The sequence below is a fragment of the Vibrio sp. TRT 21S02 genome (assembly GCF_050113675.1).
Classification (GTDB): Bacteria; Pseudomonadota; Gammaproteobacteria; order Enterobacterales; family Vibrionaceae; genus Vibrio.
This window is the reverse complement of the sequence record NZ_JBNJOI010000003.1, coordinates 173,015-403,700: the sequence shown is the minus strand read 5'-3', so window position 1 is coordinate 403,700 and position 230,686 is coordinate 173,015. Positions and strand designations below refer to the sequence as shown.

The following is a 230,686-nucleotide window of genomic DNA, read 5'->3' as shown; positions in this document are numbered from 1 at the left end:
TAGCAACTACTAGAGATAGACCAGTGAATACAGCGTGCATTGCGTATAGAGCTGGAGCTAGGAATACGAACATGAATTCTAGTGGCTCTGTGATACCCGTTAGGAATGAACAGAAACCTACTGAGAATAGTGCACCACCAACTTGGCTACGTTTTTCAGCTGGAGCTGCTAGGTACATTGCTAGAGCTGCACCAGGTAGACCGAACATCATTACAGGGAAGAAACCGTTCATGAATACACCAGCAGATTTGTCGCCGCCGAAGTAACGGTGTAGGTCACCAGATTTAACTGTTTCAGTTACTTCTTTAACAGTTGCTGTGATTTCTGGAGTTACAGAGTTAGCGAATTCGAATGTGTGTGATTGACCAGCAACAAGAGTCTTAGCTAGAGCTGGGTCTACACAAAGCTGTTGTAGAGCAGGAAGCGCCTGACCAGCCGCTTGCGCACCAGTAACTAGAACTTCTTGACACGTACCCATACCGAACCAGAAGTAAGAGTTAAGAACGTGGTGAAGACCTACAGGGATAAGTGCACGGTTAAGAGTACCGTAAACAAACTGACCAATTGCACCTGAAGTAGAAACAGCGTGTGCTAGAGCGTCAAGACCACCTTGGATAGTTGGCCATACAACACCAGAAACCGCACCCGCTACTAGCGCGAATAGACCAGCCATGATTGGTACTAGACGTTTGCCAGAGAAGAATGCCAACCACTCAGGAAGACGTGTAGCATGGAAAGCGTTGTAAGAGTGACCAGCAATGATACCAGCGATGATACCACCGAAGAATGACATGTTAACGTCAGCGTTGATTGTTGTTGCTGTTGCTGTCAGTACGAAGTATGCAACTGCACCAGCTAGGCCAGCAGCACCTTGACCGTCTTTAGAAAGACCAATCGCGATACCTAGACCGAATAGAAGAGGTAGTTGACCAAAGATAGCACCACCAGCTTGCGCCATGAATGGGATATCTAACAGGTCGCCTTGACCTAAACGTAGTAAAAGCGCCGCAACTGGAAGCGTTGCGATAGGTAGCATAAGAGCTTTACCTAACTTTTGCGCATATCCAAGAATATTCACCTTAAGTTCCCCCTATAGGATTTTTGTATTTGGTTGAGCCACTTTTTTTGGTTGCTCAATTTAGTCACGGTCAGTTTATGTCATTAATTTTGCCCCGCAAATTAAAACCTCATCATTTGTGATCATAATCACCAGAAACCCGGCAAGAGTAAGGTTTTTGCTAGCGAGATCATAAAACTTATTTTACAATACAAAAAAATGAATATCTGTGGATTGAATTCAAGGTATTCTCTAACGAAACAAGTTCATTAAAAAAGCCTATATGAAAGGGCTGCAGTGATAGATAGGTATCCATATAAACCACTTTGTCACAACACCGAGACAGAGTTTTGAACTAGATCTGGTATAGAATTTGTGATCGTTTGCTAAAGATATTTTGTGATGAAATTGAAGCGCTCAAATTAAGTTAATTAATGCCGCTAATTTCAACTTGCTATATCAAAGATATTAAGAACTCTACTGAGAAGGATTAGCTAACCATGTATGCGCTAACTAATTGTAAAATCTATACTGGCAGCGATGTCCTCGTTGACCATGCTGTGATCGTTAACAACGACATCATTGAAAATGTTTGCCCAGTATCTGAGCTTCCTACAGGCATTGAAACTCGTGACCTAGACGGCGCAAACCTAAGCCCTGGTTTTATCGACCTACAGCTTAACGGTTGTGGTGGTGTCATGCTAAACGATGAGATCACAGCGGAAACGATGCAAATCATGCACGAAGCTAACCTAAAGTCAGGTTGTACAAGCTTCTTACCAACGCTTATCACCTCTTCTGATGAAGATATGCGCCAAGCGGTTGCTGCTGCACGTGACTACCACGCAAAGTACCAAAACCAATCACTAGGTTTGCACCTTGAAGGTCCATATCTCAACGTCGCTAAAAAAGGCATCCACAGCGTTGATTACATTCGTCCTTCCGATGACAGCATGATCGATTTCATGTGTGAAAACGCAGACCTAATCGCAAAAGTAACCCTAGCTCCAGAACACAACGAACCAGCTCACATTGAACGTCTAAAAGCGGCGGGTATTGTTGTTTCGATTGGCCATACTAATGCGACATATGCAGAAGCTCGTCATGGCTTCGATGCAGGTATTACATTTGCTACTCACCTATTCAATGCTATGACACCGATGGTTGGTCGTGAACCTGGTGTTGTTGGCGCAATTTATGATACTCCAGACGTATACGCAGGTATCATCGCCGACGGGTTCCATGTGGATTACGCAAACATCCGTATTGCTCACAAAATTAAAGGTGAGAAATTAGTATTAGTGACCGATGCCACAGCTCCTGCAGGCGCTAACATGGATTACTTTATTTTTGTAGGTAAGAAAGTATATTACCGTGATGGTAAGTGTGTTGATGAAAATGGCACACTAGGCGGCTCAGCACTGACTATGATTGAAGCAGTACAAAACACAGTCGAGCACGTCGGTATCGCTTTAGACGAAGCACTGCGTATGGCAACGCTATACCCTGCAAAAGCAATCGGAGTTGACAGCAAACTAGGCCGAGTTAAGAAAGGCATGGTTGCCAACCTGACTGTATTTGACCGTGACTTCAACGTCAAAGCGACTGTTGTTAACGGACAATACGAGCAAAAATAAGAATGAATGGCGGACAAATAGGTAACGTAGATTTAGTAAAGCAGCTAAATAGTGCAGCAGTATATCGACTCATCGATCAACAGGGACCTATTTCTAGGATTCAAGTGGCAGATGTCAGTCAGCTTGCACCAGCAAGTGTTACAAAAATTACCCGCCAACTTCTTGAGCGCGGCCTAATCAAAGAGGTCGCGCAACAAGCGTCTACCGGAGGTAGACGCGCTATTTCTCTGACAACAGAGGTTGAACCTTTTCACTCTGTCGCGGTACGATTAGGCCGTGACTACATCCAATTTAGCCTGTACAACTTAGGTGGCAAAGAGCTCGCTTCTGAATATCATGAATTTTTCTATGCCACAGAAGACGAACTTCTAGATGGCTTAACCAGCCACCTCAAATCCTTCATTCAATCTCAGCAATCTGCACTCAATCAACTTATTGCTATTGGTGTTGCATTGCCTGGCCTCGTAAACCCTGAAACAGGGGTAGTCGAATACATGCCAAACATTACCGTGAATAATCTTGCTTTAGCAGACATCATTCGCGATATATTTCACGTGGAATGTTTTGTTGGGAATGATGTTCGTGGTATGGCCCTTGCTGAGCACTATTTTGGCGCTAGCCGTGATAGCCAAGATTCAATATTGGTGAGTGTCCACCGAGGGACTGGCGCTGGTATTATCGTAAATGGGCAAGTATTTTTAGGCTTTAACCGAAACGTCGGTGAAATAGGTCACATCCAGATCGATCCATTAGGCGAGCAATGCCAATGCGGCAACTTTGGTTGTTTAGAAACGGTTGCTGCAAACCCAGCTATTGTAGAACGTTGCAAAAAGCTAATCAGCCAAGGTTACGAATCAAGTTTATCAAGCTTGGAAAGTATTAATATCCATGATGTCTGCGAACATGCTAATCAAGGTGATGAACTGGCTAAACAAAGCTTAGTGCGAGTTGGAAATAAACTAGGTAAAGCCATTGCGATTACCATTAACTTATTTAACCCACAAAAAATTGTGATTGCAGGTGATATTACACGCAGCAAAGAGGTTCTTTTCCCTGCGATTCGTCGTAATGTCGAAAACCAATCACTCACAACATTCCACAGTGGCTTACCTATTGTTGCTTCGGAAATAGACAAACAGCCGACGATGGGAGCCTTCGCGATGATTAAACGTGCGATGCTGAACGGCGTTTTGTTACAAAAATTACTCGAAGACTAAGCCCTTACGCAATTAATTGAGTTAGAATATTAGGCTATGTTGCTCAACATAGCCTTTTTTGTAGGAATGACACTAATAAAATGGAACTAATTCTAATTACAACTGCATTTATTGCAGGATTTATTGCCTTAAAATGCAACCTTCCCCCTTTAGTTGGCTTCTTGCTCGCAGGTTTTTCTCTACACGCAGCAGGATTCGAATCAAACGATACCATTATCACTTTAGCGGATTTAGGGGTCACACTATTACTCTTCACTATCGGCTTAAAGCTTGATATCAAAACATTACTTTCAAAAGAGATTTGGGCTGGAGCAACCGTCCACAATTTACTTTCGACTGGTTTATTTTGTTTGCTTCTAATGCTTTTTAAGTATTTGGGTGTTTCTTCTCTTGCAAACCTTGGTTTGGAGCAATTATTACTACTCGGTTTTGCTCTCTCCTTTTCCAGTACGGTATTCGCGGTTAAATCACTGCAAGAAAAAGGCGAAATGAATGCAACTTATGGCACCATTGCTATCGGCATTCTGGTTATGCAAGATATTTTCGCGGTTGTCTTTCTCACAGCCTCGACTGGCAAACTGCCCGAGTGGTACGCCATCGCCTTATTTGCATTACCCGCTTTGAGACCTGCTTTTTATAAATTGCTTGATTGGGTAGGACATGGTGAAATGCTTGTCCTATTTGGTATTTTCTTTGCATTAGTTGTTGGTGCAGGTCTCTTTAGTCTTGTAGGAATGAAACCCGATCTCGGCGCACTCGTACTTGGCATGTTACTCGCGGGTCATACCAAAGCATCTGAGCTATCGAAATCTTTATTCAACCTAAAAGAGCTCTTTTTAGTCTGCTTCTTTCTCAATATTGGCTTGTCGGAACAGCCAACATTAGAAGGATTTGGTGTCGCGATCTTATTCTTATTACTTCTACCGCTTAAAGGCATCCTTTATTTCCTCGTTCTAAATGGCTTCAAGTTCCGAGTTCGTACTTCTTTATTGGCTTCATTGTGTTTATTCAACTTCAGTGAATTTGGTTTAATCGTCGGTGGATTAGCATTCAAAATGGGTTGGCTTAGCGGCGATACGCTGGTCGCACTCGCTCTTGCCGTATCTATTTCCTTCATCATTGCCGCACCAATTAACCGCAAAGGACATGAGCTTTACTTACGTTCCGGAAAGTGGTTAAAAGAGCATGCTGCCGAAAAACTGAACCTACGCGATCAGCTTATCAATCCTGGTCATGCTCAAATTCTTATTCTAGGGATGGGCCGCATAGGTACCGGAGCTTATGATGAACTGCGAGCTCGCTACGGCAAAATCAGCCTTGGTATTGAAGTCAGAGAAGATGCGGCCCACAAACATATTATGCATGGGCGAAACGTGATCTTAGGCGATGCGACGGACCCTGACTTCTGGGAACGAATTCTCGACACGGCGAACGTAAAGTTAGTTTTATTGGCGATGCCTCACCACCAAGGAAACCAAATTGCACTAGAGCAGTTAAAAGCACGTGATTTCCAAGGACAAATTGCCGCCATCGCAGAGTATCCTGATCAACTTGAATCGTTAACCGACGGTGGAGTAGACGCTGCATTCAATATTTATAGTGAAGCAGGGAGTGGTTTCGCCAGACACGTTTGCGACCAACTTCAACCTAAATTTAGCAAGGTTACCTGATACTTTTCTTTAAAAGCGCAGCTTAAATGCTGCGCTCCTTTCCCCAATCGCACAAAAAAGCAACGATGATTAGAATTTATCTTTCATATCTTGTTATTGATTAAATATTTTTTAACTCAAAGCCATTTTTGTAATTTTGATCATCAAACACTGTTGCTTTTTTTAATCAGAATGGCACATTGAACACAGCAAGTTTAAAAAATATCTAAAAGGAAGTTGTATGTGTTCTGTATTTGGAATCTTGGACATTAAAAGTGATGCTGCGGCGCTGCGCCCAATTGCGTTAGAAATGTCTAAGAAACTTCGTCACCGAGGCCCAGATTGGTCAGGTATTTACGCATCAGATAAAGCTATTCTGGCTCATGAACGTTTAGCAATTGTTGGTTTAAATAGTGGCGCTCAACCATTATATAGCCCAGATAAAAAGCTGATCTTAGCGGTGAACGGTGAAATTTATAACCACAAAGAAATTCGAGCACGCTACGAAGGCAAATACGACTTCCAAACGGACTCCGACTGTGAAGTTATTTTGGCCCTTTATCAAGAAATGGGCGCGGATCTACTCGAAGAGCTCAACGGTATTTTTGCCTTTGTTCTTTACGACGAAGAGAAAGATCAGTATCTCGTCAGCCGTGACCACATCGGTATCATCCCGCTTTACCAAGGCTATGACGAACACGGAAACTACTACGTAGCATCTGAAATGAAAGCCCTTGTACCTGTATGCAAAACAGTAAGTGAGTTCCCCCCAGGCTGCTACTATGGTTCAACAGATGCAGGCCCTGTTCGCTACTACATCCGAGATTGGAACGAGTATGCTGCTGTTCAAGGTAACTCCACTAGTAAAGAAGAATTGACCGAAGCTCTAGAAGCGGCGGTGAAGCGTCAACTGATGACTGATGTGCCATATGGCGTGTTACTTTCTGGTGGCTTGGACTCTTCAATTACCTCTGCGGTTGCCAAACGCTTTGCAGCAATGCGTATTGAAGATGATGAAAAATCCGAGGCATGGTGGCCACAACTCCACTCCTTTGCAGTAGGTTTAGAAGGAGCCCCTGATTTAAAAGCCGCGCGTGAAGTCGCAGACCAAATCGGTACCGTTCACCACGAAATGACCTACACCATTCAAGAAGGTCTTGATGCGATTCGTGACGTTATCTACCACATTGAAACGTATGATGTAACGACGATTCGTGCATCTACCCCAATGTTCCTAATGGGACGTAAGATCAAAGCGATGGGCATCAAGATGGTACTTTCAGGCGAAGGCGCAGACGAAATCTTTGGCGGTTACCTATACTTCCACAAAGCGCCAAACGCAAAAGAGTTCCACGAAGAAACGGTACGTAAACTGCTTGCTCTGAACATGTTTGACTGTGCTCGTGCAAACAAATCGCTTGCGGCATGGGGTGTTGAAGGTCGTGTACCTTTCCTCGATAAAGAATTTATCGATGTAGCAATGCGCCTAAACCCAGAAGATAAGATGTGTGGCAACGGCAAGATGGAGAAACATATCCTACGTGAGTGTTTCGAACACTACCTGCCAGAAGCAATCGCATGGCGCCAGAAAGAACAGTTTTCTGATGGTGTTGGCTACAGCTGGATTGATACGCTAAAAGAAGTAGCTGAAGCTAAAGTTACCGACCAGCAAATGGAAACGGCAGCATTCCGCTTCCCATACAACACGCCAACAACCAAAGAGGGTTACGTATATCGTGAGATCTTTGAAGAGTTGTTCCCACTTCCATCAGCTGCAGAGTGTGTTCCAGGTGGTCCTTCGGTAGCATGTTCATCTGCTAAAGCGATTGAATGGGATGAGTCTTTCCAAAACTGTGTCGACCCATCAGGCCGTGCGGTTCAAACCATCCACAACGACGCTTACTAATAAGAAAAAAAGCACTCTTCGGAGTGCTTTTTTCTTATAAATCAATCTCTTTATTATCTAAGCTTATTGGGACTATTTGGGTGTTCATCTTCACCAGTAATATGGAACGCCTCTCTCCATCAGGCTCTTGATAGATTGCCTCAACACCTGCAAATTGACCGCTTGTCACTCTTAAGCGCTGTCCTTTCTTAGGCAACGTTTTATACGGCTCTTGCAAACAATAGCTTTCCATTTCTTTGAGAGAAACAACCAAACCTTCTTGCAACTGATGAGGATGCGCGCCCTGACGAACAAAATCTACCACACCTCGAGTGGAGCGTACGGCTGTAAATGATGGCCCTTGTTGATAATCAAATCGAATAAAAATATAGGAAGGAAAAAGTGGTTCTTTCTTTAACTGTTTTTTACCACGGAGAATTTTCTCAACGTCCACCTCAGGGTAGTAACACTCAACCCCTTGGTTTTCTAGATGCTGCTTAGCTCTTTGTTGCTCACCACGCTTGCAGTAAAGCAAATACCACTGTTTCATTTCAGATATCGCTTGGAAGTTTGCGCTATTCTAACATCTGGAAAACGTACTGGGAATTTTGTGATAGCCACAGCTGAAGCTAACCAGCAGCCTCTTTGACAACTCTGCGTCAATTCTTGCGATAAATATGGAAACTTAGTTTGTAGCACGTCTTTTTATAACTTTCTTTTTTAGAAATCGCTAAAATTCATAAGGTTAGATAATTTCACTCTAAACTGTATGAAATTTGGTAATTGCAGTTTATCTGCCTCAGATGTATATGTGGTTTGGAATTAAATTTTTTAATAACTACAAACAGAAAATCTCATGCCAAACCAACATCAAATCCTAGGCCACCCTCGTGGCTTGTTCCTCTTGTTCGGTACCGAACTTTGGGAACGTTTCTCTTATTACGCAATGCGCGCGATTTTAGTTCTCTATCTGACAGATACAACCATCAATGGTGGTTTAGGATGGACCACAAAAGACGCGCTCGATCTTTACGGAATCTATACAGGTCTGGTTTACATTACCCCAATGATTGGCGGTTGGTTAGCGGACAACTATTTAGGTCAGCGTCGCTCAATTTTAATCGGTGGTGCTTTGATGGCAATTGGCCAATTCACACTAGCGATGCCAGCGGACATGATCGGACTCGATGCCGTACATGGATTTTACCTTGGCTTAGCGCTGTTGATTTGTGGTAATGGCTTGTTCAAACCGAATATTTCAACAATGGTTGGCGATCTTTATGAAGAAGGTGATAACCGTCGTGATGGCGCTTTTACCATCTTCTACATGGGGATTAACTTAGGTGCTTTGATTGCAGGTGTTGTTTCTGGCTCTGTAACAAATAGCTTCGGCTGGAAAGCGGGCTTTATCGCTGCGGGAGTTGGCATGATCATTAGCCTTATCATGCAAATGACACTGGCGAAAAGCTGGCTTGGTGATATTGGCACCGTACCAGCAGCGGCACGAGATCTGCAAAAGAAAAAATCATCACAAAAAGAGCCATTAACGAAACAAGAAATGGATCGCTTAAAAGTAATTCTTGTGATGGGCCTCTTTGTAATTGTGTTCTGGGCAGGCTTTGAGCAAGCTGGCGGCCTAATGAACATCTATACACAGCAATATACCGACAGAATGTTGGGCAGCTTTGAAGTACCAGCAGCATGGTTCCAGTCTTTGAACCCATTCTTTATTATCACCCTAGCCCCGATTCTGGCTGCATTTTGGGTGAAACTGGGTCCAAAAGAGCCAAATTCACCGACTAAATTTGCTTTTGCACTCTTTTTCTTAGCCCTTGGCTTCCTATGCATGGTGGGTGCAGTAATGGAACAAGGTGGTGATACAACGGTAAAAACTTCTATGTTATGGCTGGTTGGCGCCTTCTTCTTCCACACACTTGGTGAACTTTGCTTATCTCCAATTGGCTTATCATTGGTTACTAAACTGGCTCCTCTGCGTTTGGCTTCTCTCATGATGGGGGCTTGGTTTGGCTTTAATGCTATTGCCAACTACGTTGCCGGTCTAATTGGTTCCCATGTTGGCGAGCTGGGTGCTCTACCAATTTTTGGCGGCATAGCTATTTCGGCAACAGTAAGTGGTGTGATACTACTGCTATTCTCAAATACCCTTGTTCGTTGGATGCATGGTGCAGAAAGCCCAGTAAGCACAGAACAGCAAATTGAAGAGCAGCAAACACAAGTTGCTTAAACACATTCTATTCGTTCATAGAATAAAAAAGCCCGACTAATTGCCGGGCTTTTTCGTTGATGATTGTAATTACTTAACCGAAGTAACACGGCTAGCTTTTTCACCAGTTACCGATACTGAACGAATAAAGACTTCACCAGCGACCTTTGGCTTAGCTTCGTCAGAATACGTTTTCCACTGCTTACCATCTAGCGAGTATTGCAGTTCTACTCCTGGGAATTGGACATTCATTGACAACTCACCATTGTCAATTTTCGCTCCCGGTACAGGTAAACGATAGTCAATGCCAGCTTTTTCAAGCTTTGCTAACTCGCGCTGACCAAGAAGGTTAGCAAAACGGTTAAAGTCTTGGTTTAAGCGAGCCTTATCAACTAAGTTAGTTGCTTGAGAATACTCTACGCCAGCTTTGTAGTCGTTTTCCCAATCCGCGCGATGCCATGCACGCTCAGCGGCTGCAAGAACACGAGGAAAGACCATGTATTCATATTGCTCGTCATTGCGGACGGTTTCAGACCACAACTGTGCTGACAAGCCATAGAAAGGTTTCGTAGTAATGTCCCCTTTTCCGGTAAACCCATTACCATCACGGTCAACGGAAGTTTCTGCGTTTTGAGGCATATTCTCTGGTGCAAAACCAAACATCTTACGTGTATCGGTAGCACGTGTTGCCCAGTAGTAACCGCGCTCTTTCGGGTCAACTTCGTATGGCATGTCCATGTACACGTAGTCTGGGTTTGAAACTACAACGTCATAACCTTTCTTTGCCCACTCATAAACTGATGCGGTACCACCCCAATATAAGGTATCCCAGAAGTTTACTCGTTTATTCTCTGTCGCAAATGCTTTAGCACCATCACTGTACTTCAGACCGTCTTGCCAAGCTTGGAAATTAGGAATGCCTTTCTCCGCCACAATCTTAGACACTTGCTCTGCAAAGTGACTTGGCAAGTGACCAAAGTCGCTTACTGTGCCGTCAGCTATCAGCGTCTGACATTGTGGAGATTGCGCGAATGGCTTGTCTTGCTTCGATAGGTCAATCGTACCTTTCCAGCCAACCTTCTCTTCAGCACTCACATCTTGGAAACCAGCACCTAGCTTGATGTTCTTCGCTTCATCACCACCAAAATGCCATGTTGTAAGCGGTGCGCCAGCCTCGATGTGCATGGCTGCCACTTCAGAAATCACTTTATCCACAAAGCGAGTTGAAGATTCCATACATGGGTTGATGAAACTTTGCTTGTCGTAGAACTGAACCGTTGTGACGTTTGATGTATCTTGTGGATCCATTAGTCGATATTCATTGGCTTCAGCCGTTTTACCTTTCGCCATTAAACGATCATAACGGGCTTCCATTGACACAACTGCCGCGCGCGCATGAGCTGGCATATCAATTTCAGGAATCACCTCAATATTACGAGCTTTTGCGTATTTGAGGATCTCAACATAATCACGCTTACTAAAGTAACCACTACCAAAATTATCTGATGTCGGGCCAGAACCTAGCTGCGGAAGCAAACACGTTTTCTCTTCTAAATCGAAGCAACGCTGACCACCAATGTCAGTGAGTTCAGGTAACCCTGGTATTTCCAAACGCCAGCCTTCATCATCCGTAAGGTGAAGGTGTAGTTTGTTCATTTTATACGCAGCCATTTGGTCGAGTGTTGCCAAAATAGCGTCTTTTGAGTGGAAGTTACGTGCAACATCCACCATCACACCACGATAATCAAAGCGCGGTGCATCCTTAATAGACAGTTGTGGTAGAGACTTAACATTCTGGCTGTCTATCAGGCCAAAGATAGACTGAACCGCATAAAATGCACCCACTTTATCAAACGCTTTAATTTCAATGCCATTTGAATCAATGTTAAGTGCATAAGCACCAGACTTCGCTAAGTCACCCGTGAAGCCAGCAGGAACAACAGTAACGCTAACAGGTAGCTTACCACTCACATCCACACCTACCACTCCTGCACGATCTTTAATCGCTGCAAATTGTGCTTTATCAAATGCATGACTTGGTAACGCGATACCATTTGAAATATCGACCTCACCCTCACCGTTTTCTACAAACATTGGGCTTGGTAATAGTGTTCTAGACACATCTTGAGTCGCTAAGTCAGCATTCTTTTCAAAGCGAGACAGTGCATTGGCCATGACATTATTATCATCAGGAGTACGCTTTAGGTTATCTCCCTCAAGGCCTGAAACGAATGAATCAACTTCTTCTGTATTCAATGATGCAATGAGCTTAGGCTCTGTGTTAGGTGCTGCGACAAACGCGCCTGGCATAAAGTCTGTTTCAAACAGCTGCCAGTACTCAGCAACAAGGGGAAGAACGACTTCTTCACCCGCAGCAAAACCATCAAACTTATCGGTAGGCTCTAGCTTATGTAGATCACCCGTGACACGAGTGATCTTGAACTGCTCATTTTCAACATCAAGAATGAGGCGAATACTGTGGAAATAGATCGCCCAATCTTTCGCATTTACAGCTTCACCTTGATTCACCAAAGTCATGTTCACTTTGTTACAAGAAGCCCATTCAGCCCCTAAGTCCTGACAAGCTAAACCATCATTTGCACCATGATTTGTCAGAACTTGGTATTGAATATCAAGATTGTCCGCTAACGTGTTGACCACTTGTTGCTCAGAACTTTGTAGCGAAGAACATCCAGCTAATGTCGCAATGACAGAAGTAGCAATTAAACTATGTTTCAACATCTTACTTACCCTAAAACGAAAAAATTAATCAGCAAAAAAACGCTATTGCCTACCAATATCTTCAACATACAAGGAGTTTTTTCTATGCGTAAAATTATTCCGCTCTTAAAGTGATCATCTTCAAATTTTATAAAAACACTATTCAAGTTATCTTTGTAAAACATAAACTTATAAATCACGTTAAAATCTACAGAGTTAATTTAACGGGTTTACTGAGAAGCACATCACGAAACATAAGGCTTAAAGCTTTCCTTTTGACGATCTCGATCACTAAGCTGATAAAGTAGCACTGTTCGAAATCGTGAACATGATTGAGGAAATGTGATTTTTTTCGCATTTATATCACGTTAAATAACGTCAAAAATTTCAGATTTAACAAATTTACCGTCGCGGAAAATGGACTGTTTCTATGAAAAGATATTTCTATGCGTTACTCATTATCATCTTTGCTTTTCCTAGCTATTCAGAACCTCTTTTCTGGTCAGCGAAAAAAGGAAAGCTTGAGCTGGTCATTTTCGGTTCCGTTCATGTTGGAGATGAACGCTTCTATCCTCTCCCAAACACAGTAACGGATTACCTGTTAAACAGTGATGGTTTGATTGTAGAAACAGACATTCAAAACCCGGGAGAAGTACAGTACCCTCCACTTCGTATTCGCAGCCAAGCGTTACTGAATGAAACTCAACAAAATGAATTAGTTGGAATAGCAAAACTACTCAACTTAAATACACAGGAACTTCTATCCCTCCCTCCATGGGCTACCGCACTACAAGTCCAGATGCGTCAGTTTGAATACTTAGGTTATTCAGCAGATAAAGGGGTCGACATCCAGCTACTTCGCCAAGCGGGATTAAACCAAATCCCTGTACTCAGTCTGGAAACCTTTCAATTTCAAATTGATCTGTTAACCAAACAAGCAGAAGGGGGAAAAGAGTTACTCATCAGCACCATTGAGGAATTTGATAAAACGGAACAAGCAACACATTGTTTGATCGACAGTTGGCTCAAAGGAGACATCAAACACTTAGAGAAGTTTGCCAAACTGGCCGCTATCTCCCCAGAGTTTGAAGACCAATTCATTTACCAGAGGAATAAAGATTGGGCGGTGAAATTGGATAAAGGGATCACATCTCAGTCGAGCAAAGGAAAGTATTTGGTCGTGGTCGGTACACTACATTTGGTGGGACGAGATAATCTTATTTCACTTTTAAAGCAACGTGGCTTTGAAACTAAGCAGCTCTCTAACAGTGAAACGTCGCTATGCAAATTCGATTAGCTAGCTCCAGCTATCATTGCCTAAAATGCAAAAAAGGCGCTACATTTCTGTAGCGCCTTTTTTAAAAGATGGTCGGTGAAGAGGGATTCGAACCCCCGACCCTCTGGTCCCAAACCAGATGCGCTACCAAGCTGCGCTATTCACCGAGACATTGTCGGGCTCAATGCCCTGCAACGGATGCGTATAATACGGATTATCACGTTGAACGCAAGCCATTTTCTGTTTTTCTTTGCTAAAAAAATGCGTTCGGCTAAAACATCATCAGCGGGCTACAAAATGTGAGCAAATACACACCACGAGAAACATTAATGCAACCAATAGAACACAATTGATCCAGATCATTACCATAACTGTTAACAGGCTTTAGTTTAACCCTTGTCTTCTTTGACTTTGGAGGAAACGATGGACTTTTGGCTTGATCTCCTATTCGGAAATGCAGTGGGACTATCTTCCATGATAGTAATCTTTGGCGCTTTAGGTCTGATGCTTTTTTATGGCGGTTTCATTATCTACAAAGTCATGAACGACAAATCTCCTCACTAGATCGCTTAGCGACTATTCCGAGAATGGTAAAACGCTATGCACCGAAGTAGATTTTCTGTCTACTTCGGTTTTTTAGTTTCTATCCCACTGCTTCTACTGCCCTTTCATTCGCCGTAACGTTATAATCGTGAGTCTTATTTATTCCATCGAGATAAAGTGATGTCTCAAGAAGATGATTTGTCCTTATTTCAACAAATGATGGGTGACGTAAAACCACTCACACAGGACAGGGCTGAACATAAGAAGCAACATCAGGTCACCGAAAGCCATATCGCAAAACGGGAAGCGGCATTGTGGCTTGCCGATCAAGATCCGGATCATTTATCCATCGACCATGCCCCGCCGATAAAGCCAGAAGATGTGATCGAGTTTAAACGTGATGGTGTCCAAGAAGGGGTTTACCGTAAATTAAGGCTTGGAAAATACCCGATTCAAGCGCGATTGGATCTGCATAGAAAAACATTGAAAGAAGCGCGAACTGAGGTCACCTCTTTTCTCAAACAATGTATTGCAATGGATATTCGAACGGTAATGATTGTTCATGGCCGAGGAGAAAAATCGAATCCACCAGCATTAATGAAAAGCTTTGTCGCCAGCTGGCTCCAACAGATCAAAGATGTGCAATGTGCTCACAGTGCACAACGGTTTCATGGTGGCACGGGAACCACTTATGTTTTGCTTAGAAAAAGCAGCGATAAAAAACTTGAGAACCGAGAAAGACACCAAAAACGCATGGGCTAAGCACGTAAATGGTGCTAAACTCGCGGCCAAATTTCGACCACAAACATTTGTGGTTTCCTCATACAGCCGTTGTGAAACGTATAGGTAAAACATGTCACAAGAATCTGCAAAACGCTTAAACAAATACATTAGTGAAACTGGCTATTGCTCACGCCGTGAGGCGGATAAGTTGATCGAACAAGGCCGTGTCACCATTAATGGCAAGATACCAGAGATGGGAACAAAAGTTTTTTCCGGTGATGATGTTTGTATTGATGGCAACCCTGTCAGCGCCAAAGAAAAACCAATTTATCTCGCACTCAATAAACCAACCGGGATCACCTGCACCACAGAGCTAGATGTCGCAGGAAACATCGTTGACTTTATTGGGCATAAAAAGCGGATTTTCCCTATTGGTCGTTTAGATAAGCCTTCTGATGGTTTGATCTTTTTGACGAATGATGGCGATATCGTCAACAAAATACTCCGAGCTGGTAATAACCATGAGAAAGAGTACGTTGTCCGTGTCGATAAACCGATCACCGATGATTTCATTCGAAAAATGAGCTCTGGCGTCAATATACTCGACACAGTGACGTTACCGTGCACTGTCACCAAAGAAACCAAGTTTTCTTTCCGTATCGTATTGACTCAGGGCCTTAACCGCCAAATTCGTCGTATGTGCGAAGCACTTGGTTATGAAGTTTTCAAGCTACGCCGCGTACGCATCATGAACATCACACTTGACGGTATTCCAAACGGCCAGTGGCGTTACTTGAGTGATGCTGAAGTGGCTGAAATATTAGCCATGTGTGAAGGCTCTAGCGGTACAGAAGAAGCATCGAAAGTTGATAATAAAGGTCAACGGATTCGCAAAGCGACAGATGCAAAACTATTTGATAGCCGAGAAGAGAATCAAAGTTCAACCGCTCGCCGTAACCAAAAATCACGTACCTTTAAAGGGCGAAATGCCGATGAGTTCCGCCATGCCCCGAACTCCAAAAAAGGACGACATGGTGCGAAAAACAAACCGAGCAGCAAAGGAAAAACGGTTTATACACCCAAATCAGATCAACCAGCACAACGCGTAGCAACTAAACCACGTACTGGTGGCACATTAAGTTTGAAAAAATAACCCACAAAAAAGGAGGAGCATCCGCTCCTCCTTTTTTATCTCTATAAGAAACTTGGGTTACTTAGTCCCAAAGATCTTATCACCAGCATCACCCAAACCCGGTACGATGTAACCTTTATCATTCAGTTTTTCATCGATTGCAGCCGTGTATAGCTCAACGTCTGGATGGGCTTTTTCTAGCGCTTCAATCCCTTCTGGCGCAGCAACTAACACAAGCACTTTAATGTGCTGACAACCTTTCTCTTTAAGAAGATCAATTGTTGCAATCATAGAGCCGCCAGTTGCAAGCATTGGATCAACAACAAGTGCAATACGCTCATCTATATTTGATGCAAGCTTGTTGAAATATGGTACAGGCTCTAGCGTTTCTTCATCACGGTAAATACCGACAACACTGATTCGAGCGCTTGGTACATGTTCTAGTACACCGTCCATCATTCCCAATCCCGCACGTAGAATTGGCACAACCGTTACTTTTTTACCTTTGATTTGATCAACTTCTACAGGACCATTCCAGCCATCAATCGTTACGCGTTCCGTTTCAAAATCTGCAGTCGCTTCATAAGTCAGTAAGCTACCTACTTCTGTTGCTAACTCACGAAAACGCTTTGTGCTGATATCACCTTCTCGCATCAGGCCAATTTTGTGCTTTACTAGAGGGTGTTTCACTTCAACAACTTTCATTTTCATCTCCGGCTTCTGGGTAAAATTTAAATAAACCTTCAGATTATAATCGATTTAAGTCGCAATATCTTGATCTAAAGTCAGCCAGAATCACTCCATTTAGGTTGTTTGTTGATTGTTTACTCAATGGCAAGATTAATAGAACAAAAAACACCAAAATCACCTACCAACGTTTAATCATCCTGCTAAGCGTAAAAAACTCACGCAAACGTTTGCTATCTAGGTTTATCCACTGTTAGAATAGCGCCGTTTTCATATCCAACTTTCAAACCGAGGACTTCCCCGTGAGTGGTAACAACTCTTCTCTTAGCTATAAAGATGCTGGTGTAGATATTGATGCAGGCAACGCGCTTGTAGATCGTATTAAAGGTGCGGTTAAGCGTACGCGTCGCCCTGAAGTAATGGGTGGTATTGGTGGTTTTGGCGCATTATGTGAACTGCCAACTAAATACAAGCAACCTGTATTGGTTTCAGGTACGGATGGTGTAGGAACGAAACTCCGCCTTGCTTTGGATATGAAAAAGCACGACACCATCGGTGTTGACCTTGTAGCAATGTGTGTGAACGATCTTATTGTTCAAGGTGCTGAACCTCTATTCTTCCTAGACTACTACGCAACAGGCAAACTCGATGTTGATACAGCAGCAGACGTAGTGTCTGGCATTGCTGACGGCTGTGTGCAAGCAGGTTGTGCGCTAATCGGCGGTGAAACTGCTGAAATGCCGGGTATGTACGAAGGTGAAGACTACGACGTTGCAGGTTTCTGTGTTGGTGTTGTAGAAAAAGAAGACGTAATCGACGGCACTAAAGTAGCCGCTGGTGACGCACTTATCGCTGTAGGTTCAAGCGGTCCACACTCAAACGGTTACTCACTGATCCGTAAGATCCTTGAAGTATCTGGCGCAGACAAAAACGAAGAGCTAGCAGGTCGCACAATCGGTGAGCACCTACTAGAACCGACAAAGATTTACATCAAATCAGCACTAAAAATGATTGAGAAACACGACATCCACGCGATTTCTCACATCACAGGTGGTGGTTTCTGGGAAAACATCCCACGCGTACTTCCAGAAGGTACTAAAGCGGTTGTTGATGGTAACAGCTGGGAATGGCCAATCATCTTCAAATGGCTACAAGAGAAAGGCAACGTAACGACTCATGAAATGTACCGCACATTTAACTGTGGTGTAGGCCTTGTTGTTGCTCTACCGAAAGATCAAGCAGACGCAGCGGTTGAGCTATTAAACGCTGAAGGCGAAAACGCTTGGGTTATCGGTGAGATCGCAAACGCTGCAACTGGCGAAGAACAAGTAGAGATCAAATAAGCATGAAAAGTATCATCGTTTTAGTTTCAGGAAACGGTTCTAACCTGCAGGCAATCATTGATGCATGTGACAAGGACATTACTGGTGGTCGTGTTACCGCAGTATTTTCCAACAAAGCCAATGTCTATGCTTTAGAGCGCGCTGAGAAATCCGGTGCTGCGGCACACTTCCTTGATCCTAAAGCGTTCGATACCCGTGATGCTTTTGACCATGAGTTGATGAAGCAGATCGATGAATATAAGCCAGACGTCATCGTGCTTGCTGGTTACATGCGTATTCTAAGTGGTGAATTCGTTCGCCACTACATGGGCCGCATGATCAATATTCACCCTTCTCTGCTTCCTAAGTACCCAGGTCTTAACACTTATCAACGTGCAATCCACGCTGGCGATGAAGAGCATGGTACTAGCGTTCACTTTGTGACTGAGCAGCTTGATGGTGGCCCTGTTATTTTGCAGGCTAAAGTGCCAATTTTCGACGAAGATACGGTCGATACTCTAACTGAACGCGTTCAAACTCAAGAACACAAAATCTACCCTATGGTGGTTAAGTGGTTGGTTGAAGAACGCTTAGTGATGAAAGATGAAAAAGAAGCTTACCTTGATGGCAATCTTCTTGGTATGCACGGTTACGCTGAAGAATAATATTCTCACTAACAGTATGTAGAAGGCGAGCGTACAGCTCGCCTTTTTTGTTTTTCACCATTATTAATCCTCTATTCATCTTTGCTCCATTAAGCTATCAAAAAATGATGGAGGTAACCTATGGATCTTAAAAGCCTACTTAATCAAGCCCTCAATTCAGATATCGTCCAACAAGGACAAGCTCAAATCAAAAACAGTTCAAACTCTAATACTTTGAAATCGCTTGGCGCTGGCGCTGTTGGAGGCGGCTTAGTCAGCCTGCTTATGGGCTCGAAAAAGAGCAAAAAGCTCGGCAAGAAGTTAGGTAAAAACACGCTCAAAGTCGGCGGTGTTGCTGTTCTTGGTGCGCTGGCTTATAAGGTCTATAACGACTATCAAAATAAGCAAACGTCCACTGGCACAACTGAAAACTTCAATGCTCAAGATGACTACCATAGTGAACTGATTCTAAAAGCAATGATTGCTGCAGCCAAAGCAGATGGCCATGTAGACCAGCAAGAGATGGCGCACATTGAGTCGACGCTTGAACAATCTGGTGCAGACAACGCGCTACAACAGCTCGTTCATGTAGAATTAAACAAGCCGCTCGACCCTGCTGAAGTGGCTCGATTAGCACGTTCGCCACAACAAGCATCTGAAGTTTATTTAGCCTCTCTTATTATTATTGATGAACAAAACTTTATGGAGAAAGCCTACTTACAAGAGCTAGCCAAACAGCTTCATCTAGACAATGAAGTTACGTATCAACTAGAACAACAGCTGCAAAATTAGTTTCATTGTATAAATTGCAAGCACCAGTTTATCAGGCTTGAGCTAGAGCAAGCTTAAGCTTTGAGTTTCCTAAATTGAGTGTGTATATTTGAGAGCAGTTATCATTTATTGGAGTTGAAGCTATGCAAGTATATGGCTGTTGTGAACTGGTTCGTGAGCTGTACGCTCAAATTGGCAGTGGTGACCAAGCGTATGTCCCACAAGCAATTTCATGCGCAGTAAGGGCGTTGAATGATATTGCAGCGGATGAGTCTCTACCTAAAGAAGCACGAGAGAAAGCCGCCTTTGCTGCTGCAAATCTGTTAATTTCCGACTTCGAGGATAAGTAATGAATCTGGCGAACTTTGAAAGCATGGATCCAGTGATGTTGATGAGTATCGTCAACATGAAGCTACGTGATGATTTTGGCGGTGACTTAGACAAACTTGTTGCTTACTTCGATATCGATAAAAGCGCGTTAGAAGCAAAACTCGCCACTGCTGGTTTTGACTTTTTGCCAGATGCAGGTCAGTTTCGTTAACGACTCCTGCAAATACTAGATGCAAAAAAACCGCCCTATTCGGCGGTTTTTTATTTGCAGTGAATCGCGATTATTCTTCGTCGAAGAAATCGTCTTCATCATCCAATTCAGCTTGTGCTGCCGCAGCAAGTTTCGCTTCTTCGATACGGCGTGCTTTCTTTTCTGCTGCTTCTTGCGCTAAACGCTCTTCACGTTCAACGCGAACCTTACGTGCTTCGCCTTTACGTTCGTTACGAGCAGCTTGATTCTGAACAAAGCCCGCTAGCTCTTTTTCAGCCCACTCTTGAGCTTGAGCTTCAGTTTCAAAGCCAGTCTCACGCTTAGATACTGACGTTTTACGTGAAGTCACTTGGCGTGTGATCTCTGCACACCAACCGTTACGTTTTTCTGTAACACGAATGGCAAATTTTTTGTTGTTCGACATATTCATTTCCTAAGGGATTATTGAGGGATATAGCCATCCCTTGGCAAGCGCGGTATTAGAGCGCAAAAATGCGCCGTTGGCTATAAGTTTTTAAATAAAGAAAACGCAGACCTTTCGATCTGCGCTTTAACTATGCTGCTAGGCAAAAACTAACGTCTTCTCAATTAACCGACGTTCTTACGTGCGTTTTGGAACATACGCATCCAAGCACCATTCTCACCCCAACCTTCAGGAGACCATGAGTTCGCTACAGTGCGGAATACACGCTCAGGGTGCGGCATCATGATAGTTACTCGGCCATCGGTCGTTGTTAGACCTGTAATAGCGTTTGGCGAACCGTTCGGGTTGTTCGGGTATTGCTGTGTTGGGTTACCGTGGTTATCAACGTAACGTACTGCGACTGTACCTGACGCTTCAATCGCTGCTAGGTGGTCTGCATCACGCACTTCTACTCGACCTTCACCGTGAGAAACGGCGATTGGCATACGAGAACCTTCCATACCGTTGAAGAATACAGAATCAGACTTCTGAACTTCGACTAGGCTGAAGCGAGCTTCAAAACGCTCAGATTCGTTACGTACGAAACGTGGCCATAGGTCTGCACCCGGAATTAGCTCTTTTAGGTTCGATAGCATCTGACAGCCGTTACACACACCAAGTGAGAAGGTATCTTCACGCTCGAAGAATCCTTGGAACTGGCTGCGTGCTTGCTCATTGAACAGGATAGACTTCGCCCAACCTTCACCAGCACCTAGTACGTCACCGTAAGAGAAGCCGCCACAAGCGACTAGGCCTTGGTACTCTTCTAGCACCGCTTGACCCGTTAGGATATCGCTCATGTGAATATCTGTTGCTTCAAAACCTGCACGGTCAAACGCTGCTGCCATTTCAACGTGAGAGTTAACACCCTGCTCACGTAGGATTGCCATCTTCGGCTTAGCACCTTTCGCAATGTAAGGTGCTGCAATGTCTTCGTTAACATCGAAGCTTAGCTTAACGTTCAGACCTGGGTCAGAGTTGTCTTTCTTCGCTTCGTGCTCTTGGTCAGCACAAGCTGGGTTATCACGCAGACCTTGCATCTTGTGCGTTGTCTCAGCCCAGATAGTACGTAGTTCAGTACGGTTACGCTCTAGAACTACTGTCTCACCAGAAGTAATCACTAGCTCATCAGATGCTTCTACTGAGCCGATTACATGAGAACATGCCTCAAGACCGTTTGCTGCTAGCGTTGAAAGTACAGCGTCTAGGTCATCGTTCTTAACCTGAAGTACCGCACCCAGCTCTTCGTTAAATAGTACAGCTAGTGCGTCATCACCTAGGTCGGCGATATCCGCTTTAACACCACAGTGACCCGCGAATGCCATCTCAGCAAGAGCAACGAATAGACCGCCATCGCCCTTGTCGTGGTAAGCCACTACTTGGTCGTTCGCTACAAGAGCTTGAACACCTTCGTAGAAACCTTTTAGCTGTGCTGCGTTATCTACGTCTGCTGGCTTGTCACCAAGCTGCTTGTAAACCTGTGCTAGTGCTGTTGCGCCCAAGCGGTTCTGACCGTTACCTAGGTCGATAAGAACTAATGAAGTATCACCTTTGTCTGTTCGAAGCTGAGGCGTGATGGTCTTACGCACATCTTCAACACGAGCAAACGCAGTAATGATTAGCGATAGCGGAGACGTTACTTCTTTCTGCTCGCCGTTATCGATCCACTTAGTCTTCATCGACATTGAGTCTTTACCTACTGGGATAGTTAGGCCAAGTGCTGGACATAGATCTTCACCCACGGCTTTCACCGCTTCGTAAAGACCTGCATCTTCACCTGGATGGCCTGCTGGAGACATCCAGTTCGCAGACAGTTTAATATGCTTAATATCGCCGATATTTGTCGCAGCAATGTTAGTGATTGCTTCACCAACCGCTAGACGAGCCGATGCACCGAAATCAAGTAGAGCAACTGGTGTACGCTCACCCATAGACATCGCTTCACCATAGTAAGTGTCGTAGCTTGCTGCTGTTACTGCGCAGTTCGCTACTGGAACCTGCCAAGGGCCAACCATTTGGTCACGTGCAACAAGACCAGTAACGGTACGGTCACCGATAGTGATAAGGAATGTTTTTTCTGCAACCGTTGGTAGGCGCAATACACGGTCAACCGCTTCGTTGAGCTCAATACCGTCACGGTTAACCGCTGGGTTGTTTGCTTTAAGTGTTTTCGCATCACGGTGCATCTTAGGCGTCTTACCTAGAAGCACATCCATAGGCATGTCGATTGGCGTGTTGTCAAAATGTGAATCTTCTAGTTTCAGTTCACGCTCTTCCGTTGCGATACCAACCACTGCGTACGGTGCGCGCTCACGCTTACAGATTGCATCGAACACTTCCATGTTCTCTGGCGCAACTGCCATAACGTAACGCTCTTGAGATTCGTTACACCAGATCTCAAGTGGGCTCATGCCTGGTTCGTCGTTTGGTACGTCACGCAGTTGGAAAATACCACCACGCTCGCCATCGTCGACAAGCTCAGGAAGTGCGTTAGAAATACCGCCCGCGCCTACATCATGGATGAATGCGATTGGGTTCGCATCACCTAGCTGCCAACAACGGTCGATCACTTCCTGACAGCGGCGTTCCATCTCTGGGTTTTCACGCTGCACTGATGCGAAATCTAGATCTTCTGCTGACTGACCTGATGCCATTGAAGAAGCTGCACCGCCACCAAGACCGATGTTCATCGCAGGACCACCCAGTACAATTAGGCTTGCACCTACCGGAATCTCTTTCTTCTGCACGTGCTCGTCACGGATGTTACCCATACCACCTGCAATCATGATTGGCTTGTGGTAACCACGAACTTCTTCACCCGCGTGAGAGTTTACTTTCTCTTCGTAAGTACGGAAGTAACCAAGTAGGTTTGGACGACCAAATTCGTTGTTAAACGCCGCGCCACCAAGTGGACCTTCTAGCATAATGTCTAGAGCGTTAACGATGCGACCCGGCTTACCGAAGTCTGTTTCCCATGGCTGTTCAAAACCAGGAATACGTAAGTTTGAAGTTGTGAAACCAACCAGACCCGCTTTTGGCTTACCACCAATACCGGTTGCGCCTTCATCACGGATTTCACCACCAGAACCAGTCGAAGCACCCGGCCAAGGAGAGATAGCAGTTGGGTGGTTGTGCGTTTCCACCTTCATTAGAATGTGTGCTTTCTCTTGGTTGTAACCGTATTGGCGAGTTTCTGGGTTCGGGAAGAAACGACCAACATCGGAACCCACCATTACCGCCGCGTTATCTTTGTAGGCAGATAGAACATTTTCTGGCGTGGTTTCAAATGTGTTTTTGATCATCTTGAACAGAGACTTCTCTTGCTTCACACCGTCGATAGTCCAATCTGCATTAAAGATCTTGTGACGACAGTGCTCTGAGTTCGCCTGTGCAAACATCATTAGTTCGATGTCAGTTGGGTTACGATCTAGCTTGTTTACGAACGCATCGTAAAGGTATTCGATTTCGTCATCCGCCAGCGCTAGACCTAGGGTAACGTTTGCGTTTTCAAGCGCAGCACGACCACCTGCAAGTAGGTCAACGTCCGCTACTGGTGCAGGTTGTGCCACTTGGAAAAGCGCCGCTGCTGAGTCGAAGTCTGTGAAAATAACTTCCATCATGCGATCATGTAGAATCGCTTTAAGCTCAACCAGTTGAAGCTCAGAAAGTTCAGATGATGTTTCGATGTAGTAAGCCGTACCGCGCTCTAGACGAGCAACTTTAGCTAGGCCACAGTTATTCGCGATGTCAGTAGACTTAGAAGACCAAGGTGAGATAGTACCAGGACGAGGCGTCGCAAGTAGAAGCAGACCTTCTGGCTCGTGCTTTTCACCATTCTCGTCAAAAGAAAGTGTTGGACCGTAAGTCAGTAGTTTTTCTAGTTTCTCAACTTCAGACGCATCTAGGTCTGCCGTTAGATCAGCAAAGTGGGCAAACTCAGCGTAAATACCTGTTACAGGTAGGCCTAGTTCACGACAAAGCTCTAGAAGCTTGTTAACACGAAATTCAGATAGAGCTGGGGAGCCACGAAAAATTCTCATGTACTTAGGTCTCTTATGCAATTGATTAAGGTGATATTGGAATAAATTCAGTGGGTTATACTGTTTTACTTCGAAGCTATTCCCGAAGGTTTGAAAACCTATGCCGATTCCACCTCTCCATTGCGAGCGCATTATATAGCAATTATTTTTGTGATGTAACACCAATAGCAACCGTTTGCGTCATTTTTTTTGTCAAATTTGAAATACAGCAAAACTCATTAAATGATGAAGTTGTTACCAATGCATTGCACATAAGCTTTGATTGACCTCATCCCTTTGATATAAAGGACACACTAGATGTATGAGAATGCTATCGATGAAGAATCATTATTTTAAGCGCTTTAAGTATCTGACAACATTATGCCTCGTAGCCCTATTTCTCTCTGGCTGCCAGATTGAATCAGAACCTAAAAGTGAGCTGGAGCAAATACGCGAGCGCGGTGTGTTGCGAGTGGGTACACTCAACAATCAACTTTCTTACTATATTGGTCCAGATGGCCCGGCCGGGTTGGATTATGAAATTGCGCGTGAGTTTGCAAACGAATTAGGTGTTCAGCTGGAAATGAAGCCAGCTTATCGTATATCCAGTCTCTACCCTGCATTAGAGAATGGTGAGATTGACATTATTGCAGCTGGCCTTAGTCAGTCAGAAGAGCGATTACAGCGCTTTCGTCCAGGCCCAGCCTACTATTATGTCAGCCAACAATTGGTGTATAAAAAAGGCCAGTGGCGTCCTCGCAATCTAAAACAGTTGTTGAAAAAACAATCAGAATTAATGGAGCAGAATAACGGCGAACCTGTTGTGACCATCGTCAGCGATTCACACTTCAAACGTACGCTTACCAATATCCAGCAAAAATCCCCGGAGTTTGAATATAAAATTGACCCAAATTCAGATGTCAACGAGTTGCTGAAACAAGTCTCTGAAGGCGAACTGAAGTACACCGTTGCCGATTCTGTAGAAATATCGCTTTCCCAACGTATCTATCCAGATTTAGCGCTCGCATTTGAGCTAACGGAAGATCAACCTATTTCTTGGTTTCTACAACGCTCTGAAGATGAAAGCCTTTATGCGCTATTGATTGAGTTTTTTGGTAACTTGCAACAGTCCGGACACTTAGCATCCTTAGAAGAGAAATACATTGGACACATTGGCACATTTGACTACGTTGATACCCGCGCCTTTATTCGCGCCTTGGACAGCAAACTGCCTAAATGGTCTCCCCTGTTCCAAGAGTACTCCGATGAATTTGATTGGCGTTTAATTGCCGCACTGGCGTATCAAGAATCACACTGGAATCCACTGGCAAAATCACCAACTGGTGTTCGAGGAATGATGATGTTGACACTACCAACGGCAAAAAGCGTCGGGGTAACAGATCGACTTGATCCCGAGCAGTCGGTAAAAGGTGGCGTAGAATATTTGCGCCGCATGGTGGCACGTATCCCAGACAGTATTGATGAGCATGAAAAAATTTGGTTCGCGCTGGCTTCCTATAATATTGGCTATGGTCATATGATGGATGCGAGACGGCTGACGAAAAGACAAGGTGGAAATCCAGACGCTTGGTCAGATGTTAAGGAGCGTTTACCTCTACTTCGACAAAAGAAGTTCTTTAGCCAAACCCGTTATGGTTATGCCCGTGGTGATGAAGCGAAAAACTATGTTGAAAACATTCGTCGTTACTATCAAAGCATTATTGGTCACGTAGAGCAGCAAACACCTGAAAACGGTGAAGTGGACATTGATGATCTTGCCGTCATCCCGCCACCAGAGCAGCCTGTTTCCTCAGCAAGTACTACTGCAGTTTCGAGTGCTTCTTCTACTGCCAGCTCACAAAATTAACCTAAAGCGCAACTTATTTAAGTTGCGCTTTTTATTTGTGAAGTACCCACGCTAAATGACGCTTGTACTCCATGTCTGATTTTTATATTGTGTTTGGCCAAAATGCGCTACTGAGTTCAGTAGCAAAGGCCTCAAATGAGGTAATTATCGTAGTCATTAGGGGTTGTTGATGCGCAGACGTAAGTTACAGTCTAAACGCTTGAACAAAACTGTTGCAGCTATCCGTCGCAAGCGCAAAGTGAGCAATAATAAAAAGAAAATTATTGCTCGACACCGCGCCTTCATGTGTACGGCATCGGTATAACAGTAAGCATCGCAAACATTCATCTTAGGTGAATGTTTGCATCTCGCTTACTCACCTTCTTGTTTATTTAGCTGCTTTTGAGCTTTTATTTCTTTACGTCTACGGCGGAAGAACGCTTGCAACTGCTCTCGACATTCATCTTCCAGTAGTCCCTTCTCAACCTGAGCGTAATGATACGCAGCTTGGCTTGCAAATAAATCGAGGACGGTTCCAGCTGCCCCCGCTTTTAGATCCGGAGCACCATAAACGACTCGCTTTACTCGGCTATGTAGCAATGCGCCTGCACACATGGGACAAGGTTCAAGCGTGACATACAAGGTCGTATCTAGCAGCCGGTAATTCTGCAACTCTTTTCCAGCTTGACGCAATGTCTGGATCTCAGCATGCGCTGTGGCATCGTGATCGCAAATCGAACGGTTCCATCCTTCAGCAATAACTTGACCATCTTTTACCAGAACCGCTCCAACAGGAACCTCCCCCTCCAATTCAGCTTGGTGGGCCAGTTCCATTGCTCGGCGCATGAAAACTTCGTCTTGTGCGGAAAAGAGTTGAGACAACTTACACTCCTAAAATCGTGCTCTAAAGCAGAGGGGGATATTTGAATAAGATGCTAAGAAGCATACTCAATATCAAACCAATAACAATACATAATCGTTGGGTTAATCACGACTTGGCGTCGCTTTGACCCGCACAATTCGATTATGCTCAACCACCTCGGCTGTAAATTGCCAGTTTTGATAATGGATGACCTCTCCGGACTCCGGCAAGCGGCCAAGTTTCCAAGTGAGTAAACCATTCAAAGTTTGCGCACCATCGGCATGCAATTCATCACTCAGTTCTAGACGATTCTGTAGCTCACTCAATGGAATGAGTGCATCCAACATCCATCCAGACTCACACGGTTCTGCCCATAAATCATTGGGATTATTTGAGAGCTCTCCCGCAATGGCCTCCAATACGTCATAGTGAGTGACCAAACCTTGAATATCACCATATTCATCGACAATAAATGCCATTTCATTGCCCGAATTTTTAAAGTAACTCAGTAGATTTAGCCCTTTCATTGACTCAGGAATATAAACAGGGCTCTTGGACAAACTCACAATCGTTTGATTACTGATCTGACTAGCATGATTGAGCAATGCTTTCGCTGATACCGTTCCAACAATCTGATCAAGGCTACCTCGGCAGATTGGAAATACACTGTGTTTGGTGGTTCGAATTCGCTTTAATACTGATTCAATCGGTTGGTCTATATCTAAAAAATCAATCTCACGCCGAGGTGTCATCAGAGAGCCCACCAAGCGATCATCCAACTGAAGAATATTGCGAATCATCTCTTGTTCGCCTTGCTCAATCGCCCCCGATTCTGAGCCCTCACGTACAATGGCATGGATATCATCTTCCGTTACACTATCTTCTTGGTTTTTCTGCCTCATCAACGTCAGCAATGCTTCAGTTGACCAAGATAGTAACCACACAAACGGTGTCGTCAGTTTAGACACCCAATAAATCGGTAAAGCGACCAGAACCGCGATTGTTTCAGCTTGAGATTGAGCAAAGCGTTTAGGAACCAGCTCTCCGACTACGATGGCAAAGTAGGTAATGCCAACAACTACTATCGCCGTAGAAAATACGTTCGCTTGCTCAGGCGTCATGCCCCAAAGTTCCATTTGTTGTGCAAGTGGTCCTGATAATGTGGCTTCACCAACAATACCGCTTAATAGACCAATGACGGTGATACCAATTTGAATAGTAGAAAGAAAACGGGTGGGATTTTCCTTGAGTTCAAGAGCCACTTGAGCGGCTTTGTGTTTTTCAGCGAGGCGCTTTAACCGACTTGTTTTTGCTGCGACTAATGCGATTTCAGACATCGCAAAAAGACCGTTTAATACAATTAACCCTACTAAAAGCAGAATTTTCATAAATGTTTATTTTCCATGTTTAACGGCATGTGCCGCCACCTGCAGTTTAAAGCGAGTTGCAGATAAAAAAAAGCCTACCGAAAGGGTAGGCTTTGTAATCATTTATGTCACTTACATCGTGTAAGTGTATGGCGCTTGGATACCTAGAGGAATGCCTAGCATCCAGTAAACCACTAGGAAGATAGACCAGCCAATTAGCATTGCAATCGAGAATGGCATCATTAGCGATGCTAGCGTACCGATACCTGTCGACTTCACGTAACGCTGACAGTAAACCACGACTAGAGGGAAGAATACCATCAGAGGTGAAATGATGTTCGATACAGAGTCACCTACACGGTAAGCCGCTTGAGATAGCTCAGGAGAGATACCCACAGCCATTAGCATAGGAACTAGGATTGGACCGATAAGAGCCCATTTCGCTGATGCAGAACCGATTAGAAGGTTTACAGAAGCCGTTAGAAGAATCATACCGATGATAGTTGCTTCACCTGGTAGGTTCATCGCTTTCAGGCCTTCCGCACCGTATAGCGCCAGCATCGTACCGATGTTTGATTGCGCGAATGCAGATAGGAACTGCGCACAGAAGAACGACATTACAATGTATGCGCCCATCGTAGACATGGTATCCGCCATCGCTTTGATGATGTCGTTACTTGTCTTGAACGTGCCAGAAACGCGACCGTAAACGTAACCCGGAATGATAAACAGGATGAAGATCAGTGGAACGATAGACTTCATGATTGGCGCAGAGAACGCAGTGATCTCACCTTCAGGTGAACGCAGTGCAGAGTTTTCTGGGATAAGCGCCACAACAAGAAGTGCGATACCCGCCATCATAGCCCAACCTGCGTAACGGAACGCTTTAGACTCAAGCTCAGTGAAGGAACCTAGATCGGGTGCTTTCTCTGCGTCTTCGTCGATTGGAGTGTTCTTTAGACGTGGCTCGATGATTTTCTCAGTGACGTACCAACCGATAGCAACAATGATTACTGAAGATAGACCAGTAAAGAAGATGTTCGCTAGTGGGTTAACCACGTACTCAGGGTCCAGAACCTGTGCAGCTGTTTGCGTGAAACCAGCCAATAGAGGATCGATACCTGAAGGGATGAAGTTTGCAGAGAAACCACCTGATACACCTGCAAACGCTGCCGCGATACCCGCTAGAGGGTGACGACCAGCCGCGTGGAAGATGATACCACCAAGAGGAATAACCAGAACGTAGCCCGCATCCGCCGCAGTGTGCGATACGATTGCTACAAGAATTAGCATTGGAGTAAGAAGTTTCGCTGGCGTGAAGTTCAGCATCTTCTTAAGGCCTGTTGTGATGAAGCCAGAAGAATCGGCAACACCCACACCCAACATCGCTACGAGAACAATACCAAGTGGCGCAAAGCCAGTGAACGTTGTCACCATATTAGCAAGGAAACTTGCTAGTGCTTCGCCTGTTAGCAGGTTAGTAATAGTAAGAGCTTCGCCAGTTCGAGGATTGGGAAGGTCGAAAGAAACATTCGACAAAAGTGCAGACGCAGCCCAAGTAATGATTAGTGCCCAGAAAAACAGAATCGCTGGATCAGGAATTTTATTACCTACTCGCTCGATAAAGTTCAGAAAGCGATCCATCCCGCTCGGCTTCGGAGACGGTGCTTTGTTTACAGCTTGGTTACTCATGGTAACTCCATATGTGATGTTGTTGCCTTTGACCTTTTCGAATAATTATGTCGGTCAATTTTCAACGGACTATTCTATTCAATCCGCCAAATAAAAGCACAAGATCCCATGATAAATTTCATATATGGAGACATATTTTGCAAAATCGCAATCGAGCAGTAACAAAAAACACACAGGATTTGACGGTATATTTAAACAATTTAGAAACCAAAACGAAAAATATACAGTAAACCTTTCGGTGATTAGCCATCTATAATGGTGAATTTGTTTATGCTCGACTTTAGCGTTACATCGAAAATTCACTGTGACTGGAGAGCATAGTTTTTAATGTAATGGATTGCTCCTCCCCTAACCGATCTGACCAAGATGTCTTTACTGAAATAGATTTTAACGAAGAAGATAAAGATGCCGATGGAATACTGACTGTCCAAGTTAAAGTATATGGCGAGTGCGCCACACTATCACTTCCGCTACTTATTGAAGCAAACGTCGGCACAGATATCGTAGACATAGCCGCAGAAGCACCTCGCGCTCTAAACCATTCTAATTTTTGCTCAGCAAGATTCAGGGCTTGGCTACTTTTTACTGCAAAATCCGCTCGTTGTTCTATATAGGTTTGTAGCTTCACCAAAGCCAATGAAGCAATGCCGATCAAGAGAAAAGAAATTAATACCTCAATAAAACTAAAGCCTTGTTGTTTAGTTTGCATACCACCCTCCTGCTACCCATTTCAACTCTTTAGGTCTTGGTACTGGATTGCTCGCAGCAGAGTAATCAAGATCATAAGAACCATTGAGAACAACTTCTCCTCTCCTTGAAGTACTGTCTGCATCAAAATTCATTCCTCCTTTTGGGTGGAAAGCTCCTCTATCGAAATAAATGGTTCGAGTCCCTAATAAGGATGAAATATCACTGTAAAAATCAACATCCGCCCAGTAATTCCCAATATTTACATCAGTGAATGAAGGAGAATTCATATTCACCATATGATAAAAGGAGCCACCGAAAACCGTTGAACCTGATACAGAAAAAATCCCATTTTCAACCACAAGTGAACTTGGGAATGACAGAGCAATTGGTGTCTTAATTATACAATGACCTTCTATCCATAATTTGTTACTGGTTGTCGTGAGATTATCGGTCATAACTGTTGCGCAGGTTTCTCCGGCCGTTACCGTTGGTAAACTAACGACGGTATAACCTGCTTTTATCGCCGCAATATTGTCTGGCGTTTTTTCAATATCAAAATAGTTCTTAAATGGGTCGAGGGAATTGTCTTGTTTGTAATCCTCTTTAAAACTACTAGGGTGAGTGTCAGTTGCTCGACTTTCAGTGATGATGGTTTTATGAGTCATACTACAATCACCCGTAAAACCATCATAAGGGCCATTTAACACCGGAGCCGTCGTTTGTAGTTTTGCAGCAGATGAAGCTTTTACGAAGGTAACCTTTCCTTTGTAACGGACAGCCACACATTCATATGTACCATCTGACTTAGCCGTTCTAGGTGCATCAGGAGCTATATCTACAGAACCAACTAACCTTAAGTCTGCTGTGGTTTGAATCGCCCCTAATCCAGTTTTTGAACCATAGAAGAAGTTCTTGTTGACCTTTTGATAATTCGTTTCTGAGCGGATAGCAAAAACATCACTGGAGAGGGATTCATTATACAGTTTATTGATTCCCAAAGTATTTTTACACGTACTGCTTAGTACAGTATTTGAGGCGGATGACAAAGAGGAAATAGCATTAGGATCGTTGTTAATATAGGCATATAAACACTCCACCCCTCCCTCAGCTTTCCAATAATCTTGACGTGCTTTCACCTCATTCTGTGCACGCTTAATTTGATAGAAAACCGATTTGTAAGAACCCAATGCCAAAACCAAAGCACAAATAAGCAAAATAGACGTTACAACTAAAGTAACGGCCCCAGACTGAGCATGCTTCTTCATTGCCAATTCCTCTGAATGGTTTTGATCACAGCGGTGTGAGTATTTGTTGGGTCGGACAACAAATGACCCGTTAAAGTAATCGTGACAATTTTGTTATCCGCTGAATCGCTTGCAACAGTGGCTGTTGTTAGCTGCAATTGGGAAATAGATATCTGTTTTGGATTGAAAATCTGATAGCAGGCGTTGCCTAGTATTGACGCAGCAGCAGAAGCTATAGTTAAAGGAGCTGCACTGTATTTTTCACATATTTTTAAAGCATCCCCCACGCTTGGGCTCCCTGAAGCTTCACGCTTATATACCACATTACGAAATGCTGAGCTTCCTGAAGAGGCGACTCGGTATGCGTAAGCCAATTGGTCTGCCTGACTGTGAATGCTGCTTGATGCACCAGATAGCTTAGCTGAAATTGAACCTATGCCATCAAACCCAGCACGTTGAACATCCTCTTTGATTTGCAAAATAGTGCTAGAAAGGTTCTGCACGAGTAACAGCTCCTTTCCTCTTTCAGAGGCCAACTTTTGCCCAGTAACAAAGACAGATCCGACGATCCCCAAGGCAATCACTCCAATAATTGAAGCGATCATTAATTCGATCAAGGAAGCTCCTGTTTGACGACGTATTTTAACAAGATGGGTAGCCATAATAGCTTCCTCCAACACCACAGATCATAATCCGGCTTGCTGCAACGCCCGTCTTCAATTGGAGAGCCTGATTCGAATTTCCAACACGATAGAACTTTAGGTTCCCGCCAGAAATTCGCCCTCTAGATCCGGTAAGCTTCACTCGATTCGAAGAATAAGATGAACTGATCACCACGTCTTTAAATAATGCACCATCAAGGACCAGTATTTTATTCCCTGCATTTGCAATATCAGAGTCTGTTAGGGTCACCTTCCAATCTCCTGCAGGAGTCGGGTTTGTAGGCAGAGTAAAATGCGCCCAGAGATCTTGATTTCTCCAAACTGCTTCAGATCTTGATTGGATTAAAAAGCCTTGCAGATCATCCGCTAAGCGTGTCATCTGTGTATTCGATGTTAACTTGTCAAAATTCGGAATAGCGACAGTAAGTAAAATACTCAGTACAACAACGGTCAGTAGAAGCTCTAACAAAGTAAAGCCGCGAGACATTTCCCAAATTCCTATGTAAAGCCATGTTTGCTGGCAACTTATCTTGCAGCGATGCTATCACCGAAGAAAAATAGGAGGAAAATCAATGAGGAAGTACTCGAAATGATTCGAAAAAATTACTGCAATCGCTACAAAAAGAAAGCGATTGGAATGACACTGATCGAATTAATGATAGCGGTAGCCGTGATTGGGATCTTAGCCGGGGTTGCCTATCCTAGTTACCAAAACTATGTTCTGAAAGCACATCGCTCTTCAGCCATGGCCGATCTCGCTAAAATACAGCTCGAAATGGAACGCCAATACAACGGGAATTACATATCAGCCGCCAACTCTGTTTTATCTGGTGGTGTATGTACTTTTTGCGAAGTGGACAGTGCTCGCTATACCATTACTATCGCTAAAACAGCAACAACGTACACCATCAGCGCGACCGCTGCAGGCGCACAGACAAATGATAAATGTGGTGCAAGTTCTTACACCGCACTCACTTTAAATCAGGTGGGCGAAGGTTCACCAGCAAACTGCTGGAAGTAACTAAACTCATAGCGAATGCAAAAAGGCCTGCATTTAGCAGGCCTTTTATTTAATTCAATAACTCAGCATTAGCTGGTTAGATCATCAAAAAACTTCTTAACACCGTTAAAGAAACCTTCTGATTTTGGCTTGTGCTTAGTCGCAGCTTCGCCACCACAAGACTCTTCAAACTCTTTTAGCAGCTCTTTCTGACGCGAACTCAGATTCACTGGCGTTTCAACAACCAGTTTTACAATCAAATCGCCAACACCGCCGCCACGAACACCTTTTACGCCCTTGCCACGCATGCGGAACATACGACCCGTTTGTGTTTCAGTTGGGACTTTAAGATTTACACGACCATCAAGAGTAGGAACCTCAACTTCACCACCCAGTGCTGCCATAGCAAAGCTTACTGGTACTTCGCAGTACAGGTTATTACCATCACGCTCGAAGATATGGTGTTCTTTTACGTGAACTTGTACGTATAGATCGCCAGCTGGAGCCCCCATCTCGCCCGCTTCACCTTCGCCAGATAAACGAATGCGATCGCCAGTATCCACGCCTGCTGGGATCTTAACGTTAAGCGTCTTGGTCTTTTGTTTACGACCTTGACCATGACACACGTTACATGGGTCTTTAATGATCTTCCCTTTACCATGACAAGTAGGACAGGTTTGTTGCACGGCAAAGAAACCTTGACGCATCTGTACTTGGCCATGACCATGACAGGTACCACATGTTTCTGCTGAAGTGCCTTTCTTCGCACCACTGCCATCACACGTATCACAGTGAACCAATGTTGGCACTTCAATCTCTTTCGATATGCCACGAACCGCTTCTTCTAGCGTTAGTTCCATGTTGTAACGTAGATCAGCACCACGCTGGGCACGATGACCACCGCCGCCGCCACGGCGACCACCACCGAAAATGTCACCAAAGACGTCACCAAAGATGTCACCAAAATCTGCACCGCCGCCACCAAAGCCGCCGCCGCCCATACCACCTTGTTCAAACGCAGCGTGACCATATTGGTCATAAGCCGCCTTTTTCTGTGGATCGAGTAGAATTTCGTACGCTTCTTTTACTTCTTTAAACTTATCTGCAGCAGTTTCATCACCCTGGTTACGGTCTGGGTGGAATTTCATCGCTAGGCGCTTATAAGCCTTCTTAATATCGCGTTCAGACGCATCGCGGCTCACGCCTAATACTTCGTAAAAATCACATTTTGACATGTTCTTCGTCACCAATATAGTACTGCAAACGGTGCTCAATCACTCTGTGTGTGATACCGCTTGGTGGTTGTATCATTCTAGATAAAAGCTTTACGTAAAAGTGCTTATCTGGAAGGACATCCTAATTACAAACATACGGGCGTAAGAGTTACCTCAAACGCCCGCAAACTAAATAAGCTATCGCTTAAGAATCAAGAATTACTTCTTATCTTCTTTTACTTCTTCAAACTCAGCGTCTACAACGTCGTCTTCTTGCTTAGGTTGTTCACCAGCTTCAGCACCTTGTTGTGCTTGCGCCTGTTGCTGAGCGATTTCCATTAGCTTTTGAGCTGCTGTCATCAAAGCTTGAACTTTAGCGTCGATCGCTTCTTTGTCGTCACCCTTACGAGCTTCTTCAAGTTCAGAGATCGCGGCTTCAATCTTCTCTTTCTCGTCAGCTGGAAGCGCTTCACCCGCCTCTTCAATCTGCTTACGAGTACCGTGAATCATTTGGTCAGCTTGGTTACGCGCAGTTGCTAGCTCTTCAAACTTTTTGTCCGCTTCTTTGTTAGCTTCTGCTTCTTGAACCATTTTCTCGATGTCTTCATCGCTTAGACCGCCGGAAGCTTGGATAGTGATCTTCTGTTCTTTGCCAGTCTGCTTGTCTTTCGCAGATACGTGTAGGATACCGTCCGCATCTAGATCGAAAGTTACTTCGATTTGTGGCATGCCACGTGGTGCAGGCTGGATGCCTTCTAGGTTGAATTGACCTAGAGACTTGTTGTACATCGCTTGCTTACGCTCACCTTGAAGAACGTGGATAGTTACCGCATTCTGGTTGTCTTCTGCTGTAGAGAAAACTTGGTTCGCTTTCGTTGGGATAGTCGTGTTCTTCTCAACGAGTTTAGTCATTACGCCGCCCATAGTCTCGATACCTAGAGACAGTGGAGTAACGTCTAGTAGAAGTACGTCTTTAACATCACCAGCTAGTACACCACCTTGAACGGCGGCACCCATTGCTACTGCTTCGTCAGGGTTTACGTCGCGACGAGCTTCTTTACCGAAGAACTCAGCAACTTTCGCTTGAACCATAGGCATACGAGTCTGACCACCTACTAGGATAACGTCAGTGATATCGCCTACAGATAGGTCAGCATCTGCTAGAGCAACTTTTAGTGGCTCAAGAGAACGTTGTACTAGGTCTTCAACTAGAGATTCTAGTTTCGCACGCGTCACTTTAACGTTCATGTGCTTAGGACCAGTCGCATCCGCAGTTACGTAAGGTAGGTTTACGTCTGTTTGAGTAGTAGAAGAAAGCTCAATTTTCGCTTTTTCTGCTGCTTCTTTAACACGCTGCATTGCTAGAGGATCGTTCTTAAGATCGATGCCTTGCTCTTTCTTAAACTCTTCAACTAGGTAGTTGATCATGCGGTTATCGAAGTCTTCACCACCTAGGTGAGTGTCACCGTTAGTTGCTAGAACTTCGAACGTTTTTTCGCCTTCAACTTCGTCAATCTCGATGATTGAGATGTCGAATGTACCACCACCAAGGTCGTATACCGCGATAGTGCGATCGCCGCCTGACTTGTCTAGACCGTATGCTAGAGCCGCCGCTGTTGGTTCGTTGATGATACGTTTAACTTCTAGACCTGCAATACGACCAGCATCTTTAGTCGCTTGACGCTGTGCATCGTTAAAGTAAGCAGGAACTGTGATAACTGCGCCAGTTACTTCCTCACCAAGGAAGTCTTCAGCAGTTTTCTTCATTTTCTTCAGTACCTCAGCAGAAACCTGAGGAGCTGCCATTTTTTGGCCTTGCGCTTCAACCCAAGCATCACCATTGTCTGCTTTCACGATATTGAAAGGCATGATTTCGATATCGCGTTGTACTTCTTCGTCTTCAAAACGACGACCGATTAAACGCTTAATTGCAAATAGCGTGTTAGTTGGGTTTGTAACTGCTTGACGTTTCGCTGGTTGACCTACTAGCGTCTCACCATCTGTGTATGCAATTACCGATGCTGTTGTACGCTCACCTTCTGCGTTTTCGATTACGCGTGGTTTGTCGCCGTCTAGTACAGCAACACATGAGTTAGTAGTACCTAAGTCAATACCAATGATTTTACCCATCAGGCTATCTCCGAATAATTTTCTATTTTCGTTTTGCTATATCCCCTATGTGGGGATGTAGAATCGGGTTTCAACCCTTACTCACAAACAAAAATAATGTTGTTTGCTTCATCTATGCCACATAGATAAGGGCAGCAAATGGGTTTTCAAGGGAGGAAGTGAAAAAAAATGTGTTTTTTTCGCTGAAAAGAACCAGTGAGGCGTTTAACCTCGCTTTTAATGAGAGTGAGTTGCAAATTATGCACTTGCTTGTACTGGTTTTACTGATATGGCTCCTGCGTTATCTACCTAATCTTCGGATTTTGTAAAACTACATCCGCTACCTCTGACCCATCTTACGAGATAAACCACGGAACATATTTTCAGAACAATCCGTCGATCTTTGTAATACTACTGCCTGTCTAGAAAAGAAAAGGGAGGCCAAAGCCTCCCTTTCAATGCATTTGCAATGCGGATTATTTCGCTACCATCACCATTGCTGGGCGAATAACACGGCCATTCAACTCATAGCCTTTTTGCATCACAAACATAACCGTGTTTGATTCGTGATCTGGGCTTTCTTGAATAGACATTGCTTGATGCAATTCTGGGTTAAATGTTTCACCTTCAGGATTAATCTCTTTCAGACCAAACTTTGCCACTGTGTCGACAAAGGTTTTATGCGTTAGCTCAACACCTTCAAGTAACGGCTTCACCACTTCCGCTTCTGTATCAGCAGCTTGAATCGCACGCTCTAGGTTATCGATTACTGGCAGCAATTCTTCAGCAAACTTATTTAAAGCGTATTTGCGTGCCTTGTCGATTTCCTGCTCGGTACGACGACGCATGTTCTCTACTTCCGCTTTCGCACGAAGTACTGCGTCTTGTTGATCTTTTACTTTGGCTTCACTAGAAAGCAATGCTGCTTCTAGTTGAGCAATTTTGCTTTCTTGGTCATCAATTTCAACATCAAGACCTTCGTTCCATTCGATATCAGCCTCACTACCGACAGCCTCGACATCTTGCTCTGTCGTTTCAGCTTGCTGTTGTAGCTCTTCTTCTTTAACTTTGTTTTCTTCGCTCATGATATCTCCAGAATTCAACTCCATGCATATCTATAGCCATTCACGTTTATTGGGCCTAGATACATAAAAATTCGCATATTTAGCTAACTTGCCATTATTATGGGGATGAAGACTGCCGATTCAAGCCTATTTCGTGTGGAAAATCTATGAAAAAACCTTTTGAAGTGATCGCTATCATTGGCAAACCACGTGATCAGCAAGCCATTCAAACACATCGAGAGCTTTATGCCTGGTTAACAGAACAAAACTATCAAGTATTTATTGATGACCGACTCAAAGAAATACTCGACGATATTCCAGCCGATCGCTTTGCAAGTTTAATCGAACTTGGTCACAGTGCTGATCTTGGTATCGTTGTTGGTGGCGACGGTAATATGCTTGGTGCTGCACGAGTTCTCTCAAGATTTGATATCTCGGTCATCGGTGTCAACCGAGGAAACTTGGGCTTTCTAACTGACTTAGATCCCGACGACTTTCAAACGGCTTTGTTAGACGTACTATCAGGTAATTTTCTTGAAGAAGAGCGCTTTTTGCTCGAAACAGAAATTCACCGCCATGACCAAGTGAAAAGCCATAATGCCGCGCTGAATGAAGCCGTCCTTCACCCAGGGCAGATCGCTCACATGATTGAGTTCGAAGTATACATCGACGATAGCTTTGCATTTTCACAGCGTTCTGATGGCATTATTGTTTCAACCCCAACCGGTTCTACGGCTTATTCCCTTTCTGGAGGTGGGCCAATTTTATCTCCAAGCCTCAACGCGATCACCATCGTCCCTATGTTCCCGCATACGCTTTCAAGCCGACCAATCGTAGTCGACGGCAAACGCAGAATTAAATTGATCGTTTCACCAGATAATCGCGGAACTCAAGAAGTAAGCTGTGATGGACAAGTCTCCCTTCCAGTCTCTCCGGGTGATGAGATCCATATTTACCAAAGCCCTAACGTGCTCAAACTTATCCACCCCAAAGACTACAGTTATTATCATGTGCTCCGAAATAAACTCGGATGGTCAAGCAAACTGTTCTGACTTGCAATAGACACTTTAAGGGCTGGCAACCATGCTGGCCCTTTTGTTTTTATTCACTTCATATTTAAACAACCTGACTCTGCTCACAAAATTTTTCACACTCACCTTTACTGTATAAAGAAACAGTATATACTGTTTTCTTATACAGTATTGTTCATTTAGACAGGTACATAAAATGCTGGCTCATTTAAGTGTTAATAATTTTGCGATTGTTAAGTCTTTACAACTCGAACTCCTACAAGGTATGACCACCATTACGGGAGAAACTGGCGCAGGTAAATCGATAGCAATTGATGCTCTTGGTTTGTGCTTAGGAGGAAGAGCTGAAGCCAGCATGGTTCGCCAAGGCGAAGAAAAAACAGAAGTCAGTGCCGCATTTTTGTTAGATAACAATATTCACGCAACGCGTTGGCTGGAAGACAATGACTTACTCGATGGTAACGATTGTATTTTACGTCGCATCATCAACAAAGAAGGCCGCTCACGAGCTTTCATTAACGGCAGTCCCGTTCCTCTCTCTCAATTAAAGTCGTTGGGACAGTTATTAATTAATATTCATGGCCAGCATGCTCATCATCAGTTGATGAAAAGTGAATACCAAATGGCCATGCTTGATCAATATGCTGGCCATAACAATTTGCTTAAAAACACTCGTAACACCTATCAGGTTTGGCGACAAGCAGACAATAACCTCAAGCAGCTTAAAGAAAACAGCGCCGCCAATCTCGCGCAAAAGCAATTGCTGGAGTATCAAATCAAAGAGCTCAACGATCTGTCACTGGGCGAGGAAGAATATGAACAACTCGAACAAGAACACAAACGCCTCTCTAACAGCGGTGAACTCGCCTCTAGCTGTCAACAAGCCATCGAACTTATATACGAAGGTGAAGAAGTTAATGCGCTTGGTGTTTTGCAATCAGCCAATCACACCTTAATCCAATTAGCAGAATTAGACCCAGTACTAGCAGAGCTGCCGAATATGCTCTCAGAAGCAATTATCCAAATCGAAGAAGCCAACAACGAACTGCGCAGTTATCTCGACAACATTGATGTTGATCCAGCTCGGATGGTTTACGTAGAAGAACGTTTCTCAAAGCTAATGGCCATTGCTCGCAAGCATAATGTCTTACCCGATGAGTTATATCAGCACCATCAAAGTCTACTTGAGCAAATTGAAGCGTTGGATTGCTCTGATGAACGACTAGCGGAGCTTGAACAAGAGGTTGAAAAGCAATATCAAAACTTTATTGCTTCTGCAGATAAGCTGCATAAATCACGCAGCCGCTACTCGAAAGAACTCAACAAACTTATCTCAGCCAGCATGCACGAACTGAGCATGGAAAAGGCAAAATTCTGCATTGAAGTCGAGAAACAGAGCGAGCATCCTTCGCCATTAGGATTGGATAGTGTTTGCTTCTTGGTCTCAACCAACCCAGGTCAACCCATGCAGCCAATTGCCAAAGTGGCTTCAGGGGGGGAACTTTCTCGTATTTCCCTAGCGATTCAAGTAATCACTGCGCAGAAAGTCGACACACCAAGCCTTATTTTTGATGAAGTGGATGTTGGTATCAGTGGCCCAACAGCAGCCGTCGTTGGAAAAATGCTACGAAAACTGGGCGAATCAACACAAGTATTGTGCGTAACTCACTTACCACAAGTTGCTGGCTGCGGTCATCAGCAGTTGTTTGTCGCAAAACAAACGAAAGCGGGTAAAACTGAAACTCAGATGAAAAAGCTTGATGATGACCAACGCGTAAGTGAATTAGCAAGGTTACTTGGAGGCAGTCAGATCACAGACTCCACACTTGCCAATGCGCGTGAACTGCTGTTCGCAGCCTAAATCCATAGCGAACTGAAAGTTCCCTTAATGAAGATTTTAGACTCGACTTTGCAACCAAATTCAAAAATCATGGTCTGAAACAATTCAAAACAGCGGGAACTTTTTACTTTATCGCCCCGCTTGTTTATTATCAGCCGAGTTTTGACGTTATTAGTAACAAGAATTTGAGTATGCAATTAAAGAAATGGCTTATCGCAGTACCATTAGCAATGACAATGCTAACTGGGTGCTCACTGCTAGAAAAATTGGTTTATCGTATTGATATCAATCAGGGTAACTATGTTGAGCAAGACGCTGTCGACAAGCTAAAGTTTGGCATGACAAAAGAGCAAGTTCGCTACGTGATGGGCTCACCAATGCTCATTGAAAACGGCTACCCAGATACTTGGTACTACATTTATCACCACACTGAAGGCCACAAAGACTCTATTCAAAAGAACCTAATCGTTAACTTTAACGCTCAAGGTCAACTCGTGAAAGTGAATGGGGATTTTACTGCGAGTGAGCAGTTCTTTGAAGGGATCAACTAAGCCATACCCAGTGATGTATTGATGAAAAAGGCTCGCAATTGCGAGCCTTTGTTATATTTAGTGTTCAGTCATCATCAGCTTTACGTAACGGGTTTTGCTTACCTCCTGTTACAGGGTCAGCATTGCCAGACAATTTGGCTTGCTCTGCACGTTTGCGACGAATCTCTTTTGGATCGGCAAGCAGTGGACGATAAATCTCGATTCGATCTTTGTCTCGCACTGTTGCATTTAACTTAACATTGCGACTAAATACCCCGACTTTATTTACCTTTAAATCGATTTCAGGGTAGAGCGACAATACACCTGATTGTTCAATGATCTCTTCCACTGTCATTGCATTGTTCACAACCAAAGTAAATACTCTCTGTTCCTGTGGAAGTGCATACACCACCTCAACGTGGATCATTTCCGATTCAATCGTCATTATGCATATACCATTTTTGCGCGTTTTGTAAACGCGTTTACCATATTGCTCGTCAACTCGTTAAAAATTTTGCCAAACGCCATTTCAATCATCTTGCTAGAAAACTCAAACTCCAGCTTCAATTCAACTTTACAAGCCTGATCATCTAATGCCGTGAAAAACCAGCCACCCTTTAGGGTTTTAAACGGGCCATCAACCAAATTCATTAAAATTGCTTCACCGCTAACCAGCTCATTTGACGTTGTAAACGTTTTGCTTATGCCGGCTTTAGAAACATCTACCGAAGCAACCATACCGCTGTCAGATGACTCAATTACACGACTACCAGAGCACCCTGGCAGAAACTCGGGGTAACTGGCAACATCATTGACTAAATTGAACATCTGCTCTGCACTAAAAGAGACTAAGGCAGAACGGCTCACTTGCTTCATAAATACTCCTCAATCCTGATTCACAAACTTCAGGTGTGGCACAATTTTACTTTTATTTGCACTGAGCGCAAACAAAGGGATTTGCTAAGCCCTTTATGCGCCGTATAATGCAGCCATTATGGCAAAGAAAAAATCAAAACAAAAAGCGGGTAGCAATACCATCGCTCTTAACAAGAAAGCTCGCCACGAATATTTTATCGACGATGAAATTGAAGCTGGTATGGAGCTACAAGGCTGGGAAGTTAAGTCACTTCGTCAGGGTAAAGCTAACATCGCGGAAAGCTACGTCTTTATGCGTGACGGTGAAGCCTTTGTGAGTGGCATGACCATTACTCCATTAAACCAGGCATCGACACACGTAGTTGCAAACCCAACACGTGTGCGTAAGCTGCTGCTTAGTCGTCGAGAACTCGATAACCTGCTTGGTCGCATCAACCGTGAAGGTATGACACTGGCTGCGCTATCTCTTTACTGGTCGCGCTCTTGGGTGAAGATGAAAATTGGTGTTGCCAAAGGTAAAAAGCTGCACGATAAACGTACTGATCTTAAAGAGAAAGATTGGGCTCGTGAGAAAGCACGAGTGATGAAGAGCTCACTGCGCTAATATTGAGCACTTAAACGCACAAGTCTAGACAGGTTATACTTTTCTGGTACTATGCGAAGAACACTTTGGGGCTGATTTAGGATTCGACAGGAATTTTGCAGTCTGAGGTGCATGCCGTGGGGCGGTTGGCCACGTAAAAAGCCGCAAAAAAATAGTCGCAAACGACGAAAACTACGCACTAGCAGCTTAATAACCTGCTCAGAGCTCTCTCGCCCTAGCTTCCGCACGTAAGACGGGGACCAACGAGAGATCAAACCCAAACGCGCTAGCCCGGATTCTCCCGCCTGAGAGATGAACGGCGAATTATAATTCAGGATAGTCATTTACTAGCGTGTCGGTTCGCAGGTACTTGGTGAATTTAAAGATCGACTAAGCATGTAGTACCAATGATGAATGGTTTTTGGACGCGGGTTCAACTCCCGCCAGCTCCACCAATTCAACATCTAAAGACGTCTCAGGACGTCTTTTTTTGTATCTAAGATAACGTAAAATCAATAACTTAGCATCCACAAACATCCCAAGAGGTTCCACTGAATCTTTGACATTTAGGAACCAATGTAGGAACCTTTGTTTCGTGTTCCTAAAAACTGGTTCCTACACATGCCTAGACAGACTAAACCACTTACTGCTACAGAAGTTAAGAATGCTAAGCCTAAAGAGAAAGAGTACTACCTTGCAGATGGTCAAGGCCTAAAGCTAAGGGTACTACCCAGTGGTTCTAAGAATTGGCTGTTGAACTACTACAGGCCTATAAGCGGTAAAAGGGCTAACTTGAGTTTAGGAAGATTTCCTGATGTTTCTCTAGTTCAGGCAAGAAAAAGTTCTATGGAAGCAAAAGAGCTGATCGCACAAGGTATCGACCCTAAGGAAGAAAAAAAAAGAAAAAAGGAAGAATCCCTAGCTGTTTATGAGCACACTTTGATCAACGTATCCAAAAACTGGTTTGAAATAAAAAAAGATTCTGTTACTCCAGGTTATGCAGTCGATATCTGGCGCTCTCTAGAGCTATATGTTTTCCCCTCTTTGAACAATGTGCCAGTTCGCGAAATAAATGCACCGATGGTTATAGATCTTCTAAAGCCAATTGAAGCAAAAGGTAGTTTAGAAACCGTTAAGCGTTTATCTCAACGTCTGAATGAGATTATGAATTACGCTTCTAATTGTGGCTTAATCCAAGCAAACCCATTAACGGGAATAAAAGCAGCATTTAAAAAACCTAAAAAAGTAAATATGCCCGCACTTTCCCCTACAGAGTTACCAGAGCTTATGGGAGCAATTGCAAATGCAAGTATCAAGAAAACTACTCGTTGCTTGTTAGAATGGCAGCTACACACTATGACAAGGCCCAGTGAAGCATCCGGAGCTAGATGGGAAGAGATCGATTGGGAGAACAACCTTTGGGTAATCCCTCCAGAGAGAATGAAAAAAAGAAGAGAGCACCGCATCCCTCTTACTGAGCAAATGCTAGCGCTACTTGAAGTTATAAAGCCAATTAGTGGGCATCGAGAGTTTATCTTCCCTTCAGACAGAGATCCTAAGAAGCCCTGCAACAGCCAAACGGCTAATATGGCGTTAAAGAGAATGGGCTTTAGAGAAAGATTAGTTAGTCATGGCCTTCGCTCTCTCGCTAGTACCACGCTTAACGAGCAGGGCTTTGAATCAGATCTTATTGAAGCAGCCCTAGCCCATGTAGACGACAACCAAGTACGAAGCGCTTATAACCGTACCGACTATATAGATCGTCGCCGTCCTATGATGGTCTGGTGGAGCGGGCATATTGAAGAAGCTTCGAAGGGAAGTTTGTCAGTTACAGGTACTAAGCAGCTAAAAGTGGTAAGTTAATAACTCACTTACTAATAACAATATGAAATGGCCCAATGATTTAATAGGAGAGTTCTCTCTTCTAACTTGACAAAAAAGGGAAGTGTTTGTTTTATGCGACTTTCAATTAGAAAAAATGGTGATGACGTAACTAACTACAATCAAGTCACTATAAATGGCTGGCGCGCTGCTGGTGGATATGGTTTTACTATCGTTTTAAAGGGCACTTCCAAAGCATTTCCTGACCCTGTATTTATCTCTAATATTAGAGCAAACTTAACATTAGCAGACCCAAGTTTACCGTTGCTAAAATCGCTCCCTTCCTCATCTCAATTAGTCAAATGTCATAATTATTCCAGCAATAATGAACAACTAGTATTCGAGTTCTGTTTATCGAAAGATCAAATCAACGCGTTAGAAGAACATCGAAAATCTGGAGATCTTGCGCTAGTTATTGGACTACATGCAATGGTTTCAGCCAAAGGTGAGGGATTTGACACCTATGATGCTGAAACAGCAACTATTCCAAGAGAAGCATGGCTCACTGCTCTCAAACAATCAGGTTTCCGACAAACGGTCCTATTCGAAGTCCCTGTTCCCCATGAAACAGACAACCTTGACCTAAATACCCTTTATGCCAAGGCTCAAGAATTCATTGAAATAGGGCACTATAAAGATGCTGTCATGCAATGTCGTCATATCATCGAACATACTGAAAAAGTTCGCAATGACTCCAAGCAGTCCAAAGAAGCAAACCAGAAGGCTCAAGATAGAACTACAAGGCAAGAGATGTCGGCTAATGAACGTATGTTAAGCCTAAGAGAGCAAATCAAGAACATCTGCCAGCTCGGTGCTCATGGAAGCGAGAGCTTTACACGATCACAATCTAAAGCTGTGCTAGGGATGACTATGGCGCTTCTTGCTGAACCTACAGTTGGGTTCTATAGCGACGAACCAAAGCAAATATAACCCCCTGTGAGCGCTGTATTAGCTTTCACTTGGCTGCATTGCATCTTCGAATAACGTGATGAATGAGGCACAATCACCTAAGTAGTTGGGGTATGCCTCAGACAGCTGCCCCATATTCTTTGTAGATATGAGAAGAGTATTTAATCTCGCATGGCTACGAGTCATCTTCTCAGCAGCATTATAGACTGAAATAGCTTGAGCATGATTCTCAAATTCTTCACTGAAGATTAACTTTAGTGTAGCTTCATCAATAACCAATAGAACATGCTCTGTTGAGCTGTCACAGCAGTCTTCGACTTTCTCAGATAATACTTTAAAGCTCCTCAGCCGAGCCAATGCGTTGAGCTCACAATTTAACTCGCTCAGCCTAATCGAGAGTCTTGCTTTGTCGTCATTACTTAACTCGATAGCACCTTCTGCATCAGCAATGTACTGACTCATGATTGAAAGGAGTTCTTCCCATTGAATCTGCAAGCTCTCTTTGTCTTCATCTGGACTATGGGAGTGAGTCTTAATCTTAGTCCCTTCCAAGATATCGACGATCTCTACCGTCGTTGCCCAAAGATGCTGGAGACGTGTACGAAGTTGAGCTTCGATATTAAAACTTTTGCCACTGGCATGGTCATAACGATAGATAACATGCAAACTCCGGTAACCACAATCATTGGGTTTTGGGTTGGTGATGTAATCATCAATATCCTTTATTTTAACCCGGCCTACTTTTTCAACTGTAACTTGCAGTCGATCTATTGCTTTCTCCAATGACCCAAGATCAGGAAAAATTGCCCGACAGCCACCAATATCATTCATGTTGGTCACACAGGTCGCATTTGTCGTCTCACCATCAAGAGATTTACGCTGTAGCTTATCGACTATGGTTTCTAAGCGCTTTAGGCGTGTTACTGGTTTAACATCAATTCCAAGCTCGCGGCAACAGCGGCCAACGAGATAAGCGATAGTGTTCAGTGGTTTTTCGTGAGCGGCGCGGAACTGCTGGATTGTCGCTGTAGCGGACTTAAGATCGCCCTCTTTCTTACGTAGTCGTCGCCCTGCTTTTTTCACCCCATTATTGGAGTATGAGAAGTCTTCTGTGGCACTTTCATCAACCGTTCTCTCAAGAAAATCTTGAAAGTCCAGCTCATAATCATCTTGGAAGTTTTTTGAGGCCTGCTCGGCGGTAGGTGTGTCGTCAATCTGAAAACTGACGACACTTTTTTCTTTATCACTCACAGGCTAGCTGTTCGACCTGATTGTTTGATCTGAGTGTAATGGGCTTGGATCAAATGGTCTGGGATCACTTTCTGATGTGTGCCATCCCATACTTGATGCCATGGGCTACCCTCACGATGAGTCAGGTCTACAAGCTGTGGGCCTGTTAAATCACCAAGTTGTGATACTACATCTTTAACAATAGACTCGCTCTCATGGTCTAAGGCCACATCACTTTGTTCAGTAATCACGCTACTACCGTATGATTTAAATCGGAAGTAGACCGAGGGAACGACTGGCCCAAACTTCCAAGCAAATACATCATCCACAACGAGAGGACGTTGGAAGTGTGCCAATGATAAACCGTGACAAACGTAGGTAAGCTTTTGTAGCTGTAAATTGGAGAAGCATTTACCTTGCTCTTTCGCATGCTTGAGCAAGCTCCATGCAACGTCTACAGCACTGTATGTGTGATATGCTTTCATCTTCTTATTCCAATTTCGTCCAAATAGTTTACTTATTTCAGTCGATGCAACGCCAAAAGTGTAAACCATTGCTGTATTTAACGACAGCAATTTTGTTCGCATATGTGCGTACACGTAAGTTATAAATATATAGATGCTAGTAGCCTAAATCTATAAAACGTTGATACATATATTTCCAAACTACGCGATAAAGTAGCAACAAGTCAGTTTAGTTTAACAAAGTTCGACAGTTTTTAGGCCAGATCACTCCGCCTTTATCTCCCTCCGCAATTACAAACGGTACGATCCACAACTTCAGTTTATTACCGCCACAAGCAACAAAATCGAAGCTTTGCTCTATCGGCGTTTCAAAGCCATCGTGTACGGGGTAGATAAGAAACATCTCCCTTACATCTGTTCTATCATCGAAATAGTGCTGTCCATAGGCAAACATCTGATAAAAGTCGCCTTGCGATAGGCCGTACTTATCGGAGCCATTGTCTTTAGTTTGGTCCAGAAGCTTCCACTTAGTATCCAAAATACTGACTACACATCCTTCCTTTTCAAGCAACAAATCAGGTTGCAATTTAAACCAACTGGCTTGTTTGTGCTCCACCAAGCTTTTACGTTTCACCTGGCTTTTAACAACAAACTCAGCTGGTATCTGCTGACGTAATACCTTGGCTACGTAATCTTCGAATACTCGCTCCATGGGAAATAGAAGAGAGATAGCTTGGTTACTGCCTTTCATTGTTTGAGGTGAAAAACCGTTGAGTATCAACGTGGCCCAGGCAATTGGTACGTAGTAGTGACTCATTCCCCTATCTAGCCTTAATCTCGATAGATCGCTTTTATAGTCACGGCTTAACGGAACCTCTTCGAAGATAAAAAAGAGCTCATGCAATTGCTTCTTGTGTTTAGCACTACGGGAAAACTTGGCAACAGTATTCAACGCAGAATGGATAAGCCTATTGGCTGGCCTATCCACTAAATAGTCTTGGTACTCGCAATAAAATCTGTGTCTTGTAACGAGGTTCTTGCGCAGTTGCCCTGCTGCTACGAGCTTGCCTTTCTGATAGTTAAGATTATCTACTGTTTGCACGTAGTCGCTTTTCAGGCCCTTCTTGACAAGGTTTAACACTGACTCAATAAACTGACCTATGAACACCTCAAGCAGCGGCATTTTCTCTTCATGAACTAGAGCGCTTGATGTTTGAATGTGTGAAAAGCCTTTAAGTGCACGGAGCATAACCAACAATGACTTTCTCGCAGATGTAGAGCTTGGCGAAGTTCGTCCAATTTTCGGCAACACTTCGATGTGAGTTCCATCAGGCGTAAAGATCACGCCAGCATGGTTACGCACTTGCAGCGCTTCACACCCTGACTTTTTACAGAGCCGTAACAGCTTATTGTCTTCTTGCGAACCTAGCGCGATCTGCTTGAGGAAAGCAAAGGCAGAAGTCGAAATAGGCTCAACATAATTCGCCTCTCTGCATACCTCACTAGACTCGCTGACCAGATAAGAAAACTCGAATAGAGAGATCTCTTTGTTAGCTCTCATCCTTCACCTGTGCTGACAGCTTCTCGCTCAACTCCGGTTTGTAGATCGCAAGGTAGCTTTCACCCATCGCCCAAACCGCGTCATTTTGATCAGCTAATGAATAGCGGTACTCGTCTGACATATAGCCATCAGGCTCATACTGGTTGCCAAACAGCTTTTGATATTCAATCTTTTCTTGGCGAACAAACTGCAATGCTTCCAGTTCTTTTCGGTCACTACCGGCCTTTTGATTATCCCCTAATACGAGGCGAATCTTACTCCAATCATCGTGAAAATATTCTTGTAGCAAGGGAACAATTTTACCCACAAATGCCTTGGTGAGGTTTGCTAACGCCTTATCATGGTTCCCTGCCTTAACCGCATTATAAGCAGAGAAGAAGAAGGCATGGCCCAGCGTATGCTCCCTGTCATACAAGGCTTCAATACGGTCATTGAGAGTCTGCAAGAGTTCACCCAGATCAATTTGTTGGTCGTTGCCAATATCAATTAAACCATCGGACTCAAACAAGCGGGGGGCCGGCATCATTTCGATGAACTCGAAACGTCTGCGTAATGCGGTATCCATCAAGGCAATAGAGCGATCTGCGGTGTTCATTGCACCGATGATGTCGACATTTGAGGGCACACTAAACGGTTTACCGCTATAAGCAAGGTTGACTGACATAGGGCTGGCACCCCGTGTACGCTTGTCGGTCTCAACTAGCGAGATCAGTTCACCGAAGATCTTCGAAATGTTGCCACGGTTTATTTCGTCGATAAACATGGCATATCGCGAGTCAGGATCTTGCTCGGCTCGATGACAAAGCTTTAAAAACTCTCCTTGCTCAACAGAGTAGTGAACATTGCCCTCTTCATCCGTTGTGGCTTTAAGCCCTTCGATAAATTCTTCGTAGCCGTAAGACTGGTGGAATGTTGTCGTTGAAAACCGCTTCACAATCGAGCCTGGTGGTGGTCCGTTTTCTAACTCTTTATGCAGAGCTACTAGCTCATCCACCAGCTCTAACTTATCGTCAAGAAGCTGCCAAACAGAATCGTTGGTTTTATCAAATACGGCAGGTTCGCCACGGCCTTTGTAATTAACGGTTGCTGACTCAGGTACAGTGAACTTCTGTAGGTAACTCCATGCCGTTTGGCTTAAGTTCCCGTCGCGATTATTCACCTTTGCTTTGGTCTGGAAATATTTGTTAGCGACGATATCAGCCACCTTCGCCTGGTTGCCTAAGCTAAGAAGTGACAGGACTAACACTTGCATCCAGTTCAGTGGCGCGATTTTTTCTTGCAGCCAAAGTGAGCTATCTACGCTTTCAGTCTGACTTGTATACTCTGCTTGGAGTTTCTGAAGGTTGTAGGTTTTACCCGTACCAGGGGGACCAAAAAAGATAACGTTCCGAGGGTCTGTTGTTGAGGTTAGGTCCTTGTCCATACCGTACTCCTCTCCCTCTTCTTTTATCTGATCTACGCTTTCATCTTTTTTATTACTTTTAGTTACCCATTCATACAAGTTCCACAGATGGATGTTTCGTGTATGGACATCCCAACCTTCCGGAATCATGGTTTCAACGGCCTCAAGTAGCTTATGATTATCTATTACCCAATTGCCTGTTGGCTCAATAGGTATTTGAAAATATTTCTTCAGGCCGTCAATTATGGTGCTCAAATAATCCTTACCCGCGATACTGGTATATTGCTCTGGAGAAGCCGCACCAAATAACCGATGAATTACCGTCCACAACACGCGGTCAAACTTAGCGTCTGTGCGCCAATTCTTTATAATCCTGTCATAAGTCTCTTTCGAAGGGGCCTTAATGATTTCTTCGGTCAAGCGATGCAAATAATGAGCGTTATCGCTTAGCTCTCGTTGGTACATAAAGCCCTGACCAACACTCGCAATACCGTTGGCTTTCTCATACCAAAGCTTGTGCACATCTCCTTTTGATACCACTTTTCCTTCTTTTATCTGCTTAGCTAGCTGACAGGTATCTTGGTAGTCTTTATACCAACCATTAAGGTTAAAATGATACTGCTTGTCCCAAGATAGAAACTGCGTCAATGCGTGCTTAGTCTTGCCAGTCTCCCATAACTCAGCCAAAACCTTTTCGTTCTCAGATTTAACCTGAATACCGGATACTTGTGGACTCCATTGTTGATCTGGTATTGCTGACTTTAGAAGCAACATTGGCAACAAGCCCTCTTCGCAAGAGTGCCTGATGTCTTCTACCTGAAATTGGATATATACCTTCTGCTTTTCAGGGACCTTCCAGTCGGAATCAAAATAGCTTTCTTTGGTCACCTTGCCTCTAGCAACTATTCCTCTGGGCTCTGTACCTAAGCGGATTAAGTAAACAACATCACCTGTTTTAGGCTTTTTGCTGTGGCAAGACCACTGAACCTCTTGCCCGACCTTATAGTCCAATTGGCCGCTTGCACTCCCATCACCACCCGTACTGAAATGCTTCGGGTTCCAGGTTAATAAGTACTCTGACATTTTCACACCCCAAAAAAAGCACGCTCAGGGGCGTGCTTATAGTTTTATCATTTATGCTTTTGCCGCACGCTTCTTAGCGGCTTTGACTTTTTTGGCTGCCTTAGCTAACGCTTCAGCCTCAGCTCGGGCTTGGGCTATGCGCTCTAGCAGTTTGTCGGCAGGCTCGTCGCTTGGATCTTGCGGCACCAACTCACCACGGAAGGCTTTAGCAAGTATGCTTTGAGTGAGGTTATCTACTCTCTGCTGGGCTTTTTTCACCTGCGCTTCGATGGTGTCAGCAAAGGCGAAGTATTGGTCGACTAAGCGGACGATTTCTTTTTGTTCTTCCTTAGTTGGCAATGAGCAACTGAAAGCTCTCATTTTTTTGATGCCAAATGCCGCTTGAGAAGTCGAATTTGCTTGCCTGGCTATTTCTTCCATCGTTGTTGGCGACGAAAGGAAATACTGAATGTATTTTGGAATAGTCAGCTCTAACTCGGGTTGAATTAGAATAACGTTGGCCGATAGAGTGTAATCGATTCCCATAGGCAGCACTGTCGCTTTCCCAAGTGTACCAATTTTTCCGAAAATGAAGTCTCCCTCCTTCAATGTATATCGTTCATTGTGCTCCTTCAAAATATCGAACGAAACCTTCCTAGCACCCTCAAAATCTATTGAACCATCTTCTCGCAAATCGCCAGTGCTCACATAAGGAACACCACCTTCAACAACTTTCGGTGTTCTATGGCTTGGGTGGGGGTCCTGAATGTGTGCAGCATCTTTTAAAGTTATATCTCTCCATAAAACTGACACCTTTTGAAGCTCACGCCACTCTTCCGTTAGCTTCCCCGATACCGCTGAAGCCAGTACCGATTGACGGAAGCGTTTGAGTAAATCGGGGATGCCATCTAAACGCGCCTTGATGGTGTCGACTTGCGCCAACACTTCATCGAGCTTTTCTACGATGCGTTTTTGTTCTGCGAGCGGTGCTAGTGGGAACGGATAGTCTAGCAAGTAATCTTTTGGTACGCGTCTATGACCGACAGAGCCACTCATATTCGTTTCACAGTTTATTAAGAAGTCTTTGGTTTTTACAAATGCGTGTAAATACTTTGAGTGGACTAAATTACCTACACTACGTAATACGAAATACTCCGTACTACCAGCACCAATGCCATTGGGCAAACCTGTAACTAAGGCACTCTTTCCATTTTCAAAGCATGGCGTAATCTTCGCAAGAATTACATCGTTGTCTTGAAATTGCGTGTAACCTTTTTTGCACCTCTCCCAATTACGTTTTTCAAACTCAATTGCATCACCATAACGAGTTGGGACAAGAGCCATTGGTACAAAGCCACACTCCGTGCTGTCATCGACACCAATATGTTTTTCATTTAAGAAGATAGCTTCTTTTATCTTGGATAGAGCCCACCCTTTAGGCAACCCACTCATCACTCAACCTCCGACTTTTCTTCCAAACCAAAGGCTTGCTCTAGCAATTGCTTTTGTTGCTCGGCTTCATCCGTTGCACCAAGGCTTTGCATTAGCTGATAAATTTCAGACATGGCTTCGGTCAGCTCAGCCATCGCTTCACCCGCTAACACCTCCGGCTCAGGCAGGTTTTCTGCGCTGGTGGCTTCTAAGTCTTTGAGCCATGAGATATCTAAGCTGTCGCCTTTAGTGTCACGGATATATTCACGGCTAAATTTCTTCCAACGGGCATTATCCAACGTTTGCTCTGCTTCACTTTCCACCTCGCCTAGTTGTTGCCATACCCCCTCGGTGCGTGGTGATTGGCCGTTTGGATCGATGCCATAAGCTTGGATAAAGCTTTCAAAGTGCTTTTCAGTCAGTGGGCGACGCTTACCAAAGGTGTTCATGTTGGTACGCATATCGTATACCCACGTTTCCTTGGTGCAGTTTTGCTCTTGTTTATCGTTTTCTGGCGTGCCTTTTTGGAAGAACAATACGTTGGTCTTCACCCCTTGGGCGTAGAAAATACCCGTAGGCAAACGCAAAATAGTGTGCAGATTACATTTGTGCATCAGGTCTTCACGCACCTTTTGACCCACGCCTGCTTCAAATAACACGTTATCAGGCAATACCACAGCGGCGCGGCCACCTAGTTTTAGGTGACGGTAGATATGCTGCAAGAACGCCAGTTGCTTATTGCTTGTTTCAAACGTCAAGTCGTCACGCGTTGGACCGCCGCCACCTTTCGATGTACCAAATGGCGGGTTAGAGAGAATTAACTCAACTTTTGGTAGCTTGGCTCCTTCACCGCTTAAAGTGTTGCCTTGATGAATAGCCCCGTCATCTTCACCTTCAATGCCATGCAGCAAACAGTTCATCAATGCCAAACGGCGCGTTGATGGTACTAACTCCATACCGTTGTAGGCTTTGCGCTTTTGGAAGTCTTGCTCTTTTTCACCCAAATCGTAAAGGTCATCGGTTTCCGCTTTAATAAACTCATGCGCTGCAATCAAGAAGCCAGCTGTACCAGCGGCTGGATCTTGAATGGTCTCACCTGCTTTGGGTTTAACCAGCTTAACGATAGTGTCGATCAGTGGGCGCGGCGTAAAGTATTGACCTGCACCTGATTTGGTCTCGTTGGCGTTCTTCTCTAACAAGCCTTCATACAGGTCACCTAAGCCATCCTCACGGGCAGAGAACCAATCTAGCTCATCAATACGAGTGACCAACTGGCTAAGGTGCTTTGGCTCTTTAAGGCTAGTTTGTGCGCCTGCATAGATCGCCGCTAGCAGTGGGTCATGGTGCTTACCTAAATCAAGCAACATTTGACGGTAGTGATCGTACTGTTTGATACCCGTTAGGCTTGTAATATCTTGCCAGCGGCATCCTTCTGGCAGAACGTGAGCGGTTACTCCTGCTTCAGCCTGTTCGGTTTCCATTTTTATAAACAACAACAGTACCAACTCGGTTACGTAATCGGTATAGGTGATGCCGTCATCACGTAATACGTCACACAGCTTCCAAAGTTTTTGTACAATTTCGTTGTTGTTCATCTTGGTGTCCTAATCGGGTTGCTGAATACTGGCTTGTTTACTCAAAATAAAAGCCAGCAGCATAAATAATGAGACTGAGTATAACACTCAGTCTTTGGATTCTGTTTACATTAGTAGCCACTACAAGTGGCGTTTGATGAATATACCACCAGCAGCGACTTGCTCAATTAACCTTGCTGTTGCCAGATATGCTCTGACAAGGTTTCTAATACTTGCTCTAGTTGACCGCCTAGGCGTTTATCGAGCCCTTTACTGCCACCGTCTTGGGCAAAGCTACGGTTAATATCCTCGGTTTGCAGTACCACCTCTTTCTTGAGTTGCTTAGCAATACGTTCTAACCATTTAAGCTGGGGCTTGGTCCACGAATGCATGGCGTAAATACTGTCCATAGCGATATCAATTCGCCTCTCATAAGGCACTAGCGCCTCCCCCAGTGCTGCTCGGCGAATATGCCCGACAATCGATGCAGCAATATCTCTGTTGGTGGTTTGCTTCCAGGCACTTTGCAAATCCGCTTCTTTAAACTTCTCTTGATCAAGTAAAATACGGATCTCTTTTAACTGAGCACGAGTCAGCTCCTTTGGCTTACTGACCACTGCTTTAAGAGCTGCATTGTTATTTACATTATCTTTAATAAAGCGCTCAAAAGCGGTGAGGTAGTCTTCTGGCCTGCTGTAGGCTGCAAAGTTCTGCTCTCTTAAAATGAACTCATCTTTATGCTCAGATATCACATATTTTTTACCGCCATTAAGCATACTGCGCACGCTTTCGACGCGACTGGCTAAGTTGCCATGATTTACCAGCATTTGCGCCGCTTGCTGCGGGCCTGCTTGATGTAGTTGCTGGTGGATTTTATCGGCAGGACAACCCCACTCTGCTTCAATACTTTCTAGCTCTTGCTTGAGTAACGGATCTTTTTCAGCGTTGGCTTGGGCTTTACGCATAACGCGCATCACTCTCTGACTCAGCTCATCAAGGGCATCATCAGCAAAGCTTCGACCTTCTGCGCTGCCAGGCAAATCTTGATTGCGCTTATCAGAAACTTCATCGATCAATTGTTCAATCTTGATGTTGGGCCTTTTCACCACAGGCTTCATGGTGTTGACTTGCTCTAATGTTGCGTACAGATCGACAGGATCAAAAATTCTAAACACGGTTTTACCTATCTCATCACAGCGACGCGTAGCGCGGCCTAACATCTGTTCATACAAGATGCGCGACTTAACACGGCGCATAAAGACTAAGTTACAGATCTCAGGTACATCGATACCCGTTGTCAGCAGGTCTACGGTAATCGCGACACTAGGGAAGGTTTCGTTTTTGAACTTACGAATGGCTTCTTTGACTTTATCGGTACTGCCTGTAATTTTTTGCACCGCATGTGCGGGCACATCATCGCCATAGAGGTTTTGGAACGCCTCAACCAATAGCCGCTCTACACGGTCTGCATGCTGATCAGTGACACAGAAAATCATGGTTTTCTCTTGCCCTGTCGGGTCAATATCTTCTGCCAATGCCTCACATACAGTGCGATCAAAGCTTTCGTTAATGACAGTGCGGTTGAAGTTCTCAACATTGAAGTTAAGTTCATCTTCCAACTCGACGCTGCTGACTTCACCCGAAAGTGTATCGACGACATCGATCTCTTCACCCTGCTTAAACTTGATTCCTGCTTGATTGAGCTTAGTTTTGTAGGTAATCGGTGTTTCGTGGTCAATCAGGTAGTCTTCAGCGACGGCTTCTGGATACGAGTAAATATAAACAGGAGGGCCAAATATTTCTGACGTATGCGCGGCGGGGGTAGCGGTTAAGCCGATTTTCACAGCATCAAAGTAGTCCAGCACTCGACGGTAACTAGAGCGGAACAAGTTAGGATCTCGCGCCACCAGCTCGGCTTCACCCAACTCTTGATCTAAGGTGTAACCTCGGTGCGCTTCATCAACAATAATACAGTCGTATTGATCGACTGGTAGAATGATCGCGCCTTCATCATCGTTGTCTTTCTCTTCAAAAAGACGTTTCACCATGGCTTGTACGGTGGCAACATGCACGCGTGTTTCAGCCTCCGGCAGCTTTTCTGCCATCTCTTTGATGTCGTATATCTGCGTGAGTGACTGGTTCTGTTCTAAGCGTGTTTCTGTAAACGATTCGGTTGCCTGATCGCCCAGCGATGAACGGTCTACTAAGAAGAGAATGCGCTTAAATCGCTCTGCTTTTAAGAAACGATAAAGCAGGCCAATGATGGTACGCGTTTTACCCGTTCCTGTTGCCATCGCCAACAAACATTCACGCTGATTCTGCGCCAGAGCTTCTTCTACCGCTATTACTGCCTTTTTCTGGTAAGGACGTAAACCAAGATATTCGAATGGCTCTCTCGCCATTTCCTGCTGAGCTTTTTGGTGGTCTCGGTGTAACAAATCCAACAAGCCAGCCGGACTCATAAAGCTTTGACAGGCGCGCTTGGCGTTGGACGGTAAGCGACAATCTCGGAACCAAGTACCGCTTTGCTCCTGCATCTGACGCAAGAAAGGTTTTCCGTTGCAAGCAAAGACAAAAGGCAGTTTGTAGCTATCTTCTCCTTCACAGCCCAGCCACGGACAATCTTTACCCGCCTCTAGCCATGCAGGCTTTAACTCACCTTCAGTTAATCTGACCTCAGCAGGTTCAAAGGCTTGGCTGTAACGTTCAGCTTGTGAAATCGCGCCAGACACGTTCGCTCGCTTGCGCTTCGCTTCAACTGCGGCAACGGGAGTTAAACCAACAAATAGTACGTAGTCAGCACGGTGCTTGTGACCCTTCATTTCCCACTCTGCAATCGCCATGTTGCGACCTTTTTCAGGACGAACACCTTTGCGGTAATCAAGGGTAACTGAATCAGCCTCCCAGCCTGCATCTCTTAATTGCTGGTCAATGATGAAACGGGTTTGCTCTTCTGTTAGATCAATCCGGCTGTTTTTGAGGATTTCGACACGTTGCTTGAGCACTTTGGCTTCTTGCTCATCGGTTGTCGTCTGTGCTTCTGTACTGGTACGTTCACGTAACTGGTTTTCAAGTTGGCGAATTTGACGTTGTGCTTGCTCGACGGCCAATGAATCATTTGCTTCAAGTACAGTGAGCTGCTGCTTAAATCCAACCAAAGACTCGAAGTTTGCTTTTTCCAAAAGAAAATCGTCAGATTTCTGAGCTTCAAGCTGCTTGATTAATTCTTTGAGACGAGCGATTTCTTGCTTCGACTGCTCTACAAGATCTGCCGTATTATCTTCAATAGGAGCAATGTACGCAGGAGGCTGAAAATGGGCTTCGCCAGTTTTCACTCGGTAGTAAATCGTTGCTGCTTTGTGGGAGATTTCTAACGCATGGCCTGCCGCAACAGGATTGTTGTAGTACCCATGAGCAGCCTTATTGCCATGTTTACGTAAGGCGTGGAATATTGCCAAACGTTCATCGTCCAGTAACCCTCGGTTCCCCAGCTCTTTTAACTGATCAAATGTCGATAACTTAGGATCGAGGTTAACCAACTGAGAAATAAAGTTAACTATCTCTTCGGATAGCAAACGAACTTTAAACAAGGTTGTGTGAGGGTCTTGATGCAGATTGCGCTCAGCAGACAATGCAATCGCATACAAGTTGTCGTTCACCCCTCGTAAAAATTCAAAATTTGAAGAAGCCATTTATGTTCCTGCGCCAACTGAAACCTAGATGCAGTTTACATGATTTCATACTTGCACCATTTTGAGTTCAAACAATTACTTAGCTTTATCTCACATTTCGATAATAAAATATCGCTGTTAAGCACACGGCTCTAGCTTTCCTACTAGCTGTAATACCAAACTGTCAGCCACCATGGCACCCAATCCAAAAATCTTCAGGCATATGTCATCAATGTGAATAACCACTATTGATTCCGACAGGAGCCTAAAATGAATCCCAAAACTTCTGATTACAAAAAACAGCAACGCTATCAGGAAAATGAAATCCTAGAGCATGCCGCAGAGATACTGGCTACGCGCTACGTACGCGGTGATGCCCTAACCAATCCTGATGCAACCAAAGAGTATGTGCGCTGTAAGCTAGGCAGCCATGAGCGTGAAGTGTTTGCCTTATTGCTACTGGATAACCAAAACCGACTGATTGAATTTAAAGAGCTGTTTCATGGCACCGTAGATGCGGCCAGCGTCTATCCACGTGAAGTGGTGAAAGCGGTGTTAGAAGTGAATGCCGCAGCGGTGATATTTGCCCATAACCATCCATCCGGTGACTCAACACCGTCTCAAGCCGATAGACGTATAACAGAAAGACTTAAAGACGCGCTCGCGCTGGTGGATGTGCGTGTATTGGACCACATCGTAACAGGTGATACCTGTACCTCGTTTACTGAAAGGGGGTGGTTATGATTAAACAACATTACGGAGAGCTGTGCATTGATGATGCGTTACATGCGTCACTGGAAGCGCTTCTTAATCAATACACTCTCCCAGAGAGCGCCGAACGACTCGTACTGAACTGCCGCCAGATGAGTTACTACCGACATCGTCAAGGTTTGCATCCGATAGAGGTACAGTTTAAACGTGAGTCAGCCACTAGCCCTTGGCTGGTGGTGTTTTTTGCCAGCTTCTCTTATCCCGATGACAACAGCACAACCGTTGAGCCTGAGCTTTACTTTCATCTGGCTAATCGCTGGTGCTATCAACCCGATGTGGGGATCACGGATTTATCCCACCCAGAGGTACAAGAATTACTCTCGGTATGGATGAAAGCCTTTGCTCGTCACCTTTCCAGAAACGTCTTTGATGACGTGCAACTGACGATGGTCGGCACGTTCCACTAAATCCCACTCTGTTATTTCTTATTTGAATCCTGAAACAAGGAGGACTCACTATGTCCAAATTAACCTTCACTACATCATCACTACCTGTATCAAAGAAACTGCATCAGCTGCTAAGTGAGCAATTCACCGCTCACTTGCTGAGTAATGAAGCACTGACCACCAGCCGTTATCTGGTGTTTAACTTTCGCGATAAAAGTTACAGCGCGGATGAAGGCGGCTTTCATCCGGTTGAAATGGCAATTTGCCAAACCTCAACAGGGGAATGGAGCATTGAGTACATCACTGACTTTGCGTATATGGGAAACTACTATCCAGAGCTAGAGCGCAACATGGACTTTGATTTTCGGGTTGGGCAGTTCTTTATGGCCTACCGTGGCTGGCTACCAATGCAAGGTAACCGTGATGCCAAAGAGCTCTATCAGTTGTGGGAGAGTAACTTTCTGACCTATGTCGATACGGACGCTTACAACGAGATAGCCGTCACCCCGCAATAGCTCATGACTTCCCTTCTCCTTAACACCATTAAGCTTGTCACCGCTCTTATTACTTTGTTTACCCTCTCTCCTTTCTTTGGCGCTATCGGAACTCTGACGACGTTAGGTTTTCTTGTGGTGCTGTTGATTGGGTTATTGGCAGCGATTGCAGAGTTCAGTGATAAGCATAAGCCTCGTTAATGTTAATCGGCTCACGCTTTCGTGTTGTTGATTGATGCCATTTTTCACCGTTGGACATTATGTGTCTGACTCACCTCTACTCTCCCGACATTAAATGTCCACCTCCGGTCTTGGAGCTTTGATGTATTGAGAGTGTAGTCATGAGCAATAAAACCAGCATTGAAGGGTTATCCGCTTTGCTGCACACGCTGATGCTTATTCCTCAACATCGATGGATTACCGTCAGGGAGTTGCAGCAACAGTTAGCCCTACTCGATATCCAGCGCACCACGCGTAGCATTAAGCGCTACCTCGATGAAGTCATTGTTGAGGTGTTTAATGTGGAGTGTGATTCGATGAGCATGCCTCATGTTTATCGGAAAACCTCAGAGCAATTACTGAAGTTCAACAAGCAGGAAATGCTCTATTGGCAACTGACCAACAAGTACTTACTGCCACTGGTTCCTGATGCACTGAATTATGGGCAAGGGTCCTCCTCGGAGAGAGACAAACCCTTGTCACACAAGGGTTCAGCACATTCAAAAGAGCAAGCATGGTTAACTAAAGTCCATGTATCACTGCCCAATATCTGTGAATGGAGTGACGAGCAACGACAGGTGTTGAATGCGGTACACGCAGCATTACTACACAACCGTATGCTCAAAATATCGAGTCAAGTTTTGCAGCAAGAGAAGGCGCTCATCGAACCACTGGGACTCTCGGTTCAATATGACGCGCTCTTGCTGCTTTTTCGATTATCCGGTCAAAACACGATACGTACCCTAGCTCTGCCTTTGATTGATGAGGCGAGTGTATCGACGTTTTCTTTTACCTATCCCACTGATTTCAATCTAGAGCTGTTCATGCATGAACACGCTGAAATCAGTACACCTCAAATTTAACTCACTAGAGAGAAACGACTATGAACAAATCATGTTTATTTATTATCACAGCGATTACCTTGAAAACCACCACGGCTTTCGCTGGTGGAACGTTAGGTGGCAACCCATCCGCAGATTTGGGTGCAGTCAATGTAAGTATTGGCAAATGCACTCGATACAAAATGGATGTGAAAGCGGCGAAACAGGCAGGTAAGGATGCATCAACTATCACCGTTCCTGAAGGCTGTGAAGCCGTCAAAGAAAAGTAATGCCACCAGCAACGATAAAAAATGACAATGGGGAGCGTGATTGCTCCCCATTCTTTTTTTGTCTCAATGCACTGATTTGAAGGTATATGTTATCTGTTAAAAAGCGACTTAACTCTTAAAGCAAGGTAACCCCTGCGACAAGCGCCATTCTTTGACGATTCTAACAATATTTTCTGGCGTTCCATCTTCAGAATTCTCTGGGTAATAAATCAGATCAGAGCCATCTGGATGCTCTGTCGTAGCGATAAAATTTTCTAGTAATTCATCTTGATATTCATCAGAACCTTCTGCGCTGATAATAATGTTTAGTAACTCCAAAAACTCTAACTCGGTATAATCTTCTAACCTACCATGTAATCTCATCGCTAGCCCTTATGAATGTTTATATGATTTTTAGGTGTATTAACTCTGATGTTATCAACATTGTAGACATCCCCACCATGTTGAATTTCGTTGAGGTGATGTAATTCAAATGAACGACGTCCACCAACTGTATCTTTGAATCTTGCTCGGGGAGCCTTCCCATCTTTCATCCGTTTTATATTCGAAGGAATAAATTGTTGAGCTAATATTGGGTCTTCAGATACCTCTATCCAAAAAGCCGCCCTAAACGCATCAAAACTACTGAACTCCTTATCTCTCAACTTGCCAGCAATTTGCGATGGAACTGGAGAGCCTAACCCTTCACTCGCTCTCTCTAGCCAGATCCCTGTAATGTCTTCACCCCTTCCTGTTACTACCCCAGATTCATCACGTGCAGTTTTTCGGAATACTAAGTAGAGAGGAGGGAATCCTGCATCCGCAGGAAAAGTCACAATATACTCAGCAAGATCTTCCTCAGGATAGAGGACTGTACCAATCTCTTGTTGATGCTCTTCGATAGGACGAACCCAAATATTGTGAACATCAAGCTGGTCATTTTCAGGCAGAACCGTATCGGGTGTCAGCACATCCGTTGAGCCATCCGGTGTCCACGTAATACTAATACCGTTATCTAGCTCCGCAACAAAGTGTTGCCCCTGTTGCACCGCTACGCGCTTCGCAACACGGTCACCATAGGCATTACCCTCACCCGTTTTGATACCCACAACTTGTTGCTTGCCATTTTCGTCCGTGTACATATTGAAGCGTACACGCATCGTCGTAGTGTCATCACTGGCAAAGTCTGTATTCCCCTCTAAAGTTCCATCACCAAGCTGAGAAGGCCATAAGGCCGCAGCGAGAAAGCCCCCCATTCGAGCAAAACCCGTGAGTGCCTCTCCTGATATTGACCACGCGCCCATTGTATTCGTCGTACTGGTGCTTAGAATGCCCACGTTCGTCGTCGCTGTATGGGCCGAAGTCGCCAGCAGCGCCACCTTACCATAATCGGTTGCTTTAGAAGCAGTGGTGATGGTGGTTAAATTCGTGACGGGCAACTCTTTCTCGAACAGACTATCGCTGTTTATCGCCTTAAACTGAGTTCCCGATATGAAAGCATCCGAATGTGCATAATGAGTATTCGCTAAGCAACTGTAGGTACAAGGAGTAAGCGGAGGTAAGGCGGTTTCTTTTTCCGGAGAGCTCTGTGCTTGCTCGACAGCCTTAACGATAAGTGTATCCCCAACTTTCAACGACATTGGGTCAGCATTGTACTGCGAATTCAAATCAAGAAGCTGTTTGGTTGGCAAGCCATATTGCTCAGCTATCGCTCCCCATGATTCTCGTTGATGGGTATCTGAGTCTGTAGCAACGGTATGCCTTTCAGGTTTACTTTCTTCTTTAGCCGTTTCGACATTTTGAGCAGTTTGTCTTTCGACGACAAGCTGCTTGGGTGCAGCAAGCAGTTTGTTGATATCTAGCTTGATACCATGCTGAGCTAACCAATCGTCATTAAGGTTATCGAGTTCATTTCGGGTGATTTGCTTTTCTAAATACACCAGATGTTGGTTCTCAACTTCTTTCCCTGCGAGCTTCCAGTAAACCAAAATAGCACTTTGATAACGATTGTAGCCCTGCTCATCGTTTAATCGTTCATGAATAGAAAATGTAGCATAGAACGACCATTTACCATCACCAAGCAACTTGTACTCTTGAACTAAACGGTTGTTGTAGAAATGGTAGTAGTAACCTTCGGTAGGCAGTCCTAAACGCTCTCCTAGCTGCACAGAAGGTACGACAGGAATAAACGCCTCTCGAACTCCACCTGAGCCTATAGGCTTAAGCTTCGCATTGTGAGGCACACTGATACCCATTGGGATAGCCGCTACGTTAGCCGTTAACCTTTTCGGTTCATCAACGGCAGAATAAGCGGTATATTTTGTACCGTGTTCAGTGACCGCCGTCTGCCACCGTCCTATCACACCTTCTTCTTTCGTCTTAGCCAGCTCAAACGAGCAGCCTACGCTTTTTCTAAACGTCTCATCAGAACAAGCTACTTCAAAACAGTACTCATATTTCAGTTTCGGTGGAGCATCAGAGGTATCCGGCTTAACAGGCTCTGGGACATAAGTCTCTTCAATGTTGGGAGCATAACCTGCCGAGCTTCGATTTGGCGCAGCGCCACCAGCCGCTCCACCAGACATCTTAGCTCTAGAGAGAAAGGCATTCTTTGCTTCCGGCGACAGTGCCTCTTGTCCTTCAGCAGACAAGCTCCACGATTTACTCATTCCGTCTCTGAGCAACACGGGCTTAGAAGGGGTATCCGTTAATAATGCCAGTTCCCCACTTTTAAGCTTGTTCATAAAGTTAGCGAAGTTCACTCCACGAGGAAGTGCTGAGCCCAGTGCTTTTTCCGTTAATCTCTCTATATCACCCTCGACTTGCCCAAACTCACTCGTCATCAGTTCAGTTAGCCGTACTACTCGATAACCCACAATCAACTCCACCCACTACTTTCAATGTGGCCTATTCTACCTAAGTGATGGGGATTGAAGCATTTTTAACCATCAGTTCAAGGGACAAATTGTAGACATTGTGATTTTTATTCACTGGACTCTTTCATTTTAATAACCACTTAATCATTAAGTGAATTTACTACTCTGCAATGCAGCAGATTTATTCCAAACAAAAAATAGAACACCGCTTGAAAGGTGCTATCTCCCAAACAGTGTCCTCTCGTTTTAGTCAGCTTTTGCCCCTTCGACAGCTAACAGGTATACCATGTCATTACCTTTATCACCTGAACGGGCTTTGACCTTAAACACCTCTCCGTATTTCTTTGAACGCAGTTCGTCGATTTGTTGCCATAGAAAAAGGGCGCCTAACTCTGCTTAGCCAGCGCCCTATAGATGGTGTGATTTGATGTTTGTATTACTGAAAAGATTCTTGGTTATCTCGCTTACTGAGACATAATTCCATCCATTCCTCGATTTCACTTTCTACCCATGCAACAGCTCTATCACCTAAGCTAATCGTTGTAGGGAAACCTTCGTCCTTCATTTTGCGATAGATAGCTGAACGGCTAAGGGCTGTTTTCTCCATTACTTCTTTTAGTCTTAAAAATCTCATGGGAAATCTCCTATCTGTATATACCCATGAGAAAAGCCGTCACAGTAAAAAAGTAAGTTTTCGTGCCACCACTGCTTTATGCGTGGTACTTAAAACACAATAGACTTACTTAGATTTATTCATATCTTCACCGCCTCGCCTTAGGTTGTTACTATAAAAGTGAAAGGCCGTCCCGTAGAATTAGCAAAACCCAAATTAACAGAGAGTTCGGACAATTTTAGGACGACTTTCACCATAAACTCATACTTTGTTTCTAATACATTTCTAAGGGGGCCTTAAGCTACTCACACGATAGTCAACCTTCTCTTTTCAATCTAAATCCGATACCAGATATACCTTATTGATGAAAAGCCGTTTACCTTCGGCTGGTCCCAAAGTTCTTCTTCCTATTGCCATATTCTTTAGTTCTTACTTTTGCAAAATAGCTAATCCTGTAAAACAGCCTTTCTAACTCCCTATCGAACTGCTCAGAACCTCGCTTCAAGTAATACGTAGGGTTTTCGGGAAAGTGAACTAAAAATGAAGACTCTTCCACATCTACATCAAGGGCTGTTGCCCATGCTTTTTTAATCATGTGGGAAAGGTTACCGCTGCTTTGATAACTCCCAAGAAAGGCATAACTATCTTTGTTAAAAAACAAAACCATATGGTAGTGTTGATTCAACGCAGTATCCTTTTCTTTTACCCATGCATAACGAACCCTGCATTTATGAACTCGCTTACCGTTTCGTTTTTTTCGCTTGGAGTCAGCTTCTATCTGAGAGATCAGTGATGCAATAAACTCAGATATCACTAGTGAGTTAGATCCGGCTAAATATGAACCAATTCTTAAGTCAACTCGTACCGCTGTTGTTCGAGGGTGGTCTTCTAATGCCTTGTCTATAGTTTCGTACATTCTAGATAGATAGTTAACGATAACACCTTCGTCGCATTGCATTATTCGCAATCCATTAAAGCTTCTTCTATACGTTATTCCTAGGTTTCGATTTCGTTTGTGTCTCTTGTTCATTGTCTATACCTCTATGTTGTTTTCACATAGGTATTGGTGACAATGTAATTTTTAATGGTGTTACTAAAGCTTATACATACTAGACAAACCGACATCAGAGATTTATGAATCGACTGAGCCTATAAAGTCCCAGAGAACTTTCAATCGAATTGCTGCTTACCAAGCATAAAAGTACCTTACAAAGCACAAAAACTGATGATAATGGCAAAACATTCAACTCTGACATAAAATGAATTTTGCATAACTTTTCATTTCTGATATAACTGCTCGTATGAAATAACGGCTACCGTTATTTTTTACAGGATGATACATAGAGCATTACTAAGAGTACTGATTCTTTCTATACAGTTGAAGTTCGAACAAAGATAGATTCTTCCATTAGCTCCTTCACCACAAACGTAAGTTTCCGAAGTGAACATTTGAGAGGGATCGCCATAAAACAAAAGATAGCCGCTATATCACCGACACAATTCCGACACTCATCCTGCTTATTTCAGTCACAAAACATACTAATTTCCGTCGTAAAACCGATAGTTTCCTGATAACTTAACTTAACTATTTTAATAATGGTATTTAGATAGAAATGAGTTACTCTAGCTTCAAAGCATACTCTAACGACACCGAAAGAAACCTTAGGACATACATAAGGTATTTGAATAAAAATTCAGATAAAGGTGATGTTACGGCAGTCGAAAATTTACATAATCTGGACAAGAAAAAACTCAAGAATATTTTCACAGAAGAAGTTTCTAAAAGGCTAGACATCACGAGTGATGACTTGAAAGAAGGAAGACTCGACTATGACGTTGAGGCTGAACTTGGGCAAATATTAATAGATTTATATGATTTAAAGACCGAGACATCTTATGTAGAAAGCAAGCTGACTTGGGTTACAGAAAGCGAAAATACTAGGGCCGCTTATTTTTTCTTGTCTGTGTTTAAGATGATGGTTAAGAATAACGAACGCTATTTTTCTTATCCTGCTACCTACCTATCTACTTGTGAGAATACCAAGGGAGATACTGATGAAGATGAACCACATCAAGAAGGATCTAGAGATAGCTCTTCAAGTTCTCTAAATCGTATTGGGAATATTCGTAGAAGTAAGTATTTTAATCTCGCCAGAAACATAGATACGGACTTTGAAGCCATAAATAGTGTGCTCAAAATTTGTCCTAACAAAAGTGATAGTTTTAGGGGTGAGTTAATGGAGTGCCTCGAGAACTATAGTACTCATCGAGATTTTATCGGGGAGCAAGGTTTTACAGAGATAGTTGATTCTATTGAAACAGTTTATGACAGAATGGTTAGAGAACTATCCACAATAAACTGGGATATACTGAAAGAGAAAGATGAAAAGATGGTAGATTGGTTATATGCGATATTGACCAAAAAATATGAATACATACCTCTTAGCCCAACTGAAGATCTAGAGAAGAAAAAGTCAAGCATTCGAAATATCATTGATATCCTCTATGTGACTAATGAAAAAGAAGACTTCGAAAAAATAACCAAATATGTTAGAGATAGTTTTTCCAGAAAGAAAAATTCTCTAGCTGTTTGCACGATAGAGCTGGATCAAGAACACCTAGATAAACTAGTTAAACTAGCTGGTGGATCTAAGGGTAAGGTAAAGATTCAGAAAACGCTATACAAGTTAATTGATTCAGCTTGTAAGTAAGGCCAATTATTTTTCCTATTACCAGATTTCTTAGGAACCAAAGTAGGAACCAAAATAAAAATCAAACCATGATTTGTTCTTAATAATCAAATAGCTAATCTACAAGATCAACTTACGCCAGCCCACCAAACGTTTGGAAAGGGCCAACTCGAAAGAGTTGGCCCTTTTTGTATTCTGCGTAACGAAAGAAAGTCAAAAAACCTTAACCGTTTTATAAGCACACAACGCTCGAGCCCGCTCTTTCCCTTTTGGCTCTTGCTTAGCATAGCAGTCGCGGTAGCTATCGACATATTGGGTAAACTGGGCAAAGGCTTCCTGCTTTGGCATTTTGAGTAACTGTTGTATGAAACGCCTTGACCCCACTTCAAAGTGCTGAGTATCAATGGGAGAATTCCAATCCCCTCCCCAAATCAAAAAACCGTGATGGGCAAATAATTCAACCACCTCTTCTGCCATTCCATTCCGCTTAAGTTCCTCTCTAGCGCGAAAATGGGCACGATTGACATATTGAGTCGCAGATTGAGGGGGAATAACCGTAATTTGTCCGTTGCTGTTAAACTCTAAAAACGGATTTTGAACAGGGTTAATGTCGATTGCTACACCATAAGCATGCTTAGACCAGCTTCCGCCACCAGTGATCGGGCGGGCATTAAATGCACTACTATTATTCGCCGCCATCGATGCATTATCATCTCCTTTAAACTCTCGCATTAAGCGGGCGGAATGCAAAGGAAACTGACGCTGTTTTAGCTCTGAAAAAATTTGCTCAACAGAAGGAGCAACGACATCCAGTACAATCATGTTGCCTTGCTTGGTTTCTCCGGCAAAGTTGATGAAATCAAAATCTACTTTGACTAAACGATCGCACCCAACAGGCGCACCCGCACTCAAGACTCCATGTTTTGTCATCATTTCACACTGCCATTGCGAAATAGGAGCAATCTCAGCGTAATTAACATGGCTGAATAATAAAGCGACAAGAAAAATAAACCCTTTTTTCATGCTCTCACCCAAACAAATATCATCAGGCGACACACTACTCGCTTTTTACATGGGTTCAAAGAACACCCAAGTAATTTCAGATAAAAATGGTTCACTCTCTGCAATTTGAGAGACTCAGCCGCACTCTCTACGTCTCGTTTGGAAAAAAATGTTGCACTTTAGTTAAATAGAATGAAAACTCTAAAATATTCATCTTTAAACAAGTCGATGCCTATCTAGAGTTAAGGAGTGCGTTTTGCTTGCTATTATTCGTCTATTCTTAGCGGCACTTTTTGTGGTCATTACCACATTGTCAGCGCTGTTATATTGTTTATTGAGCCCCCGAAATCCAAAGCATGTTCATACATTTTGTCGCTGGTTTAATCAGTTACATAAATTAGTTGGATTGCGCCTCATTCAAAGAGGGCTCGAACATGCTCCGACACCCGCAAACAGCGTATACATATCTAATCACCAAAGTGTGTTTGATTTTGTTACCGATCCGGGGATGCTACGCCCACGTACCGTATCATTGGGCAAGAGAGATCTGCTCTGGCTACCCTTTTTCGGTCTGTTGTATTGGATCACAGGTAATATTTTGATCAACCGAGAAAACAAAGCTAAAGCAAGAGACACCATAAAACAAGTGGTTGAAGCCATTCAGCAAAGAGACTTGTCAGTCTGGGTTTACCCAGAAGGAACACGTAGTAAAGGACGCGGCCTATTACCGTTCAAAACAGGGGCATTTCGTATGGCGATTGAAGCAGGCGTACCTATCACACCTATGTGTACCAGCACCACCCATCAAAAAATTCAGCTAAACCGCCGTGATAATGGTGTTGTGATAACCGAAATGTTAGCGCCTATTGATGTTTCTACATACAGCGTGAATGATGCACGCCTATTGGCAGATCGTTGCCATGCACTCATGGCAGCAAAAATTGTGGAGTTAGATGAAGAAGTTGCGCGTATCGAAGCTCATAAAGAGCAAAAACTGAAAGAAGCAAAATAACACTCTGACTTTACATAAATATATTCATCACTCGCTCTTTGATACAAAGAAACCCGACCATGAATTTCATAGCCGGGTTTACTCAGAGCCAAACAATGACAATTATCGAGCTGCTTTAGTTAAGCAATTTACCATTGTATTCACCCGTTAAGGTTTTTAGGTATGCCGTAATCTTGTCTGTTTCCTGTTGGTTTAGCTCGACACCGACCTGATATTTTGCCATATCAAAAACCGCTTTCTCTAGCGTTTCTGCCTGACCATCATGAAAGTATGGCGCAGTCAACGCAACATTACGCAGAGTAGGTACTTTAAATCGGTGCTTGTCATTTTCTACTCGAGTGACATTGTAGCGCCCCATATCCACTTCCGTGACTTGACCGCGGTCAGCAAAATAATCGGCTTTCAGACCCATCACTTCAAAGCCTTCTCCTCCCATTGCTTCACCAACGTGGCAAGTGTCACATTTGTACTGCTTAAACAGTTGATAGCCTTCTAACTCTTGTTCAGTCAGTGCGTGCTTATCACCTTTCAGGTACTGGTCAAAACGGCTATTGGGTGTCGTAAGTGTCTTTTCGAACTCACTAATAGCCCCGGTGATCGTCGCTTGGTTAACCAGCCCACCGTAAACCTTGTCAAATTGTGCCTTTAGCGTCGAATCATCACTCAATTTTGCGATGATCTCACGCCAGTCTTGTGACCCCATTTCGATAGGATTCAAAGGAGGACCTCCCGCTTGTTCTTGCAGGTTATGAGCTCGGCCATCCCAAAATTGCAGACTGTTATACACCGCATTGTAAACAGTAGGGGCATTAATCGGCCCCTTAGCACCTTTAATGCCAGAAGACGTAGTTAAGTGATCCACTCCCCCAGCCTCTAAACGGTGGCAACTTGCGCAAGACAAGGTGTTATCCCCAGAAAGACGCGTGTCATGATAAAGCGCTTTACCTAGTGCAACTTTGTCTTTATCGACATCGAACTGCGTATAAATTGGCTGTACTGGTTCACGCTTAAATTCAACTGAAGCCGGAGAATTCGCGTGGCGTTGCAAACGTTTTTCAGCAACCCAACCAAGTAAAATTTGGCGTTCTTCTTCAGATAAGTCAGAGCGCCAATGCATTGATAGATAGGCTTTGGGAGGCATTGAACCATCTTGTAACACTCCTTCTATTTTCGCGAGGGCAACTTCTGAAACTGGCTCTTGAGCATGAACTTGTTCCAATACTGGCTTAAGTTGAAAATGGCGTAACCCTTGAGCAACGTCATGTTCCATCAAACTCTTCGCGACAGGGAAGTTAGCGTAAAATGGCATTGGGCTGTTTGGTGTATGGCAGTAACTACACCCATTATCTGAGAGAACCTTCATGGCCCGATAATCCAAACTCGTTTCAGAAAGTTGAGAATACGTTGAGAGCTTAGACATCGCGAGTCGTTGATCAGATTTATCAACAAAAGCGACGGTAGATAAATATCCAATGATGCCAAGGCTGACTGCTCCCAGCGCAAATAGTTTTTTATTCATTATTGTTACCTCCAATTTGCGTCGCACAAATTAGTGGCATTCCCATACAGAAACAAAGGAAATAAAGGAATAGAGTTAATCGAGAAAATCTATCTTACTTTTAAGCCATATCTAACTCTTTGAATGGCGTAGATATAAAAAATAATTTAAATAAATCACAACAATTAGAAAACAAAAAAAGTCTAATTTTCATTGATTTACATCAAGTCCTATATCAAGGCCTTTCGTCATTAGGGAGCGAAAGAAAGGATATTTCATAAGTTTAAACTGCTTATGCCCTACCTCTCTCATTTTTAAAACGGCATCAAGATCCCAATAACTCAGGCAATGAAAAAACGTATACTCCATAGCAATTTAGTTCTGTTAACAATGCATGAGTTTCTGTCCACAACGCGTTGAGCTCTATTTCGCTCCCTACTCAGAAATTCATCAAAGAGGTTATGTATGAAAATATGCTTAACTGCCAATAGTGGCGGGCATATCAATGAAGTGCTGCAGCTTAAGTCTTACTACCAAAAGCATGAATATTTCTTCATTACTGACGAAAGTAAGATGACACAGCATCTAGCTGAAAGTGACAAGGTGTACTTTGTACAGAAGTTTATCTTTAAAGAAGTCGTTCAAAAGTTTCAATTACTACGACCTATCAACAATATATTTCAGTCTTTGAAGATCTTTTTAAAAGAGAAACCTGATGCCGTCATTACCACCGGAGCTGGTACGTCATTTGGCGCAATTGTTATCGGGAAGCTACTGCGTAAAAAAATCATTTTTGTAGAGTCCGCAGCTCGCGTCAATACAACGTCAACATTTGGAAAAATAGCAGGTAAGTTAGCGGATCACACTCTTGTTCAATGGGAAGACACTCGCAAACTATTTAAAGATTCAGAGAACATTGGTCTAATCTTCCCACTGGATACCGTAACTTGTGACGAACCAACTCCCATAAAAAAAATATTTCTAACAGCAGGCACTTATAAAATTCCGTTTAGCCGTATGTTTAAAGAGGTAGATAAACTGGTTGAACGCAAAGAAGTCAAAGCTGAAGTCGTCGGCCAAATCGGTACCTCTGATTACATCCCAAATAACTATCAATATTTTGACTACTGTGATCAACCAACACTGCACAATAATATCGAAACAAGCGACCTAGTGATTTGCCAAGGTGGTTGTGGCTCTATCATGGATTCATTATTAAAAGGCAAGCGTGTTATTGCTATACCTCGATTAGTTGAGCATGGTGAATACTTCGATGATCACCAAGTTGAGCTTATTAAAGAACTTGAACGTTTAGGACTAATTTTAGCTGTATACGGCAATACAGAAGATTTAGGTAAGATGATACAACAAGCTGAATCATTTAAACCTAATATTGAAAATCTAAAGGCACCTGTATTTGATGAATATCTTACAAAGTACTTGTCATAAATAAAATTGGTAGTAGTCATACATAAAGCATATGTGTGGCTACTTAAATGAATAGTTTAAAGTAAATAGTACAATGTTATTATATACATCAACAATCAATTATTTGATAATAAAATAATATATTAAAAAATATTTATTATTTATGAATCCCATATTATTAATTTTCTTTATCTTTGTTGTTTATTATTTTATCCCTCATATTTTTAAAAAAATACAAGTTAAATCTTTTTCTACTAAAGTAGAAAATTCTCAATCTGTGTATTTGACCTTTGATGACGGTCCTACAAAGGAGTCTACCGTTGCGATTCTAAATCTATTGAATGAAGAAAAAGCTAAAGCCACTTTTTTTCCAACAGGTAAAAATGTACTCTCTCATCCTGAAGTGACGGATCGAATCATAAATGAAGGTCATAGCATCGGATCGCATAGTTTTGCACACCCCCATGCATGGAAAACACTACCCATAAAAACGTATATGGATTGGAAGAAAAACCAGAAGGTATTCAATTCAATATTAGGGAAACGCTACACATCATATAGGCCTCCATATGGAAAATTTAATTTTGTCTCTATGATCATGTTTATGCTCTCTCCACAAAAAGCCATTTTTTGGACAGTAGATCCTGAGGATTACGCAAAAGATAACCCAGAAGAAATTGCCAAAATGGTCATAGAGCAATTAAAACCAGGCAGTGTTGTATTGCTTCATGATGCACGAAGTGAAAGTGGACAAAGTGATCCTGAAGTAACATTAAAAGCTCTTAAATTAATTCTGAATCATGGCAAAGAAAATCAAATTAACTTTGAAACTATTGATCATATTTATCAGTCATAAAATTATTTCAAACTCAGCGACTTTAGTTTTAATTGAACATAATCGTTGGGTTTGATTTCATATCATCTATTATTATTGATTCATAAAATCAATAATAACCCATCAACATTCGTATCAAAAATAAGAACTCTCACAAGTATTTAAACCCTTCTTTATTTTTTATCTTATATTTCAATAAGATCATTTTCTTTGTTGTAATTGAACGCCGTATTTTTTGACAGTTTACTTACATAAAGTCGTGTCGCATTCTCTAGAATTGGTCGCTTTGTAACCTATGGTTGAAATATATTTCAGCTTTATTCCACTTATTTGTCCAACAGCGAATTCATGTTATTGGGCTAACTTTGAAACTAAACGATGAACGAAAAATTACGATTTGCCACCAAAGTTGCCCTTAGCCTGACATTGGCGTATTTAATCCCATTTGCGATGGGATGGCCGCAAGCTTCAACGGCAGCAACAACCGTGATGTTGATTGCCTCAACGGGAGGCCAGAGAGAGTCTCTCGCTAAAGGCACACTGCGAGTTATTGGCACCCTTGTGGGCGCCGTGGTGGGATTGCTGTTGGTCGGTTGGTTTGCCCAAGACAGACTGCTCTACATGCTGTCTGTTTCTTTAGTTGTTTCCGTATTATTTTACTTCCGCAATGCGTACTTAAAAGATCCTACACTCTTCATGCTCACAGGCGTGATGGCGTTGATGATGTCGAATGGCGGTGATGCGAATGGTGCCTTTATCTACGGTATTGATCGCGCTTACATGACCATATTTGGGGTAATCATCTATACCTTAGTGGGTACTTACCTCTTCCCTACCCCAACCGAACAAAACTTAAGGCAGTTGGCAGAAACCTTACTGGCTGCGCAAAAACAACTGTTCGTTCGAATTTTAGAGAGCAATGAAGACCTCAACGAGTCAGAAAGTGAAGAAGTAACTCCCGAGTTGGCCACTTTGGTGGATGAGGTGTTTAATGCCCAAACCGCTCTCGAACAACGTTTTCGTTTGATCAGTAAAGAGTGCAGCGACATCTCTAGCTATCATCAAGAATGGCAGTCTGCACTGCACCATAGTAAGCAAATTACAGAGCTGTTGATTGCCACTGCACACAGCGAGTTTCATCAGTCAGAAAACCAAGCTTTTATTACTGATTTCAGCAACCATATTGACGCGATTCACTCATTGTTTGAAGTGTGTAATACCGTATGGGATGGCAACTCGCCTTATTATCAAGCGAATGAAAAAAAAGCAGAACTCAACACGACGACACTACAAGAGACTGGGCATCTACAAAAAGGTGCGGTGTTAACACTCACTTACGTCATCAACCAGCTTCACCTTAACTTATCACGCTTAGCAGAGAGCATTAGCTGCATTGATTCCGTCACCAATACTCTCTCTTTCCAACAACCCAAAGCAGCTAAAGCGGCACGTTTTTTATGGTGGGACGCTGAAAATTTTAAAACCGCTGTCAAAGTGTTTGTCACTTATTGGGCATCCTCTTTAATTTGGATTTATTTCAATCCTCCGGGAGGTTACAGCTTTGTCATCTTCTCGACCATGTATATGTCGCTGCTGTCCTTTATGCCCATTCATCCAATTCTGTTGTTGGTGCTCTTTACCTTTGGCTTCTTGTTTGCCGTCCCCGCGTACGTATTCATATTACCGCAACTCACGTTTTGGCCAGAGTTGACAATCTTTATCTTTCTCTACACCTTTGTTGCCTTTTACCTGTTTAAAGGCCCTATCACCATGTTCTTTTTGATGGGGTTATTTATTCTTGGGTTAGATAACAATATGTTCTATCACTTCGGCATCATTATGTCGGTGATGACACTGTTTTATCTAGTGGGACTGGTGATCATCGCTTCACATTACTTCCCATTTTCTACTAGACCTGAGCACTTGTTTCACACCCTTCACGAACGATATTTTCGTCATGTATCTCAGTTATTTGCGCTGCCAGCGACCAAGAGCTCTGCGTGGGTGCGACTCAAACGGACCATTCACCTACAAACTCTAAACGCTTCTGTCAAAAAGCTTGCCCTTTGGGGCAGCAAAATTAACTTCAACTATTTTGACCAAAACAGCGCAGAAAAGGTGGCCGCTTATACAAGCAGTTGTCAGGCATTGAATCACCATATTGCCCTATTGAAAGGAGCAGAGAAGCACCTAGGTGACAACCCATTGGTTACGCAAGCTCGCAGTCAACACAGTGATGACACCATTCCACAAATTGCGCATGCGTTCTCTCTCAAGCCATCGGTTGAAAGCCTAACCGCTACTTTCGCGAAAAATCAGGATGATTTGGATGTTTACGAAGCGCGAATTGAGCACTTCTTTCAGCAATTAGATTTATCCCAATACCAAAACAAAGATATTGCCGGTTTTTATATCTTGCTGAATCTGAAAAGCAACGTGCTGGACGCACTGACGAAGTGCAAAGGGGCTTACGCAGAAATCAATTGGGCCAATCTACAGCAAAAACGTTTTTAATGAGGCTAGCGATGAAAACAACCTTCAAACCTTTGATGTTATTACTGCCTCTGAGCGTTTTAACAGCGTGTAGTACTGTGGGGCCAGACTATCAGGCGCCTCAACAATTTGAAATGCCCCAGCATTGGGCGCAAAGCCATCTGGAATCAGAAGTGGAATCGGCCAAATGGTGGACTCAGTTTAACGATGCAACCCTCAACAATTTAGTCATGCTTGCAGGAAAGCAAAACCTTGATCTTGAAGCCGCAGGCCTGCGTATTATGCAAGCGCGCGCCGCACTTGGTATCTCGACGGGCTTACAATATCCGCAAGTTCAACAGGTATCTGGCGATCTGGCTCGCGCTTACCAAAACGAGCACTCGTTCAATAATGCCGCTGCAAGTTTTGATGCTGGTTGGGAGCTCGATATTTGGGGAAAATACGCTCGCGGAATTGAAGCGGCCGAAGCGGCTTATTATGCGTCTATCGCCTCCTATAATGACATTACTGTCGCCATTACCGCAGAGGTTGCGCGTAACTACATCAACTACCGCACCTATCAAGAAAGAATTCTCCTTTCTAAGCGCAACATTGCAATTCAAAAACGAGTTGTAGATATCACTCAAATTCAGTTTGATTCTGGCAACGTAACTGAACTCGACGTACAACAGGCCAAAAACCAGCTTTATGCTACGGAAGCGGCATTACCAGCACTTGAAATCGCTAAACGTCAGTCGCGCAATGCACTTGCTCTTTTACTCGGCAAGTTACCAGAAGAAGTCGAACCGCTGCTCAATTCAGCTCAGTTGACGAAACAAGTCGCACGTTATGAGTCCAGCTTCCAAACCACAGGCAAAAAGCCAGCCCTTTCGGGAGATGATCATCACTCATTGGTTCCTCGCGCGCCACAAGTTAGCCCTGAAATCTCAGCGAACTTAGTCATGCGTCGCCCAGATCTGCAAGTGGCTGAACTGCAAGCTCGAGCACAGAGCGCCAAAATAGGGGTTGCACAAGCAGCACTATACCCAAGCTTTTCCTTACTCGGCTCCATTGGGATCAATAGCACTGTCCAGAGTGGTCACAGTTTCAGCTTTAGTGACTCTCTCACCTTAGTTGCAGGGCCAAGCTTTAGTTGGAACATTCTCCAATACGGCCGAGTGGAAAGTAATATTCGTCTTGAAGATGCTCGCTTTCAAGAAACCTTGAGCAAGTACAACAAAAAGGTATTACAGGCAGTTCAAGAGGTCACCAACGCTATGGACGCCTACCAGCTCTATCGTCAACAAAAAGAGCTGCGCCTTCGTTCGGTCAACTCATCCATTCGCGCCTTCAACATTTCGATGACTCAGTATGAAAACGGCCAAATTTCATTCGAACGACTGCTAAATTCGGTCGAAAAGATGACACGGAGTGAAGACAGTTACGCCCAAATTAAGGGGAATGTCGCCAATCAGGTTGTCGCACTATACAAAGCTCTAGGTGGCGGCTGGCAAGCTCAAGCAGGAAAAGCGTTTGTCAGTGATGCCATTGCTGAACAAATGCGTACTCGCACCGACTGGGACAGTGAACTTGATGAAACAAAGCGTACCCTTCCCGTACTACTTTCACCGACTCAACCAGACAAGGAGCAACCCTAATGCCACATGAACTCGCTTGGGGAGATGTGTATTTCTCACCAGTGTTATTGGTAATGGTGATGGCACTCAGCGCAACTTGGCTGAGCGTGATCCTCCTAAACAAGAGCCGGATTTCACGGTTTATCGCCTTTCCATCACTGACTTTTCTCGCCATCCTCGTCGTCTACGTGGTGGTGATAGACAGCTTTATTTTACGTTTTTAGGTAGCTAACAAGATGAAGAAGAAACTTATCATTGCTTTAAACCTCGTCATCCTAGGGGGAGCCATCTGGCTAGGCTACCTAAAGTATGAAGAATATTTCAGCAACCCATGGACTCGCGATGGTCAAGTTCGAGCGAACGTGATTAAAGTCGCGCCACGCGTCTCGGGCCCAATCATTAGTGTCGCGGTACGAGATAACCAGAAAGTTCACGCGGGTGATCTGCTGTTCGAGATCGACCCAACACAGTATCAAGTCGCGCTATCACAAGCGGAAGTAGCACTTGAGCGCTCTAAGATCAGCTCGGAAGGCAAAAAAATTGAATATGATCGATTAAGAGACATTCGAGCAAAAGACCGTGGCGCGGTATCACATAAAGATCTCACTCGTCGTGAAATCGCTTATGAAGAGTCATTGCTTCAGATAAAAGCAGCGGAAGAGAAACTTAAAGCGGCAAAGCTAAACTTTAGCTACACCAAGATCTACGCTTCAGTCGATGGATACGTCTCTAACCTTGATATCCGTACCGGAACCCAAGCGGTAGCAAACCAACCATTACTTGCGCTGATCGACAGCAACAGTTTTTGGGTCTTTGCCTTTTTCCGTGAAAGCCAACTCGCTCATATCAAAGCTGGCAACGATGCCAAGGTCACCTTGATGTCTCACCCAGACTCCCCTATCGATGCCAAAGTGGACTCAATTGGATGGGGTATCGCACCGAAAGATGGCACGGTTGGCTACAACCTATTGCCCAATGTGAACCCAGTATTTCAATGGATTCGCCTAGCACAACGCATTCCTGTGCGTATCCAACTGGAAGAACTCCCTGAAGACGTCCAACTCAGATTTGGTTTATCCGCATCCATCATGGTGATGCAAGACAGCAATGACGAGCAGTAGTCACGGCAAGAATTCAGAGGTTCACACTTATGATCAGAAAAAAGATCCAAAAAATTAATCAGGAGAATAACTTCTTCTACCTCACCCTAGCGCTCATTGGCCTGCTGATCAGTGCGTCGCTAGTTCAGGTTCTAGGTAGTGGTTTGCTCGATATTGTCCTTCAAGGCTTTACGGTATTGACCTTTATCGTCTGCCTAGCCAGCTTGCGATTCGATCAAAACTGGTACCGTTTTCTCACCACATTGGTTGCAATATGGGTGGCAGTACTCGTCCTTCGCTCGCTATTGCATGTTGAAAAAATCGATGTCGTGATGCTGTGCTTAACCTTTGCCTTTTTCTTTGGCACGTTTAAGTCCATTGCTCGTCAAATTCTTTTCACCGGAAGCGTGAACATCAATAAAGTCATTGGCTCCGTTGCCTTGTTCTTGTTACTCGGTTTGATGTGGGCGATGGCTTATCTCATTTTATTAGAATTCGCCCCTGATTCATTCACAGGCATGAGCGCAGCGCCATGGGGAGAAAATTTTTCTAACGCTGCCTATTTCAGTTTTGTCACTCTCACCACTCTGGGGTATGGCGATATCAGTCCGGTTACGCCAATCGCTCAGGTCATCGTTTATTTAGAAGCCATTGTCGGCGTGTTTTATATGGCTATCGTCGTTTCAAGCTTAGTCAGCTCGAACATTGAACATCAGGTAAAGAAAAATGGATAAACAACTCGAACAACGTCAGAGCAAAATATTTGTCAGTAACATGGTGGAATCCGCCATTCGCATTGGCTTATTAGTTATTTTGCTGATTTTCACTTACGATATCATTAAACCTTTTATCATTCCGGTGATCTGGGGGGCGATCATTGCAGTTGCACTCATGCCACTGACATTAAAAATTCAAGCACTTTACCGTGGTCGTCGCGGCCTTGCGGCAACCACCATTGCGATCATCGGCATTGTCTTGCTCGTTACGCCTTTTGTAATGGTATCAAACTCAATTTATGACGGTATCAGCCATACACTTAGCGTACTGCAAAGCGGTCAGGTGAGTATCCCAGGACCAACCCAACGTATTGCTGATATCCCAGTAATTGGTGACAAGGTGTATGACGTGTGGAACCTGTTTGCTACCAACCTTGAAAAAGGGGTTCAGACCTTCCTGCCAGAGATCCAATCTTTCGTAACCATGTTGGCCTCTATGCTGGGTGGTGCATTGACTAGCCTTATCACCTTCATTATTGCTCTCGCGATTGCTGCGGGCTTTATGACGCACTCAGAAAAAGTCTCTGCGGCAATGCAAACCGTTATGGTTCGTGCTGTCGGCAAAAATGCAGAAGAGTGGACCACCATGACCGCTGCGACCATTCGCAGTGTGTTGATTGGTGTGGTTGGTGTTGCTTTCATTCAGGCGATGATCATCGGTTCTGCCATGTTCTTCTTCAATGTGCCTGCGGCTGGTCTGCTAACCCTTGGCGTGTTGATTCTATGTATTGCTCAACTTCCGGCACTCTTGATCGTTGCTCCAGTCATTTTCTATGTTTACTCAACAGGAGATGGAACAGGTACGATCATTTTCACCGCATGGGCACTGTTTGGTGGCATTGCAGATAACTTCCTAAAACCAATGTTAATGGGACGTGGTGTGGATGTGCCAATGCCTGTGATCTTAATTGGTGCGATTGGCGGGATGCTATTTGCAGGGATCGTCGGTCTGTTCCTTGGCTCAATTATCCTAGCGATCTGGTACAAGCTTTTCATCCTATGGCTAAACCAAGAACGTGAAGAGATTGAACAAGAGAGAAAACAAGCCGCTTAATTCAACGTCACTCGAAATAAAAAGCCATTCATGCAAATGAATGGCTTTTTTACGTATGGGATTAATGAATGGCTTCTGCATTGACAACCAAGGTTTCAAGTGGTTCAAGCTGAATAACGACAGGCGCACTATAACGCTCTGGTAAACTTGAGTTGGAACCATACGTCTGGCTTAACGAATAGCTTGTTTTAACTCCCGTAGGCAATTCAAAATCACGAGCGAGATCTAAGTAGTATGACTGCACTTTATCTGACGGATTACGCAACGAAAATATCGCTTTATTGCCATTCCAAGAGGCAAAACCGTACACATCCAGTAACGTCGGATTCCCTCCAATCCAATGAGAGTCCACCAGCACATCCGCATTGGCACGAGCCCAATTTGCCGCTTCCGCCAACGTATCCCATTTGTTTTCATTGAGCATACTCGGCGTAATGTACAGCTCTTGCAACTGGGTGCCAGTTGCAAAGTAAGACCAAACTTGATCGGCAAAATCTTGGTCTGTTTGCTCTTTTTCCAAGCCATAATAGGCATTTTCAGCACTGACAATACCGTGCAACATCAAAGAGGTCATTGGAAATAACGGCCCTTTGCGAACAATAGAGCGATAGGTTTCTGCATCCCGGTAAGTACTCCACTGCTGAGCAGGAGATCCTTTGCCATATAAGGTAATATCGTCACCTTGGCGCCAGATCGAGTCGGCATAGAAGAGCCAAGATGGACTTGCGTTGGTTCCCGTCGTGAGGTTGATAAATACCTTCTCATTTGCTTCACGCATGTTTTTGATCAGTTGCACGGAGGCATCAAAGTCGGATGCAAATTGGCTACCCTTAAGATGCTTAGTTGCATTGCCCATCCCATCCAATTTAAATGATGAGATGTGTTCATTTTTGATTAGGCCGATAATTTTATCGTTGAAGTTTCTAAAGTAATTCGGCCCAGCTAGCGCAAACTTGCCATCCACCGTTTCAAAGCCATTTTCTTTGGCGTGAGAAACTCGTATCTCGCGCGGTTTGTTGTAACCACCCCAAGGGGACAACCATAGACCCACACTTGCATTCATTGAATCAGCAAACTCTCGAACACCGCCGAAACCGTCAGCAAATGCGGGGCCGAACTCCCACTTTCCTGTCCGATCATCCCAGCCATCGTCGAGTAAAAAACCATCCAGTTTCACACCACGCTTTTTCACCAATTCTTGATAGAAAGCTGCCATTCTGTTTTTCACATCATCCTCGGTATATGGTGTAAAAAAGCCGATATCCATCCATGAGTTGTAATGCAAATAAGGCTGATACGCCCTTGGTCGCATGGCTTCAATAAAACCATTAAACTCTCGACGTAATTGGCTTACTTCATTGAATGTGCCGATATAGGTGGTAAAGGTTAATGGTGCTTCTTGGGTGATTGGCGTAACTAAATCGACGTTCAAATTGGTTTTGGTTTCATAGGCATAAGTATTAACTATCGGTTTGCGCGGCAAAATAAAGAAACTGCCCGCAACAATCGGTGAACTATTAATGGAACCTTCAACGTAAGGAGCCTGACTTTGGCCTTTCGTTGGCAAGAACGTCAGTTTGGCCACGCGCTGCTCATCACCTATCGCCGTAAAAGAATATGTAATACTGGCGTATCGCTCTTTGATAAGACTGAGTGTCATCGTCACATCAAAACTTGGGTGCAATAAGTGAAGATTGATTTGATCGCCACTACGACGAACTTCTTTCAAGGTGAAATCTTTTGTGTGGATCTTAGTTTCATCAGGAAGCGTGATAAAAAACAGCTCCGTTGGTGTCATCTTTTTATGTGCACGTAAATCGAGCAGAGAGAGCGCACCAGAGCTGTCATCAAATGTCATCGCCATCTGTTGGTTAGTTAATTTAATTGTATTCGCGTTTGCGTGAGAAGCCGCCATTATGATTGAAGCAACAAGAAGTCCATTGAATTTATTTGTTTGCATTACGTTGTGTCCCAATACGAGTGTTGAAAACACAACTATTAAATCAATCTGACAAAGCGCGTTTTTCGTACAAAATCACAGCAACCGACATTACGGAAAACAGCACAAATACCCTTTCATTTGATGGAAAATGAAAAGTCGCTCTTCGTTATTCTTCTCGACCTTTTTGGCATATTACTTACGATTAAATACCCAAGCCCCACACAAACTGAAAGAAGAGCGCTTCCTTCTTTCGATTTATCCTTGAGGTTTACAACCTGCGTCATATCACAAATATCAAAAGCGATGATTAATAAAAAGCGATATGCGTATCCCCTGAAGGTGAATAACGATGACCTAAAGAGCGAGAAGAAGAGACCGCATCCAGCCCTTCGCTTTGTCTTAAGCTATTGTAGATATACCGAGCAGAATAGCTGTTATCAATTAAGCAATTACGTAATGCGATCATAGGTTGGCATGCCTGTATGACAAAACGTTGATAGATATCGACTTCATCCTGATAACGGCGCTTAAAACTATGGGGATCAATAGGCTCTTCCACACCACGTTGTAGTTGCTGAAGTGACGGCGCAAATAGATCCACGACCATGTTTTCACAACGTAATGCAGAGGAATGATAAGCTGGGAACAAACGCTGAACTTGAGGAGAAATGTTATTTTCGGACAGTGCACTTTGCCTTTCGAGTTCATAAAGTAACGCATCTTCAGCCATTTGATTGGCCAAGCAAGCCTGAGCCTGCTTCTCTAACCCGTACTGCAGGCGTTCAAAGTTACGCTGGCTGACTTTTACATCCTGATCAAGACATAGACGACACGTTTGCTCAGAAGAAAGATCGCTATTGGTCGAAATCACGCTAGCAAGCAATAGCGCTTCAAATTGTTCATCGCTATTTGCCCACGCACTAAAAGAAATGATCACGGAGACGGTAAAAAGTGACATTTTCATCGGCATTACCTCCCAGAAGAGATAAGTCAATTATACCTCATCCCCGTGATTCAAAAATAAACGGATACAAAATACCCTATTTAATTCTTTGATATTGTGCATGTATTTACACTTTAATCGCTTTTTATCGGGTCATTTTTTTCACAAAGACCACCACAAAAAGCGCCATGGTAAAACTGCCTAAAAATGCTTCAAACGCGGCAATGAAACGAGCGATTCCCACTGGGGAGATATCGCCATAGCCGAGCGTGGTGAAGGTGACAACACTAAAGTAAAGCGCATTAAAAAACTCCAATGCATAAAACTGCCACCCCGTTACCCCCTCATAAACTGGGCTTGCAGCAGTGGTATCAAGGAAGAAGTAAGCCATTGCACAGGTAAAAATCAATGCAACTGAAAACACCACAACACGTAACGGGTCTTCCCCATAACCACAAAACAAATCCACGATCTTCGATATAAACCGCTTCAAGCTGTACAGTGGCATCTGATAACGGCGAAACCGCATCTCTTTTTGAAAAAACATACCAGCAGTCTCAAAAAGCCCCTGCTTTTCACATTGCTTTCGAACATTACGGCATACTTCTTCTGCCTCTTGGCATAATGAAATGCTTTCTTTGCGATTGGTCAGTTTACTCGCGGCCAACGCTTCTTGTTCTTGTTTTAGGTGTTTACCCCAATCAATGTTCTCTAAACGAGCACGGGCGAGCTCGGCACCAAGGAGATTGCTATTTTCTAATTTTGCACAATGCAAATTTGCATTCACTAGCTTAGCCTTCATTAAAGAAGTGCCACGTAAATCTAAGCCGAAAAAGTGTGCATCTGTCAGATCGGCTCGATAGAAGTCAGCATTACGACATAAATGTCCTTGCTTACTCCCTCGATTAACCAGATTAAGATCCACCAAGTTTGTTTTAGCCAACTGAAATCCGTCTAAAGGTTTACCCGCTGCGGCCCATTGCTCAACCTGTTTTTTTACGTCATCTTTGCTTTTATCTATGGCCGGATCATGCCAGTAACATAATCCAGATTCACCACCAGGTTGATCGCAGCACCAGCCATCGGGGTTTCGATAGCTGCATCGACCATGTTCTGATTTCATATGCGCTGCCCTCAATCAATTTTAAGTGTAGAAGGTGCATATGAGGCTGCCAGCTAAAATTACACCTAAGGAATTTAAAGAGAAGTCATTGCACTGGCTTGTTGATGCAGCCATTGTTTAAACAAACGGATGCTGTCATTTTCTCGGTGAGTAAGAATGAAATAACCAGCATTGGCTGAAATGGGTTCAAATGGGCTCACCAATTGCCCAGTATCCAATTCAGAACCAATCAGAGCCAGCCGAGCTAACGCCACTCCTACCCCAGCTTCTGCCGCGGACATTGCCATATCAGTGCGGTTAAAAAAATGCCCACGACGACACGCGATGTTCATTCCTTGGGCTTGCAGCCAGTAACGCCATTCCTGATCTTTGTCCGCTCCTCGCCACGGCATGGCATCGTGCAGCAATGTTGCATTGTTTAAGTCTGAAATTTCCGGATGCCTGCGTTGATAACCTTCACTCATTACAGGCAATAAATACTCTTCCATTAACAGTTCTGCATGCTTGTTACGATATGGAAACGAGCCATAATCAATGGCGATATCAAAATCATGACTCTCGCTATCCACTAAAGCACCTTCTGCAAAAGTATGGATCTGGATATCTGGATGAAGGCGTTGAAACTGCTCGAGCCGAGGTACTAGCCATTTGAATGCAAAAGAAGGTGTAAGTTTAAGCCGAACTTGTTTGTGCTCTTGGGGCTGCGTCACTTGGTGGACATGTTGTTCTATCGCTTGCAGGTGTGGCTCGATATTTTCAACCAAGTCACGCCCTCGTTCAGATAAACGAATTCCACGCGAATGCCTTTCAAAAACACTAAAACCCAACGACTGCTCAATCAATAACAATTGCTGGCTGACTGCTCCTGTTGTCAGGTGCATCGATTGTGCAGCCTTTGACAAACTCTCATGCTTTGCCACTTTGCAGATCAAGTTAAGCCCAGAAATCAATGCTGTTTTCATATCACCATAGGTTTTAGAAATTCTATACACTGCTAACAGATTTTATCGATTGTTAAGCAAATGTAAATCTTGCACTCTGCATCCATTATTTATTTGTGGAGTGGTCACTATGAAAGTGGTGGTTCTTGGAAGTGGTGTTATCGGCCTGACATCGGCATGGTATCTCACTCAAGCAGGATATGAGGTAACGGTCATCGATCGCCAACCTCGCAGTGGCGAAGAAACCAGCTTTGCCAACGCTGGACAAATTTCATATGGATATTCATCTCCTTGGGCAGCCCCCGGAATTCCAATCAAAGCGATCCGGTGGTTATTGGAAGAGCATGCCCCCTTAAAGATCAAACCAAGCTTAAATCCCCAAATGTTGCATTGGGCCATGCAAATGCTTTCAAATTGTACTCTCGATAAGTATCGCCAAAACAAATCACGCATGCTTGAGATCGCCAACTTAAGCCGTTATTGCCTCACTGAGCTAAAGCAAAAATATGACCTCCAATTTGAGGGAAGAGAAAAAGGGACATTGCAACTCTTTCGTACCGAAGCGCAACTGGCAGCAATTGAGAAAGACATTAGCCTACTTCAAGAAAGCCACACCCGCAGTAAATTACTAGATGTTAACCGTTGCCTTGAGCAAGAGCCGGGGCTCGCCCCCGTCAAAGATAAGTTAGTAGGCGGGTTATACCTTCCTGATGATGAAACAGGTGACTGCTACCTATTTTGTCAACAGATAACACAATTGGCTCAGGCCGCAGGCGTCGAGTTCCTATTTGATACCCAAATCGAGCAGTTGAAAACCAAGAATGGCAAAATCAGTGAAGTCATCACCAATAAGGGAAGCGTCACTGCTGATGCGTATGTCGTTGCCATGGGCAGTTACTCCACTCAATTACTCAAATCCGTTGGCATTAATATCCCGGTCTATCCCGTCAAAGGTTATTCACTGACTTTGCCTATCACCAATGAACAATACGCACCTCAATCCACCATCATGGATGAAACGTACAAGGTCGCTTTAACCCGTTTTGAACAAAGATTACGAGTGGCAGGAACGGCTGAATTAGCGGGATTTGACCCTAGCTTACCCGATAAACGGCTTGCAACCATTAACCATGTCGTGCGTGATTTGTTTCCCGATGGAGTCGATTTTACCCGAGCTGAATACTGGACTGGCTTTCGACCAATGACACCGGACGGTCCTCCTATTATTGGCCGTACGACGATAAGTAACTTATATACCAATACCGGACATGGCACCTTGGGTTGGACGATGGCTTGTGGCTCTGGTTATGTTCTTGCAGAAGTGATCTCGGAGCTGTCATACCCCAAAAAACGTTATGTCGATTTAAATATCTCTCGCTACTACGATTAACTTTATATTGTGCTGAGTTAACACAAAAACCCAGCACAACATTCAAAACCAAAGACTAAAACACTCCATATAAACATCCAAAACACACTTAACAGTCATAATAAAAATCAATAAAACAAAGCACAAAACCAATAATTACATCACTTATTAACAAAAATGTAGCATTTTGAGTCACCACTCACACTAAAACACAAAAAAGAACAAAACCATTAACAAACACCTTACAAAAAGAATTACCATCTTGGTCACAAAACAACCACAACATACGAAACAGGGAAACTCTTATGCAGTCTTTAGTTGATTTTCTGAATGGAATTATCTGGAGCCCAGCACTGATCTATTTGTGTTTGGGTGCTGGTTTGTTCTATTCGATCATGACGCGCTTCGTTCAAGTTCGTCATTTCTTTGAAATGTGGCGCCTACTGCTCTCAGGTAAAAGTTCGAAGAAAGGTATCTCCTCCTTCCAAGCACTTGCGGTATCACTCTCAGGCCGAGTCGGCACGGGTAACATTGCAGGCGTTGCCGCAGCAATCGGCTTTGGTGGTCCCGGCGCGGTCTTCTGGATGTGGATGGTCGCTTTCTTCGGTGCAGCAACCGCTTATGCAGAGTCAACCTTGGCACAAATATACAAAGAAGAAGATAACGGCGAGTTTCGTGGTGGTCCGGCATACTACATTGAAAAAGCCATGGGGCAGAAATGGTACGCTTGGATTTTCGCAATCGCGACTATTTTCGCTTGTGGTGTTTTACTTCCTGGCGTTCAATCAAACAGTATTGGTAACGCAGTAGAAGCCGCTTTCGGCTCAGGTGACATGATTGAAACCGCCATGGGTACCTTTAGCTTTGCAAAAATCCTTACCGGTACCGTAATTTCAATCATCCTCGCTTTCATTATCTTCGGTGGTGTAAAACGTATTGCCAACTTCACACAGATTGTTGTTCCGTTTATGGCACTCGCTTATATCATCACGGCATTCGTGATCATTCTACTCAATATTGGCGAAGTCCCACGCATCATTGGCATGATTCTAGGCGATGCCTTCACTCCGATGGCCGGCGTTGGTGCTGCAATTGGTTGGGGGGTAAAACGTGGTGTGTACTCTAATGAAGCAGGCCAAGGGACGGGCCCACACGCAGCGGCTGCAGCCAGTGTTGATCACCCTGCCCAACAAGGCCTCGTGCAATCTTTCTCAATCTACATCGATACCTTGTTAGTATGTTCTGCAACAGCCTTCATGATTTTAATTACTGGTGCCTACAACGTACATGGCGCTGAAGGTTTCCTTATTCAAAACCTTTCCGCTGATATTGGTGCAAATGGTCCTGTATTTACACAAATGGCCATAGAGAGCGCATTACCAGGTATTGGTAAACCATTCATTGCGGTTGCACTGTTTTTCTTCGCTTTCACAACGATCTTAGCTTACTACTATATCGCAGAAACCAACATTGCTTACATTCGCCGTACCTTTAAGGTAAATGGGCTTATGTTCGTGCTAAAACTGGTGCTCATCTCCGTTGTGTTCTACGGTACAGTTAAAACAGCGAACCTAGCTTGGGCAATGGGTGATGTCGGTGTAGGCCTCATGGCGTGGCTCAACATCGTCGGTATCCTGATTATTTTCTTTATGTCTAAACCTGCATTAAAGGCATTAAAAGACTACGAAGAACAGCAAAAGCAAGGCGTGACTGAATTTACCTTCAACCCAGTGAAGCTTGGTATCAAAGGGGCTGATTATTGGGAAGATAAGTACCGTCGTAAGACGGGTCAGTCTCCAGAAGCGGAGCAATCAAAACAAGCGGTGGAACAGCCATCGACTTAACTGAGAATTAAAAAGCAGTGGTAAGAAAAAAGGGTTAGCAAAGCTAACCCTTTTCTTTTCCTCAACCTGTTCCCGTTGAGTAAAGCTGATAGAAATTACGCTGCGATTTCTTGCGCTGCAATTTCTGGCTTTTTCTTTTCGCCAATTGGCAAAATAGTACGGCCGTATTCGTTATTAAGTACTTGTGCCATAGCGAAGTAAATAGCACTTGCACCGCAGAAGATACCTTCAAAACCAGCAAGAGTGCCGATAAGTTCGCTGCCAGTAAAATCACGCGCCGCTAGCAGGCCAAATAGAATCGTAAGTGAGCCAAATACAACTTGCTTAGCAAATGGGTAGCATAGAGAGCCAATAAACATAAAACCAGTGAAAATACCCCATAGTGCTAGGTACCAACCCATGAAATGTGCAGGGCTAGCAGGTAGACCCATGTATGGCATTACGATCAAACCAACCAATGTTAGCCAGAATAGACCATAAGAAGTAAACGCTGTTGTACCAAACGTATCGCCACGCTTAAAGCACATGATACCAACGATAACTTGGCTCAGACCGCCGTAAAAAATACCCATTGCAAGGATCATTGAATCCATCGGGAAGAAACCTGCATTGTGGATATTCAGCAGAATAGTAGTCATACCAAAACCCATAAGACCTAGAGGTGCTGGGTTAGCCAGTTTCGTTGACATTGACGCGTACCTTTAAAAAAAGTTGATAAAATTTACGCGCGAATTTTAATGAAGCAAAAAATAAACACAAAAGCGTTTTTCACAAACTAAGTTTCCATTTATAGCCAAATGAAATCTATTGCATTTAAATAAGTTCAATATTTCATCAGGTTATGAATGCTAAATAAAAAAGCTTCGGCATAAACCGAAGCTTTTAAATCTAGATCACAATGACCGAAGGAGTCTTACTGGCAGCTGATCTCATCCCAGAACCAGTTTGATTGAGTTGGTGTTTCCCATACTCCCGGACCATTCTTCGCGATAAAGCATTTACCGTTGTACGTCACTTTATCTCCGTCAGCGACCTGAGTAACCCCTGGTTCCCATTGAATGAAAGTATTTGGATCTGGAGTTGGTGTTGGCTCAGGGTCTGGCGTTGGTGTTGGTTCAGGATCCGGAGTTGGCTCTGGATCTGGCGTTGGTGTTGGCTCTGGAGTCGGCTCCGGAGCAGTTGGTGCACCAGAAACAAGTTCCCATGGCCCACCATTTGCTGGGTCATCACCTTGAGTCCACCATTTCGCCTGATAAGTTGCGCCATTGTGCGTCACTTGGTCACCACCAACGTATACTTTGTTCACATCCCATGCATTACCACCTGGGTCAGTGCCAGGATCAACCGGATCAAGCTGGTCCACCACTCGTACTTCTGGCCAGCTCGAATGAGAGCCATAGTAGTTAGTCACACACTTCTCGTAGTCACCCGGTACCAGTGCAGAATACGCGGTTTGGAAACCTACAAGTTCACATTCAAACGAGTAACCACCCGGACGGTCTGCATAGTATTTCCAGTTTCCATCCCAGTTGGTATACAGCACATCAGTCGCACCATTTAGGTTCAAACTGCCATAAGGCGTTTGCTGCCAACACGTGTTTTTCTCATCAGCTTTTAATGGAATTTGATAATGGTTAGATAAGCCTTCCCAGTAACGGATACGGTTAACTGGCTGGCCTTTGTCTTTATTTTGTTCACCACACTCAATACCACCGTTAATGATATTGATGGTCGTACCAAAGCCATAACCAATCCCAGCATCAGTCTCACGTTGTGATGGAGACCAAGTACGGTCGATGACATGCAACATGGCTGGTTTTGGCGCTTGAGGCGTTAAGAAGAACCAGATCGCAGAAGCTAAGTTCAGCCATGAATCAGCAACCAAACCTGGGTTATTTAGCAATACGCTTGCATCGCCATCAAACATCACCTCAGAAAACGCGCCGTAGTTAAAGTGGTAAGAAAGCTGTTTAGCACCACGGCCGAAATAACCTTGTCCAGCAGCACAAGGCCATTTTTTATTTTGCCAATCGTTTTGACCACACCCAGTCGTATAACCAGTTTGACCTTCACTCCACCCCATTTCACGGACATGAACAAGCGCTTGCTGCCACTCTTCAAGACGTTGTGGATTGTCAGACACATTGTCCACGGAAATATGACCGCCTGTCTCTTGCGCAAAATGCGCAAATGCAGTCACAATGGATGTCTTACAGATCTCATCAGAGTTGCGGCCATCGGTGTATTCACCACAAAATGCTGGAAACTTACCAATAGCACGTAAGAAACGTGTATAGGTGTATTCAGGAGCTGCCATCTGAGTTAGAAAATCCCACTCTGTACGAGGGAAAACTCGCTCAGCACGTTTAACGTTATCTGGGTTTGTAGCCAAACCTGGTGCAATTGCTTCTACCACCGTATTTGGCTGCGTTTCCAAAGCTTTCGCCCAAATGGCATACATAGGATCAGACGTTTGCGCCTGCTCCGCTGCGAGTAGATCAGCTCGAGAAACCACATAACCCGTTGGGTTTTGTGGATCCGGCTGAATGTTCATGGTAGCTGCAAAGCTGGCAGCAGATAAGGTACAACCTACCGCTAGGGCTAAATGTTTCACTTGTAACATCAGTCTGTCCTTTCATTTCCGTAAATTGAGTTCCTCCAAAGAGTAGAATCTTGCATTCTGTGATTGCACCGATTTACCTGATAACACACTAAATTTGCGAGTTAATTCGATTTGATCTACTGAAACAAATGAATACAAGCATTACAAATGGATAGCAAACAACAGTTTTAACCAAATTTGTGAACATAAAAAAGCCCCGGCACAAAGGCCGGGGCTGATAGTTAACTCAATATCGAATTATTCCCATTCGATTGTCGCTGGTGGCTTACCGGAGATATCGTAAACCACGCGAGAAATACCATCTACTTCATTGATGATACGGTTAGAAACCTTACCTAAGAAGTCGTATGGCAGGTGCGCCCAATGTGCAGTCATGAAGTCGATAGTCTCTACGGCACGTAGTGATACAACCCAATCGTACTTACGACCATCGCCCATTACACCCACAGAACGTACTGGTAGGAATACCGTAAACGCTTGAGATACTTTGTTGTATAGGTCAGCAGCGTGTAGCTCTTCAATGAAGATAGCATCTGCGCGACGTAGTAGATCACAGTATTCTTTCTTGATTTCGCCAAGAACGCGAACACCTAGACCAGGCCCTGGGAATGGGTGGCGGTAAAGCATATTGTAAGGTAAGCCTAACTCTAGACCAATCTTACGTACTTCATCTTTGAACAGTTCACGTAACGGCTCAACAAGGCCCATTTCCATATCATCTGGCAGACCGCCCACGTTGTGGTGTGATTTGATCACGTGCGCTTTACCCGTCTTAGATGCTGCTGATTCGATAACATCTGGGTAGATAGTACCTTGAGCTAGCCATTTCGCGTTTTTCAGCTTCTTAGACTCTTCATCAAATACGTCTACGAATACGTGACCGATTGTCTTACGCTTCTCTTCTGGATCTGCTTTGCCTTCAAGCGCTTTTAAGAAACGGTCTTCAGCGTCAACTTTGATGATATTCAGACCAAACTGGTCACCAAACATATCCATTACTTGCTGACCTTCGTTTAGACGAAGTAGACCGTTGTCAACAAATACACATGTTAGCTTGTCACCGATTGCGCGGTGAACCAGCATAGCGACTACCGACGAGTCCACACCACCCGATAGGCCTAGGATCACTTCGTCATCTCCCACTTGCTCTTTAATACGAGCAACGGCGTCTTCGATGATCGATTCAGACGTCCATAGACGCTCACAGCCACATACGCCAAGAACGAAGTTCTCTAGCATTTGTAGGCCACCTTTAGTGTGTGTTACTTCTGGGTGGAACTGAACGCCGTAGTATTTCTTCTCTTCGTTTGCCATCGCAGCGTAAGGACAAGTGTCCGTTTCGCCAACTTTGACGAAGTCTGCTGGAATTTCGACTACTTTGTCACCGTGGCTCATCCATACATCTTGAATTTCTTCAAGATCTTTAAAAATAGAAGATTCACCAGATACTTTAACTTGTGCATAGCCGAATTCACGTTCAGTAGAACCCGCTACTTTACCACCTAGCTGCTCAGCCATGGTCTGCATGCCGTAACATACACCTAGTACCGGTACACCTGAATCAAATACGTATTGAGGCGCACGTGGAGAATTCTCTTCTGTTACGCTTTCTGGACCACCAGATAAGATAATGCCATCTGGATTGAATTCACGAATATCCGCTTCTTCAACATCCCAGCTCCATAGCTCACAGTAAACACCAATTTCACGTACACGGCGCGCTACAAGCTGAGTGTACTGAGAGCCGAAGTCTAAGATCAGAATACGTTGGTCATGAATATTTTTTGTCATTGGGTCAATCTCGGAATTAATTTAGTGGATGGGAGACAGTTGTCTCCCATAATCTTCAAAATAATTGTGGTTAGCTATTAACCCAATCGGTAGTTTGGTGCTTCTTTTGTGATTTGCACGTCGTGAACGTGAGACTCTTTCATACCCGCGCCAGAGATACGAACGAATTCAGCTTTCGTACGCATATCTTCAATCGTTGCGCTACCTGTTAGGCCCATGCTTGAACGTAGACCACCCATTTGTTGGTGAACGATCTCTTTTAGGCGACCTTTGTATGCGATACGACCTTCGATGCCTTCCGGTACTAGCTTGTCTGCTGCGTTGTCAGACTGGAAGTAACGGTCAGAAGAACCTTGAGACATAGCGCCAAGTGAACCCATACCACGGTAAGCTTTGTATGAACGGCCGTTATATAGGATAACTTCGCCAGGTGCTTCTTCAGTACCCGCGAACATTGAACCAACCATGACACATGATGCGCCTGCGACGATAGCTTTACAGATATCACCTGAGAAACGGATACCGCCATCAGCGATAACTGGAATACCGTGCTGGTTTGCTACTTCTGCAGCATCAGCAATCGCAGTAACTTGAGGAACACCTACACCCGTTACGATACGCGTGGTACAGATGGAACCAGGGCCGATACCCACTTTCACGGCACTTACGCCAGCATCGATAAGCGCTTTAGCACCGGCACCTGTCGCTACGTTACCACCGATGATGTCGAGATCTGGGTATGCAGCGCGAGTTTCACGGATACGGTTTAGAACACCTTCCGAGTGACCGTGTGAAGAGTCGATAAGTAGCACGTCAACGCCCGCTTCAACTAGAGCAGCAACACGCTCTTCGTTACCTGCGCCAGCGCCAACTGCAGCACCTACGCGTAGACGGCCTTGTGCATCTTTACATGCGTTAGGCTTACGCTCTGCTTTGTGGAAATCTTTCGCGGTGATCATACCGGTTAGTTGGAACTCATCGTTCACTACCAGTACTTTCTCCACGCGCGCTTTGTGCATTTTCTCTTGAACTTCTTCACGAGTTGCCCCTTCTTTGACTGCTGCTAGGCGCTCTTTAGGCGTCATCACAACATCAACTTTCTTAGAAAGATCCGTTACAAAGCGAACGTCACGGCCAGTGATGATACCAACAAGTTCGTTTGTATCTGTTACCACTGGGAAACCTGCAAAACCATGCTTTTCTGTTAGGGCAACAACATCAGCGATTGTTGCATCAGGGCTTACAGTTACGGGGTGAGAAACTACACCTGCTTCGTAAATCTTCACCTGGTGAACCATCTGAGCTTGCTGCTCAATAGACATGTTTTTGTGGATAAAGCCAATGCCACCCTCTTGCGCTAGCGCAATCGCTAGACGAGCTTCAGTTACGGTGTCCATAGACGCCGAGATCATTGGGATGTTTAGGGTGATGTTCTTAGTCAACTGAGTGCGAAGATCAGCTGTGTTTGGGAGAACGGTGGAGTGAGCTGGCACGAGTAGTACGTCATCGAATGTCAGCGCTTCTTTGGCAATTCTTAGCATTTGCAATATCTCACAATTAGAGGAGTAAAAAGAACAATCCAATCTCATCGTTTCGCATAATGAGGGCAACCAGTTTTGTGTAACTAGTCACATTTGGATTAGATATTGCGGACGGATTATACGGTTAACGTAATCGCTTGACCACAAATTTTTTAATTTTTTTCTTGCATTTACCCCCTTGATATGTATTATATTGCCGCTAATTTCCATACTCACGTCCACGAGATTAGTAGTGTCATCTCTGACCAATCAAAACATTTTCACTGTTTCCCGTTTGAATGCAGAAGTTCGTTTACTCCTTGAAAACGAAATGGGGATCGTGTGGTTGGTCGGTGAGCTGTCAAACTTTTCCGCCCCCGTATCCGGCCATTGGTATTTCACCCTCAAAGATTCACGTGCTCAAGTGAAGTGTGCAATGTTTAAGGGAAACAATCGTCGTGTCACCTTTAAACCCGTTAATGGCAATCAAGTCTTAGTCAAAGCTCGACTTTCCCTATATGAACCTCGTGGTGACTATCAACTGATCGTTGAAAGCATGCAACCCGAAGGTGATGGTAGGCTGCAACAACAGTTTGATGAGCTCAAGATGAAACTGGCGGGCGAAGGTTTATTTGCTCAGACTAATAAACGCCCTCTCCCTGAACACCCGCAACGTGTCGGTGTTATTACTTCGAAAACGGGCGCAGCTCTGCATGATATTCTTGATGTACTAAAGCGCCGAGATCCTTCGTTACCTGTAGTTATTTACCCGACAATGGTTCAGGGAGAAGAAGCTGCAATTCAAATTGCTCAAGCAATTGGTCGTGCAAATAGTCGAAATGAGTGTGATGTACTCATCGTCGGCCGTGGTGGTGGTTCACTCGAAGATCTGTGGTGTTTCAACAATGAAATTGTAGCGCGCACCATCGCAGCAAGTCAGATCCCTATCATCAGTGCCGTAGGTCATGAAGTCGATGTGACGATTGCAGACTTTGTCGCCGACATGCGGGCGCCAACCCCTTCAGCGGCGGCTGAACTGGTGAGCCGTGACAACAACCATAAAGATCAAGCACTCCTAACGCGGCAACATAAATTAGCTAGCGCAATGCGCTACTACTTAGCGCAGCAAAAGCAGCAATCGGCTCAACTGATGCACCGATTGGAGCGTCAGCATCCAAGCTATCAACTGCAACGTCAAACACAACAGTTAGATGAGTTAGACATGCGCTTGCAACGCGCAATGCAACGATTCATCACGACGCGCCAGCAAGCCGTTGAGCGTAAGCATCATCGCCTACAATTGAATTCACCAGTAAAACGTTTAGCAGAGCAAAAATCGAAGCTTGATCGCGTTGAGCAAAAGCTAATGGATGCAATGGATCGTAAGTTACTGACCATGCGCCATCAACTGGCAATCGCGGCAGAAAAATTAGATACGGTGAGCCCACTTGCTACATTAAAACGTGGTTATTCAATCACACAAACAGAGCAAGGTCAGGTGGTGACTCAAGCGAAAGATGTAAAAACGGGCGACACGTTAGTCACCCGCTTATCTGATGGTGAGCTTCGCTCTACGGTTAACTGACTTTTTGAAACTCAAATCGAACCCGTGACTTTGATTTGAGTTCATTACAACTATTGCAGAAGTAATTTGCCGCACCACAAGCTTGCAGCTTTTCAAGCTCAGCCTCACAATCAGGACAAAATCCTGCTTTTTTATAGTCAACATGACATTCTTTGCAATGATAGTGACCTTGCCAATCGAGCTCCTGATGACATTCTGGGCATAAATTATCAGACATTTCGATCTCTCATTAAGCTTATTCCTCTGACAGATGCGCATAGTAACAATTGCATTCATTTTGGTATTGATCTCTGTCACATGGAGTTAAGCCATTGTTGGCACTGAGCGGCAGCATCGTTTATGTTTTCTTTTACACGGATGATCATTTCAAGATCATCGGCAAAATCCATTTTGATCAGCGATCTGCCCCAAAAAGAACATTTATATAACCACACACCGAAAGCATAAGTTACATGTGCTGTTTTTGAATTTTAAACAATACAATAAACCAAATATAGATATAAAAATCAGATTATCAGAATTACATAAAATGATCGTAATTCAACTATGATGGTTTTACATCGGTTTGCATTTCAATATTCTGAGCATCAAGCTCAGTCAGGCTCACTTTGATTTCAGCAAAATCAGCTAAGCCAGAAACATGTGTACCACCGCATGGGATTACAGCAAGCTCCCCTTCTCCTAAGTCACATTGCCAGTACCTTGAATCAGTTAAGGTTTCACCATGACATAATATCTCAACTTGTGGCTGAGCAGCCAGCCACTCTGTCAATTGATCGTTGACCTTATCAACAATAAGCTGCAGATCAGTTAGCATATCGACACTATTTAGGCCGCGTTTTCGCAATGTTTTACCTAGCCGATAAGTATCCACGCAACAATCTTCAGTGACAAAGCTCGTCACTTGCGCATAGCTGTTAAAGTCATAGTTACCGTGAGCGTCTTTTCTGTCTGCATCTTTACGCCAATAGCCATCACGAGTGAGTACTTTATTTAACGCCAAGAAGGCTAAATGACCAGCACTATGGCCTCGGCTTAATGCCTCTTGGTAAGTTCTATCGACACTTAAGCACACACGCTCACCTTCGATGACAGCAGATGCATCAGCATTAATGCAATGCACGACAACAAAGGACCAACCGGGTTCATCTCGTTTTACGGGAATGGCTTCGCCTACGTACAACGTCTCAGTCTCTCGCTCTATAGCGCCTACCAGACAGTTGAAGACCGAGAAGCGCTGACTGCCAATGCGCAAGCAACCTTTGTCAGCAGGGTGATCTGGCCAAATATGGCTTACAGGATGAAATGGGGTCTCTTCTGTAATCACGTAAATGCCATCATCATAGGATTCGACGAACAGGATCTGACTCTCCAACTGCCAAATACCATGACAAAACTTCGTGATGGTTGCACTCACTGCCACTTTTCTTTTCCTTCAAGTACAAAAAAGCGCCAGTAGAATACATGGCGCTTTACTAAATTTTTCTATGAGATGCTATTTCTTACGGTTTTTCATCATACTCATTAGGCGTTTACGTTTACGCTCTTGAGATAATGTCATCTTACCGCCTTTACCTTCAAATGGGTTATCGCTGCTCTGGAAGTTAATGCGGATTGGTGTCCCCATGATTTCCAGTGACTTACGATAATAGTTCATCAGGTAACGTTTGTATGAATCTGGCAGCTCATTAACTAGGTTCCCGTGAACTACAACGATTGGTGGGTTATAGCCACCTGCGTGTGCATATTTAAGTTTCACACGGCGACCACGAACCATTGGTGGTTGGTGATCTTCTGTTGCCATCTTCATGATACGTGTTAATACCGAAGTACCCACACGTGTCGTTGCTGATTTGTAAGCCTCTTGAACCGATTCAAATAGATGGCCAACACCTGTACCATGAAGCGCAGAGATAAAGTGAATACGAGCAAAGTCGACAAATCCAAGACGACGATCCAGCTCTTTCTTCACATGCTCTTTCACATCCATGTCCAAACCATCCCATTTATTGACAGCAAGAACAATTGAACGGCCTGCATTCAAAGCAAAGCCTAGTAAGCTTAAATCTTGATCTGAGATGTTTTCACGTGCATCAATAACCAACAACACAACGTTGGCATCTTCTACCGCTTTCAACGTTTTAACAACGGAGAATTTCTCAACCGTTTCATTGATACGCTTACGACGACGAACACCGGCAGTGTCAATAAGCACGTATTCACGACCATCACGCTCCATTGGGATGTAAATTGAGTCTCGAGTCGTGCCCGGCATGTCATACACAACCACACGCTCTTCACCCAAAATACGGTTCGTCAGCGTTGACTTACCCACGTTTGGACGACCGATAATCGCTAACTTAATTGGCTGCTCTTGAAGACGCTTAAACTCTTCTTCAGCTTCTTCTTCTGTGTAGTCGACTTTCTCTTCTTCTTCGTCTTCAAAACCAGTTAGATCTTCAATCTCACCTTGAACTGATTCAAGCATTTGCTCTGCAAATGGATTTAAAGCACGATCGATCAGAGCACCAACCCCACGACCGTGAGCCGCTGCAATTTGGTACATGTTCTCTACACCAAGCTGCCAAAACTCAGCCGATGCAGCATCCGCATCAATACCATCAACTTTGTTGACAACCAGCATTGACGGTTTTTCAATTTTACGTAGGTGATTGGAAATCGCGATATCAGCTGGAGTTAGACCAGCACGACCATCAACCATAAACAAAACAACATCAGCTTCATCAATTGCTGCTAATGACTGTTCTGCCATTTTAGTTTCAACACCCTCTTCACTGCCATCAATACCACCAGTATCAATAACAATGAATTCATGTTCACCCAATTTTGCCTGACCATATTTACGGTCACGCGTTAGGCCAGGAAAATCCGCAACCAATGCGTCACGCGTGCGAGTCAATCGGTTAAATAACGTAGACTTACCTACGTTCGGACGCCCAACCAGGGCAACAACAGGTACCATAATAACCTCTACAATATTCTTTCTATGTAGTTATAGGTAATGACTTGTTATCAGTCGTTAACCAGTGTTTACCTATAACTACAAACCTACATTGGGATACTCTTTATGATAGAACGAGCGATTAAAACCGTATCAAAAAGCAGTGGCTAGTCGAAACTATGTCTAGCACAACACCCAAGTGAATTATTTGTTCTTAAATTTTCAGAGTATACGCAACAAAACGGCTCCTAACTGTTAACCAGCCAGGAGCCGAATGTGAATTGTATCACGAAATTATTCGTTGATCGTCAGTTTCTTTACATCGCCATCACGAGTAACAATGACATAGCCTTCGTCTAACGCAATTGGTGCAACAGCTAAACCACTGTCACTCACATATTGCTGAGCAACAAACTCGCCCGAACTACGATCTATCCAGTGCAAGTAACCTTGACTGTCACCTACAACAACGTAGCCATCGATGATTGCTGGTGCAGTTAATAAACGGTGTTGAAGTAAATCATTACTCCATAACTCCGTTCCACTACGAGCATCAACTGCCACAATGTGATCTTTGTCCGTCACAAGAAATAGTCGGCTACCATCGCTGTTCATGTCTGTCGCAGAAGAGTAAGTACGCTTCCAAGCAGGCTTACCTGAACGCAAATCAATCGCTGTCAACTGCCCATTAATGCCGACAATGTAGAGTGAGCTGCCTAGAATTACTGGCGATGCATCCACATCAACCAATCGATCAATTTCAGTGGCACCTTGTGGTGTACCGATTGGTTGTTGCCAGATCAACTGACCACGCTCAACAATTGCGGCCGCTAGACGACCATTTGCCGTACCCCAGAATACACCGCCACCAACGGCTGCAGGTGTACTATCACCACGCAATGTGAGGTTTGGCACTTCAGTGCTAATGGTCCACTTTTGCTCTCCAGTATCTTGCGCAAGAGCAATCAACATACCTCGGCTGGTGTGTACAATAACTAGGTTATTGTCAGTCGTAGGGTTTGCGAGAACCTCACCATCAACATCGACGCGCCACTTAACTTCACCGGTTTCTTCATCCAGTGCGATTACTTGACCATTTTCACTGCCGATAAATATCTGGCTGTAGGCTGCAGTAATGCCACCAGATAAACGAGCGATGGTGTCTTGCTCTAAATCGGTCTCCCATAAAGTTTGACCATTCTCAGGATCCAATGCTTTTACTAAACCATCTCGCGCAGCAACAAAGACTTTACCGTATGCATAAGCTGGCGATAGGTTCGAAAAGTAATGACCAACACCATCACCGATTGAAGTGCTCCAATTTGAGCTCGGTGTGAATTCACTGTCCACCTGTGGCAATGGCGCCATAATGATGGTGTCTTCTTCACTTGCACAACCCGCTAGAGTACCAAGGATCACTGCAGTAGCTAGTGCTTTACTAAGAAGCTTCTTCATTCAAACGCCCTTACTTGGCCAGATCATCCAACTTCATTTGCAATGTCTGACTTGCATCTTCTGCTTGCTGAGCTTCTGTGTAAGCCGCATATGCGCCAGAACTGTCGCCTTTACGTAGCAAAATATCACCACGTAATTCAGCGATGCGCCCAGCCCAACCTGAATCATTGATATTTGCTAACTCAGAAATTGCTGCATCAAAATTGCCTTGTTCCGCCGTAACACGAGCTAAACGGTAAGTTGCAACGGTAGATAAAGCTGCGTCTTTCGTTGCACCTTTCGCCCACTCTAGCTGCGCTAGCGCTTCATCAAGGTTACCTGCTTCAATTTGAACTTTAGCAAGTTGCAATGCAGCCAATACTGCGTACTCAGTCTCTTTATTGCCATCAATAAAGCTCTGAACCGCACCTTCAGCTTCCGCGCCTTGCGCTTGAAGTGAAGTGATGACTTTCGTGTATGACTCAGAAGCAGCTTCTTGAGCCGCAGTCACTGAATCTTGGTAATAACGCCAACCAAACAGACCACCTAAACCGATCACGGCACCAAAAATGACAGCTTTGCCATTCTCTTTCCACCAATCTTTGATCGCTTCAACTTGTTGTTCTTCAGTATCGTAGAGTTCCACTTCCTGTCCTCTTAAATTCACAAAAAGTGGCGATCGAAATCGCCACTTCAAAATCAGATATATTTAGATAAGTTGCGCTAATTGAGCAACGATATCAGCTTGGCTGTAAGTTTCTTGAGTACCACCCACAAGATCTTTAAGAACAACGCTGTTATCTGCAACTTCATTCTCACCAAGTACTAGTGCGACAACTGCACCGACTTTGTCCGCACGTTTAAACTGCTTCTTAAAGTTACCACCACCAAAGTGGTTCATTACACGAACACCAGGGATAGCTTCACGAAGCTGTTCAGCAAGCTTCATACCCGCCATCATGGTGCCTTCGCCTGCTGTTACTACGTAAACATCAACACTACGACGAACGTCTGTCAGCTCTAGTGTTTCTAGCATCAGAACAAGACGCTCTAGGCCCATTGCAAAGCCAACTGCTGGTGTTGATTTACCACCCAATTGCTCTACAAGACCATCGTAACGACCACCGCCACATACTGTGCCTTGAGCACCTAGGCTCTCAGTGATCCACTCAAATACCGTGCGGTTGTAGTAATCCAGACCACGAACTAGACGCTCGTTAACTGTGTATTCGATACCTGCAGCGTCTAAAAGTTCACATAGACCTGCGAAGTGTGCTTTAGACTCTTCACCTAAGTACTCAGAAAGACGAGGTGCATCACCCAAAATCGCTTGAATGTCTGGGTTCTTAGTATCTAGAACACGCAGTGGGTTCGTGTGCATGCGACGCTTACAATCTTCGTCTAGCACATCGATATGTTGCTCAAGGAATGCAACCAGTGCAGTACGGTAGTCTGCGCGATCTTCTTGAGAACCGATAGAGTTAAGCTCAAGACGAACATGTTCATTGATACCCAGCTCACGCCATAGACGTGCTGTCATCATGATAAGCTCAGCATCTACATCTGGACCATTTAGACCAAACACCTCAACACCACACTGGTGGAATTGACGGTAACGACCTTTCTGCGGACGCTCATGGCGGAACATAGGCCCCATGTACCACAGACGCTGTTCGTCACGGTTGATCAGGCTGTTTTGAATACATGCACGTACACAGCCCGCCGTACCTTCAGGGCGAAGTGTTAGGCTGTCACCGTTACGATCATCAAAGGTGTACATTTCTTTTGAAACGACATCTGTCTCTTCACCAACAGCGCGGCTGAATAGGTTTGTTTCTTCAACGATTGGCATGCGCACTTCGTTGTAACCGTATGCGCTAACTACATTTTTCACTGTGTTTTCAAGTTTCTGCCACAGCGGAGATTGAGTTGGGAGGCAGTCGTTCATGCCTCGGATTGCTTGAATAGTTTTTGCCACAATATTTACCGAAATTTTTATTACTTAACGTAAAGCTCGTTGAGATTAATCTTGTACTTTGATATCGATACGATTTTCTTGATCTAGTACGGCTGCTTTAGCTCGAATTTTAGATTCAAGTTGAGCAACGAGATCATCGTTGTCAAATCGCTCTTTCTGACGTTTACCGTCTTCGTAGAAAGCACTCTTTTTGTTGCTGCCAGCTAGGCCAAGGTGGGAAACTTCTGCTTCACCGGGACCGTTTACAACACAGCCGATAATCGACACATCCATTGGTGTAATGATGTCTTCCAAGCGCTCTTCCAATGCATTGACCGTCCCAATCACATCAAACTCTTGACGAGAGCAGCTTGGACAAGCAATAAAGTTAATGCCGCGAGAACGAATTCGCAAAGACTTCAAAATATCAAAACCGACTTTGATCTCTTCCACTGGGTTTGCCGCCAAAGAGATACGAAGCGTGTCACCAATACCTTCGGCTAAGAGCATGCCTAAGCCAACGGACGATTTCACCGCACCAGCACGTGCACCACCAGCTTCAGTGATACCAAGGTGTAGTGGTTGATCAATTTTTTTCGCCAGTAAGCGGTATGAATCTACAGCAAGGAAAACATCCGAAGCTTTTACGCTGACTTTAAATTGGTCAAAGTTAAGGCGATCGAGAATATCAACATGGCGCATGGCTGATTCAACTAACGCTTCAGGCGTTGGCTCGCCATATTTCATCTGGATGTCTTTTTCCAAAGAGCCGCCGTTCACACCGATTCGGATTGGTATATTTTTATCGCGGGCGCAATCTACAACGGCACGAATACGATCTTCTTTACCAATATTGCCCGGGTTGATGCGTAAACAATCCACACCATACTCCGCAACTTTAAGTGCGATTCGGTAGTCAAAATGAATATCTGCAACAAGTGGAATGTTCACTTGTTGCTTAATTAATTTAAAAGCTTCAGCGGCTTCCATCGTAGGTACGGAAACTCGTACGATATCTGCACCAACATTTTCCAATGCTCTGATCTGTGCAACAGTCGCATCCACGTCTGTTGTTCTGGTGTTTGTCATTGACTGCACCGCAATTGGTGCGCCATCACCAATTGGAACATCACCCACGTAGATACGTGTCGATGGGCGACGTTTTATAGGAGATTCGTGTTGCATATTATTTATCTAGGTAAGGTGAATCTTGCTACTTTGCCTGAAGTATACCCAGAAAGGTCGACAGGTTCACTCGCAAATGTCATTGAAACGTTTTCGGGTGCACCTAAAATCACTTTATATGGTGTTTTGCCCGAAAGCTGTAAAATTTGACCAGGCTTTTTGATTCCCGTAGCCAAGGTTTTCCCAGATGCATCTTTGACCTGAATCCAGCAATCCGCTTTAAAAGACATCTGTAAGCTGTTGGCTACCACTTCTGCTGGTTGTGAGGTCGTTTGCTGTTGTTCTGATTCCTCAACTACCGCTTCTGTCACTGTCGTCTCGACTGAATCTGTAGCTGCCGGTTCTTGAACTTCGATAACACCTTCTACAGTAACATCTTCATTTTGCTCACTATTCTCCGGTAACGGTACTGGTAGAGAGTTAATGCTTTGTTCTGCCTCGATTAAAGCTTGATCATCATCTAACGTAAGAAAGTCTGTCGACTGAGGTTCTTCAGGTAAGGTTGTCGCTTCAGCCTCTGCAATAACAGGTTCATCAGAGATCTCTATGATGGAAGTTTGCTGATTTTGCCACCACCACAAAGAAGAAATGCCCAAAATAATAATAAAGATGCCCCATGTTAGGGTCATGATGCGGCTATCGTGTTTCTCGCGTTTTGCCTTCCCCGAAAAACTTTGCATTTTCTGCTCTTGAGGTTGCGCTTCTCCGCAATCGTCTAAAGCACATAATACGACAGATTCTTCAAGCCCAACGGCTTTGGCATAAGAACGGAGATAGCCGCGAGTAAAGGTCGCAACCTGATCTTTTTCAAACTGATTCGTTTCGATGTTTTGGATGATATTGAGACGTAAACGTAGGCGATCGGCGATTTGTTGTTGGCTTAAACCTAATTCTTCACGTTTGCGTTTTAAGATAGTTCCTGCTTCTAATTTTTTTTCATCAATGCTGGTTTCAATTTCGGCACTCATAATTATTCTGTTCTCGTTTTGATTCCTGCTTACCTGCACTTTTGCTTGTTATTCGTTGGTAGTGCGCATTAAACAGTCATAGCAATTAGGTTGAGGACATTTCCTCAAGTGAAAATAAGTGCAATTTAAGGAATTATTCACCTTATATGCAACGAAGCACTCCAATTGGAGTACCTTAACTCTTAATTCTAATAGATATCAGAGGTGAAACAACATAGAAAAGACGCATAATTTACAGACAGCTCAAGGTTTTTCCTAAATTTGACATCTCTTAGACGCTAAAGTTTTTCAAATTGCTACAAATTAAAAAAGCCAGAGCAATGCTCTGGCTTTTTTAATTTCAATTGGGATAAGTATTAAACCGCTTTTACATCGATACTTTCGCCACGTGCCGCTTTGATCATTTGCGTCCGTTTAGTTCGGTCAATCACATCACCAACTAACTGGCCACATGCGGCATCGATATCATCACCGCGCGTTTTACGAACCGTCACAGTATGCTCATATTGCATCAATGTTTTCTGGAAACGATCGATACGTGAATTACTTGGCTTCTTATAAGGTGAACCTGGGTACGGGTTAAATGGGATCAGGTTGATTTTACACGGCGTGTCTTTCATCAACTGAGCCAATTCACGCGCGTGGTCCATGTCATCGTTCACATGATCAAGCAATACATACTCCACCGTCACTTTACCGCGGTTCGCATTTGAAGACGCAAGGTAGCGACGAACCGACGCTAGGAAATCTTGGATGTCCCAACGATCGTTGATTGGCATGATTTCACTGCGCAGCTTATCGTTTGGCGCATGAAGAGAGATTGCTAATGCAACGTCGATTTTACCGGTCATCTGATCAAGACCAGAAACCACCCCTGAAGTCGAGACAGTTACACGACGCTTAGAAAGACCGAAACCAAGATCATCAAGCATGATTTCAAGCGCAGGGATCAAGTTCTTCATGTTAAGAAGTGGCTCACCCATCCCCATCATTACCACGTTAGTGATAGGACGACGACCGGTCTCTTTCTCTAAACCCACTTCGCGAGCTGCTCGCCAAACTTGGCCGATAATTTCAGACACTTTTAGGTTGCGGTTAAAACCTTGCTGCGCGGTTGAACAGAACTTACATTCCAACGCACACCCTACCTGAGAAGACACACACAATGTTGCGCGATCATCTTCCGGGATGTAAACCGTTTCTACGTCCTGATCACCCACCTTCATCGCCCACTTGATGGTGCCGTCTGAAGAGTGTTGAGCCTCTGCTACTGTTGGTGCTTTGATTTCACACTTGTGTTGCAGTTTTTCACGTAGTTTCTTGTTGATGTTGGTCATGTTGTCGAAGTCATCAACACCGAAATGGTAGATCCACTTCATCACCTGATCAGCACGGAATGCTTTCTCGCCTAGCTCATCTGCGAAAAACGCTCGCATACCTTTGCGATCAAAATCGAGTAGATTGATTTTTTCAGTGGTCATGTAACCTCTCAAATGACGGAACATTAAATAAGGGCGCGAATTGTACAGCCTTTATGCAGCTTCAACAAGAGCTGTAACACCCTCGATTTATTAAGGCTTTAAAAACACAATGATTAAATTTTATACAAAAATAACAAACCCGCCTTTACAGCGGGTTTCTAAAATCAATTTCGCAATTCGGCTTAGTCTGCAATTGCTTTGATTTGCTCGACTATCGCTTTTAAGCCATTGCCTCGCGATGGGCTCAAATGGGCAATTAAACCGAGCTTTTCAAAATAGTCGTCAACATCAAATTCACGGATCTGTTGGCGAGTTTTGCCATTAAAAGCCGCAAGCACCAAAGCAATCAGTCCTCTTACGATGCGTGCGTCCGAGTCTGCACAAAAATACCAAGTTTCGCCATCACACTGGCTCACTAACCAAACCTGACTTTCGCAACCAGAAACCATCACTTGCTCAGTTTTCAACTCATCCGGCAGGGTGGGTAATTTTTTCCCCCACTGAATTACCTGACGATAGCGGTCTTCCCAACCATGGAAATTTTGCATCGTTGTTACGATATCTTTTGTCGTAATCTCTGTACCAAACGGTGAAGATGGAAATACAGACATGGTCGTTCCTATTTTTTGTACTTTTGAATCAGCTTCTCGACGATACGCGAAACAGCGACAAAACCAAAGGAAGCCGTAACCACAGTCGCCGCACCAAAACCACTGGCACAGTCCATACGTTTTGGTCCCTCCGCGGTCGATTTTACACCACATACACTGCCATCAGGTTGAGGATATTTTAGCTGCTCAGTAGAAAAGACGCACTCAATCCCAAATTTACGCTGTGGATTTTTAGGAAAGTTGTGGTGACGACGTAATGTATCTTTGATTTTTTTTGCCAAGGGATCTTGGATGGTTTTGGTTAAATCAGCCACTTGGATTTGAGTTGGGTCAATTTGCCCACCAGCGCCACCTGTCGTGATCACTTTAATTTTATTACTGCGACAGTAAGCCAACAATGAAGCTTTTGCTTTCACGCTATCGATGGCATCAAGCACGTAATCAAACTCTTTACTGAGATATTCATGTTGATTGTCTGGCGTAATAAAGTCATCAACTAGGTTAACTTTACATTCCGGGTTGATCAGTTTAACCCGCTCCGCCATCACTTCAATCTTACTCTGTCCAACGGTGCCTGACATTGCATGAATTTGGCGGTTGATATTAGTGACACACACATCATCCATATCAATTAAGGTTAATTCGCCAATACCAGTACGGGCCAGAGCTTCAACAGCCCAAGATCCAACGCCACCAATACCGATAATACACACATGTGCTGCACGAAGAATTTCCACTTCGCTATTGCCATACAAACGACGAGTGCCACCAAAACGTTGGTTATAGCTGTCTGAAGCTGGAGTGTCGAGTTCACGCATGAGGTATTTCCGCTTGGTAGAAAAACAAAGAGTGCGATTTATACGCACTCTTGGAAAAAATGTCTAGTCACGTCAATTGGGTTACTGACGCTTTTCTGGCGAGAGCGCCCAAGGTGCGCGAGTTGTGCTGTTTTCCAAGCCCAACTTCCACACACGACCAAAATGTTTGTAGTGACCCGCTTCGATACCCGCACGAGCGCCCATACCATGATATAAGTCGAGGTGGTTACGTTTTACCGCGCCGCCTGTATCCAACACGATCAACAAACGTAGTTGGTGTGCCCCGCTCCAAGAACCATCGGCATTTAGCAAAGGAACTTCCGCAAGAATTGGCGTGCCCATTGGCAAGATTGAGCGATCGCCAGCAACGGAAGCCATTGGTAATAGTGGAATGCCTGCCGATCCGGTTACAGGTGCATCCGCCTGAGGTTGGAAAAACACGTAAGAAGGATTTTGCTCTAGCAGCTCACGCGCTACCGCTTCATCTTGCGCCATCACCCATTCTTTAATTGCTTTCATCGACATTTTCTCGCGAGGCACTTCACCACGTTCGATCAACACGCGACCCACACTGATGTAAGCTTTGTTATTTTTGCCGCCGTATGCGAAGTACTCCAGAGAATCGTCGTCATCAAAGTGAACAAAACCACTGCCCTGCACTTCCATCATAAATGGGTCAATCATATTAGAGGCATAACCAAGCTCTAACCCTTGTCCATTTAATGCACCAGCGTAAATTTCGGCGCGCGTTGGGCAGTTTGAAGAACAATTCGGTTTGCGGTAAACCGGATACTTAAACACGCTATCTGGACGATGGCGCATTTCAATAACTGGAGAGAAATAACCGGTGAATAAGACATTCCCTTTCTTATCAGCGCCACCAAACTGCGCCGCTTGAATACCAAAGTGGCTTAGGTCTGTCGGATTACCACTCTGTAATACCCACTCATTCAACTTTTCGTAGAGTGGTTGGTACACTTTTGCCATAGATGGTGACTTATTGACCACTTGCTCAGCCTGGCGGCTAAATTCGGTAAAATCACGAGGCTTCTCTGATTCAACAGCATCTACTTTGTTTAGTAGATAGTTGAACTCGCCATCAACATATTGATGAGCTAATTGATTGTCTAGTTCGCTAGTCGATTGTGCACAGCCAAAAAGTAACACAGCGGCTGTCAAGGGAAGATATTTTTTAATCACGAAGGCCATTCCTCTAATACTGTGCAGCGAGGATGACAAACTCCTAATTAAATCGCAATCTAACTAACGTTTCCGAATATTTTTTTTGTATTTTCCTGACAATCGAAACTTGGGTTTGTAACGTTTATCGGACAATAACTGCATTTCAGTATTTTCCTCATTGAGCATTCGATAGTGATAGGTGGTTTTTCCGGTTTGATACGTAAGGACATCGCCATCGAAATCAAACTGACTGCTAACAAGCTTTCCATTTTTCACAATACCATTCTGGCCGACTTCAATTTTTTCAGCAGCATAAGATGCCACATTGTGTTCAACCCAAGTCCCGTAAATGGCTTCTCGATCAACAAAATGGTCTCTCACATGTTGAAACAAACTTCCGTAAACCAACGCAACACCTACCGTTCCAACAGATACCACCACCAGCAATGTTCGCTCTAGTGCTTTTTTCGACTTTCGACCTGTCAGCTCTTCTTCGCTAACAGAAGCTCGTTTTAAGTATCCCGACTTTCCTTTATTTGCAACGCTTGCCACTCGTTTATTCCCCCGAACCGACCCACTATTGAACAGGTGATCAGTTAAGAATGTGCCAACACTATCAAAAAACACTTGCTCACAAATGAATAAAAAGACAGTATCAGTAAATATTAATTCACAAGGACGTCACTAAATTGAAACTTCGCAGTACCGCTTTAGTTAAGGGATTTCGCCAATCTGCCCCCTATGTAAATGCCCACCGAGATAAGACCATGGTGGTGATGTTAGGAGGAGAAGCCGTAGCTGATAAAAACTTTTCAAATATCATTAGCGACCTTGCCCTGTTGCATAGCCTAGGCGTCAAAATCGTTCTTGTGCATGGTGCAAGGCCACAAATTAACACCTTGCTAGAAACACATAACTATTCGACTCCCTACCACAAGGGGACCCGCGTAACTGACGAGCACGCATTGAACTTGGTTATGCAAGCTTCAGGGCAACTGCAGCTTGCGATCACCGCTCAATTATCAATGAGTTTAAACAACACACCGATGGCGGGGACTCAGCTCAACGTCGTGAGTGGGAATTTTGTTATCTCTCAACCTTTAGGTATAGATGACGGCGTCGACTATTGCCACAGCGGCAAAATACGTCGTATCGATATTGAAGGTATCAACCGCATGTTGGATCAAGGCTCTATTGTGCTGCTTGGCCCAATCGCTAGCTCCGTCACTGGAGAGTCATTCAACCTTCTTTCCGAAGAGGTCGCGACTCAAGTTGCCATCCGCCTCAATGCCGATAAGCTGGTTGGCTTTTGTTCAGAACAAGGGATCATTGATGAGAACGGAGAAGCCATTGCAGAGCTGTTCCCCAAAGAGGCAGAACAAATCTTGCAACGCATCGAATCTGATCATGACCAAAACCATGACAACTCTTCTGGTACTTTACGTTTTCTTCGTGCCGCAACCACAGCGTGCCGGGCTGGTGTCCCTCGCTGTCATTTAGTCAGCTACAAAGAAGATGGGGCTTTAATTCAGGAATTGTTCTCTCTTGATGGTATTGGAACTCAAATCGTTATGGCTAGCGCTGAGCAAGTTCGTCAAGCCAGCATCGATGATATTGGTGGGATCTTGGAGCTTATCCGACCATTGGAAGAACAAGGTATTTTAGTTCGCCGTTCACGGGAACAACTTGAACAAGAGATCCATCAATTTACCATCATCGATAAAGATGGCCTGATCATTGGTTGCGCCGCGCTGTACCCATATACCGAAGATAAAATGGCAGAAATGGCTTGTGTTGCTATCAAACCCGAATACCGAGATGGCAACCGAGGGCTATTGCTACTGAACCACATGAAGCAACAATCTCGCTCACGCGGCATTAAACAAATCTTTGTTTTAACGACGCGAAGCTTACACTGGTTTAGAGAGCAAGGATTCCATGAAATTGGGGTTGAATCCCTGCCAATGCAAAAACAGGGGTTATATAACTTTCAGCGCAAATCGAAGATCCTTGCCTTACAAGTTTAATTCTCAACAAGGAGACAGTATTACGGGAGTTTGCACAATTTTCGGATAGTATTTTAGCCTTTAATTGACTAATATTTGTTCTCCCCAATGCGGGGAGACTTAAAATTATTATTGGACTATTCTTCACTTGGTGTAAGCCAAGCTGCACGGATTGCTTGAGGTAGATATCAACGTCACTAAGAGCAACAGTCATGAGAACCATCATTTGTAACTCAATACAAAGTTTTTGGGATATGGCAGACAACGAACTCCTTGAAGGACTCGATGTTCACTGCGTGTTTCCCGTTTCAGAAGGGCTCAAGTCCTTCATCCTAAATTACAAAGACAAATACAAAATCCGTCATATTTCGTTTACTTCTGCATTTTCCGAATAGTCCAATACCAAGGATGGTTACCTACTTAAGCGCTCCATCAACCCACTAGCACGCTCTGTTTTAATCCGAATACCACGCTTTAATACATGATCATTACAATATAAGGCCAAACGCTTCTTTGCCCTTGTAATGCCAGTGTAAATCAGCTCTCGCGTTAAAATAGGACTAAATTCAGGTGGCAGAATCATTAAGGTAAAATCAAATTCACTACCTTGAGATTTATGAATCGTCATCGCATACGCCGTTTCATGCTCAGGCACTCGACTTGGCAATACCGCTTTCACACGACCATCAGGCAATTCAAAAAAAACTTTCAAACGCGGTTCTTGCTGACTGTCGTCCAGCATACAGATGCCAATGTCACCGTTGTACAAACCTAAACCGTGATCGTTACGCGTTACCATAACAGGGCGACCTGGATACCATAATTCATCTTGAGTCTGAATAAGCTTTCTTGCGGCTAATGCTTTCTCAATACGAGTATTAAGCCCCGCCACACCAAAGTCTCCCTCACGAATAGCGCATAACAATCGACAACGGTTAAACGCCATAAGCACTTGTTTGGCCTTGTCAGCGAGTTCTCCCTCATTTTGATTCAAGGGTGCAGCGGTAAGGGTTAAATATGCTGAATATTGCTGAACTAAGCTCTGCAACATTTGGCTGTAATGCTGGCTATCAAGGGAAAACTTTTCAATATCGTGGAATGCTTTCTGCCACACTCCATCCATCTGTTGCGAAGAACCTGCATTCACCGCTTTCGCTAGCTGCCCGATACCGGAACGTGCATCAAAGCGATAGCTTTTCTGCAGCATGCACAAACTGTCAGCCATGGTGACTGACTGAGAAGACGTGTGCTGCAACGCTTGGTAGCCAGTTAACTGTGCTAAAACACTACTTTGCGCTTGGCTATATCCTTGTTGATGGAAAGAACAAATATCGCCAAGAACGGCGCCGGCTTCTACGGATGCAAGCTGGTCTTTATCACCCAACAGGATCAAGCGAGCATGTTTTGGTAATGCATCCACCACTTTAAACATCATTGGTAAATCAACCATTGAGGCTTCATCAATAACAAGAATATCCAGATGCAGTGGATTGTGCTGATTGTGGCGAAATTCAACGCTGTTTGGGATAGCCCCTAGCAAACGGTGTATGGTACTAGACTCTGTTGGAATATGAGCTTTTAGATCAGGGGAAACCGAAAGCTCACTTAATGCTTTACCAATCGATTCAGTCAGGCGCGCAGCCGCTTTTCCTGTCGGTGCCACCAGCTTAATTGTCGGGATATTTCCTTGTTGTTGCGCCTGCTCCACGAGTGCAGCAAGCAATTTGGTCACCGTTGTCGTTTTACCCGTTCCAGGTCCACCGGAGATCACCGCAAATCGACGAGTTAACGCAACAGCAGCCGCCACTTTCTGCCAGTTGAGGCAGCTTGCAGACGGTACTAAATCATCCAAAACAGCGAGATCACGAGCCGATTTTGCGCTCACTAACGTTTGATCAATCGCAACCCAATCAAGGGGAGTTTCATTCACGATATCGAGATGGTCACACACCAGTTGTTGGCGTGAGACTTGAGTTGTTGCCTTGTCCTGATTCAACGCGGAATACAAATAGTGATAGCTGCGAGCGAAGAGATTATCGAGCAGTTCGGCAAGCTTTTGGACATCGATAGGCTTTAGGCTCATGGGAGTCCCAAAGCTATGTAAACGATCGGCAAGTGCAACTTCGTAATGCCAGTACCGATGCAAGTACAAACGTTGTCCGTCATACATCAATGGCACCGCTTCGCCGTGTTGGCCAACTATTAGAGAATCGGTAAGTCGTGTATGCCAATCGGTTGAAAGCAAAGAGTGATTTAGCTGTGTAGCGGCATCACCATACAAACCCAATTTTTGTGCAATGTCCGTCGGCTGGCCTTGCGGATCATGCAATGGCAAGCAAATATGTCCCTTGCCAAGCTCGGCACTGACAGCGGCTGCAATAATAGCGAGTTTGTCATCTGAAGTCTGAGAATAAATGAAACGCGCGAACTGATAATCCAGTTGGCGTATTACTAACTTTTCAGCAAGTTGTTGAAGTGTTTCCATTAAACTGAGCGGTGTTGTCTGGTGTTCAATCATAAATCCAGTTCCATCTGCCCTGCTGTCGTGCTCCGCGTATCAATACTCTTACCATCAATTAATCGGTCCATTTCTTGTAGAAACTCTTCACTTGGTTTGGCTGAAAAAATACCGTTGTCACTTTCGCCATCCAATCCCCTTAAAAATAGGTAGTAGACGCCGCCAAAATGAGTTTGGTAATCGTAATCTGCTATACGACTACGCAGAAAACGGTGCAGGGCCAACGCATAGATTTGGTATTGCAGATCATAGCGATGATCGGCCATCGCTGACTTCAGCGCCTCGCCATGATAGAAATTGACATCATCCCCCAAATGGTTCGACTTCCAGTCCAAGACGTAGTACTTACCCTGATGCTCAAACACCAAATCAATAAAGCCTTTTAACATGCCTTGAACAGTCTGAAAACCGAGATCACCCGCTTTAGCAGAGAGTGGATCATGCCGCTGGATAACGCGATTCAATGCTGGTGCAGACAAAACGGCTATCGGCAACAGAAACTCCATTTCTACCAAACGTTGTGACGGCCCTTTTTCATTCAGACGTAACGACTTGCCATCTAATGGGGTCTCCAATACGGTATCTATCATCTGCTGCAAAACGGGTAACCATGCTTCATCCAACTGCTCGTTTTCCATCAGCGAAAGAATTACTTGAGTATTATCTTCATTGCTCGCTGGCTGCGTAAATTCAATCTCTTCAAACAAACTGTGCAAGAAGGTGCCCGGCTGAGCACCTTTCGGAAAGGTGAAAATCGAACGCTCTGGCTCTGATAGGGTTAGCTCATCTTCTTCTTGCGACGAATCGATATCAAAACCACTGACTTCTATTGTTGCATCATAGGATTGGTGATGGCTGCCTTGCTTCACCAAACCAGAATAACTGGTAACACGCCATAAGCGGTCGATCGCTTGTTGCAGTTCTTTGGCAGTCAGTTCCGGTAATTCAGGTTCAATCGCTCGGAACACCTCATTTTGAACACTAGGCGGAGCAGATACCACAACAGACTCAGACTGTGAAACATGCTTTTGGATTGCCATGGTCAAATCGCTAATACCGCCTTGCTGAGCATTTTGTAATAAGTACCCCATCGCACTATGGTGAACGCCAGTCGGCTCCTTGGTTGAACGACCATTCCGCAGTGGCGCTGCACCAATAAAACAGCCATAAACAGAACGCGTTAATGCCACATAGATCAAGCGTAAGTCTTCGGCTAATCGTTCTTTGTCTGCTTGCTTGAGCGATGCGTCATTTGCGTCAATATCCAGCACAGTCAAACCGCTAGCCTCATCAAAGTACTTGGCTTCGCTGGCTTCTCGGTAGGCCATAACAAATGGCAAAAAGACCAGATCGTACTCCAAACCTTTGGATTTATGGATAGTAACAATCTGCACCAGATTACGTTCAGACTCCAAACGCTGAATTTGATCATCGCTGCCGCCTAACCCTTGCTCTGCATCACTGATCGATTGAGCGAGCCAACGCAATAAACCATGATCACTGTCGAGTTCATTGCTCGCCTGCTGTAATAGCTCACCAATGTGCATCAAATCGGTCAGAGTACGCTCACCATTGGTTTCTTCTAACAGTCGCTCAGCAATGTGACGCTTACTGATCACCGCCCGTAGCATAGGAAGCACGCCACGCAGTGTCCAAAGCTTGCGGTATTCTTTGAACTCGTTGACGGCATTTTCCCATTCATTTTCATCATTATTCAGCGCATCAAGCTGAGCTGCATCAAGTGCAAACAATTCAGAGGCTAGACTCGCTCTTAGTGCGCGATCATTTTCTGGCGTCAAAACCGCTTGCAGTAAGCGCTGTAGATCACTGGCCACAATACTGAGAAAGACACTATCACGGTTAGAAAGATAAACGCTGGCAATACCTTGTTTTGCTAACGCCTCTTTAACCATTCTGCCTTCGCTTCCAGTGCGCACTAAGACGGCAATATCTCCCGCTTGGATCGCACTGCGTTTTTTGCCATTTTCGAAGACTGCACGCCCTTGCTGCGCTGCGGTTAAAATCGTTTGAATTTGGCTTGCCGTTGCTTCGGCCATCACTTTTACGTACTCACCTTTCGCAAGCGGTTTGTCATCCGCTTCCATAAGCCAATACGTCAATGCTGGTTGCTTTTGGTCACCCATGATCCAAACGCGCTTATCGGCGACTGGGCTAGGCTGAACCGGTAAGAATGGAATGTCATCATCGTAGACAAAAGGGCTGTCGGCTGATGCAAATACTTGATTGACTGCCGACACCATATCAGCACTAGAGCGCCAGTTCGTACCTAACGTGAAGTGAGAACTGACCTGATTACGCGCTTTGATATAAGTAAAAATATCCGCGCCACGGAATGCATAAATGGCCTGTTTTGGGTCACCGATCATAAATAACCCAGACTGCGGGTGATCGAGATAAATTCGGCTAAAAATGCTGTACTGCAATGGATCGGTATCTTGGAATTCGTCAATCATTGCCACTGGATATAGCATGCGAATGCGTTCAGTGAGCAAGGCTTGCTCATCGTTATCAATTGCGGCAGAAAGTTGAGTCAGTAAGTCATCAAAAGATAGCCACTGCTTTTGTTGCTTAGCATTAGCCAACATCGTCCGGCATTGTGTTATTGCATGAGCGAGCAACGGAGCTTTCAAATTAACTGGCTGAGCGAGAAACGCCTCGATAGCTTCAAACACGGGGTGCTGCGGCGCAGTACCTTTGGGCGTTTTTTCCAGTAGCGTTTGCTGAGAAAACTTCTCTAGCTTATCTGGGTACTCGTAACTGGTGGTTTCACTGGCTGCCCAGACTGTCACAGCTTCTAACCAGCTCGGCAGTGACTTTTTGGTGTAACTGCGTTTATTGACATCAGATCCGGAAATCAACGAGAGAAAATCGTCCTCGCTCTCACGCCAAAGCGCTTTCAGTTGTTCGATTTTTTGTAAGTTATCTTGATGAAGTTGCGCCAAACTGCCCTGCATGACTGGTGTTGATAAATGCAAAGGCGATCCTGTCAGATAACCGCTGATGTCGTGCAACAAGGCTGAAGGAGCGCTCCACAAGCGGCGTACTTCACCCGCTAAATTTAATGGCAGCGGATAGAAATTACGCCGCCAATAATCAGCAACGACTTGGGCTTTGAGATGGCTTTCATCCGTTACAAACTCGTTATTAAAACGACTGCCAGACTCGAAAGCATTCTGGGTAAGCATACGTTGGCAGAAACCATGAATGGTGTAGACAGCCGCCTCATCCATTTGGCGTTCGGCTTGCAGTAAGATTTCTGCCGCTTGTTTATGATCACTTATTTCTGTCAGCAGTGGAGCTATCACTGGATCTGAACTTTCTCCACGTGAAAACGCAATGCGCGCATCATGAATTCGTGCACGAATACGATCGCGAAGCTCAGCGGTTGCCGCCTCAGTAAAGGTCACCACCAGAATTTGATCTACCGTCAATGGCACTTGATGTTTACTTTGCTCGCAGCCATGACCAAGCAGCAGACGTAAATACAAACCAGCGATGGTAAAAGTCTTCCCGGTACCGGCAGAGGCTTCAATTAAACGCGCCCCATGTAAAGGGAACGTCATGGTATCCAGTGGAGTTACTACTGACATTAATGTCATAAAAAATAAGCCCTTGTTATGAAAGAGATTGGAGCGAGTGTGATCCAGACTCAAAAATTCTAACAATTGATATAAGTGGTTATTTTATTAAGGCTTTGTGAGATCTCACTCACGGAAGCTCACCCTGTCACGCGCTAGTATGCGCGTCATTCATTGCATAAGCGAACACTTATGTAATTAACCTCATTATGGTCCCTCTGACCTTGTGGCCGCACAGCGAACGCCCTACACATAAATAACGATTTACTGGCGGCCACCCTACTCTGACTCAGCATCTTGCGCTTGTTTTATCATTAATCTTGGCCCTTGCATCACCAGAGTCGCTAACGTTCTGACATCATTTGCTAACCCTTCATGCCACTCGGGCCAAATACGAGCAATATATACATTGTTACCTTCACCGGTACTCATATAACCATCGTTAAATGTATCGGCCATTTTCTTGAATGACTTTTCTTCATCATCCACCCAGTTTCCTCGACTAAACCCAGCTTCAATAGCCGCTAAGCAGGTTTTAGGAAAATACGGTAAGGGGTGTGTCATCCCTTGATAAAACAATCGAACCAACTCTGTGAGCAGTTGTTTGGCATAATCCGCGTCGGGTAACGGTGGGTATATCAGATGCTGCGCGCCTTCTTTACGATCGTAACCAATCAGATGGGTTGATTTACTATGCCCCATTGCCGACATCGCAAGGTGATCAATCCATGCCGCTAGATAATCTTGAGAGCGGATAACACCAGTGCGGTAGCGCACCAATCCAGACTGATAATTTTGCGTTACCCAACCCGCAAGTGTCACTTGCTTAGCGTGATCAGCGAGTTCAATATTCAGTTTGATCTCTACGTCATCCTGTTTCACTCCCGATAAGAAAGTAATTTTCTCCACCAGCTCTTCGGTCTGCACGCGGTTGGTTTCAAACTCAATATCACCAAATGCACCAACAGGTAGCTTGCCCTGAGCCCGCTGCTGTTGAACAAACTGTTGGACAGTCTGTTCATCATGATCCTTCCCTTGATTGTCTAGCAACACTTCCAGTAGCTCATCTCGCATTTGGTAACTTTCCAAACCATTCAACGCAAATGGTTCGTCATCTTCCATGACCGGCAATGGGGGTTCAAAGGTCACTTTTAAGCGGCGATTAAAGAAATACTGCACAGGTAAACGCCAAAAGCGCTGTAATTCAACCAAGTCCAACTCAATGGTACTTGGGGCATCAAGCAAATAATCGCTCAGTGATTGATTAAACTCGCGACGCTGATGACCAATACGATTTGCAACGGGTAACCACTCTTTAGCGTAACTACCAAACTCTGAGGTAAAGGCACTGCTGCTAAAAGGCACCATCGCATGATGAGTAACAAGCCTGTCGACTAACATCTCTCCCGACTCATCGACAGAATGCGCTTCATCACCAGCCAAACAGTAGTTTTGATGGCAGTATTCCATTAACTCAGAAACCAGTACCGATGGAACTCGCTCAGTATTATCTTGGATCGAACGGCCCACATAACTGATGTAAAGCGTCTGCTGCGCTGATAGCAAGGCTTCAAGGAACAGATAACGGTCATCATCTCGACGCGAGCGATCCCCAGCCCGATGACGATTGTTCATTAAATCGAAACCTTCTGGTGGCATCGTGCGTGGGTAAACCCCATCGTTCATCCCTAGTAAGCATACGGTACGGAATGGGATCGAGCGCATCGGCATCAAGGTACAGAAGTTAACTTGTCCTGCGAGAAAACGTTGAGATACACGGGTGCCGGATAGCTTGTTATGAAGATATTGACGAATAATTTCTGGCGCTAACTCTTGGTTATAATGAGCATCAGACAACTGTTGCTTCAGCTGTGTGAGGGTATCGCGAATGGCCTTGAGTGCCATTTCCCCTTCTAATTCCACAGCAAAAAAATCATCCAACAATTGCAATAATACCGAGCGCCACTCATCAATACTTTGAGAAGCCGCCAATCGGGAACGATATGCACTGATGCTGTCAATATAATGGGCAAGTTTACCGGCAAGCTCTGCCCCCATACCTTGTACTTCGTTATACGGCAAAAGCGTCAAATCTTGGCTTTGATAAACGCCAGCGGAATCAGGAATCGCATAACCGAGCAGCATTCTTTGAATACCAAATTGCCACGTGTTTTGCTCCGTTTCAGGCAGTTCGAATTCTCCAGCGGTCGATTTACTCAGCCCCCAGCGAATACCCGACTCTTCCACCCAACGTTTAGCATGCAAAAACTCCTCTTCCGTGAGCGCAAAACGCTTTAGGATCGCCGGGGTTTCGAGTAACTCAAGTAATTCGGATGCTAAGCAGCGGGTATTTGGTAAACCCACCAACTGCATAAACGCATTTAAAATCGGGCTTTCTTGATCCGCTGTTCGGTCCGAGATGGAGTAAGGAATAAAGCGTTCGCCCGGCGCATTACCAAAGACGGCCTGAATCGCCGGACTGTAAGCATTAATATCGGCCACCATCACGATGATGTCGCGCGGCTTTAAACTTGGGTCGGCATCGAACATTGCCAGAAGCTGATCATGCAGGACTTCGACTTCGCGCATTGGACTATGACAAGCATGCAAGGTTAATGAGTGATCGTCGGCGGCAATGACCTGTTTGTGGTGACTGCTATCCAGCGTTTGATCATCTTGATGCTCTTCCAGATTTAAAATATCGGCTTGTAGATGATGAAGCAGACTGTCTCGCCGCACATCAACAAATGCCTCAATCTCGTGCGACTCAAGTTGCGACAGTAAATACATGTTGTCACGACCGAGTTTGCCCATCGAAGCCAGCAAGCTGTTCCCCACCACATCGGTATGTAGCTCATCTTGCATGTTGTCTTCAATGGAGCCCTTTAGCTGCTCACTTTGCCCTTGGTGTTCAGAATGATCCTGTTGCCACACCACATGTTGGCGATGTTTCGCTGCCAGCTTGGCCAGATATTTGCGATCTCTGACCTCTCCCCAGTAATAACGACAAGGATTGGTAAACATCAAGTGCACATCGATATGCTCACCCAGTGCTTTTAATGCGTCCATATAACGTGGTGGAAGCGAAGAGATACCAAAAACAAACAAACGTGGCGGTAAGTGTTCAAAGGTGCCGGTGTAATTTTCGAGTGAATCAATGAAATGTTCGTACAAATTCGCGCGATGGTACGGTGACTGACCAGCAGCGACGGTATAGTCGTAAAGTGTCTGCCACAAAATCGGTTGCCAAGGGTGCTCACCTTCCAATTCGGCGACACTCTCTCCTGCTTCCCAACTGGCAATCCATTCTGGGCGATACACCAAATAACCATCAAAAATATCAGCAATTTTCTCACAGAGCTGAAACAGTTTAGATTGATCGGTATCCCCATCAAGATAACGCTTGAGAGCAGCAAATTCTGGTTGCTCTAATAACCCGGGAAGGATGCTCATCAGCTTCCAGCCCATCGCCTCTTTGTTAAAAGCACTACGCTGAGGGACATCGGCCAATACCTGAGTAAACCTGTCCCAAATGAAGGTTGCGGGAAGCGGAAAGTCGATGTTTGCCGCAACACCAAATTCTTTCGCTAGCTCCATTTTCAACCATTGTGACATCCCCGGGCTTTGCACCAAGATCTGCTCTTTTTCAAAAGGATTAGCTAAGGGATTTAAGCGGATCAACTCAACCAATAATGACTTGAGGATATCAACTTGGTTGGAATGGTAGACAGTAAACAAAATGCACTCACACTAAACTTGCCGCAATTAGGGTTCAGATTAGCATAAGTGCATAAGTTTCAAGAACAATAGCGCATCGAAATGCAGAAAAGATTATGCGTGCTTCAAACTCCAGCGATGCGGTTTATAAAAAGCAATGTAGCGAAGCGCAACATATCCCACAACAAGCGTCGCAACCAGCAGCTCAACATAAGCTAATCCACGAACTTGAGCGACATAATGCGCTTGGAGATCGATACGCTCCATCCATGCCGCTAATTTAAATAATGCTGTCGCACCAATCACCATCGGGAAAGTAAAGGCAGCGTAACCCGGACTGAAAGGCAAGCGAAGCAGCTTAAAGAACGCCAGGTAGATAATTGCAGTCATCAGCACCGCAATCCCAAACAGTAAGCCTAAAATCACAGGCGAAGGGTCTTGAGTCACAGTTAAATACCCTGCGAGTGATAAACTGGCTGGCGCAGCCATAATGGCCATGGTTGGTTTGGCCGCATCAGGTACCTCTTGAGTAAACATAAAACGGTAAATCATCATTGGCAGCATGATCGCGTAAGCAAACATGCCAAACACAAGAGCTCCTTGCGCTATCGGCGCTAAGGCCAGATTCCCCGAAAATGATACATCCGCCACAATGATCCCAACGGGTGGAACAAACCAACTTGGCACCATATGGTGCAATTCAAAAGCGTTGCTACGGTGATAAATAAAGCTCACTAAAAATGCGATATGCAATGCCACTGCGATAAGCCACAATGCATCACCTGTAAAGGCATTAAAATGCCCGACAGAATTTGATACCACCATGGTTCCCATCGCAAACGTCGGCACGACACTTCCAACTACGGGGTGCGCTAAGTCTTCTCGCAACAAATGACGATGAAAAAGGAACTTAACAGCCAAAATCAACAGTAATACGCTCGCAATGGCTGCCGCCGTCCATTGACCATAACCATTCAGAGGTGCTGCATTCTCCCAGCACCAGCCTAAACTGGCGATACCAAGCGCTAGACCCGCCATTGGTGTTGGCGCTCCCATTACTTTTGCTTTGGTTCTTCGAATCATTTCTACCTCAACTCACTACTTCAATTGCATTTATCAGCAATTTAATCAATGGTCACATTCTAGACTTGCTATTTGTTTGGATATATCTAATTATTTAAAACAATCGTTAAGAAACCTTGAACGAACATTATGGCTGCTAATATCTCACTCAAACAACTCAAAGTGTTCATCACTATCACTCAACATGAAACGCTGACTTCTGCGGCAGAAAGCCTCTTTCTATCAAAAGCGGCCGTCAGTATGGCGCTGTCTGAGTTAGAAAAACAGCTTGGCCATGCCTTATTTGACCGGGTCAACAACCGTTTAATTCTCAATCAAGAAGGACAAAAGCTGCTGCCACTGGCCGATGAATTATTACACCGAGCCAACGATATTGAAGAATTATTTGAAGGTGACCAAAATCTATCCGGACAACTTCGCATTGGAGCCAGCGATACCATCGGCAATCAGGTCGCACCCTATTTGCTAAGTAAATTTCGCCAAAATAGCCAACATTGTTCTCAAAGTTTATTTATTTCAAACTCTGCACTGATCTGCCAAAAACTGGTCGACTACGAGCTCGATTTAGCACTCATTGAAGGGAAGACTGTTCATCCAGAGCTTATTTCAACCCCATTTAGCGAAGACCAAATGTGCATCATTTGCCCACCCCATCACCCTCTGAGTGCCAAACAAGTCATCACAGTGAGTGATTTAGAAGATAGCGAATGGATTTTACGTGAAGCGGGCTCTGGCTCACGAGAGTTCTTTTTACGCACTGTTGCTCCCCGCATTGAACACTGGCATGAAGCTTTTGAGCTCAATACTACCGAAGCACTCATCAACAGCGTTGCCGCTGGGCTTGGGTTGGGCTGCTTATCGACGCTGGCCGCCCAACCGGCGATCTCTGATGGTCGAGTGAAAGCACTTCAGGTACCACTTGATATGCGTCGCCGCTTCTGGCTGCTCCTTCACAAAGAGAAATACCAAAGCCCATTGCTAAAAACCTTCGTCGACTTTTGCCAACAATGGGACAAAACGTCACCACCCAAGTCTCAGTTTCGCTAATCGGCCTAGACTTAACTGGTTAAAAACTGTATAAACACACAGTAATAAATTCACAACAATTTGAGTTAGAGGAACAACCATGGCTGTAATCGTCAAGTACGTGGTAGAACGCAACGGAGAAGAGAAAATGACTTTTACCTCTAAAGCGGAAGCTGACGCCTATGACAAAATGCTGGACATGGCAGATGAACTATTTAGTCTGCTAGGTAAAAGTGAACTTCTTGAAGATGAGTCGAAGCAGGAAGATCTCGCTATGTTCCTGGCCCAAAACAAAGAAGAAGTGCTATACGCATTGGGTGCTAAACGTAAACCAGCACCTAAGAAAGCCAAAAAGGTAGAAGCGGTTGAAGACAACGCAGAACCAGAACAAGAAGACGCAGCATAATTGCTCTTAGCTATTTTAAAAAAACGCTCCTTTAAGGAGCGTTTTTTTATTTCTTCTCTGCTTGTATAGAGGAAATAAATTTCCCTACTTTTACCCTAATAACCGCCTCACTCCTTCATTACAATACGACAGTACAGTGCCTTTTCACGAGAAAAATAATGAACTATCAAATAGAAGTCTGCATTGATAACCTCGAATCTCTTCACCTTGCTATTCAAGGAGGGGCTACACGTATTGAGTTATGCTCGTCACTTGCACTTGGCGGATTAACCCCAAGTTATGGCTTCATGCAACAAGCGGCCAAATACGCAACCGTTCCTGTCTACGCGATGATCCGACCACGTCAAGGCGATTTTCTCTATAGTAGTGAAGATATTGACTGCATGATCTGCGATATTGAAGCCGCTGCCAAAGCTGGCTTACAAGGTGTCGTATTTGGTGTATTGGATGCTCAGGGTCATGTTGATTTGCCTGTCGCACAACGACTAAGCAAGCGTGCAAAAGCATTAAACTTGGGCGTGACTTTCCATCGTGCCGTTGACCAATGCAGTGATGTTCGCCGCATGATCGAAGACATAGCAACATTAGGGTGTGAACGTATCCTCACTTCTGGCCTAGCTTCCAATGCATACCAAGGGAAAGCGACGTTAAAACAGATGGTCGAATTAGCAGGCGATCGCTTTGCAATTATGGCCGGGGCTGGCCTCAATGCGGGTAACGTCAAAGAGATCGTAGCCGCAACCGGCATCACTCAAGTGCACTTATCGGGTAAAAGCGTCCGTCCTTCCAAAATGAACTTTGTCTCCGAACAAGCTAAGATGGGCAACTCTGACACCGATGATTTTTCCATTCCAGTGACGAATCCTGATTTAATTCAGGCCGTTGTGAAACAGCTATCATCATTAGACTGATCTTTTACTCAAGCGAAAACCCAAGTATATTCACTGTTCGGTAACCGACATATGAAGTAAACGGCAGGAAGTGGTGATGGTAAAGGATCTGTTCTACAGCTTAGATTTAAACTTACTAAGAACGTTTCTAGTGCTTTCTCAAGAGCTCAATATGCGTAAAGCATCAGAACGATTGTTTGTGTCGCAGCCCGCGATTAGTCAATCGCTGCGAAAGCTACGCAACCACTTCAATGATGAATTATTTGTCAAAGTACCACATGGCTTAGAAGCAACCCCTTTTGCCGAAGCGCTTGCCATCAACATCACACCTCACCTCGATGCCCTTTCAAGCGCATTAAACCAAGCTCAGGAATTTGACCCTGCTAATATTCAGCAAAAAATCAAAATTGCCTTATCTCCAATTGTGATGGCAAGTTTGTCCGGTAGCTTGGTTCATCAAATCCGTGAGCAAGCCCCAAATGCCCAACTAGAACTCGTCAGTTGGTCAGCTTCGACTATTGATGATATTCGGAAAGGCGAAGTGCTTCTTGGTATTAACTACGATTTAGACCCACCTAAAGATGTTTACATCAAACACGTTGTTCAGCTCTCAGGGCAGGTGATTGTTCGACAAGACCATCCAATAAAAAAAACGCTCGCCTCACCCGAAGATTTTGAAGACTATGAAATTGCCTCATTCATTACACCAGGATGGAATGAGAACTTCAGTCTGGCAGCGGAAATCATGAAACAAAGAGGGTTAAGGCATAAGATCGGTTTTCGTTCTGAGTTATTAATGGCGATCTTCGATGTCATTACACATACCGACATGTACATGCCCCACTCCAACCTATTCCCCATTGAGCAGTATCCGTATTTAAGAGCCATTGATATTGAGCTAGACGGACACCCTTACCATTACGATGTTTACGCCTACTACCACACCAAACACCGTAAACAACCTCTGTTATTGTGGCTTGATCAGCTCATTGTTGATGCACTGAAGCAACAAATAACAAATTAAAACTCAATCGTTACAGCCCAAAGCCAACGAGAATCGCACCTTATAATAAGCAATGCTTATCACCAATATAAGTATTACTACTTAGCTCATCATCACTCTTATCAATAATATTTCACTCACTGGATGAACAAACCATCAGCACGGATGAGATATAACAGGATATGAGAGAGAACATTCATGAAAACCGTAGTAACAACCATCCTTGCAACCACGTTACTTTCCGCAACACCAGTGCTCGCAAATAACATAGAAGGCCACCGTGTTGGTCTCGGATTCCTGACTTCTAACATTGAAGAGGTTCCTTTCGATTACGACTATTCCACCAAGGGATTTAAGTTGGAATATGGCTACGATATCAACCGAGTTTTTGGTCTGAACCTCTCTTACGCGAAAGGCAGCGGCAGCTACGCAAGCCCTGTAGATACCGATACGTCTTCTTTCAAAATCGATACTGATATCGGCTACACCTTTATCTTCAACGATTTCAACATTAAACCCTATGGAGCACTAGGCTGGACCAAATTCAGTGAAGACATCAACGTGTTGGGACATGATGTCTATGACTGGAACGATTCAAGTCTCTTTCTTGGTGCTGGTGCACGAGCTCAGTTTGGTGACCATTTTTATACCGACTTCAGAATGGATTTCATGAATATGAAAGATGCTGGTGATGATGTATTTATCGATCAGTTCTCTCTAACCGTTGGCTACAAATTTTAGGCTCTCTCTCGCCAAGGATGGCCCTATTCGTTGGGTTAATTATGAAAAAATTCACATTACTTCTAGCCATTCTGATTGGCTCTAATGCTTCAGCAACCACACTTCACTTTTCGCCCGAAATCAGGATCGGCCCTTATATTGGTTCAGGGATCTCTGGTGGTGGCGCGCAGCTTGGGCTTACGGATGTTTGGGGTATGGATGCGGTATATCTCAGCTATAGCCATACCTCATCTGAGTTTTTGAATATTGATAAAGACAGGATCAAAACATACCGCGTTGGCGTTCAGCATAACATTCCATCATTCCCAGCGGTTGGCTTTCAAGTCGAACTGGGAGGGCTCAAGTATGAAGGAGAAAGAGATTGGTGGGCTGGCCAAGAGAGTATTTCAAGTACAGGAGTAAGTTCAACGGTTTCTGCCGTCTACAACTTCAATGATCACTTAGGTGTACGAATAGGAATGGACATCAACTACATACCTGATATGGCTTCAGAGATCTCTTCCATGTTCAGTACTGGCGTGATTCTGCGTTTCTAGCACCAACATCCTGAGAGCCGGATAACAGCTCTCATTCATTCTATGAAAAAGCATCCACTCTATCGTCGCTATCGACGAACTCAAATCGCAATAGTGCTCAGTGCTTGTACCGCATTATGGGGAATCATTTCCCTGTTTAGCCATTAACGCAATGCGTCATCAATACTTTGTTCACCCAGATGACGCACATCTTTGCCCTTAACAAAGTAAATAATGTATTCACAGATGTTTTGACAACGGTCACCTACCCGCTCAATCGCTCGGGCAGACCACATAACCTGAAGGATATGGGGAATATTCTTTGGGTCTTCCATCATGTAGGTCATTAATTGGCGAACCACCGCTTCATATTCGGCATCCAACTTATCATCGAGCTTATAAACTTCAGCCGCGGCATCGACATCCATACGGGCATAAGCATCGAGTACTTGATGCAACATCGCAATCGCTTGTCGGCATAAAGGTTCTAGGGAAACATGGAACTGTTTTTCTTTGGGCGATGGGCTTTCAATCGCCACATACGCGATCTTCGTTGCTACATCGCCGATGCGCTCTAAATCGGTGATGGTTTTTATTATCGCCATAATCAGACGCAGATCTTTCGCAGTGGGCTGGCGTTTAGCAATAATGCGGGTGCAGGCTTCATCAATTGAGACTTCCATGGCGTTCACTTTATGATCGTCACGCACCACTTTTCTTGCCAGTTCGATGTCCTCTTTATGCAGCGCTTGCATAGCAAAAGAGAGTTGCTGCTCTACCAACCCTCCCATAGTAAGCACATGCGTTCGGATGGACTCCAGCTCCACATTAAACTGACCCGATATATGACGACCAAAATTCATAGTTAACGTTAATCTCCCAATTGACGAATAAAATTTTATTCTAAATAGTTGGAGTTGTAGCAAGGAAACAAGGAGTTCCCCCCTATGAGCATAGCTCGTCTATGTGATTAGAGTGAAACTCCACCATCGACGCCGATACAACTTCAAATATGACAAATAAATTAGCCATACCGACCAGTAATGTAGTCTTCTGTTTGCTTTTTCAATGGTGAAGTGAAAATAGAATCAGTATCTGAGTACTCGATCAACTTACCCATATGAATAAACGCCGTGTGGTCACTCACTCGGGCGGCTTGCTGCATGTTATGCGTCACAATCACAACCGTGTATTTGGTTTTGAGATCGTTGATCAGCTCTTCAATGGTCAGGGTGGAAATAGGATCGAGCGCTGAAGTGGGCTCATCCAATAATAAAACTTCAGGTTCAATTGCAACCGCACGAGCGATCACTAAGCGTTGTTGCTGACCACCAGATAAACCAAATGCATTTTCATGTAACCGATCTTTGACCTCATCCCATAAGGCCGCAGCGCGCAGGGAACGCTCTACTGCATCATCGAGCACTCGACTGTTTTTAATGCCTTGTAACCGTAAGCCATAGACCACATTTTCATAGATCGATTTCGGAAACGGATTCGGACGCTGGAACACCATCCCAACACGACGACGCAACGTCGCCACATCCACATCAGAGTGATAGACGTTTTTACCATGCAGTTTAACTTTGCCCTCGACCTTGCACCCTTCCACTAAATCGTTCATACGATTAATACAACGTAGCAAAGTCGACTTGCCACAACCCGAAGGGCCGATGAATGCGGTAACCTGCCCTTTCGGAAGACGCATAGAAATATCATGTAATGCTTGGGTATTTTTATAAAACAGATTGAGCTCTTCGATCGCGATTGCCGTCTGCTCATCAGATAAGTTGTTGACGTCCAGAGGAGGTTGATATCCAAGTGCTTGATTGACTGAAAACATAATTAATCTTGTCCTAAGGTACGATATTTTTCCCGCAAATTATTACGAATGCTGATGGCAGTTAAGTTCAAACCCACAATCACCGTAACCAGTAGAAATGCCGTTGCATAAACCAGTGGCCTTGCACTTTCTATGTTAGCGGTTTGAAAGCCCACGTCATAGATATGAAAACCTAAATGCATGAACTTACGTTCGAGATGAATAAATGGGAACTCACTATCAACCGGCAAGCTAGATGCAAGCTTCACCGCCCCCACCAGCATTAGTGGTGCAACCTCACCAGCGGCGCGCGCCACCGCTAAAATCAACCCAGTGATCATCGCCGGGCTTGCCATCGGAAGCACGATACGCCACAAGGTTTCCGATTGCGTGGCACCCAATGCCAGAGAGCCGTGACGAACCGAGCTTGGGATCCGACTTAAGCCTTCTTCAGTGGCCACAATCACAACTGGCAACGTCAACACAGCTAAAGTCAAAGCAGACCACAACAAACCTGGCGTTCCAAACGTTGGAGCCGGTAATCGCTCCGAATAAAATAGCGCATCAATAGAGCCACCTAAGGTGTAGACAAAAAATCCTAGCCCAAATACCCCATAAACAATGGAAGGCACCCCAGCGAGGTTAATGACCGCCACACGTATTAGCCGAGTAAAAGCATTGTTCTTCGCGTATTCATGCAGATAAATCGCCGCAACCACTCCCAAAGGCATGACGATGATTGACATGATCAGAACCAACAAAACCGTGCCAAACATGGCCGGAAAAACGCCGCCTTCAGAATTAGACTCTCGCGGATCTTCAGAGAGGAATTTCCATACCTGCTTACCCCAGTGCATGACTTTTTGCACAAAACTCATCTGGTTTGGGTACCAAATATCTAAAATTTGGCTCAGCGGTATTGTCACCTGCTGTCCAAACATGTCTTCCACGATCAAACTTTGATTCTGCAACTGGGCTCGAAGCGCATCAAGTTTAGATTCCGCTGCCGACAGCTTTTGGCTTAGCGCTGAGTAACGACTGTCATAAGATTGGTTAAACTCATCATTAATGGTCTCGTTCAATTCGCGCTTACGTTTTTCCAAACGCAGTCGTTCCAACGCCGTACTAATATGACGAATATCTTGATGAATTAATCGATCGATTTCTTTGCGGACAACATTGGCAAAACTGATTTCAGCCACAAGCTCGGTATCAAATTGCTCAGCCAGTTGACCATCCGCTTTTTGATAACTGATAGGACGACCAAAAAAGTCGCCATCACGGCTCCGTTCAACCACCGCCCAACCTTTCGGCTCTCTTGGTCTAAATACATTGATTTCAAGGATAGAAATAAAATCTGCGGGGTAAAGATCGCGGTTTGCCACTTTAATACTAAGGCGATTCACCAAACCTTTTTCAATGACATCTTCCGGCAATTCCACAGCCATTTCACGCAAGTGGCTGATCGGGATGTATTCTTGGGCATAGAGTTGGCCAATAAATTTATCACCTTCATGAGTTTCCCACTGATAAAGAGGCGCTGGCCAAAAGTAAGATAACCCCTTCCAGCCAATTAAAAGCAGCAGCCCTAACACTGACAATAAACTGATACTGACCGCGCCACCGGTTAACCAAATCCATGGCGCACCTGATTGAATCCATTTAAACACGATCACTTACTCCAACGAGAGAACCTAAGAAACTACAATGCACGATATTTCTCTCTTAATCGTTGTCTTACCCACTCCGCCAATGAGTTCACCGCAAAAGTAAATATAAGCAATAACAGCGCAGCTAAAAATAGAATACGGTAGTGGGAACTGCCTACTTCAGATTCTGGCATTTCAACCGCAATGGTTGCCGATAGCGTGCGCATCCCTTCCAGAATATTCCAGTCCATGATTGGCGTATTTCCCGTTGCCATCAACACAATCATCGTTTCTCCAACCGCACGCCCTAGCCCCATCATGATGGCTGAGAAAATACCGGGGCTGGCTGTCAATAAAACCACATAAATGAGCGTTTGCCACGGCGTTGCACCTAGAGCTAAGGAACCATCAGAAAGGTGTTTAGGTACTGAAAAGATGGCGTCTTCTGCTATGGTAAAAATGGTCGGGATCACCGCAAACCCCATGGCAAAACCAACCACTAATGCATTGCGCTGATCGAAATCGATCCCTTGCTCGGCCAAAAAGACGCGCACATCACCATCAAACAACCAAGCTTCAATGTTACCGCTGTGGCCAATCACCAAATACACCGTCAGCGCTAACAGCGGCATCAATATCGCAGCATGCCAACCATTGGGAATTCGCTCTAACCATGTTCGAGGTAATTTATACCATAACGCTCCAATCACAATGGTGGAGAGTGGAAGCAGCAGCATCAACGACACCACCGCCGCAAGGTGGCTTTCCACAATTGGCGCAAACCACAACCCTGCCAGAAAGCCAATAATTACTGTCGGCAACGCTTCCATTAACTCAATCGATGGCTTCACGATCCTGCGCATTTTAGGCGTCATGAAGTAAGCGGTATATATCGCACCTAACACAGCAATAGGAATTGCAAATAACATGGCAAACATTGCCGCTTTTAATGTGCCAAAGGCTATCGGTAGTAGACTGAATTTTGCTTCAAACTCATCACTGGCAGACGTGGTTTGCCAAACGTAAGCAGGCTCTGGGTAACTCTCGTACCACACTTTTTGCCACAGAGAAGACAAAGACACTTCAGGGAATGGGTTATCTATTTGCGCTACATTCAAGATGCCATTCGACAGACTAATCAAAAATTGCTCATTAGCCGACATTGCCGCCATCTCAGGCGCTTTTTTATATACCCGCTTAAACATCACCAGCTTTTCACTGGTGGTGTAATGGCTCTGCACCGTGCCATTAATGTAGAAACTGTAGAAACCTTTGCGATAGGTATCTGGTAATAAAAACTGTAACTCTGACGCGAGCTTAAATTCTCGGATATGCCTTAAATGACGAGCGCCCTGATCAAGCACGTCAAACCATTGTGACACTAATCCATCTCGGTGTGTGACCAACAACGAATGTGCACCAGAAAGCAAACTGACGTTCGTCACAGCATGTTTTTGATTCCCTAAACTCAAGTCAACGATTTCGCGGATCAAGTATTTACCTTGTAAACGGACCGCGATGATCAGCTCCGAAGCCCGGCGGAGATAGAGCGTCTTGCCATCTGGCGTCAGGAGCATCTGCTCGATCTCTTGCCGTGGATGAAACTCAAATTGCTGGACTGATCCCACTTCGGTTTGCCAGCGAATTAAAACGCTTTGATCGTCATAGCGCCCTGCCAACGTCCAGTATTCATCTCGCAATGCAATCGCAAACTCTTCTAATGCTTTGCCCGAGTTTTGCAGATCTGGCATAGGCTGTTGTGCAAAAAGAACTTGCGGCGCAAAACGTCGTCCTTGCTCATTCACAACACTGGTGAGTTTAGGTTTGAATAGCTCAATATTGCCGCTTGTATCAGCAACTCCTTGCCAACCTTGTGATGGCATTGTTGCAGCATAGAGTTGCGGTTCAACACTTAACGGAACAGATAAGGTAGGAGTGGTTGCTAACTGCTTTAAGGGCCAAAAATCAACATTGCCGTCACGACTAACCACATAAGCGTGTTCACCATAGTCGTCTACGCCAATATTAACCGCAGATTTGGTGTGAATGGATTGCTTGGCAAAGTCCGCATTGATATGAGCATCGGAAAACAGCGGCAGCACCATCATGGCTAAATAAACAAAAATAAGTACAAGTGCAGCTAACACACCGACGCCACCAAAAGAAACCGCAAAACGAATCACTCGATCTTTAAATAGTCGTTTACGATCTTTCTCTCTCAATGAAAATTCGGCTTTAGCCATGGATTACTCTACCTATTAATGCCCGACGCTATATTATGTCACTTAGGTGACAATTATATTACAGTTCACAGTAAACAACTGAAAATAGTGCAATAAAATCACCATATAACCACTGAATATGCTAACGCTACGACATAATTAATGTCACTATAGAAAAACGTCATAGTCTCTCGAGGGATCGCCATGAATGCAGAAAAACTCTACATCGAAAAAGAGCTAAGCTGGCTTTCATTTAATGAACGCGTGCTGCAAGAAGCCGCCGACAAAAGCGTCCCTCTGATAGAAAGAGTTCGATTTTTAGGTATTTTTTCCAATAACTTAGACGAGTTTTACAAAGTTCGTTTCGCCGACGTAAAGCGCCGGATCTTGATCAGTCAAGAACGGGGAGAAAGTGACAGTTCTAAGCATCTGTTGAGCAGAATGCAAAGCAAAGCCCTCAAACTCAATGAACGATTTGATGCCTTGTACGCAGAATTAATCCGAGAAATGGCTCGCCAACGTATCTTTTTGGTCAATGAACATCAGCTCAGTAGCAACCAAGAAAAGTGGTTAAAAAAGTATTTTCGCAGCCAAGTCCTACCCCATATCACACCACTATTGATGAGTGATGACATCGATGTGCTGCAATTTCTGAAAGATGAGTATGCTTATATAGCGGTGTCTCTTCGACAACAAGAACACTATCAATACGCACTACTCGAAATCCCAACGGATCATTTGCCCCGTTTTGTGATGATGCCAGAGCAGAAAGGTACGCAACGAAAAACCATCATCCTGCTGGACAATATTATTCGCTATTGTCTCGACGATATTTTCCGTGGTTTCTTTGAGTATGATGAGCTCAAAGGCTATGCGATGAAAATGACACGTGATGCAGAATATGACTTACGCCATGAGGTCGAATTCAACTTAATTGAGCAGATGTCGGAAGGTTTAAGCCAGCGACTGACCGCCATGCCAGTTCGCTTTGTTTATGAACGTGATATGCCATCACAAATGCTCGATTTTTTATGTCAGAAACTCAAGATATCCAGCTACGACAGCCAGATCCCCGGCGGACGCTATCACAACTTCAAAGACTTTATCGCCTTTCCCAATGTAGGTCATAAACACTTAGAAAATAAGCCGCTATCTCCGATGGAGAGTGCCGATTTTACCGGATTTAATAATAACTTCGATGCCATCAAGCAACGCGATATTTTGCTCTACTACCCCTATCATACCTTTGAGCATGTGGCTGAATTGGTTCGTCAGGCATCCTTTGATCCTAAAGTTCTGGGGATCAAGATGAACGTGTATCGTGTCGCCAAAGACTCGCGTTTAATGAACTCACTGATTGACGCCGTGCACAATGGAAAAAGTGTCACTGTCGTGGTTGAGCTTCAAGCGCGCTTTGATGAACAAGCCAACATCGAATGGGCTAAGTTGCTGACAGAGGCTGGCGTTCAAGTCATGTTTGGCACACCGGGACTAAAAATTCACTCCAAGTTACTACTGATCAGCCGCAAAGAAGATGAGCAGATCACGCATTATGCCCATATCGGTACAGGAAACTTCCATGAACAAACCGCGCGGGTCTATACCGATTTTGCCTTACTCACCGCCGACCCAGCACTGACTCACGAAGTTCGCAATGTGTTTGCCTATATTGAGAACCCTTATTTGCCAGTGAAATTCAAGCACCTGATCGTCTCACCGCGTAATTCGCGTAAGCAGCTCTATCGCTTGATCGACAAAGAAATCGAACATGCCCAAGCAGGCAAAAAGGCCATCATTACCCTTAAGGTGAATAATCTGGTCGATAAAGGCTTGATCAATAAGCTTTATGACGCGAGTAGCGCTGGCGTCAAAGTCCGAATGATCATTCGCGGAATGTGCTCACTGATCCCGGGAATTCAGGGTGTTAGCGAGAATATTCAAGTCATCAGTATTGTTGACCGCTTTTTAGAGCATCCGAGAGTCTTGATCACCCATAATAACGGAGACGAGAAGGTCTATATCTCCTCGGCTGACTGGATGACTCGTAATATTGATCACCGTATTGAAGTGGCTACGCCAATCAATGCTCCTAGGTTAAAGCAACGGATCATTGATATCATTGAGCTCCATTTTACCGATACCGTCAAAGCTCGTTGGATTGATAAAGAGATGAGCAATACGTATGTACCGCGAGGTAATCGCAAAAAGGTACGCTCACAAGCAGCTATTTACGACTATCTTAAACAGGTAGAAAAGCAAGCTAGAAAAGCCTATGAACGAGCCAAAACCGATGACGCAACCAACACCCACTCGTGATATCGCCGCCATAGATTTAGGCTCGAATAGCTTTCACATGGTAGTCGCTAAAGTCGTGGATAAACACCTACAACTCGTCAGTCGGCATAAACAGCGAGTGCGCTTGGCTTCCGGATTGGATAGCCAGAAAAACCTCGATCATGCTGCAATCGAACGGGGTATTGAATGCTTGAGTATGTTTGCAGAGCGGCTAAGAGGCTTTGACCGCGACAACGTGCGTATTGCCGCCACTCACACACTTCGACAAGCAAACAACGCCCATATATTTCTACAGCGCGCCAGAGAGGTATTGCCTTTCCCGATCGAAATTATCCCCGGCACCGAGGAAGCAAGGCTAATTTTCCTTGGCGTGGCCCATACCCAACCAGAATCTAACTCCAAATTGGTCATCGATATCGGTGGCGGCAGTACCGAGCTCATTATTGGTCAAGGATTCGATGCCAACTTAGTGCACAGTAAACCGATGGGCTGCGTCAGTTTTACTCACCGTTTCTTTGCTGATGGAAAACCATCGCTTGAAAACCTCAATCACGCCATGATTGCGGCAGAGCAAAAACTGGAATCCATCGCCTATCGCTACCAAAAACAAGGGTGGGACATTGCATTTGGTGCTTCCGGTACCATTAAAGCGATTCGTGAAGTGCTCATTGGCCTTGGATTTGAAGATGGCTTAATCACGCCAGATAGGCTCACTTTGTTACGACAAGAAATACAACAGTGGCCACACATTAATGAGATAAAATTAACCGGACTGAGTGCCGAGCGAAAACCCGTATTTGCAGCCGGTGTTGCCATTCTAAGTGCTATTTTCCATTCTTTGAGCATTAAAGAATTACACTTTTCTGAAGGCGCATTACGAGAAGGGGTACTCTATGAAATGGAGGCAGGTTTTAAGCGTTCCGATATTCGTATGCGAACCACTGAAAGTCTGGCTCAAAAACATTTGGTTGATGTCGACCACGCGACAAAAATCAAAACGCAAGCTCGTGAGTTCTTGCTGCAAACCCACCAAACTTTGGGCATAAGCCAAAACAGCCAACTGTTTGATCTACTTGAGTGGAGCGCACTGCTTCATGAAGTAGGTTTAAGCATTAGCTTGCAAGCGTTTCATCGCCATTCGGCTTACATTCTTCGCCACACCAACATGCCCGGATTTAACCGTGAACAACAACGTATACTATCCACACTAGTGCGTTTTCAACGTAAGGCACTCAAGCTGCATGAAATGGACACGTTCTCGTTATTCGAGAAACAACAGATCATCAGCTTGATCCGAATTCTCAGATTAAGTATTTTGCTCCATGGACAGAGAACTAAAGAAGCTCTCCCTCAGATAACTCTGCAGATTGATGACGAAAAGTGGACATTAACTTGTCAGGATACGCAGTGGCTCAGCGACAATAAATTGCTGTATGCGGATCTAAAAACTGAACGCGAATATTGGAAGAGCGTGGATTGGGTATTGGCATTTTAAAGTGGTGATCACTCGATCCCCACTTTCTTCAATTCTTGAGCAGCAAACTCAGCCGAGATTGGTACATATCCGTCTTTAGCCACTAATTCTTGTCCCTCTTGAGAATAGATGAAGCGGATAAACTCTCTCTCAATCGGTGATAACGGCTTGGTTGGATGCTTGTTCACGTACACATACAAATACCGTGACAGTGGATACTTGCCAGATAAAATATTGTCTTGTGTCGCTTCAATATACGCTTGTCCGTGACGCGCAATCGGCAGTAGCTTCACGCCCGTCACCTGATACCCAACACCAGAATAACCAATCGTATTGATTGCCGAAGCCACCGATTGAACCACCGAAGCCGAGCCAGGCTGTTCATTAACGCTGTTCTTAAAATCCCCGCCACATAAGGCATTGGTTTTAAAATAACCATACGTACCAGAAACAGAGTTACGCCCAAACAGCTGCATAGAACGTTTGGCCCATTGATATTCCAGCCCTAGCTGCGACCAAGTCGTCACCGGGTGATTGGCCCCGCAACGCAATGTGGATGAAAAAATACTATCCAGTTGAGTGAAATTGAGCCCTTCAATGGGGTTATCACGATGAACAAAAATACCAATGGCATCAATCGCGATTCGCAATGCGGTTGGCTTATATCCTTGCTCACGTTCAAACGCCTCGATTTCTCGATTTCGCATCGGGCGACTCATAGGGCCAAATTGCGCCGTACCTTCCGTTAAAGCAGGTGGTGCGGTTGAGGAACCAGACGCCTGAACTTGACCATTGATACTGGGATAGATTTGTTTGAACTCTTCAATCCACAAGGTTGTCATGCCAGCCAGAGTGTCTGAGCCCACCGTTGATATACTCCCGGTGATCCCCGGTACTTTTTGATAACTTTGTAACCCTTGCGCCATCACTGATGTACTCAGTACCGCAAAACAAGCACCTAATATCCATTTCTTCATGACGACACCACCAAGCGCTCTGGCAACACGAAGGAAAACTTACTGCCCACACCCACTTCACTGTGAATTTCTAGGTGAGAGTCATGGTGGGTTAGCGCATGTTTAACAATCGCTAATCCAAGGCCACTTCCCCCAGTATCACGCGAGCGAGCCTTATCCACACGGTAAAACCGTTCCGTCAATCGATGTAAGTGTTGAGGCTCTATCCCGTCCCCACTATCTTCCACTTCAAGGCAAGCGCCCTGCGGCGTGCGATACCAACGCACCTGAATATCAGCACCAGCTGGGGTGTATTTCACCGCATTGTAGACCAAGTTTGAAATTGCGCTGCGCAATTGATCTTCATCTGCTAGTACTCGAAGTGACGCATCAACATCAAACGTCAGTTGGTGGGCATTTTCACCACTGAGGCTCACTGCTTCTTTTTCTAACACATCCAGCATGGATGGCACGTTGACTACATCTTCCAGCTCATGCATTGGCGCTGCTTCAATTTTAGAAAGCGTCAGTAGTTGATTAACTAAGCTGTTCATTCGGTTGAGCTGCTCGGTCATGACCCCATGCGCTTTGCTCCACATCGGTCCACCGAGCATATCTGGGTCTTCCGTCATTTCCAGATAACCTTGCAGTACTGTCATCGGGGTACGCAATTCATGTGAGACATTGGCAAAGAAGTTACGTCGCATACCTTCAAGCTGCTTGAGCTGGGTAACATCACGCACCACCATTAGATGTTCACCTTCGGTATACGGCACAATACGCAACTCAAGTAATCGCTCAACGTTCAAAGGCGAGCGCATTTCCAGCGGCTCAGAAAAATCGGCTTTATTGAGGTATTTGATAAAATCTGGGGTACGAATTAAGTTAGAGATAGGTTGCCCAGAGTCTTCCGGCCAACGGAAACCAAGCAGGTGTTGCGCCAACTTATTGCACCAGACGATGTTCCCTTCACCACGAAAAACCACCACGGCATCGGGTAAGGATTCTGCGCCATTTCGGAAACGGCGAATCAGATTCGTTAGCTCTTTGCGCTTCTTACGCTGGCGTTGCTGAAGACGGTAGATACCGTTGAACAAGTGCTCCCAGTTACCACTGCCAGAAGGCGGCGTTAGGCGTTTCTCATCCCAAAGCCACGCCGACAAGCGCATCTGATTATGCAGGTGCCAAAATAACTGCAAAACCGTGGCAGCTAGTAGCAACCACGGCAAATATCCGAATATCCATCCAACAATCACCCAAGGGGTGTAAAAAAAAGCCAGCTCCCAGGCCAGCTTTTTCCAGGTTAACCTTTCAACCACATATCGCTCCGCTTATATTCACTCGTTATGCTTTGGTTGAGAAACGGTAGCCAGCTCCACGAACGGTCTGAATGAGCTTATCATGGCCCGCTTCTTCCAATGCTTTACGAAGACGACGGATGTGTACATCAACCGTACGATCTTCCACATAAACATTGGTGCCCCATACATTATTGAGCAACTGCTCTCGACTATAAACTCGTTCTTGATGAGTCATAAAGAAGTGCAGCATTTTAAATTCTGTTGGTCCCATCTCTACGGCTTGATTGTTCGCAGTGACACGATGGGAAACCGGATCCAATTTCAGTCCTTGAACATCAATCGTATCTTCTAGTGCTGTTGGTGTAACGCGGCGAATCACCGCTTTTAGCCTTGCCACCAGCTCCTTGGGTGAGAATGGCTTAGTAATGTAATCATCCGCCCCAACTTCTAGGCCACGAACTTTGTCTTCTTCTTCACCGCGTGCCGTCAACATGACCACAGGGATATTGCGCGTCAGCTCTTCACGTTTCATGTGTTTAATGAAGTTGATACCACTGCCACCCGGTAGCATCCAGTCAAGCAAAACCAGATCAGGAAAAGGTTCAGCCAGCTTAGTTACTGCACTGTCATAATCTTCAGCTTCCACTGCCTGATAACCTTTCTGTTCAAGAACGAAGCAAAGCATCTCGCGAATAGGCGCTTCATCTTCTACTACCAGAATCCTTCTAGACATAATTGATTAACCTTATGTTAGTTATACCGTTTTCTGAGTTCTTCTCAGGCGTTGACGCTAAGCATTATTACTAGCAATTATGACACTTTTGTGACCTTTGCAAACAAATTTTCATATAACTTTCTCGCTTCCTGCAAACAACTTTAATATGCGCGGCCTGACATATTGAAAAAATCCATCAGGACATCATCGGCAAAATTGCCTATGATTGCCGACTCAATTCAGGTAAGAGAAACAATATGTGGTTTAAAAATTGTATGGTTTATCGTGTTAATCGCGATATCGAATTCAATGCTGATCAGCTAGAAAAACAGTTAGCTGAGTTTCGTTTTACGCCGTGCGGCAGCCAAGACAAGCAGAAATTTGGTTGGGTAACTGCAATGGGCAAGCATGGGGATATGATGACCCATGTTTCTGAAAACCGAATTCTTATCTGTGCTAAGAAAGAAGAAAAGATGCTACCGGCTTCGGTTATCAAAGACTCGTTGAATGCAAAAGTCGAGGCAATGGAAGCGCAGGAAGGCCGTCCTTTAAAGAAAAAGGAAAAGGACAACCTAAAAGAAGACATCATTATGGATTTACTCCCACGTGCTTTTAGCCGCAGTAACCATACCTTTGTCCTTATTCTGCCAAAAGAAGGCTTCATTTTAGTCGATGCCAGCAGCTACAAAAAAGCCGAAGACGTGCTCGCACTTTTGCGTAAAACAATGGGTAGCTTACCCGTTGTCCCAGCGATTCCAGAAAAAGCAGTGGAGTCGACATTGACTGAATGGGTTAAAACTGGCAACACACCTGTTGGTTTCCAAATGTTGGATGAAGCGGAGCTAAAATCTGTTCTTGAAGAGGGCGGAATTATCCGCTGTAAAAAACAAGAGCTGACCGCAGACGAAATTCGTAGCCATATCGACGCTGATAAAGTGGTGACTAAGCTGGCTCTTTGGTGGCAAGAGCGATTAGAGTTTGTTCTTGCAGATGATGGTAGCATCAAACGCTTGAAGTTTTCCGACGAATTGCGCGATCAAAATGATGATATTCCACGTGAAGATCAAGCTGCACGTTTTGATGCAGACTTTTCATTATTGTGCGGTGAGCTCAGTGCATTCCTACCTAACCTTTACGAGGCACTAGGTGGCTTACCGCACCCGAATGCCTAGCCGCTCAAGTACATCGACACTCAATTGATGAAAGCTCCTTATTAAAGGAGCTTTTTTAATTTCACATTCACCTGAAGTTAAAAGTCTTTTAACTTTACCTCTATTTTCTCTCTATATTGACAAGATGTATTATTCCTGAGAATGATTTGCAACCGCATTTCATCCAAATTTTAAGCCTATCAATTTAAAATAATAAATATAGAGAACACACAATGAAAAAACTTACAACGCTTGCAGCTCTTCTCGCAACATCATTTGCGGCCCAAGCTGCCGATCACTCCGTCATGCTGGGTTATGCCGCGACTGATATCAAACACGCAGAAGATGTCCTCGGTGGTTTCACACTAAAATACCGTTATGACGGCGCCAACAGACTTGGTTTCTTAGTTAGCGCGACCATTACTGCTGATGAAGACGTTGCGTATGGGGTTCAATTCCAACCAGACATTGATGTGGTAGAAACAGCAAAAACAACGCGCAGCTACGCTAGCCTTCATGTTGGTCCAACATACCGCTTCAACGACATTGTTAGCGCCTATGCCACATTAGGTTACTCTGAGTACATCATTGAAAACGAAGCACGTGGACGCACGACATCCAAAATCGAAGATGAAAACTTTGCCGGTGGAGCGGGTCTTGAATTCAACGTGACTCGTGGTTTTGTGATCAATAGTGGCTTTGAATACAGTGAGCACCTCGCAGACGCAAGAGCACTGACCTATTCTGTGGCTCTCGGATATCGTTTCTAACCCAATCCAACCTTATTAAAGCCTGCCTGAGTGTAGGCTTTTTACTCTCCTTCTCTTCAAGGCTCAATGGTAATTTTCCTAGTCACAAGTCACGTTTTGACGTAAAATTTGCGCCCCTTATTCCATTAGGTGGAATAGGCCTGACTTGAGATCAGATAAAGAGAATTACACATGACTGAGAAAGCATTCGTACCTGAGCTACTGTCACCTGCAGGTAGCCTTAAAAATATGCGTTACGCATTTGCCTACGGCGCAGACGCGGTATACGCAGGCCAACCTCGTTACAGCCTTCGCGTACGTAACAACGAGTTCAACCACGAGAACCTAAAAATTGGTATCGATGAAGCACATGCCCAAGGCAAAAAGCTTTACGTGGTTTGTAACATCCAACCACACAACTCAAAGCTAAAAACCTTCATCCGCGACTTGAAACCAGTGGTAGAAATGGGCCCAGACGCATTGATCATGTCTGACCCAGGTCTAATTATGATGGTTCGTGAAGCCTTCCCTGAGATGCCGATTCACCTGTCAGTTCAAGCGAACGCAGTAAACTGGGCAACCGTAAAATTCTGGGCGGCTAACGGCGTTGAACGTGTGATTGTTTCTCGTGAGCTTTCTCTAGAAGAGATCGAAGAAATTCGTGAGCATTGCCCTGAAACAGAGCTTGAAGTTTTTGTTCACGGCGCACTGTGCATGGCTTACTCAGGCCGCTGCCTACTTTCTGGCTATATCAACAAACGTGACCCAAACCAAGGCACATGCACTAACGCTTGTCGTTGGGAATACAAAGTTGAAGAAGGCAAAGAAAACGACACTGGCGACATCGTAGAGAAATTCGACCCAGCACAAGCGCAAGCGGTTGAAGTTCAAGATGAGCGACCAGAAACGACTATCGGTCGTGGCAAACCAACCGATGAAGTGGTTCTGCTGTCTGAAGCGCACCGCCCAGAAGAAAAAATGGCGGCATTTGAAGATGAACACGGCACTTACATCATGAACTCAAAAGACCTGCGTGCTATCCAACACGTTGAGCGTCTGACTAAGATGGGTGTTCACTCACTGAAGATCGAAGGTCGTACTAAATCGTTCTACTACTGTGCCCGTACTGCACAAGTTTACCGTAAAGCGATTGATGACGCCGTTGCTGGTAAACCATTTGATGAGAGCTTAATGGGCACGCTAGAAAGCCTAGCACACCGTGGTTACACCGAAGGCTTCCTGCGTCGTCACACACACGATGCTTACCAAAACTACGACTACGGCTACTCCGTGTCTGACGCACAGCAATTTGTTGGTGAGTTCACGGGCAAACGCCGTGGTGACCTTGCTGAAGTTGAAGTGAAAAACAAATTCGTTGTCGGTGATAGCCTTGAGCTTATGACACCAAAAGGCAACGTGATTTTCACGCTAGAGGCGATGGAAAACCGTAAATCAGAACAAGTCGAAGACGCAAAAGGAAACGGCCACTTTGTATTCATCCCTGTTCCACAAGACATGGACTTAGAATACGGCCTGTTAATGCGTAACCTAAACTCAGGTCAGGATACCCGTAACCCAACAGGTAAGTAATCATGGCATTACTGATCACTGACAAATGCATTAACTGCGACATGTGTGACCCAGAATGTCCTAATGGGGCAATCAGCATGGGCGATACGATCTTTGAGATCGATCCTGCGCTGTGTACGGAATGTAAAGGTCATTATGAGAAGCCAACGTGTCAGTCGGTATGTCCGATCACGAAATGCATTATTACGGATCCGAACCACGTCGAAACCGACGAAGAGTTACTCGAAAAGTTCGTAATTATCCAAGGGTTAGCATAACCTTTTGACTGAAAGACAAACGCCGCTCAATGAGCGGCGTTTTTAGTATTAGCGGGAGTGACTTTGATCGAGGAGTGTCTGACACATCGCAGGCATCACTTTTGGCTTTTTCTTTTTCGGTTTAGTCGCTGTACTGGTTGTTTTTAATACAGGTTTCGGTTGTGGCTTCCAACTCGCAAGCTCGGCACCACAACCATCACCTGCGGGCGGCGCGGCTTGTGGTAAGCACTGCGTACTGCCTTGTGGACACTTCAGACGTACATGCATATGGTAATGGTGTCCCCACCATGGTCGCACCTTCCGTAACCAGTCTCTATCACTGCTCTTTTCACTCTGACAAAGCTTTTCTTTGATCACGGGATGAACAAAAATTCTTACTACCTCTTGATCCGAAGCTGCCGCTTTCACTAGCTCAAAATGGCGTTGCTCCCAATTATTCTTGCGTAACTTGTACTGTTCAAGATTCACTAGGCTCATCGCTTTAGGCTCTGCTAACTTCTCTGGTGGTAGTTTTTCGTCAGCAAAACGCAGCCAGATATCCGCATCCAAACCCGTTTGGTGGCTAGTGTGCCCAGAGGAGAACCGCCCTCCCTGTGGCAGTGAGAGATCACCAATCAATAAGTTAGTATGCAAACCCTGTTGTGCAAAGTGGGACAGACGCTCGATAAAAGCGATGGTATTGGGGTGGCCAAAGTAGCGATCGCGTTGGCTACGAAGCACTTGATAACCTTCCCCTTTCAAAGGCAGAGCAGCGGCTCCGACTAAACAGCCATTGGCATAGCTACCAACTGACTCTGAAGGTAACGAAGAGGGCTGTGTTAGCTTTTCCCAAGGGCTTGCAGAAACCCCTAAAGAAAGAAAGGACGCCAGTAGTAATAATTTCCGCTTCATCCTTTCTCCTTACATCATTGGATGGCTTAGGTATTGCTAATAATGTTCACCGTTATCGTAGTAGCCCTTCGCTTCTAACGCAGTGAAAATAACAGCCACATCAACGTCTTCACCGATGATGCCGCGAACTTGCCGAGTAATGGTTTGAGCAACCGCGTCTTGCGTTTCCTGCCCGCGATCAAACCAAAGCACTTCAACAAATGGGTAAGCTGGATTCACTTCCCCTTCAAGATAAAACGTAGTGTAGATGTATTCGAAGGTGAAGTCTTCACGAGGACAATCCATTAATGGTTGAAGCTCATCAATGAGAGATTTCGATAGAGTCTGCACTGTTTGTGGCTCAACAGCGCGAAAACGTAGGTGTGGCATAAGTTGCTTCCTTTTATTGTTTTAACAAATGATAGCAACTTACTTATGCCGAAGGAAACTAGGATGCTAGTGTTGTGAAGGCATAAAAAAACCGCCATAAAAAATGGCGGTTTTTATTAATGAACCTGTCGTTATGGCATTTGATCTAGCTCTTCGCCTTCTTTTTCCACTTGTGGTGGCATTAGGTGCTCTTTGGTGATACCGAGTTTCAATGCCAGTGCAGAAGCCACATAGATTGAAGAGTACGTACCAACCGTAATACCTAGTAGAAGTGCTGTCGCAAAACCATGAATCATAGCACCGCCTTGAGTAAACAAAGCGATCACAACAAACAAAGTGGTACCCGATGTGATCAACGTACGACTCAGAGTTTGTGTGATAGAGCTGTTCATGATGTCAGCAGGCTCACCTTTACGCATCTTGCGGAAGTTTTCACGGATACGGTCAAAAACAACGATGGTATCGTTGAGCGAGTAACCTACAACCGTCAATAACGCCGCCACGATGGTTAGGTCAACTTCAATTTCCATCAAAGAGAACACACCAAGCGTAATGATCACGTCATGCGCCAATGCGAGTACCGCACCCGCCGCTAAACGCCATTCAAAACGCATCGATACATAGAGCAAGATACAGATAAGAGAGACCAAAATTGCAAGGCCACCTGCTTCTGTCAGTTCATCACCCACATTCGGGCCAACGAACTCGATACGGCGCATTTCAACACTTTCACCCGTACCGTCTTTGATGGCAGATAAAATCTGGTTACCCAGCGTTTCACCTGCTACATCATCACGAGGACGCAGGCGCACCATGACGTCACGAGCACTACCGAAGTTCTGAACCGTCGCATCGCCGAAACCTTTCGCATCAAGCGCGCTACGGATATCTTCTAAGTTCGCTGGTTGCTCAAAACCCACTTCAATCAGCGTACCGCCCGTAAAGTCTAAGCCCCAGTTCAACCATTTCGTTGACAGCGTGAAAATCGACGCCCCAATCATTAAGAGAGAGAAGACAAACGCCACCTTCGACCAACGCATAAAGTCGATCGTTTTTTCTGCTTTTAGAATTTGAAACATAATAATTCCCAGCCTTAGATCGACAGTTTGTCAATGCGTTTGCCACCATACACTAAGTTCACGACGCATCGTGTACCGATAATGGCAGTAAACATTGAAGTCAGAATACCGATAGATAATGTAACCGCGAAGCCTTTGATAGCCCCCGTGCCCACAGCAAACAAGATGATTGCCGTGATCAAGGTGGTAATGTTGGCATCGGCAATGGTGCTGAACGCGTTTGCGTAGCCTTGGTGAATCGCTTGTTGTGGATTGCGTCCATCACGTAGCTCTTCACGAATACGCTCAAAGATCAGAACGTTCGCATCCACCGCCATACCGACCGTCAGTACAATACCGGCAATACCCGGTAGCGTCATTGTTGCCCCTGGAATCATCGACATGACACCAATGATCAATACGAGGTTAGCCACCAACGCAAGGTTTGCGATAAAGCCAAACTTACGGTAGTAAAGCAGCGTAAACAACATCACCGCGACCATACCCCAGATACAAGCCTGAATACCCATGTCGATGTTCTGTTGACCCATAGATGGACCAATCGTACGTTCTTCGACAATAGAAATCGGAGCAATCAACGCACCCGCACGTAGTAGTAGTGCTAAGTTATGCGCTTCAGCAGCGGAATCAATACCTGTAATACGGAAGTTACGGCCAAGCGCAGACTGAATCGTTGCTTGGTTGATCACTTCTTCATGCTTAGAAAGAATCACTTTGCCTTCAGGTGTACGGCGACCACTGTCTTTGTACTCAGCAAACACTGTTGCCATCAGCTTACCGATGTTCTTCTTCGAGAAAGCAGACATCTTGTTACCACCTTCGCTATCAAGCGAGATGTTAACTTGTGGACGTCCGTATTCATCGACACTTGAACTTGCATCAGTGATGCTTGCACCGCTTAGGATGACACGTTTTTTCAGCACAACAGGGCGACCATCACGATCTTGCTTGATTTCGCTACCTGCTGGTGCACGACCACTTGCAGCGGCTGCAAGATCAGCTTTTGAGTCCACTTCTCGGAACTCTAGTGTCGCTGTAGCGCCCAAAATTTCTTTTGCACGAGCAGTGTCTTGAACACCCGGCAGCTCAACCACAATGCGGCTTGCTCCTTGGCGTTGAACCAATGGCTCAGCAACACCCAACTCATTCACACGGTTACGAAGAATAGTAATGTTCTGCTCAACGGCGTAGTTGCGAATTTCTTGCAAACGTTGCTCTGTAAAAGTGGCGACAAGTGCAAAACGACCGTTGCTATCAGAGTCAGCAAACAACATATCAGGATGTTTTTGCTCAAGAAGACGTTTAGCTTGTTCTAATTGCTCCGCATCACGAAGAAGCACTTCTACGCCATCTTTACCAGCAGGACGAATAGCACGGTAGCGAATTTTTTCTTCACGAAGTTCACTACGAAAGGCTTCTTCTTGTTGCCCAACTAGCTTTTCCATTGCAGCATCCATATCCACTTCCATTAAGAAGTGAACACCACCACGTAGGTCAAGGCCAAGTTTCATTGGCGCAGCGCCGATAGATTCAAGCCAATCAGGCGTTGAAGCGGCTAAGTTCAAAGCAACAATTTTATCTTTGCCAAGCGCTTCGCTGATAACATCACGCGCACTGATCTGAGTATCAGTATCGTTGAAACGAACAAGAATTGATCCATTCTCAAGAGCAATGGATTTATGGGAAAGGCTCTGTTTATCAAGAGCTTTAGTGACAGCATCCAGCGTTGACATATCTACAGAGGCACCACGCGCCCCTGTAACTTGAATAGCCGGATCTTCACCGTAGAGATTTGGAAGTGCATACAAGGCAGCGACGGCAATGGCCAGCACCACCATCAGGTACTTCCATAAAGGATAACGGTTTAGCACAGCGAGGATCCTCTAGCTGTTTTATAGAGATTTAAGCGTACCTTTTGGTAGCACTGCGGTTACGAAGTCTTTTTTGATTACAACTTCATTGTTTGCATTAAGCTCAATAGAGATGTAGTCATTGTCTTCTGAAATTTTAGTGATTCGACCAACCAAGCCACCGCTGGTTAGTACTTCATCACCTTTTGACATTGCTGCCATTAGGTTCTTATGCTCTTTTACACGCTTTGCTTGTGGACGGTAGATCATGAAGTAGAAGATCACCGCGAACATACCTAGCATGATTAGCATTTCAAAACCGCCGCCTTGAGCTGCGCCTTCTGCTGCTGCGTGAGCTTTAGAAATAAACATTAAAACATCCTCTATTATTTTTTTAGATAATCCAACAAATTGGGCTTTCGTACTTTCGTTTCAAGTCCAAGAACAAGTAATAGAGATCACTCTCTCAAAATTTCGGTACGTTCGCTTACTTTATTAGCAAAAGCCTTTGGCATCTCGCCAAAGGCTTTAAATACGTTATTTAGCTAGTGGTGGAACTTCACGATCGCGACGCGCGTAAAATTCTTCCACAAACTGGTCGAAGCGATCTTCATCAATCGCGCTACGAATACTTTCCATCAAACGCTGGTAATAGCGTAAGTTATGGATGGTGTTTAGACGAGCACCCAAAATTTCGTTACAGCGATCTAAGTGATGTAGGTACGACTTCGAGTAATTCTGACAAGTGTAACAGTCACAATGCGGATCTAACGGTGTTGTATCCGTTTTATGTTTCGCATTACGGATCTTGATCACACCACCAGTTACAAACAGGTGACCATTACGCGCATTACGTGTTGGCATAACACAGTCAAACATATCGATACCACGGCGAACACCTTCCACTAAGTCTTCAGGTTTACCCACACCCATCAGGTAGCGTGGTTTGTCTTCCGGAAGTTGAGGACATGTGTGTTCAAGAATACGGTGCATGTCTTCTTTTGGCTCACCAACAGCAAGACCACCAACGGCATAGCCATCAAAACCGATTTCAGTCAGCCCTTTAACGGATACATCACGTAGATCTTCATAAACACCACCTTGAACAATACCAAACAGGTTGTTCGGGTTTTCAAGTTTATCGAAGTGATCACGTGAACGTTGTGCCCAACGTAGTGACATTTCCATCGATTTCTTTGCTTCATCGTGTGTCGCTGGGTATGGCGTACACTCGTCGAAGATCATTACGATATCTGAACCAAGGTCTTTTTGAATTTCCATCGACTTTTCTGCGTCCATGAAAATCTTGTCACCATTCACAGGGTTACGGAAATGTACCCCTTCTTCCGTGATTTTACGGATATCGCCTAAGCTGAATACCTGAAAACCACCTGAATCTGTAAGAATAGGACCTTGCCAGTTCATAAAATCGTGCAGGTCACCATGCATTTTCATCACTTCTTGCCCAGGGCGTAGCCACAGGTGGAAAGTGTTACCTAGAAGAATTTCAGCACCCGTGCCTTTTACTTCTTCTGGCGTCATGCCTTTTACTGTGCCGTAAGTACCAACAGGCATAAATGCTGGTGTTTGCACAGTGCCACGCTCAAAGGTCAGTTGACCACGGCGAGCGTTGCCGTTTTTCTTCTTAAGATCGAATGATAATTTCACGAAGCCTCCAAGTATCAGAGAAACAGTCTGACATTAAGTTCAGAGCAAGATAGTAATTACCTTAACCCTCTCAACCCTAAATAGTTGGAGTTGCAGCTAGGCGACAAGTAGATTCAGCCCTAAGAGCATAGAAGCTCTATGTGATTAGGGTGAATTTACGCAGTCAACAACGCTGCTGCGCCAAATATAACGGGTATAGTAAGGAGCGGTCGCCTTCCATGCGAGAGACAAAGTAACCTTTTACCTTGCTTCCTAGCCTACTGCTAGCACTCGTAAATATTTGTAATTTAGAACTAACCAGCAGAGCTAGTTTGTTTTTTTGCTTATAAACATAGAGTCGCCATAACTAAAGAAACGGTAGCTATTCTCGACGGCGTGTTTGTATGCATTCATTGTATTTTCATAACCTGCAAAAGCACTCACTAACATGATAAGTGTCGATTCTGGCAGGTGGAAGTTAGTGATCAAGCAATCCACTAACTGATATTCGTAGCCCGGATAAATGAAGATTTCTGTATCACCAAAGAATGGCACCAATTCGCTCCCCTTCTTCAGCGCATCTTGCGCTGCGCTTTCTAATGAACGAACGGATGTGGTACCAACCGCAACAATACGGCCACCACGAGATTTGGTTGCATTAATCGCATCAACCACATCTTGCGGTACTTCCACATACTCGGCATGCATGTGGTGCTCATTGATATTGTCCACTTTCACAGGTTGGAAAGTACCAGCACCAACGTGCAAAGTGACATACGCAAACTGAGCGCCTTTCTCTTTTATTTGGGCAAGCAATGCTTCATCGAAATGCAAACCAGCCGTAGGCGCTGCTACTGCACCCGGCTTTTGGTTGTAGACTGTTTGGTAACGCTCTTTATCTGAGTCTTCATCTGGGCGGTCGATGTACGGAGGAAGTGGCATGTGGCCAATTTCTTCCAAAATGTCCAACACCTTTTTGTCAGCATCAAACTTGAGCTCAAACAGTGCGTCATGACGAGCAACCATTTCAGCTTGATATTCATCATTTTCACCAAGGAAAATCGTCGACCCTGGCTTTGGTGATTTAGAGCAACGAACGTGGGCTAAAATGCTTTGTTCATCAAGCATACGCTCGACCAAAACTTCTAGCTTACCGCCAGAGGCTTTGCGACCAAACATGCGAGCAGGAATAACGCGTGTATTGTTAAATACCACTAAGTCACCCGGTTGGATCTGTGCCAATACATCCGTAAAAGTCCCATCAACCAAGGTGCCACTATTACCATCCAGTTGTAAAAGACGGCTTGCTGTGCGCTCAGGTTGTGGATAACGGGCAATCAGCTCATCAGGTAATTCAAAATTAAAATCAGATACTTGCATGTCAGGTACTACTCAGATATTGCTCTTCAACCAACCATTTATGTGGTTGAGAATGGGCCAGTATTTTAATCCAGCCGCTTAGTATAGGCGGGCCACGCGCAATAGCAAGGTGCAGTATTAAATTGAAACAAAACATTTCGTTTATAAAAACTGCAAAGCTTCTCACTGATAAAAACAACATTATTAATAAGGTTAATAAATCCTTAACACGGGATTAATAACAACAATAAATATTTCATTAACTTTATAGACAGTAATAAAGAGGTAAGAATGCTGTTAAGACATCAACTGGGGTTTGGATTTGGTGTAGTCGTGACGTTACTACTCATCATTTCCACATTGTCGTTTTTTCGATTTGATGAAGCCTATAAGGGATTTCAAAACTATCGCTACTTAGCGCAAGCCAGCGTATACACAGGACGAATACAAGCGAACATTCTTGAAGCACGTATCGCCGCCCTCAAATACATTCACGAACAAGATGAGACATACAAAGCCACGGTAGAAAAGCGCCTGCAAGCAAGTTTGTTGTTGTTGGATACCACGATTCAACGTACATCGGAGCCTGAGCTAAACACTGAATTCAATAGTATTAAGCTACTGGTCTCTGACTATGGTCTGCTATTTAACCAAGAAGCGGCGCAGCTGGCGCAAAAAGAGCGGATTATTAATGGTAAATTGGGACAAGCAGGAACCGAGGTAAGACAAAGCCTCAATACCCTAATAGAACAAGCTAAGAACAACAATCAACTCGACACAGCGCTTCGTCTCACCGAGATACTGGAGTTACTTCGAGTGGGCTGGAATAGCAGTGTCACTTACTTTACTACTGGTACGACACAAGACGCAGCCAAAGTATTGGAAGTCATCGACAAAATTCGCTTTAACTGGAAAAACTTAGAGCTCATTGCTTATTCTGCCGAAGAAAAGTCATTATTCGAGGACTTTAACCGTGGTATCGATAACTACGAAAAAGAGTTCTTAGCCATCGAAACGATCGACCAAAGCCTAACGCAACTACGAACACGACTAAATGAAATTGGTTCATCCGCTGCGCAGCAAATAGAAAACGTAAAACTGCTCACCAAAGAGCAGCAAGACACCGTAGGCCCTGAGCTTATTTCGACCACAGAAAGCTCTAAAACCATTCTGCTATTTATCTCCATTCTTGCAACCTTGTTAGCCGTGTTTTTAGGTATTTACATATACAGAAGCATATTACGCACGGTTGGCGGTGAGCCAAATGAAATCGAAAAAATCGTTCATGCCGTTTCTGAAGGCGATTTATCCAGTCAAATTAAGACCACTGGGAATGAGAGCGGGATTTACGCCAATATTTTGTTGATGCGTGATGAGCTAAGTAAGTTGCTAACCGGCTTACACGGGATCTCTGATCGTGTATCGTCTGCGGCAACAGAGCTCAACATGACCATGTCTGATACGGAAAGCAATGCTCAGCAAGAGCTCAGTCAAGTTGAACAAATCGCGACAGCAATAACTGAATTGGCAAGTACAGCGAGCAATGTCAGCGAAAACGCGGCACACGCAGAGAGAGCGGCAAGCGAAGCCACGAACTATGTCAACAATGGTCAACAAGCCTTGAACCGTTCTGATGCACTATCCAATAAGATGAGCCACTCAATCGAAGACACCAATGTCATCGTCGATCAGTTGGTGGATTACTCGCATGAAATCGGCGAGGTTATCAATGTGATCAACAGTATCTCTGAGCAAACAAATCTACTGGCATTGAATGCCGCGATCGAAGCTGCCCGCGCTGGTGATCAGGGTCGAGGGTTTGCAGTGGTTGCTGATGAGGTTCGCTCTTTAGCCGCTAAGACTCAACAATCTACTGTTGATATTCAAGAGATCATCTCTCGTTTACAAAACCAAGCGGATGTTGCCAGCCAACACATGCAATCTAATCTGGTACTGATTAATGAATCACAAACCATTAACTCTGATCTACAAGCTTCATTTGCTGAGGTTTCGAAATCAGTCACTGAGATTTCTGATGTAAACACCCAAGTTGCCACTGCATCAGAAGAGCAATCTAGTGTAACTCAGGACATCTCTCGAAACGTTTCGAGCACGTTCGACATCGTCAATGAGAATGCCTCTGGAGTGAAGCGAAGTAAAACCACCAGCGAAGAACTTTCTACTCTGGCATCTGAGCAAAAAGTACTATTAAGTTTCTTTAGGATCTAGTCCATTGATACCTCTGAAGTCATTGATATTTCAGAGGTATCACTTCTATCCATAACGAATATTTTATCGAAAGAGGACGCTGCTCTCAGAACTGTATACGATTTCTTCCTATATTAAATAGTATAAGGCCAACGACAGGAGGCAGCCCATGTTCAAAGTTGAAGATATGATGACGCGCAACCCGCACACCCTGTTGCGTTCTCACTCACTGGCCGATGCCAAAAGCACAATGCATGCCCTTGATATTCGACATATTCCGGTTGTTGATGCGGACAGAAAGTTGCTTGGCATCGTTTCGCAGCGCGATATTCTTGCCGCTCAAGAATCTAGCTTACAAAAACTTCCCGACACTGATACTTATACACTCAGTACTCCACTGCATGAAGTGATGCACACAGGGCTGGTGACCGTTTCACCGAAAGCAGGGTTGAAACAAAGCGCCCTCTATATGCAAAAACATAAAGTAGGCTGTCTTCCTGTGGTTGATAATGGTGAATTAGTTGGGATCATCACTGACAGTGACTTTGTTGCGATTGCGATTAACTTACTTGAACTGCAAGAAGAAGTAGAGCCAGAAGAAATGGAATAGGTACAATAGTCTCAGTTTATTTGCGCTAAGAAGGTTCACTTCTTAGCGTTAGTGAGGTTATTTACTACGTAAAATTTCTGGCTGACGAGAAATCACACTAAGTGGTGTGTGTTGCCTTACTGTGAGTGTTGGCTCTAATAATACTAATCGCTGCTTTAACTCCTGTTGCAGGATAGCTTCAATCATCATATCAAACCCAAGTAGGGCAATTTTTCCTATCGGTTGCTTAATACTTGAAAAGCCTAATGACTGGGCAATATAGGTATCATCAAAACCTATTATATCAACCTCTTGCTCAAGCTGTTTCTCCCTTAAAGCATGGTGCAAATGGCCAGCGGCTAGATCATCTGAACAAAATACAGCTTCAATTGGGCTATCACTATGAATGATTTTATTGTCGATGAATTGGTACAAAGTGTCTGAGTTATATGGTGCCAGTACACTAGATTTGGGTAAGTCAACGCCCAATTTCTGGAGTTGGTTTCGATAACCACATAAACGATCAGACTGCGTATCACTGGCTCCGATGTAACCCAGCCTTCGATAACCTTGCTGGACAAAATGTTTTGCTGCTAGCTCGCCACCATGCTGATGATGAGTACCAATACTAATGGTGCCGGGTGCAGTTGCTGTCAGCAATACCACAGGAAAAGGCAACGCTTTCAATGGCGCTAAATACCCCTCTTTTAGCGAGCGAGGGATAAGAAATACCCCATCTACTTTATGATTAATACACTCAGACAAAAAGGTCTTTTCTAGCTGAAGATTATTGCGGCTATTAAACAACAGTAAACTGCGGCCATGCTTGTATGCTTCTTGTTCCAATACATCGACAAGCTGAGAAAAAAACGGGTTGGACATATTGCGCACAATAACGGCAAACAGCTTGGTTGGTTTCTTGCGCTTCTGCGGAGGCTTTTGATAATTCAGCGCTGTCATAGCTAGCTCTACTGCTTGCTTAGCTTCAACTGAAACTCGCTCGCTGCCATTAAGCACTCTAGACACAGTGGCAATAGAGACCCCTGCCTTTTTGGCGACATCACGAATCGTCATTGCACTCCCATCCAGCTTTTCTATCAATCAACGTCATATATTAACCTTCGCCATGTAACAAGACTTTGTGTTACATCACAACCTGTTCTCTATTTGTTCAAAACACCGTCAAATTGAGTGAATAAAAGTGCGGCGCTATTTTCACCCTATATCAAGCTCTCTATGATTTCTTCAACCCAAGGTTATTAGGTAAGTAACGTGCAACAACAAAAATATAAAACCATCAACACAGCAACGGAATTAGATAATAAAAAGTTTGAGGAAATAAAATCAAACACTTTATTTCGTCCACTATTTCATATTACCCCACCACATGGGTTATTAAATGATCCGAATGGTTTTTGTTATTTTAATAACCAATATCACTTATTTTACCAATGGTTTCCATTTGATACTTATCATGGAATGAAACATTGGATGCATTTAACCTCTGATGATTTATTAAATTGGTCTGAACATGGTTCAAAAATAACCCCGTTAGAAAGTTATGAATCCCATGGTGCTTATTCAGGTGGTGCCGTGGTTGAAAATGATCGCAGTTACCTATTCTACACCGGCAATGTTAAACGCGGTGATGAACGCGATGCCAACCAATGTTTAGCAATCTTAGATAAAAACAATCAAGTGATTAAACACGCTCTCAACCCGGTGATTGAATCAGTACCACAAGGCTACACCGGCCATGTACGCGATCCAAAAATCGTTAAACGTGGTAATCACTACTTTATGTTACTGGGCGCTCAGCAAGAAATCGATTTAAGCGGTGAGATCATCGTGTACCAATCGCCTGACTTACTCGACTGGGAGTTCAAAGGGACGCTAGATATTCAAGTCAGCGGCGACTTTCTTGACGCCTACATGTATGAGTGTCCTGACCTGCTAGAAGTCGATGGTCATGACGTGCTGATCTTTTCCCCTCAAGGCGTGACTGCTGATGGCACGCGCTTCCACAATAAATTCAACGTCATTTACTGCTTGGGCCAAGTGGATTTCGAGCAGCTGACGTTCACTGTTCGTCATTGGGATGAACTCGACCGTGGCTTTGATTTCTACGCGCCACAAACCATGGCTAATGCACCAGAGAAACAAACACTGATTGCATGGGCAGGAACAGATGACCACTTGCCGAGCGAACAGCAGGGCTGGATTAACTGCTTGACGCTGGCTAGAGAACTGGCCGTTGAAAATAATCGATTAATTCAGCGCCCAAGTATTATTAATTCAGATTCATTAATAAAACACAATGGATATCAATCAAAATATCAAGGAGTTGAACTAGAAAGCTTATCTTTTTCTCTAGAAGTTAATCACTTATCAAAAGAGAAAAATATAACTATTTCTTTGAACACACAAAGTGGTAAAGAGTTAACGCTGACTGTCAATAATAACACCATTACTTTAGATAGAGCGTTATATGACCATCATACCCAAGATTGGGAATTTGGAAATAAACGTCAACACCAAACAGATTACGACATTAACAATATTCACTTCATTTGCGATCAAAGCATTATTGAAATTTATATTAATGATGGTCGAGATGTATTTACCTGTCTTTTCTTCCCTGAGCAAGAAAACCACCAGCTAACTATATCGACTGAAAAAGGTGCTGACCTCGATACCCACCTAACCTACCTTACAATATAATAAAGTGGTGAACAGAATGAACTATGACGCTACCGTAACCGAGATACTGGATAGTATCGGGGGCCTAGACAACATCCGCAACGCTGAGCATTGTGCTACGCGCTTGCGCCTCATCCTTAAAGACAATGACAAGGTAAACACTGACAAAGCAAAAGAGATTAACCAAATCAGCGGGTACTTTTATCAGTCAGGCCAACACCAGTTCATTATTGGTACTGGCAAGGTTTCTCATGTCTACGACTCGCTCAAGCGCGCCTTGGGTGGCGAGTTTGACACCAACGATTTCAAACAAGATGCGTTTGCCGATATGACCGCAAGCCAAAAAGTCGTTCGTACGCTTGCTGATATTTTGATTCCGCTGATCCCAGCACTGGTCACCACCGGCTTATTGATGGGTTTACGTGGCATGATGCTGCACTCTGGCGTCGATTTCTCACCAGAGACGCTGGCGCTGTTTAGCATGCTGACCGATACCGCCTTTGCCTTCTTACCCGTTTTAATCGCTTATTCTGCGGCAAAGAAATTTGGTGGCAATGCCATTATCGCCATTGTTGTGGGCTTGATGATGGTTGCTCCGCAATTACCTAATGCTTGGGTGGTCGCCAATGGTGGCGCAGAGCCGATGATGGTCAATCTGCTGGGTATCAACTTCCCACTGGTCGGTTACCAAGGCACGGTGCTACCTGCGATATTTGCTGGTTGGTTTGTCTCTTACTTAGAGCGCAACCTGCGCCGCTTTATTCCAGCCAGTATGGACTTAGTCTTTACGCCATTCTTGACCATCACGATTGCCGTGTTCGTCATCCTGTTCGGCTTTGGCCCAATCCTACAAACCATTGAACACGGCTGTACCTCATTGGTGCGTATGGCACTAGACCTACCGCTTGGCCTAGGTTACATCCTTTATGGTGCCGTACAGCAGATGATCGTGATCACTGGTCTGCACCACGCACTAGGCGTAATTGAAATTGGTCTACTAAATGAAACAGGCGTGAACCCACTTCAGCCTCTAGGTACGGCTTCAATGGCTGGTCAATTTGGCGCTGCTATCGCGGTGGCGACGCTACTAAAAGATAAGATCAAGAAAGGTAATGCTTACAGCGCGTCAATGTCGACACTGTTTGGTATCACTGAACCGTTATTGTTTGGCGTCAACCTTCAATACAGTAAAGTGTTCATGTTCGGTATGGTCGGTGGCGCTGTAGGTGGTTTGGTTACTTACGTACTAAACATCAGTGCGACCGGTATGGGAATTACCTTCATTCCAGGTATCTTACTTTACTCGCAGTCATTAACGGCAGTTCTCGGTTATCTAACGGTTATTTCGAGTGCATTTGCGACCGCTTTTGTCCTGACTCGTATCTACAACCCAGTAAAAAATAGTCAATAACAATAAATTCATTGGTGTACCGCCCCCTAGGTACACCAATGACCCAGCCCATCTTGCTATGCTCCGATGGGCGCCTTTGTAAGGAACAAATCATGAACAAAGTTTGGCTCACCGGTGACGCTGTTGTAGACCTGATTCCAGATGGCGACAATACCTACCTAAAATGTCCGGGCGGCGCTCCAGCAAATGTTGCAGTTGGGATTGCAAGACTCTCTGGCCAATGTGGATTTTTCGGCCGAGTCGGAGATGACCCTCTAGGGCGTTTTATGGCTGAAGTACTTAATCAAGAAAGTGTTGATGTAAACAGCCTTAAGCTCGACCCTGAGCAACGAACTTCAACCGTGATTGTTGACCTAGACGATCAAGGCGAACGCTCCTTCACCTTTATGGTTAAGCCTAGCGCTGACCAGTTTACTCAGCTCACGGATATCCCCTCGTTTGCAGCAAACCAATGGCTTCACTGCTGTTCGATTGCCCTTGCCAACGAACCGAGCCGTTCAACGACCTTAGCAGCAATGAAAGCGATGAAAGAGGCAAATGGCTTTGTCAGCTTTGATCCCAACCTACGTGATGAAGTATGGCAGCAGCCGCAAGAAATTCGTCCCGTTGTGATGAGTGCGATAAAACTGGCCGAGGTGGTTAAGTTTTCAGAAGAAGAGCTGCTCTATTTAACTGAAACTTGCTCTCTTGATGAGGGATTAACAGAGCTATCTCGCTACTCGATTCCGCTGGTGCTCATCACCCTGGGAGAAAATGGTGCATTGGCGATCGTTAACGGTCAGCAACACCACGTCGATTCAATATCCGTCAACGTTGTCGATACGACAGGAGCTGGGGACGCATTTGTCAGTGGCTTACTTGCCTACCTCTCACAGCATGATGATTGGCAGCAAGAAGCTAAAGTGATTGAAGCCGTTCGTTGGGGCAATATCTGCGGCGCATTAGCAACCACGAAAAAAGGCGCGATAAGTGCATTACCCGATCAAACAACATTACTTGATTGTTTAACTTTGTAATTTTTTCCTTATAGGCTGTTACTCTAACATTGAGTGCCAGCCTCTCCCATCAGCACTTAATTTGATGCTAATGCCTCGTTGCCCAGCTTTAATTTTCATATGAATAAAAAAGAGCGGCCTAAGCCGCTCAAATGCATCAAAGTTTATGCCTAAACAGAAATTCACAGCATGGATTAAAATTGATCCTCTTCCGTAGAGCCCGTCAGTGCCGTGACCGATGATTTTCCACCCTGGATCGTATTGGTCATTTTATCGAAGTAACCAGTACCCACTTCTTGTTGGTGCGCGACAAAAGTGTAACCTTTTTCAGCCGCTTGGAACTCAGGGCGTTGAACTTTCTCAACGTAGTGGCGCATCCCCTCGCCTTGCGCATAATCATGAGCCAGCTCAAACATGTTGAACCACATATTGTGGATGCCTGCTAGTGTAATGAACTGGTATTTGTAGCCCATATCAGAAAGTGCTTGCTGGAACTTCGCGATGGTTTCTGCATCCAAGTTTTTCTCCCAGTTGAAAGAAGGTGAACAGTTGTAAGCAAGCAGCTGATCTGGGTATTCCGCATGAATCGCTTCTGCAAACTTGCGCGCCTCCTCCAAGCAAGGGGTTGCAGTTTCGCACCAGATAAGATCTGCATACGGTGCATAAGCAAGACCACGAGCGATAGCTTGATCAATTCCTGCACGCACACGATAGAAGCCTTCTTGCGTACGCTCTCCTTCAATAAAGTCTTTATCGTATGGATCACAATCCGAAGTCAGTAGATCGGCCGCATTCGCATCCGTACGTGCAATCACCAGTGTTGTTGTGCCCGAAACATCCGCCGCTAGACGAGCTGCTACCAATTTTTGTACTGCTTCTTGAGTTGGAACCAGTACTTTACCGCCCATGTGACCACACTTTTTCACTGAGGCTAGCTGATCTTCAAAGTGAACCCCAGCAGCCCCCGCCTCAATCATTGATTTCATCAGTTCATAGGCATTCAATACGCCACCAAAGCCTGCTTCTGCATCGGCAACAATCGGCAGGAAGTAATCAATCCCCCCTTCGTCTTGTGGTGACTTACCATTTGACCATTGAATTTGGTCAGCACGGCGGAACGAATTGTTGATACGTTTTACTACTGAAGGTACCGAATCCACCGGATAGAGCGATTGGTCTGGGTACATGGTCGAAGCCGTATTGTTATCCGCGGCGACTTGCCAACCTGAGAGGTAAATTGCTTCGATGCCCGCTTTGGCTTGTTGAACCGCTTGCCCACCGGTGAGTGCACCCAAACAGTTCACATAGCCTTTTTTGGCACTGCCATTGACCAGTGACCACAATTTATCTGCACCACGTTGTGCGATGGTGTTGGCTGGTACCATTGAGCCACGCAGTTCTACCACTTCTTCAGCAGTATATGGGCGCTTTACATTTTTCCAGCGTGGGTTGGTTGCCCAATCTTTTTCCAGAGCTTCAATTTGTTGGCGGCGAGTTAGTGTCATTGGTCTATCCCTCTTTTTGCTGTGCGCTGAGCGCACTCTTCTTCCTTTTCTTTGACAGTACTTCCTGATCTGTCTTTGAAAGCGATGTTTCACGTTATTGTTGGTTATTAGGTTTTGACTCAATCCAGATAGTCATATCCAGGGATGGTCAAGAAATTGGTCAGTTCATCGCTGGTTGTCAGCCGAGCCATCAAGTCAGCAGCTTCCTCAAAACGCCCTGCTTGATAACGAGCTTCCCCGACTTCAGTTTTTACTACTTCGATCTCTTCAGCGAGATAGCACTCAAATAGTGCTTTCGTAACCACTTGACCGTTGTCCAACGTTTTTCCATGTTGAATCCACTGCCAAATCGAAGCGCGAGAAATTTCTGCGGTAGCTGCATCTTCCATCAAACCATAAATCGGCACGCAACCATTGCCAGAGATCCACGCTTCAATGTACTGAAGTGCAACACGGATGTTGTGGCGCATACCTTGTTCGGTGCGCTCACCATCGCAGGGTTGCAGTAGGTCTGCGGCTGTTACTGGCGCATCATCATCACGACTTACATCCAATTGATTTGTTCGCTCACCTAAGGCTTCGGTAAATACTTCCATAGCAGTATTCGCCAACCCCGGATGGGCAACCCAAGTCCCATCGTGACCATTATTTGCTTCCAGTGATTTATCATTATGGATTTTATCTAACACCACTTGGTTCGCTTGTGGGTCTTTTGCAGGGATAAAGGCGGCCATTCCCCCCATTGCAAATGCCCCTCTTCGATGACAAGTCCGTACCAACAAACGCGAATATGCGTTGAGAAACGGCTTATCCATGGTCACAACTTGGCGATCCGGCAGCACGCGGTCGGTGTGTTTCTTAAGTGTTTTGATGTAACTGAAAATGTAATCCCAGCGGCCACAGTTGAGCCCAACAATATGCTCTTTTAGCGAGAACAGTATTTCATCCATTTCAAATACCGCCGGTAATGTTTCAATCAAAACAGTCGCTTTGATGGTTCCGGTATCTAAACCAAAATAGTCTTCTGTAAAGTGAAACACTTGGCTCCACCATTGCGCCTCTTTGTGAGATTGCAGCTTTGGAATATAAAAATAAGGGCCACTGCCTTTGTTTAACAAGGCTTTGTGGTTGTTGTAGAAGTACAGTGCAAAATCAAATAAAGCCCCCGGAATGATCGCCCCATTAAAAGAGACATGCTTCTCTTTCAAATGCAGGCCACGAACACGGCAGATCAGCACCGCTGGATCTTCTGTTAATTGGTACTGTTTACCATTTCCCGGGTTGGTGTATTCAATGGTACCGTTTACCGCATCTCGTAAATTCACTTGGCCATCGAGTACTTTGCTCCATGCGGGTGACATTGAATCTTCAAAGTCAGCCATGAACACTTTCACATTGGCGTTTAAGGCATTAATCACCATTTTTCGATCCGTCGGTCCAGTGATCTCAACGCGGCGATCTTGCAAATCTTCCGGGATCCCTAAAATTTTCCAACTGCCTTCACGAATGTCTTGTGTTTCCGGTAAAAAATCGGGCAGTTCACCATGATCAATACGAGTTTGTTTTTCTTCGCGAGCAGCAAGCAATGGCTCAACCTTGTCAGCAAAGTTTGCACACAACAGAGATAAAAAGGTTTGGGCTTCGACAGGGAAAATAGCCTGATGTTCTGGCGAAAGGGTACCAGTAACCTCAAGCATGCCTAAGGTCGCTTGGGCTTCTGCGGTTATATGATTCTTCTCTGGTGTTTGGGCAAGCATAATCTTCTTCCTTAAAGCTATCTTGATGCAGTGAGGTACATTTGTAACTATAAAACAACAAACCAAACATCCTAGTGATTTGCATACTTACTGTCTCTTTACTGCCTTTCGTCTATACCTTCACTCACTTAAATTCGCTTTGCAATCTAGACATAAGTCTTACAAAGCCTTTATTTAACTTACACCAACAAACATTAGAGTTAAAACTCAAAAGTTACAAAAAAGTAAAATTCAAAGTTTTATTCCGTTTCTAATAACCGGTTAAATTGAGCCTCCAGCATGTAAGTAATTACGTAATTTAATTACAGTGAAATTGATGATGTAAAATTGTTTTAAACAGGGTTTTGAATGAGAGAAAGTGGACAGAACGTCATCACTGGCAAGGGATTAAGCGTCACGACATTTGAAGCCTTAAACAAACCAAGAAGACAAGTCTGTAAAATTAACATTGTGAAATTTCACAATTTAATGAAAGCTTCATCAAAAAAGAGCTGTAAAATTTTACAAGTTAAAGTTTACACGCAGCATAAAATGCTAAAAAGCACACTAAAACTAGTGTGCTTTTTATCGTATTAGCTGGTTAAGAAGGACTAAGACTATTTTCTACAGCAGTTCAGATACCACTTCCGCTAATTGGCGGAAACAGCTCACCCGTGATGAACTTGGTCGCCAAACTAAGCCAATATCACGATACGCCTTTTGACCTGGTGGCTCGACAATCACCAAGTTTTGGTTATCAAGCAATCCATGATCAATCGCCATTTGAGGAATGAATGTCGTACCAAGTCCATTAGCTACCATTTGAACTAAGGTATGTAGACTGGTGGCGGTAAAAGGATTGATTTTTTCTCTATCTGTCAGTTTACAGGCAGAGACAGCATGTTCTGTTAAACAGTGCTCTTTCTCTAACAAGAATACTGATTCATCGGGCAGATCATCATATTTGATGGGGACACGGATCGCATCTGCCTGATTACGGCTGATCACCATTCGGAAAGGATCTTGCCCTACTACTTGACTGTCCATGCCTTCAATTTCGACCGGCAAAGCTAAGATCAACACATCCAACTCACCATGTCGTAACGCCGCCAATAAGTTGGTGGTGGTGTCTTCTCTTAAAAGCAGATTCAATTGAGGAAATTGTTGGTTCACCTCTTGCACCAAATCGCAAAGCAAAAACGGTGCAATGGTTGGGATACATCCTAATTTGAGCTGACCTTGCATCTCATCACCTTGGCAAATTTGCCCAAGCTCAACAAGATCTTGTCCTTTGGCTAAAAGTTCACGCCCTTGGAGAACCACCATTTCTCCTGCTTGGGTAAAAACAAGTGGGCTTTTTTTGTCTTTTTTCTCATACAAAGGACAACCAATAAGCTCTTCTAGGTTTTGAATTCCTTTACTTAAGGTAGACTGACTAACAAAACATCGCTCAGCAGCTTCACTAAAATGCCGTGTTTCGTGCAAGGTGACCAAATAGTGCAACTGCTTCAAACTGGGCCATTTATTCATAATTATATTAATATCTCGTCATGCATTTTTGATGGCGTTATAAGATCTCGTATTATCGTTTTTTTCGATTAACTCAATCTATTTATTTCGCTTTTTTCAATACTACAATTTGTACTATAGTTTGTCTCGTACAAACACGGACCAAACCAAAACAACAAAGAGTGGTTTGGAACTAACCATACATTTTAGGAGCAAAAAAATGGTACTAGTAGGTCGTCAAGCCCCTGACTTTACTGCAGCAGCTGTTCTAGGTAACGGTGAGATCGTTGAAAACTTCAACTTTGCAGAATTCACTAAAGGTAAGAAAGCGGTTGTTTTCTTCTACCCACTAGATTTCACGTTCGTTTGCCCATCTGAGCTGATCGCTTTCGACAACCGTCTAGCTGATTTCCAAGCTAAAGGCGTTGAAGTAATCGGTGTTTCTATCGATTCTCAGTTCTCTCACAACGCATGGCGTAACACTGCTATCGAAGATGGCGGTATCGGTCAAGTTAAGTACCCACTAGTTGCTGACGTTAAGCACGAAATCTGTAAAGCGTACGATGTAGAGCACCCAGAAGCAGGCGTTGCTTTCCGTGGTTCTTTCCTAATCGACGAAGACGGTCTTGTACGTCACCAAGTAGTAAACGATCTACCACTAGGTCGTAACATCGACGAAATGCTACGCATGGTAGATGCACTAAACTTCCACCAAAAACACGGTGAAGTATGCCCAGCACAATGGGAAGAAGGTAAAGCAGGTATGGACGCATCACCAAAAGGTGTTGCAGCGTTCCTATCTGAGCACGCAGACGACCTAAGCAAGTAATCTGCTTTTACTGCCCGCGCTCAACGGGTAGTTGGTTGGACGATATATAAAGTAAATAAGCGCAAAAAGCGCATACGCCAATCAGTTATAAGTAAAGTCTGAATCAAAGCCCGAAGGAAACTTCGGGCTTTTTATTTTTCAGCAACAGAGCATTTAGAAATATTGCTTAATAGACAAAAGTATCTCTAAAGAGACAAGGCGTATCGATTTACAGACTTTCTGAAACCCAGCTATTTAAACTCGAATGCGCTCTCTTTATGATGAGTAAAAATTAAATCAGGGCACCTAATTGCCCGTTACCGCTTTCAACATGGAGATTGACTATGGCTTACTTTTCTTTGGCCTTTGGTACGGCAACCAAAAACCGCGATGGAAAAATCATTGAAGCATTTTTTCCAAACCCAGTCCTTAACCCAGCAGACGCTCTTGTTGAGGCTGTAGCAAAAGTGGCAGGTTACGAACAAGGTAACCAAGCTATCGAAATCTCTGCAGCACAAAGTGCAGAACTCAGCGCAGCTTTTGAAGCAAATGGCGATGCAGCAAATGCATCATTTGCAGCGAAAGCAGCAGAGTCTTCTCAGCCTCTAGTTCTTGTTGTGCTAGCAACTGACGAAAAGCCAGCGTCTGTTTCTGAAGGCTTCCTAAAACTTCAATTGATCTCTAATCGCCTTGTTCAGCCACACGGCACAGTACTTGATGGTATCTTCGGTCTATTGCACAACATTGCATGGACTAACGAAGGTCCAATCGATCTACCAGAGCTAGCGGATCGCCAAATTGAAGCTCGTCTAGCAGGCCGCGCTTTGTCAGTCGACTGTGTAGACAAATTCCCGAAAATGGTTGATTACGTAGTACCAACTGGCGTTCGCATTGCAGACACATCACGTGTACGTCTAGGCGCACATGTAGGTGAAGGTACTACCGTCATGCACGAAGGTTTCATCAACTTCAACGCGGGTACTACTGGCGTGAGCATGGTTGAAGGTCGTATCTCTGCAGGCGTTGTTGTTGGTAATGGCTCAGACATCGGTGGTGGTGCCTCTATCATGGGTACACTATCTGGCGGCGGTACTGTGGTTGTTTCTATCGGTGAGAACTCACTACTTGGTGCCAATGCAGGTTTAGGCTTCCCTCTAGGTGATCGCTGTACTGTTGAGTCTGGTTTGTATGTTACTGCAGGTTCGAAAGTACGTATGCTTGACTCTTCTGGTCAAGAAGTGGAAATCGTTAAAGCACGTGACCTTGCTGGCGTTTCCGATCTTCTATTCCGTCGCAACTCAGTGACGGGTCAAATCGAATGCCTAGCAAACAAATCTGCAGTTGAGCTAAACAGCGAGCTACACAGCAATAACTAATCACATTCGTGATAAAGTTTTAGTCGATCCTCGGTCATATTGGCCGAGGATTTTTCTTTCGAAAACCATTGTAATTGGTACGACCAGAACAATAATCCTCCCTCATTCTTTTATCATTTTTCACTCTAGCGCGGTATTTTTCTTTACCTCAACCCTTCACATCCCATTAATAATGGTTAACAAATTGTAATTAACACAATAAGTTAGCATTATCTCAATAAGTTTTTACGATTCTACACCCCTTACCAATACAGCCTTCCTTGTTGTACATACCCCTTTTATTCGTTTTTGCGTAAATAATGACATATTTAACAAAAAATCTATTTTCATTTAATAAAAGCATGCTCGAACGCTCATTTTGATTGTTTGTTTATTTTCGCAATCGTTTTTATATGCACAATGACAGCGTGCCAGAACCACTCTGGTGCATGTGAAACAAAAAGGACTCTGCACATGACTACAACAAAACAACCCTCCCTACTGGGAGCGTGCCTGGCCGAGTTTATTGGTACAGGACTCTTAATCTTTTTTGGCGTCGGCTGCGTCGCCGCACTGGTATTAGCGGGTGCACAATTCGGGCAATGGGAAATCAGTATCGTTTGGGGATTCGGGGTCTCCATCGCGATTTACTGTACCGCTGGCGTTTCAGGGGCTCACATAAACCCTGCCGTGACCATCGCTTTAGCGGCTTTCCACGGTTTTGATAAAGCAAAAGTACTGCCTTACATTATCTCTCAACTTCTTGGTGCTTTTTGCTCTGCGGCTTTGGTTTACAGCCTATACAGTAACCTGTTTACTGAATACGAAATCGCACATAACTTTGTGCGCAGTAGTGAAGAAGCCCTTGCGACTGCGGGTATTTTCTCTACCTACCCGAACGCTGCACTCTCATTCTTTGGCGCTTTTGCGGTTGAATTTGTCATTACCGCAGTTCTCATGTTTGCCATTTTGGCTCTCGGTGATGAGAACAATGGCGCATCACGTGGTGCGATGAACCCGCTGCTGATCGGTATTCTGATCGCCGTCATTGGGGGTTCACTTGGTCCACTAACCGGATTTGCCATGAACCCAGCGCGTGATTTTGGTCCGAAATTATTTGCCTACTTTGCAGGTTGGGATTACGCCCTATCCGGTGCCCGTGATATTCCTTATTTCATCGTACCTATTTTGGCACCTATCGCTGGCGCTTGCTTTGGCGGCTGGCTCTATCCAAAAGCAATTGCAGCACACCTGCCTCAGATTGGCCAAGGCTGTACCATTCCAAATCAGTGCGACAGCACTGAAGAAACAGAACAAGCTCGCGTTTAACGCATCACCTAAAATAAACATATAGAGAAACAAAAGGACTCCCCTATGAACGAGCAAAAATACATTGTCGCACTGGATCAAGGCACCACCAGTTCACGCGCCGTCGTTCTGGACCATGATGCCAATATTGTCAGTGTTGCTCAGCGCGAGTTTACCCAAATCTATCCAGAAGCTGGGTGGGTTGAACATGATCCACTCGAGATTTATGCAACGCAAAGCTCTACGTTGGTCGAAGCACTAGGTAAATCAGGGATTCGTAGCGATGAAGTGGCAGCTATTGGCATCACTAACCAACGTGAAACCACCATTGTGTGGAACAAAGAAACAGGCAAACCCGTATACAACGCCATTGTCTGGCAATGTCGTCGTACTGCAGAGATCTGTGAAGAGTTGAAAGCACGCGGTTTGGAAGATTACATTCGCGAAAATACCGGATTGGTATTAGACCCCTACTTCTCAGGAACAAAAGTGAAGTGGATTCTCGACAACGTTGAAGGAGCACGCGAAGAAGCGGAAGCGGGCAAATTGCTCTTTGGTACAGTAGATACTTGGTTGGTCTGGAAAATGACCCAAGGCCGCGTACACGTTACTGACTACACCAATGCATCACGAACCATGCTGTTTAACATTAACAACCTATGCTGGGATGAAAAACTGCTGGCAGAAATGGGCATTCCCGCTTCAATGATGCCAGAGGTTAAACGCTCATCTGAAGAGTATGGTCAAACCAACATCGGTGGTAAAGGCGGGACACGTATCCCAATATCTGGTATTGCAGGGGATCAGCAAGCCGCGCTCTTTGGCCAAATGTGTGTCCAAGCCGGTCAAGCAAAAAATACTTACGGTACTGGCTGTTTCCTATTGATGAATACGGGCCAAGAGAAAGTTACATCAAAGAATGGATTGCTCACCACACTCGCATGTGGGCCGCAAGGTGAACCTGCTTACGCATTAGAAGGGGCAGTCTTTATGGGCGGCGCTTCAATCCAGTGGCTGCGTGATGAAATGAAACTCTTAGCCGATGCGAAAGATTCTGAATATTTCGCGACCAAAGTAGATTCTTCCAATGGCGTGTACGTTGTTCCTGCATTCACTGGACTTGGCGCACCATATTGGGATGCCTATGCTCGCGGTACCATTGTTGGCTTAACTCGTGGCGTTAACTCCAACCACATCATCCGTGCAACCTTGGAAGGTATTGCGTATCAAACACGAGATGTGCTGGATGCGATGCAAGCTGACTCAGGAATTAAGCTATCCGCACTTCGCGTGGACGGTGGAGCTGTCGCCAATAATTTCTTAATGCAGTTCCAATCCGATGTTCTTGATACCGAAGTGCATCGCCCGAAAGTGACCGAAGTGACCGCACTAGGGGCCGCTTATCTTGCGGGAATTGCGGTTGGTTTTTGGAATAGCATTGATGAACTTCAAGGCAAAGCAGAGCTGGATCGTTCATTCCAACCACATCACGACGAAGAGAAACGCGATCGCCGCTACAAAGGCTGGAAGCGTGCAGTGAAGTGCGCACAAACATGGGCAGAGTTGCGCGATAGCGAAGACTAACGTCACAGTTTCTTCTTGTAATGAGCAAAAGAGCGTTCATCGAGCGCTCTTTTTTGCGTTTTACGGTGAATTCCTACACCCCTTGCCTTCTCTCCCTGACTGATTTAGCGCACAATAGCGAAAGTAATTATTTCGATTGAGAAAGCAGTCTTACCTGCACACCTCAGGGAGCTAAGAGTGAAGCAAATACCAAGACATCAAGAAATTATCGAATTGGTGAAAAAACAAGGATACGTGAGCACCGATGAGCTAGTCGAACGCTTTAATGTCAGTCCACAAACCATCCGTCGCGATCTAAACGAACTCGCTGATGAAAATAAAATTCGCCGCTATCATGGTGGTGCTACGGTTCCTCTCAGTTCAGAGAACACGTCCTACAGCACGCGAAAGTCACAAAACTTTACTGAGAAAGACCTCATCGCAGAAGAGTTGGTCAAACACATTCCAAATGGCGCGACGCTATTTATTGACATCGGCACCACTCCAGAAGCAGTCGCACGTGCTTTGTGCAAGCACCACAAACAGTTGCGGGTGGTTACTAACAATCTCAATGCTGCAACAATTTTACTGCCCAATCCCGACATTACCGTCATTCTTGCCGGGGGAGAGGTCCGAAATCGCGATGGCGGCATTGTTGGCGAAGCGACATTAGATTTCATTAAGCAATTCCGCTTGGATTTCGGCATTCTAGGGATCAGCGGCATCGACTTCGACGGGTCATTATTGGATTTCGATTATCACGAAGTGCGGGTAAAACAAGCCATCATTGAAAACAGCCGCAGTGTTTTTCTTGCCGTTGATCGTTCAAAGTTCGGTCGAAATGCAATGGTGAAGCTCGGAAATATTGCCCAGATCCACACCCTGTTCACCGACGAAGAGCCACCTGCTGAGATCATGGCAATTCTTGACGAGCACAATATCCCGGTGGAAACCTTGACCGAAGAACGAGCACTCACTGCCGCATCAAACGAATAACGTCGGGCACATTTCCTCTTAAGAAACGCTACCTTCCTTTCTGATACACCACTGTTCGTTTTAAAAACCTCCTCATTATTGAGGAGGTTTTTTTATGCGTAAATCACACAAACGAACAAAAACGAAAATAAAAGATGATCACAAACGAAACATAAGCTACTCTTCTTTTAGCTTCTAAAATGTTCGTTCGCTCAAAATAACAAGGTCAGTTTTATGGATACCAAAACAGAACGCAGTGATTCTCGCTTGCTAGATTTGATCATCATTGGTGGTGGTATTAATGGTGCTGGGATCGCAGCAGACGCTGCAGGCCGTGGTTTAACCGTAGGGCTTTACGAAGCTCAAGATTTCGCATCCGCAACCTCTTCTGCCAGTTCAAAATTAATTCATGGCGGCTTGCGTTATCTCGAGCATTATGAATTTCGCTTGGTTTCGGAAGCGCTTGCTGAACGTGAAGTGATCCTCAAGAAAGCACCGCATGTCGCTCAGCCGATGCGTTTTCGCCTTCCACATCGCCCTTATCTTCGCCCTGCTTGGATGATCCGTTGCGGGTTGTTCTTGTATGATCATTTAGGCAAGCGTACAACCTTGCCTGCAAGCCACATGGTGAACTTGGCACAAACCGGTCTACTCAAAGAAGAGATGAAAGTAGGTTTTGAGTATTCAGATTGCTGGGTAGATGATGCACGTTTAGTGTTGCTCAACATTTTAGCCGCCAAAGAAAACGGGGCGGAGGTAAGCAACTACACCAAAGTAACCCATGCTAGCCGTGAAAATGGAGTATGGCGCGTCATTATTGAAGATCAGATCACCGGAGTTCGCTATGAGCGCTACGCCAAAGCTTTGGTCAATGCGGCCGGCCCATGGGTGAAACAGTTCTTTGACGACGGAATGAATATCCCATCACCACGTAATATTCGTTTGATCAAAGGCTCGCACATTGTGGTTCCAAAAGTACACGATGACGAACAAGCCTACATTCTACAAAACAAAGATGGCCGTATCGTCTTTGTGATCCCTTATATGAAAGAGTTTTCGATCATTGGTACGACCGATGTCGAATACAACGGCGATCCACGCGATGTCGCCATCAACGAGGAAGAAGTCGATTACTTGATTGATATCGTCAATCAGCACTTTATCCATCAAATCAGTCGTGATGATGTGGTCTGGACATACAGCGGCGTTCGTCCTTTATGTGATGATGAATCGGATTCACCACAAGCGATTACCCGCGATTACACCTTAGAGTTAGATCAGGAATACGATCAAGCCCCATTACTCTCAATATTTGGTGGAAAACTCACAACTTATCGTAAGCTGGGTGAAGCCGCGATGACGAAGTTGGAGCCTTTCTTTACCAAGATGGGGAAACCTTGGACAGCAACAGACAGTTTACCCGGCGGTAACTTCAGTTGCAGCCGCGAGCAATTGGCTCAATCGCTTAAAGTTCAATACCCATGGCTCAGTGATAAACACGCTTTTCGTTATGTGTGCCAGTTTGGTACCTACGCAAGGAAAGTATTAGCAAACACCCATTCAGAAATGGATATGGGAACGCGTTTTGCTGATGGGGTTTATCAACAAGAAATCGACTATATGATTGAGCATGAACTGGTTAAAAATGGGCAGGACTTACTGTGGCGCCGGACCAAACTAGGGCTCTATCTATCCCAAGAAGAACAGCAAAATGTGTGTGACTACATCGCCCAGCAGCATCCAGAAAACAAAGTCTTGGATTTCTGCAAGGTGAGTTAATCATGCTAAGGTAATGCATCTAACCAAGATGAAATAGGCTCATAAATAAAGGCTTGGATTCTTTCCAAGCCTTTTTCATCCAGCGAGCTCTTTAATCTCCCTTAACCTGGATGACCGTCAACTCTGGGCGTGATAAGCATTAAACCAAACTTCATCACGAACAACGTAAATCCGATACACCATAATAATGCGCTGATATTTACTAATGTCATCAATTGCGCGGGGGAAAAAGCGACTCCAATACCCCGTATGATCGCAGCTAACCCAATCACAACAAATGCTAAGCTCATCGAAGGCCCTTGATAAATGGCACGTCCGGTGTGGCCCATGGTCACCCTCGCGATCATCGCTAAGATCAAACCACCCAGAGCTCCAATCGCAAATAGGTGCAGCATGTTGTGCGCTGCAAACGGATTATTCAATACACCTCGTAACAACAAACTAGCAGGAATAAAGAAATACGCTAAATGCAATGACCATACTAAAGGTTCTTTCCACGTTTTCCATGGTTGCCAACGAAGCAACTTCGCAAGATGAGCAAGCCCTGCAATCAGCATCAATGGCTGACCTACTTCCGCTATTGTGACTGGGAAAAAGCTCATTAAGAACAAGCAAACAACTGGAACATTGGCGAGCCACTCTAACCAAAGCAATGGCTGCGGTTTTTCGAAGTTAAAGCGACGAGCAGTAAAAAATGGGATCACTCGTGCGCCCATGACGGAAAGCAGCAAGGTAAACCACCAGAGCATTGCGCTCCAGACCGCAGATGCGGTAAAAGGTGGCATCCCTTTAATCGTTGCATAACTTGCAAAGTTAGCCGCAATCGCTAACAGAAATAGAGGCACAAAAAACAAATTGCGCCAACCTTTAGCCTGCACCACTCGCCATCCGATCTCGTAGGCTGCAACCAATAAAAATAGCGCTTCAACACTTGAGATGAGCCAAAGCGGCGCCGGCGTCCAAAACATCACTCTTGGTGCAATCCATAACGCCACCAGCAATCCCAAACGGTAATGCTTGGTCCCGTTAATGCCAGTCCAGTTTTGCACCGCAGTTAAAACAAACCCCACCACAATCGCCATCGCAAAGCCAAATAACATCTCATGCACATGCCACCAAAGTGCAGGAACAGACAAAACACTGGGCTGACCTTTTTGAAACATCCAGACCCAGACAGCAATGGCGATAACCGCATAGATACTGCCTAGCAAAAAAAACGGGCGAAATCCTAAACGCAAACAAGCGGGAATCGCCTCTTCTACTTTCTTATCGGTAATATTGAGCATGTATGGCTCCTCAAACTTATATACTCGCTAATAAAGCATTTTTTGTTCCAAGAATTTAATTCATTAAAAATCATAGTGATAATGACAAAAAAGATATAAATACGAGTCATAATGACCCATCAAAATAAAGTCATTATGACTACAAAAATACAATATCACATGTTCGACTAAGTATATGTTATGAAATTTAGCTGCTGTATCTTTGGATGAAAAGCCGTTAGCTTAAATGCAACACAGCACTGGTTGTTCTAACACTAGGAGACAGTTAATGACCATGTACATTTTCGGTTATGGTAGCTTGATCAATTCAGCATCGCGACGACTTACAGGCAAAACCGCTCCTGCTATTCCCGCAATTGCACATGGTTATGTTCGTTATTGGGGAAAAGTAGATGAGAGCTACATTTTGTCACCACTGGTTGTTGATAAAGGCGAAGGTCAGGTGAATGGCGTTTTGCTTGAAGTCTGCCAGCAAGAGTTAAAAGAGTTTGATCGACGAGAGCGAGGCTATCATCGCGTTCGGGTACCACTTGAGCAGCTCCATTGCGATGAATCGGTACCAAACGACAGTGAAGTGTGGGTTTACATTAAAAACAATCCTGAGCCACCCTGTGATTTAAGCCCGATTATGCAAACTTATGTCGATACGGTTTTAGCGGGCTGTTTAGAGATCTCAGAGCAATTTGCCGAACAATTTGTTCAGCACACCATCGGATGGCATTTTCCACGAGAAAACGACAGACTCGCGCCGAAATACGCTAACCTCGCAGGTGTAACTTGCGAACACCACCCTCATATTGATGCGCTGATCGCCGCCACATAGTCCTTATTTACGCGTGGCTGAGCACTGCCTCAGCCACTACTTTTCTTAGCCAACGATTTTTCTCTTCATGCTTGTGAGCTTTGAGATAAAGCAACTGGATATCAAAATCCGCCACTTCTATTGGCGCAGGTAGCGCGCAAAGCTGATCATCATATCCTTCACTTTGCGCAAAACGTTTTGGCACAATACAAACCAGCTCACGTCCTTTTAGTAATCGGCGCACTGTTAAAAAATGTCGCGATGCTACCCCAACTCTGCGCTCATAACCCAGTTTTGCTAATTGCTTATCCACTTGAGTCTGTAAATTACCATCAGGGCTAACCAGCGCATGTTCAATACCGACAAAATCTTCCAGACTAATGGGTGGTGAAAAATCAACGACTTCAGGGTCAAACAAGCACATGTGCTGTTCAGTATAGAGTTTATCCGATAAAAACCGACGATTAAGGTTTTCAATACTGCCGATCACCACATCTAATGTTTCTCGCTCCACCAACTCAAAGTAGTTGCTGCGGTTCACATTGTAGAAACTGATTTGTGAATGTGGAGAGCCTAGTTTGATCTGATCATAAAGCGAGGCAGCAAAGAGCTGCTCAGCATAATCCGTTAACCCGATTTTCCAACTGCCAGCGAACTCTTGTGCCGAAAAGTGTTTTTTGCTCAGCAAATCATTCTTTATCGATGCTAATAAGCTATCGATAAGCGGGGCAAGTTCGTGTGAACGCTGCGTTGGCTCCATTTTCAGTCCCACCCGCTCAAACAGAGGATCGTCAAATAAAGCCCGCATTCGTTGCAATGTATGACTCATAGCCGATTGGCTGATGTAACACTGCTCAGCCGCCAAACTAACACTGTGAGTTTGGTAAAGAGCTTGAAACGCAACCAACAGGTTTAGGTCGACCCCTTTCCAGTTAAACTCTTTCATTACCTAATCCCATTTCATTCATATAGTTAATTAAAACTATCAATTTGAGTCATTCTACTCTTTTTTTTACAGTGGAGGCAGTTAAAACCAAAGTGAGTGATCCTCATGTTTTCGATTTTCAAAACCTTTTTTTGGCTCGGCTGGATAAGCTTTGGTGGCCCAGCGGCACATATTGGCTACTTCCGAAATACATTTGTAGAAAAGCTTAAGTGGCTAGATGATAAAGATTACGCGCAAATTGTTGCGCTCAGCCAGTTCTTACCCGGGCCAGGCTCCAGTCAGGTAGGGTTTGCACTAGGATATAAACGCGGTGGTCTTTCAGGCGCTTGCATGGCCTTTTTAGGGTTCACCTTGCCATCTGTTTTGATCATGTTGGCGCTAGCAGCGTTAAGCAGTCAGCTCACAGAGACGGCCTTATTCCAAAGCGTCGTTCATGGATTGAAATTACTGGCGGTTGTTGTGGTCGCAGATGCTACTTGGGGAATGTATAAAAACTTTTGCCAAAGCAAACTATCGACAGGGCTTTGTGTCTTCACAGCCATTGCATTGCTCGTTATGCCAAGCATATTAACGCAAATACTGGTGCTACTTGGAGCTGCGTTAATTGGCATCAAATACCTTCCTAAAGCAGAAATCAGTCATCACTCTCGATTTAAACCTTCGATGGCCCCTCTGATGCTATTCGGCGCTCTACTTGTCCTGTTACCTCTGGTGAGTTTGCACGTAAAACCGCTACAACTGTTCAGTGATTTCTTTCAAGCTGGTAGCTTAGTCTTTGGCGGTGGTCATGTTGTGCTTCCACTGTTGCAAAACATTGTTGGTGATCAGTTAACGCAAGATGGCTTCCTCACCGGTTATGCCGCTGCTCAGGCCGTTCCGGGTCCAATGTTTACTTTTGCCACATATATTGGTTATGAAATGATGCCAGAAGCCCCGATTACAGGAGCATTGATTGCAACCGCCGGTGTATTCCTTCCGGGTTTTCTATTGCTGCTTGGCGTCCTCAAAAATTGGCAAGCACTTGCTCAAAACCATCAAGTTTCGGGGGCCATAAATGGTGTGAACGCCGCTGTTGTTGGCTTATTGCTCGCCGCTTTGTACCAACCCGTTTTTACAAGTGCTGTACTCAATGTCATTGACATTTCTCTGGTACTGCTCGGTTTCTATTTGCTCAAACAGCTGAAACTACCGATTGTTTGGATGGTAGCTTTCTTTATAACTTCCGGCGCTATTCGCGGTATGTTCTAAACTCAAAAAACAAGGGAGAGCGACGGCTCTCCCTTATTACATCTAACCTTTTAAATTTAGGGCTCACTTTGCTCTTCACGAACCATTGCCAATGCACGCTCCAAGTTTTCATTCGCAACACGATAATAAGTAGGCTTTTTATCAATCGCTTGTTTTAAGTAAGGAATTGCCTTCTCTGGCTGTCCTTGCAGCATTAGAAAGTACCCTACGTTGTTTAACGCCTCTGGTACATCCATCTGTTTTTGGAATACGTTCAACGCTCGCTTAACCTCCCCCTTCCCTAAATAAATCAGCGCTAGATTGTTGAGTGCTTTTTCGTTGTCGGTGTCTTTTTCTAAAGCAGACAATGTGAACCGCTGAGCAAGCTGATAATCTCCAGACATGTAGTAGGAATAACCCACATTGATCAATGCTTTTTGTGAATGTGGATTAATTTTAAGTGCTTGATTATAAAATGCTTGAGCCAATTCATGATTCGCTTTCACATCTTCTAATACGCCTAAACCAATATAAGCGACTTGCGGTGAAGCGTTATCAATTTCCAATGTGTTTACTTTCTGGCTTTCGATCAGGTTATGCTTATTAACCGTCACATTGCTGCCTAAGCGCAACTGATCAGCGTTCAACGCTCTATAAAAATAGGTTGCCCCTTGGCTCACATCACCGCTTTTGGTGTACAAGCTACCAAGCTGTTCCAATACTTGAACGTTATTCGGGTTCTCTTCAATCGCCATCAAATAAGCTCTTTCCGCCAAGGGAAAATTCCCTCTCGCCTGATGGATCCGGCCGATATTGTAGAGTGAGCGATCCTTCATTTTGGCGTTAGCGAAGGTTAATGAGCGGATGTATTCATACAAAGCCAAATCAAAGTTGTTGTTATTCAGTGCGATGTCAGCACGTTGAATCGCTTCTTTTTCATTCAATGGTGGTGCATCGCTGGTTAATGTATCAATTGGCTTACCCGTGTAAAGCGAGGTATCAATATCTGGCCCTTCATCCTTTGCGGCGCAAGCCGTTAATAGCAAGCATGAGGTCAGTAGAGCAAACGGAAGTCCTTTCATAGTGAATCCTTATTTTCCAAGGCTGGCAGAAAGAGACAGCATTGATGGCCCGATCGCAACAATAAAGAAACAGGGCCAAATAAATAGAAGCAATGGGAAGATCATTTTAGTGGGGATCTTTGCTGCAATCTCTTCCACTTCTTGATTGCGTTTGTCACGAAAATCTTCGGTATATTCCCGTAATGTCTGCGCCAAACTGCCACCAATCCGTGAGGCGTGCGCGAGCATATTGACAAGTCCGGTGATCTCCGTCAATCCGGTGCGATCCACCAGATCTTCAAACGCATCCGACATTTCAATACCCGCTTTTATTTTGGCGCATACCGTGTCCAACTCGTCCGCAAAATCAGGATGAGAGATCATCAACTCATCAGCAACGCGTCTCAGTGCGGCATTGAACCCCAAACCAGACTCCGTACACACAACCAGCAGATCAAGCGCATCCGGCACCCCTCCACGAATTTTAGACTGACGCTTATTCACCAATTGTTTTAAGCCAATATTCGGCAAGTACAGGCCTACACCAACACTGATCACCATCATCAAATTCAGATTACTCATATCCGGTTGGAAGAAGTACATCATCCCTGCAATAGACAACCCCATGGCTAAAGACATGCCTTTAAGGGCATAGAAAAATGTCAGTGAATTGGCATCATGATAGCCCGCATGCATAAGTTGATGACGCACTGACTCCCGTTCCTTGTTACTTTTAGGTGCCATAATCGGTGCCAATGATTCCAAGGTATTATCTAAGCGACGGTTTTTCTTTAGTTTTTCGGCACCACTGTCTTGGCGTATTTGTTCTAGTTTGTCTTTAATGGGTGAGCGACCGCCTACCACTACTAATGTGACGGTGACAACCATCAAAACAGTCGAAATTAAAATCAACCCAAGAAACAGCATCTCTTCATCAATTTGATAGCTTTCCAATACCGCTAAGATCTCTTCCATGCTACACCTCGAAATTGATGATATTGCGGATCCAAATTGAACCAATAAACAGGCTAATGATGCCGCCAGTCACCAACTTCATCCCTCGCGGATCTTCCCATAACGGTCGAACATAGTCGGGATGAAGTACCGCCATACCAACAAACAATACAAAAGGCGATAACACTAAAATCCAAGCGGATAAACGGCTTTCTGCCGATATGGTTTTGATTTTACGAGCTAACTTAAAACGTGCCCGCAAAACATGAGACACTTTTTCTAGGTTTTCCGACAAGTTCCCACCAGTCTCTTTTTGCAGCAATACAGCACTTGAAAATGCCAACATGGACACGGTGGGCGAGCGCTCTGCCATTTGCATGATCGCTAGGCGCATGTCATAGCCATAATTGAGCAAGTTAAAGGTATTTTTGAATTCACTGCCAATCGGATCAGGCATTTCGTTTCCAACCTCATTAAATGCCTGTGTGATGGGCTGACCCGCTTGAAGCATTCGGCGCATAATGTCCAACGCGTCAGGTAACTGCTCTTCAAACGTAGAGAGACGATTACTGATCTTTTGTTGCAGCACCATCTTTAAGATCACCCATACCCCGCCAAACAGGGCGAGTGGAACATAAAATGGTTGGCGTAATAGAACAGCAATCAACGCTAAACTACTGGAGATCAACAAGGTGATGCATAGCGTACGCGTCAAGCTCCAATCGTACCCAGACAACTCAATGGTCTTTTTCAACGAAGAGAACACCGAAATTGAAACCAGTTTGCGATCGAGTGGCGTTAAACTTTTCAGATAGTGCTCTTGCAATAACGAACGCGTCTCTTCATCCAAATTGGCTTGGGTGTCTTTAAGCCGTTTTGAAAGCTCCTTATGCTTTGCCTTACTGCCCGCAGCTGGAAGAATCAGCGCTTGAGAGATAAACATCACTGCAAAAAACAACAACACGAAAAAGAAGGTGGCATCTTGTTGCATGGCATTCCTCCTTATTGATAAGTCTCGTTAAAGATTTCAAATGGCAAATGCAGGCCACGTTTTGACAATTGGTCGTGGCACGCAGGCACTACTCCTGTTGCAGTGTAGTAACCAATAACATTCCCTTCCGCATCCATTCCTTGCCGTTGGAACTTGAAGATTTCCGACATAGTGATGATCTCTCCTTCCATGCCATTGATCTCTGAGATACTCACCATGCGACGCTTACCGTCTTCCTGACGCTCCATCTGAACAACAAGGTGTATTGCCGAGGCAATTTGTGCCCTTAAGTTTTTTGTCGAGATATTCCAACCGGCCATCGCAAACATATTTTCAACCCGACTTAAGGCATCACGAGGGGTGTTGGCGTGTATTGTAGCCAATGAACCATCATGACCGGTATTCATTGCTGCCAACATATCAACCGCTTCTGCACCACGTACCTCACCAAGTACAATACGATCAGGTCGCATCCGCAATGAGTTTTTCACTAAATCCCGCTGAGTAATTTCACCTTTGCCTTCCAAATTCGCCGGACGGGTCTCTAACCGAACCACATGGGGTTGTTGCAACTGTAGTTCTGCCGAGTCTTCAATGGTAATGATGCGATCGTCACTGGGAATAAAACCGGAGAAAATATTCAAGGTTGTGGTTTTTCCAGAACCGGTACCACCAGCGATCAAGATGTTCATTTCCCCTTGAACCGCCGCTTCAACAAACTTAGCCATCTGCTCTGACAAGGAGTTGTAATTGAGCAAATTGTCCATCGTGAGCTTATCCACCGCAAAGCGACGAATTGAAACGGATGCGCCATCGAGAGCAAGAGGCGGAATAATGGCATTAACCCGCGAACCATCAACGAGTCGAGCATCCACCATGGGAGATGCTTCATCAATACGTCGTCCAACTTGGCTTACAATCCGATCAATGATGTTACGAAGATGGCGATCATCTAAAAAAGTGTATGGTGTTCTTTCTAGCTTACCGCGACGCTCGACAAAGACACTCTTCGGGCCATTCACCAATATGTCCGATACCGTGGAGTCATTTAGAAGCGGTTCCAAAGGCCCAAGACCAAACACTTCATCTTCAATCTGTTGAATGATACGTTTGCGAGCTTCTGCGCTGAGTGCATGGGACTGATTTTCGGCCATCAACTGCACGATTGAGTCATGCAGATCTTTTTTCGCTCGATCCTTCTCTAAACTTGATAACAACCCTAAATCAAGTGTTTCCAATAGCAATTGGTGATAGTAATGCTTCACTTCTTGCTCTTGTTCCAATTGTTTAAGCGTTTCGTCAATTGCTTGCTCTTTCGCTTTTGCTTCCTGCTTTTTTTTGTCCTGAGATGCTTCGGGTTGTGTATCTTCACCAACTTCAAAAGTAGCCTCTGTTTGCAGTACTTCGAGCTCTTGTTTCTCTGCGGCGGCTAATTTTTCCTGTAACTCAGGGTTAATGTTTTTTCGCTTGAAAAACATATAACTCCCCTATTTAATTCAGGAAAACAGACGTTTAAACCAACTCTGTTTAGTTTCTTGTTGTGGAATGATTGTTTGTGCAAACTGTCTGACGGCTTTGGATAATGAACAGTTTTTCTTGGCTTCGATAAAGGGTCGCCCTAAGTTGGCACTTTCTATGGCAACCTTAAAGTCATTGGGAATGATATGAACCTGAACCCCTGTGATGGTTTCTTGAATGTCTTTCACTTTTATTGACTGACGTTTTTCATAACGATTAACGATCACCTCGAGCTGCTCTTTCTGGATCCCAAATTCAAACGAGAGCATCTTGGCAATACGAGTCGTATTTTTAACAGCAACAAGGTTTTGTTGCGTGACTAAATAAATCTTGCTGGCTGGAGCTAACACCGAGGCAAACAGCTGATCAACCCCACGAGACATATCAACAACAACATAAGGGTAAAACTCACGTAAAAGCGGCAGAAGCTTATTTAGATTATGCGCTTTTTCGTAATTTTCATGCCCATTCTCGTGCTTAAAGCTCAACATATGTAAGCCACTCGGGTGCTTGGTCACGTAACCACCGAGGGAGCTTTCATCAAGGTCATTCACGTGGGCAATGGCGTCCGCCAAGCTGTAAGGGGAAGATACATTTAGGTAGTCATCAATCACCCCAAATTGCAGATCGAGGTCTAATAACAACACTTGCTCTGGATACGCTTTAGCGACTTCCATTGCAGAGTTAAGCGCCAACATTGAAGCACCAGCCCCACCTTTACTATTCACAAAGACCAACAACTCACCCAAATGGCGACTGGCGATCTTCTCTTCCGCCACGTTTTTGAGCATCGGAATCAGTTCTTCGAACGCCGCTTTATCGGAGATAAAGTCCGCCGCACCAATACGTAATGCAATTTTTAATGCGCCATTGTCATTTTCATTGCCGAATACAATCAGCGACGCTTCATGTCCTTCAGAAGCAGTAGGCCCTTCATAGGTTTGCAGTTCGACGATCTTTTGCGCCCAATTTGGGCCCGTTTCGACAAATATCAGATCAGGTGGTGAAAACTGAGCTAAATTCGACACCACCAAACTATGAAAAGAGATGGCCTCAAAGTTAATGCTCTTGCATTTACCAAGTTCATGGCTAATGTGCATGTGAAAGCGGTCACTTGAATAAAATACCCAAATGCTGAGGTTGGTTTTTAACCGCAAGCGATTCTCATCATTTCGCGTCAACTTCACCGCCTCTCCCATTTACACTCTCCTAGCAATCCGTTTCCCCAGTAGGATTATCATCCGTCCCTCGATGAAACCCTAAATTCTCTCTCGGCCTAATGGCTTCATAATCTGGAACCGTCAAAACACCGATCGAATCAAATAAGCCGAGTAGGCCGACAAACTGGTAATTAAAATCAACAACTTTGGCTCTTACATATCTAATTCTAGAAAAGGCATTTGCAGTTGTCAGATCGATCTCACCACCATTTTCATCTAAGTAATCAATCTGTAAGTTATCCGCGGTGAAACCATCCGGTGCATTTGTTGCCACAACTAAGGCTGGAATATCGTCTCTATCTTCAACTCGACAAACAGCTGCAAGCCTTGCGCTGACTCGGGTCATTTCATTGATCAACTGCAACGAATAGACATAGCGTCCTACCTCTATCATGCCGAAAATTACAATCAGCAAAGCCGTCGATACAAGAGTAAATTCCACTATGCTCAATCCATGCTGCTTTCTCATGGCGCAGTCCTCATGACTGCAGAGGCATTCAACGGAACGTTAAAATTCACACTATCAGGAATGATATTGAGTAGAGGGGTGTATGTGTGGTTGACCGTAATGGTGACATAACCTGCATCATGAACAACAAAAACGTCCGCAGTTGTTAAACCACTCAGTAAAGGTGTATCCCCTGTGCTCGCAGTTGGCTTACCATACACCACCATATTTTTGATCTCACTTGGCAATGCGATAGCATCATAAGTGGCGGTACCCGTAATATCAGAAGTTGCGTATCGGACACCGTTTTGCACCAACTTATTTATCGAGTTGTAACGGATAAGCGCATTACCCAGCTCGGTGATCCCCACTAAAATCACCATCAAAACGGGAATGGTAATTAAAAACTCCACCGCTGCTACACCATGCTCTTTACGTTGATAGGAAATCATATTAAGACTCCTCACTCAGCGGATCTTTATAAAGCACAATTCGGTATGGCCCATCGGTGTCTGAATTGTCACCTGGAGTTCCCCCGGTCACTGTACAATCTTCAATAAACTCTCCAAATACCGCCTCTTTTCCTGAGGCGCTGGTTGGGGCTTTTTGTAACATGAAAAAGCACCCTATTGCGGTAATATTATAGCTACTGGTCCCACCTGTTGCTCCAGAACAATCCACAATAGGAACAGGTAAAATACGTCGGTTAGGTTGCCCATTGCTTTCACAGGCTGTGCTGCCTTCAGCGCATGGCAACGCAGCAAGATAATCATCGTAGCTCCATGCCCCATCGGCTCCGGTATTATCGTTATAGGTTAAGTTACCATTTTGATCTAATGAGGCTTTGACGGCAGGCTCTTTTACGTACTCATCAGGGGGATAATCCACCGCGTTAACTCCACCACCCGAATACACGCCAAAACGAGTATTTAGCCCTTGCCCTACTGGTCCAATGGTACTGCCCGGTTTGGTTATCACAGGCTCCGTGATATCAATTGTTCCCTCGTAACCACCAGCTAAGGCTTCGCGAACCGTATCGGCACCAGAACCAAAGTCCAACAATTGATAGTTGCCGGGCCCCATCTCAGATTGATTTTGATCCGCAAGTTTTAGGGCATAAACTTGCCCTTGGTTATAACCACTGGTACCAGAGTCTTCACCTTCACAGATTGCAATCGGCACCACGTTGGCAAGAATTTGGATCGATGGACTCGGACCGGCTACCGCCGTTGCCCCGATATCCTTAGTAAAACCAAATATGCCAGCAAAAAAGTCTTCCAATGGGTAGCCACTGATTGCCACACGAACATAGGTATCTTCTGTTGAGCTGTATCCTGAATAGGGGAAAATCTGCGGATCATTGGAGTATTGAACAGCAAAGTTGGCAGAAGAAAAATCCATCTCCGCATTTCCTGTTGCAGTGGCAAGGTTTGATAATGCGGAATTGGCCGCTGCCGTTGCATCGTCGGTAGAGCCTCCATTATCGAGCACAATCGCAGCAGCTAATGCTGCTGCATCCGCACCATTTTGTAGTCGCGTTTTATTGAGCAAAGCATGGTTTACATCAATAGCCAACGCCGCTATGCCGAGTAAAGCCATCATAGCGGCGGTAACCATAACCAAGACTAATCCCCGCTGCTTTTTCGCGGGGGGACCGTTTCGTGTTGCCTGCGTCATAGTGATTCCTTAAGGACTGCCTGCGAATCCTTCTAAGAATTGACTTTCTGTACCTTTCAAGTCTTCACTTTGTTGGCCCGTGTAGACTTGATAAGCCCCTTCCATTCTTTCACCACTGCCTGATGGAATGATTTCCAAATTCTCTTTGCTCGCATTTGGATTGTATGTTTGCTCTGCACGCAACTTAGCAACATGAGTCCCAAGGCCTTCTTGATTGGCGCACCCAGTGAGTAACAAAACCCCAAATAAAGCACTGTATAGAATGATGATCGTTTTCATGTTCTTTCTCCTATAAGCTGTGCCCGAATGAGCCTTCAGTGCCGCCTTTTGAGTGCTCAATAAATGCGCCCGGCTCTGCTTTAGAAACGGGTTTGCTCATGGAATCATCCGTTATTATTCTCGAGCCTCGACCCAACAAGTAATACTCCACGTCAGTGGGTTCAACATAAGCATCGGTGGGTAACGTTACGCGGCTGCGATCGATCGGACGAGCTAAACGTGGGGTTACCAGTATGACTAATTCAGTCTCACCAGAAACAAACTCTTGGCTGTTAAACAGCTGGCCTAATACCGGAATATCACTGAAGCCGGGCATCTCGCTCACGACGTCACGAACGTTTTCACTTAGTAGCCCAGCAATTCCAATGGTTTGACCGTCTGCTAATTCCAATGTGGAAGAAGCGCTACGGCGTGTAATAGGAGGAATAACATACGTCCCATTGGTGTTACCCGGATTTAATGTCAATGACGTGGTGTTAGCGATTTCACTGACATCAACAGCCAAGTTGAGGTTAATTTTCTTATCACTTAATATGGTCGGAATGAATTTAAGGCCTACACCGTATTCTTTGTATTCAATGGAAATACCATCCCGATCTGGCACAGGAATCGGAAATTCTCCTCCGGCCAAAAACTCCGCTTTAGAGCCACTTAATGCGGTCAAATTAGGCTCTGCCAGTACTTTTGCTGAACCATTTTGTTTCGCGATATCGAGAGCAAATGTGAACAAGGTGTCACTGTCAATGAAGGTGCCTAATAAGCCAGTACCTTCAATTGCAGGCGCATTGAAAATCGGCGCAACAATACCATCGACATCATCAATAATGCCCCCTGCAGATGTTCCTCCCCACGAGAATTTCCCATTGAGCTCAAAGAAGTGAAAGTTCGCATCAAATCGACGAACTAAGCTGCGCTGAACCTCTGCAACGGTGACTTCCAACATCACTTGTTGAGCACCACCGATGGTCATCAGGTTTATCACGCCAGTTTGCTCTACTTGCACACTGAGCGACTCTTTGGTTGCATCTGCCGTTTGCCCTGATGCATAGGTTTCAGCAACGCGAAGCGCTTTGGTCATATTGGCCTGACTACTGACTTGCCCACTGAGGATCAATCGATTTTGCGCGCTATGAACTTGAATAGACTCATCTGGCAAAAACTCATACAGCTTCGCTTTCAAGCTATTAAGATCATGAGTTACCTGAATATTTATCGATTCAATCAACTCGCCTCGACTGTTCCATGCCATCAAGTTTGTCGAGCCTAACTTTTTACCAATCAGAAAAAGTTCGTTGGATTTAAGCATCACAATATCGAGGACTTCCGAATCGCCCAATGAAACCCGTTTTGCTTTGGCTGAAAGGGTCACGTGGGTCGATTTATGGTGTGGCACCGTAACCACTTGCCCAGTTTGAGTCGCTGCATGAACATAAAAAACAGAAAACAGAAACAACGTAATAAGGGTGATTATTCTTGTCATAGCTCACCTCAGTCCTTGACTTTGATGTTAGAAGACTGGGTACCTTTTATAATGGTCACACTAGGTGCCACGTACCGCTTAACCACTTTTTCTTCTTCATATGGATTACGTAACGTAAGCTGAATTTCACCTCGGCTTCTCGCCGTTAATAACCGTTCAGCTTGCTTGGGGGAAACTTCGAGCGTGACCGCTCGAACAATAACTGGCTTGTTCTCTTTTGTTTTTGCCGTTTGATCAACAGCAAGGACCTTAATATCTTTCAAAACAGTGATCGTATTCGCTGACGTATCGCTGTATTTAATCGTGTTTAGAACATCCACACGATTGCCCGGTAACAAAAAGCCCGCGACCCCAATCACATCATTAACTCGTATGGTCACCGCGCGTTTATTTTCAGGGATAAGAGCCGCCAATGTAGAGCCTTCTCCTGGTGTCGATAAACGTGGCAATGTGACTATCTCACCAGCAAATATGGTCGTAGCCACTACTTGTCCCAATAATTCATCAACATTGCTAAACTGCTCTTCACTTCGCCAATCGACTTCAAGCAGCTTGGTGGTTAAGTGCTGCTCTTCAATCACACTTCCTGCGGTAATTTCCTGTACCGCAACCACAACAGGCTCTCGTTCAACCACTTCTACTTCCGTTTGGGGTTGCATTTGCCGATCCATCCATTGTTTGGCAAAAAATACCGCCCCTAAGCCAAAAATAATGGACAATAAGAAGAGTAATATGACTTGGTTTCTGCTCATCGGGCGCCTCCTCCTTTACCATCAGCAGTAAAATAGACTTCCCATGCTCTACTTAAAATGTCTGGCGTGATCATCGGAGGAACTTCTTCAAATGCAATGATGTCACGACTGATCCCAACAATGTCTTTAGGCAAACAAGGATAAAAACCAACATTGTGCTGACGGTGTAAGTCAAATAATTGTTCGAATGTCGAGTGTTCTAGATTTAGTTCACGGCCCTGAGCAAGTTTTTCCCACAGCGCCTTATATTCATGTTCTTTTAATGGATAGAACTGGATCTTGTAACCAAGCCGTCTGAGGAAGGCTGGATCACTGATCTTTTCCGGATCTAAGTTCGTTGAAAAAGCGAGTGTTAAAATAAAGGGAATGGTGATTTGCTGGCCATTAGGGAGAGATAAATGGTCAAAGAAATACTCCATTGGCACTATCCAACGGTTAAGTAACGTCGCGACAGGCATGGGTTGGCGTCCAAGGTCATCAATAATGAAAATACCGTTATTGGCCATCATTTGCAGTGGTGCCATCCAGACGCGGTTATGCTCCGTATGATTCACCTCAAGCATATCCATTGTCAGCTCACCACCAACTTGGATACTAGGTCTTTCACATAAAGCCCAACGGCGGTCAAACTGCTCTTTGTACAGCAGACTTCGTTCATCATCCGTCGCAACTTTTTTATGGTGTTGCGGAGAAAAAACCTTAATAATGTTTCCCGCAGCATAGACTGCATACGGGATATAAACTGAGGTATTAAGAGAATCAAGAATTCGTGTTGCAACGAAGGTTTTCCCTGTCCCTGCGTCGCCATAAAGCAGCAAGGCTCTACCAGAGTTAATCGCTGGCCCTAAGACAGAAATCATGCGCTCAGCACCATACACTTCACTTAAAGCTGAAGTGACATCGTCTTTGGTAACGACTTTTGCTCGCACATCCTGAGCTTTAACCATGGCATCATATTGCTTGAGCGAGACAGGTGCCGGCCCTAAATAAGCATCTTTTGCAAAGGCGATATCTGCTTCTGTCATCCCAGTTTCAGACAAACCATAACGCACATGGCCACTACTTTGGCTATTGAAACCCGATGACTCAGCTTGAAAAACTTCAACAAGGGATTTTTTTCTTAGATTAGCAATAAGATCTTCAATCATATGGCTATTAATCGCCATTAAACGGGTCAGTTCTAAAATGTCTGATTTTGGATAGGCGGCTAATTGCTTAATTAACAAGTTTTCTAACACAACTTTAGGCACCAACAACTCGTCGAATGACGTCGGTACTTTAGGAGCTTCAGCCTGTGGTGTTAACTTGCATCGATGATGGCTTTCCCTCGAAGTAATAGCCATGGTGACTCCTTGTCATCCTAAATAGTTATTCAGAGCCAGTCCGATTACGACAATTGGAGCGAACGGCATTCTAAGTTTAGAAGAAGATCTCGATACTTGCGGAGCTCGAATAGCACTTTTGTTTAGATAGAGGTAAGTTTGATAGCGACCGAGGAGTTGGCGTAATGACTCTGGTTGCATCGCTAGGTGAAGACTCGCATAAAATAAACCGACAACAACGCTTGCAATGGCAATCCAATATAAGCCTGACTGTAGCTGTTCCCACCCAAGGAAACACCCAATCCCAGCGAGTAATTTCACATCACCAGGAGCCATAACCCGAGCAAAATAGAGGACTAGTCCCAATACAAATAACGTGATGCCGCAGCCGAGCGTAATCAGAACAGAATAAAGTTCATGGGTCATAACCCATTGCTGAAACAAGCAGAAAATAATCAACGTAGCGACAAGTAAATTAGGAATGCGATGCTCTCTAGCATCAAACACCGCAATTAAAATTAAGATCAACCATCCGCCATAGGCAAAGCTCATGCACCGTCCCTTTTAGTGAACTATTGAACTTAAAGTCTAGTGCATAAATTAATTAAACAAGGCGCTAACCTCCTGAATTAATGTATCTTGCCAAGCGGAAAAGACACCAGCTAATACCACCACTAGCAACGCCGCACTAATGACATATTCAACAACACTTAAACCTTCTTCATCGCTGAAGAATTGGTGAATTAAAACCATCATTCTGCTAGCCCTAAAATAAAACAATCCCATGCAAGTATAGAACTTTTGCATGGGATTCTTTATTTGAACGTTTATCAACTAGTCGAAAAAACGGTAGCAAGCTCTGCAGAAATAGTCGCTCCCCACTGGCTAAATACAGCAGCTAATGCTGCCACCAGTAGCCCTGCACCGACAACGTACTCAACAACGGTCAACCCTTCTTCGTCCTGCATGAAAGCTTTCACGTTTTTTACTAAATTATCCATCTCTTGGTCTCCTTCCAGATAATGCAATGCAGCGTCATTGCTTAACTATTAATTTAGAGACTTATTAACTTAATTGTTAGGATTTTATTGCCAATATTTGGCACTTTTTTGCCATCAAATTATGGAGTTTTTAATCTAATTAGAATTATTTAATGACAATACTGTTAATTAACTCACATCCAACCTTATAAGAACCCACTTGCACTAATAAATCCTAACAAACTGATTAATAGAGATAAAAGTACAAAATATAATTCACCACGCCTTCGCTCAAATAAATTAAACAAAAGTCTCATTAATGAAACTTGACATATTTATACGGAACAGTACATGTGATTAATATCACGTAAGTGCTTTTCTATCCCTAAACTGAGGTCGAATTAACAACAAAACTAAACCGCAATCGGTATTCGTATTTGCAGTCAAAACTCCATGTTCTAGTCTTTAAGCATTAGCCCTTTTAATCAGAACAATGGAATGTAAAAAAAAAATGAATGTACTGCACAAGGGATATTGGATAGGAAAGTCCATTTCATTTGTCCCAAGAGACATGATGTTTCAAATCGAAAAGTACTTCCACATTGTAGAAAATGGTCATGATGTTTCAGTGTTAAGTGAAGCAGACACTCAGTTTTGTTTTTTCTTTTTTGAGCCGCACACTAACCACCCTCTGCTGATTACTGCGGTCAAGATATGTCAGAACCTAAATAAAAAACTCATTGTTATTCATAAAGGCCAAATTGCTAAAGAAATCCTCGATCTGGAGGTCGTTTATAACCACTTTGATATTGAAAATGGGAAGTATAACGATTGGATAGAAAATATGAGCCGAGACGTTTATTTCCATTTTAAAAACTCAAAAAATATTATTGATATACATAAAGATAAGTCTCTCTTTGAGCAACACTCAATCAATAAAGACATCATTGAAATTTTAAGATATATAGAACAAAACTTAGAAAAAACTATAAGAGAAGAGGATATTGCTGACTATTGCCATTATTCTGTTACTTATTTTTCCAAACTATTTCACAAATCAGTGGGGATGAGTTTTCGAGACTATCTCATTAGTAAAAGAATTTCTTTAGCAAAACAGCTGCTCGTTGAAGATCGAAAAACAAAAATTGCTTTTATTGCCTTTCAATGTGGATACAAAGACGTTTCCTATTTTTCCCGCATATTTAAGAAAAAGACAGGCTTAACACCAGCCATCTATCGCCAATTGCATTAACACCATAAATCTCACATATCATTTCAATATGTTAAGAGCGAATAAACGCGACCAACCTACTCTAAAAGGAGTTCATTATTCGCTCTCTCCTCCACTTCCTTACAAATTATCTTTTAAGTTATTAAGACAACATGCTAGAGTTAACAAGATCTTAACATAACTACTACAAAATAAATTTTGCCAATAACACGGAGTTAGAGAATGATTCAACCTAACGAGTTAAGCAAACCAACCTGTGCTCTCCCACCACCGAATGAAATGATCTTGAAATGGGCCGAGGAACGCCCAAACGAGGTTTATCTTAAGCAAATTATCAACCGACAATTTGTTGAATTTACCTATGCCGAAGTTGCAGACCAAGCTTTACGCCTCGTCACTGTACTACGTAACTTAGGTGTGCAACCGGGCGATCGAGTCGCTTTGATTTCCAAAAACTGTGCAGAGTGGTTTATTTGCGACCTTGCTATGATGTTGGGGGATTATGTCAGTGTCCCCGTTTTCCCAACGGCAGGCGCAGACACGATTGAGTACTGCTTAACACATAGTGAAAGTAAGGTCTTAATTGGCGGAAAGCTTGATGACTCAGCGGCAACAAACCAAGTTCTTGCTAATCTACCCGAACTCATTAGCATCGCCTTGCCTTATGACAGTGCTCCAGAGTGTCAACATCAATATAGCGAGCTCATCAAAGAGGCAGAAGCTAGCATAGAACGTCCGGAGCACTACGATGATAAGTTAATGTCCTTGGTTTATACCTCCGGCACATCTGGGCTACCAAAAGGAGCTATGCTAACTTACGGTGCTTTTAGTTGGTCTGTCGATAAACTGATTCAACATATTGGCATCGAGAAAAATGATCGCTTGTTCTCCTACCTTCCTTTGGCGCACATTACTGAACGCGTTTATATCTTTGGTTCATCCATCATGGGTGGCGTACAAACGGCATTTCCAGAATCGCTTGATACTTTCATTGAAGATGTGAAGATGCAGCGGCCGACACTCTTTATTTCAGTTCCTCGCCTGTGGACCTTATTCCAGCAGCGTATTCAAGATAAATTGCCTCAAAAGAAATTGAATATTCTGCTGAAGATCCCATTCATTAATAATTTGATTAAAAAGAAATTAGCTGATGGTCTTGGATTAAACAAAGCTCGCGTACTCGGTTGTGGTTCAGCTCCAGTTTCTCCAGCTTTGCTCGATTGGTACCACAGTGTTGGCCTTAATATTACCGAAGCTTGGGGAATGACTGAGTCTTTCGCTTACAGCACACTGAATTACCCATTCCGAGCAGACAAGATTGGTAGCGTTGGTAATGCAGGCCCTGGAATAGAACTAAAAATAGCAGATGACGATGAAATCATGGTTCGGAGTAACGGCTTATTCTCGGGCTATTACAAAAACGATATCGCCACTCAAGAATCATTCGATCAAGAGGGTTGGCTTCATACAGGTGATATTGGTGTTATCGATTCTGATGGCTACCTGACTATTCAAGGACGTAAAAAAGACACCTTTAAAACAGCTAAAGGGAAATTTGTTGCTCCAGTGCCTATCGAGAAAAAGCTATTTGAATACAGTCGGGTAGAAATGATGTGCCTTATTGGATTGGGACTACCCGCTCCCATTTTACTGGTCGTCCCTCATGATTTTCCCAATTTTGATCGCAAGCGCTATGAACGAACCACCAACAAAGTCATTGCTCGCATGAACGCTGAACTGGAATCTCATGAGCAGATTAAAGGCGTACTGATGATTAAAGATCCGTGGAGTATTGAAAACGGCATTCTGACACCGACATTAAAAATCAAACGCCACATATTAGAGCAGAAATATCATGATATCGGACACAATTGGCCCAAAGATCAACTAGTCGTCTGGGAAGAGTAAGCGCTAACCGCACCCTTCAGCCTCAATAGAAAAGACGTTAAGCCAAAGAAGAGCCTACTCCCTTCTTTGGCTTTTTCACTTGAAGCGATTAAGATGCATAAAAGCAATAACATCGAGTATAGGAAGTACCCATGGATGCAAGGTTGCATCATCTAAATGGCTTACGTTATTTTGAAGTCGCAGCAAGGCTCAACAGTTATAGTCGTGCGGCAGAAGAACTTTGCCTTAGTCAAGCAGCTATCAGCCAGAAAATTCGCCAACTTGAAGAAGGCCTTGGCTGCAAACTGTTTGTGCGTGAAGGGCGCGAAATGCGCTTAACGGAACAAGGTAAAAACCTGTTCAAACACGTATCACAAGGCTTCAGTCACATCATTACCGGACTTAACCAAATTCAAGATGAACCCATCGATGGGCTACTTTGTGTCAGCTCCACTCCTTCATTTGCTTCTCGTTGGTTACTACCTCGGCTCTGGAAATTTTCGACCCAATATCCAGCGATCCCTATTCGTATCATTACCAGCTGTGACGCCCCTAACCTCAGACAGGGAGCGGCCGATCTCGCAATTTGGCAAGGAGAAGAGTTAGACACTGACAACGAGAAAAAACTGCATAAAGAGTTCTTGTTTGAAGAAAGCATTTACCCATTTTGTTCCCCCCACTTCGCCAACACAATTAACCTAACGCAACCAGAACAGCTACTTAAATCCTGGTTAATACATTATGAATCCGGTGGTTACCCATGGCAGAGTTGGTTTGCAGAAGCCGGCATTATAATGGATAAAGAGAGAGTACAATGGATGGACGTCAGTACCTTTGATCATGCGATGAATGCAGTCATGGCTGGACACGGAGCTTGTCTTGCGTCAGATTCACTTGCCAATGACTATGTTGAGCGAGGCCTACTTGTCAAACCATTCAATATCGGGCTGACACCTGGTATTCAGTTTAACCTGTTCTATGATGAAGAATCACCTCGAAGAAATCGTATTCAAACTTTCGCCAATTGGTTACACCAAGAAATCTCTGAGTCACAATCAGCGCTATAAATACGAATACATTGCAACAAATAATTCGTTTAAAGAAGATCGCCAGAATATAAAAAAGCCCCTGAAGTAAACTTCAGGGGCTTTTAAGCTAGCAAACTAAATCAGAGAATTATTTTTTCTCTTCTTTAGCTTTAGCAATAACTTCTTCAGCTACGTTTGCTGGACATGGTGCGTAGTGAGAGAACTCCATAGAGAACTGACCACGACCAGAAGTCATTGTACGTAGAGAGCCGATGTAACCGAACATTTCTGATAGAGGTACATCACCCTTGATACGTACGCCAGTAGTACCAGCTTGTTGGTCTTTGATCATACCACGACGACGGTTAAGGTCACCGATTACATCACCAACGTGATCTTCTGGAGTGAACACGTCAACTTTCATGATTGGCTCAAGAAGTTGTGGACCAGCTTTAGGCATAGACTGACGGAATGCGCCTTTCGCAGCGATTTCGAACGCGATTGCTGAAGAGTCAACTGCGTGGAAGCCACCGTCGAATAGTTCAACTTCTACGTCTAGAGTTGGGAAGCCAGCTAGAACACCGTTTTCCATCATTGACGCAAAGCCTTTCTCTACTGCAGGCCAGAATTCTTTAGGTACGTTACCACCAACAACTGTTGAAGAGAACGTGAAACCAGAGTTTGCTTCACCTGGCTTGATACGGTAATCGATCTTACCGAACTGACCAGAACCACCAGACTGCTTCTTGTGCGTGTAGCTATCTTCAACTGGTTGAGTGATAGTTTCACGGTAAGCTACCTGTGGAGCACCTACTTCTAGCTCAACGCCGTAAGTACGCTTCAGGATGTCTACTTTGATGTCTAGGTGAAGTTCACCCATACCTTTCAGGATTGTTTCACCTGAATCTTCATCAGTTTCAACCTGGAATGATGGATCTTCTGCAACCATTTTACCGATCGCGATACCCATTTTCTCAGAACCGCCTTTATCTTTAGGCTTAACAGCAATAGAGATAACTGGATCTGGGAAGATCATTGGTTCTAGAGTACATTCGTGCTTAGGATCACATAGAGTATGACCAGTTTGAACGTTCTTCATACCAACAACAGCGATGATGTCACCAGCTTGTGCTGAATCGATCTCGTTACGCTCGTCTGCGTGCATCTCAACCATACGGCCGATACGCTCAGTTTTACCAGTAGCAGAGTTAAGAACAGTATCACCCTTCTTCATCTTACCTGAGTAAACACGGATGAACGTTAGAGCACCGAAGCGGTCATCCATGATCTTGAACGCAAGCGCTTTTAGTGGCTCGTCTGCAGATACAGTTGCAACTTCACCTGTTGGTTCACCAGTCTCTGGATTAGTTAGAGGCTGAGGGTTAACTTCTGTTGGAGATGGTAGGTAATCTACTACCGCGTCAAGAATAAGTTGGATACCTTTGTTCTTGTACGCTGAACCACAGTAAGTTGGGAAGAACGCTAGGTCACGAGTACCTTTACGGATACAACGTTTGATGTCTTCTAGAGAAGGCTCTTCGCCATCCATGTAAGCCATCATTAGGTCGTCGTCTTGCTCAACTGCAGTTTCGATTAGCATTTCACGGTATTCTGCCGCTTTGTCTACCATGTCTGCAGGGATGTCTTGAACTTCGTAGTTCTCTGGCTGACCAGACTCATCCCATACGTAAGCTTTTTGGCTTAGTACGTCAACAACACCTACGAAATCTTCTTCGATACCGATAGGTAGAGTCATTACTAGCGGAGTTGCTGCTAGAACGTTTTGTACTTGGTCTACAACTTTGTAGAAGTCAGCGCCCATACGGTCTAGTTTGTTAACGAAAATCAGACGTGATACGCCAGATTCGTCAGCGTAACGCCAGTTAGTTTCTGACTGAGGTTCAACACCACCAGAACCACAGAATACACCGATACCACCGTCAAGTACTTTTAGAGAACGGTAAACTTCGATTGTGAAGTCAACGTGTCCAGGAGTATCGATGATGTTTAGACGGTGATCGTTCCAGAAACAAGTTGTTGCTGCAGACTGGATAGTAATACCACGCTCAGCTTCCTGCTCCATGAAGTCAGTAGTAGTTGAACCATCGTGAGTATCACCGATCTTGTGGATCTTACCAGTTAGCTTAAGGATACGCTCTGTAGAGGTAGTTTTACCCGCGTCTACGTGAGCAAAAATACCAATGTTTCTGTATTTTGATAAATCAGTCATTGTCTTACTCTGTTAATAAGGTATAAAGTGCGCGCAGAGTATACCACAATCTGTCAAGACTGATACCCTTGCGTGCTGTTGGATAAAAAAAAATTCCTTCCCTCTATATACTACCTACCAATTCGACTTTTCTGCTTTCCTAACCGAGCATTAAATCAAATAAGAGACGATTACACATCTCACATATGAGAAAGTTACATCTTATTGATATTGGTGATTTATTCTTAAGTATTATCCGATTAATCTACCCACCAACAACAACATAGCAACATAAAACGTAAGCTTATTCCCTAAACATAAAATTAAGGAATAACTTAATGTTACGTAAAATATTACCTTTAACCATTATTGCTGCTGCCAGCAACGGAGCTATCGCAAGTGAGCACCATAAAATCTACACTCAAGACTTTAATGGTTATAAGTCTAACTGGCAGTTAATTACTCCTGTTCCTTTTGATTACAACAAACAACATTTAAGTACCTCTGAGAAACTTGCTTATACGCCAAATAATCAAATTCTCTTTGATGTACGCTGGAGTGCTAGTACATTCCGCAATATGTTAGACAATCAATGGGGAAGTTCACTAACAAGCCGTGACATTTTAAAAGCGTTCGGTGCTTCACACAGTACTTGTACAGCAAAGCTCGAAGTTGGCGCAGCTTCAATCTATGGTCCTTATCCCCATAATCAAAAAGTTGCTGAGTTAGATTCTGATCTGGCTGACTGTGGTAATCGCATTAAGATCAAACAAAACTGGTATTCTATTGATAAGCGCGGTAACCCTTCGTCAATTCAAATTCGTACGTTTATTCCGACAACTCCGGGCATTCGATATGACTTTTCGTTGGATTACGCGAAGCGAGTGAATGGGTATGACAAATCTCAAAAAGATTTATACGTATCCATTAACACCGCAACGATTGAAGGTGCCAAAGTTAACAATGCGAGCTTAAGTAGTCAGAATATCGACCTACAGACTATCAAGCTTCCATTAAACACTTCACATCATTATAGCGGCTTTAACAACGCTAAAATGACTTTTGTGGCAAACAACTTTTTTACACCAATTATCATTCGCGCTAACGATAATCCAAACTCGTATGGTCCTATTCTCAATGCACTGAAAGTGAAAGCAAGTAAGAAGCAAGATGTGACAGATGTTCATGTTGAGCTTTGTGAGAATTTGTATGAACCATACAGTCCACAGCTACAACGATGCTTAACTGAAGTTGAAGATGGTGGAGATGTTTTCTCATGTAATGTTGATGAAGCGTTAGAAACCATTGTATACGGTGAGAACGCAACACCTTCAGTTGGAACTCAAATTCCTTACGTACGTGTTACTGATGAAGGCATTCGCACTGAGTTCGACTTTAGCCGCTACCATCCAAAAGGTATGACAGGGCCTGAAAACTCTAACACCTTTTATTCTGTAGGTCGCTCTGGCGTAACAACTGTATTAATGAACTGCCCAATAAAAGGCAAATCTCTCTATGTTCGTGAGTTTACCGGTGGCCCTCAAAACAGAACATTTGCTGACTACCCTGAACAAGGAGAAACCAAAGTTCGAATGATGTGTCTACGAAATGAAGAAGTTGAAATCAAATGGCATGCCATTGCAGATATCGGTGAAGTTGACGAACTGATCAGCAACTACGAAAACAACGAACAGCTTCTACGAACAAACCGTACGCTAAATGTTAAGTTCGGAGATGAATACCAAGGTTGCCGATTAACAGCAATTCGTTTTGCGGACAAAACACATAAAGTCACAATGCAGGATGACCATAAGTTGTCAGAGTCTCAACTGCAATCACATCTATTAAGAAGTGATGGTTTTGAAATTCAAGCACTAAGTATCCATTAACTTCAATGCATAACAAAGGGGGGCTACGCTCCCCTTTTTTTGGCTGTTCTGGTCGTACCTCATGTCCTAAGTCTATGATTTTTACTCCCAAACCATCTCATTGATGAGAATAATAACATTATATTGACTGTGTCAATTTATCATCACAAGAGATGCCATTACCCTTTAGTCCGAACAACAAAAAAGAAACATACAACATCAGTTTGTTTATTAGTTCATACTAAAAAAGGAATGACTTAATGTTACAGAAACTATTACCTGCAACCTTTCTTGGGTTAGCAAGCTGCTGGGCTATCGCGGACGATACCAATCAAACTTTTGAGCAAGATTTTAGTGGTTACCGTCAACACGGTTGGGGACTGATTGCTCCAGTCCCATATCGCTACGATGATAGTGCTTTATCCATTGAAGAAAAATTAGCATACACCCCGAATAACCGCATTCTATTTGATGTTCGCTGGGCTGAACGTACACTTCGCGATCTACTAGAGTGGCAATGGAGTGACACTCTGTCAGTCAAAGAAGTTCGCCAAGCTTTTAATGGACCATATAGTACCTGTAAAGCAAAATTGGAGGTGGGCAAAGCATCTATTTACGGTCCTTACCCATACCACATGAATGTCGCAGAGTTAGATTCTGATCTATACCACTGCGGAAACTACATTAAGATCAAAGACAGCGACAATCCGTACGCTAGTCCTTATGGTCGATGGTATCAACTGGATAAACGTGGTAACCCATCTTCTGTCCGCGTACGAACTTTTATTCCAACCACTCCAGGGGTACGTTATACATTCGATCTTGACTATGCCAAACGCATTTATGGTTACGATCGCACTCAAGACAAACTCATTGTTAACGTAAAATCGGATCAATTAGAGACAATCAAAGTCAATGGTCAGTCTCTACCTGAAGATAATGTGGATGCACATCGTATTGACCTGCCTTTAACTCGTACACAGCAAAACAACGGCTTTAACAAAGCAACAGTTGAGTTCGTTGCTGACCGATTCTTCACACCAATCACGGTTCGTGCGAATGATAAAGCGAACTCATATGGGCCACTACTTAACTCACTAAAAGTACAGCCAAGTGATGATCAAGACCTGACTGATATCCATATCGAACTATGTGAAAGCTTGTATGAACCATACAGCCAGAACCTAAAAGAGTGTCTGATCAATCCAGAACCGGACACAAATGTTTTGTCATGTAATGTTGATGAAGCACTTCAAACTATCGTTTATGGAAAAGAAGAAGCTCCAGAAGGCAGCCGTCATGCCTACGTTCGTATCAACAAAGAAGGTGTTCGTACGGAAGCAGACCAAACACGTTACCGCCCAGAAAACATGACAGGTGCAGAAGACTCTTCAACCTTCTACTCTGTGGGCCGTGCAGGTGCAACAACAGTGAAACTAAACTGTCCAGTTCAAGGTAAATCTCTCTTTGTTCGTGAATTCACTGGTGGTGGTTACAACAGAACATTTGCTGATTACCCAGAGCAAGGTGTCACAAAAGTTCAGCTAAAATGTCTACGTAATGGCGAGATTGAAAGCTCATGGCTAGCGGTCGCTGATATCGGTGAATATGATGAGTTGCTACCAGGTTACGAAAGCAACGAGCAACTACTTCGTACCAACCGTACGCTTAATGTTCAGTTTGGCAAAGAGTACCAAGGCTGTCGCCTAACTGCGATTCGCTTTGCCGATAAAACTCACCGCGTAACAATGCAAGACAAGCACAACTTAAGTGAGTCTCAACTTGAATCTCACCTACTGAGAAGTGATGGTTTTGAAATCCAAGCATTGGGTATCAATACTTTCTAATCACCATAAAAAGAGGGAGCGAAAGCTCCCTCTTTTTATATTGCCCTACTTTCAACCGTTGGCTGCTTTCCTTTTTCTTTTATTGATGTACATTCTTTCATCAGCTTGTTGCACCGTATCGTGATAATTCATGTACTGACTAAACTCAGCGATGCCATAGCTGATACCACAAAACGAGGAAAACTCTTTTTTCAATTTCGTTTCAACACTAATGAGCGCGTGTTCTACATGACCTTGTATCGCCGTAGCGTAAAACAAGCCAAATTCGTCACCTGAAATCCTAAAAAGCATCGCTTCTTTCGGTAACGCCTTAGCTAAGTGGGAAGCAAACGAAACCAAAAGTTTGTCACCTACCTTATGACCATAACAATCATTGCATTGCTTCAATCCGTCCAAATCAATATAGATGAATGACTCTGACTCTGATGCCGTTTGTAACCGTTCTTCCATCGCATATCGATTTGGCAATTGAGTTAAAGGATCACGATGGGCCAATTGCAAATGTAACTCGGAACGCTGCAACGCTTCATGGCGCTCATGTTCAATTCGAGTCATCTGATATGCCACCACACAAGACAACAAAAGCACCTCACAAGCAACCGCAACCAACCCAATATGAGACATATAAATCGTTGTCACACCAGCAATTTGCTCTTGTGAAATCGCTATCATCGCTAGAATAAAAAAGCCGAGATTCGCTAGCAAATACCACCTTGCAACAATGTTCTTTTGCCAACTGAGAACCAAACCACTGCACAAACCAAAGCACAAGAAAATGGCGACCCCCAACCGATTGAACTCATTTTGAAAATTTGGCAAGAAAAACGATACGATAAAAAAAGCGCTAAACAATGCAACAATCGCAAAGCCACTCCACCATAACCAAGGGTGCTGCAAACGAGTAATACCCAGCAATGCAAGAACAAAAACCACATAAGCAATGTTCGATAGCAAGATCGGCCAGCTCGCACCAGTGAACCATGTAGCACCCAGCACATCACTTAAGAATAGTAACGATGTGGCATTGAATAGAAGGTTCCCAAGAATAAACAGAGCGTATGCCAGATCAACACGAGAGCGCCGGGTAATAGATAGCACCAAATAGTAAAAAAATAGACTAGCAAAAATACCTAGCCCTAATAGAGTGATGCTGTTTCCGACCTTAATCTCTTGAATATATTCTGCTTCCGGCATAATAAAAGGCGTTGGCGGGGCAATATTAAACTGTGACTGCTGGAAAGTAAGTAAGGAGTAATCCCCTGGGATAAGATCTACCACTCGACCATGGCGGAGAAAATACGGATTGGCTTCTTGTTCAAGAATTCCTCCCGTAAAAACTTGGATGGACTGCTCACCTCCATCAAACAGAACATGCTGGAAGTGCCCAATCAAAGTTGAATTACGAAAGTCGATGACAAATCGCTGAGGTTGACGAACGGTAAAGCGAAAAAAGCTAACTTGCTTACCTCCGGTGAGAGAAAACTCGTCCTTTGGCTTTAACGAATACAAGTGATGACGTAATGACGAGCCTGCTTGCCACTTACCTCCTTGATACCACTGAACAGACTGGCTCGTTTCAACGGTTGTTTCTGGATGTGCCCAACTAAAAGTGGCACACATCCAAAGCAGCAACATTGCATAAATTTTCACGAATATATCCTTATATACGTAATGTCTTATCAATTATGCAAAAACTTGCGTCTTATTAATTATACTATCATTACAAATCATCAAAATGCTCAATAGCTTCAGAAAGGTTTTTCACGCCAAAGATTTGCATTCCTGCGATACCACCTTTTGGCATATTGGCCGCTGGAACAATGGCACGTTTAAAGCCATGCTTAAATGCTTCGTTGAGGCGCTCTTGCCCACTCGGTACGGGGCGGATTTCCCCCGCCAATCCTATCTCGCCAAAGACCACAACATCTTTCGGCAATGGTCGGTCACGGAAGCTAGAAATCAAGGCCATTAATAGTGCTAAATCCGCACTGGTTTCAGTGACCTTCACACCGCCAACAACATTAACAAACACGTCTTGGTCAGCCATTTGTAACCCACCATGTTTATGTAAGACGGCAAGCAACAACGATAAGCGGTTCTGCTCTAAACCAACCGCAACACGGCGTGGATTTGCAAGTTGGGAATAATCGACCAAAGCTTGAATTTCAACCAATAAAGGCCGGGTACCTTCCCAAACAACCATAACTGAACTACCAGCGGTATCCTCTTCCCCTCTTGAAAGAAAAATCGCCGACGGATTGCTCACTTCTCGCAGTCCTTGTCCTGTCATTGCAAATACGCCAAGCTCATTAACCGCACCAAAACGGTTTTTATGGCTACGTAAGGTGCGGAATCGACTGTCGGTACCGCCATCTAGCAACACCGAACAGTCAATAATGTGTTCTAACACTTTTGGACCTGCAAGTGTGCCATCTTTGGTCACGTGGCCCACGATGAATACTGCGACATTGTTTTGCTTAGCATAACGAGTTAACGCCGTTGCAGACTCGCGGACTTGAGCCACACTACCGGGAGACGATTGAACATCTGAGACATGCATAACCTGAATCGAATCAATGACCATGATCTTAGGCTGCTCTTTTTCTGCGACTTGGCAAATACGATCGACGTTGGTTTCTGATAGCATTTTTAAATGCTCTTTCGGCAGACCGAGTCTTGAAGCCCTCATCGCAACTTGTTGTAACGACTCTTCACCTGTAACGTATAACGTTGGCATCTGAGACGATAACACGCACATAGTTTGCAGCAATAATGTCGATTTACCCGCACCTGGATTACCACCAATCAAAATAGCCGCTCCTGGGACCACTCCGCCCCCCAGCACACGATCAAGCTCCTTAAAACCACTGCTAAAACGAGGCACATCTTGTAGATCGATCTCAGACAATGTTTGAACCTGAGTCTCACCACTATTTCCGGCATAACCTGTCAAACGTTCATTTCTTGCAGCGGCGGGTGAAGCCGCTAACCTGACTTCACTGATCGTATTCCAGCTACCACATGCATTACATTGTCCTTGCCAACGAGGGAAGTCTGCACCACAGTCATTACATACGTAGGCTCGTTTTGCTTTTGCCATGAGTCCTCAAATTTATTTACTTGTGACAATAAACGGGTTATTCATCGTCATTTTGACTTGATTAGCCGTAACATATCACTAAAGATCTTTATATCAAGGTCGATATGATTAGGTATGGAATACTCTAACAGAAATGTATGCAGCAATCTGAAATACTCTCATTGGCGGAAAGACTAATTCCAGCCTACAACTCTGATGATTTTAATTTCGTTTTATCACAAATGACGGAAGGTGAAGCGCCGTCTGTCAAAATTCTGGTAAAAATGGAGTTGAATCGAGTCATGGCACCATGCTCGAAGAGTATAGATCTGCGCGGCCGAGTCCAAGGCGAATGCCGTGAATACGAATTAGATGGGATCAAACACTGGCTGGATGATGTCGCCTTTAATGCCTATCACAAAAATACACGCAAGTTTGGTGGTTACACCGAAGGTGTGTGGGAAGCGTTATGCAATACTCGAAACAACTTCCGCGTAATGCAACAACGAGGAAAACTGAAAAACAAAGGTCTAAGTAACGAAGACCATCAGTTTGAAGTTGAACCCATCACACTCGGCTACGATTTAAAGCGGCGAGAAAACCGGCTTAAACTCTCTTCTCAAATTGAAATCATGCTCCCTCGAGATCAACTCGTACATGCCGTAACGGTTGATGTTTCCCCTTCTGGTGCTCGTTTCAAAGTTCCGACTGCATTTGACTATAAACTCGGCGAAGTGATTGAAGTCACCTATGTTGAGCTGGCAAAACATTCTGAGATTTACGAGATTGCGGCACCGCTTCAATACCGCATTGTGGGCATTGATGAGTCTTATGAGAATGATGCCGTAAAGTTTTTGCGCGTATTGAGGCTAACAGAGACCAACGTCATTGAACAAGTGATTCAAGAAAACCTTCAATCGGATTCGCTTAAAGCTCGACACGATAATCAAGACAAAATCATCCGAGCTAGAACAAGAGGCTACGAGCACGCCTACCTAAAGCACACTTGCAATTTACCTGTCTTTTTTAGTGGCAATGAGTTGAAGTTGGTGCTCATGACAGAGAACAACAAGCCAATATGGCAGTACTGGCACGATGAACGTAACCAACAGACTTTAAGCAGTTTATTTCATAAAGAAAGAATGAAGCACTTAACAATGCCGGGCCTTAGAGGCAGCAATAATGTGCTCTACTCCTTCACCCATGAGCATCAAAATAAGAAACTATTTTTCTCCATGATGATGCCTGAAGCTTCACGAGAAATTCGTCAGTTGTTTTGGCATGTTGGAGCAAAAAAAAGTTGTTGGAAAGCCTTTCGCTTATCTGTTTTTGAACTGTCTGAGGAAGACAAAACCCAGCTTGCCCCTCACACATCTGAGCTTCAGCTAAACAATGATGAATTGACACATTGTGGTTTCTTGCAAGAGATCTCTGACTCATCCATGGGTAGAGACTACATTCTGACCGAAAAACCTAGGTTACCAACAAACACACTTAATCAATTCATCCACTCACGTCAATCGACTTCGCAGCCTGCCTGTCTCTACTTTGATGCAAAGTCACGACGTAGAGAGCCACGCTATCAGTTCCGCTCCCCATTAACATTAACTTATTCTAACCAGCAAAATGCTGGCGTCACCGTTGATATATCTAAACATGGCTGCAGTGTTGCGTTGGCAGAGCCAAGTAAGCTCAAAGCGGGAGAAAACTGTTTCGTCAATTTCCGTGAACTTCAATTGTATGACAAGTCACTACCTTTGGATGCCGTCCCTTATAAAGTGATACGGATCAGCCCGGGTGGGAAACAACTTCAATTAGCGATTCACGAAGACAGCCATACGAACAAAACCATCGCATTTTTTGGTGCCTTAATCGACCACAATAAAGAGAAACTCAATGCGAAGAAAGAGCTGTTGCCTAGTAATGAGTTACTTGAAGGATTGCATAATATCTTGCTCGACAAAATGGTCAGTACGCCACTGTTTTTCGAGAAAAAAGGGGGGAACTTAAGTCCTAGTATTATTGGAGTGAACTACCCACTCCTACCTCACCTTGCCCTGCTTGCCAAGCTGGGACAAGAGCAAAGCTTCTCCGTTGAGCCCATCTATAAAGGACGTACCAATACCCTACTTGCAACGCCAATGAAGCGTATCGAAGGGGCGGAACCTCAATATCACGAACTGTACCTTTCCGCGCTAAAATTTGGCACACGAATTCAATCGTTGGAGACCAAACTTGCCAGTGATTTTGAGTCAATCAAAGAGCGAATTAGCTTTATTAAAAAGGCACAGGCGATGGGCGACTTTTATGCGCTACGAATTTGTGGTGCGCCAGTTTTTGAACCCATCACCGCCTTGTTACGAAAAGACATTGAAGAATTAACCCAGATCAGCATGCATCAGGCAAGAAGCTTAGAGAAAGAAATAGCCACCATTGTTGGCTATGGCGAGCTGATTGATATCACCGAAGAAGTACTTATTCGACTCGAACTGACCAAATAAAAAAGCGAGGACTTATGCCTCGCTTTCTATTTAAGGTGTTGGTTTCCAGCTTAATTTCTTCTGTTTGGCTAACATGGCAGATAAGACACACAATACCCCGCCAAGTCCAGCATAGCGCACTGCAACCTGTGCCTGCGCTTCAACTTTAGGTTTTGCATGATACGCAACGCCTAATCCAGCCGCTTCCATCATGACCAGATCATTTGCACCATCACCAACAGCAATAGTGTTGTGAACTTCTACGTCATATTGCTCTGCAAGCTGAACTAAAATGTCAGCTTTAGTCTGTGCTGAAACCACCTCTCCCAATACACGTCCGGTGAGCTTACCGTCGATAATTTCCAGTTGATTAGACTGAGCATGATCTAAGTCGAGCAAGGACTTGAGATGATCAGAGAAGTAGGTAAAGCCGCCTGACGCGATCGCTGTTTTCCATCCAAATTGATGTAGCGTCGCCACCAGCTCTTTTAAATCTGGCATCAGAGGTAATTCTGCACGAACCGACTCGAGGATACTTTCATCCGCCCCAGCTAACTTTCCAACACGCTGGCGTAAACTTTGCTCAAAGTCGAGCTCTCCTTGCATCGCTCGTTCAGTCACTTCAGAGACTTCTTCACCAACGCCTGCGAGCTTAGCAATTTCATCAATACACTCGATCTGAATGGCTGTTGAGTCCATGTCCATGACGATCAAACCGGGCTTAGATAAATCTGGCACCTCTGTTAAACGCGCATAGTCCAGCTCCAGTGCTTGAAGAATTGATTCATGCTCTTGAGTTAGCTCTACGCCCATAAGCGCAACTTCATATTTTCCTACTGCCCATACATCCACAACAGGAGTATAGTCACCAACGAAGAAGTCGATGTCTTCAAAGTGCTGTGGTGACAAGAATTCACCGTAGATAATCCAACTCGCTTTTGCTTTATCAAACTGGGTAGCAAAACGGGTTTCAGGAAGGCGATTAAGTAAAGTAGTTTGACGACGAATAGAGAATGTCTTCAACGTTTCCATGTAATTAAATCCTTATTTAAACTCCCAACAACTTACCCTATTGCAATTTACAAACGCAAGTCTCAATATTCTCTATAGTATGAATATTCCGTATAGGACTGTTATGGATACTTCTTTATTTTCATTTCGCATGGCTTTGAGGGTGTTAGCCATTCTATCGCTGATCGCAATGGTCGGAGTGATTGGTGTCAACAGCGTCAAGATCACCAAAGGTAATGAGCAAATTCAAGCGAATCAGCTAGAAACATTAACCAAGGTGCTGATCTCTCAAGCGTCATTGTCCGCTAGCGAGATGATCATTCAACAAGATCAAGAGCGTCTGCTGAAACTCACCAACCAGCTAGCGAAAGATAATTTGGTGTTTGATGCCGCGATCTACGACTCTGAAGGGGTACGCCTAGCTGCAAGTGACACATCAAAATCGGTACGAGAGATCTTAGGGCTTGATACGCCACTAGAAACAGCACGAATTGGCCGTCAACAACTGGTTGAACCGATCTTACATGACAGCAGTATTATTGGCTTTGTCCGCATTACTTTTGAAACAGGAAAAGTCACAGCGTTTTCGGATCATTACTATCGCAAAAGCGATCGTTACATGTATTCAATGGTTGGAATGAGTTTTATCGGCGGGTTACTACTAGCGTTTGTCCTACGCAGAAAACCTCGAAACAAAGGGGAAAACCTCCTACTCAAAAATGTCTAACTGATATAAAAAAGCCTCAGCAATTGCTGAGGCTTTTTTAATTTTCTTTAGTTATTCTGCGTCACCAAGCAATACAGAATCTAAGGCAATGATCATCATGTCGTTAAACGTGGTTTGACGCTCATCTGAAGTGGTTTGCTCACCTGTTTTTATGTGGTCTGAAACCGTACAGATAGTCAGAGCTTTCGCACCATATTCCGCACAGACGCCGTAGATGCCTGCCGCTTCCATTTCAACACCGACGATGCCGTACTTGTCCATGACGTCGAACATTTCTGGATCCGGCGTGTAGAACAGCTCTGCTGAGAATAGGTTGCCAACTTTAACTTCAATACCACGTGCTTTCGCTGCATCTTCTGCTGCACGCACCATCTTGTAGTCTGCAATCGCTGCAAAGTCGTGGCCTTTAAAGCGAATACGGTTCACTTTAGAGTCAGTACACGCGCCCATACCAATCACAACATCGCGAACTTTGATATCTTCACTTACCGCACCACAGCTACCCACTCGGATAATTTTCTTAACACCAAAATCTTTGATTAGTTCAGTCGCGTAGATTGAACATGACGGAATACCCATACCGTGGCCCATAACAGACACCTTACGACCTTTGTATGTACCAGTGAAACCATACATGTTACGTACATCGCACACCTGTACTACGTCCTCTAGGAAGGTCTCTGCGATGTATTTTGCTCGCAATGGATCGCCCGGCATAAGAACAACATCTGCAAATGCACCCATTTCTGCGTTGATATGTGGAGTTGCCATGATTCAATTTCCTTTTCTTAATCGGAGTAAGTTAGCAATAAACAAAAGAATAGAGGGACAAGCCCTCTATTTAAATCAAACTATTTGTAATTACAGGAAATTCTTCCCGTATTCCATAGGAGAGGTACCAAAGTAACTCGCCAAGGTTTGGCCGATATCAGCAAAGCTATCACGACGACCCAGTGAACCTGCTGGCACTTTTTTCCCGTAGACAATGACAGGGATATGTTCACGTGTGTGATCAGTACCCGGCCATGTAGGATCACAACCGTGGTCAGCGGTAAGAATTAACAGGTCATCTTCTTCCATCAACTCCATTACTTCATGGATACGACCGTCAAAGTACTCTAGCGCTGCTGCATAACCAGCTACGTCACGACGGTGGCCGTAAGCTGAATCGAAATCAACGAAGTTAGTGAATACGATAGTATTGTCACCCGCTTCTTTGATTGCTTCTTTGGTTGCTTCAAATAGAGCTGGAATGCCCGTTGCTTTGGTCTTTTTAGTGATACCACAGCCAGCATAAATATCAGAGATCTTACCGATTGAGTGAACTTCACCGCCCTTCTCATCAACTAGCTTCTGAAGAATCGTTGCTGAAGGTGGCTCAACTGATAGGTCACGGCGGTTACCGGTACGTTCAAACTGGCCTTTACCTGGACCGATGAATGGACGAGCGATAACACGGCCAATGTTGTACTCTTCAAGCTCTTCACGTGCGATTTGGCACAGCTCTAGAAGACGGTCTAAGCCAAATGTTTCTTCATGACATGCAATTTGGAATACAGAGTCAGCAGACGTATAGAAGATGGGTTGGCCAGTCTTCATGTGCTCTTCACCCAGATCATCAAGAACCTGTGTACCTGACGCGTGACAGTTACCTAGGAAGCCGTCTAGACCTGCACGCTCAAGAATGCGGTCTGTTAGCTCTTTCGGGAAGCTGTTTGCTTTATCAGTAAAGTAGCCCCAATCAAACAGTACAGGCACGCCTGCAATTTCCCAGTGGCCAGATGGAGTATCTTTACCAGAAGAAAGCTCAGCCGCATGGCCGTATGCACCGATGATTTCAGCGTCAGCGTCAAGGCCAGGAGCAAAGCTGCCTGTTGACTCTTTGTGCGCCATCGCTAGGCCTAGCTTAGATAGGTTAGGTAACTTAAGTGCGCCGCTACGGTCTGCGTTGTCAGCCAAACCTTTGTCACACTGTTCTGCGATGTGACCTAGGGTGTCAGAACCCACATCACCAAAATCTTTCGCATCAGCGGTTGCACCGATACCAAATGAGTCTAAGACTAAAATAAATGCTCTTTTCATTGCTCTCTTCCTTTAACTGGCCGAGAGCAAAAGCTCAATCGACCAATCTAATTAATATTATGCTAATCCCTAAATAATTGGAGTTGCAGCTAGGCGACAAGAAAATTCAGCCCTATGAGCATAGAGGCTCTATGTGATTAGGGTGAATTTTCGCCGTCAACAACGCTGCAACTTCAAGTATGACGGGATTAAAGGTCTTCCGCGCGAATCTGACGATATACCTCTGGCGTTGGCGTATATTCGCCACCAATCGTAATCGCCGCTTTCAGTGCATTCGCCGCTTCTTGCCACTGCTCTTCATTGCGAGCGTGGATCACAGCTAGAGGCTTGTCACTAGACGCTTGTTCACCCAAGCGAATAAAGTCATCAAAGCCGACTGCGTAGTCGATCACGTCAGTTGCCACGCGGCGACCACCACCCATAGAAACAACTGCCATACCGATTGCACGGGTATCCATTGCTGAAACGACACCAGATTCATCAGCAAAGACTGGCTTGATGATTTCTGCTTTTTCTAGGTAGTTGTCGTAGTTTTCTACGAAATCTACTGGGCCACCAAGGCCTGCAACCATCTTGCCGAAGCACTGTGCCGCTTTACCGTTATCGAGTACTTCCATCAGTTTTGCACGCGCATCTGCTGTGTCATCAGCAAGTTTTGCCAATACCAACATTTCAGCACATGACGCCATCGTCACTTCTAGTAAACGAGGGTTACGGTATTCACCGGTTAGGAACTGAACCGCTTCACGAACTTCTACTGCGTTACCCGCTGAAGAAGCCAGTACTTGGTTCATATCAGTTAGAATTGCGGTTGTCTTGGTGCCGGCACCGTTTGCTACCGCTACGATTGATTTCGCTAGCTCTTCAGATGCTTCGTAAGTTGGCATAAACGCACCAGAGCCTACTTTTACATCCATAACTAGAGACTCAAGACCCGCAGCCAGTTTCTTAGACAGAATTGACGCTGTGATAAGCGAGATGTTGTCTACTGTCGCGGTAATATCACGAGTCGCGTATACACGCTTGTCTGCAGGTGCTAAGTCACCAGTTTGACCGATAATCGCCACGCCTGCGTCTTTTGTCACATCACCAAACACTTCGTTGGTTGGTGTGATGTTGTAGCCTGGAATTGACTCAAGCTTGTCTAGCGTACCGCCAGTGTGACCAAGGCCACGACCAGAGATCATAGGAACGAAACCACCACATGCTGCCACCATAGGGCCAAGCATTAGTGAAGTTACGTCACCTACACCGCCGGTTGAGTGTTTATCAACGATTGGGCCGCCAAACTCTTTGTGGCTCCAATCAATCACCATGCCAGAATCACGCATTGCACACGTCAGTGCGATACGCTCAGGCATTGTCATTTCGTTGAAAAAAATTGCCATTGCAAATGCTGCGATCTGACCTTCAGACACTTCATTTTTTGCAACGCCTTGAATGAAGAAGTTGATTTCTTCGGCTGTTAGAACTTCGCCGTCACGCTTTTTACGAATAATTTCTTGAGGTAAGTACATTAGATCCTCCCATGCTTTGAACAGCAAGGTTGTAAGGTAAAGAGGTAATGTGGAGCAGCAGGTCGCTACTCCACCAAACAGACTTTGTCATTATTTACTCTCAAACTATTTGGCGTTGCAGCTAGGCGACAAGTAAGTTCATTCCTATGAGCATAGAGGCTCTATGTGATTAGGATGAACTTACGCAGTCAACAACGCTGCGGCGTCAAATAGGACGAGAGAATTAGTAAGCTGCTGGGTCAGCAGTCTCGTCTGTTACTTCTAATGTATTAAGTAGGTTAGTTAGCAGGCTTGACGCACCGAAACGGTAGTGACGAGCATCAACCCAGTTGTCACCTAGGATTTCATCAGCCATTGCTAAGTACGCTTGCGCGTCTTCAGCTGTACGTACACCACCAGCTGGTTTGAAACCAACCGTTTCTGCAACGCCCATATCACGAATCACTTCAAGCATCATGCGAGCGTATTCTGGAGTTGCGTTTACTGGCACTTTACCCGTTGAAGTTTTAATGAAGTCTGCACCCGCTTTGATACAGATTTCAGAAGCTTTCTTAATTAGTGTTTCTTCTTTTAGTTCACCTGTTTCGATGATCACTTTAAGAAGGATGTCACCACATGCTTCTTTGCATTGCTTCACTAGTTCAAAGCCAACTTCTTCGTTACCTGCCATTAGAGCACGGTAAGGGAATACTACGTCTACTTCGTCCGCACCATAAGCGACTGCCGCTTTTGTCTCAGCAACTGCGATTTCGATGTCGTCGTTACCGTGTGGGAAGTTAGTTACGGTCGCGATGCGAACGTCTGGTGTACCTTGCTCACGAAGTGTCTTCTTAGCAATAGGAATAAAGCGAGGGTAAATACAGATTGCAGCTGTGTTACCTACTGCTGATTTTGCGTCATGACAAAGTGAGATAACTTTCGCATCAGTGTCATCATCATTCAGCGTAGTTAGGTCCATTAGTTTAAGTGCACGTAGTGCTGCTGCTTTTAAATCGCTCATTTCTATCTCCGATCAATATTCAAAAATTTCACTACTCAGCCCACGGCACTCCACCGTGAGTTTATGGCTAAACAGTCATTAATGAACGGACTTGGTTCCTTGAAGACTCGGTATATACAGCGAATGAAACACCTCTAGCAACATTGCTAAAAGGGTTGCGTATACCAATTGCTATCCTTGTCACCGCACAGTACCAGTTTGGTCTATGGCACAACAATCTGTGATTGCGGTGTCTAACATGTATATCGCCAGCGCTCATCATACTCCTTGTATCAATCAGCGCTAGCTAAAAAACTTCTCAATAATCCATTGATAAGTAATGCCACCTAAGTACACCCCTACAATGCCCATCACACCAGATAACACTGGGGGAGCAGGTATTGGCAACCTAATGGCAGAAAACAGGATTCCGACAACAAACCCAGCTAGGGTTGCGAGGATAACTTCATTCATGAGTTCTACCCTACTTTCTATAGACATATACATTATAGATATTTATCGCAAAACTGTAGTTGCTCATAGAGCGCAAACGGTTTGTATCTCAAAAAAGGTTTTGTTCAACGTTTGCTCAATCTTATCGATATCCAAACGCAGTGAATTTATCGCCTAAATCCAATTAGGCTGATGTATTTCTAAGTATTTTGTTCGCGAACAAAGGCAACAAGAATATGACTCCCAAGGTGTTTCATTTCACTAAATGATTGGGGCGAATATTCGCAGTTAACATCGTTAGCAAGCAAAAAACGACGAAATAAAAAATAAAAAAGCCCCGTAGCACACAACGTGTGACTACGGGGCTTTTTAAAACGGCGTCTATATAATCTTTCGCTTAATCAATTAGAAAGACAGGAAGAAGCCAGCGATTGTCGCCGCCATTAGGTTAGATAGCGTACCAGCTGCAACCGCTTTAACACCCATACGTGCGATGTCGTGACGACGGTTTGGAGCTAGACCACCTAGACCACCTAGTAGAATCGCGATAGAAGAAAGGTTTGCGAAACCACATAGAGCGAATGCGATGATTGCTTGAGTCTTCTCAGACATTACGGCACCTGTTGCTGCAACAACTTGAGCGTTCTCGCCAACGTAAGGTACGAAGTTTAGGTAAGCTACGAATTCGTTAACAACTAGTTTCTGACCGATGAATGAACCAGCAACTGTTGCTTCAGCCCATGGAACACCGATTAGGAATGCTAGAGGAGCGAATAGCCAACCTAGAAGTAGTTCTAGAGTTAGGTTTTCCATACCGAACCAACCGCCAACGCCACCTAGGATACCGTTGATTAGCGCGATTAGACCGATGAATGCTAGTAGCATTGCACCAACGTTAAGAGCTAGTTGTAGACCAACTGATGCGCCGCCTGCTGCTGCGTCGATAACGTTAGCTGGCTTGTCTTCACCACCGTCGATGTCATCACCTAGACTCTCATCTGGCGTGTCAGTTTCTGGTTTGATGATTTTAGCGAATAGTAGACCACCTGGTGCTGCCATGAATGATGCTGCAACAAGGTACTCGAGAGGTACACCCATAGATGCGTAACCTGCTAGTACACCACCAGCAACAGACGCTAGACCACCACACATTACTGCAAATAGCTCAGATTGAGTCATTTTAGGAACAAACGGACGAACCACTAGCGGAGCTTCTGTTTGACCTACGAAAATGTTAGCTGCTGCAGACATAGACTCGGCACGTGAAGTACCTAGTGCTTTTTGTAGACCGCCACCAAGAATCTTGATAACCCACTGCATCACACCGATGTAGTAAAGTACAGAAATTAGCGCAGAGAAGAAGATTAGCGTTGGTAGTACTTGGAAAGCAAAGATGAAACCGATACCGTCAACTGAGAAGTTAACTAGGCTGCCGAATAGGAAACCAGTACCGTCTTTACCGTAATCGATAACGTTCTGTACACCAGCTGAAAAACCAGCCAGAAGGTCACGACCCCATGGTACGTAAAGAACGAAACCACCGATGATGAATTGGATAGCAAATGCGCCACCCACAGTTCTTAGATTGATAGCTTTGCGGTTATCTGACAGTAGTAATGCAATTCCTAGCAATACTGCCATACCGACTAGGCTCATAAACAGGCTCATAGTTTATGACTTCCTTATATGTTATTTGTTGGCGTGTTACAAAATGGAGCTCAAAAGCGTGGGCAATTATACTCACCCGACCGAGGATAAAGTAATGCCGCCTTCACACTTTCTTATAAGATTCATCAAGCATTCACCCAATAATGTGAATATTGTCACTATTCAGTCGAAATAGCGTGACCAAATGAACAATATATTTCGAAACTATTCACAAATATTGAACGCCAGATTGCTATTTTTCCAAACGTTTTCAGCAATCGTTTGCGTAGAAGTATTCTTTAACAATGCGAGCTCACGCAATATTTTACTCAGGTTTTGGGGATGGTTGGGCTTGCCTTGCTCATTCATAAGTGGCATGTCGGGAGAATCTGTTTCTAACACCAAAGCATCAAGCGGTAATTGCGCTATCGCTAAGCGCGTTTTGTTGGCTCTTGGATAAGTAATCACGCCACCGACACCGATATAAAAACCAAGCTCAACAAACTGCATTGCTTGTTGGTAGCTCCCGGAAAAACCATGCAACACCCCTCCGTGGATAAAACGATGTTTCTTCAGCAGTTGAATAAGGCGATTGTGGGTCTTTCTTGCATGTAAAATCAGAGGAAGTTGAAAAGACTGCGCTAATTCAATTTGACGAACAAAAAGGCGCTCTTGAAGAGCCAAATCCATTTCTATCATGGCATCTAAACCGCACTCACCAACAGCGACACAATGCTCACTACGATTCGTTAACCGTTGTTCCAATGTAGTGAGGTCTGCAAGACTTTGGCCATCAATAAAGTACGGATGAATCCCTAATGCGTAATAGATAGATGCATACTGCTTCGCCAGTTTATCAAGCTCCTCCCAATTGGAAGCTCCGATTGAAGGGATTAACAAACGCACAACGGCTTGCTGCTGTGCAAGGTTTACATGATGAGTAATATCATCTGCAAAGGGGGAGAAATCGAGGTGACAGTGCGTATCAAAAAGGCGCATTTTCATTGCGCCTTGTTGTGCTTGTGACTTTGTTTGGAAGAATTCGGCTCTGAACGATATGGCACGCAGCTTCGCTTATTTTCTGGTGTAAGCCCCATAGACACACACCAAGCATCATACTTTCTCAATAGTTGTTTTAGCCACGTAACCATAATTCTTCGCTTATTGCTCTTCGCGTTTAAAAATCAATTCGGTTGGCGTTGATTCCGCTTCAACAAAGTAATAACCCGCAGTGCTAAATTGAGTTAGATCCGCCACACTCGCGATCTTGTTTTCAATAATATAGCGAGCCATCATGCCTCTCGCTTTCTTAGCGTAAAAGCTGATCACTTTATATTGACCATTTTTACAATCTTTAAAGATAGGCGTGATCACTTGAGCATCCAGAGACTTTGGCTTCACAGCTTTAAAGTATTCATTAGAAGCAAGATTGATTAAAACATTGTCACCTTGCTCTGCGATCGCTTGATTCAGCTTTTCCGTGATCACATTGCCCCAAAACTGATAAAGATTACTTCCTTTATCATTAGCGAGCTTGGTCCCCATCTCAAGACGGTACGGCTGCATCAGATCTAACGGCTTTAATAGACCATATAACCCTGAGAGCATACGAAGGTGCGTCTGCGCATAATCAAAGTCATCTTCGGTTAGGCTTTGCGCATCAAGACCCGTGTAGACATCCCCTTTAAACGCTAAAATCGCTTGCCGAGCATTATCAACAGTAAAATTCTCACTCCACTCTTGAAAACGACCGACGTTTAAATCTGCAATCTTATCACTCACCTTCATTAAGCTAGCGACATCTGCTGGGGTCAGTTTGCGGCACACTTCAATCAACGCCTTAGAATACTCCACTAGCTCAGGCTGTGTGTATTTCTCAGTCGCTAAAGGCGATTCATAATCCAGTGTTTTCGCAGGGGAAACGACGACTAACATGACTTTACTCTATCCATTTATAATCTTATTGCTTATAGGTTACAAAAAAAGCCATGCATTGTCTGCATGGCTTTTTGAATCGTTCTAATAGACATTATCTATAGCTTATATAAAGAAACCACCGTTAGGAACAAAGTCACAACACGCCGTTTCTAATATAACTGTGATATTAGTCCTTCTTATTTTGGTCCCAAATACCGTCTTCTAGCTGAGATTTAAGCTCAGGGAAGTCATTTGAATCAAATGTCGGTACTTTGCCTTCTTTAAGCTGACGGTTATAGTCTTTCGCAAGCTTAATCACGATACCGGATAGCAACAAGATAGCTACCAAGTTAACAATCGCCATCAAGCCCATAGACACATCGGCAAGTGACCAAACAACGGGTAATGAAGCAAGTGCCCCAAACATCACCATACCTAAAACAATAACGCGGAAAATACTTAGGCCCGCTTTATGATTATGCTCAAGGAAAATCAGGTTGGTTTCCGCGTATGAGTAGTTCGCAATAATAGATGTAAATGCGAAGAAGAAAATGGCAACCGCAACAAAAATACTGCCCCATTCACCAACTTGAGAACTCAATGCATTTTGAGTTAACTGAATACCGGTGACCTCACCATGAGGTACATATTCACCAGACATTAGAATGATCGCTACCGTTGCTGAACAGATAACAATGGTATCCATGAACACGCCAAGCATCTGAACATAACCTTGAGATGCAGGGTGTGGTGGGTAAGGTGTTGCAGAAGCAGCAGCATTTGGCGCAGAACCCATACCGGCTTCGTTAGAGAATAGACCACGTTTAATACCATTGATCATCGCTTGAGCTATCGCATAACCTAAACCACCAGCAGCTGCTTCTTGAAGACCAAAGGCACTCTTAAAGATAAGAGAAACGACCGCTGGAACCTTCTCAAGGTTCATAAACATAACGAACAAAGCAAGTGCTAAATATGCCAGCGCCATAACTGGAACAACCAACTCAGCAACACGTGCAATTCGCTTGATACCACCGAAGATCACAATAGAAGAAAGCAATACAACCGCAACACCAACATAGATGTCTTCCCAACCAAACGCGGCATGCATCGCATTGGCAATCGAGTTAGCCTGTACTGCGTTAAATACCAAACCAAAAGCAATGATCAAGAAAATAGAGAACAATACACCCATCCAGCGCATGCCCAAGCCTTTTTCCATGTAATAAGCTGGACCACCGCGGTAGTTACCATCATCGTCTTTGGTTTTGTATAGTTGCGCTAGCGTACTTTCGGCAAACGAGGTCGCCATACCAAGCATTGCAATCAGCCACATCCAGAAAATTGCACCCGGTCCACCGGCAGTTAATGCAACCGCCACACCAGCCATGTTACCTGTACCAACACGAGCAGCTAAACTCGTACAAAGTGCTTGAAATGAAGAGATGCCCGCTTTGTCTGCTTTACGGCTGTTTTTTAACACAGAAAACATGTGACCAAAATGGCGGAACTGAATGAACCCCAACCGAACCGTAAAGTAAATTCCTACACCTACTAAAAGATAAACCAGAATAGACCCCCAAAGCAGGTCATTCATCAAGTTAATTAAGTCTGTCATAAGATCCTCATAGTGAGTTTTCGCTGATCCCCGCTTCCAAGCCATCCATCTGGCTGCTCAACTAAGTGTCAATGAATCTTAGTTATTATTTGTAGTATGCAGCAGCCGAGATATGTAAAACTCGCTTCATGCTTCCCTTTTACGTATCAGCGTATTTTTGACGGGCGGATAATGCAGGTAAGCCATACAAAAATCAATACGCAACAAGTATCGCACAATTGTTATTTTTCACTAGAAAGTCACCTAAAATTAACACAAAAAAATACAAGAAAAGCACAAGCATAGAACAATAAGATAAAAAATTAACAACGCCTAACGTTGACGAATGAACACAAAGTTACCGCCCAGCTATCCGTCACTAACCCCCGAAACTATAAGGCATATTGATTTCTCCCACGGCATAAGAAAAAAGCACAAAAATGTAAACAGTGCATAAAAAATAGCCAAAAGCTTCAACGGTTAATCATGAGAATGAAAGCGCACTGTCATTAACATTAAAAAAAGTAAAATTTAAACGTTTGCGTGAATTCAAACGCTGTTTTATTCACCAAAAATCTACACGAAATTTGTGACCACCTAACAATATTCAGTTAAAAAGTTCATTCAAACGTAACAAATGAGAAACGAATCAAAGTTACGCTCCAAACTCAATGGTATTAAAAAAGCTCCTTCATGGAGTGATAAATACAACAACAAAGAGGTAGCTTATGGATGGCTTAGATTTCGAACAATTCATGGAGATGGACCTTCCAAAATCACGTACACGTAGCAAGCCAGTGAAACGTAAATGGAGAGAGATTGAAGCAATTAAAGATAGGCAGCGTTTGAAACGTGAGCTTATGGATATGGACGTCACCTACGACAACTTAGAAGATATCGATATTTAAAAAAATAGGCACCGTATGGTGCCTATTTTTACTTTGAATAGTTTTAGATACACTCGCTATCGGTTTGTCTCACTCTCTGAGCGAGCTGTTTGTATTGCTCAGCGATGGTATCCCCAAAGACAGGATCATCTTCAACAACTAACCACAGTTGCTCAACCGTCTGCCAATCTTGTGTCGAAAACTGTTTGCTGATCAAAGGCAAAACGGAGTGCTCTTCCATTTCAAGATGGCTTTTCTGCGCCTTCAAAAAATCCTCCAGTTGCTCCATAAAGATATTTTGTGGAACGACTGCGTCTTGAAGAATCATCTCTATCACAGCAAGAAAAGCATGGCTCTTTTCAGACAAGCGGATATGCTCTTCTTCCAAGTTTACGATGTCTTGCTGATCACCATAATGTTTAAGGTAATACTGGTACAGAATATCTTCTTTTGGATGGTGCACTTTTTCAGAATGGTCTGTTAAGTAATCAACGATCTCTTTTACTAAGCTGTAGTTGATTTCTTTTTCCTGTTTCAATAGCGACAGTTTTTCCCTGAGGATCGCCAGTAAACGCACCATATAACCATGCTCACGTCTGATTCTCTCAATCATCATAGCGTCTCTCCTTAACACTTACTTCTAGTAAGTGTATATAGATGTGTGCCAGTTTGCTTTGAGACTGTTCGAAAAACGAGCAAGTTATCCTGTAATCGAATTCTTACATAATGTTCTGCGGGAGATGCCACGTAATCGGTGTTTTCCCTTGCTGACTCAATAGCTGGTTTGCCGCAGAGAAATGTTTACAACCAAAAAATCCGCGATGAGCAGATAATGGTGAAGGATGCGGCGCAGCTAATACATGATGTTTGTTGCGATCAATAAAGCGGCCTTTCTTTTGCGCATGCGAACCCCAAAGCAAAAATACCACACCGCTTTGATGCTGATTAATAGACTCAATAACGCGATCAGTAAAGGTTTCCCATCCTGTCTTAGAATGTGAATGTGCTTTTCCTTGCTCCACTGTTAGCACGGTATTGAGCAGCAACACTCCTTGTTCAGCCCAACTCTGAAGGTAGCCATGATTGGGAATTTGAAATCCCTCAATATCTTGAGCGAGCTCTTTGTACATATTGACCAATGAAGGTGGCGTTTTCACTCCCGGCAATACTGAAAAGCAAAGGCCATGAGCTTGATTTGGCCCGTGGTAAGGATCTTGCCCTAAGATCACCACTTTCACATCTTGAAACTCTGTCGCACGGAACGCATTAAATACATCAGCTGCTGGCGGATAAACCACCTTGCCTGATTGCCTTTCTGACTCCACAAATTGAAGGGTTTCTTGAAAGTATGCTTGCTGTTTTTCCTGACCGATTACATCTTGCCACGTCTGAGCCTGAGTCATATTGAATATCCTGCGAGTGAATTCTAGAGATCATTTTCTCAGAATTCACCCGAGGAACAAGTTGAATTTAATGTTGTTTCTGAGGAATGCGATAATGCCCCTGTCCCGATATATGGCGATTGGGAACTGGGAAACGAGCCGGTCTAACGGCAGCAAAGTGAGTAGCAAATGGCATAGCAACCTCCTTAATCGTGATTTAGTTATGCTATGTTCACCACCACTTATGAAAGATTGATGCCAATTATATGAATTACCTATTTAAGCTTTTGATTGTATATCAAAATCCTTAAGCGCTTGAATTTCATCACTCCAAAGATCGGGATTAATTGTTTCAAGAATCAAAGGGATACCGTTAAAACGCTGATCTTTTGCTATATACTCAAAACAATCCCAACCAATTTCCCCATGCCCTAATGAATGATGCCTATCAACGCGGGCGGCAAATTCTGTTTTTGAATCATTAAGATGCATCGCTCTTAAATAGTGCATCCCCACAACACGGTCGAACTCGGCAAATGTAGCATCACATGCTGCAGGACCACGCAAGTCATAACCAGCGGCAAAGGTGTGGCATGTATCAAGGCAAACACCAACCCGTTCTTTGTTCTCAACTTGAGCAATGATTTCCGCGATATGCTCGAAACGCCACCCTAAGTTACTCCCCTGCCCCGCGGTATTTTCAATAACGGCCACAACGTTTGGCACCGCTTGGTGCGCCAAATTAATTGACTCAGCAATTTTGGCTAAACATTCTTGCTCTGATATTTTTTTTAAATGGCTACCTGGATGGAAGTTCAGCAATGTTAAGTCCAGCTGCTCACACCTTGTCATTTCATCAATAAAGGCCAGTCTTGATTTATCGAGCTTCTCTTGCTCTGGCGCTCCTAAATTTATTAAGTAAGAGTCATGCGGCAGGATCTGCTCACTGAGGTATCCCAGTCGCTTGCAGTTTTCTTTGAATGCACGAATCGTATTCACTTCTAACGGTTTTGCAGCCCATTGCCTTTGATTTTTAGTAAACAAAGCAAATGCCGTGGCTCCAATTTCAGCCGCTCTAAGTGGTGCTTGATCAACCCCACCAGCTGCCGACACATGAGCACCGATAAATTTCTTATTTTTGCACTTTCTTTCAATTGTCATTTAATCACTTTTTACTTTCAGAAATGCCACGCTAGCATGGGATATCGCTTATACCAGCTCAAAAAACAAACTTCAAATGTAGTAAAATTACAACATTTCTGGCATTTAACTAATTTTTATAGTTTAAAATATATTGTAATCACTATGTTTTTAAAGATTTTATTGATTTAACTCAATGTTTTCACCATGAGAAATTTAAGGTTTTTAGTTGTTTTTTTGACTTAAATCAATATTAAAATAGTGGTTATCCGCTATATAATACGTAGCTCAACAAAATTCGAAAATTAACACCAATAACACCACGTTTGTGGACTAGGAGATAGTGATGATCCAAGGTATTCAAATTACTAAAGCAGCAAATGATGAACTTCTAAACTCTATCTGGCTACTAGATAACGAGAAAGATGAAGCACGTTGCGTTGCTGCATCAGCAGGCTATGACGCTGACCAAGTAGTTTCAATCAACGAACTAGGTGAATATGAAAGCCGTGAAGTTTCAATCGAAACAGCACCACGCATCGAAGGTGGTCAACACCTAAACGTTAACGTTTTAAAACGTGAAACACTTGAAGATGCTGTAGCTCACCCAGAGAACTACCCACAGCTAACTATTCGTGTTTCTGGTTATGCAGTACGTTTTAACTCACTAACCCCAGAGCAGCAACGTGACGTTATCGCTCGTACTTTTACTGAATCACTATAATATTTAGTCAATTCAATTTAAAAACGGCGCTCATTGAGCGCCGTTTTTTTATACATATTGCATATCAATTGCACAAATAATCAACACCACTCACATCTTGGCCTGTTCTTACTCTATATATAAAGTTTTTTGTTTACTTAACTAATTAAGAGACTATGTTAATAAACAAATAACTTTACTAAATACATCAATCAGAAATCATCCATATTACTTTCATGCAGTAGTTTAGGAGGAATAATGAAAACATACGTGGAGCACGCCAATATTACGGTCAACAACCTTGAACAGACCATCCATTTTTTACAAACCGCTCTTCCCGACTTTAGCGTGCGATATCAAGGGATGAATACAAAACGTTGGTGCCATATCGGTACTGAGCAGCACTACCTTGCTCTTCAGGAAGCTGAACCAAAATCGCAACCTCACGCGACACGTACACCCTATTTTAATCTAGGTATCAATCATATAGGGCTTGTTGTGTCAGACATTCAAGCGGTCTCAAAAAGACTGCTCGCAGCGGGCTTTCGCGACAACCACGACATGGAGATAGAGCCTCATCGAACTCGCTTTTATGCTTTTGATGATAACGGTATTGAATGGGAATTTATCGAGTATCAAAGTGATGTTCCAGCCCAACGCAATCTATACGAGGAACAGGTATGAAAAAGAAAATAGCGATTGTCTTTTTTTCCCAGCAAGGGGCTGTACGGCTGTTAGCACACAGCATAGCAGAAGGCATTCACTCTCAAGGCGTGGAAATCGAATTACTTGAAGTGTTAGGACAAGATATTAACGCAGGCCGCTATCAAAATGACGAGCTGCTAAACACAATCGATCACTGCGATGCCGTCATTTTCGGTAGTCCTACCTACATGGGTGCACCAGCGAGTCAATTTAAAGCCTTTATGGATGCAAGCAGTGATAAATACGCAGTCAAAGCGTGGCGCAACAAGTTAGCCTCCGGTTTTACTGCAGGTGGCAGTATTAATGGTGACCAACAACAAACCTTGGCCAGTTTTATTACACTCGCATGTCAACACGGGATGCTTTGGGCAGGAATGGATACTTCTGAGCATACGGACGATCTCGGGCTCAACCGCACTGGCGCAAGCTTAGGGTTAGTTGCCAGCCCCGACAAGAATAGTCAAGTTCATCCAGTTGATCTGGACACGGCATTTTATCACGGTCAACGAGTCGCTAATTTAATCAACCAAGGAGACGCTCTATGAATCAATTTATTTTCCAAATGATCCGCAGCTTAATTGCTTTGAGTTACCGTAAGGCATTACGCCATTGCGAGTCTTCAACCCACTCTCTTTACCATATGTCGAAGCAACTTCCACCCCACCTCAAGGTTGATGTTGGGCACTCAGATTTTGGCCAACAAGAATTGGTATGCAAATCCAATGCTCGGAGCATAATGAGAAAACAATTAAAATCATTACGTCAAGCACAGAATGTTGCTTCATGCTCTTTTTGCCTCAGCCAATCTGTCAGTAAACAATGAGCCATGACATCCAGCTTAATTATGAGTTAAAGTTAACAAATGATTCCCGATTTTCATCATTATTATGTTACTAGAAGGCATTGAAACATTATTGGTATTAAGTAAAGCTAAAACCATGAGTCGTACTGGTAGCTTACTCTATATTAGCCAATCCGCCGTAAGTAAACGGATAGCAAATCTAGAGAAGAAAATCGGGAAGAAACTGATTGTCCCACATGGCCGACATATCAAACTCACGCAGGATGCAGAAAATTTAATTGCTAATATTGCCCCGACCTTCAATGAGCTCAGAGGGCAAATCTATGAACAGCAAGCTGCCTGTGAAAATACCGTCATTAAATTAGACTGCTCAGAAACATTGGTTGCAGGCTATCTCGCTCCTGCACTCGGCAACTGTTTTAAGCTGGATCAACACATTAGCCTGACAACCAATCACACACCTAGAATTATTGAACATGTGCAGTCAGGAAAAGCCACCATTGGCGTATGTGCGGGTTACTTGCCACCTCATCATGGCTTGATGACATTTCACCTTATTGATGAGCCATTTTATGTGGTTAGCGCATCCCCTTTAACCACCTTACCTGATCACATCATTACGAACGACTTACAAAACCCTGCCAATACTTACCAACTGAGTGTACTGAATCAACTTGGCATCTCGCCAATTATGGAGATGGACTCTTATACCGCAGCAGCCCAATTAGCACTGGCTGACGTTGCTCCTGCGCTAGTGCCACTTTCAGTGATCAAAACTCTCAACATTCAGCGGCATTTATATCAAGATTTCAGGCAACTCAAGCCTCTCTATAGGCCTATTAACATTTGCTTGCGCGCAAACTCTTATCGAAATGAGAGGGTTAAAGCACTGATAGAAACCATTGCTGATGCTGTTCCCAAAGTAGCTTTAACGCCATTAGCATCGACATAGTAATCACAAGTGGTCGAATCCATTGCTGCCCTTTGCTTATCACAACCTTTGCGCCGAGCCTCGCTCCTAAAAAACCTCCGATAGCCATTACTAATCCAATTTCCCATATAGGTAACCCCGCGAGAATAAAAAACATCAGCGCCGCGATATTGGAGGTAAAATTCAGCACCTTAGTGCGCGCTGTAGCGTCGACAAGAGAGAAGTGGCCAAGAGCGACAAAACAAACGGTAAAGATCGAACCAGTTCCAGGACCAAAAAAGCCATCATAAAAACCAACGCCACCACCGACACAAAAAGCAAACATGGCTTCTGAGATTTTGGCCTTACCAGATTGCTCTTGAGTTTTTGGCATCAATAAAAAGTAGAGTGAGATCGCCACCAATAACAGTGGAATAAGGCTAGTTAATACACCTGCATCAATATACTGCACCACCTCAGCGCCAATAGCAGAACCGACAAAAGTGCAAACAATTGCTAAGCGCATTTCCTTGATATTGACAATGCCATTGCGCACGAAATACCAACTGGCTGAAAAACTACCAAATGAGCTTTGCAGTTTATTGGTAGCTAGTGCTTGTGTCGGCGGTACTCCTACGGCAAGCAGCGCAGGTAAAGTCAAAAGACCACCACCACCCGCCATTGCATCAATAAAACCTGCGCCTGTCGCTACCAAAAATAAAAGGGTAAGAATTTCGAAAGAGAATTCCATTTTTTAACCAATCAACAACCCAGTAGAAATAACAAACTATCATTGCCTAAAGCGCAGTAGTTAGCGAAAGCTTCGATTACAACCTATTCCTAATTTTCATCAATAAAAATTAGCATAAAAAAGCCCGCTCAAATGAGCGGGCAATGAGGTTGTCATATAGGCTCTCTTGCGAGCCTATTGATTTTTATTAAGCTTCGTTCTCAGCAACTTTCGCGTGCAGCTCTTGCACTGAAGTCACTGAAGCACAAGCATCAGCAGTGTGAGACATACAGGTTGCAAACGCTGCGTTTAGCGTTGTTGTGTAGTTCACTTTCTCTGCTAGTGCGCCGCGACGTAGAACTTTAGAGTCTTCAATCGCCTGGCGACCTGCTGCCGTATTCACGATGTAGGTGTACTCATTGTTCTTGATGCGGTCAAGAATGTGTGGACGGCCTTCGTGTACTTTGTTTACTAGACGTGGGTTGATACCCGCTTCACCTAGGATAACTGCGGTACCGTGCGTTGCGTCTAGCTGGTAACCAAGCTTCGTTAGCTTAGATGCTAGGTCAACAACGCGCTGCTTATCACCTTCACGAACAGAGAGTAGTGCACGGCCACCTTCAGGGTAGACTTTGCCACAACCAAGTTCTGCTTTCGCGTATGCTTCAGCAAACGTTGCACCCACACCCATTACCTCACCAGTAGAGCGCATTTCTGGGCCTAACAGTGGGTCAACACCTGGGAATTTGTTGAACGGTAGTACAACTTCTTTCACTGAGTAGTAAGGTGGAATGATCTCTTTAGTAAAGCCTTGCGACTCTAAAGATTGCCCAGCCATGACACGTGCTGCGATTTTCGCTAGAGGCGCACCCGTTGCTTTCGATACGAATGGAACCGTACGTGCAGCACGTGGGTTAACTTCGATTAGGTAAACCTTATCGTTTTTAACCGCGAACTGAGTGTTCATTAGGCCACGTACACCAAGCTCAAATGCTAGCTTCTCAACTTGTTCACGCATGACATCTTGGATCTCTTGGCTTAGTGTATAAGCAGGCAGTGAACATGCTGAGTCACCTGAGTGAACACCCGCCTGCTCAATGTGCTCCATAATTCCACCAATAACCACGCGCTCACCGTCACAGATAGCATCGATATCTACTTCTACCGCATCATCAAGGAAGCTATCTAGAAGCACTGGCGACTCGTTCGATACGCTCACTGCTTCATTAAAGTAGCGACGAAGATCTTGCTCGTCGTATACGATTTCCATCGCACGGCCACCCAATACGTAAGAAGGACGTACTACAAGTGGGAAGCCGATTTCACGTGATTTCTCAACAGCTTGCTCAAGTGTCGTAACTGTTGCATTTTCTGGCTGTAGTAGACCTAGACGGTCAACAGCAACTTGGAAACGCTCACGGTCTTCTGCACGGTCGATAGCATCAGGGCTAGTACCGATAATTGGTACACCAGCCGCTTCTAGAGCGCGAGCCAGTTTCAATGGCGTTTGACCACCGTACTGAACGATAACGCCTTTTGGCTTCTCAACACGAACAATAGAAAGAACATCTTCTAGAGTAACAGGCTCGAAGTACAGACGGTCTGAAGTATCGTAGTCGGTAGAAACGGTCTCAGGGTTACAGTTAACCATGATAGTTTCGTAACCATCTTCACGTAGCGCTAATGAAGCGTGTACACAGCAGTAATCAAACTCAATACCTTGACCGATACGGTTAGGACCACCGCCTAGAACCATGATTTTGTCTTTATCTGTAGGCTGTGCTTCACATTCGTCATCGTAAGATGAGTACATATAAGCAGTGTCAGAAGAGAACTCAGCCGCACATGTATCAACACGCTTGTAAACTGGGTGGATATCGTACTGGTCACGCAGACGACGAATCTCATTTTCAGAGACACCCAATAACGTAGACAGACGCGCATCAGAGAAGCCTTTACGCTTCATCTTGCGTAAAACATCTTCCGTTAAGCCTGCAAAACCACCAGCTTTGACTTGGTTTTCTAGATTAACCAGCTCTTCAATTTGAACAAGGAACCAACGGTCGATTGCCGTTAGGTTAAATACACCGTCTACTGACATACCAGCACGGAATGCATCTGCGATGTACCAAATACGCTCTGCACCCGCTTCTTTTAGCTCATGACGAATCTTTGTCAGTGCATCTGGTGCGTCTAGGTCAACCATTTCGTCAAAACCATTAGCGCCAACTTCTAGACCACGAAGTGCTTTTTGTAGTGACTCTTGTTGGTTACGGCCAATCGCCATTACCTCACCCACTGATTTCATCTGGGTAGTCAAACGGTCGTTCGCACCGGCAAATTTCTCGAAGTTAAAGCGAGGAATCTTAGTAACTACGTAATCGATAGTAGGTTCAAATGAGGCAGGAGTTGCGCCGCCAGTGATGTCGTTTTGTAGTTCGTCTAGCGTGAAGCCTACTGCCAATTTTGCTGCAATCTTCGCAATAGGGAAACCCGTTGCTTTAGATGCTAGAGCAGAAGAACGAGATACACGCGGGTTCATCTCGATGATAACCATACGGCCATCTTTCGGGTTGATACCAAACTGAACGTTTGAGCCACCCGTTTCAACACCGATTTCACGCAGTACCGCTAGCGATGCATTACGCATCAACTGATACTCTTTATCTGTCAGAGTCTGAGCTGGAGCTACTGTGATTGAGTCACCGGTGTGGATGCCCATCGGGTCGAAGTTTTCGATAGAACATACGATGATACAGTTGTCCGCTTTGTCACGAACCACTTCCATTTCGTACTCTTTCCAACCGATCAATGACTCATCGATTAGAAGCTCATTGGTTGGCGACAGATCGAGACCGCGACGACAAATCTCTTCGAACTCTTCTTTGTTATATGCAATACCACCGCCAGTACCACCCATTGTGAAAGATGGACGGATGATACATGGGAAGCCAACCATATCGAGAACGCCATAAGCTTCTTCCATGGTTTTGGCAGTATCCGCACGTGGACACTCTAAGCCGATAGACTTCATTGCCTTATCGAAACGAGAACGGTCTTCAGCTTTATCGATAGCGTCAGCAGTTGCACCGATCATTTCTACGCCGAATTCTTCTAGTACGCCGTATTTCTCTAGATCTAGAGCACAGTTAAGCGCTGTCTGACCACCCATCGTTGGTAGAACTGCATCTGGACGCTCTTTTTCGATGATCTTACGAACAACTTCCCACTGAATTGGTTCAATGTAAGTTGCATCCGCCATGTCTGGATCAGTCATGATTGTCGCAGGGTTTGAGTTTACTAGGATAACTCGGTAACCTTCTTCACGCAGTGCTTTACACGCTTGTGCGCCAGAGTAGTCAAACTCACATGCTTGACCGATAACAATCGGACCAGCACCAAGAATAAGAATACTTTGAATGTCAGTACGTTTTGGCATTATCTACTACTCCGAAATTAAGCGCTGTGTTGTTTAATTAGTTCGATAAAGTGGTCAAATAGCGGTGCTGCGTCGTGTGGACCTGGGCTCGCTTCTGGGTGACCTTGGAAGCTAAATGCTGGCTTATCAGTACGGTGGATACCTTGTAGAGAGCCGTCAAATAGCGATACGTGAGTAGCACGTAGATTTTCAGGTAGTGTTGCTTCATCGGCTGCAAAACCGTGGTTTTGAGAAGTGATCATCACAACATTACGGTCCAAATCTTTAACTGGGTGGTTTGCGCCGTGGTGACCAAACTTCATTTTCACAGTTTGTGCACCCGATGCTAACGCTAGGATTTGATGGCCAAGGCAGATACCGAAGATTGGTAGACCTTTTTCTAGGAATACTTTTGTCGCTTCAATCGCGTAAGTACATGGTTCTGGGTCACCAGGGCCGTTTGACAGGAAAACGCCATCTGGGTTTAGAGCCAACACTTCTTCTGCTGAAGTCTCAGCAGGAACAACCGTTAAGCGGCAGCCTCGGTCAACCAACATGCGCAGGATGTTGCGTTTTGCCCCGAAGTCATAGGCAACAACGTGATATGGCAACTCGCTGTCGTCTTGCGCCTCTGGAAGTCCACTCTCAAGCGTCCACGAACCTTGCTTCCATTGATACGCTTCTTTTGTTGTAACCTCTTTCGCAAGATCCATTCCTTTCAAACCAGGGAATTCTTTTGCTTTCGCTAGAGCCAAAGCTTCGTCTAGGTTGTTACCAGCTACGATGCAACCGTTCTGAGCACCTTTTTCGCGCAAGATACGAGTTAGCTTACGAGTATCAATATCTGCAATGCCGACGATGTTTTGCGACTTAAGGTAATCAGAAAGGGACTGTTCGTTACGGAAGTTAGAAGCGATAAGAGGGAGATCGCGAATCACAAGGCCTTGAGCGTGGATTGAAGAGGATTCTTCGTCTTCGGAATTGGTTCCGGTATTGCCAATGTGAGGATAAGTAAGAGTAACGATTTGCTGGGAATAGGAAGGATCAGTGAGGATTTCTTGGTACCCCGTCATCGAGGTATTAAAAACGACTTCACCAACGGATGAACCATCTGCTCCAATGGAAACACCGCGGAACACTGTCCCATCTTCTAGGACTAACAGTGCTGATTTACTCAAGACAACCTCCGGAATAAAAATGCAAAAATAATAAATTAAACTGCAAATTTGCCTTCCTTTGCGCCATAAAAAAGCGATTTTAGGTATTTTAGACAAATTGGCGGTATTCTAATTAGAGTTGTGATTTGTGTCAACAGAGACCAAAAAAATAAATTCATTTTTTATAGCCATTAGCAACAAAAGCAACTCAAGCACTTAAAAAAACAACTTTATTGATGCGACTTTGGATTTATCGGTACAAATTTATGAAATCCATATTTTCAAGCCAATCTGAGATCACACTTTTCTTCTCAAAAAGCGCGCAAACGTTATACTCAAAAAAACAAATACAACTTTTGAGGCTTACAGACAAAAAACAAAGCAAGACAGGCAAAATTACAAGCAAAAACCAAAAAATTAGCAGGAAGGATATCAGTTGGCTATACGGAATAAATTTGGAAGGAATAAAAAGCGCCGGACAAGTCCAGCGCATAATTATTTATTTATAGCTCATTTAAGTTAAGAACATCAGTCATCGTATAAAAACCTGCGGGCTTCTCTTTTAACCACACTGCCGCTTTCACCGCACCGTTTGCAAAAGTCATCCGGTCTGTCGCCTTGTGCGTCACTTCCACTCGCTCACCGATATCAACGAACATCGCCGTGTGCTCACCAACAATGTCACCCGCACGAATTGTCGCAAAACCAATTTCATCTTTTGTACGTTCACCGGTAATGCCTTCACGTGCATATACCGCTACATCACTTAGCTTGTTCCCCATTGCACCAGCAATGGCTTCTCCCATACCAATCGCCGTACCAGAAGGAGCATCAACCTTATGACGATGGTGTGCTTCGACAATCTCGATGTCACAGTAGTCACCCATGACTTTTGCTGCTTTTTCAAGAAGTTTGAAAACTAGGTTAACACCAACAGAGTAGTTAGGAGCCATAACGACAGGCACTTCTCTTGACGCATGATCAATTTGCTCTCGTTCTTGCTCGGTAAAGCCCGTCGTACCAATTACAATGCTTTTACCATGCTGTTTGCAAAGTTCGAGGTTCGCTAACGTACTTACTGGCGCAGTGAAATCAATAATGACATCAAAGCTATTGATGTCTTTTGCCAGATCATCAGTCAATACGACATCAAACTTACCTTCACCGCACAATTCACCCACATCAACACCAACCAACGATGATTCCGGACGCTCTGAACCAGCTCCAACTTGAGCATGTTCATTTAAATGTGTCGCTTTGACTAGGTTACGGCCCATACGACCCGCTGCTCCTGCAATTGCAATACGTACCATTGCACTTTCTCCGTTTTCAAATATTTGTTCTGTATTTTACTCAATAAAACTAACAGCATTCATTGTGTCTGGCTAGTGGGAGTAAGTAAGCTTAAGAAAACTCTTTTACTACTCGTTGAAGAATAGAGATATTGGCTTCAGGGAACGAATAGTTAGGCAGCTGAGAAACAGCAACCCACTCACCTTGTTGACCTTCTCGTCCGTAAGGCTCTCCGTCAAACTGAGTCACAGTAATGAAATCAAACTTAAGGGACTTATCTGGATAATCAAATTCCAAATGTTCAAATCGCTGTTGCTCGGTAGTCACAATGCCAATTTCTTCCTCAAGCTCTCGGATCATCGCTTGTTCTATCGATTCATTGTCTTCCACTTTTCCGCCTGGAAACTCCCAGAAGCCACCTTGATGTTTATCATCTGGGCGCTTGGTAATAAACACTTGCGACTTATCTTGGTTAAAAATGATTGCCGCTACGATATGAATACGTTTCATCGTAGATTCCTTCTGAATTTGACTTAAAAAAAGAGTCGCCTAAGCGACTCTTCGTTGTAATACACCGCAACAACGGTTAACAAACACGTTGCTATCGTGTGCTAGTTAATTTGACCATGACATTGTTTGTATTTCTTACCACTACCACATGGGCATGGTTCATTGCGGCCTACTTTTCGTTCGTCACGAACCATTGGTTGATGAGCGGTATCTTCTGATTCACCATCAGCCAATTGGTTTTCAGCAGAAGCGTGTTGAGCTTTCGCACGACGAGCAGCTTCTTCAGCCTGAGCTCGACGCTGTTCTTCCATTCGCTCTACTTCTTCTTGCTGCTGAACACGAACCTTCGACAAGATAGTGATAACGTCAAATTTCAATGACTCTAACAAGCCTTCAAATAGTTCAAATGACTCACGCTTGTACTCTTGTTTAGGGTTCTTTTGAGCATAACCACGTAGATGGATCCCTTGACGAAGATGGTCCATCGCAGCAAGGTGTTCTTTCCACAATGTATCTAGTGTTTGAAGCATAACGGACTTTTCAAAGTTTCGTAGCACTTGCGCGCCAACCACTTCTTCCTTAGTTTTATACACTTCAACCGCTAGGTTAATGATCTTCTCGCGTAACGCTTCTTCATATAGCTTGTCATCTTCTTCAAGCCATTGTTTCACTGGAGCTTCAAGATCAAAGTCATTCTTCAATCGATCCTGTAGACCTTCCACGTCCCACATTTCTTCCAAAGATTGTGGTGGAATGTATTCATCAATAATCGACGAAAGAACGTCTTCACGGTTTTGCTCGATCATGTCGCTAATATCATCAACAACCATTAGCTCATCACGTAGTTCATAAACTACTTTACGTTGATCATTTGCTACGTCATCGTATTCAAGCAACTGCTTACGGATATCAAAGTTACGTCCTTCAACTTTACGTTGGGCTTTTTCGATAGAGCGTGACAGCATCTTAGACTCGATGGCTTCACCTTCATCCATACCGCTCTGAATCAAGCTTGCCATGCGATCTGACGTGAAGATACGTAGTAGTGAGTCTTCCATTGAGAGATAGAAACGAGATGAACCCGCATCACCTTGACGACCCGAACGGCCACGAAGCTGATTATCAATACGACGAGATTCATGACGCTCTGTACCAATAATGTGCAGACCACCCGCTTCAAGGACCTTATCGTGAACAATTTTCCATTCAGCTTTTATGGCATCAATCTGCTCTTGAGTTGGCTCTTGTAGTGCTTCAACTTTTGCTTGCCAGCTACCGCCTAATACAATATCGGTACCACGACCAGCCATGTTGGTTGCAATCGTGACAGCACCTGGCGTACCCGCTTCAGCAACAATTTCAGCTTCGCGTTCGTGGAACTTAGCATTAAGAACGTTGTGCTTAATCTTCGCTTTCTTCAAAGCATTCGATAGTAGTTCAGATTTCTCGATAGAAACCGTACCGACTAGCGATGGTTGGCCTTTTTCGACACGTTCTTTGATGTCTTCAATAATCGCATTGAATTTCTCTGCTTCAGTGCGGTAAACCACATCTGGCATATCATTACGGATCATTGGTTTATTGGTTGGGATAACAACCGTCTCAAGACCATAAATTGACTGGAATTCAAATGCTTCAGTGTCTGCGGTACCTGTCATACCAGACAGTTTTTCGTAGAGACGGAAGTAGTTTTGGAACGTGATAGATGCAAGCGTTTGGTTTTCGTTTTGGATCTTAACGCCTTCTTTCGCTTCAACGGCTTGATGAAGACCTTCAGACCAACGACGACCCGGCATTGTACGACCTGTGTGCTCATCTACGATGACAACTTCACCTTCTTCGGTAACAATGTAGTCAACGTTCTTTTCAAACAAAACGTGAGCACGAAGAGCAGCATTCACATGATGTAATAAGCTGATATTCGTTGGTGAGTATAGGGTGTCACCCTCTTCCATCAGACCATTTTTGATCAACAGCTCTTCAACAAATTCTTGACCTGTTTCAGTCAAGTGAACTTGCTTCGACTTCTCATCCACAGTGTAGTGACCATCGCCACGGTACTCTTCTGAGTCTTCCTGATCTTGTCTTTCAAGGTGAGGAATTAAAGTATTAATGCGCGTATAAAGTTCTGAACTGTCTTCTGCTGGACCAGAAATAATAAGAGGTGTACGCGCTTCATCGATTAAGATTGAGTCCACTTCATCGACTACAGCAAAGAAGCGTTCACGTTGAACACGATCTTCAGCACGGAAAGCCATGTTGTCACGTAGATAATCGAAACCAAATTCGTTATTGGTACCGTATAAAATGTCGGCTTGATACGCTTCTTTTTTCTCTACCGGCGGCATATTTGGCACGTTTACGCCAACCGTCATCCCAAGGAATTCAAATAGTGGGCGGTTTGTCTCGGCGTCACGCTTTGCTAAGTAATCATTCACAGTAACAACGTGCACACCTTTACCTGGCAGTGCGTTCAGATATGCCGGCAATGTCGCGGTGAGCGTTTTACCTTCACCAGTACGCATCTCGGCAATCTGGCCAGCATTTAGCACCATACCACCAATAAGCTGAACGTCGAAATGGCGCATACCATATACACGCTTAGAGGCTTCACGTACTGTAGCAAAAGCTTCAGGAAGTAGCTTATCTAGTGATTCGCCTTGCTCTAAACGTTGACGAAACTCAACT

At 44.3% G+C, this 230,686-nt stretch carries 195 protein-coding genes, 1 tRNA gene and 1 other RNA gene (2 of these 197 cut by a window edge); 82 read left to right on the top strand and 115 right to left on the bottom strand.

Annotated elements, in window-relative coordinates; all coding sequences use genetic code 11:
* On the bottom strand, window positions 1-1,078 hold the 5' portion of the coding sequence (nagE, locus tag ACQEXU_RS05875) for an N-acetylglucosamine-specific PTS transporter subunit IIBC (RefSeq protein ID WP_367987062.1). Its footprint begins 497 nt before the window's first position; the window shows 1,078 of its 1,575 coding nt (coding positions 1-1,078); its start codon is at window positions 1,076-1,078; its stop codon lies off the left edge, out of view.
* Between the two features lie 479 nt (window positions 1,079-1,557).
* On the opposite strand from nagE, the gene nagA reads away from it, so the two are divergent.
* The 4 genes from nagA to asnB all read left to right on the top strand — a co-directional run bounded on the left by nagA (window position 1,558) and on the right by asnB (window position 7,466).
* Window positions 1,558-2,694 carry an N-acetylglucosamine-6-phosphate deacetylase gene (gene nagA / locus ACQEXU_RS05870; protein WP_427010051.1) on the top strand — a complete coding sequence of 379 codons (1,137 nt, stop codon included), beginning with the start codon at window positions 1,558-1,560 and terminating at the stop codon, window positions 2,692-2,694.
* Between the two features lie 2 nt (window positions 2,695-2,696).
* Window positions 2,697-3,911 carry a DNA-binding transcriptional regulator NagC gene (nagC, locus tag ACQEXU_RS05865; protein WP_427010050.1) on the top strand — a complete coding sequence of 405 codons (1,215 nt, stop codon included), beginning with the start codon at window positions 2,697-2,699 and terminating at the stop codon, window positions 3,909-3,911.
* An 80-nt stretch (window positions 3,912-3,991) separates the two neighbouring features.
* The gene (locus tag ACQEXU_RS05860) at window positions 3,992-5,581 is read left to right on the top strand and encodes a cation:proton antiporter (RefSeq protein ID WP_427010049.1); all 1,590 of its coding nucleotides are present in this window, start codon (window positions 3,992-3,994) and stop codon (window positions 5,579-5,581) included.
* Window positions 5,582-5,801: 220 nt separating this feature from the next.
* The gene (asnB, locus tag ACQEXU_RS05855; RefSeq protein ID WP_427010048.1) at window positions 5,802-7,466 is read left to right on the top strand and encodes an asparagine synthase B; all 1,665 of its coding nucleotides are present in this window, start codon (window positions 5,802-5,804) and stop codon (window positions 7,464-7,466) included.
* Window positions 7,467-7,500: 34 nt separating this feature from the next.
* Here asnB and rfaH read toward each other — a convergent pair whose 3' ends face one another.
* A complete protein-coding gene (gene rfaH, locus ACQEXU_RS05850) occupies window positions 7,501-7,995 on the bottom strand; it encodes a transcription/translation regulatory transformer protein RfaH (protein WP_427010047.1) in 495 nt (164 codons plus the stop codon).
* Between the two features lie 306 nt (window positions 7,996-8,301).
* Between rfaH and ACQEXU_RS05845 the strand changes: the two genes are divergently transcribed.
* Entirely contained in the window at window positions 8,302-9,690 is a 1,389-nt protein-coding gene (locus tag ACQEXU_RS05845) for a peptide MFS transporter (protein ID WP_367987068.1), read from the top strand.
* Between the two features lie 69 nt (window positions 9,691-9,759).
* Here the strand turns inward: ACQEXU_RS05845 and ACQEXU_RS05840 are convergent, their stop codons facing one another.
* A complete protein-coding gene (locus ACQEXU_RS05840; protein WP_427010046.1) occupies window positions 9,760-12,411 on the bottom strand; it encodes a beta-N-acetylhexosaminidase in 2,652 nt (883 codons plus the stop codon).
* Window positions 12,412-12,820: 409 nt separating this feature from the next.
* Here ACQEXU_RS05840 and ACQEXU_RS05835 point away from each other — a divergent pair, with 409 nt between their 5' ends.
* Entirely contained in the window at window positions 12,821-13,687 is an 867-nt protein-coding gene (locus tag ACQEXU_RS05835; RefSeq protein WP_427010045.1) for a TraB/GumN family protein, read from the top strand.
* A 69-nt stretch (window positions 13,688-13,756) separates the two neighbouring features.
* Here the strand turns inward: ACQEXU_RS05835 and ACQEXU_RS05830 are convergent.
* A tRNA-Pro gene (locus tag ACQEXU_RS05830) sits at window positions 13,757-13,833 on the bottom strand.
* A 256-nt stretch (window positions 13,834-14,089) separates the two neighbouring features.
* Between ACQEXU_RS05830 and ACQEXU_RS05825 the strand changes: the two genes are divergently transcribed.
* The 3 genes from ACQEXU_RS05825 (at window position 14,090) to rluF (ending at window position 16,085) form a co-directional block, all read left to right on the top strand.
* Window positions 14,090-14,230 carry a DUF3149 domain-containing protein gene (locus ACQEXU_RS05825; protein ID WP_005476401.1) on the top strand — a complete coding sequence of 47 codons (141 nt, stop codon included), beginning with the start codon at window positions 14,090-14,092 and terminating at the stop codon, window positions 14,228-14,230.
* Between the two features lie 159 nt (window positions 14,231-14,389).
* Complete coding sequence (gene smrA / locus ACQEXU_RS05820; RefSeq protein ID WP_427010044.1) at window positions 14,390-14,971, top strand: DNA endonuclease SmrA; 582 nt, start codon at window positions 14,390-14,392, stop codon at window positions 14,969-14,971.
* Between the two features lie 91 nt (window positions 14,972-15,062).
* Complete coding sequence (gene rluF / locus ACQEXU_RS05815) at window positions 15,063-16,085, top strand: 23S rRNA pseudouridine(2604) synthase RluF (protein WP_427010043.1); 1,023 nt, start codon at window positions 15,063-15,065, stop codon at window positions 16,083-16,085.
* Between the two features lie 57 nt (window positions 16,086-16,142).
* On the opposite strand, the gene upp is transcribed toward rluF, so the two are convergent.
* Window positions 16,143-16,769 carry a uracil phosphoribosyltransferase gene (upp, locus tag ACQEXU_RS05810; RefSeq protein ID WP_367989200.1) on the bottom strand — a complete coding sequence of 209 codons (627 nt, stop codon included), beginning with the start codon at window positions 16,767-16,769 and terminating at the stop codon, window positions 16,143-16,145.
* Between the two features lie 284 nt (window positions 16,770-17,053).
* Here upp and purM point away from each other — a divergent pair, with 284 nt between their 5' ends.
* From purM to ACQEXU_RS05785, 5 genes are all read left to right on the top strand, one after another.
* On the top strand, window positions 17,054-18,094 hold the full coding sequence (purM, locus tag ACQEXU_RS05805; protein WP_367987073.1) for a phosphoribosylformylglycinamidine cyclo-ligase: 1,041 nt from the start codon (window positions 17,054-17,056) through the stop codon (window positions 18,092-18,094).
* 2 nt (window positions 18,095-18,096) lie between these two features.
* A complete protein-coding gene (gene purN, locus ACQEXU_RS05800) occupies window positions 18,097-18,738 on the top strand; it encodes a phosphoribosylglycinamide formyltransferase (protein ID WP_427010042.1) in 642 nt (213 codons plus the stop codon).
* A 120-nt stretch (window positions 18,739-18,858) separates the two neighbouring features.
* A complete protein-coding gene (locus ACQEXU_RS05795) occupies window positions 18,859-19,509 on the top strand; it encodes a tellurite resistance TerB family protein (protein WP_427010041.1) in 651 nt (216 codons plus the stop codon).
* A gap of 122 nt (window positions 19,510-19,631) precedes the next feature.
* Window positions 19,632-19,838 (top strand): YaeP family protein, encoded by a 207-nt coding sequence (locus tag ACQEXU_RS05790; protein WP_039478024.1) that lies wholly within the window; start codon window positions 19,632-19,634, stop codon window positions 19,836-19,838.
* Complete coding sequence (locus tag ACQEXU_RS05785; protein ID WP_427010040.1) at window positions 19,838-20,029, top strand: DUF4250 domain-containing protein; 192 nt, start codon at window positions 19,838-19,840, stop codon at window positions 20,027-20,029. The genes ACQEXU_RS05790 and ACQEXU_RS05785 overlap by 1 nt, the downstream gene beginning before the upstream one ends.
* A gap of 70 nt (window positions 20,030-20,099) precedes the next feature.
* Here ACQEXU_RS05785 and ACQEXU_RS05780 read toward each other — a convergent pair whose 3' ends face one another.
* Window positions 20,100-20,453, bottom strand: a complete 354-nt coding sequence (locus ACQEXU_RS05780; RefSeq protein ID WP_427010039.1) for a DUF3622 domain-containing protein — start codon at window positions 20,451-20,453, stop codon at window positions 20,100-20,102.
* A 164-nt stretch (window positions 20,454-20,617) separates the two neighbouring features.
* Window positions 20,618-24,532, bottom strand: a complete 3,915-nt coding sequence (purL, locus tag ACQEXU_RS05775) for a phosphoribosylformylglycinamidine synthase (protein WP_427010038.1) — start codon at window positions 24,530-24,532, stop codon at window positions 20,618-20,620.
* Between the two features lie 316 nt (window positions 24,533-24,848).
* On the opposite strand from purL, the gene mltF reads away from it, so the two are divergent.
* Complete coding sequence (mltF, locus tag ACQEXU_RS05770) at window positions 24,849-26,378, top strand: membrane-bound lytic murein transglycosylase MltF (RefSeq protein WP_427010037.1); 1,530 nt, start codon at window positions 24,849-24,851, stop codon at window positions 26,376-26,378.
* A gap of 351 nt (window positions 26,379-26,729) precedes the next feature.
* Here mltF and tadA read toward each other — a convergent pair whose 3' ends face one another.
* The 7 genes from tadA to ACQEXU_RS05735 form a co-directional block, all read right to left on the bottom strand.
* Window positions 26,730-27,239: a tRNA adenosine(34) deaminase TadA gene (gene tadA / locus ACQEXU_RS05765; protein WP_427010036.1), complete on the bottom strand. Its 510-nt coding sequence runs from the start codon at window positions 27,237-27,239 to the stop codon at window positions 26,730-26,732.
* Between the two features lie 102 nt (window positions 27,240-27,341).
* Entirely contained in the window at window positions 27,342-28,607 is a 1,266-nt protein-coding gene (locus ACQEXU_RS05760) for a hemolysin family protein (RefSeq protein WP_367987080.1), read from the bottom strand.
* Between the two features lie 111 nt (window positions 28,608-28,718).
* On the bottom strand, window positions 28,719-30,278 hold the full coding sequence (locus ACQEXU_RS05755; protein WP_367987081.1) for an AbgT family transporter: 1,560 nt from the start codon (window positions 30,276-30,278) through the stop codon (window positions 28,719-28,721).
* 286 nt (window positions 30,279-30,564) lie between these two features.
* Window positions 30,565-30,987 carry a type IV pilus modification PilV family protein gene (locus ACQEXU_RS05750; RefSeq protein ID WP_427010035.1) on the bottom strand — a complete coding sequence of 141 codons (423 nt, stop codon included), beginning with the start codon at window positions 30,985-30,987 and terminating at the stop codon, window positions 30,565-30,567.
* Complete coding sequence (locus tag ACQEXU_RS05745) at window positions 30,977-32,233, bottom strand: hypothetical protein (RefSeq protein WP_427010034.1); 1,257 nt, start codon at window positions 32,231-32,233, stop codon at window positions 30,977-30,979. Before ACQEXU_RS05745 ends, ACQEXU_RS05750 begins: the two co-directional genes overlap by 11 nt.
* Window positions 32,230-32,874: a PilW family protein gene (locus ACQEXU_RS05740; RefSeq protein ID WP_427010033.1), complete on the bottom strand. Its 645-nt coding sequence runs from the start codon at window positions 32,872-32,874 to the stop codon at window positions 32,230-32,232. The genes ACQEXU_RS05745 and ACQEXU_RS05740 overlap by 4 nt, the downstream gene beginning before the upstream one ends.
* Window positions 32,855-33,361 (bottom strand): GspH/FimT family protein, encoded by a 507-nt coding sequence (locus tag ACQEXU_RS05735; RefSeq protein ID WP_427010032.1) that lies wholly within the window; start codon window positions 33,359-33,361, stop codon window positions 32,855-32,857. The genes ACQEXU_RS05740 and ACQEXU_RS05735 overlap by 20 nt, the downstream gene beginning before the upstream one ends.
* 102 nt (window positions 33,362-33,463) lie before the next feature.
* On the opposite strand from ACQEXU_RS05735, the gene ACQEXU_RS05730 reads away from it, so the two are divergent.
* The gene (locus ACQEXU_RS05730; RefSeq protein ID WP_427010031.1) at window positions 33,464-33,895 is read left to right on the top strand and encodes a type IV pilin protein; all 432 of its coding nucleotides are present in this window, start codon (window positions 33,464-33,466) and stop codon (window positions 33,893-33,895) included.
* Window positions 33,896-33,963: 68 nt separating this feature from the next.
* Here the strand turns inward: ACQEXU_RS05730 and dnaJ are convergent, their stop codons facing one another.
* The 3 genes from dnaJ to grpE all read right to left on the bottom strand — a co-directional run bounded on the left by dnaJ (window position 33,964) and on the right by grpE (window position 38,285).
* Window positions 33,964-35,109, bottom strand: a complete 1,146-nt coding sequence (dnaJ, locus tag ACQEXU_RS05725; protein WP_427010030.1) for a molecular chaperone DnaJ — start codon at window positions 35,107-35,109, stop codon at window positions 33,964-33,966.
* 198 nt (window positions 35,110-35,307) lie between these two features.
* Entirely contained in the window at window positions 35,308-37,218 is a 1,911-nt protein-coding gene (dnaK, locus tag ACQEXU_RS05720) for a molecular chaperone DnaK (RefSeq protein ID WP_427010029.1), read from the bottom strand.
* A gap of 455 nt (window positions 37,219-37,673) precedes the next feature.
* Window positions 37,674-38,285, bottom strand: a complete 612-nt coding sequence (grpE, locus tag ACQEXU_RS05715; RefSeq protein ID WP_367989202.1) for a nucleotide exchange factor GrpE — start codon at window positions 38,283-38,285, stop codon at window positions 37,674-37,676.
* A gap of 143 nt (window positions 38,286-38,428) precedes the next feature.
* Here grpE and nadK point away from each other — a divergent pair, with 143 nt between their 5' ends.
* From nadK to bamE, 3 genes are all read left to right on the top strand, one after another.
* Window positions 38,429-39,313, top strand: coding sequence for an NAD(+) kinase (gene nadK, locus ACQEXU_RS05710; RefSeq protein ID WP_367987089.1), 885 nt, complete (start codon window positions 38,429-38,431; stop codon window positions 39,311-39,313).
* Window positions 39,314-39,488: 175 nt separating this feature from the next.
* Entirely contained in the window at window positions 39,489-41,153 is a 1,665-nt protein-coding gene (gene recN / locus ACQEXU_RS05705) for a DNA repair protein RecN (RefSeq protein ID WP_427010028.1), read from the top strand.
* A gap of 170 nt (window positions 41,154-41,323) precedes the next feature.
* Complete coding sequence (gene bamE / locus ACQEXU_RS05700; RefSeq protein WP_427010027.1) at window positions 41,324-41,683, top strand: outer membrane protein assembly factor BamE; 360 nt, start codon at window positions 41,324-41,326, stop codon at window positions 41,681-41,683.
* Between the two features lie 64 nt (window positions 41,684-41,747).
* Here the strand turns inward: bamE and ACQEXU_RS05695 are convergent, their stop codons facing one another.
* Both ACQEXU_RS05695 and ACQEXU_RS05690 read right to left on the bottom strand, forming a co-directional pair.
* Window positions 41,748-42,107 carry an RnfH family protein gene (locus ACQEXU_RS05695; protein ID WP_427010026.1) on the bottom strand — a complete coding sequence of 120 codons (360 nt, stop codon included), beginning with the start codon at window positions 42,105-42,107 and terminating at the stop codon, window positions 41,748-41,750.
* On the bottom strand, window positions 42,107-42,538 hold the full coding sequence (locus ACQEXU_RS05690; RefSeq protein WP_367987093.1) for an SRPBCC family protein: 432 nt from the start codon (window positions 42,536-42,538) through the stop codon (window positions 42,107-42,109). Before ACQEXU_RS05690 ends, ACQEXU_RS05695 begins: the two co-directional genes overlap by 1 nt.
* Window positions 42,539-42,656: 118 nt before the next feature.
* On the opposite strand from ACQEXU_RS05690, the gene smpB reads away from it, so the two are divergent.
* From smpB to ACQEXU_RS05670, 4 genes are all read left to right on the top strand, one after another.
* Window positions 42,657-43,142: an SsrA-binding protein SmpB gene (gene smpB / locus ACQEXU_RS05685; RefSeq protein ID WP_009603245.1), complete on the top strand. Its 486-nt coding sequence runs from the start codon at window positions 42,657-42,659 to the stop codon at window positions 43,140-43,142.
* A gap of 67 nt (window positions 43,143-43,209) precedes the next feature.
* Window positions 43,210-43,576: a transfer-messenger RNA gene (ssrA, locus tag ACQEXU_RS05680) on the top strand.
* Window positions 43,577-43,742: 166 nt separating this feature from the next.
* Window positions 43,743-44,984, top strand: coding sequence for an integrase domain-containing protein (locus ACQEXU_RS05675; protein WP_427010025.1), 1,242 nt, complete (start codon window positions 43,743-43,745; stop codon window positions 44,982-44,984).
* A gap of 93 nt (window positions 44,985-45,077) precedes the next feature.
* The gene (locus ACQEXU_RS05670) at window positions 45,078-45,932 is read left to right on the top strand and encodes a hypothetical protein (protein WP_427010024.1); all 855 of its coding nucleotides are present in this window, start codon (window positions 45,078-45,080) and stop codon (window positions 45,930-45,932) included.
* Between the two features lie 18 nt (window positions 45,933-45,950).
* Here ACQEXU_RS05670 and ACQEXU_RS05665 read toward each other — a convergent pair whose 3' ends face one another.
* The 7 genes from ACQEXU_RS05665 to hsdR form a co-directional block, all read right to left on the bottom strand.
* Window positions 45,951-47,162 (bottom strand): RelA/SpoT domain-containing protein, encoded by a 1,212-nt coding sequence (locus ACQEXU_RS05665; RefSeq protein ID WP_427010023.1) that lies wholly within the window; start codon window positions 47,160-47,162, stop codon window positions 45,951-45,953.
* A complete protein-coding gene (locus ACQEXU_RS05660) occupies window positions 47,159-47,626 on the bottom strand; it encodes a Panacea domain-containing protein (RefSeq protein WP_427010022.1) in 468 nt (155 codons plus the stop codon). The genes ACQEXU_RS05665 and ACQEXU_RS05660 overlap by 4 nt, the downstream gene beginning before the upstream one ends.
* Window positions 47,627-47,834: 208 nt before the next feature.
* A complete protein-coding gene (locus ACQEXU_RS05655) occupies window positions 47,835-49,166 on the bottom strand; it encodes an McrC family protein (protein WP_427010021.1) in 1,332 nt (443 codons plus the stop codon).
* Entirely contained in the window at window positions 49,156-51,651 is a 2,496-nt protein-coding gene (locus tag ACQEXU_RS05650; protein ID WP_427010020.1) for an McrB family protein, read from the bottom strand. The genes ACQEXU_RS05655 and ACQEXU_RS05650 overlap by 11 nt, the downstream gene beginning before the upstream one ends.
* Window positions 51,652-51,702: 51 nt before the next feature.
* Window positions 51,703-53,082 (bottom strand): restriction endonuclease subunit S, encoded by a 1,380-nt coding sequence (locus ACQEXU_RS05645; RefSeq protein WP_427010019.1) that lies wholly within the window; start codon window positions 53,080-53,082, stop codon window positions 51,703-51,705.
* A complete protein-coding gene (locus ACQEXU_RS05640) occupies window positions 53,082-54,656 on the bottom strand; it encodes an N-6 DNA methylase (protein WP_427010018.1) in 1,575 nt (524 codons plus the stop codon). Before ACQEXU_RS05640 ends, ACQEXU_RS05645 begins: the two co-directional genes overlap by 1 nt.
* A 167-nt stretch (window positions 54,657-54,823) precedes the next feature.
* Window positions 54,824-58,327: a type I restriction-modification system endonuclease gene (gene hsdR / locus ACQEXU_RS05635; protein WP_427010017.1), complete on the bottom strand. Its 3,504-nt coding sequence runs from the start codon at window positions 58,325-58,327 to the stop codon at window positions 54,824-54,826.
* Between the two features lie 249 nt (window positions 58,328-58,576).
* On the opposite strand from hsdR, the gene radC reads away from it, so the two are divergent.
* From radC to ACQEXU_RS05605, 6 genes are all read left to right on the top strand, one after another.
* A complete protein-coding gene (gene radC / locus ACQEXU_RS05630; protein WP_427010016.1) occupies window positions 58,577-59,050 on the top strand; it encodes a RadC family protein in 474 nt (157 codons plus the stop codon).
* Entirely contained in the window at window positions 59,047-59,484 is a 438-nt protein-coding gene (locus ACQEXU_RS05625; RefSeq protein WP_427010015.1) for a DUF2787 domain-containing protein, read from the top strand. The genes radC and ACQEXU_RS05625 overlap by 4 nt, the downstream gene beginning before the upstream one ends.
* Before the next feature lie 50 nt (window positions 59,485-59,534).
* A complete protein-coding gene (locus ACQEXU_RS05620) occupies window positions 59,535-59,978 on the top strand; it encodes a DUF2787 domain-containing protein (RefSeq protein WP_427010014.1) in 444 nt (147 codons plus the stop codon).
* 3 nt (window positions 59,979-59,981) lie between these two features.
* Entirely contained in the window at window positions 59,982-60,158 is a 177-nt protein-coding gene (locus tag ACQEXU_RS05615) for a hypothetical protein (protein WP_038156520.1), read from the top strand.
* A 140-nt stretch (window positions 60,159-60,298) separates the two neighbouring features.
* A complete protein-coding gene (locus ACQEXU_RS05610; protein WP_427010013.1) occupies window positions 60,299-61,039 on the top strand; it encodes a WYL domain-containing protein in 741 nt (246 codons plus the stop codon).
* A gap of 20 nt (window positions 61,040-61,059) precedes the next feature.
* Entirely contained in the window at window positions 61,060-61,287 is a 228-nt protein-coding gene (locus tag ACQEXU_RS05605; RefSeq protein WP_427010012.1) for a hypothetical protein, read from the top strand.
* Window positions 61,288-61,395: 108 nt separating this feature from the next.
* Here the strand turns inward: ACQEXU_RS05605 and ACQEXU_RS05600 are convergent, their stop codons facing one another.
* The 4 genes from ACQEXU_RS05600 to ACQEXU_RS05585 form a co-directional block, all read right to left on the bottom strand.
* On the bottom strand, window positions 61,396-61,650 hold the full coding sequence (locus ACQEXU_RS05600) for a bacteriocin immunity protein (protein ID WP_427010011.1): 255 nt from the start codon (window positions 61,648-61,650) through the stop codon (window positions 61,396-61,398).
* A 2-nt stretch (window positions 61,651-61,652) separates the two neighbouring features.
* A complete protein-coding gene (locus ACQEXU_RS05595; protein ID WP_427010010.1) occupies window positions 61,653-64,154 on the bottom strand; it encodes a T6SS effector antibacterial DNase in 2,502 nt (833 codons plus the stop codon).
* 424 nt (window positions 64,155-64,578) lie between these two features.
* Window positions 64,579-64,776 (bottom strand): AlpA family transcriptional regulator, encoded by a 198-nt coding sequence (locus ACQEXU_RS05590; protein ID WP_427010009.1) that lies wholly within the window; start codon window positions 64,774-64,776, stop codon window positions 64,579-64,581.
* A gap of 355 nt (window positions 64,777-65,131) precedes the next feature.
* Complete coding sequence (locus tag ACQEXU_RS05585; protein WP_427010008.1) at window positions 65,132-65,785, bottom strand: inovirus Gp2 family protein; 654 nt, start codon at window positions 65,783-65,785, stop codon at window positions 65,132-65,134.
* Between the two features lie 652 nt (window positions 65,786-66,437).
* Between ACQEXU_RS05585 and ACQEXU_RS05580 the strand changes: the two genes are divergently transcribed.
* Entirely contained in the window at window positions 66,438-67,466 is a 1,029-nt protein-coding gene (locus ACQEXU_RS05580) for a hypothetical protein (RefSeq protein WP_427010007.1), read from the top strand.
* A 192-nt stretch (window positions 67,467-67,658) separates the two neighbouring features.
* Here ACQEXU_RS05580 and ACQEXU_RS05575 read toward each other — a convergent pair whose 3' ends face one another.
* A complete protein-coding gene (locus tag ACQEXU_RS05575; protein WP_427010006.1) occupies window positions 67,659-68,468 on the bottom strand; it encodes a M15 family metallopeptidase in 810 nt (269 codons plus the stop codon).
* A 235-nt stretch (window positions 68,469-68,703) separates the two neighbouring features.
* Here ACQEXU_RS05575 and ACQEXU_RS05570 point away from each other — a divergent pair, with 235 nt between their 5' ends.
* Window positions 68,704-69,459 (top strand): 1-acylglycerol-3-phosphate O-acyltransferase, encoded by a 756-nt coding sequence (locus tag ACQEXU_RS05570; protein ID WP_427010005.1) that lies wholly within the window; start codon window positions 68,704-68,706, stop codon window positions 69,457-69,459.
* A 115-nt stretch (window positions 69,460-69,574) separates the two neighbouring features.
* Here the strand turns inward: ACQEXU_RS05570 and ACQEXU_RS05565 are convergent, their stop codons facing one another.
* A complete protein-coding gene (locus ACQEXU_RS05565; RefSeq protein ID WP_427010004.1) occupies window positions 69,575-70,978 on the bottom strand; it encodes a cytochrome-c peroxidase in 1,404 nt (467 codons plus the stop codon).
* A gap of 444 nt (window positions 70,979-71,422) precedes the next feature.
* On the opposite strand from ACQEXU_RS05565, the gene pssD reads away from it, so the two are divergent.
* The 8 genes from pssD to ACQEXU_RS05525 all read left to right on the top strand — a co-directional run bounded on the left by pssD (window position 71,423) and on the right by ACQEXU_RS05525 (window position 80,259).
* Window positions 71,423-72,406: a PssD/Cps14F family polysaccharide biosynthesis glycosyltransferase gene (gene pssD / locus ACQEXU_RS05560; protein ID WP_427010003.1), complete on the top strand. Its 984-nt coding sequence runs from the start codon at window positions 71,423-71,425 to the stop codon at window positions 72,404-72,406.
* A 142-nt stretch (window positions 72,407-72,548) separates the two neighbouring features.
* A complete protein-coding gene (locus ACQEXU_RS05555; RefSeq protein ID WP_427010002.1) occupies window positions 72,549-73,241 on the top strand; it encodes a polysaccharide deacetylase family protein in 693 nt (230 codons plus the stop codon).
* Between the two features lie 357 nt (window positions 73,242-73,598).
* A complete protein-coding gene (locus ACQEXU_RS05550; RefSeq protein WP_427010001.1) occupies window positions 73,599-75,734 on the top strand; it encodes an FUSC family protein in 2,136 nt (711 codons plus the stop codon).
* 11 nt (window positions 75,735-75,745) lie between these two features.
* Window positions 75,746-77,350: a TolC family protein gene (locus ACQEXU_RS05545; protein ID WP_427010000.1), complete on the top strand. Its 1,605-nt coding sequence runs from the start codon at window positions 75,746-75,748 to the stop codon at window positions 77,348-77,350.
* Window positions 77,350-77,553 carry a DUF1656 domain-containing protein gene (locus tag ACQEXU_RS05540; RefSeq protein WP_367987099.1) on the top strand — a complete coding sequence of 68 codons (204 nt, stop codon included), beginning with the start codon at window positions 77,350-77,352 and terminating at the stop codon, window positions 77,551-77,553. Before ACQEXU_RS05545 ends, ACQEXU_RS05540 begins: the two co-directional genes overlap by 1 nt.
* 12 nt (window positions 77,554-77,565) lie before the next feature.
* Window positions 77,566-78,450, top strand: a complete 885-nt coding sequence (locus ACQEXU_RS05535; RefSeq protein ID WP_427009999.1) for an efflux RND transporter periplasmic adaptor subunit — start codon at window positions 77,566-77,568, stop codon at window positions 78,448-78,450.
* 29 nt (window positions 78,451-78,479) lie between these two features.
* Window positions 78,480-79,163 carry a potassium channel family protein gene (locus ACQEXU_RS05530; protein WP_427009998.1) on the top strand — a complete coding sequence of 228 codons (684 nt, stop codon included), beginning with the start codon at window positions 78,480-78,482 and terminating at the stop codon, window positions 79,161-79,163.
* Window positions 79,156-80,259: an AI-2E family transporter gene (locus tag ACQEXU_RS05525; RefSeq protein WP_427009997.1), complete on the top strand. Its 1,104-nt coding sequence runs from the start codon at window positions 79,156-79,158 to the stop codon at window positions 80,257-80,259. The genes ACQEXU_RS05530 and ACQEXU_RS05525 overlap by 8 nt, the downstream gene beginning before the upstream one ends.
* Window positions 80,260-80,320: 61 nt before the next feature.
* Here the strand turns inward: ACQEXU_RS05525 and ACQEXU_RS05520 are convergent, their stop codons facing one another.
* The 4 genes from ACQEXU_RS05520 to ACQEXU_RS05505 all read right to left on the bottom strand — a co-directional run bounded on the left by ACQEXU_RS05520 (window position 80,321) and on the right by ACQEXU_RS05505 (window position 85,229).
* On the bottom strand, window positions 80,321-82,219 hold the full coding sequence (locus tag ACQEXU_RS05520) for an enterotoxin (RefSeq protein ID WP_427009996.1): 1,899 nt from the start codon (window positions 82,217-82,219) through the stop codon (window positions 80,321-80,323).
* Window positions 82,220-82,508: 289 nt separating this feature from the next.
* On the bottom strand, window positions 82,509-83,165 hold the full coding sequence (locus ACQEXU_RS05515; RefSeq protein ID WP_427009995.1) for a hypothetical protein: 657 nt from the start codon (window positions 83,163-83,165) through the stop codon (window positions 82,509-82,511).
* A gap of 124 nt (window positions 83,166-83,289) precedes the next feature.
* The gene (locus ACQEXU_RS05510) at window positions 83,290-84,267 is read right to left on the bottom strand and encodes an ion channel (protein WP_427009994.1); all 978 of its coding nucleotides are present in this window, start codon (window positions 84,265-84,267) and stop codon (window positions 83,290-83,292) included.
* Window positions 84,268-84,341: 74 nt separating this feature from the next.
* Window positions 84,342-85,229, bottom strand: a complete 888-nt coding sequence (locus ACQEXU_RS05505) for a LysR substrate-binding domain-containing protein (RefSeq protein WP_427009993.1) — start codon at window positions 85,227-85,229, stop codon at window positions 84,342-84,344.
* A gap of 109 nt (window positions 85,230-85,338) precedes the next feature.
* Here ACQEXU_RS05505 and ACQEXU_RS05500 point away from each other — a divergent pair, with 109 nt between their 5' ends.
* The gene (locus ACQEXU_RS05500) at window positions 85,339-86,598 is read left to right on the top strand and encodes a D-amino acid dehydrogenase (protein ID WP_427009992.1); all 1,260 of its coding nucleotides are present in this window, start codon (window positions 85,339-85,341) and stop codon (window positions 86,596-86,598) included.
* A gap of 284 nt (window positions 86,599-86,882) precedes the next feature.
* Entirely contained in the window at window positions 86,883-88,421 is a 1,539-nt protein-coding gene (locus tag ACQEXU_RS05495) for an alanine/glycine:cation symporter family protein (protein WP_367987107.1), read from the top strand.
* A 95-nt stretch (window positions 88,422-88,516) separates the two neighbouring features.
* Here the strand turns inward: ACQEXU_RS05495 and ACQEXU_RS05490 are convergent, their stop codons facing one another.
* The 4 genes from ACQEXU_RS05490 to guaB all read right to left on the bottom strand — a co-directional run bounded on the left by ACQEXU_RS05490 (window position 88,517) and on the right by guaB (window position 94,376).
* The gene (locus tag ACQEXU_RS05490; protein ID WP_367987108.1) at window positions 88,517-89,110 is read right to left on the bottom strand and encodes an acetate uptake transporter; all 594 of its coding nucleotides are present in this window, start codon (window positions 89,108-89,110) and stop codon (window positions 88,517-88,519) included.
* A gap of 224 nt (window positions 89,111-89,334) precedes the next feature.
* Window positions 89,335-91,044: a chitinase gene (locus tag ACQEXU_RS05485; RefSeq protein WP_427009991.1), complete on the bottom strand. Its 1,710-nt coding sequence runs from the start codon at window positions 91,042-91,044 to the stop codon at window positions 89,335-89,337.
* Between the two features lie 237 nt (window positions 91,045-91,281).
* Window positions 91,282-92,835 (bottom strand): glutamine-hydrolyzing GMP synthase, encoded by a 1,554-nt coding sequence (gene guaA, locus ACQEXU_RS05480; protein ID WP_427009990.1) that lies wholly within the window; start codon window positions 92,833-92,835, stop codon window positions 91,282-91,284.
* 77 nt (window positions 92,836-92,912) lie between these two features.
* Window positions 92,913-94,376, bottom strand: a complete 1,464-nt coding sequence (guaB, locus tag ACQEXU_RS05475) for an IMP dehydrogenase (RefSeq protein WP_006877936.1) — start codon at window positions 94,374-94,376, stop codon at window positions 92,913-92,915.
* Between the two features lie 232 nt (window positions 94,377-94,608).
* Between guaB and xseA the strand changes: the two genes are divergently transcribed.
* Complete coding sequence (gene xseA, locus ACQEXU_RS05470; protein ID WP_427009989.1) at window positions 94,609-95,940, top strand: exodeoxyribonuclease VII large subunit; 1,332 nt, start codon at window positions 94,609-94,611, stop codon at window positions 95,938-95,940.
* On the opposite strand, the gene ACQEXU_RS05465 is transcribed toward xseA, so the two are convergent.
* From ACQEXU_RS05465 to ACQEXU_RS05405, 13 genes are all read right to left on the bottom strand, one after another.
* Window positions 95,933-96,157 (bottom strand): zinc ribbon domain-containing protein, encoded by a 225-nt coding sequence (locus ACQEXU_RS05465; RefSeq protein ID WP_367987113.1) that lies wholly within the window; start codon window positions 96,155-96,157, stop codon window positions 95,933-95,935. The genes xseA and ACQEXU_RS05465 overlap by 8 nt on opposite strands.
* Before the next feature lie 327 nt (window positions 96,158-96,484).
* Window positions 96,485-97,363 carry an alanyl-tRNA editing protein gene (locus tag ACQEXU_RS05460; protein ID WP_427009988.1) on the bottom strand — a complete coding sequence of 293 codons (879 nt, stop codon included), beginning with the start codon at window positions 97,361-97,363 and terminating at the stop codon, window positions 96,485-96,487.
* A gap of 72 nt (window positions 97,364-97,435) precedes the next feature.
* Window positions 97,436-98,923 (bottom strand): ribosome biogenesis GTPase Der, encoded by a 1,488-nt coding sequence (gene der / locus ACQEXU_RS05455; protein ID WP_427009987.1) that lies wholly within the window; start codon window positions 98,921-98,923, stop codon window positions 97,436-97,438.
* A 273-nt stretch (window positions 98,924-99,196) separates the two neighbouring features.
* Window positions 99,197-100,357: an outer membrane protein assembly factor BamB gene (gene bamB, locus ACQEXU_RS05450; RefSeq protein ID WP_427009986.1), complete on the bottom strand. Its 1,161-nt coding sequence runs from the start codon at window positions 100,355-100,357 to the stop codon at window positions 99,197-99,199.
* A gap of 10 nt (window positions 100,358-100,367) precedes the next feature.
* Window positions 100,368-100,982: a YfgM family protein gene (locus tag ACQEXU_RS05445; protein ID WP_427009985.1), complete on the bottom strand. Its 615-nt coding sequence runs from the start codon at window positions 100,980-100,982 to the stop codon at window positions 100,368-100,370.
* Window positions 100,983-101,045: 63 nt separating this feature from the next.
* Complete coding sequence (hisS, locus tag ACQEXU_RS05440) at window positions 101,046-102,314, bottom strand: histidine--tRNA ligase (RefSeq protein ID WP_427009984.1); 1,269 nt, start codon at window positions 102,312-102,314, stop codon at window positions 101,046-101,048.
* 45 nt (window positions 102,315-102,359) lie between these two features.
* Window positions 102,360-103,478, bottom strand: a complete 1,119-nt coding sequence (gene ispG / locus ACQEXU_RS05435; RefSeq protein ID WP_367987119.1) for a flavodoxin-dependent (E)-4-hydroxy-3-methylbut-2-enyl-diphosphate synthase — start codon at window positions 103,476-103,478, stop codon at window positions 102,360-102,362.
* Window positions 103,479-103,483: 5 nt separating this feature from the next.
* On the bottom strand, window positions 103,484-104,446 hold the full coding sequence (gene rodZ / locus ACQEXU_RS05430; protein ID WP_427009983.1) for a cytoskeleton protein RodZ: 963 nt from the start codon (window positions 104,444-104,446) through the stop codon (window positions 103,484-103,486).
* Between the two features lie 356 nt (window positions 104,447-104,802).
* A complete protein-coding gene (locus ACQEXU_RS05425) occupies window positions 104,803-105,927 on the bottom strand; it encodes a bifunctional tRNA (adenosine(37)-C2)-methyltransferase TrmG/ribosomal RNA large subunit methyltransferase RlmN (RefSeq protein ID WP_367987121.1) in 1,125 nt (374 codons plus the stop codon).
* Window positions 105,928-106,109: 182 nt separating this feature from the next.
* The gene (csdE, locus tag ACQEXU_RS05420) at window positions 106,110-106,538 is read right to left on the bottom strand and encodes a cysteine desulfurase sulfur acceptor subunit CsdE (RefSeq protein WP_427009982.1); all 429 of its coding nucleotides are present in this window, start codon (window positions 106,536-106,538) and stop codon (window positions 106,110-106,112) included.
* Window positions 106,539-106,546: 8 nt separating this feature from the next.
* Window positions 106,547-107,356, bottom strand: a complete 810-nt coding sequence (gene tcdA / locus ACQEXU_RS05415) for a tRNA cyclic N6-threonylcarbamoyladenosine(37) synthase TcdA (RefSeq protein ID WP_427009981.1) — start codon at window positions 107,354-107,356, stop codon at window positions 106,547-106,549.
* An 81-nt stretch (window positions 107,357-107,437) separates the two neighbouring features.
* Window positions 107,438-108,556, bottom strand: a complete 1,119-nt coding sequence (mltA, locus tag ACQEXU_RS05410; RefSeq protein ID WP_427009980.1) for a murein transglycosylase A — start codon at window positions 108,554-108,556, stop codon at window positions 107,438-107,440.
* A gap of 63 nt (window positions 108,557-108,619) precedes the next feature.
* Window positions 108,620-109,090, bottom strand: coding sequence for a DUF2850 domain-containing protein (locus tag ACQEXU_RS05405; RefSeq protein WP_427009979.1), 471 nt, complete (start codon window positions 109,088-109,090; stop codon window positions 108,620-108,622).
* A gap of 137 nt (window positions 109,091-109,227) precedes the next feature.
* Between ACQEXU_RS05405 and argA the strand changes: the two genes are divergently transcribed.
* Window positions 109,228-110,565 (top strand): amino-acid N-acetyltransferase, encoded by a 1,338-nt coding sequence (argA, locus tag ACQEXU_RS05400; RefSeq protein WP_367987126.1) that lies wholly within the window; start codon window positions 109,228-109,230, stop codon window positions 110,563-110,565.
* A gap of 191 nt (window positions 110,566-110,756) precedes the next feature.
* Window positions 110,757-110,939, top strand: a complete 183-nt coding sequence (locus tag ACQEXU_RS05395) for a hypothetical protein (protein WP_367987127.1) — start codon at window positions 110,757-110,759, stop codon at window positions 110,937-110,939.
* Between the two features lie 17 nt (window positions 110,940-110,956).
* Here the strand turns inward: ACQEXU_RS05395 and recD are convergent, their stop codons facing one another.
* The 4 genes from recD to ACQEXU_RS05375 form a co-directional block, all read right to left on the bottom strand.
* On the bottom strand, window positions 110,957-113,062 hold the full coding sequence (recD, locus tag ACQEXU_RS05390; RefSeq protein ID WP_427009978.1) for an exodeoxyribonuclease V subunit alpha: 2,106 nt from the start codon (window positions 113,060-113,062) through the stop codon (window positions 110,957-110,959).
* Complete coding sequence (recB, locus tag ACQEXU_RS05385; protein WP_427009977.1) at window positions 113,059-116,682, bottom strand: exodeoxyribonuclease V subunit beta; 3,624 nt, start codon at window positions 116,680-116,682, stop codon at window positions 113,059-113,061. Before recB ends, recD begins: the two co-directional genes overlap by 4 nt.
* A 258-nt stretch (window positions 116,683-116,940) precedes the next feature.
* On the bottom strand, window positions 116,941-120,399 hold the full coding sequence (gene recC, locus ACQEXU_RS05380; RefSeq protein ID WP_427009976.1) for an exodeoxyribonuclease V subunit gamma: 3,459 nt from the start codon (window positions 120,397-120,399) through the stop codon (window positions 116,941-116,943).
* A 93-nt stretch (window positions 120,400-120,492) separates the two neighbouring features.
* Window positions 120,493-121,461: a TDT family transporter gene (locus ACQEXU_RS05375; protein WP_427009975.1), complete on the bottom strand. Its 969-nt coding sequence runs from the start codon at window positions 121,459-121,461 to the stop codon at window positions 120,493-120,495.
* A gap of 129 nt (window positions 121,462-121,590) precedes the next feature.
* On the opposite strand from ACQEXU_RS05375, the gene ACQEXU_RS05370 reads away from it, so the two are divergent.
* From ACQEXU_RS05370 to ACQEXU_RS05345, 6 genes are all read left to right on the top strand, one after another.
* Entirely contained in the window at window positions 121,591-122,508 is a 918-nt protein-coding gene (locus tag ACQEXU_RS05370; RefSeq protein ID WP_427009974.1) for a LysR family transcriptional regulator, read from the top strand.
* Window positions 122,509-122,587: 79 nt separating this feature from the next.
* Window positions 122,588-122,893, top strand: a complete 306-nt coding sequence (locus ACQEXU_RS05365; protein ID WP_427009973.1) for a YebG family protein — start codon at window positions 122,588-122,590, stop codon at window positions 122,891-122,893.
* A gap of 158 nt (window positions 122,894-123,051) precedes the next feature.
* On the top strand, window positions 123,052-123,804 hold the full coding sequence (locus ACQEXU_RS05360; RefSeq protein WP_427009972.1) for a copper homeostasis protein CutC: 753 nt from the start codon (window positions 123,052-123,054) through the stop codon (window positions 123,802-123,804).
* 76 nt (window positions 123,805-123,880) lie between these two features.
* Window positions 123,881-124,807 (top strand): LysR family transcriptional regulator, encoded by a 927-nt coding sequence (locus ACQEXU_RS05355; RefSeq protein WP_427009971.1) that lies wholly within the window; start codon window positions 123,881-123,883, stop codon window positions 124,805-124,807.
* A gap of 177 nt (window positions 124,808-124,984) precedes the next feature.
* On the top strand, window positions 124,985-125,527 hold the full coding sequence (locus ACQEXU_RS05350) for a porin family protein (protein WP_427009970.1): 543 nt from the start codon (window positions 124,985-124,987) through the stop codon (window positions 125,525-125,527).
* A gap of 41 nt (window positions 125,528-125,568) precedes the next feature.
* Window positions 125,569-126,063: a hypothetical protein gene (locus tag ACQEXU_RS05345; protein ID WP_427009969.1), complete on the top strand. Its 495-nt coding sequence runs from the start codon at window positions 125,569-125,571 to the stop codon at window positions 126,061-126,063.
* Window positions 126,064-126,206: 143 nt separating this feature from the next.
* On the opposite strand, the gene phoU is transcribed toward ACQEXU_RS05345, so the two are convergent.
* The 4 genes from phoU to ACQEXU_RS05325 form a co-directional block, all read right to left on the bottom strand.
* Window positions 126,207-126,905 (bottom strand): phosphate signaling complex protein PhoU, encoded by a 699-nt coding sequence (gene phoU, locus ACQEXU_RS05340; RefSeq protein WP_427009968.1) that lies wholly within the window; start codon window positions 126,903-126,905, stop codon window positions 126,207-126,209.
* A gap of 161 nt (window positions 126,906-127,066) precedes the next feature.
* A complete protein-coding gene (pstB, locus tag ACQEXU_RS05335; RefSeq protein ID WP_427009967.1) occupies window positions 127,067-127,885 on the bottom strand; it encodes a phosphate ABC transporter ATP-binding protein PstB in 819 nt (272 codons plus the stop codon).
* A gap of 2 nt (window positions 127,886-127,887) precedes the next feature.
* A complete protein-coding gene (gene pstA / locus ACQEXU_RS05330) occupies window positions 127,888-129,534 on the bottom strand; it encodes a phosphate ABC transporter permease PstA (protein WP_427009966.1) in 1,647 nt (548 codons plus the stop codon).
* Window positions 129,535-129,566: 32 nt separating this feature from the next.
* A complete protein-coding gene (locus tag ACQEXU_RS05325) occupies window positions 129,567-131,756 on the bottom strand; it encodes an ABC transporter permease subunit (protein ID WP_427009965.1) in 2,190 nt (729 codons plus the stop codon).
* Between the two features lie 183 nt (window positions 131,757-131,939).
* Here ACQEXU_RS05325 and ppk1 point away from each other — a divergent pair, with 183 nt between their 5' ends.
* On the top strand, window positions 131,940-134,051 hold the full coding sequence (gene ppk1, locus ACQEXU_RS05320; protein WP_427009964.1) for a polyphosphate kinase 1: 2,112 nt from the start codon (window positions 131,940-131,942) through the stop codon (window positions 134,049-134,051).
* Complete coding sequence (gene ppx, locus ACQEXU_RS05315) at window positions 134,026-135,525, top strand: exopolyphosphatase (protein WP_427010078.1); 1,500 nt, start codon at window positions 134,026-134,028, stop codon at window positions 135,523-135,525. Before ppk1 ends, ppx begins: the two co-directional genes overlap by 26 nt.
* Window positions 135,526-135,533: 8 nt before the next feature.
* Here the strand turns inward: ppx and ACQEXU_RS05310 are convergent, their stop codons facing one another.
* Genes ACQEXU_RS05310 through phoB form a run of 3 tightly spaced genes read right to left on the bottom strand, consistent with a single transcriptional unit; the run spans window position 135,534 to window position 138,494 of the window.
* A complete protein-coding gene (locus ACQEXU_RS05310) occupies window positions 135,534-136,481 on the bottom strand; it encodes a PstS family phosphate ABC transporter substrate-binding protein (RefSeq protein ID WP_427009963.1) in 948 nt (315 codons plus the stop codon).
* Window positions 136,478-137,779 carry a phosphate regulon sensor histidine kinase PhoR gene (phoR, locus tag ACQEXU_RS05305; protein WP_427009962.1) on the bottom strand — a complete coding sequence of 434 codons (1,302 nt, stop codon included), beginning with the start codon at window positions 137,777-137,779 and terminating at the stop codon, window positions 136,478-136,480. The genes ACQEXU_RS05310 and phoR overlap by 4 nt, the downstream gene beginning before the upstream one ends.
* A gap of 25 nt (window positions 137,780-137,804) precedes the next feature.
* Window positions 137,805-138,494 (bottom strand): phosphate regulon transcriptional regulator PhoB, encoded by a 690-nt coding sequence (phoB, locus tag ACQEXU_RS05300; RefSeq protein WP_367987146.1) that lies wholly within the window; start codon window positions 138,492-138,494, stop codon window positions 137,805-137,807.
* 239 nt (window positions 138,495-138,733) lie between these two features.
* On the opposite strand from phoB, the gene rdgC reads away from it, so the two are divergent.
* The 4 genes from rdgC (at window position 138,734) to ACQEXU_RS05280 (ending at window position 142,223) form a co-directional block, all read left to right on the top strand.
* Entirely contained in the window at window positions 138,734-139,648 is a 915-nt protein-coding gene (gene rdgC, locus ACQEXU_RS05295) for a recombination-associated protein RdgC (protein ID WP_367987147.1), read from the top strand.
* A gap of 212 nt (window positions 139,649-139,860) precedes the next feature.
* The gene (locus ACQEXU_RS05290; RefSeq protein WP_427009961.1) at window positions 139,861-140,397 is read left to right on the top strand and encodes an Ail/Lom family outer membrane beta-barrel protein; all 537 of its coding nucleotides are present in this window, start codon (window positions 139,861-139,863) and stop codon (window positions 140,395-140,397) included.
* A gap of 171 nt (window positions 140,398-140,568) precedes the next feature.
* Window positions 140,569-141,966: a tRNA 5-hydroxyuridine modification protein YegQ gene (yegQ, locus tag ACQEXU_RS05285; protein ID WP_427009960.1), complete on the top strand. Its 1,398-nt coding sequence runs from the start codon at window positions 140,569-140,571 to the stop codon at window positions 141,964-141,966.
* Window positions 141,967-141,968: 2 nt separating this feature from the next.
* The gene (locus ACQEXU_RS05280) at window positions 141,969-142,223 is read left to right on the top strand and encodes a YfhL family 4Fe-4S dicluster ferredoxin (protein WP_367987150.1); all 255 of its coding nucleotides are present in this window, start codon (window positions 141,969-141,971) and stop codon (window positions 142,221-142,223) included.
* A gap of 48 nt (window positions 142,224-142,271) precedes the next feature.
* Here ACQEXU_RS05280 and mepA read toward each other — a convergent pair whose 3' ends face one another.
* From mepA to queA, 7 genes are all read right to left on the bottom strand, one after another.
* A complete protein-coding gene (gene mepA, locus ACQEXU_RS05275) occupies window positions 142,272-143,114 on the bottom strand; it encodes a penicillin-insensitive murein endopeptidase (protein ID WP_427009959.1) in 843 nt (280 codons plus the stop codon).
* A 36-nt stretch (window positions 143,115-143,150) separates the two neighbouring features.
* A complete protein-coding gene (locus ACQEXU_RS05270) occupies window positions 143,151-143,483 on the bottom strand; it encodes a DUF1904 domain-containing protein (protein ID WP_367987152.1) in 333 nt (110 codons plus the stop codon).
* Between the two features lie 131 nt (window positions 143,484-143,614).
* Complete coding sequence (secF, locus tag ACQEXU_RS05265; RefSeq protein WP_367987153.1) at window positions 143,615-144,562, bottom strand: protein translocase subunit SecF; 948 nt, start codon at window positions 144,560-144,562, stop codon at window positions 143,615-143,617.
* Window positions 144,563-144,576: 14 nt separating this feature from the next.
* Window positions 144,577-146,433 carry a protein translocase subunit SecD gene (gene secD / locus ACQEXU_RS05260; protein ID WP_367987154.1) on the bottom strand — a complete coding sequence of 619 codons (1,857 nt, stop codon included), beginning with the start codon at window positions 146,431-146,433 and terminating at the stop codon, window positions 144,577-144,579.
* Window positions 146,434-146,454: 21 nt separating this feature from the next.
* A complete protein-coding gene (yajC, locus tag ACQEXU_RS05255; RefSeq protein ID WP_367987155.1) occupies window positions 146,455-146,784 on the bottom strand; it encodes a preprotein translocase subunit YajC in 330 nt (109 codons plus the stop codon).
* Window positions 146,785-146,949: 165 nt separating this feature from the next.
* Window positions 146,950-148,080, bottom strand: coding sequence for a tRNA guanosine(34) transglycosylase Tgt (tgt, locus tag ACQEXU_RS05250; protein ID WP_427009958.1), 1,131 nt, complete (start codon window positions 148,078-148,080; stop codon window positions 146,950-146,952).
* Window positions 148,081-148,386: 306 nt separating this feature from the next.
* Window positions 148,387-149,439, bottom strand: coding sequence for a tRNA preQ1(34) S-adenosylmethionine ribosyltransferase-isomerase QueA (queA, locus tag ACQEXU_RS05245; RefSeq protein WP_427009957.1), 1,053 nt, complete (start codon window positions 149,437-149,439; stop codon window positions 148,387-148,389).
* A 270-nt stretch (window positions 149,440-149,709) separates the two neighbouring features.
* Here queA and ACQEXU_RS05240 point away from each other — a divergent pair, with 270 nt between their 5' ends.
* Together ACQEXU_RS05240 and ACQEXU_RS05235 are read left to right on the top strand one after the other, a co-directional pair.
* Window positions 149,710-151,647, top strand: a complete 1,938-nt coding sequence (locus tag ACQEXU_RS05240; RefSeq protein WP_427009956.1) for a methyl-accepting chemotaxis protein — start codon at window positions 149,710-149,712, stop codon at window positions 151,645-151,647.
* Window positions 151,648-151,795: 148 nt separating this feature from the next.
* Entirely contained in the window at window positions 151,796-152,236 is a 441-nt protein-coding gene (locus tag ACQEXU_RS05235; RefSeq protein WP_427009955.1) for a CBS domain-containing protein, read from the top strand.
* A gap of 57 nt (window positions 152,237-152,293) precedes the next feature.
* Here ACQEXU_RS05235 and ACQEXU_RS05230 read toward each other — a convergent pair whose 3' ends face one another.
* Window positions 152,294-153,289 (bottom strand): LacI family DNA-binding transcriptional regulator, encoded by a 996-nt coding sequence (locus tag ACQEXU_RS05230; RefSeq protein WP_427009954.1) that lies wholly within the window; start codon window positions 153,287-153,289, stop codon window positions 152,294-152,296.
* A 198-nt stretch (window positions 153,290-153,487) separates the two neighbouring features.
* Between ACQEXU_RS05230 and ACQEXU_RS05225 the strand changes: the two genes are divergently transcribed.
* From ACQEXU_RS05225 to ACQEXU_RS05215, 3 genes are all read left to right on the top strand, one after another.
* Window positions 153,488-154,936 (top strand): glycoside hydrolase family 32 protein, encoded by a 1,449-nt coding sequence (locus ACQEXU_RS05225; protein WP_427009953.1) that lies wholly within the window; start codon window positions 153,488-153,490, stop codon window positions 154,934-154,936.
* Window positions 154,937-154,952: 16 nt separating this feature from the next.
* On the top strand, window positions 154,953-156,326 hold the full coding sequence (locus tag ACQEXU_RS05220) for a PTS transporter subunit EIIC (RefSeq protein ID WP_427009952.1): 1,374 nt from the start codon (window positions 154,953-154,955) through the stop codon (window positions 156,324-156,326).
* A 92-nt stretch (window positions 156,327-156,418) separates the two neighbouring features.
* On the top strand, window positions 156,419-157,342 hold the full coding sequence (locus ACQEXU_RS05215) for an aminoimidazole riboside kinase (protein WP_427009951.1): 924 nt from the start codon (window positions 156,419-156,421) through the stop codon (window positions 157,340-157,342).
* Between the two features lie 173 nt (window positions 157,343-157,515).
* Here the strand turns inward: ACQEXU_RS05215 and aceA are convergent, their stop codons facing one another.
* The 3 genes from aceA to ACQEXU_RS05200 all read right to left on the bottom strand — a co-directional run bounded on the left by aceA (window position 157,516) and on the right by ACQEXU_RS05200 (window position 162,092).
* Window positions 157,516-158,826 carry an isocitrate lyase gene (aceA, locus tag ACQEXU_RS05210; RefSeq protein ID WP_367987160.1) on the bottom strand — a complete coding sequence of 437 codons (1,311 nt, stop codon included), beginning with the start codon at window positions 158,824-158,826 and terminating at the stop codon, window positions 157,516-157,518.
* Between the two features lie 119 nt (window positions 158,827-158,945).
* Window positions 158,946-160,583, bottom strand: a complete 1,638-nt coding sequence (gene aceB / locus ACQEXU_RS05205; protein WP_427009950.1) for a malate synthase A — start codon at window positions 160,581-160,583, stop codon at window positions 158,946-158,948.
* 603 nt (window positions 160,584-161,186) lie between these two features.
* Window positions 161,187-162,092, bottom strand: a complete 906-nt coding sequence (locus tag ACQEXU_RS05200; RefSeq protein ID WP_367987162.1) for a hydrogen peroxide-inducible genes activator — start codon at window positions 162,090-162,092, stop codon at window positions 161,187-161,189.
* A gap of 199 nt (window positions 162,093-162,291) precedes the next feature.
* Between ACQEXU_RS05200 and ACQEXU_RS05195 the strand changes: the two genes are divergently transcribed.
* The 6 genes from ACQEXU_RS05195 (at window position 162,292) to glpD (ending at window position 169,859) form a co-directional block, all read left to right on the top strand.
* Entirely contained in the window at window positions 162,292-162,900 is a 609-nt protein-coding gene (locus ACQEXU_RS05195) for a peroxiredoxin C (RefSeq protein WP_005424820.1), read from the top strand.
* A gap of 323 nt (window positions 162,901-163,223) precedes the next feature.
* Window positions 163,224-164,255 (top strand): 2,3,4,5-tetrahydropyridine-2,6-dicarboxylate N-succinyltransferase, encoded by a 1,032-nt coding sequence (dapD, locus tag ACQEXU_RS05190; protein ID WP_427009949.1) that lies wholly within the window; start codon window positions 163,224-163,226, stop codon window positions 164,253-164,255.
* A gap of 453 nt (window positions 164,256-164,708) precedes the next feature.
* The gene (locus ACQEXU_RS05185; protein WP_427009948.1) at window positions 164,709-165,563 is read left to right on the top strand and encodes an MIP/aquaporin family protein; all 855 of its coding nucleotides are present in this window, start codon (window positions 164,709-164,711) and stop codon (window positions 165,561-165,563) included.
* A 45-nt stretch (window positions 165,564-165,608) separates the two neighbouring features.
* On the top strand, window positions 165,609-167,126 hold the full coding sequence (gene glpK, locus ACQEXU_RS05180) for a glycerol kinase GlpK (RefSeq protein WP_427009947.1): 1,518 nt from the start codon (window positions 165,609-165,611) through the stop codon (window positions 167,124-167,126).
* Between the two features lie 177 nt (window positions 167,127-167,303).
* On the top strand, window positions 167,304-168,101 hold the full coding sequence (locus ACQEXU_RS05175) for a DeoR/GlpR family transcriptional regulator (RefSeq protein WP_367987166.1): 798 nt from the start codon (window positions 167,304-167,306) through the stop codon (window positions 168,099-168,101).
* Between the two features lie 213 nt (window positions 168,102-168,314).
* Window positions 168,315-169,859 carry a glycerol-3-phosphate dehydrogenase gene (gene glpD / locus ACQEXU_RS05170; protein ID WP_427009946.1) on the top strand — a complete coding sequence of 515 codons (1,545 nt, stop codon included), beginning with the start codon at window positions 168,315-168,317 and terminating at the stop codon, window positions 169,857-169,859.
* A 101-nt stretch (window positions 169,860-169,960) separates the two neighbouring features.
* Here the strand turns inward: glpD and ACQEXU_RS05165 are convergent, their stop codons facing one another.
* Window positions 169,961-171,145, bottom strand: coding sequence for an NnrS family protein (locus tag ACQEXU_RS05165; RefSeq protein ID WP_427009945.1), 1,185 nt, complete (start codon window positions 171,143-171,145; stop codon window positions 169,961-169,963).
* A gap of 268 nt (window positions 171,146-171,413) precedes the next feature.
* Between ACQEXU_RS05165 and ACQEXU_RS05160 the strand changes: the two genes are divergently transcribed.
* The gene (locus ACQEXU_RS05160) at window positions 171,414-171,968 is read left to right on the top strand and encodes a gamma-glutamylcyclotransferase family protein (protein WP_427009944.1); all 555 of its coding nucleotides are present in this window, start codon (window positions 171,414-171,416) and stop codon (window positions 171,966-171,968) included.
* 7 nt (window positions 171,969-171,975) lie between these two features.
* Here ACQEXU_RS05160 and ACQEXU_RS05155 read toward each other — a convergent pair whose 3' ends face one another.
* Window positions 171,976-172,893 (bottom strand): LysR family transcriptional regulator, encoded by a 918-nt coding sequence (locus tag ACQEXU_RS05155; protein ID WP_427009943.1) that lies wholly within the window; start codon window positions 172,891-172,893, stop codon window positions 171,976-171,978.
* A gap of 105 nt (window positions 172,894-172,998) precedes the next feature.
* Here ACQEXU_RS05155 and chrA point away from each other — a divergent pair, with 105 nt between their 5' ends.
* Entirely contained in the window at window positions 172,999-174,141 is a 1,143-nt protein-coding gene (gene chrA, locus ACQEXU_RS05150; RefSeq protein ID WP_427009942.1) for a chromate efflux transporter, read from the top strand.
* A gap of 56 nt (window positions 174,142-174,197) precedes the next feature.
* On the opposite strand, the gene ACQEXU_RS05145 is transcribed toward chrA, so the two are convergent.
* The 15 genes from ACQEXU_RS05145 to ACQEXU_RS05075 all read right to left on the bottom strand — a co-directional run bounded on the left by ACQEXU_RS05145 (window position 174,198) and on the right by ACQEXU_RS05075 (window position 186,823).
* A complete protein-coding gene (locus tag ACQEXU_RS05145) occupies window positions 174,198-175,202 on the bottom strand; it encodes a tetratricopeptide repeat protein (RefSeq protein ID WP_427009941.1) in 1,005 nt (334 codons plus the stop codon).
* Window positions 175,203-175,211: 9 nt separating this feature from the next.
* Complete coding sequence (locus tag ACQEXU_RS05140; RefSeq protein ID WP_367987173.1) at window positions 175,212-176,156, bottom strand: type II secretion system F family protein; 945 nt, start codon at window positions 176,154-176,156, stop codon at window positions 175,212-175,214.
* A 1-nt stretch (window position 176,157) separates the two neighbouring features.
* On the bottom strand, window positions 176,158-177,126 hold the full coding sequence (locus tag ACQEXU_RS05135; RefSeq protein ID WP_367987174.1) for a type II secretion system F family protein: 969 nt from the start codon (window positions 177,124-177,126) through the stop codon (window positions 176,158-176,160).
* 11 nt (window positions 177,127-177,137) lie between these two features.
* On the bottom strand, window positions 177,138-178,604 hold the full coding sequence (locus ACQEXU_RS05130) for a CpaF family protein (RefSeq protein WP_427009940.1): 1,467 nt from the start codon (window positions 178,602-178,604) through the stop codon (window positions 177,138-177,140).
* An 18-nt stretch (window positions 178,605-178,622) separates the two neighbouring features.
* Window positions 178,623-179,843, bottom strand: coding sequence for an AAA family ATPase (locus ACQEXU_RS05125; RefSeq protein ID WP_427009939.1), 1,221 nt, complete (start codon window positions 179,841-179,843; stop codon window positions 178,623-178,625).
* 10 nt (window positions 179,844-179,853) lie between these two features.
* Window positions 179,854-180,306: a TadE/TadG family type IV pilus assembly protein gene (locus tag ACQEXU_RS05120; protein ID WP_427010077.1), complete on the bottom strand. Its 453-nt coding sequence runs from the start codon at window positions 180,304-180,306 to the stop codon at window positions 179,854-179,856.
* A gap of 23 nt (window positions 180,307-180,329) precedes the next feature.
* Window positions 180,330-180,764, bottom strand: coding sequence for a TadE/TadG family type IV pilus assembly protein (locus tag ACQEXU_RS05115; RefSeq protein ID WP_427009938.1), 435 nt, complete (start codon window positions 180,762-180,764; stop codon window positions 180,330-180,332).
* 1 nt (window position 180,765) lies between these two features.
* Window positions 180,766-181,989 carry a pilus assembly protein TadG-related protein gene (locus tag ACQEXU_RS05110; RefSeq protein WP_427009937.1) on the bottom strand — a complete coding sequence of 408 codons (1,224 nt, stop codon included), beginning with the start codon at window positions 181,987-181,989 and terminating at the stop codon, window positions 180,766-180,768.
* A gap of 9 nt (window positions 181,990-181,998) precedes the next feature.
* Window positions 181,999-182,268, bottom strand: a complete 270-nt coding sequence (locus tag ACQEXU_RS05105) for a hypothetical protein (RefSeq protein ID WP_427009936.1) — start codon at window positions 182,266-182,268, stop codon at window positions 181,999-182,001.
* A 10-nt stretch (window positions 182,269-182,278) separates the two neighbouring features.
* Window positions 182,279-183,748, bottom strand: a complete 1,470-nt coding sequence (locus ACQEXU_RS05100) for a type II and III secretion system protein family protein (RefSeq protein ID WP_427009935.1) — start codon at window positions 183,746-183,748, stop codon at window positions 182,279-182,281.
* A gap of 8 nt (window positions 183,749-183,756) precedes the next feature.
* A complete protein-coding gene (gene cpaB, locus ACQEXU_RS05095; RefSeq protein ID WP_427009934.1) occupies window positions 183,757-184,500 on the bottom strand; it encodes a Flp pilus assembly protein CpaB in 744 nt (247 codons plus the stop codon).
* Window positions 184,497-185,843 (bottom strand): AAA family ATPase, encoded by a 1,347-nt coding sequence (locus ACQEXU_RS05090; protein ID WP_427009933.1) that lies wholly within the window; start codon window positions 185,841-185,843, stop codon window positions 184,497-184,499. The genes cpaB and ACQEXU_RS05090 overlap by 4 nt, the downstream gene beginning before the upstream one ends.
* A 12-nt stretch (window positions 185,844-185,855) precedes the next feature.
* A complete protein-coding gene (locus ACQEXU_RS05085) occupies window positions 185,856-186,374 on the bottom strand; it encodes an A24 family peptidase (RefSeq protein WP_427009932.1) in 519 nt (172 codons plus the stop codon).
* 48 nt (window positions 186,375-186,422) lie between these two features.
* Window positions 186,423-186,578: a Flp family type IVb pilin gene (locus ACQEXU_RS05080; protein ID WP_427009931.1), complete on the bottom strand. Its 156-nt coding sequence runs from the start codon at window positions 186,576-186,578 to the stop codon at window positions 186,423-186,425.
* 74 nt (window positions 186,579-186,652) lie between these two features.
* Window positions 186,653-186,823, bottom strand: a complete 171-nt coding sequence (locus tag ACQEXU_RS05075) for a Flp family type IVb pilin (RefSeq protein ID WP_427009930.1) — start codon at window positions 186,821-186,823, stop codon at window positions 186,653-186,655.
* 553 nt (window positions 186,824-187,376) lie between these two features.
* On the opposite strand from ACQEXU_RS05075, the gene ACQEXU_RS05070 reads away from it, so the two are divergent.
* The 3 genes from ACQEXU_RS05070 to ACQEXU_RS05060 all read left to right on the top strand — a co-directional run bounded on the left by ACQEXU_RS05070 (window position 187,377) and on the right by ACQEXU_RS05060 (window position 190,987).
* The gene (locus ACQEXU_RS05070) at window positions 187,377-188,054 is read left to right on the top strand and encodes a helix-turn-helix domain-containing protein (RefSeq protein WP_427009929.1); all 678 of its coding nucleotides are present in this window, start codon (window positions 187,377-187,379) and stop codon (window positions 188,052-188,054) included.
* A 201-nt stretch (window positions 188,055-188,255) separates the two neighbouring features.
* Window positions 188,256-189,941, top strand: a complete 1,686-nt coding sequence (locus ACQEXU_RS05065) for an AMP-binding protein (RefSeq protein ID WP_427009928.1) — start codon at window positions 188,256-188,258, stop codon at window positions 189,939-189,941.
* Between the two features lie 131 nt (window positions 189,942-190,072).
* Window positions 190,073-190,987, top strand: a complete 915-nt coding sequence (locus ACQEXU_RS05060; protein WP_427009927.1) for a LysR substrate-binding domain-containing protein — start codon at window positions 190,073-190,075, stop codon at window positions 190,985-190,987.
* Between the two features lie 109 nt (window positions 190,988-191,096).
* Here the strand turns inward: ACQEXU_RS05060 and fusA are convergent, their stop codons facing one another.
* Entirely contained in the window at window positions 191,097-193,178 is a 2,082-nt protein-coding gene (gene fusA, locus ACQEXU_RS05055; protein ID WP_427009926.1) for an elongation factor G, read from the bottom strand.
* A 317-nt stretch (window positions 193,179-193,495) separates the two neighbouring features.
* On the opposite strand from fusA, the gene ACQEXU_RS05050 reads away from it, so the two are divergent.
* On the top strand, window positions 193,496-195,046 hold the full coding sequence (locus ACQEXU_RS05050) for a hypothetical protein (RefSeq protein WP_427009925.1): 1,551 nt from the start codon (window positions 193,496-193,498) through the stop codon (window positions 195,044-195,046).
* 239 nt (window positions 195,047-195,285) lie between these two features.
* Window positions 195,286-196,872, top strand: a complete 1,587-nt coding sequence (locus ACQEXU_RS05045) for a hypothetical protein (protein ID WP_427009924.1) — start codon at window positions 195,286-195,288, stop codon at window positions 196,870-196,872.
* 51 nt (window positions 196,873-196,923) lie between these two features.
* Here the strand turns inward: ACQEXU_RS05045 and ACQEXU_RS05040 are convergent, their stop codons facing one another.
* Together ACQEXU_RS05040 and radA are read right to left on the bottom strand one after the other, a co-directional pair.
* Window positions 196,924-198,522, bottom strand: a complete 1,599-nt coding sequence (locus ACQEXU_RS05040; RefSeq protein WP_427009923.1) for a diguanylate cyclase domain-containing protein — start codon at window positions 198,520-198,522, stop codon at window positions 196,924-196,926.
* Between the two features lie 70 nt (window positions 198,523-198,592).
* On the bottom strand, window positions 198,593-199,972 hold the full coding sequence (gene radA, locus ACQEXU_RS05035; protein WP_427009922.1) for a DNA repair protein RadA: 1,380 nt from the start codon (window positions 199,970-199,972) through the stop codon (window positions 198,593-198,595).
* 137 nt (window positions 199,973-200,109) lie between these two features.
* On the opposite strand from radA, the gene ACQEXU_RS05030 reads away from it, so the two are divergent.
* Window positions 200,110-202,452, top strand: coding sequence for a PilZ domain-containing protein (locus ACQEXU_RS05030; protein ID WP_367987193.1), 2,343 nt, complete (start codon window positions 200,110-200,112; stop codon window positions 202,450-202,452).
* A 30-nt stretch (window positions 202,453-202,482) separates the two neighbouring features.
* Here ACQEXU_RS05030 and serB read toward each other — a convergent pair whose 3' ends face one another.
* Window positions 202,483-203,463 (bottom strand): phosphoserine phosphatase, encoded by a 981-nt coding sequence (serB, locus tag ACQEXU_RS05025; protein WP_367987194.1) that lies wholly within the window; start codon window positions 203,461-203,463, stop codon window positions 202,483-202,485.
* Between the two features lie 103 nt (window positions 203,464-203,566).
* Between serB and ACQEXU_RS05020 the strand changes: the two genes are divergently transcribed.
* Window positions 203,567-204,169 (top strand): YtjB family periplasmic protein, encoded by a 603-nt coding sequence (locus ACQEXU_RS05020; protein WP_427009921.1) that lies wholly within the window; start codon window positions 203,567-203,569, stop codon window positions 204,167-204,169.
* A 51-nt stretch (window positions 204,170-204,220) separates the two neighbouring features.
* Here the strand turns inward: ACQEXU_RS05020 and deoD are convergent, their stop codons facing one another.
* The 10 genes from deoD to ACQEXU_RS04970 all read right to left on the bottom strand — a co-directional run bounded on the left by deoD (window position 204,221) and on the right by ACQEXU_RS04970 (window position 214,382).
* Window positions 204,221-204,940, bottom strand: a complete 720-nt coding sequence (gene deoD, locus ACQEXU_RS05015; protein WP_005473519.1) for a purine-nucleoside phosphorylase — start codon at window positions 204,938-204,940, stop codon at window positions 204,221-204,223.
* 90 nt (window positions 204,941-205,030) lie between these two features.
* Window positions 205,031-206,251 (bottom strand): phosphopentomutase, encoded by a 1,221-nt coding sequence (locus tag ACQEXU_RS05010; protein WP_427009920.1) that lies wholly within the window; start codon window positions 206,249-206,251, stop codon window positions 205,031-205,033.
* A 188-nt stretch (window positions 206,252-206,439) separates the two neighbouring features.
* Complete coding sequence (gene deoA / locus ACQEXU_RS05005) at window positions 206,440-207,768, bottom strand: thymidine phosphorylase (protein WP_427009919.1); 1,329 nt, start codon at window positions 207,766-207,768, stop codon at window positions 206,440-206,442.
* Window positions 207,769-207,991: 223 nt separating this feature from the next.
* Window positions 207,992-208,768 (bottom strand): deoxyribose-phosphate aldolase, encoded by a 777-nt coding sequence (gene deoC / locus ACQEXU_RS05000; RefSeq protein ID WP_427009918.1) that lies wholly within the window; start codon window positions 208,766-208,768, stop codon window positions 207,992-207,994.
* Between the two features lie 282 nt (window positions 208,769-209,050).
* Window positions 209,051-209,221 carry a XapX domain-containing protein gene (locus tag ACQEXU_RS04995; protein ID WP_427009917.1) on the bottom strand — a complete coding sequence of 57 codons (171 nt, stop codon included), beginning with the start codon at window positions 209,219-209,221 and terminating at the stop codon, window positions 209,051-209,053.
* 384 nt (window positions 209,222-209,605) lie between these two features.
* Window positions 209,606-210,868 (bottom strand): NupC/NupG family nucleoside CNT transporter, encoded by a 1,263-nt coding sequence (locus ACQEXU_RS04990; RefSeq protein ID WP_427009916.1) that lies wholly within the window; start codon window positions 210,866-210,868, stop codon window positions 209,606-209,608.
* Between the two features lie 204 nt (window positions 210,869-211,072).
* Entirely contained in the window at window positions 211,073-211,846 is a 774-nt protein-coding gene (locus ACQEXU_RS04985) for a TatD family hydrolase (protein ID WP_427009915.1), read from the bottom strand.
* Window positions 211,847-211,848: 2 nt separating this feature from the next.
* Entirely contained in the window at window positions 211,849-211,998 is a 150-nt protein-coding gene (locus ACQEXU_RS04980; RefSeq protein WP_427009914.1) for a DUF5363 family protein, read from the bottom strand.
* Window positions 211,999-212,008: 10 nt separating this feature from the next.
* Window positions 212,009-212,782 carry a peroxide stress protein YaaA gene (yaaA, locus tag ACQEXU_RS04975; protein ID WP_427009913.1) on the bottom strand — a complete coding sequence of 258 codons (774 nt, stop codon included), beginning with the start codon at window positions 212,780-212,782 and terminating at the stop codon, window positions 212,009-212,011.
* 169 nt (window positions 212,783-212,951) lie between these two features.
* Complete coding sequence (locus ACQEXU_RS04970) at window positions 212,952-214,382, bottom strand: alanine/glycine:cation symporter family protein (protein ID WP_427009912.1); 1,431 nt, start codon at window positions 214,380-214,382, stop codon at window positions 212,952-212,954.
* Between the two features lie 707 nt (window positions 214,383-215,089).
* On the opposite strand from ACQEXU_RS04970, the gene ACQEXU_RS04965 reads away from it, so the two are divergent.
* Complete coding sequence (locus ACQEXU_RS04965) at window positions 215,090-215,269, top strand: DUF3545 family protein (RefSeq protein WP_367987205.1); 180 nt, start codon at window positions 215,090-215,092, stop codon at window positions 215,267-215,269.
* Window positions 215,270-215,312: 43 nt separating this feature from the next.
* Here ACQEXU_RS04965 and ACQEXU_RS04960 read toward each other — a convergent pair whose 3' ends face one another.
* The 3 genes from ACQEXU_RS04960 to nfo form a co-directional block, all read right to left on the bottom strand.
* Window positions 215,313-215,864 (bottom strand): hemerythrin domain-containing protein, encoded by a 552-nt coding sequence (locus tag ACQEXU_RS04960; protein WP_367987206.1) that lies wholly within the window; start codon window positions 215,862-215,864, stop codon window positions 215,313-215,315.
* Between the two features lie 103 nt (window positions 215,865-215,967).
* Complete coding sequence (gene ung / locus ACQEXU_RS04955; protein WP_367987207.1) at window positions 215,968-216,651, bottom strand: uracil-DNA glycosylase; 684 nt, start codon at window positions 216,649-216,651, stop codon at window positions 215,968-215,970.
* A gap of 258 nt (window positions 216,652-216,909) precedes the next feature.
* Window positions 216,910-217,791, bottom strand: coding sequence for a deoxyribonuclease IV (gene nfo / locus ACQEXU_RS04950; protein WP_427009911.1), 882 nt, complete (start codon window positions 217,789-217,791; stop codon window positions 216,910-216,912).
* Between the two features lie 325 nt (window positions 217,792-218,116).
* Here nfo and grcA point away from each other — a divergent pair, with 325 nt between their 5' ends.
* The 5 genes from grcA to ACQEXU_RS04925 all read left to right on the top strand — a co-directional run bounded on the left by grcA (window position 218,117) and on the right by ACQEXU_RS04925 (window position 220,932).
* Entirely contained in the window at window positions 218,117-218,494 is a 378-nt protein-coding gene (gene grcA, locus ACQEXU_RS04945) for an autonomous glycyl radical cofactor GrcA (RefSeq protein WP_427009910.1), read from the top strand.
* 237 nt (window positions 218,495-218,731) lie between these two features.
* Window positions 218,732-219,157 carry a VOC family protein gene (locus tag ACQEXU_RS04940; RefSeq protein WP_427009909.1) on the top strand — a complete coding sequence of 142 codons (426 nt, stop codon included), beginning with the start codon at window positions 218,732-218,734 and terminating at the stop codon, window positions 219,155-219,157.
* Window positions 219,154-219,723 (top strand): flavodoxin family protein, encoded by a 570-nt coding sequence (locus ACQEXU_RS04935; protein ID WP_367987211.1) that lies wholly within the window; start codon window positions 219,154-219,156, stop codon window positions 219,721-219,723. Before ACQEXU_RS04940 ends, ACQEXU_RS04935 begins: the two co-directional genes overlap by 4 nt.
* On the top strand, window positions 219,720-220,001 hold the full coding sequence (locus tag ACQEXU_RS04930) for a hypothetical protein (protein ID WP_367987212.1): 282 nt from the start codon (window positions 219,720-219,722) through the stop codon (window positions 219,999-220,001). The genes ACQEXU_RS04935 and ACQEXU_RS04930 overlap by 4 nt, the downstream gene beginning before the upstream one ends.
* A 64-nt stretch (window positions 220,002-220,065) precedes the next feature.
* Window positions 220,066-220,932, top strand: coding sequence for a LysR family transcriptional regulator (locus ACQEXU_RS04925; RefSeq protein WP_427009908.1), 867 nt, complete (start codon window positions 220,066-220,068; stop codon window positions 220,930-220,932).
* On the opposite strand, the gene ACQEXU_RS04920 is transcribed toward ACQEXU_RS04925, so the two are convergent.
* The 6 genes from ACQEXU_RS04920 to secA form a co-directional block, all read right to left on the bottom strand.
* Complete coding sequence (locus ACQEXU_RS04920) at window positions 220,862-221,641, bottom strand: TSUP family transporter (protein WP_427009907.1); 780 nt, start codon at window positions 221,639-221,641, stop codon at window positions 220,862-220,864. The genes ACQEXU_RS04925 and ACQEXU_RS04920 overlap by 71 nt on opposite strands.
* A 187-nt stretch (window positions 221,642-221,828) precedes the next feature.
* On the bottom strand, window positions 221,829-225,059 hold the full coding sequence (carB, locus tag ACQEXU_RS04915; protein WP_427009906.1) for a carbamoyl-phosphate synthase large subunit: 3,231 nt from the start codon (window positions 225,057-225,059) through the stop codon (window positions 221,829-221,831).
* Between the two features lie 17 nt (window positions 225,060-225,076).
* Window positions 225,077-226,216 carry a glutamine-hydrolyzing carbamoyl-phosphate synthase small subunit gene (gene carA, locus ACQEXU_RS04910; RefSeq protein ID WP_367987216.1) on the bottom strand — a complete coding sequence of 380 codons (1,140 nt, stop codon included), beginning with the start codon at window positions 226,214-226,216 and terminating at the stop codon, window positions 225,077-225,079.
* 482 nt (window positions 226,217-226,698) lie between these two features.
* Window positions 226,699-227,508, bottom strand: coding sequence for a 4-hydroxy-tetrahydrodipicolinate reductase (dapB, locus tag ACQEXU_RS04905; RefSeq protein ID WP_427009905.1), 810 nt, complete (start codon window positions 227,506-227,508; stop codon window positions 226,699-226,701).
* A gap of 91 nt (window positions 227,509-227,599) precedes the next feature.
* Complete coding sequence (mutT, locus tag ACQEXU_RS04900; protein WP_427009904.1) at window positions 227,600-227,998, bottom strand: 8-oxo-dGTP diphosphatase MutT; 399 nt, start codon at window positions 227,996-227,998, stop codon at window positions 227,600-227,602.
* 101 nt (window positions 227,999-228,099) lie between these two features.
* Window positions 228,100-230,686, bottom strand: the 3' portion of a protein-coding gene (gene secA / locus ACQEXU_RS04895) for a preprotein translocase subunit SecA (RefSeq protein ID WP_427009903.1). The gene runs 140 nt beyond the window's last position; the window shows 2,587 of its 2,727 coding nt (coding positions 141-2,727); its start codon lies beyond the right edge, outside the window; it ends in the stop codon at window positions 228,100-228,102.

Coding starts and splice junctions, on each gene's coding strand:
- nagA (WP_427010051.1), top strand. CDS start 1,558: ATGTATGCGCTAACTAATTGTAAAATCTATACTGGCAGCGATGTCCTC.
- nagC (WP_427010050.1), top strand. CDS start 2,697: ATGAATGGCGGACAAATAGGTAACGTAGATTTAGTAAAGCAGCTAAAT.
- ACQEXU_RS05860 (WP_427010049.1), top strand. CDS start 3,992: ATGGAACTAATTCTAATTACAACTGCATTTATTGCAGGATTTATTGCC.
- asnB (WP_427010048.1), top strand. CDS start 5,802: ATGTGTTCTGTATTTGGAATCTTGGACATTAAAAGTGATGCTGCGGCG.
- rfaH (WP_427010047.1), bottom strand. CDS start 7,995: ATGAAACAGTGGTATTTGCTTTACTGCAAGCGTGGTGAGCAACAAAGA.
- ACQEXU_RS05845 (WP_367987068.1), top strand. CDS start 8,302: ATGCCAAACCAACATCAAATCCTAGGCCACCCTCGTGGCTTGTTCCTC.
- ACQEXU_RS05840 (WP_427010046.1), bottom strand. CDS start 12,411: ATGTTGAAACATAGTTTAATTGCTACTTCTGTCATTGCGACATTAGCT.
- ACQEXU_RS05835 (WP_427010045.1), top strand. CDS start 12,821: ATGAAAAGATATTTCTATGCGTTACTCATTATCATCTTTGCTTTTCCT.
- ACQEXU_RS05825 (WP_005476401.1), top strand. CDS start 14,090: ATGGACTTTTGGCTTGATCTCCTATTCGGAAATGCAGTGGGACTATCT.
- smrA (WP_427010044.1), top strand. CDS start 14,390: ATGTCTCAAGAAGATGATTTGTCCTTATTTCAACAAATGATGGGTGAC.
- rluF (WP_427010043.1), top strand. CDS start 15,063: ATGTCACAAGAATCTGCAAAACGCTTAAACAAATACATTAGTGAAACT.
- upp (WP_367989200.1), bottom strand. CDS start 16,769: ATGAAAGTTGTTGAAGTGAAACACCCTCTAGTAAAGCACAAAATTGGC.
- purN (WP_427010042.1), top strand. CDS start 18,097: ATGAAAAGTATCATCGTTTTAGTTTCAGGAAACGGTTCTAACCTGCAG.
- ACQEXU_RS05795 (WP_427010041.1), top strand. CDS start 18,859: ATGGATCTTAAAAGCCTACTTAATCAAGCCCTCAATTCAGATATCGTC.
- ACQEXU_RS05790 (WP_039478024.1), top strand. CDS start 19,632: ATGCAAGTATATGGCTGTTGTGAACTGGTTCGTGAGCTGTACGCTCAA.
- ACQEXU_RS05785 (WP_427010040.1), top strand. CDS start 19,838: ATGAATCTGGCGAACTTTGAAAGCATGGATCCAGTGATGTTGATGAGT.
- ACQEXU_RS05780 (WP_427010039.1), bottom strand. CDS start 20,453: ATGTCGAACAACAAAAAATTTGCCATTCGTGTTACAGAAAAACGTAAC.
- purL (WP_427010038.1), bottom strand. CDS start 24,532: ATGAGAATTTTTCGTGGCTCCCCAGCTCTATCTGAATTTCGTGTTAAC.
- mltF (WP_427010037.1), top strand. CDS start 24,849: ATGAAGAATCATTATTTTAAGCGCTTTAAGTATCTGACAACATTATGC.
- ACQEXU_RS05760 (WP_367987080.1), bottom strand. CDS start 28,607: ATGAAAATTCTGCTTTTAGTAGGGTTAATTGTATTAAACGGTCTTTTT.
- ACQEXU_RS05755 (WP_367987081.1), bottom strand. CDS start 30,278: ATGAGTAACCAAGCTGTAAACAAAGCACCGTCTCCGAAGCCGAGCGGG.
- ACQEXU_RS05750 (WP_427010035.1), bottom strand. CDS start 30,987: ATGCAAACTAAACAACAAGGCTTTAGTTTTATTGAGGTATTAATTTCT.
- ACQEXU_RS05745 (WP_427010034.1), bottom strand. CDS start 32,233: ATGAAGAAGCATGCTCAGTCTGGGGCCGTTACTTTAGTTGTAACGTCT.
- ACQEXU_RS05740 (WP_427010033.1), bottom strand. CDS start 32,874: ATGGCTACCCATCTTGTTAAAATACGTCGTCAAACAGGAGCTTCCTTG.
- ACQEXU_RS05735 (WP_427010032.1), bottom strand. CDS start 33,361: ATGTCTCGCGGCTTTACTTTGTTAGAGCTTCTACTGACCGTTGTTGTA.
- ACQEXU_RS05730 (WP_427010031.1), top strand. CDS start 33,464: ATGATTCGAAAAAATTACTGCAATCGCTACAAAAAGAAAGCGATTGGA.
- dnaJ (WP_427010030.1), bottom strand. CDS start 35,109: ATGTCAAAATGTGATTTTTACGAAGTATTAGGCGTGAGCCGCGATGCG.
- dnaK (WP_427010029.1), bottom strand. CDS start 37,218: ATGGGTAAAATCATTGGTATTGACTTAGGTACTACTAACTCATGTGTT.
- nadK (WP_367987089.1), top strand. CDS start 38,429: ATGAAAAAACCTTTTGAAGTGATCGCTATCATTGGCAAACCACGTGAT.
- recN (WP_427010028.1), top strand. CDS start 39,489: ATGCTGGCTCATTTAAGTGTTAATAATTTTGCGATTGTTAAGTCTTTA.
- bamE (WP_427010027.1), top strand. CDS start 41,324: ATGCAATTAAAGAAATGGCTTATCGCAGTACCATTAGCAATGACAATG.
- ACQEXU_RS05695 (WP_427010026.1), bottom strand. CDS start 42,107: ATGACGATTGAATCGGAAATGATCCACGTTGAGGTGGTGTATGCACTT.
- ACQEXU_RS05690 (WP_367987093.1), bottom strand. CDS start 42,538: ATGAAGCAAGTGAGCCGTTCTGCCTTAGTCTCTTTTAGTGCAGAGCAG.
- smpB (WP_009603245.1), top strand. CDS start 42,657: ATGGCAAAGAAAAAATCAAAACAAAAAGCGGGTAGCAATACCATCGCT.
- ACQEXU_RS05675 (WP_427010025.1), top strand. CDS start 43,743: ATGCCTAGACAGACTAAACCACTTACTGCTACAGAAGTTAAGAATGCT.
- ACQEXU_RS05670 (WP_427010024.1), top strand. CDS start 45,078: ATGCGACTTTCAATTAGAAAAAATGGTGATGACGTAACTAACTACAAT.
- ACQEXU_RS05660 (WP_427010022.1), bottom strand. CDS start 47,626: ATGAAAGCATATCACACATACAGTGCTGTAGACGTTGCATGGAGCTTG.
- ACQEXU_RS05655 (WP_427010021.1), bottom strand. CDS start 49,166: ATGAGAGCTAACAAAGAGATCTCTCTATTCGAGTTTTCTTATCTGGTC.
- ACQEXU_RS05650 (WP_427010020.1), bottom strand. CDS start 51,651: ATGTCAGAGTACTTATTAACCTGGAACCCGAAGCATTTCAGTACGGGT.
- ACQEXU_RS05645 (WP_427010019.1), bottom strand. CDS start 53,082: ATGAGTGGGTTGCCTAAAGGGTGGGCTCTATCCAAGATAAAAGAAGCT.
- ACQEXU_RS05640 (WP_427010018.1), bottom strand. CDS start 54,656: ATGAACAACAACGAAATTGTACAAAAACTTTGGAAGCTGTGTGACGTA.
- hsdR (WP_427010017.1), bottom strand. CDS start 58,327: ATGGCTTCTTCAAATTTTGAATTTTTACGAGGGGTGAACGACAACTTG.
- radC (WP_427010016.1), top strand. CDS start 58,577: ATGAATCCCAAAACTTCTGATTACAAAAAACAGCAACGCTATCAGGAA.
- ACQEXU_RS05625 (WP_427010015.1), top strand. CDS start 59,047: ATGATTAAACAACATTACGGAGAGCTGTGCATTGATGATGCGTTACAT.
- ACQEXU_RS05620 (WP_427010014.1), top strand. CDS start 59,535: ATGTCCAAATTAACCTTCACTACATCATCACTACCTGTATCAAAGAAA.
- ACQEXU_RS05615 (WP_038156520.1), top strand. CDS start 59,982: ATGACTTCCCTTCTCCTTAACACCATTAAGCTTGTCACCGCTCTTATT.
- ACQEXU_RS05610 (WP_427010013.1), top strand. CDS start 60,299: ATGAGCAATAAAACCAGCATTGAAGGGTTATCCGCTTTGCTGCACACG.
- ACQEXU_RS05605 (WP_427010012.1), top strand. CDS start 61,060: ATGAACAAATCATGTTTATTTATTATCACAGCGATTACCTTGAAAACC.
- ACQEXU_RS05600 (WP_427010011.1), bottom strand. CDS start 61,650: ATGAGATTACATGGTAGGTTAGAAGATTATACCGAGTTAGAGTTTTTG.
- ACQEXU_RS05590 (WP_427010009.1), bottom strand. CDS start 64,776: ATGAGATTTTTAAGACTAAAAGAAGTAATGGAGAAAACAGCCCTTAGC.
- ACQEXU_RS05585 (WP_427010008.1), bottom strand. CDS start 65,785: ATGAACAAGAGACACAAACGAAATCGAAACCTAGGAATAACGTATAGA.
- ACQEXU_RS05575 (WP_427010006.1), bottom strand. CDS start 68,468: ATGAAAAAAGGGTTTATTTTTCTTGTCGCTTTATTATTCAGCCATGTT.
- ACQEXU_RS05565 (WP_427010004.1), bottom strand. CDS start 70,978: ATGAATAAAAAACTATTTGCGCTGGGAGCAGTCAGCCTTGGCATCATT.
- pssD (WP_427010003.1), top strand. CDS start 71,423: ATGAAAATATGCTTAACTGCCAATAGTGGCGGGCATATCAATGAAGTG.
- ACQEXU_RS05555 (WP_427010002.1), top strand. CDS start 72,549: ATGAATCCCATATTATTAATTTTCTTTATCTTTGTTGTTTATTATTTT.
- ACQEXU_RS05550 (WP_427010001.1), top strand. CDS start 73,599: ATGAACGAAAAATTACGATTTGCCACCAAAGTTGCCCTTAGCCTGACA.
- ACQEXU_RS05545 (WP_427010000.1), top strand. CDS start 75,746: ATGAAAACAACCTTCAAACCTTTGATGTTATTACTGCCTCTGAGCGTT.
- ACQEXU_RS05540 (WP_367987099.1), top strand. CDS start 77,350: ATGCCACATGAACTCGCTTGGGGAGATGTGTATTTCTCACCAGTGTTA.
- ACQEXU_RS05535 (WP_427009999.1), top strand. CDS start 77,566: ATGAAGAAGAAACTTATCATTGCTTTAAACCTCGTCATCCTAGGGGGA.
- ACQEXU_RS05530 (WP_427009998.1), top strand. CDS start 78,480: ATGATCAGAAAAAAGATCCAAAAAATTAATCAGGAGAATAACTTCTTC.
- ACQEXU_RS05525 (WP_427009997.1), top strand. CDS start 79,156: ATGGATAAACAACTCGAACAACGTCAGAGCAAAATATTTGTCAGTAAC.
- ACQEXU_RS05520 (WP_427009996.1), bottom strand. CDS start 82,219: ATGCAAACAAATAAATTCAATGGACTTCTTGTTGCTTCAATCATAATG.
- ACQEXU_RS05515 (WP_427009995.1), bottom strand. CDS start 83,165: ATGAAAATGTCACTTTTTACCGTCTCCGTGATCATTTCTTTTAGTGCG.
- ACQEXU_RS05510 (WP_427009994.1), bottom strand. CDS start 84,267: ATGAAATCAGAACATGGTCGATGCAGCTATCGAAACCCCGATGGCTGG.
- ACQEXU_RS05505 (WP_427009993.1), bottom strand. CDS start 85,229: ATGAAAACAGCATTGATTTCTGGGCTTAACTTGATCTGCAAAGTGGCA.
- ACQEXU_RS05500 (WP_427009992.1), top strand. CDS start 85,339: ATGAAAGTGGTGGTTCTTGGAAGTGGTGTTATCGGCCTGACATCGGCA.
- ACQEXU_RS05495 (WP_367987107.1), top strand. CDS start 86,883: ATGCAGTCTTTAGTTGATTTTCTGAATGGAATTATCTGGAGCCCAGCA.
- ACQEXU_RS05490 (WP_367987108.1), bottom strand. CDS start 89,110: ATGTCAACGAAACTGGCTAACCCAGCACCTCTAGGTCTTATGGGTTTT.
- ACQEXU_RS05485 (WP_427009991.1), bottom strand. CDS start 91,044: ATGTTACAAGTGAAACATTTAGCCCTAGCGGTAGGTTGTACCTTATCT.
- guaA (WP_427009990.1), bottom strand. CDS start 92,835: ATGACAAAAAATATTCATGACCAACGTATTCTGATCTTAGACTTCGGC.
- guaB (WP_006877936.1), bottom strand. CDS start 94,376: ATGCTAAGAATTGCCAAAGAAGCGCTGACATTCGATGACGTACTACTC.
- ACQEXU_RS05465 (WP_367987113.1), bottom strand. CDS start 96,157: ATGTCTGATAATTTATGCCCAGAATGTCATCAGGAGCTCGATTGGCAA.
- der (WP_427009987.1), bottom strand. CDS start 98,923: ATGGTACCTGTTGTTGCCCTGGTTGGGCGTCCGAACGTAGGTAAGTCT.
- bamB (WP_427009986.1), bottom strand. CDS start 100,357: ATGAAGAAGCTTCTTAGTAAAGCACTAGCTACTGCAGTGATCCTTGGT.
- ispG (WP_367987119.1), bottom strand. CDS start 103,478: ATGCAACACGAATCTCCTATAAAACGTCGCCCATCGACACGTATCTAC.
- rodZ (WP_427009983.1), bottom strand. CDS start 104,446: ATGAGTGCCGAAATTGAAACCAGCATTGATGAAAAAAAATTAGAAGCA.
- ACQEXU_RS05425 (WP_367987121.1), bottom strand. CDS start 105,927: ATGACCACTGAAAAAATCAATCTACTCGATTTTGATCGCAAAGGTATG.
- csdE (WP_427009982.1), bottom strand. CDS start 106,538: ATGTCTGTATTTCCATCTTCACCGTTTGGTACAGAGATTACGACAAAA.
- tcdA (WP_427009981.1), bottom strand. CDS start 107,356: ATGCGTGAACTCGACACTCCAGCTTCAGACAGCTATAACCAACGTTTT.
- ACQEXU_RS05395 (WP_367987127.1), top strand. CDS start 110,757: ATGAGAACCATCATTTGTAACTCAATACAAAGTTTTTGGGATATGGCA.
- recD (WP_427009978.1), bottom strand. CDS start 113,062: ATGATTGAACACCAGACAACACCGCTCAGTTTAATGGAAACACTTCAA.
- recB (WP_427009977.1), bottom strand. CDS start 116,682: ATGACATTAATGTCAGTAGTAACTCCACTGGATACCATGACGTTCCCT.
- ACQEXU_RS05375 (WP_427009975.1), bottom strand. CDS start 121,461: ATGATTCGAAGAACCAAAGCAAAAGTAATGGGAGCGCCAACACCAATG.
- ACQEXU_RS05370 (WP_427009974.1), top strand. CDS start 121,591: ATGGCTGCTAATATCTCACTCAAACAACTCAAAGTGTTCATCACTATC.
- ACQEXU_RS05365 (WP_427009973.1), top strand. CDS start 122,588: ATGGCTGTAATCGTCAAGTACGTGGTAGAACGCAACGGAGAAGAGAAA.
- ACQEXU_RS05360 (WP_427009972.1), top strand. CDS start 123,052: ATGAACTATCAAATAGAAGTCTGCATTGATAACCTCGAATCTCTTCAC.
- ACQEXU_RS05355 (WP_427009971.1), top strand. CDS start 123,881: ATGGTAAAGGATCTGTTCTACAGCTTAGATTTAAACTTACTAAGAACG.
- ACQEXU_RS05350 (WP_427009970.1), top strand. CDS start 124,985: ATGAAAACCGTAGTAACAACCATCCTTGCAACCACGTTACTTTCCGCA.
- ACQEXU_RS05345 (WP_427009969.1), top strand. CDS start 125,569: ATGAAAAAATTCACATTACTTCTAGCCATTCTGATTGGCTCTAATGCT.
- phoU (WP_427009968.1), bottom strand. CDS start 126,905: ATGAATTTTGGTCGTCATATATCGGGTCAGTTTAATGTGGAGCTGGAG.
- pstB (WP_427009967.1), bottom strand. CDS start 127,885: ATGTTTTCAGTCAATCAAGCACTTGGATATCAACCTCCTCTGGACGTC.
- ACQEXU_RS05325 (WP_427009965.1), bottom strand. CDS start 131,756: ATGGCTAAAGCCGAATTTTCATTGAGAGAGAAAGATCGTAAACGACTA.
- ppk1 (WP_427009964.1), top strand. CDS start 131,940: ATGAATGCAGAAAAACTCTACATCGAAAAAGAGCTAAGCTGGCTTTCA.
- ppx (WP_427010078.1), top strand. CDS start 134,026: ATGACGCAACCAACACCCACTCGTGATATCGCCGCCATAGATTTAGGC.
- ACQEXU_RS05310 (WP_427009963.1), bottom strand. CDS start 136,481: ATGAAGAAATGGATATTAGGTGCTTGTTTTGCGGTACTGAGTACATCA.
- phoB (WP_367987146.1), bottom strand. CDS start 138,494: ATGTCTAGAAGGATTCTGGTAGTAGAAGATGAAGCGCCTATTCGCGAG.
- rdgC (WP_367987147.1), top strand. CDS start 138,734: ATGTGGTTTAAAAATTGTATGGTTTATCGTGTTAATCGCGATATCGAA.
- ACQEXU_RS05290 (WP_427009961.1), top strand. CDS start 139,861: ATGAAAAAACTTACAACGCTTGCAGCTCTTCTCGCAACATCATTTGCG.
- yegQ (WP_427009960.1), top strand. CDS start 140,569: ATGACTGAGAAAGCATTCGTACCTGAGCTACTGTCACCTGCAGGTAGC.
- ACQEXU_RS05280 (WP_367987150.1), top strand. CDS start 141,969: ATGGCATTACTGATCACTGACAAATGCATTAACTGCGACATGTGTGAC.
- mepA (WP_427009959.1), bottom strand. CDS start 143,114: ATGAAGCGGAAATTATTACTACTGGCGTCCTTTCTTTCTTTAGGGGTT.
- ACQEXU_RS05270 (WP_367987152.1), bottom strand. CDS start 143,483: ATGCCACACCTACGTTTTCGCGCTGTTGAGCCACAAACAGTGCAGACT.
- secF (WP_367987153.1), bottom strand. CDS start 144,562: ATGTTTCAAATTCTAAAAGCAGAAAAAACGATCGACTTTATGCGTTGG.
- yajC (WP_367987155.1), bottom strand. CDS start 146,784: ATGTTTATTTCTAAAGCTCACGCAGCAGCAGAAGGCGCAGCTCAAGGC.
- queA (WP_427009957.1), bottom strand. CDS start 149,439: ATGCAAGTATCTGATTTTAATTTTGAATTACCTGATGAGCTGATTGCC.
- ACQEXU_RS05240 (WP_427009956.1), top strand. CDS start 149,710: ATGCTGTTAAGACATCAACTGGGGTTTGGATTTGGTGTAGTCGTGACG.
- ACQEXU_RS05235 (WP_427009955.1), top strand. CDS start 151,796: ATGTTCAAAGTTGAAGATATGATGACGCGCAACCCGCACACCCTGTTG.
- ACQEXU_RS05230 (WP_427009954.1), bottom strand. CDS start 153,289: ATGACGATTCGTGATGTCGCCAAAAAGGCAGGGGTCTCTATTGCCACT.
- ACQEXU_RS05220 (WP_427009952.1), top strand. CDS start 154,953: ATGAACTATGACGCTACCGTAACCGAGATACTGGATAGTATCGGGGGC.
- ACQEXU_RS05215 (WP_427009951.1), top strand. CDS start 156,419: ATGAACAAAGTTTGGCTCACCGGTGACGCTGTTGTAGACCTGATTCCA.
- aceA (WP_367987160.1), bottom strand. CDS start 158,826: ATGACACTAACTCGCCGCCAACAAATTGAAGCTCTGGAAAAAGATTGG.
- aceB (WP_427009950.1), bottom strand. CDS start 160,583: ATGCTTGCCCAAACACCAGAGAAGAATCATATAACCGCAGAAGCCCAA.
- ACQEXU_RS05200 (WP_367987162.1), bottom strand. CDS start 162,092: ATGAATAAATGGCCCAGTTTGAAGCAGTTGCACTATTTGGTCACCTTG.
- ACQEXU_RS05195 (WP_005424820.1), top strand. CDS start 162,292: ATGGTACTAGTAGGTCGTCAAGCCCCTGACTTTACTGCAGCAGCTGTT.
- dapD (WP_427009949.1), top strand. CDS start 163,224: ATGGCTTACTTTTCTTTGGCCTTTGGTACGGCAACCAAAAACCGCGAT.
- ACQEXU_RS05185 (WP_427009948.1), top strand. CDS start 164,709: ATGACTACAACAAAACAACCCTCCCTACTGGGAGCGTGCCTGGCCGAG.
- glpK (WP_427009947.1), top strand. CDS start 165,609: ATGAACGAGCAAAAATACATTGTCGCACTGGATCAAGGCACCACCAGT.
- glpD (WP_427009946.1), top strand. CDS start 168,315: ATGGATACCAAAACAGAACGCAGTGATTCTCGCTTGCTAGATTTGATC.
- ACQEXU_RS05165 (WP_427009945.1), bottom strand. CDS start 171,145: ATGCTCAATATTACCGATAAGAAAGTAGAAGAGGCGATTCCCGCTTGT.
- ACQEXU_RS05160 (WP_427009944.1), top strand. CDS start 171,414: ATGACCATGTACATTTTCGGTTATGGTAGCTTGATCAATTCAGCATCG.
- ACQEXU_RS05155 (WP_427009943.1), bottom strand. CDS start 172,893: ATGAAAGAGTTTAACTGGAAAGGGGTCGACCTAAACCTGTTGGTTGCG.
- chrA (WP_427009942.1), top strand. CDS start 172,999: ATGTTTTCGATTTTCAAAACCTTTTTTTGGCTCGGCTGGATAAGCTTT.
- ACQEXU_RS05145 (WP_427009941.1), bottom strand. CDS start 175,202: ATGAAAGGACTTCCGTTTGCTCTACTGACCTCATGCTTGCTATTAACG.
- ACQEXU_RS05140 (WP_367987173.1), bottom strand. CDS start 176,156: ATGGAAGAGATCTTAGCGGTATTGGAAAGCTATCAAATTGATGAAGAG.
- ACQEXU_RS05135 (WP_367987174.1), bottom strand. CDS start 177,126: ATGCAACAAGATGCCACCTTCTTTTTCGTGTTGTTGTTTTTTGCAGTG.
- ACQEXU_RS05130 (WP_427009940.1), bottom strand. CDS start 178,604: ATGTTTTTCAAGCGAAAAAACATTAACCCTGAGTTACAGGAAAAATTA.
- ACQEXU_RS05125 (WP_427009939.1), bottom strand. CDS start 179,843: ATGGGAGAGGCGGTGAAGTTGACGCGAAATGATGAGAATCGCTTGCGG.
- ACQEXU_RS05115 (WP_427009938.1), bottom strand. CDS start 180,764: ATGATTTCCTATCAACGTAAAGAGCATGGTGTAGCAGCGGTGGAGTTT.
- ACQEXU_RS05110 (WP_427009937.1), bottom strand. CDS start 181,989: ATGACGCAGGCAACACGAAACGGTCCCCCCGCGAAAAAGCAGCGGGGA.
- ACQEXU_RS05105 (WP_427009936.1), bottom strand. CDS start 182,268: ATGAAAACGATCATCATTCTATACAGTGCTTTATTTGGGGTTTTGTTA.
- ACQEXU_RS05100 (WP_427009935.1), bottom strand. CDS start 183,748: ATGACAAGAATAATCACCCTTATTACGTTGTTTCTGTTTTCTGTTTTT.
- cpaB (WP_427009934.1), bottom strand. CDS start 184,500: ATGAGCAGAAACCAAGTCATATTACTCTTCTTATTGTCCATTATTTTT.
- ACQEXU_RS05090 (WP_427009933.1), bottom strand. CDS start 185,843: ATGGCTATTACTTCGAGGGAAAGCCATCATCGATGCAAGTTAACACCA.
- ACQEXU_RS05085 (WP_427009932.1), bottom strand. CDS start 186,374: ATGAGCTTTGCCTATGGCGGATGGTTGATCTTAATTTTAATTGCGGTG.
- ACQEXU_RS05080 (WP_427009931.1), bottom strand. CDS start 186,578: ATGATGGTTTTAATTCACCAATTCTTCAGCGATGAAGAAGGTTTAAGT.
- ACQEXU_RS05075 (WP_427009930.1), bottom strand. CDS start 186,823: ATGGATAATTTAGTAAAAAACGTGAAAGCTTTCATGCAGGACGAAGAA.
- ACQEXU_RS05070 (WP_427009929.1), top strand. CDS start 187,377: ATGTTTCAAATCGAAAAGTACTTCCACATTGTAGAAAATGGTCATGAT.
- ACQEXU_RS05065 (WP_427009928.1), top strand. CDS start 188,256: ATGATTCAACCTAACGAGTTAAGCAAACCAACCTGTGCTCTCCCACCA.
- ACQEXU_RS05060 (WP_427009927.1), top strand. CDS start 190,073: ATGGATGCAAGGTTGCATCATCTAAATGGCTTACGTTATTTTGAAGTC.
- fusA (WP_427009926.1), bottom strand. CDS start 193,178: ATGACTGATTTATCAAAATACAGAAACATTGGTATTTTTGCTCACGTA.
- ACQEXU_RS05050 (WP_427009925.1), top strand. CDS start 193,496: ATGTTACGTAAAATATTACCTTTAACCATTATTGCTGCTGCCAGCAAC.
- ACQEXU_RS05045 (WP_427009924.1), top strand. CDS start 195,286: ATGTTACAGAAACTATTACCTGCAACCTTTCTTGGGTTAGCAAGCTGC.
- radA (WP_427009922.1), bottom strand. CDS start 199,972: ATGGCAAAAGCAAAACGAGCCTACGTATGTAATGACTGTGGTGCAGAC.
- ACQEXU_RS05030 (WP_367987193.1), top strand. CDS start 200,110: ATGCAGCAATCTGAAATACTCTCATTGGCGGAAAGACTAATTCCAGCC.
- serB (WP_367987194.1), bottom strand. CDS start 203,463: ATGGAAACGTTGAAGACATTCTCTATTCGTCGTCAAACTACTTTACTT.
- ACQEXU_RS05020 (WP_427009921.1), top strand. CDS start 203,567: ATGGATACTTCTTTATTTTCATTTCGCATGGCTTTGAGGGTGTTAGCC.
- deoD (WP_005473519.1), bottom strand. CDS start 204,940: ATGGCAACTCCACATATCAACGCAGAAATGGGTGCATTTGCAGATGTT.
- ACQEXU_RS05010 (WP_427009920.1), bottom strand. CDS start 206,251: ATGAAAAGAGCATTTATTTTAGTCTTAGACTCATTTGGTATCGGTGCA.
- deoA (WP_427009919.1), bottom strand. CDS start 207,768: ATGTACTTACCTCAAGAAATTATTCGTAAAAAGCGTGACGGCGAAGTT.
- deoC (WP_427009918.1), bottom strand. CDS start 208,768: ATGAGCGATTTAAAAGCAGCAGCACTACGTGCACTTAAACTAATGGAC.
- ACQEXU_RS04995 (WP_427009917.1), bottom strand. CDS start 209,221: ATGAATGAAGTTATCCTCGCAACCCTAGCTGGGTTTGTTGTCGGAATC.
- ACQEXU_RS04990 (WP_427009916.1), bottom strand. CDS start 210,868: ATGAGCCTGTTTATGAGCCTAGTCGGTATGGCAGTATTGCTAGGAATT.
- ACQEXU_RS04985 (WP_427009915.1), bottom strand. CDS start 211,846: ATGCGCCTTTTTGATACGCACTGTCACCTCGATTTCTCCCCCTTTGCA.
- ACQEXU_RS04980 (WP_427009914.1), bottom strand. CDS start 211,998: ATGGTTACGTGGCTAAAACAACTATTGAGAAAGTATGATGCTTGGTGT.
- yaaA (WP_427009913.1), bottom strand. CDS start 212,782: ATGTTAGTCGTCGTTTCCCCTGCGAAAACACTGGATTATGAATCGCCT.
- ACQEXU_RS04970 (WP_427009912.1), bottom strand. CDS start 214,382: ATGACAGACTTAATTAACTTGATGAATGACCTGCTTTGGGGGTCTATT.
- ACQEXU_RS04965 (WP_367987205.1), top strand. CDS start 215,090: ATGGATGGCTTAGATTTCGAACAATTCATGGAGATGGACCTTCCAAAA.
- ACQEXU_RS04960 (WP_367987206.1), bottom strand. CDS start 215,864: ATGATGATTGAGAGAATCAGACGTGAGCATGGTTATATGGTGCGTTTA.
- ung (WP_367987207.1), bottom strand. CDS start 216,651: ATGACTCAGGCTCAGACGTGGCAAGATGTAATCGGTCAGGAAAAACAG.
- nfo (WP_427009911.1), bottom strand. CDS start 217,791: ATGACAATTGAAAGAAAGTGCAAAAATAAGAAATTTATCGGTGCTCAT.
- grcA (WP_427009910.1), top strand. CDS start 218,117: ATGATCCAAGGTATTCAAATTACTAAAGCAGCAAATGATGAACTTCTA.
- ACQEXU_RS04940 (WP_427009909.1), top strand. CDS start 218,732: ATGAAAACATACGTGGAGCACGCCAATATTACGGTCAACAACCTTGAA.
- ACQEXU_RS04935 (WP_367987211.1), top strand. CDS start 219,154: ATGAAAAAGAAAATAGCGATTGTCTTTTTTTCCCAGCAAGGGGCTGTA.
- ACQEXU_RS04930 (WP_367987212.1), top strand. CDS start 219,720: ATGAATCAATTTATTTTCCAAATGATCCGCAGCTTAATTGCTTTGAGT.
- ACQEXU_RS04925 (WP_427009908.1), top strand. CDS start 220,066: ATGTTACTAGAAGGCATTGAAACATTATTGGTATTAAGTAAAGCTAAA.
- ACQEXU_RS04920 (WP_427009907.1), bottom strand. CDS start 221,641: ATGGAATTCTCTTTCGAAATTCTTACCCTTTTATTTTTGGTAGCGACA.
- carB (WP_427009906.1), bottom strand. CDS start 225,059: ATGCCAAAACGTACTGACATTCAAAGTATTCTTATTCTTGGTGCTGGT.
- dapB (WP_427009905.1), bottom strand. CDS start 227,508: ATGGTACGTATTGCAATTGCAGGAGCAGCGGGTCGTATGGGCCGTAAC.
- mutT (WP_427009904.1), bottom strand. CDS start 227,998: ATGAAACGTATTCATATCGTAGCGGCAATCATTTTTAACCAAGATAAG.